The organism is Aeromonas rivuli (assembly GCF_020149575.1).
Taxonomy (GTDB): Bacteria; Pseudomonadota; Gammaproteobacteria; order Enterobacterales; family Aeromonadaceae; genus Aeromonas; species Aeromonas rivuli.
Map to the genome: position 1 here is coordinate 255,001 of NZ_CP079742.1, position 190,000 is coordinate 445,000.

Genomic DNA, 190,000 nt, shown 5'->3' on the forward strand with positions numbered 1-190,000 from the left:
TGGCGAAAACCAAAATTTATTTTGGTCCTTGTTGTACTTCAACAAGTCGCGTCGTTTCGACGACACTTCTTGGGGTTGTATGGTTAAGTGACTAAGCGTACATGGTGGATGCCTTGGCAGTCAGAGGCGATGAAGGACGTACTAACCTGCGATAAGCTGTGAGAAGTCGGTAAGAGACGCTATTACTCACAGATTTCCGAATGGGGAAACCCACTCAGCATAAGCTGGGTATCGTTAAGTGAATACATAGCTTAACGAGGCGAACCGGGAGAACTGAAACATCTAAGTACCCCGAGGAAAAGAAATCAACCGAGATTCCCTTAGTAGCGGCGAGCGAACGGGGATTAGCCCTTAAGCAACTTGGAAGTTAGTGGAATGGTCCTGGAAAGGCCAGCGATACAGGGTGATAGCCCCGTACATGAAAACGACCTTGTTGTGAAATCGAGTAGGGCGGGACACGTGACATCCTGTCTGAATATGGGGGGACCATCCTCCAAGGCTAAATACTCCTGACTGACCGATAGTGAACCAGTACCGTGAGGGAAAGGCGAAAAGAACCCCTGTGAGGGGAGTGAAATAGAACCTGAAACCGTGTACGTACAAGCAGTGGGAGCCCTTCGGGGTGACTGCGTACCTTTTGTATAATGGGTCAGCGACTTACATTTTGTAGCGAGGTTAACCGTATAGGGGAGCCGTAGGGAAACCGAGTCTTAACTGGGCGTCTAGTTGCAAGGTGTAGACCCGAAACCGGGTGATCTAGCCATGGGCAGGTTGAAGGTTGAGTAACATCAACTGGAGGACCGAACCCACTAACGTTGCAAAGTTAGGGGATGACCTGTGGCTGGGGGTGAAAGGCCAATCAAACTCGGAGATAGCTGGTTCTCCCCGAAAGCTATTTAGGTAGCGCCTCGGACGAATACTACTGGGGGTAGAGCACTGTTTGGACTAGGGGGTCATCCCGACTTACCAACTCCATGCAAACTCCGAATACCAGTAAGTAATATCCGGGAGACACACGGCGGGTGCTAACGTCCGTCGTGAAGAGGGAAACAACCCAGACCGCCGGCTAAGGTCCCAAAGTTCTGGTTAAGTGGGAAACGATGTGGGAAGGCTCAGACAGCTAGGATGTTGGCTTAGAAGCAGCCATCATTTAAAGAAAGCGTAATAGCTCACTAGTCGAGTCGGCCTGCGCGGAAGATGTAACGGGGCTCAAACCAGGCACCGAAGCCGCGGATTCACACTTATGTGTGAGTGGTAGGGGAGCGTTCTGTAAGTCTGCGAAGGTGTATCGAGAGGTATGCTGGAGATATCAGAAGTGCGAATGCTGACGTAAGTAACGATAAAGGGGGTGAAAAGCCTCCTCGCCGGAAGACCAAGGGTTCCTGTCCAACGTTAATCGGGGCAGGGTGAGTCGACCCCTAAGGTGAGGCCGAAAGGCGTAATCGATGGGAAGCAGGTTAATATTCCTGCACGACTTGTAATTGCGATGGGGGGACGGAGAAGGCTAGGTGGGCCAGGCGACGGTTGTCCTGGTGAAAGTGCGTAGGCGGTATCTCTAGGCAAATCCGGAGATGCAACGCTGAGACACGAGACGAAGCCACTACGGTGGTGAAGCCATTGATGCCATGCTTCCAGGAAAAGCCTCTAAGCTTCAGATTACAAGTCATCGTACCCCAAACCGACACAGGTGGTCGGGTAGAGAATACCAAGGCGCTTGAGAGAACTCGGGTGAAGGAACTAGGCAAAATAGAACCGTAACTTCGGGAGAAGGTTCGCTCTTGACAGTGAAGTCCCTTGCGGATGGAGCAGTTGGGAGTCGCAGTGACCAGATGGCTGGGACTGTTTATCAAAAACACAGCACTCTGCAAACACGAAAGTGGACGTATAGGGTGTGACACCTGCCCGGTGCCGGAAGGTTAATTGATGGGGTTAGCGCAAGCGAAGCTCTTGATCGAAGCCCCGGTAAACGGCGGCCGTAACTATAACGGTCCTAAGGTAGCGAAATTCCTTGTCGGGTAAGTTCCGACCTGCACGAATGGTGTAACCATGGCCATGCTGTCTCCACCCGAGACTCAGTGAAATCGAATTCGCCGTGAAGATGCGGTGTACCCGCGGCTAGACGGAAAGACCCCGTGAACCTTTACTACAGCTTGGCACTGAACATTGAACCTACATGTGTAGGATAGGTGGGAGGCTTTGAAGCGATGACGCTAGTTGTCGTGGAGCCGTCCTTGAAATACCACCCTTGTATGTTTGATGTTCTAACGCAGGGCCCTGAATCGGGCTCGCGGACAGTGCCTGGTGGGTAGTTTGACTGGGGCGGTCTCCTCCCAAAGAGTAACGGAGGAGCACGAAGGTTGGCTAATCCTGGTCGGACATCAGGAGGTTAGTGCAATGGCATAAGCCAGCTTAACTGCGAGACGGACAGGTCGAGCAGGTACGAAAGTAGGTCATAGTGATCCGGTGGTTCTGAATGGAAGGGCCATCGCTCAACGGATAAAAGGTACTCCGGGGATAACAGGCTGATACCGCCCAAGAGTTCATATCGACGGCGGTGTTTGGCACCTCGATGTCGGCTCATCACATCCTGGGGCTGAAGTCGGTCCCAAGGGTATGGCTGTTCGCCATTTAAAGTGGTACGCGAGCTGGGTTCAGAACGTCGTGAGACAGTTCGGTCCCTATCTGCCGTGGGCGTTGGATGATTGAAGGGAGTTGCTCCTAGTACGAGAGGACCGGAGTGAACGAACCTCTGGTGTTCGGGTTGTCACGCCAGTGGCACTGCCCGGTAGCTAAGTTCGGAATCGATAACCGCTGAAAGCATCTAAGCGGGAAGCGAGCCCTGAGATGAGTCATCCCTGACCCCTTGAGGGTCCTAAAGGGCCGTTGGAGACCACAACGTTGATAGGTGGGGTGTGTAAGCGCGGCGACGTGTTGAGCTAACCCATACTAATTACCCGTGAGGCTTAACCATACAACACCCAAGAAGTGTTTCTGGCCTTGTAGCAAGTGCATGAACTACTAACTAATTCAGTGATAGTGACAAGCCACGAGCAACATCGTTATTCACGTCAGCTTTCCGGATGAAGTTTTTGCCTGGCGGCCATAGCGCCGTGGACCCACCTGATCCCATGCCGAACTCAGAAGTGAAACGCGGTAGCGCCGATGGTAGTGTGGCATTCGCCATGCGAGAGTAGGACACTGCCAGGCTCCTAATTAGACAACATTGTACGCAGTACGATGTTGGCCGAGAGGATAACACCTCGCTGAAACGGCAGAAGATTTAGCAAAGCGCTAGCCAAATTGCGGAGCGGTAGTTCAGTTGGTTAGAATACCGGCCTGTCACGCCGGGGGTCGCGGGTTCGAGTCCCGTCCGCTCCGCCAATAAATAGAGAAGGCCTTCCCAATCGGGAAGGTCTTTTTGCTTTTGTGCATTTTTAAGCCGCACTGCAGTGTAGTGGTCAACTAAATCCGGACACTTGGTTAGGCCGATCCTCGGCTTTTGCTGGCGCGCTCCCGTCATTGTGTTGATGTGGACGCCGCCAGTTGTAGTAATCCATCAGGTAATAGCTGATATCCCGCTTCGCCTCCCGCAGGTTCATATAGCCCGTTGTCGGGAGCCACTCTGTCTTCAGACTCCTGAACAACCGCTCCATCGGTGCATTATCCCAACAGTTGCCACGCCGACTCATGCTCTGGGTCATGCGATGGCGCCACAGCCGCTGCCGAAATGCCCGGCTGCCATATTGGCTGCCTTGGTCTGAGTGAAACAGCACACCTGATGGGCAACCCCGCTGCTGATAGGCCATCTCGAGCGCTTTTATTGCCAGCTCTGCATCAGGCTTGTCAGACATCGCCCAGCCCACGACTCGGCGGGCATAAAGGTCGAGCACCACCGCCAGGTAATTCCAACGACCACCTGCCCAGACGTAGGTGATATCGCCACACCACACCTGATTGGGTTGTTGGACATCAAATTCACGGGCCAGCAGATTGGGAATATCCGGTCGTTCAGACCGGGCGACCTGATAGCGATGAGCGCCCGGTTGCTTGGATACCAGACCGACCTCCTTCATCAGACTGCGCACTTTGAATCGGCCAATCTGATGCCCCAGCGCTCGCATCATCGACATCAAGGCGCGGCTGCCCGCTGAGTTCCGGCTCTCTTTGAACAAACGGCGCAACTCGCTGCGTTGCTGCATCCGCTCACGGTTAATCATCCGCTTGCGGGCCAGATAGTCGTAAAAACAGGATGTTGGAACATCGAAAGCGCAGCAGACCATAGTGATGGGGGCTTGCTCCCTTAATCGGTCTATCAGCGCGTACGTTTGAACTCGTCCGTCATCAAGAGAGCAGTAGCCTTTTTTAGAATGTCCTTTTCGCGCTCGAGCCGGTTGATGCGGGCTTCCAGCTCCTGGATTTTCTGCTGCTCCGGGGTCAGCGCTTTGCCGATTGGGGTGGTGCCGGTTCGTTCGGATTGGAGCTGTTGAACCCATCGGCGAAGTATGGTTTCACCGACATCCAGTGAACGGCTGGCTTCGGGGACAGAGTATCCCTGGTCGAGTACCAGGGATGCGGCTTCGAGTTTGAATTCAGCAGTAAATGAGCGACGTAATCTTGTCATTGAACACCTCAAGTCATGGTGGCGACTGTACCACCTAAAATGGTGTCCGGGATGATTAGACCACTACAACAGGCGCATTGACTGCTTTATGCATGATGAATCGCTCCGGCTTCTCTAGGCACTTTTGAGCCGTTCGAAATATTGCTTTTCACACTCTACTGGCGATAGCCCGTTGTTGAAACTGTGCCGGCGTTTGGGGTTGTAAAACATTTCAATGTAATCGAACACATCCTGCCGGGCTTCCTCACGATCCACATAGGTTTTGCGACGGATACGCTCGCGTTTGAGGAGCTGGAAGAAACTCTCCGCTACCGCGTTATCATGGCAATTGCCGCGCCTGCTCATGCTGGCCTTGAGCCGGTTTTCCCGCAAAAAATCCTGCCAGTCATAGCTGCTAAACTGGCTCCCTTGGTCGGAATGAACCAGCACTTCTTGTTCGGGTCGCCGTCGCCACACCGCCATCAGTAACGCACTGATGGCCAGCTCTCGGTCGATCCGCTGCCCCATCGACCAACCAATGACGTGTCGTGAGAACAAATCCAATACCACAGCCAGATAGAGCCAGCCTTCATGGGTGCGAATGTAGGTGATGTCCGTTACCCAGACCTTATTGGGCTCGGTCACATCGAACTGACGTTCCAAATGATTCGGTGCAACCACCGTTGGCCGGCCACCATAATGGCCTGGACGGCGGTGATAGCCGGTTTGTGAACGTAACCCTTCATGTCGCATTAATCGCGCCACCCGGTGCTTGCCACAGGTCTCGCCCATTTCTCGCAGGTCATCCCGGATCTTGCGATAACCATAGACGCCCCCGCTTTCTAGCCAACATTGCTTGATCTGGCCCAGGAGGCGTTGATCCTCCTGGGCTCGGGTAGATAAGGGCTGCCGCTGCCAAGCGTAATAACCGCTCGGATGGACATTCATCATCCGGCACAGCCTGCGGACGGGATGCGTGGACTCGTGCTCCCGGATGAAGGCGTACCTTACCCTGACAGCTTGGCAAAGTACGCGGCGGCCTTTTTTAAGATATCTCGCTCATCGGTGACGCGGCGCAATTCGGCCTTGAGACGGCGGATCTCGGCTTGCTGGCTGGACTCATGCTGCTGCACGTCGGGTTGGCTATAGCGTTTGATCCAGGCGTAAAGACTGTGGCTGGAAACACCGAGTCGCTCGGCGACCTCTGCCACTGGGTAATGGCGCTCAGTCACCTGCTTGACGGCGGCCAGTTTAAATTCTTCCGTGTAACGTTGCTGCTTGCTCATAACACCTCCTGAATGACCTCAGTTTGAGGCTCTTGAGGTGTCTAGGAAAGTAGGGGCGATTCAAGGTTATGAAGCGCGAGAATAAGAAAAGGGGACGGCTGAGCCGTCCCCTTAAGTCGTGTCGTCCAGTCCTTGAACTGCAAATGCTCCCTGCATTCCCTGACTGTATCCAAATCCGTTGGATTTCCCCTTCCCAATCCGTTGGGGTGTCCATATGTCATCCTGACCCAGCAATCCATCCTTATTGCTGCACTGTCTCCATCCTGGAGGTGTCCATTACCACATCCCGTGGTGTTCCTGCGTCATCCTGACAGACAATCATCCTGATTATCTCGTCTTCATCCTGAAGCTCGTCCTAACCACATCCTGTGGTGATCCTGGGTCGTCCAGACTAATAACCATCCGGGTTATGCTTCTCCATCCTGGAGGTGTCCATAACCACATCCTGTGGTGTTCCTGGCCGTCCTGGCGGATAACCTCCTGGTCATCCAACCTCATCCTGAGGTGTCCTGTGGCTAGTCCTTTATTCTTGTGGGCATGCATCCTGTAGATGCCCGCGCCGTCCTTGTGAGATAGATAATAAGGGATAGAGATGAGGCTACAAGAGGGGGGCGAAAGAGTTAAATCTGGAAAACGATTTTACATAGCGTCTTTATTGTGTTTTTTCACATATAAATCATGGAGTTAATTCGTTACATCTGAAAGCGAGCAGTGCTGGAAGTGGCCTGACCTACGATACGAAACAGCGGGCTCTTACAGGGGGTATGGACGATCTCTCACAAGCAGATAGAAGGGTATTTTTGGTTTCAAGAGGAACTTAATATTCACTAGCTGTAATCAAATTTTTTTGAAGCTTTCTGCTTGTTATTCCACCTTCTCTGTTATTTATGCCTGAAAAAGCCGGGCTAGGCCCGGCTTTCTATTATCAGTTGGCCCGACTGGTGGGGTAGGCCTTGCGAAGGGATTCTGGTGCCAAGACTTCCAGATTGCCTTCCATGTTATTGAGCCAGTTGCGGAACTCCGGGGTGTCCTGCACTTCGGTCTCAACCACCACGCTGCGCTTGTCATAGCGTGTCATGCGTGGGTTGTGGCCCGGGATCTGGCCATCCGTCAGGGTGGCGCTGTTGGCATCTATACGGCCAACGAAGCGGATGGGACCGCTGACGTCCTGGTAAGACTGCTCGCGGATCAGTTTTTGAACGTTGAAGTCCTTGGGCTGAGTCGCGCTGAAGTTGGTCAACTCCACATCTTTGATATGGTCGAACGGTATGCCATACACCTTGGGGTCAAGCTCGGACAAGGTACAGAGCAGGGTAGGGCCATCGGCCTGGTTCAAGATACCGAGCGGATTGATACGGTCATAGCAGAGCCACACGGTGCGCTCTTTGATGACACGCTGGATCTCGGCGCTGAACTTGCGGCCTCGCCAGAGGGCATCGCGGATCAGGGTGCTGCGGCGAATTTCCGGGTTACCGGCGAATGGACGCGGTGACTGATGCACGCTCTCGAGCCAGCGTTCGGCCAGTTCACTCTGACTGTCGCGGATAACCTGGCTGGCCTTGTCGATCAGCGGGTTCAATTCCGTCAGGACGCTCGCCGGCAGTAGCTGGCTGGCCTGGTCGCTCCAGGTTTTGAGGGCGACGGCGAGGGAGAGCGGCATGATATTGGCAAAGTCGTTGAGGCCATGGCGCTCGAAACACCAGCCGTGAGGCTTGCTGCGCTCATCAGAGGTCAAGTCAAACAACCCCATGCCAGACATCTCTTCCAGGTCCCGTTGCACGGTCCGCAGACTGACATGTATGCCTTCTTCTTCCAACTTAACTTGCAGTTGGCTGGCGGTCAGTTTGTAAGGGCGGTGCGGGATGCAACGCGCCAAGGTCAGTTGTCGTAACAGCTTCTTGCTCATGGTGCTTGCCTTCACTGGATTAGCGTTGAGTCTATCCTAGTCAGTGGTTGCGACAATCTATGTCGCAAGTTTTGCTGCGACAAGTGTCGCCATTTTCATACAGCCAGAGTTAAGTTGTTGATTATGAATGGTTAATTGAGTTTAAGTTGCTGTTATTACTTCAAAATTAGTTGGTGGTGAGGGGAGAGACTGGGTCATTTACCGGCCGTACTTGAGGGCATGAGGGTAAACCGGGCGTTGAGATCTCAACTATGGGGGAGCAAAGGCGCGGAAAATCTGGTTAGGCGGGGACTGTCAAAGAAAGGGGGAGGCCGATGCCTCCCCTATTGTCAGGCGAACCAGGCCCAGGGCGACTTGCTGACGGCGACCCCGATGATGTAATTGAACACCAACAGGGCGGCGATGCCCGCGATCACCTTCTGTTTGCGGTCGGGGCGCTTGAGTGCCATCACGCCGAGGCCAATATAGACCACCAGCGCAATCAGCTTGGCCAGCAACCAAGGTTGGGAACCCGGGCTCATCTGCAGGGTGACGGCCAGCATGATGCCGGCCAGCAGCAACAGGGTGTCGTTGAGATGAGGCACTATCTTGAGCCAGCGCTGTTGCAGGCGAGGGCTCTCGTTGATGGCGAGGGCCCAGCGATAGATGAACAGCAGTATGCTGACGATGGCGAGGGTCATGTGCAGGTGTTTGAGCAGGGGATAATAGGCAATCATTTTGCTTCCTTGTCTTGGTTGGGGAGGCCGCTATCCCAGTTATGGGCATGGACATGCTCCTGACCCTGCTGATCGTCTCGCAACAGATCCGAGAGTATGTCCCTGTATTGCAGGCTCTTGTTGATATAGGTGTGTTCGTCATCCAGATAATTTATCTGTTCGCGCAGCAGCCAGTTGTCATGACGCTTGAACATCTGGCCGGCACGCCAGGCCTGATTGGCACGAAATCCCAGGTTAGTGAGGGCTTCCACTCCAAGATCCACCGCCGACCCCAGGGTCTCACGAAACACGCCATCGACACCCAGGCGCAATATGTTGTGGGCATGGGGTCTGTCCTGGGCGCGCGCCAGTATCTTAAGGTGCGGGAAGTGTTTCTTCACCATCTCGATGACGGTCAGCGAGGTGACGGGGTCATTGATGGAGAGCACCAGCAGCTTGGCCTTGTGCGCCCCGGCGGCATGGAGCAGATCGATGCGGCTGGCGTCGCCATAGAACACCTGATAGCCAAACTTGCGCAGCGTCTCTATCTGGCTGGCATCCTGCTCCAGGATGGTGGTGCCTATACCATGTCCATGCAGCAGACGGCCCACTATCTGACCGAAGCGGCCAAAACCGGCAATGATCACCGGATTGTCCAGGGCCTGGGGCTGTTCATGTTCAGGGAGTTCCGGCTGGCTGCGATAATCGAACCAGGGCTGGATCACCTTGTCGTTGAGGATCAGCAGCAGCGGGGTGAGTGCCATGGAGAGCGCCACCACCAGCGTCAGCAGGCCTATCATGGGTTCCGGCAAGACCCGGTTCTGGCTGGCGAAAGAGAACAGCACAAAGGCGAATTCCCCTCCCTGAGCCAGGGCGAGGGAGAAGGTCCAGCGTTGGCTGGGGGATACCCGTAGCACCAGGCCAATCGCCATCAACACCAGCCACTTGAGTGTCATCAGACCTATCACCAGGGTCGGGATCAGTACCGGGTGCTCGGCGAAGAGCCCGAAGTTGATACCGGCGCCCACCGACATGAAGAAGAGCCCGAGCAGCAATCCTTTGAAGGGATCAATGTCCGCCTCCAGCTCATGGCGATACTCACTATCCGCCAGCACCACTCCCGCGAGGAAGGAACCGAGAGCGGGGGAGAGACCAACCGACTCCATCAGCACGGCGATACCGATGACCAGCAACAGGGCGGCGGCGACGAAGATCTCCCGCATGTGCGACTGGGCAATGGCCCGAAACACAGGGCGCATCAGGTAGCGGCCACCGAAAATGATGCCCGCGATGGCGGCGGCGACCAGCAGGCCGTGTTGCCAGCCTGCCAGCTCACTCTGATCACTCTGGGCCACGGGCGCCATGGCGAGCAGGGGCAGCAGCGCCAGTATGGGGATGACGGCGATATCCTGGAACAGGAGCACGGCGAAGGCGGAACGACCGCTCTCGCTCTGCATCTGTTTGCGCTCCTGCAGGCTTTGCAGGACGATGGCGGTGGAGGAGAGTGCCAGGATGAGCCCAATGGCCACCCCTTGCTGCCAGGGCAGTCCCATGAGGCAGGCAAAGCCAGTCAGGGCGGCGGTTGACAGTGCGACCTGGAGGCCGCCTGTGCCCAGTATGGGGCCCTTTAGCTGCCAAAGCAGGGCGGGCTTGAGTTCCAGGCCCACCAGAAACAGCATCAGGACTACCCCGAACTCGGCGAAGTGCATCACATCCTGACGCTCCCCGACCAGACCGAGCAGGAAGGGACCTATCACTATGCCCGCCAGCAGGTAACCGAGCACTGAGCCCAGCCCCCAGCGTTTGGCCAGCGGCACGGCGATCACCGCCGCCGAGAGGTAAATAAAGGCGTCAAACAGAATGCCGTGTCCCATCAGATAACCTCCAGCAGATCGCGCAGATAGTCGACCCCGTCCAGCTGGGTCGGGCTGAGCCGTTCGTCGCGCAAGGCGAGCAGCAGCTGGCGATATTCATGGCCGCAGCGGCGCAGCGCCTCGGGGTCATTGAGTTTGTGGAAGGAGTGCAACACAAAGGGCGGCAGCCACTGCATGCCGCACAACCGGGCCGTCTGGCTGAAGGGGCGCAGGAAGTCGATCAGCGGGCTCTTGTTGTAACCCTCCTGGCAATAGGACTCTGGAGCCCCTCCGGTGGTGATGGCGCTCAACCACTGCTTGCCCCCCAGACCGTTGCCATCCGGGCCATAGGCATACCCGTACTCGAGTACCAGATCCAGCCACTCCTTCATGATGGCGGGGCAGGAGTACCAGTAGAGCGGGTGCTGGAAGACGATGATATCGTGCTGCGCGAGCAGGGCCTGCTCCTGTTTCACATCGATGAACAGGTCGGGATAGTGCTGATAGAGGTCGTGAATGGTCACGCCCTCCAGATCCAAGATGGCTTGCAGCAGCTCGCGATTGGCTTTGGATCGCTGCAGGGCGGGGTGAGAGAAGATCACCAGAATGCGTTTCATAGGGTCATGACCTGGGGCATGGAGTTAGCTGGAAACTTATCAAGAAGCGGGCCCTGCGGCCAGCTCGGGGATCAATGCGGACAGGGCCGGGCTCAGGGTCTGACGTGCCGGATAACAGAGCCCGATACGGCGAAACATCCGCGGCCCGGCGAGGGGAACTGCGCGCAGGGCCGGCTCTTCCTCGATCAGGCCATCGGGCAGGAAGCTGATGCCTGCCCCGGCCAGAACCAGGGCCATCACCAGCCCCTTGCTCTGCGCCTTGGCGACCAGGTTGAGGGTGATCCTGTCGCAGGCGAGTAGCCCCAGGGTCTGCTGATGGGCCTCGCAGGGTGGGCACTCGATGAAGTCATGGGCCTGCAGCTCATGGAGCTCGACCCGTTCGCGCAGGGCCAGGGGGTGGTCGATGGGCACGCACAATACATAGTCCTCTTCCCAGAGCGGCAGGAAGATTTCGTCCTCCCGGCGCAGCACATCCAGGGTCAAGCGGCAGTCGGCTGGCGTCTCAGGGTCTGACAGGGTCAGGTCCAGGGAGGGCAGATGCCGCTGGATCCGTTGCAGCAGGGTAGCGAGACGGCGTTTGCTCAGATCCGGCATCACGGCGAGGTTGAGGCGGGCCCGGCTCGCCTTCTGGCGAAACAGATCGGGCAGGCGGCGCGCCTCTTCAACCAGTTTCACCGCATGGGGGTAGAGATAGTGGGCAGGGGGCAGGGCCTCGACCCCTCTCTTGCCGCGCAGGAACAAGGTGTCTCCCAGGCTCTCCTCCAGCTGGCGCAGGCCTGCGGAGAGGGAGGGCTGGCTGACATGGCAGCGTTCGGCGGCGGCCGTGATGTTCTTCTGCTCATAGATGGCGATGAAAAACCGCAGCAGTCTCAGGTCCAACATGGCATTACCATAGTTATTTCAGATGATAACCAGCGGAAATCTATATTTATCGCTGATAGATAGCGCGACTATAGTGATTGGACTCGGTGCTGACCAGCCCCTCTCTTCCATCAAGGTAAGGAAAATACCATGTCCAACTCCCTTGTCGTCGTGACCGGTGCCTCCGCAGGCATAGGTGCCGCCATTGCCCGCGCCTTCTCGGCGGCCGGTCATCCCTTGTTGCTGCTGGCCCGCCGGGTCGAGCCCATGGTGGCGCTCGATTTACCCGATTGCCTCTGCCTCTCCCTCGATGTGACGGACAGTGCCGCATTTAAAGCCGCCATCGTTCAGGCCGAGGCGCGCTTCGGCCCGGTGGGCTGTCTGGTCAACAATGCTGGCGTCATGCTGCTCGGCCAGGCCGATGCCCAGGATCCCGCCGAGTGGCAGCAGATGCTCAACATCAATGTGATGGGGGTGCTCAATGGCATTCATGCGGTGCTGGCCGGGATGAAGGCGCGGCGCAGTGGCACCATCATCAACATCAGTTCGATTGCGGGACGCAAGACCTTCCCCAACCATGCAGCCTATTGCGCCACCAAGTTTGCGGTACATGCCCTGACCGAAAATATCCGCGAAGAGGTGGCCGATCTGGGGGTGCGCCTGGTGACCATAGCGCCGGGGGCGGTCGAGACCGAGCTGCTCAGCCACACCACGGATGAAGACATCAAGGCCGGTTATCACGGCTGGAAGGAGAGCATGGGTGGCGTCATATCCCCCGAGGTGATCGCCGAGGCCGTGCTCTATGCCTGGCGTCAGCCCGCCGGTGTCTGCGTGCGCGAGATAGTGCTGGCCGCCACCCGTCAGCAGCCTTGAGTGGTGCGAAGGGCCAGCTGCCTCGCAGTGACCGACAGGCACCGCTCGTCGAGCAAGCGGATCGGCCATCAAGCTGATCCCGATCAAGGGTTGCCCCGCCGGCACCCTTGACCTTACCCCAGGGGGGCGGGTTAGCATGAGGGCCTGTTTTCCCAGAGCGTACCTTGACCCGCACCATGCTGCTGACCCCTCGCCAATTCGACCATGCCCGCCGCTGGCTGCCCCTCTGGGGTCTGCTGCTGGTGTTGATGTCGTTTGGCAGCCGGGCCGCCGCGGATCTCTGTACCCTGACGCCCCATTGCAGTGAAGCCGAGCGCAGCCTGGAGAAAGCCATGCCCTGCGGCAGCTTCACCGCCGTACTGGCCATGAGCCTGGTCAGTAGCGACAGCCTGACCCTGGCCGAGTTGAGTCCGGCCGACCCCGAATTCATTGCGCCTTCCCTTTATATGCCTTCGCCGCCGCTGGCGCGACTCGAACGCCCACCTCGCACTGCGACCTGATGATGGTTAACCCCAGCCGGGGTCCTTTGTTTCCATTCAGCTGAAATAACATCAGTCGAGGTCGTTATGTCTACACACAAGATCCCAGCCCTGTGGTTGGCGCTGATGGCGGGTCTCACCAGCCTGTCTACCCTGGCCGCCGAGCAGATGACGGTCTACAAGTCCCAGTATTGCGGCTGCTGCGAGCAGTGGGTCAAGCACATGCAGGAGAGTGGTTTCGAGCTCAAGGTGGTCGACACCGAGCAGCTAGCCCCCCTCAAGCAGCAACATGGGGTGACGCCGCAGCTGGCCTCCTGCCATACCGCCCTGGTGGGTGGATATGTGGTGGAAGGTCATGTGCCGGCCGCCGACGTGCAGCGCATGCTGGAACAGAAACCGGCCATCCGGGGATTGGCTGTCCCTGGCATGCCGCAGAGTGCCCCCGGCATGGATATCCCGGGTCAGCCTTATCAGGTGCTGGCCATCGATGAGGCGGGTCAGACCGCACTCTGGGCCAGCTACCCGGGCTAATGGCTCTGGGTGAGGATTTCCCCCATGTGAGGCACACCTGAGCGAATCTTGCCTCACCCAGGAGCTGGATCAGGCCGTTCTCTTCGCAGAACGGCCTTTTTCATGGGTGCCTCTTGCAACCGGGCGTCACAAGGGGCAGATTGATGACCGATTAAGGGGGCGTCAGTCCCCCGTGTTAACCCTTAAATAAATCGCAAAGGATGCGACATGTTCAGCTTTTCTCGCTGCCTCCTGTTGCTGTCTGCGCTGGCCGCAGGCACAGCTTCATATGCCAATGATGAGTCCCCCATGCCGATGAAAGACGCGCCGATGACAGATGCCGCCCCCCAGCCGCCTCTGGCTGCCAAACACCCCAAGATCCTCAAGAAGCACGGGCAGAGCCGCACCGATAACTACTATTGGCTGCGCGATGACGATCGCAAGGATCCGGCCGTGCTGGCCTATCTCAATGCCGAGAATGCCTATACGGCGGCGCGGCTGGCGCCGAGTGCCCCCCTGCGGGCCCAGCTCTACCAGGAGATGGTGGCGCGTATTCCCCAGCAGGATGCCTCTGTTCCCTATGTCAAGAATGGCTATCGCTATCAGACTCGCTATGAGCCGGGCAAGGAGTACGGCATCTATACCCGTCAGGGAGTGGAGAAGGGGGAGACGGTGACCCTGCTCGACAGCAATGAGCGCGCCGAGGGCCATGATTTCTACGAGTTGGGGGCCCTGGAAGTGAGTCAGGATAATCGCTGGCTGGCGGTGGCGGAAGATTACCTCTCCCGTCGCCAATATCAGGTGCAGTTCCTGGATTTGAACAGTGGTCAGTGGGCCAGCGACAAGCTGGACAACACCTCGGGCAACATCGTCTGGGCCGCGGACAACAAGACGCTCTTCTATGTGCGCAAGCACCCGCAGACCCTGCTGCCCTATCAGGTTTACCGCCACACCCTGGGCTCGGATCCTGCCAAGGATCAGCTGGTCTATGAGGAGAAGGATGACACCTTCTATGTCAGCATCGGGGCCACCACCTCGGAAGATTTTATCGTCATCTCTCTGTCCAGCACCACCACGGACGAGGCCTGGCTCATCGATGCCGAGCATCCGCAGCAGGCGCCACGGCTCTTCCTCAAGCGCCAGCCGGATCATGAATACACGCTGGATCATTACCGGGGCCGCTTCTATGTGCGCTCCAACAAGGACGGCAAGAACTTCGGCCTCTACGAAACCAAGGAGAGCCCGGTCGATCGCTGGCGTCCCGTGGTGGCACCGCAAGCGGACGTGCTGCTCGAGGGTTATGCCCTGTTCAAGCAGTGGCTGGTGGTGGAGGAGCGTAGCCAGGGGCTGACCCGACTGCGTCAGATCAACTGGCAGAGCGGCGAGCAGAAGGAGATCAGCTTCGACGATCCCGCCTATGTCACCGGCCTCTCTTACAATCCGGAGCCGGACACCGAACTGCTGCGTTACGGCTACAGCTCCATGACCACGCCGACCTCCACCTATGAGCTGGATATGGCGAGCGGTAAACGCACCCTGCTCAAGCAGCAGGCGGTGGCGGGCTTCAAGGCCGAGCGTTACCAGAGCGAGCGGCTCTGGGTGCAGGCCAGGGACGGCGTCAAGGTACCTGTCTCCCTGGTCTATCGCACGGATCTGTTCAAGGCGGGCAAGGCCCCCTTGCTGGTCTACGGCTACGGCTCCTATGGCGCCAGCATGGATCCCGATTTCAGCTCGGCGCGGCTCTCTTTGCTGGATCGCGGTTTCGTCTACGCCATCGCCCATGTGCGGGGCGGTGAGGAGCTGGGCCGCCAGTGGTACGAGGATGGCAAGCTGCTCAACAAACAGAACAGCTTCCACGACTTCATCGATGTCACCAAGGCGCTGGTGGAGCAGGGTTATGGTGCCAAGGATCAGGTCTACGCCATGGGCGGCAGCGCAGGCGGCTTGCTGATGGGGGCCGTCATCAATCAGGCGCCCGAGCTCTACCACGGTGTGGTGGCCCAGGTGCCCTTCGTCGATGTGGTGACCACCATGCTCGACGAATCCATCCCGCTCACCACCGGGGAGTATGACGAGTGGGGCAACCCCAACAAGAAGCGTTACTACGACTACATGCTCGACTACAGCCCCTACGATCAGGTCAAGGCGCAGGCCTATCCCAACCTGCTGGTTACCACGGGTCTGCACGACTCCCAGGTACAGTACTGGGAGCCCGCCAAGTGGGTGGCCAAGCTGCGGGAAATGAAGACGGACCATAACGAGTTGCTGCTCCATACCGACATGGAGGCGGGCCATGGTGGAAAATCCGGTCGTTTCAAAGCCTATGAGGACATCGCCCTGGAGTTTGCCTTCCTGCTGCAACTGTCTCAGCCGGAAACCGTCAAGCCGGGCTAAGGGATAGCCAGTCGCGGCCCTATTGGGTCGGGCCGCGACAGTTGTTAATTTTTATGACTCATGGGAATCCCAAGTTCGCTACTGAGCGAGAGAATAGGATGACTTCTGTCATAAATTACGCTATTTCTAGCGCCATTTTTACACTCCTGTTTGATTTATGTTGACGGTGTGTGGTTAAAATCTGAGTGCGTTATTTTTGATTTGCTTGATAAATCAGGTAAATCGTCTTCGGTCGGCAGGATGCTGGCGTCTATTCGCAGGGTTGCGACAATCTTGGTGCTGCCATGCCTGGCAGACGCCATCTCCTAATCGGGGTCGAGACGGACCAGCCTGGTGCTGAGGGCCGCTCCTTTGATTTCACCCGGGAGTCGGGTGATGTAAAAACCAATGAAAAAAAGGATGGAAAACATGAAAGGATTATCCTTGGCGTGCGCCATGTCCGCCGTGCTGGCTGCTGCCTCTTTCGGTGGTGCCGTGCAAGCGCAAGAGCGTTTCGTGACCATAGGCACCGGCGGCCAGACCGGCGTCTACTATGTGGCGGGCCAGTCAATCTGCCGCTTCCTGAACCGCGGCGCCGCCGAGCACAATATCAAGTGCAACGCCCCGGCCAGCGGCGGCGGTGTCGCTAACGTCAACGGTATTCGCAGCGGTGAGTTCAACTTCGGCATCATGCAGTCTGATCACCAGTACAAGGCGATGAAAGGTCTGCCCCCCTTCCAGGCCGAAGGTGCCATGGATGACATCCGCGCCGTCTTCTCCCTGCAGAGCGAAGTGTTCACCATTCTCGCCCGCCGTGACGCCAAGATTGCCAGCTTCGACGATCTGAAAGGCAAGCGCGTCAACATCGGCAACCCGGGCTCCGGCCAGCGTGACACCATGGAAGAGATCATGGCCGTCAAGGGCTGGGACAAGTCTGCCTTCAGCCTGGTCTCCGAGTTGAAACCCGCCGAGCAAGCCTCTGCCCTTGGCGACAACAACATCGACGCCATGAGCTACTTCGTGGGCCACCCGAACGGTGCCATCCAGGAAGCGACCACCACCACCGATGCCGTCCTGGTGCCGGTGACCGGCGCTGACATCGACAAGCTGCTGGCCGAGAAGAGCTACTACACCAAGGCCGAGATCCCCGGTGGTCTCTACAAGGGCAACGACAAGCCGACCCCGTCCATCGGTGGCAAGGCCGTGCTCTCTACCAGTGCCAAGGCCGATCCTGAAGTGGTCTACCAGCTGGTCAAGTCCGTGTTTGACAACCTGGACCGCTTCAAGCGCCTGCACCCGGCTTTTGCCGACCTGAACGAGAAAGACATGATCAAGGTCGGTCTGTCTGCTCCGCTGCATGAAGGCGCAGTTCGCTATTACAAAGAGCGTGGCTGGCTGTAATTGCGGTGATTAGGGACCCTGCCGGGTCACTGTAGTTGTACATCGACACTCGTCAGCGCCTGGTTTACCAGCGGGCTGACGAGTGTTGCTCTTGTTGTAACCCTTGGCAAAAACACACCCTATGCAAGAAAAACAACTCTCTACCGAAGAACTCATCGCCCAGGACGTAGGGGCTCGTCTGCCCATAGGTCCCATGGGCTGGCTCATCACTACCCTGGCCCTGGCCTGGTCGCTGTTCCAGCTCTGGATAGCGTCCCCCTTGCCTTTTCTGGTCGGCTTCGGCGTCCTGAATGACACCGAGACTCGCGCCATTCACCTGACGTTTGCACTGCTGCTGGCCTATCTGGTGTTTCCGGCTTTTCGCAGCTCCCCCAGAGAGAGAGTGCCGGTCGCGGACATAGTGCTTGGTATCATTGCCGCCTGCGCCGCCTCCTACCTGTTTGTGATGTATCAGGACCTGGCCCAGCGCCCCGGCAATCTCACCACGGCAGATCTGATCACCGCCTGTATCGGCATTCCGCTCTTGCTGGAAGCCGCTCGCCGCGCCCTGGGCCCGGCTCTGGCCGTGATTGCGCTGGTCTTCCTGATTTACAGCCTGGCCGGCCCCTATATGCCGGGCTTGCTTGCCCACCGCGGGGTCAGCTTCACCGCCCTGGCCAACCACCAGTGGATCACCACTGAGGGGGTATTCGGCATCGCCCTGGGTGTCTCCACCAGTTTCGTGTTCCTGTTCGTGTTGTTCGGTGCCCTGCTCGAGCGAGCCGGTGCCGGTCACTATTTCATCCAGCTCGCCTTCAGCATGCTCGGCCACCTGCGCGGCGGCCCCGCCAAGGCGGCGGTGGTTGCCTCGGGCCTGACCGGGCTCATCTCCGGCTCCTCCATCGCCAACGTGGTCACCACCGGCACCTTCACCATCCCCATGATGAAGCGAGTCGGCTTCAGTGCGGAGAAGGCGGGGGCCGTGGAGGTCGCTTCCTCGGTCAATGGCCAGATCATGCCGCCCGTGATGGGGGCCGCGGCCTTCCTCATGGTCGAGTACGTAGGCATTCCTTATGTGGAGATCATCAAGCACGCCTTTCTGCCGGCAGCCATCTCCTACATAGCGCTGCTCTACATCGTGCATCTGGAAGCGCTCAAGCTGGGCATGGAGCCTATCGGTGGCCAGCAGCCCAAGACCTGGTTGCGTCGCCTGACCGGTTTTGCCTTTGGCACCGTCCTGATCAGCGGCTTGTCGCTCGCGGTCTACTATGGTCTGGGCTGGCTCAAACCTGCCCTGGGTGACTATGCCCTCGAGGGGGTCAGTCTGCTGCTGGCACTGGCCTATGTGGGTCTGCTCAAGATTGCCGCCAGCAATGAACCCCTGCCGGCCGAAGATCCGGACAAACCCCTGACCGAACTGCCCCAGACCCGCGCCGTGCTGCTCTCCGGCCTGCACTTCCTGCTGCCCGTGGTGGTGCTGGTGTGGTGTCTGATGATAGAGCGGCTCTCGCCGGGTCTGTCCGCCTTCTGGGGCACCGTCATGCTGGTGATCATACTGCTCACCCAGCGGCCACTGCTCAACTGGCTGCGCACCGATGGCAAGCATGACTACGGCAGCGTCCGGGACGGGGTCGTGGATCTGCGGGAGGGGCTGATCGCCGGTGCCCGCAACATGATTGGCATCGGCATCGCGACGGCGACGGCCGGCATCATAGTGGGTGCCGTCTCCCAGACCGGGGTTGGCCTGGTACTGGCGGATCTGGTGGAGGTGCTCTCCATGGGCAACCTGCTGCTGATGCTGATCCTGACCGCCGTGCTCAGCCTGATCCTCGGCATGGGGCTGCCGACCACCGCCAACTACATAGTGGTCTCGAGCCTGCTGGCCCCCGTGGTGGTGACGCTCGGGCAGCAGAACGGCCTGATAGTGCCGCTCATCGCTGTGCACCTGTTCGTGTTCTATTTCGGCATCATGGCGGACGTGACCCCGCCGGTGGGGCTGGCCTCCTTCGCGGCGGCGGCCGTCTCCAAGGGCGATCCCATCAAGACCGGGATCACCGCCTTTTACTACAGCCTGCGCACCGCGGCGCTGCCCTTCCTGTTTATCTTCAACACGGATCTGCTGCTGATCGATGTTGACTTCAGCCACGGGGTGCTGATCTTCGTGGTGGCGACCATCGCCATGCTCATCTTCGCCGCGGCGACCCAGGGTTACTTCTTGGTCAAGAGCCGCTGGTACGAGAGCCTGGCCCTGCTGCTGGTTGCCTTTACCCTGTTCCGCCCCGGCTTCTGGATGGACATGGTGCATAACCCCTACCGTGATACGCCGCCGGCCCAGCTGACCCAGACCCTGGGTGACGTGGCGGCCGAAAGCACACTGCGGCTGCGTATCGCCGGGGAAGATGCGGTCGGCAAGCACAGAGAGTACAGCCTGCTGCTGGGGGTGCCGCAGGGCGCCACCGGCGAGGAGCGCCTGGCCAAGCTGGGGCTGAGTCTCTATGAGCAGGACGGCAAGACGCTGATCGACAACGTGGCCTTCGGCAGCCCGGCGGCCGATGCCAATCTGCAGTTTGATCAGCAGATAGTCGCCGTCAGTGCACCGACCGAAGGCTGGCGCAAGGAGCTGATGTGGCTGCCAGGTTTCCTGCTGTTTGGCCTGATAGTGATGCTGCAACGCAGACGGCAAAAGGCCGCCTGAACAAGGCAGCAACTCCCATCATGATAACGGCGCTTCGGCGCCGTTTTTTTATGGGGCATGGCGCTGTGGCCGTGGCGACAAGGGGGTGGCGGGGAGCGGGGGCCCGAGGGGGTGAATGAGGGACTGCGAAGGTGAGGGCCCGAGTGATTTGCCAGAAAAGACAAGGCGCCCGCGGGCGCCTTGTCGCATTCATCTCCTGGGCTCTCCAGGACAGGGCAGGAACATCAGTCCTGCAGCTCCCGGCTCTGCATTGAGCTCAGGGTCTGCTGCTCGGTCAGAGTCAGGCCGAGCTGCTCACAGGCTTGCTCGAAGCTGATGCCGAGGTGGCACATCATGATATCGATGGCGGGCAGATAGTTTTTCATTGGCTCTTCCATGGTGTTCCTCCAGAGACACCCTTATGCCTGATCGGCAGGGGAGAGGGCAATTAGACTTTAGGCGTAGCCAGCTCATTCGTGTCTCACCCCTGCCCCCGAGAGCGGGAATTTGCTACCCTAGCGCGGCACTGGGTCTTCACTTCGCCAGGCAAGCATCGTCATGGGGAAGAGGTATCCGGCATGTGGTTGAGTGTGTTGATCATCGCGTCCGCCTGGTGGCATATCAAGGCCGCCTACGGCACAGATACCCGTCAGTTCTACCTGAGCAAGCCGCTGACCATGCTGTTGATCGTGGCCCTGGCGTTCGGTTATCACGGGGACGATCAAAATGGCTCCCACGCCTGGATCCTGCTCGGCCTCTGTCTCTCCCTGCTTGGCGACGTCATGCTGATGTTGCCGGTCGATCGTTTCTTGCAGGGGTTGGCGGCATTTCTTGTCGCACACCTCTGTTACATCGTCGGGCTGGCTCAGGGGCCACTGGTGCTCAACCTGGTGGATGGCCTGCTGCTGATCCTGGTGGCCGGGCTCTATTTCGGCTTGCTGCGCCCTCACCTCGGGTCGATGCGCTGGCCTATGCTCTGCTACACCCTGATGATGATAGGTCTGGTCTGGGTCGCGGCCGCCGCCTGGCGCGCCTCTCTCACGGCGGGCAGTGCCGCCGCTTTGGTCGGCGCACTCTTGTTCCTCTGCTCCGATGCTCTGCTGGCTCTCAACCGCTTCCGCCGCCCCTTCCCCCATGCCAGTGCCTGGGTGATGAGCAGCTATTTTGCCGCCCAGTTCCTGATTGCCGCTTCTCTGGCGAGTTAAGCCAGCCATCCACGCATTATCACAGCACATAGCAGAAGGGGCCCCAAGGGCCCCTCTGTCGTTAATGCACGGCGGTGTATCGCCTGTGCAGGCTTCAGGCTCTCTCTTCTCGTCAATGCGCCTCCAGGGGTTCGGCGTCGCTCGCCCTGGGGGCGGGGGATTTGAGGAACAAGACGAGGGCGCTGGCGATGAGCAGGAAGATGCCCATCACATAGAACACCTTGTTGTAGGCCATGATGGCAGCATCCCGCTCTATGGTGCCCGCCAGTCTGGCCTGGGCCTGCTGATAGGCGATGGCGGGGTCGCTGCCCTGGGCCTGCATGGCGCTGGCCAGGTTCATCAGATAGGCCTGCCCCTCGATGCTGCTGGCGGCCAGGGTGCTGGTGATCTGGCTGACATGCACACGGGTGTCGTTGTCGAGCAGGGTGGCGATGATGGCGATGCCGAAGGCGCCCCCCAGGTTGCGCAGCACGTTGAGCAGGGTGGAGGAGGAGGGGATCTCATCCTGGGTCAGGCTGGCGGTGGCGATCAGGGAGAGGGGCACCATGACGAAAGGCTGCCCCAGCGCCCGCACAATCAAGGACTGGATCAGCTGGGGCCCGGCGTAGTCGGCGCTCATGTTGACGTTCATGAAGCAACTCAGACCGAAGATGAGGAAGCCAAAGCTGACCAGATAGCGCGGATCTATCTTCTGGATGAGCTTGGGTACCAGGGGCAGCACCAGCAGCTGGGGCAGCCCCATCCACATCAGTACCTCGCCAATCTCCAGGGCATTGTAATTGTGGATCTGGGCCATATAGAGCGGCAGCACATAGATGGATCCCATCAGCGCCATGCCCAGCACCAGATAGGCGAAGCAGGCCAGGGCGAAGCGCGGGTTGTGCAGCAGCCGCAGGTTGACCAGAGGGTGGCGGCGCAGCAGCTGACTCATCACGAAGAAGATCAGCGCCACCACGGAGATGAGGGTGAGCTTGACGATGAAGCTAGAGCCGAACCAGTCCTCCCTGTTGCCCTCTTCCAATACCACTTCCAGCAGGCCGAGTCCCACAGCCATGGTGGCTATGCCCACCAGATCGACCTGACGCATGATGGTCCAGTCGATGGCTTTTCTGTCCAGACCATGGGCCAGCATGGCCATCACCAGCAAACCGGGCGGCACGTTGAGGTAGAAGATGTAGTGCCAGGAGAGCTGCTCGGTCAGCCAGCCCCCCAGGGTCGGGCCTATGGCGGGGGCGAAGGTGGCACAGAGGCCAAACAGCGCCATGCCGGTGGCCCGCTTGTGCAGCGGCAGCAGGCTGATGATCAGCGAGAAGGCCATGGGAATGAGGGCGCCGCCGGTGAAGCCCTGCATGGCGCGAAACACTATCATGCTGGTGAGGTTCCAGCTGAACGAGCAGAGCACGGAGGAGAAGATGAAGGCCCCGGTGGTCCACAGCAGATAGCGGCGCACACTCAGGCCGCGGCTGAGCCAGCCGCTGAGCGGTATGGCGATCATCTCCGCCACCAGATAGGAGGTAGAGATCCAGGAACTCTCGCTCAGGGTGGCCGAGAGGGCCCCCTGAATGTCCTTGAGGGAGGCATTGGTGATCTGGATATCGAGGATGGCCATGAAGGCGCCAATGAGGCCCCCCATGACGGCGATCCAGTTGCGACGCGGTACGGCTTCCATCAATGGGCGGCCAGCTGGGACTCGGTGTCACCGGTGCTGCGGGTATCCACTATCACCTCGGTGGAGAGACCGGGCAGCAGCTTGCCGGTCAGGGCACCCGGCGCCGGGATGCGGATCTTGACCGGCACCCGCTGCACTATCTTGGTGAAGTTGCCGGTGGCGTTCTCCGGCGGCAGCAGGGCGAACTTGGCCCCGGTGGCCGGGGAGAGGCTGTCGATGATCCCCTCGACCGGCTGGTCCGGATAGGCATCGAGGATCAGTTCCACCTTCTGGCCAGGCACCATGTTGGCGAGCTGGGTCTCCTTGAAGTTGGCTTCGACCCAGACTCCGCTCAGGGGCACCAGGCTGGCTATCTGCATGCCGGACTGAACATAGAGCCCCTCGCGCAGACTGCGCTTGCCGATGACCCCGTCGGCGGGGGCCTTGATCTCGGTGTAACTCAGATTCAACTCGGCCTTGGCGAGCTGAGCCAGGCTGAGATCGATCAGCGCCTGCCTCTGATCACGCTCTGAGGTGAGCACGGCCAGGCGATCCCGCGCCGCTTGTACCCCGGCTTCGGCATCCTGCTGCTGGGCCTGGCTGACCTGCAAGTTGGCGCGCACTTCATCCAGATTGTCCTGGGAGCTGTAGTGGGCCGTGTTGAGCCGACCAATTCGACTGACCTGTTGCCGGGCCCGCACCACCTCGGCCCTGGATTCGTTCACCTTGGCTTCGGCCTGGCGGATCACGCTGTGCTGCTGGATGAGGTTGGCTTCCAGATTGGCGGCATCCGCCCGGTTGAGGGCGACGTTGGCCTCGGCCTCGGCTAACTGGGCGCGGTACTCCCTGTCATCGAGGCGGGCAATCAGCTGGCCCGCCTTGACGGTCTGGTTGTCGGTGACCAGCACCTCGCTGATGTAGCCGGGCAGCTTGGTGGCAATGCCCGTCATCTCGCTCTGCAGATAGGCGTTGTCGGTGCGCTCGAAGTAGCGGGCGTAACCGTACCAATACAGGGCGAACAGCAGGCCAAGGAGCAGCAGCACCATGGCGACCAGCAGGGGGATCTTCTTTTGTTGACTCATGGGGTCTATTCCTGAACTTAAGGTGAACAGGCTAACATCCTGTCACTGTTTCGATTAGTATCGTTCCATGAGAAATACAGTTTCACTGGTGCAACAATGGACTTGAACGCAGCCCTCATTCTGGTGCGGATCGTCGACAAGGGCTCCTTCACCGCGGCCGCGCAAGAGCTGGGCATGACCAAGGCGACCGTCAGTCGTCGCATCGCCGAGCTGGAGCTGCGACTCGGGGTGCGATTGCTCTATCGCTCTACCCGTCAGCTCACCCTGACCGAGGCGGGGGAGGCGTATTACCTGCGCTGCAGCAAGGCGGTGAACGAGCTGGCCCAGGCCGAGCTGATGCTCAGTGCCAGCCAGCAGGCGGTGACGGGAGTGCTCAAGCTGGCGGTGTCCATCGAGACGGGGCAGATGGTGGTGGCCCGCATGGTTGCCCGCTTCCTGCAGGCTTATCCCGCGCTCAAGGTCGAGCTGGAGCTGACCAACCGGGTGGTGGATCCCATCAGTGAGGGGCTGGATGCCGTGGTGCGGGTCGGCGACATGATAGACTCCAACCTGGCGGCTCGCCGGCTGTGGGGCACGGAGCGGATCCTCTGTGCCAGCCCGGACTATCTGGCGAGTCATGGAGCCATTCTGCGGCCCGAGGATCTGGCGAGCCATGAGCGGATCAAGGTCAGCAGCGGATTTCTCACCAACCATTGGAGTTTCGAGCGTGGGGAGGAGGAGGTGCTGGTGGATCCGCCCTCCCGCTTCGTGGTCAACAATATTACCTGTGCCAGGGAGGCGGCCAAGGTGGGGCTCGGTCTGGCCTCTCTGCCCGCCATGCTCTGTCAGGATGAACTGGCGGCTGGCAGTCTGGTGTCGCTGTTGCCCGAGTGGCGCCAACCCAGAGTTTCGCTCTACCTGCTGTTTCCTGAGCGTCAGCTGATGCCGCGCAAGTTGCGCGTCTTCATCGACTTCATGGTGCAACACGGGGAAGAATTCGGTATCGACAAGCTGTTATGAAGGAGCAAGATGGATAACTGGTTCAATCTGTATCGCGCCTCTCACACTCTGGAGGCCCATGCCCTCAAGGGGGCGCTGGAAGTGGAAGGGATCCCGGTCAGGCTCAGCGGTGAGGGGCTGGCCGGGGCCATCGGTGAGCTGCCGGTGGACTTGTTGCAGGTAACCTTGCTGGTGCGCGAGCAGGATCGCAGCCGGGCCGGGCGGGTGATAGAGCGCTACCAGCAGCGGCAGGGCAATGGCTGGCTCTGTGGCCAGTGCGGGGAGGAAAACGAGGCCAACTTCGAGATCTGCTGGCGTTGCCACCATGATCCCCACGATGCCTGACGAGGCATCCATCAATAAACAGGGGCCCTTGATTGGGCCCCTGTTGGTTGATGGCATGCTGGGCCGGGTTCAGCGGGCGCTGAAATCACTCTCTTCCCCGGCCCTGGGATCCTGGTAGATCGCCAGATCCAGCTCATCTTCACGGCGGCCGATCAACACTGAGACCAGCAGATCGCCCGAGACGTTGACCGTGGTACGGGCCATGTCGAGGATGCGATCTATGCCGGCGATCAGCGCCACCCCTTCCAGAGGCAAGCCCACCGCAGTCAGGGTCAGGGTCAGCAGCATCAGACCCGTGCCCGGGGTGCCGGCCGTGCCTATGCTGGCCAGGGTGACGATACTGATAATGATTAGATAGTCGAACAGGTGGAGATCCACCCCAAAGGCCTGGGCGACGAACAGGGCCGTGACCCCCTGATAGAGGGCGGTGCCATCCATGTTGATGGTGGCGCCTATGGGCAGCACCTTGGCGGCGATGCGGGGCGACACCCCCAGCCTGCGCTCGGCACAGCTCTGGCTGATGGGCAGGGTGATCTCGCTCGAACTGCTGGTAAAGGCCACCGCCTGGGCATCGATGATGCTCTTGAAGTAGTGCAGCGGGTTGAGCCGTGCCAGCAGCAGTAACAGGCTGCTGTAGACACCGAGCACATGCAGCAGGCAGCCGAGATAGACGGCGCCAATCACCTTGAACAGGGGCAGCATGATGGCCCCGCCATACTTGCCCGTCATCCAGGCCATCAGGGCACAGACCCCATAAGGGGCGAGGGACATCACCATCTGGGTCAGGGTGAACATGCCATCGGCCAGGGAGGTGAAGGCACGTATGGCCGGACGACCACGGCGACCGCTGGCATTGAGCGCCAGAGCCAGGGCCACCGCGAAGACGATGACCTGCAGTATTTTGCCATCGACGATGGCCTGGATGGGATTGCGCGGCACCAGCTGGGTCAGCGCCGTGGCCAGGGTCAGATCCTGGATCGCCGCTGGCCGCTGGTAGGGGCCCATATCGGCGCCGACTCCGGGTTCGAGCAGCCAGCCCATCATCAGGCCGATACAGATGGCCAGGGCGGTGGAGCAGAGGTAGTAGCCGATGGCGCGCATCCCGACGCGGTCGAGGGTCTGGCCCTTGAGCAGGCCGGTGAGGCCGGCGATGATGGAGCAGAAAATGAGGGGCACCATCAGCATCTGTATGGTGTTGACGAACAGAGTGCCTATGGGTTTGAGCAGCAGTGCTTGCTCACTCCAGCCCAGACCGATGGCGATGCCAGTCAGCATGCCGATCAAGGTCTTCAGCCAGAGGGGGCGGCGGGTCCAGATCCGCCAGGGCTTGAAGGCCCGTCCATGGAACAGCATGACGCCAATGTCCTTATTTTCAGTCGTGGTGGCGAAAAGGGCGCCAGTGTAGCCATCCCCTCATCCGGTTGCCACATTATCGACAAAGAGACCATCGGGGCCAGCCTGACGTGCGGTTAATTGCGCATTTATTGGCATATATCAAGGAGTCCCCGCCTGGGGCAGGTTGTAATGGATGCTTATGAGGGTCATTTGGAGGTGAAAGATGTCCGAGTCTATCCATGGTCATGCGGTGATGGAGATGATGCTGTCCGAGGGGGGGCCGTTCAGCGAAGGGAGCCTCAAGCAGGCAATGGCCAGTCACTTTGGTGTCGATGCCCGTTACCACACGTGCCGCATGAGCGACCTGGATGCCGATGGTCTCATCGCTTTCCTGCGCGAGCGAGGCAAGTTTATCGACAGTGAGCAGGGTTTTCAGACCCGTGCCGACAAGATCTGCCGCCACGGCTAGCAACCCGCTTCGATGATTGCGTGACTGCGAGCCCGCTCATGGGCTCGCAGAGCCCCCCTCCCTTTGCTATATTCGCCCCTCTCTTCGTTCTTGTTCCCCTGGAAGCGCTATGGATACTTTTTCCGCCGCCGTCATGCTGTTTCTGATCATGGATCCCCTCGGCAATCTGCCGGTGTTCCTCTCGATCCTGCGCCATATCGACCCCAAGCGGCGCCGCAAGGTGATGATGCGCGAGCTGCTGTTCTCCCTGGCCATCATGATGGGCTTTCTGTTTGCCGGTCAGCAGATCCTGAGCTTCCTCAATCTGCGTCAGGAGGCGGTGAGCATCGCGGGGGGCATCATCCTCTTCCTCATCGCCATCAAGATGATCTTCCCGGGCCCCGGCGGGGTGACCGGGCTGGCCGCGGGGGAGGAGCCCTTCCTGGTCCCCATGGCGATCCCCATGATTGCGGGGCCATCCATCCTGGCCTCCCTGCTGCTGCTTGCCAACCAGGCGCCGGGTCGCATGACCGACTGGTCGCTGGCGCTGCTGATGGCCTGGGGGGCGAGCGCCGTCATCCTGATGTTCTACGAGGTATTCAACAAGCTGCTGGGTGAGCGAGGACTCACGGCGGTGGAGCGGCTGATGGGCATGCTGCTGGTGATGATCGCGGTGCAGATGCTGCTCGATGGGGTGCATCACTACTTGCTGGTCGTGGGCTAAGGGTGAGCTAAGCCCGGGTACGTCACCCCATGGACGATAGACGGAGCCCGGCCCAGTGCCGGGCTCCTTGTTTGTGGCGGGCTGAGAGGGGCTTGCTCATTATTTGCCAGCGCTCAGGCCGCTTCCTCCGCCAACCCGGCGAGGATCAGCTCGAGCAGGGTCTCCCGCAGCCAGCGATGGCCAGGGTCGGCCTCGTGGCTCTGATGCCAGATCAGCAGATGGGAGATGCTGTCCAGGGCGATGGGCAGCGGCAGCTGGGTCAAGGGGTAGACCTGGGTGGCGTGGCGGGCATAGAGGCGTGACAGGGTCACTATCATGTCCGAGTGCATGCTCATGCGCAGGGCCGCTTCGAAGGAGGGCACCGTGGCCTCTATGCGGCGTTGCAACGCCTGCTCCGCCAGCTTGTGATCCAGCATCCAGCGATCCCGTCCCTCGCAATAGGTTTGCACATGGGGATAGGTGAGGTAGCGGGCCAGATCCCAGTCGGGCTCGGTCAGGGCCTGGTGATCGAGCCGCACCAGGCAGGTGAGGTTGTCGATGGCGAGCAGCCGCTGGCAGATGGTGCCGGGCAGGGTGTCCTGGCGAAAGTCGGAGGTGAGGCAGTTCTCCCGTACCGTGATGGCAAGATCGACCTGGCCCTGACCCATCTCGGTCAGGCTGTGCTCCGTCCACTCCTCGTAGCGCAACCGCACCCTGGGGGCGCGACGCTTGAGCTCGCGCAAGTAGAGAGGTGCAAACAGGGTGAAGGCGCTGTCCATGCTGGCGATGACGAACTCGCGCTCCGAGCTCGAGGGGTCGAACGCGGGCGGTTGCAGCAAGGTGTCCAGACTGAGCAGTATTGGCTGTAACTGTTGCTGCAAGGCCAGGGCGCGCGGCGTGGGCTCAAGACCATAGGCGGATCGGATAAACAGCGGATCGGCGAAGGCGTCCCGCAACCGGCCAAGGGCCTTGCTGACAGCGGATTGGCTGAGGTGCAGGCGACGGGCGGCGCGGCTGCCGTTGCGCTCCTCCAGCAGCACTTGCAAGATGATGAGCAGGTTGAGATCGGTGCGGACCAGCTGTTCCAGAAACATGTGTTATGAATCTCCCTCAATTCTAAGATGAATTTATACCATTTGTATTCATATCTCCATCCCCCTATCCTGAGTCCCGTCTCTGGCCGAAGGCTAGCTGTCACAGGAGGTGACGGTTGAGGGGACGAGTAGCACCAACTTGATACGGCGGCCCTGGGTCGCCGTATTTTTTGGTGGTGTTGCCGCCTTATTTGGCTCACTCTTGATTTCGCCCAACCCGTCATCCCCTCTCGTCTGTTACAACTGACATCCCGATACCTCGGGCTTGAAATCATCTTATTGAAGTAGGAGTGTCATCATGTCGGTAGAAGATAAAGTGCAAGAGACCTGTGACAGCTGCGGCTGTTTTGCCGAGATAGGTACCATCATTGGCGAAGGCGATGATGTGCTGGATCTGGTGATAGCGGCGCCGACCGAGCAGGCTGCTCGTGCCAAGCTGGTCAGCTATGAGACCCTTGCCAGGCAGGTGAGCGAAGCGGCGGACGTGAGCTGCGAGCTGAGCCAGGTGGCTGACGGGGTCGAGCTCAAGGTGCGTCTGCAATTTACCTGCACCGCCGAGAAGCTGATCTTCGAGTTGCGGGCCCGTTCACTCTAGGGTGCCCCTCGATCACGGCAGCGGGATGCTGCCGTGTCGGCCCCTCTGCCCCGGGTCTCGTTCTATCTTTCATCATTATTGGGGCCATCCGGCGTGCACCGGTCAAGGAAGGCGAATAGATGCGGCTATGGTTATGGGCTCTGCTGGCCTGGTTATTCTCTCTCCCCCTGTTGGCGGCGGATCTCAAGCCGCACCTGCTCCCTCAGCCAGGGGATCTCGACAATATCTTGCAGCGCAAGGAGTTGCGGGCCCTGGTGGTCTATGAGCGCGGCTTCTTCTTCTTTGACAAGGGGCTGGAGCGCGGGGTGCTGGTCAATCAGCTGCAAGGCTTCGAACGCTGGCTCAATCAAACCTATCTGGCCAAGGATCCCATCAAGCTCAAGGTGGTCTACGTGCCGGTGCGCCAGGACAAGCTGCTCGATTATCTGGCCGAGGGGCGTGGCGACATGGTGGCGGCCAACCTCACCGTGACCCAGGGGCGCCTGGAACAGGTCAGCTTTACCCAGCCGGTGATAGCGCCCATCGAGGAGTGGGTGGTGAGTCAGAAGGATCTGCCCGCCTTCAACCGCATCACCCAACTCTCCGGCAGACGCATCTGGGTGCGCGAAAGCTCAAGCTATTACGAGAGCCTGCAGCATCTCAATCGTCTGCTGCGGGAGCTGGGCCTGCCCCCCGTCTATATCGAGACAGTGCCCGAATACCTGCAGGATGGCGATCTGCTGGAGATGGTGGCCGCCGGTCTGGTGCCGCTGACGGTGACCGACAGCTTCAAGGGGCGGATCTGGCTCGACATGTTGCCCGGCCTCAAGGCGCACAAGCTGGTGCCCCTGCGTGACAACGGCAAGAGTGCCTGGGCGCTGCCCAAGCACAGCACCGGGCTGCTGGATGCCGCCAACCGCTACCTGGCAAAGACCGACAGCCGGCGCCTCTACAGCGATCTCATGCTGCGGCGCCTGCTGAGTCAGAGCGATCCCATGAGCAACCTGCTTGCCACCGAACGGCTCTCCCGTCTGACCCGCATTCGTACCGTGCTGGAGAAGTATGCCAAGCAGTATCAGCTGGACTGGCTGATGCTGGCGGCGCTGGCCTATAAGGAGTCTGGCCTGGATCCCGGCGCCCGCTCTCCGGGAGGGGCCATAGGCCTGATGCAACTGCGGCCCGTGGCTGGCGCAGAGGTGGGCATCAATGGCGCCAGGCTGGCCACCCTGGAGGGCAATGTGGAGGCAGCCTGCCGTTATCTGCGCTTCCTGCTCGACACCTATTTCCAGGATCCCAAGATAGATGTGCTCAACCGTCACCTGCTGGCGCTGGCCGCCTACAACGCCGGACCTAACCGGTTGCAGAGCTTGCGGGACAAGGCCGCAGGCCAGGGACTGGATCCCGATGTCTGGTTTGGCAACGTCGAACAGCTGGTGGCCAAGGAGGTGGGACAGGGCCCCATCAACTATGTGGGCACCATCTACAAATACTATGTCGCCTACCGGTTCAGCCTGCCCCAGATAGAGGGCAAGGCCGCAGCGATTGAAGCCACCACCGCTCAGCACTGATGCGGGTCTCTCTGAGGTCCGGATCCGGATGGTGGAGGAACCAGGGAGGCAATGGCCATTCAGGCTGATGGCGGGGCGGACAAGCGGGAGGATGTGACGCCTGCTGGCTGAGGTTCATGGGGGCTCCTTATGGCGACCAGTTCTGTCACTATATGGGCCATGACCATGACAAGGCGATGACGAGGGGGCAGGGTGAAGGAAGGGGAATTCGTGCTATTGGCCGAGCCGTCATTGGCCCTGAAACAGCGTCTGGCCCTGATCCGCGCCGCCCGTAGCCGAGTCCAGGCCCAGTATTACAGCTGGGCCGAGGATGGCAGCGGCAAGCTGCTGCTGGCCGAGTTGCTGTGCGCCGCCCGGCGCGGGGTGCGCGTGCAGCTGCTCATCGACGATCTCTACGCCGGGGAGAATCGCTTCCTGGAGATGGTGGCCTGCGAGCCCGGCATCGAGGTGCGGCTGTTCAATCCGTTCTGGTTGAGGGGCTGGCGGCCATTGGCGCTGCTGCTGGAGGCCTGTTTCAGCTTCCGTCGCCTCAACCACCGCATGCACAACAAGCTGCTGCTGGTGGATGGCAATACCGGCATTCTGGGGGGGCGCAACATCGGCGATGCCTACTTCGGCCTGGGCGCCGGCCCCCACTTCCTCGATCTGGACATTGGCTGCCGGGGCCCCCTCTGCCAGTCCCTGGAGCAGGGATTCGATCAGTTCTGGTGTAGCCGCTGGAGCCAACCTGTTCGCCGCTTGCTGCGCCGTCGTCCCGGTCGGATGGTGGCGGGAGTGATCAACGATTTCCTGCTCAGCCTCACCGAGCCCACCGTTGCTGCCATCTACGACCTGCCCGCTGATCTGTTTGAGGCGCCGGCTCCGCTGACCTGGCATCCGGGCCGGGCCGAGGTGCTGTTCGACCGGCCTGGCAAGGGGCTGGTCTCCCGGCCTGGCACGGCCCGCTACCTGTGGCGACGGCTGGGGGAGTGTCAGGGCATGCTGCAACTGGTGAGCCCCTACCTCATCCTGACCCGGGGCCTGCGCCGTGAATTGCAGCGTCTGCGCCGACAGGGGATCGCCATCAGGCTGCTCACCAACTCCCTGGCCAGCACGGACGTGCCCCTGGTGCATGGTGCCTATTATCGCCACAGACCCTGGTTGTTGCGCCAGGGTATCGGACTGGCCGAGCTGTCGGCCAGCAGCGGCCTCAGCCTGCATGCCAAGCTGATCTTGCTGGGGGAGCGGGAGGCCCTGCTCGGCAGCTTCAATCTGGATCCGCGCTCCTTTCACCTCAACACCGAACTGATGCTGCGCCTCAATAGCGGGCCGCTCTGCGCCGAGCTGCAGGCCTGGCTGACCCATTGGCAAGGGGTGACCGCCGAGCCCGATCCCGTCTCCCCCTGGTGGCGGCGCCTGATCGCCCGCCTGAGCCATTGGCTGCCGCTGCGTCCCTGGCTGTAGCGCTTTCGCCCCTCCCTTGTGCGAGATCTCGCAAAGCCTTGTAAGCCATTTGGCGAGGCAGCCAGCAATAACGCCATAGGCTAGATTTCAACCATCTGTTTTTAAACATAAATAAAAATATGGAGCGGATGAGTGTGGGGATATGCGGGGGGGCGGGACGCTGGCGAAACGTTTTTTCGATGACGAACTGAGTAAGATTTCAATCGCAAGGACAAACAGCCCGGTTCGCCGGGTTGTGGAAGAAGAAACGTCAATTCAACCCATGGGATCGCTCCTGTGGGCACTCGTCTCGAGGGAGCGGAAACCCGGGAGTCAGGTGCGTGATTGATGAATTGGATTCCAATATGGAACATGCTATTTGCGAGGGGGTGACATGCAGATGTCGCCCCATTTTTTATGGGACTTTCCCGCCACCGTTGGCCATTGACCCGAGCTGAGCCTCTCGTCGATAGCTGGGGGCAGGCTGCCCGGCAGTCATCCATGCCATGAAAAAGAGCAGGCCCCGTGTTGGGGCCTGCTCTTTTTATTGTCGATTGCGCGCTCAGGTCAGGTTGGCCAGCAGGCGATTCCAGTTGCGGCGACTGACCCGGAAGCCGCCCTTGAGGCTGCGGTATTCGAGCTGCAGCTTGAGGGCATCGTAGCGGACCAGAGCCTTGCGTTTACGCTCTTCGAGCAGGCGCTTGCGGCTGGCGTAGTAGTGCTGCAACTGCTGGCTCAGCTTGTCGTACTCCTCCTGCAGCAGCGTCTGCCACATCTCCATGTCGTCGCGTTTTTGCAGCTTGGCATGGGCGCGTTTGAGCTGCATCTGCAGCCGTGCCTGCTCGATGCGCTCCTCCGGGCAGGTACGCAGATCCCTGGCCAGCCCCAGCCAGGCGGAGCAGCGGATCAACCACTTGGTCGGATCGAACTGCCACCAGTGGATGCCGTTGCGGTAGTCGTTCTCGAACAGGTGGTGGTAGTTGTGATAGCCCTCACCGAAGGTGAAGAAGGCGAGGATGCCGTTGTCGCGGGCGCTGTTGCGATCCGTGAACGGCTGGCTGCCCCAGATGTGGGCCAGGGAGTTGATGAAGAAGGTGGTGTGGTGGGTCATCACCATGCGCAGCACCCCGGCCAGCAACAGCATGCCGAGCAGATCGCCGTGGATAAGCCCCAGCAGCAGCGGGATGCCGATGTTGGTGGCCAGGGTCAGCGCCAGATAGTGTTTGTGCTGCCAGGCAACGACGGGGTTGTTCTGCAGATCCCGCACATTGCTGTAGTCGTGATAGCGATCCCCCTGGTATTCCCGCAGCATCCAGCCGATGTGGGAGTACCAGAAGCCGCGGCTGGCGGAGTAGGGATCCTGATGATCGTCATCTACGTTGCGGTGATGGCGGCGGTGATCCGAGGACCAGTGCAGGGCCGAGTTCTGCAAGGCGAGGGCGCCACCGATGGCGAACAGCCACTGCAGCGCCGGGTGCGCCTTGTAGGTCTTGTGGGACCAGAGTCTGTGATAGCCCGCGGTGATTGAGATGCCGCAATAGCAAAACAGCACCAGGAAGCTGGCCCATTGCCAGCCATCGAAGCCATGGGTCAGACCGTACCAGGGCACGGCAATCAGAGCCGTCAGCCCGGTCAGGGCAAACAGCAGGGTGTTGGAGATGATAATGGGTGGGCGTTCCATTCGGAGTGTCCTTTTCAGCTAACAGCTGTGCGCTATTCTCTGTGCAACCCGGCGGCGGGTCAATGGTAAAAAAGTGACAGCCTGACCCGCCTTCGGGTTATCATTTGGCCTCGATACGTGGAAGGTGACTGTTTTCGTGGGTATTCGCGCAGAGCAAAAAGAAAAGACCCGGCGTACGCTGATCGACGCTGCGTTCAGCCAGCTGTGTGCCAACCGCAGCTTCTCCAACCTGAGTCTGCGAGAAGTCGCGCGGGAGGCAGGCATAGCGCCAACCTCCTTCTATCGTCACTTCCGTGACATGGAAGAGCTGGGGCTGACCCTGGTCGATGAGGGGGGCTTGACCCTGCGCCAACTGATGCGTCAGGCGCGACAACGGATCGCCGGTGGCGGTGGCGTGATCATCACCTCTGTCTCGACCTTCATGGAATTTGTCGAAAACAATCCCAATATCTTCCGATTGCTGCTGCGCGAGCGCTCCGGCACGTCGGCTGCCTTTCGTCAGGCGGTCGCCCGGGAGATACAGCACTTCATCGCCGAGCTGACCGACTATCTGGAAGCCACGTCGGGGGCGCCACGGGAGGAGGCCTATATCCAGGCCGAGGCCATGGTGACCATCGTCTTCAGCGCCGGTGCCGATGCGTTGGATATGAGCAGTGAAGAGTGCCGGGCCCTGGCCGATCGCACCGTGCGCCAGCTGCGGATGATCGCCATGGGCGCCGAGCTACAGCATCAGCGCCGCCGCGAGGCCATGTCTTGAGTCAACCGTCAGGAGCCAACAGGAGTTTCCCCATGCATGACGTCAACACCATTCCCAAACGCCCCCTGCTGCTGGCCCTTCTGGTCGGCATCTGTGGTGACGCCAGCCTCGCTGTGCTGGTATCGGATCCCGTGCCCTTCTCCTTCTTCCCCATCATCGCCTTCCTGCTGGCGGCCCATCAGCTCTATCGCTGCTATGTGAGCGAACCCATGGAAGGCAATACGCCGGTCTGCGTCTGGCTCAGCTTCTTTATCGGCGGTTTTGGTCATGCGGCGCTGCAAAAAGTGCAGTACCCCGAGCTTGGCAGCAACTTCTTCTCGCTGATCATGATGCTGCTGTTGCTGGCCGCGCTCTCCATCAAGCTGGGTCTCAGCGTCGGTAAAAAAGAGAAGGCCTGACAAGCAGGCCTTCCAGACAAGATTGATGACCGGGGCAACCCGGTTTTTTTATGACTGCGGTTTGCTGCCCGCCTCCACAATGGCCTTGAGCCGGGCGCGGGTGTCGCGCATGCCGAAGACGCCGAAGATCAGCACCTGCACAAATTCACCGTTGGTCACGAAGAAGTGGGGCTTGCAGGCGGCGCGGATCATGCTGGCCTGTACCCAGTGCATCAGCGCCACTATGACGCCGCAGATAGGCAAGAAGCTGCTCAGCTTGCCGGGCAGGGTCACCACCAGACTGACGATGACTCCGAACCAGAAGAAGAGGGTGAGGCCCATGGCCAGCAGATTAAGCAGACGTCCCATCGTATAACTCCCTTGAATAGCACCAATATCGAACAGATCTTACGCAGAGGCGGCCCAGTGGTTCAACCATAGTCACTCGCGCCAAATGAGACACCGTTTAGGCAGAGGCCGCCGGGGTGCTCCTTGCATAGAGCTGATAGCAGACCTGACCGGCCTGCTTGTCCTTGAGACATTGCCAGTTGCCGGGCAGCACCAGATCGTCGAACTCCTTCTCCCGCTCCAGATAGATGAGCGCATCCGCTGCCAGCCAACCCCGTTGTTCCAGCAGCTCGCACACTTGCGGCAGCAGCTCACGGCGAAAGGGCGGATCGAGAAACACCAGATTGAAAGGGGTGACGGGGCCTTGCAGCCAGTGGATGGCGTCGGACTGGATCACCGCACCCTGGCTGCTGCCCAGCGCCGCCAGGTTCTTCTTGAGCTGATCGGCGGCACCCTTGTCCATCTCGACCAGCGTGACCTGCTCGGCGTAGCGCGACAGCGCCTCCAGGCCCAGACCCCCGCTACCGGCGAACAGGTCGAGACAGCGGCTGCCGCGGACATGGGCGGCCAACCAGTTGAAGATGGTCTCCTTGACTCTGTCCGTGGTGGGTCTGAGTCCCTCCACATCCTGCACCGGCAGCTTGCGACCACGCCATTGGCCACTGATGATACGGACAAAGCCGGATTTACCCTTGGCTCCCGGGCGCTGGGCCGGGCTGTTTTGACTGGATTTCACTCTGGGCATCGCGTTTCGTCGTCAGAAAATAAAGTGATAGTATAAGGCGGTTCATTTTTATGCCGACCCACCGAGGGACGGCTATCTTAGCAGTCAGCCAACGAAGTGAGTATTTTTAAAAATGGCAAAAGGTTTGTTTTCCTGGCTGGGGTTCGGCCGCAAGAAAGAAGAGGCTGAGGTTGTCCAACCACAGACACCCCAATCCGAGACTGTCAGCACCCAAGATGGCGTCAGCGCCACGTCTTCCCCATCGACCGACGTCATCTCCGCTGAGTCCGGCGAGACTTCCCTGCCGCACGCAGACCCCCTGCTCGATCCTTTGGCTGAGGATCTCAACACAGCGCCCCTGGTGATCGAAGAGTGCGCCAGCTCCCTGGAGCCCGTCATCGTCAATCCTGAGCTGCTGAGCCCGGAGGAAGACGCGGCCAAGGTTGCCGCCGAGCAAGAAGCTGCTCGCATTGCCGCCGAGCAGGAAGCTGCTCGCATTGCCGCCGAGCAGGAAGTCGCTCGCGTTGTCGCCGAGCAGGAAGCTGCCCGCGTTGCCGCCGAGCAGGAAGCTGCCCGCATTGGCGCCGAGCAGGAAGCTGCCCGGGTTGCCGCCGAGCAGGAAGCTGCCCGGGTTGCTGCCGAGCAGGAGGCCGCTCGCATTGCCGCCGAGCAGGAAGCTGCTCGCATTGCCGCCGAGCAGGAGGCTGCCCGGGTTGCCGCCGAGCAGGAAGTCGCTCGCGTTGTCGCCGAGCAGGAGGCTGCCCGGGTTGCCGCCGAGCAGGAGGCTGCCCGGGTTGCCGCCGAGCAGGAAGCTGCCCGGGTTACTGCCGAGCAGGAAATCGCCCGGGTTGTCGCCGAGCAGGAGGCTGCCCGCATTGCCGCCGAGCAGGAGGCTGCCCGGGTTGCTGCCGAGCAGGAAGTCGCTCGCGTTGTCGCCGAGCAGGAAGTTGCCCGCATTGCCGCCGAGCAGGAGGCTGCCCGCGTTGCCGCCGAGCAGGAGGCTGCCCGGGTTGCCGCCGAGCAGGAGGCTGCCCGCGTTGCCGCCGAGCAGGAAGCTGCCGCCCTGGCCGCGCTCCCTCTGGCGGCGGATGTGGCCGATGATACTCAGGCCAAGCCGCAGCGGGAGGGCTTCTTTGCCCGTCTCAAGCGCAGCCTGGTGCGTACCAGGGAGAACATAGGCTCTGGTTTCTTCAGCCTGTTCAGTGGCAAGCAGATAGATGATGAGCTGTTCGAGGAGCTGGAGACCCAGTTGCTTACCGCGGATCTCGGGGTCGATACCACTACCCGCATCATCAACAGCCTGACCCAGCACGCCAGCCGCAAGCAGCTCAAGGATGGCGAAGCCCTCTATGGCCTGCTCAAGCAGGACATGGGCGAGATGCTGGCCAAGGTCGAGCAGCCCCTGGTGATCGATACCAGCAAGAAGCCTTATGTGATCCTCATGGTGGGCGTGAATGGGGTGGGCAAGACCACCACCATCGGCAAGCTTGCCAAGCAGCTGCAAGCCGAGGGCAAGAGCGTCATGCTGGCCGCCGGTGATACCTTCCGCGCCGCCGCCGTCGAGCAGTTGCAGGTGTGGGGCCAGCGCAACAACCTGCCGGTCATCGCCCAGCACACCGGCGCAGACTCTGCCTCCGTCATCTATGATGCCATCGAGGCCGCCCGTTCCCGTGGCGCCGATGTGTTGATCGCCGACACCGCCGGTCGCCTGCAGAACAAGAGCAACCTGATGGAGGAGCTCAAGAAGGTGGTGCGGGTCATGAAGAAGCTCGACGAGGAGGCCCCTCACGAGATCATGCTGACCCTGGACGCGGGCACGGGCCAGAACGCCCTGAGCCAGGCCAAGCTGTTCAAAGAGGCGGTGGGTTTGACCGGTATCACCCTCACCAAGCTCGATGGTACCGCCAAGGGTGGCGTCATCTTCGCGGTGGCGGACAAGTTCCAGATCCCTATCCGTTTCATCGGAGTGGGTGAGGGGATAGACGATCTGCGTCCCTTCGTTGCCAATGACTTCATCGAGGCGCTGTTTAGCCGCGACGAATAAGCAAGCCGGGCCGCCTTGGGCGGCCTCTTGCTCTCTCCAGTGCCCCGCAGAAGGGGCCCGTTCAGCTTCAGGGGCCAGAGATGATTCGTTTTGATCAGGTCAGCAAGGTATACAGCGGTGGCCATCAGGCGCTGCAGAAGGTGAACTTTCACCTGCGCAAGGGGGAGATGGGCTTTCTGACCGGTCACTCCGGGGCAGGCAAGAGCACCTTGCTCAAACTCATCAGCGTGATGGAGCGGCCCACAGATGGCCGCGTCTTCTTTCATGGGGAGGATGTGAGCCGGATCCAGCGCCGCCAGATCCCCTATGTGCGCCGTCAAATAGGCATGATCTTCCAGGATCACCGACTGCTGATGGACAGAACCGTGTTCGACAACGTGGCGCTGCCGCTGGTGATCGATGGCTACAGCCATGGGGACATCAACAAGCGGGTCGCGGCGGCCCTGGACAAGGTGGGGCTGCTCGGCAAGGAGCGCTACCAGCCGCGCATGCTCTCCGGGGGGGAGCAGCAACGGGTCGGTATCGCTCGCGCCATCGTCAACAAACCACCGCTGCTGCTGGCCGATGAACCGACCGGCAACCTGGATCCGCAACTCTCCATGGACATCATGCGCCTGTTCGAGGAGTTCAACAGCTTCGGGGTCTCTGTGCTCATCGCCACCCATGATCTCGGGCTCATCGCCCGCATGCGTTATCGCACCTTCACGCTCAAGGCGGGACGAATGCACTCCCAGCAGGAGGATTACTGATGGCTATCGTGCGTCACAAGCAGCCCCTGCTGCGCCGCTTCGTCATGTATTGGGTCGATCACCTGCGCCAGGCGTTCGCGAGTCTGGGCGAGCTGTGGCGTAACCCGCTCGCCTCCCTGATGACCCTGGCCGTGCTTGGTGTGAGCCTGGCGCTGCCCTCCTGCTTCCATGTGCTGCTCAAGAATGCCGAGCTGGTGGAGGGCAATTGGCAGAACAGCTCGCAGATCTCCCTTTACCTGCGCAAAGAGTTGCCGGAGCAGAACATTCAGGAGCTCAAGCAGCGCATTCAGCTCTACCCCGAGGTGGAGTCGGTGACCTACATGAACCGGGATGAGGCGCTCAAGGAGTTTCGCGAGATCTCGGGCTTTGGCGATGCCCTCGACTATCTGGACAGCAACCCGCTGCCACCTGTCTTGAGCGTGATCCCGGATCCGCGCTGGCAGAACCCGGACGGGGCGGCCGAGCTGCTCGCCAAGCTGGAGAATGAACCCGGTATCGAACAGGGCAAGCTGGACTTGCAGTGGCTGACCCGCTTGCAGGGCATCATGAACCTGCTGCGCCACACCATCACCGGCATTGCGGTGCTGCTGCTCTCCGCCGTGCTGCTCATCGTCGGCAACACCTTGCGGTTGAATATCCTCAACCAGCGATCCGAGATCGAAGTGCTCAAGCTGGTGGGGGCGACCGATGCCTTCATCCACAGACCCTTCCTCTATACCGGCATCTGGTACGGCGTCATCGGCGGCATGCTGGCCTGGTGGCTGACCGAGGTGATGGTGATCTGGAGCGAGGGGGTGGTCAAGGAGCTGGCCGGTCTCTACAACAGCCATTTCCGCCTGGTCGGCATGGGCGGGGTAGACGGTATCAACCTGATACTGCTCGGGGCACTGCTTGGACTCATCGCTTCCTGGTTTTCGGTCCACCGTCACATTCGTGATATCGAGCCTTCTTGACCCATTTTTAGACAAGACTCGCTGGATTTTGCGAGCTGGATCAAGTAAAAAAGTGACCCTTTCTGGCACAGGAGGCGTTCAGCGAGTAATCTGGACGTCAATGATCGCCAGGATCTTCTCAAGATCCGTGGAACCTTTTTGACGTGACGCAGTCTTAAAATCGAACTTATACGGGTGTGGCGTAAGACCCCCGCTCGTCAGACTTGGCAAGCATGTGAAGGTTGCGAGCTCCGCAACAATGGACTTAGCATGCTACTTTTCGGGGGTCCTTCACTGTGACCCCCTTTTTTTGGCTGTTCATTTTTGATTCATCCCGCATTCCTAATATGTGTCGGGTTCTGACTTGGTTCAGTACTTGATTCAGGCCGCAGAATAGTCGTCGCTTTCTAGACAGCCTCGGTGAGGATGCTAGACTGGCGCGACTGAAGAGTAAGAGGTAAAAGATGGGAACTTCATTGCAACGCACTATGGCCCTTATCCCCCAAGGCAGTCTGGAAGGTTATGTCCAGGCCGTTAACGCTATCCCCGTGCTCAGCGCGGAAGAGGAGCGTGAGCTGGCGATGCGGTTGCAGCAGGGTGGCGATCTCGAGGCTGCCCGTCAGCTGGTCATGTCGCATCTGCGCTTTGTTGTTCACGTTGCCAAGAGTTATGCCGGCTACGGTCTGCCCCAGGCAGACCTGGTACAGGAAGGCAACATTGGCCTGATGAAGGCGGTCAAGCGCTTCGACCCCAGTGTCGGCGTGCGCCTGGTCTCTTTCGCCGTGCATTGGATCAAGGCCGAAATTCACGAATACGTGCTGCGTAACTGGCGCATGGTCAAGGTGGCCACCACCAAGGCCCAGCGCAAGCTGTTCTTCAACCTGCGCAAATCCAAGAAGCGTCTGGGCTGGTTCAGTCATGATGAGGCGCGGGTTGTCGCCGATGAGCTGGGTGTCTCGGTCAGCGACGTGACCGAGATGGAAGCGCGCATGAGCAACTACGATCAGGCGTTTGACCTGGTCGGTGACGAAGATGACGAAGCTGGCTTCGCCCCCGTTCACTATCTGGAAGACAAGTCCTCCGACTTGGCCGCGACCATAGAGAACGACAACTGGGACAAACATGCCACCCGTCGTCTGAGTGCGGCCATGGCGACCCTGGACGAGCGTAGCCAGCACATCATTCGTGCACGCTGGCTGGATGATGACAACAAGACCACGCTGCAGGAGCTGGCCGACAGCTATGGTGTTTCCGCCGAGCGGATCCGCCAGCTTGAGAAGAACGCCCTCAAGAAGCTGAAAGACGCCATGGATGCCTGATGGAATTCGCCGAACGGATCCGTCAGATTGAGAAAAATGCTCTCAAGAAGCTGAAAGACGCCATGGATGCCTGATGGCATTCGCCGAGCGGATCCGTCAGCTTGAGAAGAACGACCTCAAGAAGCTGAAAGACGCCATGGTGGCGTGATGCTTCATCGACAAAACAGGGCCTGATGGCCCTGTTTTTGTTTCGAGAGCATCTGGTCGGCCTTGCCTTGGTTACCCTTGTGTATGTTATGTTGCCGCCACTGCCACAGTAGGGAGAGCAGATAGTGAAACTGTTGAACGACCTGTTTACCAACAACCGCGAGTGGGCGGAGCGGATCAAGGCCGAGGATCCGAATTTCTTCGCTACCCTCTCCGCCCAGCAGGCCCCCGAATACCTCTGGATCGGTTGCTCCGACAGCCGGGTACCCGCCAACCAGCTGATGGGACTGCTGCCAGGAGACGTCTTCGTCCACCGCAACGTCGCCAACCTGGTGGTGCACACCGACTTCAACTGCCTCTCGGTGCTGCAATATGCGGTCGAGGTGCTCAAGGTGAAGCACATCATCATCTGCGGCCACTATGGCTGCGGCGGCGTCAAGGCGGCGATGCAGAACCAGGAGCTGGGGCTCATCGACAACTGGCTGCGCAACATCAAAGACGTCTACTTCAAGTACGGCGAAGAGCTCGAGGCCATCGAGGATGAGCACGAGCGGTTCGACTACCTGTGCGAGCTGAACGTGGCCGAGCAGGTTGCCAACGTCTGCTACACCACCATCATCCAGAACGCCTGGCGCAAGGGTCAGGAGCTGGCGGTGCATGGCTGGATCTACGGCATCAAGGATGGTCTGCTGCACGATCTCGATCTCTGCATCAGCGGGCCGGATCAGATCCCCGATGTCTATCGCGCCTGGCCGGACAAGCGTCCGCCCCATCGCCGTCGCTGAGGACGCTGCCGTTGGCCCCCGCGCTCTATTTGCAGATCAAGCAACACGTGCTCGACGGCATTCGCTCGCGCCACTACGAGGCGGGAGACAGGATCCCGACCGAGGCCGCCCTGTGCGAGCAGTTTGCCGTGAGCCGGATGACGGTCAACAAGGCGCTGCGCGAACTGGTGGCCGAGGGTTGGCTCAACCGCACCGCAGGCTCCGGCAGCTTCGTGGCAGACAGGCGCACCGAGTCGACCCTGCTCGCCATTCGCAACATAGCGGATGAGATAGCGGAGCAGGGTGCCGAGTACAGCGCCAGGGTGATCCGCCTCGAACGTCAGGCCGCCGATGAGAAGGTGGCGGTGCAGCTGGGTCTGCGAGTCGGTGCCCCCATTTTTCACAGCCTGATCGTCCATCAGGCCGATGGGGAGCCGCTGCAGCTTGAGGAGCGTTTCGTCGATGCCCGGCAATTGCCCGGTTACGGGGATCAGGACTTCACGCGCCAGACCCCGAACCGTTACCTGATGGAGGTCTGCCCGCTCTCCGAGATGGAGCACGTGGTCGAGGCGGTGTTGCCGAGTGCGGGGGAGGCGGGGCTCTTGCAGATCCGGGTCGATATTCCCTGTCTGCTGCTCCACAGGCGTACCTGGTCGGAAGGGGCACTGGTCTCCTACGCCCGGTTGCTGTCGCCGGGATCCCGTTACAAGCTGAGATCCCAGACCCGCATGTCCTGAGCCCAAGGCTCGACAACAAGGCCCCTCGTGGGCCCTTGTTGTTTTTGGCCTGGGATCCTGCCGGGATCCAACGGGGATCCCAATGTTTCAACCCTGTTAATTTTTTGTTTTGTCCTTCTCGGTGAACTGGTGTAGATATGTATATACATTTAAGGTCGTCCACGCAGACGACCCACCAGGGTGAGTCAACACTGAGTCAAGACAACAGGGAGAGACAAGATGGAAAGGGAACAGGTCATGGCACCCAGCACGGGGGCCGGTGCGGCCCTCAAGCTGATCATCACCGCTATCATCGGCATCGGCAGCTTCTTCGTGCCCTTCGAGCTGGGGGGCAAGAGCACCATATTGGTGGATCATCTGGCGAGTCAGCTCGTGGCGCAGCGCACCCTGGCGGTCAGCCTGGTGATGGCGCTTATCCTCTACGGTGCCTGCGCGCCTCTGTTTAATGGCAGCTGGCGTGCCCGTCCCATCGACAGGGTGCTGACCGTCTTCAAGCTGCTTGGATTGGGACTGGCGGTGGTCTACCTGACCGGGGTGGGCCCGGCCTGGCTGATGACCCCGGATCGTCTGCCCTTCCTGTTCGACAAGCTGGCGATGACGGTGGGATTGATCGTCCCCATCGGTGCCCTGGCGCTCACCTTCCTGCTTGGCTTCGGTCTGCTGGAGCTGATTGGCGTCCTGATGCAGCCCATCATGCGTCCCCTCTGGCGCACCCCCGGTCACTCCGCCATCGATGCGGTTGCATCCTTCGTCGGCAGTTACTCGGTCGGTCTGCTCATCACCAACCGGGTCTATCTGGCGGGCAAGTACAGCCTGCGCGAAGCGGCCATCATCGCGACCGGCTTCTCGACGGTGTCGGCGGCCTTCATGATCATCGTCGCCAAGACCCTCAACCTGATGCCCTACTGGAACTTCTACTTCTGGTCGACCCTGGTCATCACCTTCCTGATCACCGCCATCACGGCCCGCATTCCCCCCATCTCGCGCCTCGATGATGCCGGTAGCCAGGACGATCCTCTGCCCGTCGGCATGAATCGCTGGCAGGCGGCCATGGCCGCGGGTCTGAACCAGTCCCGGCAAGCGCCAGCCACCTGGCGACAGTTGCTGGATAACCTGCGTGATGGGGTGCAGATGGCGGCGGCCGTGGTGCCCTCCATCCTTTCGGTGGGGCTGATGGGGCTGTTGCTGGCTCAGCACACCCCCTTGTTCGATGTGATCGGCTGGATCTTCCTGCCCATCACCTGGCTGCTCGACATGAATGAACCCATGGTGGCGGCGCGATCCCTGGCTGCTGGGCTGGCGGAGATGTTCCTGCCTGCCATCCTGCTCAAGGATGCGGATCTGCTGGTGCGCTTCGTGGCGGCCGTGGTGTCGGTCAGCTCAGTGCTCTTCCTGTCTGCCTCCATCCCTTGCATCCTCGCCACCAAGATCCCGCTCGGGGTGGGTCAGTTGCTGGCGATCTGGCTCATTCGTACCTTGCTGGGCCTGCTGCTGGCCGGGGGCGTGGGCCATCTGGCCATCGCCATGGGTTGGCTCGCCTGATTTTAATTGTATATACATATCTGTGTGATATCAGCCCACCCTCAGGTGGGCTTTTTCATGGCTATACTCAAGTAAATCCACTGTTATCAAGATGTGATCTCGTCGCTGTATTTTCTGTTAGAGATCGGCTATAACGTATTGTATATACATTTGTGGGGGCGATATGAACAAGGAACTGTTGAACTGCGAGCGGGTCTGGCTCAACGTATTACCAGCCACCATGCGGCCCGATCTGGCCGATTATGGCCTGCTGGAGCCTCATGCCATCGGCGTGCGGGATGGCGTCATCCAGGCGCTGGTGCCCATGCATGAACTCAAGGGCAGTTTCCCCGCTCACTGGCAGGACATGAAGGGCAAGCTGGTGACGCCGGGCCTCATCGATTGCCATACCCACCTGGTGTTCGCCGGCAGCCGGGCCGAAGAGTTCGAACAGCGCCTCAAAGGGGTGCCCTATGCCGAGATCGCCAAGCGTGGCGGCGGTATCCTCTCCACCGTCAAGGCGACCCGTGCCGCTAGCGAGGATCAGCTCTACGATCTCGCCCTGCCACGGGTGAAGGCGCTGATGCGTGAAGGGGTGACCACGGTCGAGATCAAATCCGGCTATGGCCTGACTCTGGTGGATGAACTCAAGATGCTGCGAGTCGCCCGCCGCCTCGGTCAGTCTCTGCCTATCCGGGTCAAGACCACACTGCTGGCGGCCCATGCCGTGCCCCCCGAATGCAAGGATGATCCGGACTCCTGGGTCGAGACCATCTGCCAGGAGATCATTCCGGCCGCCGCCGAGGCCGGACTGGCCGATGCGGTGGATGTGTTCTGCGAGCACATCGGCTTCTCCCTGGCCCAGACCGAGCAGGTCTACCTCGCCGCCGCCCAGTATGGCCTGCCGGTGAAGGGGCACATGGATCAGCTCTCCAACCTGGGGGGCAGCACCCTGGCCGCCAACTTCGGCGCCCTGTCGGTGGATCATCTCGAATATCTGGATGCCGACGGCATCCATGCCCTGGCCCACCGTGGTGTGGTCGCCACCCTGCTGCCGACTGCTTTCTACTTCCTCAAGGAGACCAAGCTGCCGCCGGTCGAGGCGCTGCGCCGGGCCCATGTGCCCATGGCGGTCTCCTCCGACATCAATCCGGGTACGGCTCCGATTGTTTCCCTGCGCATGGCCATGAACATGGCCTGCACCCTGTTTGGCCTGACCCCCCCCGAGGCCCTGGCCGGAGTGACCCGTCACGCCGCCCGTGCCCTGGGGGAGCAGGAGCGGCTCGGTCAGTTGCGGGTCGGCATGCTGGCGGACTTCGTGGTCTGGAGCTGCACCCATCCCGCCGAGCTCAGTTATCTGGTCGGTGTCGAGCAGCCGGTGTGCCGCGTCGTCAATGGCAAGGAGACTATTCATGGTTGATATGAGCGTCTGGCAGGGTCGTCAGGATCCGGAAGATGGTGAGCTGGCCCTGCGTTGGCACGACCGGGTCCAACCCTGGCAGCCAGGATCCCCCAAGGGCGTCGCGTTGATCGGCTTTGCCTGTGACGAGGGGGTGCGCCGCAACAAGGGCCGCGTCGGCGCCGCCGAGGGGCCCCTGCATATCCGCAAGGCCCTGGCCAATACCGCCTGGCATGGTCGCCGCCCGGCCTGGGATGCGGGGGATGTCGCGTGTCTGGATGGCGAGCTTGAGCTGGCCCACGAGCAGTTGGCCGAACGGGTTGCGGCCTTGCTGGCCGATGGCCAGTTCCCCCTGGTACTGGGCGGCGGGCATGAAGTGGCGTTCGGCAGCTGGAGTGGCCTCAACCGCCATCTGGCTGGCCGTGGCCGCGTCGGCATCATCAACTTCGATGCTCACCTGGACTTGCGCCGCAAGGCGCCTCAGGCGAGCTCAGGCACCCCCTTCTTCCAGATCGCCGAGCAGTGCCAACTGCAGGGCACGGCATTTCGCTATGCCTGCCTGGGGGTGGCCGAGACGGCCAACACCCAGGCGCTGTTCGCCCGCGCCGACGATTTGAATGTCTGGATCGTCAAGGATGAAGAGATGACGGAGCGGGAGCTACCTGGCGTGATCCTGGGCCTGGAGGCCTTTATCGCCGAGGTGGATCACCTCTACCTGACCATAGATCTCGACGTGCTGCCCGCAGGCCAGATGCCTGGGGTCAGTGCCCCGGCCGCCCATGGGGTGGCCCTGAATCTGATAGAACCCCTGATCGCCGAGATCCGTGCCAGCGGCAAGCTGCGTCTCGCCGATCTGGCCGAACTGAACCCGAGTCTGGATAGGGACGGCATCAGCGCCCGTGTGGCCGCCCGTCTCATTCACCAATTAACAAGATAAGCGGGCCGAGCCCCACAGTGAACAAGGAGAGTCAAATGTCTGAGCACAATCAGCAGCAAGAACCGCAGCAGAAGCAGGATCCTCGCCATGATCCCAGCCGCGTCATCCGCGCCGCCCGTGGTACCCAGTTGACCGCCAAGAGCTGGTTGACCGAGGCGCCCCTGCGGATGCTGATGAACAACCTGGATCCGGAAGTGGCCGAGCACCCCCAGTCCCTGGTGGTCTATGGTGGTATCGGCCGCGCCGCCCGCAACTGGGCCTGCTACGACAAGATTGTCGAGGTGCTGACCCGGCTCGAGGACGATCAAACGCTGCTGGTGCAATCGGGCAAGCCGGTCGGGGTGTTCCAGACCCACAAGGATGCGCCCCGGGTGCTGATCGCCAACTCCAACCTGGTGCCACACTGGGCCAACTGGGAGCACTTCAACGAGCTCGATAGGAAGGGGCTCATGATGTACGGCCAGATGACGGCCGGTTCCTGGATCTACATCGGCACCCAGGGGATAGTGCAGGGCACCTACGAGACCTTCTTCGCGGTGGCCAATCAGCACTTCAACGGCGAGCCTGCGGGGCGCTGGATCCTGACCGGTGGTCTGGGTGGCATGGGTGGCGCCCAGCCCCTGGCCGCCACCATGGCCGGCTTCTCGATGATCGCCGTGGAGTGCGACGAGACCCGCATCGATTTCCGCTTGAAGACCCGCTACGTCGACAAGAAGGCCCACAGCCTGGATGAGGCGCTGGCCATGGTCGAGGAAGCCAAGCAGAGCGGCACCGCCGTCTCCGTCGGCCTGCTCGGCAACGCCGCCGATGTGTTCGCCGAGCTGGTGGCCCGTGGTATCACCCCGGATGTGGTGACCGACCAGACCTCGGCCCACGACCCCATCCACGGCTATTTGCCGCAAGGGTGGAGCGTCGCCCAGTGGCGTGAGCTGCAAAAATCCGCCCCCCAGGAGGTGAACCAGGCCGCTCGCCACTCCATGGCCCGTCAGGTGGAAGCCATGCTGACCCTGCAAAGCCGTGGCGCCGCGACTCTCGATTATGGCAACAACATCCGCCAGGTGGCGCTGGATGAAGGGGTATCGAGCGCCTTCGACTTCCCCGGCTTCGTGCCAGCTTACATTCGCCCGTTGTTCTGCCAGGGCATAGGCCCTTTCCGCTGGGTGGCGCTGTCTGGCGATCCGGAGGACATCTACAAAACCGACCAGAAGGTCAAAGAGTTGATCCCGGACGATGCACACCTGCACAACTGGCTCGACATGGCCCGTGAGCGCATCGCCTTCCAGGGCCTGCCGGCGCGGATCTGCTGGGTCGGGGTCAAGGATCGGGTACGGCTCGGCCTGGCCTTCAACGAGATGGTGAAAAATGGTGAGCTGAAAGCCCCCATCGTCATCGGTCGCGATCACCTGGATTCCGGCTCTGTGGCGAGCCCGAACCGCGAGACCGAATCCATGATGGATGGCTCGGACGCCGTCTCCGACTGGCCGCTGCTCAACGCCCTGCTCAACACCGCCGGCGGCGCGACCTGGGTCTCCCTGCACCACGGTGGCGGGGTCGGCATGGGCTTCTCCCAGCACTCCGGGGTGGTCATCGTCTGTGATGGCACGGATGATGCCGCCAAGCGGGTTGGCCGCGTGCTGCGCAACGACCCGGCCACTGGCGTGATGCGTCATGCGGACGCGGGCTACGAGATTGCCATCGATTGTGCCTTCGATGCGAAACTGGATCTGCCCATGCTCGAGTCGCAGGGTTCCCACACTGGTGAGGTGAAATAAGATGTTTGCATTGACTGTGAAACCGGGCGAACTGGATCTCGCCACCCTGCGCCGCGTCAGCCGCGAGCCGGTGTGCCTCTCGTTGGACGAGAGCGCCATTCCTGGCATTCGCGCCTCCGCCGAGGTGGTGACCCGAGTGATAGAGCAAAACCGCGTCGTCTACGGCATCAACACCGGCTTTGGCCTGCTGGCCAATACCCGCATTCCGGTGGAGCAGCTCGACGAGCTGCAACGCTCCATCGTGCTCTCCCATGCCGCCGGTATCGGCACCTACATGGATGACGCCACGGTGCGATTGATGATGGTGCTCAAGGTGAACTCCCTGGCCCGCGGCTTCTCCGGCATCCGGCTGGAGGTGCTCAATGCCCTGATCACCTTGATCAATGCCGAAGTCTATCCTGTGGTGCCCAAAAAAGGCTCCGTCGGCGCCTCCGGCGATCTGGCACCCCTGGCCCACATGAGCTGCTTGCTCATCGGTGAGGGCAAGGCCCGTCACAAGGGTGAGCTGATGGATGCCGCCACGGCCCTGAACATTGCCGGTCTCGAGCCTATTTCATTGGCGCCAAAAGAGGGGCTGGCGCTGCTCAACGGCACCCAGGCCAGCACGGCCTTCGCGCTGGAGGGACTGTTCCACGCCGAGGATCTGTTTGCCGGTGCCATCACTATCGGCGCCATGAGCGTCGAAGCGGCGCTCGGTAGCCGTCGCCCGTTCGATGCCCGCATCCATGCGGTGCGCGGTCAGCGCGGCCAGATCGATGCGGCCAGCTGTTATCGCCAGCTGCTGGTGGATGGCAGCGAGATCGGCATGTCCCATCACAACTGCGAGAAGGTGCAGGATCCTTACTCCCTGCGCTGTCAGCCCCAGGTGATGGGTGCCTGCCTGACCCAGATCCGTCAGGCCGCCGAGGTACTGGTGTGCGAGGCCAATGCGGTCTCCGACAACCCGCTGGTGTTCGCCGAGGATGAGGAGATCCTGTCGGGTGGTAACTTCCACGCAGAACCCGTGGCTTTTGCCGCCGACAACCTGGCGCTGGCCATCGCCGAAATCGGCTCCCTGTCAGAGCGTCGCATGGCGCTGCTGATCGACTCGCGGATGTCGGGCCTGCCTGCCTTCCTGGTCAACAACGGTGGGGTCAACTCCGGCTTCATGATCGCCCAGGTCACCTCGGCGGCGCTCGCCTCCGAGAACAAGAGCCTGGCTCACCCTGCCTCGGTGGACAGCCTGCCCACCTCCGCCAACCAGGAAGATCACGTCTCCATGGCCACCTTCGCCGCGCGACGCCTGACCGACATGGCGGAGAACACCCGCGGCATCCTGGCGGTCGAGCTGCTCGCCGCCGCCCAGGGGCTGGACTTCCGCGCCCCCCTGCGCAGCACAGAGCTCATCGAGCTGGCCAAGGGTCGCCTGCGCAGCCAGGTCAGCTTCTATGACAAGGACAGATACTTCTCGCCGGACATCGAAGCCGCCGCCGCCCTGCTGGGGGCCGCCAGCTACAACGATCTGATCCCGGCCGGTATTTTGCCGAGCCTGTAAGCTGCTATTTCCGCAAGAGAACTTTCGTCAAGAAAGCAAAAAGAGCGCCACCAGGCGCTCTTTTTTCGTCTCAAAAACAGTGCCTGTCAGGAGGGCTCGAACATCAGGAACAGATAGACCACAAAGAGCACCAAGTGAGTGGCACCGTGCAACACATTGGTGCGACCGCTGCTGAAGGTCACTTTGCAGACCATGAGCGTGGTGGCGAGCAGCACCATGTTGGCGCCGGAGAGGCCCAGGCGCACCTCCTGCCCCATCAGGGCGCCGATAAACAGCACGGCGGGTACCGTCAGGGCGATGGTGGCCAGCACGGATCCGAAATAGAGGTTCATGGCGCGTTGCAGCTGGTTGTTGAAGGCCGCCTTGATGGCACCGACCGCCTCGGGGGAGAGCACGATACAGGCGACGATAAAACCGCCCAGTGCGGGCGGAGCCGACATCACCTGTACCCCATGGTTGATGGGAATGGCCAGGGTCTTGGCCAGCAGGATCACCACCACCAGGTAGGCGAGCAGCAGCAGGGTGTGATAGACGTTGCTGCGCAGTATGCCGTGGTGTTCCTCATGATCCTCATGGTCGCTGTCGACGAAGAAGTGGCTATGGCTGCGGGTCTGGATCAGCAGGAAGACGCCGTAGAGCAGGATGGAGATGATGATCAGCATCCAGGACATGGCGCTGGACATGCTGCCTTGGGTGCCGCCTTGGGTGAAGTTGGGCAGCACCAGACAGAGCAGCGCCAGCGGTATGATGGCGACCAGATAGGATTTTACTCCATCCAGATTGAAATTCTGGGTGTGATAGCGCCAGCCGCCAAACAGCAGGGTGAAGCCCACCAGGCCGTTTATCACCAGCATCACCACGGCAAACATGGTGTCGCGGGCCATCACAGGGTTGGGATCGCCGGTCAGCATCACGGAGGAGATCATCACCACTTCCAGAGAGATGACCGACAGGGTCAGGATCAGGGTGCCGAAGGGCTCACCCAGCTTGATGGCCAGGGCATCAGAATGGCGCACGACCGAGAAGATGGCCCAGGTGACGATGGCGAGCAGAGCTAGTGAGACGGGGAGATAGATGGCAAGGGGAGTCGCTTCAGTCAGCAGGTCGCTGCCTAGCGTCTTGAAGAAAACCAGGGTGAGCAGGCCAGCGGGCAGGGCAATCTCTTGTCGGATAAATGACTTCATAGGCGGTAATTCTCATCTCAGGGCGGCGTTTGCCGACGGGGACCAATCCGCCATGGGCCATGGCGGATTGGTCAATGATAAAGGCTGGTGCTTGATTCGGGGAAAATCATTTGGCTGCTATCCATCAGCGGAGAGATGGCACGTGACGATGTGGAGTACCTTCAGACAACCCCTAGTCAGCGTGGCGCTATGACGTGGGGGAGGTTTAAGAAATGCACCGGCTGATGCCGGTGTCAGGTGATAACTAGATCTGTACAGAATGACACTATAAAAAGCGATGTAAAACTTTCTTGAAAAAATATTCATTGATCTGTACCAGAAACAACATTAAATATATTATCTTTCAGGATAGCATCCCAATGCATCCTCTTTATCACACTTTAGCAAGGGAATAAGATCCAAAAGTTTGTTTGTAATTGTTTTTCTGCAAGGGATATTATATTCTTTTTCGGATATGGTTACTATTACACCTGACAGTTCTTCATTTCCTTCGTAGTTACTAAAAATCGAATACTTGTATTTCCCTTTACTGAAAGAAACCTTTCCATACTCAGTCTGGTATCTATAGTAATAATTATGACTGAATCCATTAAACCCATTTCCCAAAGAGTGATAAGAAAGCTCAGCTTTATCACCTTTCGAGAATTCATAGCTCAATCTATTTCCATTCACGAATAATTTAACGTCACCTTTATCAGTCTCACAAGAAAAATACACGTTTTCGCTGCTATACGAAGGAGCTGAAATGAAAAGAAGCAACATGAAAATATAAATATTAGAGCGCATTGTAATTATCCTTCATTCGTTTATCATACCCTTTCTGCCTTGGGCCATTGTACACTAGTGCAAATGCCAACCAATCCTTGGCTCGAATTGCTTTGAGCAATCTATTATCTGCTTTTATAAAACTAACAAAAGCTTTAAGATGATATTTCTCTGAAATACTGAGTGAAATAACAAATTCATTTACGTCTTTATATCCAGCGCTCAAGTGGTTGGAGCCTAATATCTGGAACTTCCCCCAAGATGCTGCTTTTAGTGCAGCATTTTTATCCAATGAGTATGCTAGCATAAGTTTCCTATACTGGACTTTATATGCTCCATATCCTCCCCCCACAGGGTTAGATATTTCAGGGTGAGACTTATCATATTTCCCACTCGTCATATTACTAAATTTATGCCTTTCGAATAAAATAGAAAGCACAGCATCATCCTGATCTGAAAACTTATAATAACTGCCTGTACTACCGGTTTCAGTTAATGCTACTGCTTTTATAGCATTTACCTCACAACCAAGCTCAGAAGCAGCATTGATATAATCTGACTCTTCAACTACTTCACCATTATAGAAAGACAAAAATTCAATTTCGTTTAAAGTGTTACCTATATACGTTTTAGGGTACCCATTTTGGACCTTTATTACTAACGCCATCATTCCGACAGGCGAAAAGTGCCAGATCTCTTTCTCCAGCGTTAACTTAGTTGCACTCTGCATCTATTCCAGGCTGTCGATGCGTTGTTTCTCATGATCAACCAGCTTGTCGAATTCCGGCAGACCCACTTCTGCCATCAATTTATCCAGCCACTGGTAGCTGGGCGAGGCTGATTTCTCGTACCACTCGCTCGGATGTTTGACGATCAGCTTCTGGATAGTCTACGCCTTGGCCTTGTCTTGCAGGATCTTATGGACATCGGCGCTAGTCCATTCTCCCTCGTGCTTGGGATCAATCGCCTTTGCCAGTGTCAGGTGATAACTAGACCTGCACATACCATCAATATGGGAAATTAAATCGGTTATTCCTTATTGCTTCATCATTAACATCCAAAATGGCATTGCTAGGTATATTTTTTTCCCCAAAAGAGTTGCTTGTACATGTTTTGTCATGACCTATTTGTTCGTTTCCTTTTTTTACTGTAAGAAATGCCTTTGCATTCAATGTTTCTTGTGGAATCCCAAACGAATATGCGTAATCGCCACGTTTAAAACCAAGGTACACAGTATAAGTAGCCAAGTCCGTCCAACGTTGGACTCTATTCTCTTTATTGAAATCAATCTCTAGTTCAATATTTCTTGCTGTTCCGAATCTGTAGGATACAACATCGCTATTTCTTTTAGTACAAAACGAAAACAATCTTTTCTTGGGTTCATTTAATTGACATACAGCAATTTCAGTTTCGTCGGAGGAACACAGATTAGCCTCTGTACCATTTACATGCGAAGATAATAATACAGACGATGCAAGTATCAAAATGTGAGTTTTTTTCATTTTAAAATCTTCTCAATTGATTTATATGCTTCTTTTCTTTCAGATAAACCCATATCGCCGCCATTGACTCTTTGGGTTACACCAGGCACATCAGAAAGTCCCTTACCATTATCACGTAAATATACCTTGTACTTTAGCCAGAACCAAAGTGCGCTTCTAATTGCTGTTGACATGGCATTTATTAAAGAAGGATTGTTTACCGTATCTGGTATTGGTCCAGACCAATAGTTGTTATAATCGGTTTTGAATCCATTATATTTTTCATAACCAGTAATCTGAATAAGGCCTCGCCCCCTAAAGTTATAACCATCATCTGGGTGAGATGCTCTATTTCCATTTAGTTTTTGAAAGTGCTTTCTGCCAATAGCATGTTGATCTGCTCTTCGAGTTATTATTCCTTTCGAATTCTTTTCATAACCATCTTCCTCTGATTCTTTCACATGTACTTTGTAGTAGCTACTGAATGAACGAAGTACTGCAGGGGAATACTCCCAACTTTCAGTTTCACCAAGCATATCCTCACCTACTTCGCCTTTAATTTGAGAGAAGAAATGTCTTTGTTTCGTCCTAGTGTTCAGTTCAAACTCATCAAGCCTGCCATTTACTTCATATATCACAGACTCAATGTCACTTTTATTAGCTAATGGGAAAATGGCTTTAAGTTGATCATATGTAATTGCTAAAGCATGTTCATTTTCCATAATAGGAAGCAGTGGGTAGATATGCCACAGATCCGGGCCGAGCTGTAATTTGGCGGCACTCTGCATCCATTCCAAGCTGTCGATGCGTTGTTTCTCATGATCAACCAGCTTGTCGAATTCCGGCAGACCCACTTCCGCCATCAATTTATCCAGCCACTGGTAGCTGGGCGAGGCTGATTTCTCGTACCACTCGCTCGGATGTTTGACGATCAGCTTCTGGATAGTCTCCGCCTTGGCCTTGTCTTGCAGGATCTTATGGACATCGGCGCTAGTCCATTCTCCCTCGCGCTTGGGATCAATCGCCTTTGCCAGTGTCAGGAAAAAGGGGGAGGGGGCCTCAGGAGCCAGGTGGCCGTCCGAGCCGCTGCCATCAACCTGCTGAAAGCCAATTTTGAGCCAGTCATGCTGACTCAGCATCTCCACCTTGCTCTGTTGCACGAATAGCCCTGTCATCACCTCTATCCAGACGATATCGGCATTATCTTTTGCTTGCTTGGGGGAGTCGAGCGGAACCTCCTGACTCAAGGTATCGCTGGGGATGTGCTAAATATGCACAGACATTTCTAATTTTTTGGCACGACGAGCTGTTCGGTATTTTAAATTGAAACACTAAAGGTATCTAATGGCTATACAAATGGAAGTAATTCATTCACACTTGAATAGTGTAACATTTTTGTTGTTTTTTGATGAGAAGTCGGACTCTGACATCCATACATATTTATCTTGCTTCGAATCAAAGAAACCATACCATGATAAATTCATTTCATTTCCATTAACGATCGCCATTGCAATTGGTTTTTGTTTAGAAAAGTCTTGCCACTTTAACATCATTCCTCCTCGTCCTAGATCAAGAGGCTCATTAAGAAAAAATGAAATCTTACTGTCTTCGTTATTATTTGCACTAGCTGAAATAACTATTTGATTGGAATTGACAACTAGTTCTGAATTATTTTTTTTCAATGTAATATAACCTAGCCCTGAGTCACAGTTTATTGCCCATAATTCACCAGCACTGGAACTCAATGTAGTTAGTGTCAATGAAAAAAGAATGAAAACTTTAGAATTCATTTGTCGCTCCTAGTGGGATGTATAAGTCTGATGTTTCATTAAGCTCTTGCTCTAAATATTCATTGAATATTTTTAGTGCTTCATCAATGGTTTTTGATGGCTGACCATAACGTCCAGGGGGTAGACTTGCCCATTCATAGCTTAGCGTATCCAATGCATCTACTATTTTTCCCTGTCTTATTAGATCTAAACATCCAGGTCTCTTTTTCTTGAAGATAATAAGGCAAAAAGTATCTTGAGATAGAGGGGAAAAATCCTGCACACCATATAAACTTCTAGCTTTTACCATGGATGAGTCATCCCACGTATAGCCCATTATCTGATAAGCGCCAGCCGCGCTAGAAACTAATCCCCCGGCTTTTATTTTTATTCTAGGATGGTCAGAAAAATCACGGTTAAAGTCTTTTATAAAAGACTTTCCACTGAAGAGGGTTTCATAACCAATATCTCCGACAGTTCCTTCTCCAACTCGTAGCATTCGCATAAATGCTCTTACCCGCGCATCACCTTGTGTTGGAGTAGATCTCGCATTGAAGTTTATCAACGGATAAATATGCCACAGATCCGGGCCGAGCTTTAATTTGGCGGCACTCTGCATCCATTCCAGGCTGTCGATGCGTTGTTTCTCATGATCAACCAGCTTGTCGAATTCCGGCAGACCCACTTCCGCCATCAATTTATCCAGCCACTGGTAGCTGGGCGAGGCTGATTTCTCGTACCACTCGCTCGGATGTTTGACGATCAGCTTCTGGATAGTCTCCGCCTTGGCCTTGTCTTGCAGGATCTTATGGACATCGGCGCTAGTCCATTCTCCCTCGCGCTTGGGATCAATCGCCTTTGCCAGTGTCAGGAAAAAGGGGGAGGGGGCTTCAGGAGCCAGGTGGCCGTCCGAGCCGCTGCCATCAATCTGCTGAAAGCCAATTTTGAGCCAGTCATGCTGACTCAGCATCTCCACCTTGCTCTGTTGCACGAATAGCCCTGTCATCACCTCTATCCAGTCGATATCGGCATTATCTTTTGCTTGCTTGGGGGAGTCGAGCAGAACTTCCTGACTCAGGGTCTCGGTCGGGGTGAAGCTGACAGCATTGGCTTGCTGCGATTTTTTGGCGAGAGTGAGGCCTGCGGGCACCTTGGCATAACTGGCGCCACCTTTGGTCTGGGCCTTGTTGGCGAGTACATCGGCCAGCTTGGGATCCTGGCTGAAGACTTCCAGATGCAGCTGATGGATGCTCTTTTTTGCATCTCTTTCTACCAGGCTGGTTGGGGTCTCGACCAGACCCAGATAGCCAATGGTGTCACCAGCCGCTATGGGCAGCGGACTGGGCAGCACATAGAGCTCACCCAGGTGGCTGGCCGACTTGTTTTGCACCTTGATATATTCATCTTCGACGCAGACCCAAGCCATGCCGCACAGAGCGGCTGAGCCGCCTTGAATCGCTGGGGTCTCGAAGGAGCAGCGCGCCATCTTGCGTGATTTGCCGTTGCTCTGCTGGAACTCCTGTTGATGCGCATCGAAGCGGATGCGGGTGCCAGCGGGCAGAGAGACGGAGTGTGCCCCTGCCTTGGGCAACTCGCCAGCTTCACCCGGTATGGGATCGGCGCGACCTGCCATGGCGGTGGCCAGCTCGGCCTCCACCTGGTCATAGAGCCAGTTGGGTAGCTGAGGTTTGATGGTTGCCATCGTCTTCTCATCCATGGCAAGCCAGACATTATCACCCTGAGCCGCCAACATCTGCTGACTCTGCCTGCCCGGGCTCAGTACCTTGACCAGGACAAAGTTGTAATCCGTTTTTCCCAGGGTTCCCCGTTTTGTTGGCGTGCCTGCCACCCGTTCGAATTCTGTACCTGCGGGCAGGGTCAGGGAGGGCAGCTGCTCGTCAGACAACAGCTCCTCTGGCGTTGGATGCAGATGAGGCACAGAGTTGCGCACATTACGCCCCACTTTCAGGACCAGCTTGTCCCCTTGCTGATGGTGATCCCAGGGCAACAGATGCATATAGAGGGAGTAAAACGTAAATTCGTTTTTCTCTTTTGTATCAGGGTTGGTTTCACAATAAGCGTGCTCGACCAGACAGAAACAGTTGGAATATTTGAGCGTCTGATCCTGAAAGGTGGAGCTGAGGTAGTCCGGCATCATGCGAAAGGCGACGACCCTGCCATCGGCGATGGATCGCACCGGATGTTTGTCCTTGCACCAGGGCGCCGTCTGTTCACTGATGTGAATGCCGCCATGCCATTTGCTGTGGCCACCCAGCAGATAGTGACCACCCGATTCACCCTTGAGCAGGCCATTGAGCGCCTTGCTATCGGCAAACTCCTTGCCGTCCTGGGTCAGTATGGGAAATGCGTACTTCATGGGGGAAATAATTTAGTGCAGTCTGATTTGTGCGCATTAGGTGGCCATTAAATAGTACGAACCGCTCAATTACTCTCTTACCCAGAACAACATGTCATCTTTGTTGATATGGGTTTGGGAAGGCAACTTCTGCCCTTTGCGTAGTTGCCACTGCTCATCGGTCAGATTGCACCGCCAGTTGCCATCCTGCTCCACCACGGACCCCGGCATGGCAATGGGGTGCTGAGCCACTCGCAGTGCCTGCCATTGTTCTGCAATACCATTCGCTCTGGCATAATCGACCAGATCCTTGGGGTAATAGCGCATCTCCCGATAACTGCTGTCATCCAACTCATAGAGCAGGGTCACGAGCGCCGCTTCAAAAGCCCAATAGCCAAAGTAGATGGCATGTTTTGCCTTGTGCCTATCGTGCCAATAACACTCTTTACACCCCTTGTACCACCCCTTGAGATATTGCTTGATGCTCGCCTGACGCTCAACTCTGGTGGGATTCACACCATCACCCTTGATGGCATCAAACAGCGGGCGATAAACCTCGGGGATATAGGATTCTGGACCACGGGGGAGACCGGGATAGCCCAAGCGAGCCAACAACATGCTCCACAGCGGGTCGTCGTCCCCTTCCGGATTTTTACTGATATAACGCACCAGCTCGGGCAGCATCTCATCCTGCCCATAGAGGATGCTTAATGAAAACATCCAGAGCAGATATTGATAGGCATCTTGCTCCCAGTAATAAAACTGTTCATCTGGAAACTCTTTTTTATGGCGCAGAAACTCTTTAGTGACGACGCTCAGTTGAGCAATAACCTCTTCATGAGAGACTCCACCAGAATAAAGCAAGATTACATGTTCAAGATTATCCATAAACATTCCAGCACTGGCACCAGAGCGAGTAGGTAATCCTGCTGGGTCACTCCAACGTTCATGGTGAGGATCATTTATCCAGCTCCACCACTCTTGGTCAAAATAGAGCGATTCTTTGTAGTCTTCTAGCTGAACCAAGAAGAAATCTTCAGATAACAGTGGATCTCGACGCTGCTCAATAAATGAACTCATTCTCTGCTCCTACTTGACCGGGATAGTACCGATAGCATCGGCATTCTTATTCAACTTGGTGATCTGAATCACCTCACCAGACTCATCGACGATCATTAACCAAGATTCATATTTTTGTTTTCTGATATCCGCCAATACCTTTTTATCTGTTATTTCATCCGGTAACCGTCTTTCTATCCACAAATTGCTCATCTGCTTGCCAGACCCCTTGGTCATCGACAACAGCTGGGTACTCTTGGTGCCATCCTCATCGATATACTCGCCCCCTGCCGTCCGAAACTTGGTCTCGGTCACCACGTAGGGAGGCGGAGGATTGGTGTTCTTGTAGATACCATCGATGCCCCGCCCTCTGGGCTTGTCGTTCAGGCTACGTACCCGGCGATGTTCTGGCAACAGATTCTCGAACTTGTGATTTGCCATCCAGTTGTCGCTGATGATCTCGCCATAAATCCCCTTCTTGGAGCGGCTCAGGATCTTGAGATCCACTTTGACGACATCATCCGGCAGCGGGTGGATAACGGTGCCACCGGGCACGGCCTTGTAACCTGGGGCATGCTTGACCGCCTCTTTCTCCAATCCCGCGGCAATCTCATCGAGGGATTTGAGCACGGGCCCCATGGCCGCAGGCAGCATCTGGCCGGCCTGTGACTGCATCTGCAGCACCATGCGCTGGGATTGCTCAAGCCAGACTTTGACCGAAGTGGGAGCCAACCCCTTGATCTTGCTAATCAAACCAGTGAGAGAGCTGACAGCATCGTTCAAATAGCCTAGCAGCGCACTGACTGATATCTGCCCTCTCAGCCCTCGGATCTGGCCAGCAAACCTTTTTAGCACTGTATCGATGCGTGAGATACCCAGCACTTTCTTGACTTTGGGATCACTGAGAAACGTCAGCACAGGTGCCATTGCGGGTCTGATAGCCTTGGCTGCATCCCCACCCGCCTTACGGACAAACAGGAAGATGATCTTCAACACCCCCTTGAGGGCAGATCCCAGCGATGGGATCAGACCGATCAGGGTAAAACAGAGGAAAACCCACTTCTCTGTCTGCTTGGGATTGCGGGAAATATCCCGTGCATTGGCGATAAGATCGCGGCAATCCAGCACCTGATCGACCACTGGGATCAGACCCAACACCGCATTGGCAGCAATTTGCCCCGCACTTTGGTTGGGGTTGAAATCCCCCTGGAGGGCCTCCCAAATCCACTGCAGGCTGGAAGCAATCCCCTTCTTTACCGCCTCTGCACTTTTTTTGACATAGGCAGCGCCGCCGGACACAGCCTTATCCAGGTGGTCATAGAGCTGCTCAAACAGATCGTTACCGAACATATCAGCCCTCGTCACTCAGACTGTCGAGATGGCCGGTGAGGGCCGAGATGGGCTCACGGGGCAAATCGACAAAGTTGTCCTGCACGTCATAGCTCACAGAAGCAGTACCAGCGGGCACCTCCTCAAGCAGCGCCATACCTTCACCATCCAGAGTGCCCTCCCTCACAGAGCCATCGCTCAACACCGCTTTATAGGGGGTACCTGCCAAGGGCATCAGTTCGGAGTCGAGGTGATAGAACTTCATCCAGTGTTTATGCGGGCTATCCAACATACCCTCAATGCACTTGGGCATCTTGCCCGCCCAGCCAGAACCTGATCCGGGACTGCCACCGGCATTGAGCTTGATGCCGGGGCCTGAGAGGGTCACGCCGCTCGGATCTATTTTGACGAAGCTGCCGCCCCCTTTGAGGGTGATCTCGCTGCCAGCCTCCAGCACCAGCTTGTCGCCGACCTTGATATGTACCTCGGAGCCCGCCTCGACCAGCAGGGATTGCCCCAGCTTCTGATGCATGGAGCCATCCACGCTGAGCGACAGATCTCCCTTGATGTGATCGCGCTTCTCGCCATTCACAGTGAGATGGTCATTGGCCTTGATGCGGGCCACCCGCTCATGGTCGATGTCGCTGTGCTGGTCGTGTTTGATGTGCCAGGTCGCATCGTTCTCTATCAGCACATTGAGGTCTTTCTGACCGTGAATGTAGATCTCCTCCTGCCCGGCCTGATCTTCGAAGCGCAGCTCGTTGAAGCCCTCGCCCTGATGGGTCTCGGTGCGCAGCACGGTGCGGGTCTTGTGGGCAGGCAGCTCGTAGGGGGGCCGGTTGGTGGCGTGAAAGGTGCGGCCAGTGACGATGGGCTGATCCGGGTCCCCTTCCAAAAAGCTGACGATGACTTCGTGGCCGATGCGCGGGATGGCCATGATGCCGTACTGGCCGCCGGCCCAGCCCTGGCTGACCCGCACCCAGCAGGAGCTCATGTCATTGGAGCTGCCATAGCGGTCCCAGGGGAACTGCAATTTCACCCGGCCATGCTGGTCGCAGTAAATCTCCTCGCCTGCCGGGCCCACCACGAAGGCGATTTGCGGGCCATCGACCATGGGCTTGTGGGGGATCTGGGGGCGCCAGCTCTGCTTGGCGCGCACCACGGCAAACTGGTTGTAATAGACGGTGGGCTCGCTGCCACCCTCCTCTTCCAGGGCCTGGGGCTGCTTGCCGGTGTGCTGGATGCTGACCACTTGCCAGTCGTCGTTGAGGGCCGCGTTGGGGTGTTCGCTCAAGGTAAAACGCTGGCCCGGCTGCAGGGCGGCGCAGTTGGATTGGCCGCGGCCGGTCACGGCGTCATTGCGCAGGGCATCGAGCCGGTACTGGCTGAACGCCTTGCCGCTGGGGTCGGCCTTGAAGCGGCCCGGGTAGTCAAAATGCTGATAGGCATCCCGTTGATGGTCGAGGGCGCTGCCCACCGCCTGATGGGAGAGGCCATAGGCCGGGGTCTGGAAGCTGTAATCCTTGAGCTCCACATCGCTGGTGCGCACCGATTCGCGGTAGTGGAACTGGCGCACATAAGAACCCTGCTCCAGGGAGCGGTTGCCGAGATTGAAGAACAGCTCGGGGCCCGCCACAAGGGCGGCGGCATCGTCGGCGAAGACGATGCGGTGCTTGCCCTGCTCAAACTCGTGGAAGTAGAAGATGCCCTCCTCGGCGGCGAGGCGGTTGACGAAGTCGAGGTCGGACTCCCGGTACTGAACGCAATATTCCCGCTGGCCATGGTCATTTTTCAGGGCGAAGGCGTAGTCGGTGATGCCCGCCTCCTGCAGCAAGATGCTGATGATTTCATCGGGTTTTTGCGCCTGGAAGATGCGGGCGTTGCGGCGAAGGCCAAGGCGCCACAGGGCCGGTTTGACCTCCAGCTGGTAACGGGTGCGGCGAAAGCCGCTGTCTCCCTGGGCCGCGTCGCTGACCACACCGCTGACCCGGCGCTGCAATTCGCCGTTGTACCAGACCAGCAGCTCGCAGGGCTGGTCGAGCAGGTCGGCGAAGGGGAGATCGGCCTGATGGCTGGCGAGATCGAGCCGCAGGCTGAAGGGGTGACTCAGCTGCTCATCGAGGTTGAACTCGACCAGGGCAAAGGTGGATTCGGGCAAGGCCCCCACCCGGGCGGTGAACTGTAATCCGGTCTGATTGGCCATAGGAACTTAGACTCCCCTTGTATTTTATGATCGGGCCTGTCGCCAGGCCGGATGAGAAAACACAAAAGCCCCGGCGCCATCCCTTGCGGGAAGAGCCGGGGTAAACTGCACAGATCTCAACACGAAATCCAAAGCCTGTTGCCACGCAGGCGGATAAGAAAGGACATCGAAGAGATTAAGCTTCGATCGGGGCGCGCCAGTCGTCAGCACCCGAGGTACCAGCGACGGTGTGCTCCCAGTCGATCTTGCGGTAGGCCAGAGAGACCTGGATCAGCTGGGTGAAGTCGGATTTTGCCGGATCCTGGCAATGGGGCATCTGGCAGTCGATGTCGACGACGGTGGCATCGGTCAGCACGGTAGAGAAGAAGTGCTCCTGCTTGCCTTCCACGGAAGTGCGGTACCACTTCAGAGTCACTTTCGGCAGCATCTCGCCGGAGGCCAGGGAGTTGTACATCAGCGGCACGGCTTTGTTCAGGGCGACGGTGAACTTGAACGGCTTGTGGACACGCTGGCCAGCAGGCTGACCGGATTGCGGGTCGGTCGGTACGGTGACGATGTGCTGGAACTCTTGCACCAGCATCTCGTCTTCGTGACCTTGTACGAAGATGTTGCCGACGGAATCTGAGGTGAAGGCACCGGCAGTGATGTTGCCCTGGGTTTTACCTTCAATGCTGATATAACACGGTGTTGGCATGGAAATGCTCCTTTGCGAATAGTAGTAAGATTCAGCAAGAGGTAGCAGGGAGCGTGCCATAAGTTAAATTAGTTAGTTTTCAACTGCTTAACTGTATACATCGTTATAAATGGAACCAGTTGAGCAATAAGTTGCGCGCCGCCACCCGATTGGTCTGCAAATCATTGCTATTGCAGCGTTTATTGCTATCAAATGGCGCAAAAACTTGCCTGAGGTAGATGCATCCCCTATTTGGTTGCCAGAAAATAAAACAGGCGATGATCGCTCATCGCCTGTTGGGTCGCTGGGGAAGGGCTACTTAGAAGTCGTAGCGAGCGGCCAGCTGGAAGTCATCCTGGTTGGCGACGGCCTGATCCGGCTGGCTATCCAGATTGTTGATACGGTATTCACCTATCACCCGGAAGTTGCTGTTGAACTTGTACTGGGCGCCCAGGGTGTAGTAGTCGATAGAGTCGACGTCATCCTTGCCTTTCTGCTGGACCTCCTGCTTGTTCCACAAGGCCATCAGGCCGATGCCGTTGCTGAAGTTGTAACCCAGCGCGGCTTCCCAACCGTTGTGATCCTTGTCGGTAGCCAGGAAGTCGTTGCCATCGGCGTAACTCAGGGCCGCGTAGATGCTCTTGTCATCATATTTGGCAGAGAGCAGCCACAGTTTGGCGTCGGCTTCACCGCTCTTGTCACGCAGGCCCACGTTGTAAGCGGTACCCAGGGAGAGGTTGAACGGGAAGGTATAGGCCACGGCGGCACCGTAGGCGGCATCGCTGTTCTTGTTGGTGGTCTCTTCGGTGTCACCGCCATCGAACTTGTAGCTGGTGTCGACCTGGAAGCCGTTGAACAGGCCAGAGTATTTGAGCACGGAACCGGCGCGGTTGACGGCGAAGTTATCGGTGGTGGCGCCGAGGGCCTCGTTGCCATAGCCGTCGGAGAGGGAGACGTCGGTCCAGTCGGCCAGGAAGCCGGGGGCGCCTTTCTGGCGGCCGAAGGTGACAGTGCCCCAGTCGGCACCGACCCCGGCGAAGGCCAGGCGGGTGCGCATGTTGTCCGAGTTCTCGCTGATGGTCTTCTCGCTGTCATTGACGTACAGCTGCAGCTCGTATTGAGCCAGGGCCTTGAGATTGTTGTTGATCTGGCTGTCGACCTTGGCGCCGAAGCGAACAAACTGGTTGGCGCCTTGCTTGGCGCTGTAGTCATCCACGATGTCGCCATTGTCATCGAGCTTCTTCTTGTCACCGAAGAACTGACCGGCATAGATACGGCCATAGAGGTCGAGCTTGGTGGTGTCATTCTTGAAGACTTCGACGGCCTGTACCTGGAAAGCGGAGCTCAGCGCGAGCGCTACTACTGTCAGCTTTTTCATCTTAATCCCTTGTGTTGCAAGCTTTTGTTGTAAAAGACGGGGCTATGCTAGGGGTGTGAAATGACGGTTCGGTTACTGACAGATGAAGAGTGAGTGGTGATTTGATGTCAGTTCGATGAAGAGGGCTGCGTCAGGATCTGTGTGCTTGAGCCTGAGCGGGTCTGTATCGGTCATTGGTTGTGCAAAATGGTAAAAATACGGTGAGCATGCAGTTTTGCGCGCAAAGGTTTGCCCTTGTGGTAGAATGCCGCCCGTTTTTCGAGCTCCTATAGGTTGGATTAGCGATGAGACGTGAACTGGCAATCGAATTTTCCCGAGTGACGGAAGCGGCTGCACTGGCTGGCTACAAGTGGCTCGGACGTGGCGACAAGAATATCGCCGATGGCGCGGCCGTGGCGGCCATGCGTCATATCCTCAATCAGATCGATATCGATGGTGAGATAGTGATCGGCGAGGGCGAGATCGACGAAGCGCCCATGCTCTATATCGGCGAGCATGTGGGCACGGGTCAGGGGGATGCGGTGGACATCGCCGTCGACCCGATCGAAGGCACCCGCATGACGGCCATGGGCCAATCCAATGCCCTGGCCGTGCTGGCCGTGGGTGACAAGGGATCCTTCCTCAAGGCCCCCGACATGTATATGGAGAAGATCATCGTCGGCCCCAAAGCCAAGGGGGTGATCGACCTGGATGTAGCCCTTGAGCTCAACCTCAAGGCGGTTGCCAAGGCGCTCGGCAAGCCGTTGTCGCGTCTGACCGTCATCACCCTGGCCAAGCCGCGTCATGACAAGGCGATCAAGGAGATGCAGGGACTGGGAGTGCGCGTCTTCGCCATTCCCGACGGCGATGTGGCCGCCTCCATCCTCACCTGTCTGCCGGACAGTGAAGTCGACATGCTTTACGGCATCGGCGGCGCGCCGGAAGGTGTCATCTCGGCGGCGGTGATCCGTGCCCTGGACGGTGACATGCAGGCGCGCCTCATTCCTCGCCATCAGGTCAAGGGTGACGATGCCAATGCCCGTGCCCTGGGTGAGCAGGAGATAGCCCGCTGCATCGCACTGGGTATCGATGTCACCAAGGTGCTCAAGCTCGAAGACCTGGCCAAGAATGACAACGTCATCTTCTCGGCTACCGGCATCACCAAGGGTGATCTGCTGGAAGGGATCAGCAGCGATGGCATCATGGCGACCACGGAGACGCTGCTCATCCGTGGCAAGTCACGCACCATCCGTCGTATCAAGTCGATCCATTATCTGAATCGCAAAGATGAAGTCATCCGCGACATCATCCTCTGATAGGTAGCTGTGCTTTCTATTGCAATACAAGCCCGGCCCAGTGCCGGGCTTGTTGTATTCAGGGTGACCGGAACGTGACGCGTCACGCCTATCCACTTCGTCGTATCAAGTCGATCCACTGTCTGAATCGCAAAGATGACGTCATCCGCGACATCATCCTCTGATAGGTAGCTGTGCTTTCTATTGCAATCCAAACCCGGCCCAATGACGGCTTTGCTGTATGGCGCGCCTTGACACCGATAGTGATAAGAGGTTGTCCGGGCCTGGGATAGACTGGCGCTCCCCTTGGATGGATATCGTCATGGAATGTCGTGCCGGCTGTGCCGCTTGTTGTATCGCCCCCAGTATCAGCAGTGCCATTCCCGGCATGCCCCTGGGGAAACCCGCTGGTGTGCCCTGCGTCCAGCTCGATGAGCGGCTGGGTTGCCGCCTGTTTGGCTTGCCCGAGCGTCCCGCGGTATGCGGTGGTTTTCGCCCCATGATGGATGTCTGCGGCACTCACCGGAGCGAGGCAATCTGGTTGCTTGGGGAGTGGGAGCGGCAGACCTCCTGAGCCTTGGCTTGCATGAGGCGGGTCGCGCCAGGCATCCCCTGCCTGGTGTTGTTCGACCACCATAGAAAAGAGGCCGCAATTGCAGCCTCTTTTTGCAGGTTTGGCTCAGGGGCTGGCTAGACGCCGGCGAGCTGCAGGGCCTGACGATAGTACTCGTTGGCCTTGTTGGTGAGTCGGCGCTTGTCCATCAGCTGGCCCATGGCATGGCAGAGGGCGGCGCTTGGCGCCTTGGCCAACTCTATCTCCAGCAGTCGCTGTGCCTCGTCCAGATGGCCTGCCAGCAGGTTGACTTGGGCGAGGGCCGCCTGGGCACCCGGTTTGTCCTGCATCTTGCCAAGCAGGGTCAGCAGCGGCTGGTAGTCATCCAGGCGCAAGCGGGGCAACTCGGCCAGCAGTTGCGGCGAGGCATCCCGGCGCAGGGCATCGAGCCAGAGATCGGCGGCGGCCTTGTCTCCTTGCAGGCTGCGCAACTGGCGGCCATAGCCGAGCAGCAACTCGGGATCCTGGCGCAGCTTCTTGGGCATGGCCTGCCAGATGGCAGCCAGCGTGTCGGCCTCGTCGGCCCCTTGTTGCAGGCGACCAACCCAGGCCTGGCGGGTCAGCTCCTCTTCCTGCTTGGGATTGAGCTTGCCGACCTTGTGCAGCACCGGGATCAGCTCCAGCAGGGCGGCCCAGTCCTGGCGTGCCAGTCGCACCTGACGCAGCTGATCCAGCACCATGGGATGGCGAGGGTTGAGGGCCTGCAGGGACTCCAGGGTTGCGAGGGCGCTCTCGTACTGGCCCTGCTCTATCTGCAACTGGGTCTGGGTCAGGGTCAGGGCCAGCTCGGCCTTGGGGTGCTCTTCCTGGGCCTGCTGCAGATACTGATCCCGGCGGCTGTCATCGCCACGGGCCTGGGCCGCCTTGGCGGCGGAGAGGTAGTTGAGCAGGGGAGTTTCGCTGTTGCGAGCGCCCTTGACCATCAGCTTCTCGGCCTGGCTATAGTGCCCCTCGGCGAAGGCCAGGGTCGCGGCCACCGTCTGCTGGTTGGCCTTGCGGCGACGGCGGTAGCCGTACCAGCCGAGGGTCTTGCGGCGCAGGCCAAATACCCGGGCCAGCAGCCACTCGACGATGAGCAGCAGACCATAAAACAGGATGGCCAGGATCACCGCGCTGGTGACCGAGGACTCCAGGGTGTAATTACCCAGGGAGATCATCACATAACCCTTGTTGCCCGAGGCTTCGGGGCCGAAGGCCAGCCCTGCAACCATGACGGCAACCAGAATAATCAAACGGATCATGGGGCTCTCCTCAGTTACCGGTCGCGATGCGTTGCAGGCGCTCGGTCAGAACCTGCTCGAGCAGGGCCTGGGTGCTGAACTTGTCCGGATAGTCGAACTGGATCTGTTCGCCCTTGAGCTTGTCGAGCTCTCCTTGCAGGTACTGGGTCGCGCTGTTGTCGGTATCGAAGTACTGCGCCAGCCAGCGGGAGGCCTTGTCGATGCTGTCTTCGTACAGGGCTTGCTGCTCGCGATACACTGCGAGCTGGGCCTGGAGCAGCTTGGTTTTGAGGTTCTCGCGCAGGTAGATCTCCTGCTGGGGCGAGATGAGTGCCTCGACAGCGCCATCCCGGCGGCGAATGGTGATGAAGTTCTCGGTAAACTTGACCCAGTTCTTCTTCAGATTGCTCTCCCACTCATCCGGGTTGCTGCTGACCGCCTGATTGGCCTGCTCCTCGGCGGTGGGCATGGTGACGTTGGAGAGGGGCAGCTGATCTATCTGATCTTCGAGGGCTGCGAGTTTGAGGGTGAGCCCTTCACGATCGACCCTGGGCATGGCCTTGAGCTTGGTGATGTCTTCGGCCAGGGCCTTGCGGATCGGCATCAGGCTGGGATCGTTGAGCGCCTTGATGCGTTCGTCGGCGTTGCCGAGCAGGGTGATGGCGGAGATGAGATCATGCTCGAGCCACAGCTTGCGGCCCGCCATCCGTACCAGGTATTCAGATTCGGCCAGCATCCAGTCGTTGGGACGCTTGTCGTTGAGATCCAGCACCCGGTTCTGCAGGCCCTTCAGCTCCTCTTGCAGGGCCTGCTGGCTCTTGCCAAGTTCACCCAGCTTCTGCTGCTCCTGACTGTTACCCCGCTCGACCCGACCCATGACATCCCCCAGCTGCTGCTTGAGCTGAGCAAGCTCTGCCTGCTGGGCCAGGGCGCCCTGATGGCCGTGGTAGTAGAGGCCGCCGGTCAGCCCAAGGGCGACCAGTATGGCGACGGCCCCCATGAGTACGCCAGCGCGCCCCTTGCTCTGCCTGGTTGGCGCAGGGCTGGCCTGGGTCGCTTGGCTCGCCGCACTCTGGCGTGGCTCGGCCCCCTCTTGCGAAGTGGCCTGGGCTTCTTGCTGTTCTGTCATCGCGTCTTCCTCTGTTCCAGGGCGGCCAGCAGGGCCTGATTGGCTGCCCCCTGGGCAATCGTGATATGGAGAAAACCCAACCCTTCGGCCATCTCGGCCACGCGGGGACTGGGGACCACCAACTGGCAACCATGGAGCCAGGGGTGTGCATCATCGGGTACCAGCGTCTGCAGACGCTGCAACAACTCCCCGCTGGTGATAAGCAGGCTGTCGATCCCGGCCTCTTGCCAGTCACGGGTCAGCGCTGGGCCATCCAATTCGGGGTAGTGGCGCTCATAGGTGCAACAATAGTGCACCAGAGCCCCTCTCGAGGCCAGCGTTCGGGCGATGAGATCCCGGCCACCGTTGCCGCGCAGGATCAGTACCCGCTTGCCAGCGAGCTGCTGCAGTTCGGGCAGTGCGATCAGCCCCTCACTGCGGGGATCCGTCGGACTCATGGCGGCGATGCCGAGATCGGCAAAGGCTGCCGCGCTGGCGGCACCGACGGCAAAGTAGTCAATATTTGGCCAGGTCTGACCAGTTTGCAACATAAAATGATCAGCAAAAAGAATGGCATGGACGCTTACGGCGATAACCACATCCGCCTCGGCCAGCAGGGTGGCCAGCTTATCCAGCTCACTGCCCGGCCCCAGGGTGAGCAGGGTACAGGGCTGGGGGTCATGGCCATGCTGACGAAGCAGCGTGCTGAGCTCGGTACCCTGTTCGGCGGGGCGTACCACCAGAGGAGTCATTGAGGTGACTCCCGAGTGGTGATGAAGGGGCAAGGAGTCAGCCTGACCACTCGCACGACAGGGCCAGCATGAGGGACACGGACCCGCCGAGGCTCTCCATGACGACCCTGAACCATCATGCCTGATAGACCTGGGCGAGTATGGTATCAGCACCGGCGGCCAGCAGGCGCTCGGCCAGTTGCTGACCCAGGGCTTCACCCTGGGCGAGGGGGCCGCGGATCTCGTCACGCAGCACCTGGCTGCCATCGGGTTGGCCAACCAGGCCACGCAGCCAGATCTGATCCCCTTCCACCAGGGCATAGGCTCCGATAGGTACCTGACAGCCACCCTGCAGGGCACGGTTCATGGCGCGCTCGGTCAACACCCGGATGCGGGTCTCGGCGTGCTCCAGCGGCGCCAGCAGGGCATGCAGCTCCAGGTCGTCGTTGCGACACTCGATACCGACCGCCCCCTGACCGTTGGCGGGCAGGCTCTGCTCCGGCTCGATGAAGGCGCGGATCCTGTCCGCCATCTCCAGACGCAGCAGACCCGCGGCGGCCAATATGATGGCGTCGTACTCACCGCCATCGAGCTTGGCGAGGCGGGTGTTGACGTTGCCACGCAGATCCCGCACCACCAGATCCGGGCGCGCGGCGCGCAGCTGGCACTGGCGGCGCAGACTGGAGGTGCCGACCACGGCGCCCAGGGGCAGCTCGGCAATGTTGGCGAAGCGGTTGGACACGAAGGCATCGCGGGGATCTTCCCGCTCGCAGATGGTGTGCAGACCGAGTCCTTCGGGAAACTCAACCGGAACGTCTTTCATGGAGTGAACGGCGATATCTGCCCGCCCTTCCAACATGGCAGTTTCCAACTCTTTGACGAACAACCCTTTTCCGCCAACCTTGGCCAGCGGAGTATCCAATATCTTGTCACCCTGAGTGCTCATGGGCACCAGCTCGACGGTGAGTTGCGGATGCAGGGCTTCGAGCCTGTCTTTGACAAAATTGGCCTGCCACAGGGCCAGCGGGCTCTTGCGTGTGGCGATTCTCAGGGTACGGGCTGCCATATCAATCAGTTGTTTCATATTTAAAGGAAAATGATCTTACCACCCTTTACAGGGGCTTTCATGGCGCTGGCTGCAAAAGCGGGATCTGGCCGAAAAAGGAAGGGGAGGAAATGATTTTTACTGGGGAGTGCTTGAATGGCAACTATCTGATTATAAATACCTTATTTGCTTTCCTATGATACCGTTCATCTGGCTGTCATAAATAATCCCGCTATTCGCTGTGGGCTTGTTTACCACCGCAGTTTGCATTGTTAACATGATCACACTTTTTTGACGCCTCCCCGTTTTGGTGCGTCAATTGCAACCCCCAAATAGGCAGGTCATTGCTGGTACAACTCGATGCACTCGTATCGCGTTATGACGAGATCAATCGTCTCAAGACGCAGCGAGCGCTAGGTCTCATGAGTCGCTATGGGCAACAGGTATTCCAACTGCTGCCCGTCATGCTGCACTTCAATCATCCCCTGCTGCCCGGTTATGTGGGTGGGGATGTGCCTCACGGGATCTGGAGTTTCAACGCCAACGAGACCCAGCAGTCCTTCATCGAAGACCTGTGCCAAAACGCCAACTGCCAGAGTGGGCTTAGCACCCAGGAGAGGGCCATTCAGGGTCTCTACTCCATGGGCAGCACCTCCTCCATCGGCCAGTGCTGTCATTCGGATCTCGATATCTGGGTCTGTCACGTGGCGGGCCTCTCTCCCGATCGTCTGGCCCTGCTCGATCTCAAGTGCCAGCAGCTCTCCAAGTGGGCCGAGCAGCGCGGCGTGGATCTCAATTTCTTCCTGATCCCCGAAGACAAGTTCCGTCAACACAACGATGCCGAGATGCAGGGCGAGAACTGTGGCAGCGCCCAGCATCTGCTGCTGCTCGACGAGTTCTATCGCAGCGCCATGCACATCGCGGGCAAGCGCCTGCTCTGGTATCTGGTGCCCCGCGCCTATGACGAGCAGTATGATGACTATGTGGCAGGCCTGTTTGCGAGCGGTCAGCTCAGTCAGGATGACTGGCTCGATCTGGGCAGCTTCAACCGCATTCCGGCCGAGGAGTACTTCGGCTCTGCGCTCTGGCAGCTCTACAAGGGGATCGACTCGCCCTACAAGGCGGTGCTCAAGTCGGTGCTGATGGAGGCTTACTCCCACGAGTACCCGAACACCCGGCTGCTCTCCTTCGTCAGCCGCGACTGGTTCCAGCAGCATGAGGGCATGAGTTTTCGCCAGGATAACTACTGCCTGATGCTGGACAAGGTGACCAACTACCTCAAGTCCATCGGCGACATGCAGCGTCTGGATCTGGTGCGCCGCTGCTTCTATCTGAAGGTGTGTGACGGCCTGAGCCATCCCAACGAGGAGGGCTCGCCCCTGTGGCGGCGGGAGCAGATGGAGCAGCTGGTCGCTTACTGGGGCTGGAGCCCGGAGCGGCTCCACCATCTGGATCATCGCCAGGAGTGGAAAGTGGAGCAGGTCAAGGTGGCCCATGCCGAGCTGCTCGAAGCCCTGATGCACAGTTATCGCAATCTGATCCAGTTCGCCCGGCGCAACAACATCAGTGAATCCATCAACCCGGAAGATATCGGTATCTTGTCGCGCAAGCTCTATGCGGCCTTCGAGAGCCTGCCGGGCAAGGTGCAGCGCATCAACCTCAAGATAGCGCCGGATCTGAGCGAGCCTGATCTGAGCCTGGTGCAGGTGCCCAATGGCCGCCTCAATCGCGCCGGCTGGTATCTCTACAAGCACTCCCTTGAGCCGTCTGACATCATTGGCCGGGCGCCCCTCGAACATAACAGCTACATCAGCAAGCTGGTGGCCTGGGCCTATTTCAACGATCTGCTCACCCCCCAGTCGCGGGTGCACCTGTTCAATCAGGGCTCGGATCTGCACATCGACAACTTGCACCAGTTCTGTCGCGATCTCTCCGGTACTTTCCCGGTCAAGTACCCGCGCGCCACCAACGTGGCCCTGAGCCGCCCCTGCGAAATCCATCAGCTCTCCATCTACCTCAATCTGGAGGTGGATCCGAGCAGTCACTGGGTCGGCCAGGTGATAGAGTTTGATGCCAACAGCGCCGATGTCTTCTCGTTTGGCCGCAATATGGAGTGTCTGGTGGGCTCGGTGGATCTGGTCTATCGCAACTCCTGGAGCGAGATCCGCACCCTGCATTTTCGTGGTGACGAGGCGGTGGTCGATGCCCTCACCACCATTCTCGGCAAGATGCACCAGGATGCGGCGGCCCCGGAAACCATCGCCGTATTCTGCTATAGCCAGCATTTCCGCTCCCTGGTGCGCTCCCGCTTCCAGCAACTGGTGGCCGAGTGCATCGAGCTGCGGCTGGCCCGGGACAAGCAGCAGCTGGTCAAGACCCTCGCCCTTGGCAAGGAGAAGTACGGCATCTTCTTCGAGCGGCGCGGGGTCTCGGTCAAGAAGCTGGAAAACGCCATCGACTTCTACCGGCACATCTCCCACAACAAGCTGGATCACCTGCCGCTGCGCCTCGACAAGACCCACAGCCAGCATCTGCCTGGCATAGTGGATACCTATGCCAGCGAGGGCCTGGTGCAGTTCTTCTTCGACACCCGCAATGCGGGCACCAACATCTACATACTGGACGAGGCGAACAGGGTCGAAATCTACCAGCATTTCGCCGGTAACAAAGATGAACTGGTGGCCGGGGTAAACCGCTTCTATACCTCCAGTCACGAACGGTTCAGCGATGATGGCCAATTCGTCAACTTCAACCTGCCTCAGTACTACGAGATAGTCGAGAGGGGGGAGACGCTGGACGTTATTCCTTACCGCAGCCAGGGGCTGGGGCGCGATCCTCAGGTGCAGGCCCGTGACGTGGGCTGAGCCAAGCCACCCTGGTGATGTGAAGAGGGCCTGCAATGCAGGCCCTCTTCTTGTTACGGGGATTGCCAGCCCCATCTCAGATGGGGCGTGAGCTGGGTCTCAGGGGGCGAAGCAGGCCAGCAGCCAGACGCGGATATCCCCTAGCTGAGGGCGGCAGATCTCGTGGCGCATGGGGTACTCGTGCCACTGGGGGGCCAGACCCGCGGCCTCCAGGCGCTGTTTGGCGTCCCAGCCCATGGAGAGGTGAACCACGTCGTCATAGATGCCATGCATGTAGCAGATTGGCAGGCTGCGAGCGCCATCACTGAGTTCTGCCAGCAGGGCATCCGGCGCCGCCAGATAGGTGGACATGCAGAGCAGACCGGCCAAGGGCGCTGGATGGCGCAGGGCGGTGAAGGAGGCGATGACGCCCCCTTGGGAGAAGCCAGCGATAACGACGCGCTCGGGGGCGAAGCCCTCTTGCTCGAGCTGCGCCAGCAGGGTCGTAATCTGGCGGCAGGCCGCGCGCACCTCGGTCTCATCGGCCCTGTCTTCCGGCCGCTCGAAGCCCTTGATGTCGTACCAGCCGCGCATCTTGTGGCCCATGTTGATGGTAATGGGGCGCTCGGGGGCATCGGGCAGCAGATGGCGGATGGGCAGTGCGCTGGGCAGGGCCAGCGCCTCCACCAGGGGGGCCAGCCCGGCCCCTGAGTCTCCCAGGCCATGCAGCCAGATCACCGCATGACGGGCCCCGTCGGGGTGGATATCTATCATGGGAAGGTCACGTCCTCGCCAGATTGCAGGGTGCAGGCGCGGGTGAGCAGGGCCTTGAGTTCATGGCCGAAGCGGTTGTCTATCCAGGTGTCCCCTTTCAGCTCGAAGTGGAAGCCGTTCTCGCGGGTGGCGACCCAGATCTGGTGCAGGGGTTCTTGCTTGTTGAGGATGACCTTGGTCTTGTTCTCGAACGCCAGGTTCAGTACGCCGCCAGCCCGTTCGCAATCGATATCCGGGTAATTGGCATCGATGGTGTCTTCCACATACTGGAAAAAGGTGTCTACCAGGGCGTGATACTCGTGATCCTTCATCGGTTTATCCTGTTGCTTTTAACAATGTGAGTGCGATTATAGAGGGCCAAAATTTTTTTCGCAGCGAACCATTATGATCATTCAACTCGTCCGGTGCCTGTCTGCCGCTCTTCTGTCGCTCACCCTGGTTGCTTGTGGCCTGAAAGGCCCGCTCTATATGCCGCCGGCCGAACAGCCGGACAGCCAGCAGTCGACTCCGTCTGAAGCCGAACCGGCGAAAGACTCGCAGAGCACTCCCCAGACCCCGGCCGAGGCGACCCCAGAGGCTACGCCGCACTCGTCATAATTTGGAAGGAACCGCCCCTTGGATCACTTTAATTACAACGCCGCCGGCCAGCTCCAGGCCGAACAGATTGATCTGCAACAGCTGGCCGATCAGCATGGCACCCCGCTCTATGTTTACTCCCGCGCGACCCTGGAGCGCCACTGGCATGCCTTCGATCAGGCGGCGGGGGCCATCCCCCACCTGGTCTGCTATGCGGTCAAGGCCAACTCCAACATAGCGCTGCTGAACTTGCTGGCGCGCCTCGGCTCCGGCTTCGACATCGTCTCCGGCGGCGAGCTGTCGCGGGTGCTGGCGGCGGGGGGCGATCCGGCCAAGGTGGTCTTCTCCGGCGTCGCCAAGAGCGAAGCCGAGATGCGCCTGGCGCTCGATAAAGAGATCCTCTGCTTCAACCTTGAGTCCGAAGCGGAGCTGGAGCGCCTCAACCGGGTCGCAGCCAGCATGGGCAAGGTGGCGCGGGTGTCGGTGCGGGTCAACCCGGACATCGATGCCGGTACTCACCCCTATATCTCGACCGGTCTCAAACAGAATAAATTCGGTATCCCCATCGAGCAGGCCCCCGCCATCTATCGCAAGGCGGCGGCCATGAGCAACATCGAGATCAAGGGGGTGGATTGCCATATCGGTTCCCAGCTCACTGAGTTGAACCCCTTCATGGAGGCGGCGGACAAGCTGCTGCGGCTGATCGACGAGTTGGCGCTGGAGGGGATCCACATCCATCACCTGGATGTAGGTGGTGGCCTGGGGGTCAACTATGGCGCCGAGCAGCCGCCACACCCGACCGAGTATGCCGAGGCCCTCAAAGCCAAGCTGGCCGGTCGCGAACTGACCCTGTTGTTCGAGCCGGGCCGCGCCATCGTCGCCAATGCCGGTGTGCTCTTGACCCGGGTTGAATACCTCAAGCCGGGCGAGACTCGCAACTTCGCGCTGATAGACGCCGGCATGAACGATCTGCTGCGCCCCTCTCTGTATGGCGCCTGGATGAACATCATCGAAGTCGACAGCAAGGCCCAGCATGAGCCAGCCCTCTACGATGTGGTGGGCCCGGTGTGCGAAACCGGTGACTTCCTCGGCAAGGAGCGCACCCTGGCGATTGGCGAAGGCTCCCTGCTGGCGGTGCGTTCGGCCGGTGCCTATGGCTTCACCATGTCTTCAAACTACAACACCCGCCCCCGCGCCGCCGAAGTGCTGGTCGACGGTGACCAGGCGTTTCTCATCCGGGAACGTGAGCCGCTGGAGTCACTCTGGCAGGGCGAGCATCTGCTGCCTTGACCGGCTTGGAGGAGCGTGAGAGGGTCTCTTTTCTGACTCTCAAGGCTCCTCTGGGCTATGTGAGCGGGTGATGACGGGGACAGGAACGCAGGATGTTGATTGATATCGCCAGGATGCATGGGGCGTTGGATAACGCCCCCATGATGGTGGACGATCTTTTGTTGTGGCCTGAACAGCGCAGGGAAAAAAGATGTTAATTGAATTATCCAGGATGCATGGGGTGTCGGATAACGGCTTCATGGTGGTGGACGACCTGCTGTTGCGGCCTGAACAGTGCAGGGAAAAAAGATGTTAATTGAATTTTCCAAGATGCATGGCTTGGGTAACGACTTCATGGTGGTCGATGGTGTCACCCAGAAGCTGTTCTTCAGCAGTGACGTCATCAAGAAGCTGGCGGATCGCCACTTCGGAATAGGGTTTGATCAGCTGCTGCTGGTCGAACCCCCCTATGATCCCGAGCTCGATTTTCACTACCGTATCTTCAATGCCGACGGCAGCGAGGTGGAGCAGTGCGGCAACGGTGCTCGCTGTTTCGCTCGCTTCGTGCGGCTCAAGGGGCTGATCAACCGGGATCGCATCTCGGTCAGCACGGCCCGTGGCCGCATCATCTTGCAGCTGGAAGGGGAGAATCAGGTCACGGTCAACATGGGGGTTCCCCAGTTCGAGCCGGGCAAGATCCCGTTTCGCGCCCAGAAGGCGGAGCAGACATATCTGTTGCGGGCACAGGATCACACCGTCATGTGCGGCGCCGTCTCCATGGGCAACCCTCATTGCGTCATAGAGGTGCCCTCGGTCGATGCCGCGCCGGTCGAGACCCTGGGCCCCATAGTGGAGCGCCACGAACGTTTCCCCGAGCGGGTCAACGTCGGCTTCATGGAGCTGGTCGATGCCACTCAGATCCGGCTGCGGGTCTTTGAACGGGGAGTAGGGGAGACCCTGGCCTGCGGCACCGGTGCCTGCGCCGCCGCCGTGATCGGCATGAGCCAGGGCAAGCTCAAGGAGCGGGTGACCGTCTCCCTGCCCGGTGGCAAGCTGACCATCGCCTGGAAGGGGCCGGGCCAGCCTGTCTATATGACGGGCCCTGCCGAGCATGTGTTCGATGGGCAAATCGAGCTGTGAGATGCTGGCGGCTTAGGCCGCCTTTTCTCTAATGTGGGGCGCCCGGCAGGCGGAGGGGGCTGGGGGTGGCCGCTTCAATGCATTGATGTGCAAACGCGACTGTATTTGACGCCCCGATAGCGCTCTAATAGAGGCCTGGCTACCAATGTTCCCTGTGGCGCCACCCGGACGCGTGTCGCACAGGGTCATCAAGACGGGATTGATCAACATGAGTGAAGTTAAACGGCAGGAGCATGAGGCCGACGAGGCCATGGTGCTGGCGTACCTGAGCCGTTACCCCGAATTTTTCCAGCAGCATGCGAGCATGCTGGATCGCGTGCGCATTCCCCATGAGCGCAAGGGCACCGTCTCGCTGGTGGAGCGTCAGCTCGAGCGCCAGCGGGAGCGTATCGAGGGATTGGAGCTCGAGATCACCGAGCTGATGAGCCTGGCCAGCGCGAACGAACGGATCTTTCGCATCTACGCGGATCTCTATGGCGAACTCTATGGCTGCCAGACCCTGAGCAAGCTGGTGAGCGCCCTGCAAAATGCCTTCGTTGACCAGCTGCGCCTCTCTGGCGTGCGGCTCTGGCTCAGCCCCAAGCAGTATCAACCGGGGGAGGGGCAACGCTTCCTCGTACTGAGCAAGGGGATAGAGCAGATCATGGGCCAGCGTCTGCCAGGTCAGGGATTCTACTTTGGGCGCCTCAGCCAGAGCGAACAGCAGCAACTCTTTGGCAGCGACACCCTGGTCGGTTCCGTGGCCTTGATGCGGCTAGGCGAGCTGGGGCTGCTGGCCTTTGCCAGCTCGGATCCCGGCCATTTCTCCCCTCACAACGATCCCTTGCTGCTCGGTCAGCTTGGGCGCCTGTTGCAACTGCGTCTGCCGGAACTCATCCGTGACAGTCAGCGCTGACGGACTTGCCAGCCTGCCTCCTGCGCTTGCGCAGGATCTGGCTGACTTCATCGAATACTTGCGGGTGGAGCGCCAGCTGAGTGGCCATACCCGCAGCAACTACCTGTCTCACCTCATCGCGATGACCAGCCAGCTGGTGGATCTGGGCCTGAGCCATTGGCCTGGGCTGGAGGCGAGTCAGGTGCGCAGCCTGATGAGCAGGATGCACAAGGGCGGACTGGCCCCGCGCTCCCTGGCCACCAAGCTCTCGGCCTTGCGCAGTTTCTGCGACTGGCAGGTGCGTCAGGGGCGCTTGATTGCCAATCCGGCGCGGGGTATCAGCACACCCAAGCAGGGGCGGCCCCTGCCCAAGAACCTGGACGTGGATGAGATGTATCAGCTGCTCAATATCACCGATGAGCAGGATCCGCTGGCGGTGCGGGATCGGGCCATCATGGAGCTGATGTACTCCTCCGGCCTGCGCCTTGCCGAGCTGGTGGGGCTGGACCTGACCGATCTGCGGCTGGACGATCGCCAATTGAGGGTAGTGGGCAAGGGCTCCCGGGAGCGGGTGCTGCCCATAGGGCGCATGGCCCTTGAGTGGCTGCACAAGTGGCTGGCCATGCGGCCCCTGCTTGCCGGGGAGGAGCCTGCCTTGTTCGTCTCCAGACAGCGGCGCCGCATCTCGGCGCGCTCGGTGCAGATGCGTCTCGATGGCTGGGGCAGCAAGCAGGCCCTCGACGCCCACGTTCACCCCCACAAGCTCAGGCACAGCTTCGCGACGCATATGCTGGAGTCTTCCGGCGATCTGCGGGCGGTGCAGGAGCTGCTTGGCCACGCCAATCTATCCACCACTCAGATCTATACCCACCTCGACTTCCAGCATCTGGCCAAGGTCTATGACGGTGCCCACCCCAGGGCCAAGCGTCGTGGCGCCGGGGATGAGGAACAAGAGTAAGCCTGGGTCGTCATGGTAAAAATGGCGGCGGGTGGGCATGCAGAACAACAGGAGTGACAATGCTTTTCTTCCGCCGCTGGCAGCCGGTCAAGGCTATCTCGTTCGATCTCGATGACACCCTCTATGACAATGGCCCCCATATCGCGCGGGCCGATGCCTGGATGCTGGCACGCCTGCGCGGCGACTATCTGGCGGGCGCCATGATGGATGCCGATCGCTGGCTGGCCTGCAAGCGTCAGGTGCTGCAACAGGACCCTGAGCGTTGTCATGACGTCAGCCTGATGCGCAAGCTCAGCCTGCAACTGGCCTTGCGCCAGGGGGGGATGGAGGCGGGGGCCGCCGAGGGGGTTGCGGCCGAGCTGTTCGAAGGCTTTATGACCGAGCGTTCCGCCATCACTGTGCCTGCCGCCAGTCATGAGCTGCTGGCAGCCCTGGCACGCCGTTATCCTCTGGTGGCGATCACCAATGGCAATCTGGATCTGGTGCGGGCCGGGTTGGACGGTTACTTCCAGGGGGTCTACAAGGCGGGGGAGGGTCAGCGGATGAAGCCGGCGCCGGACCTGTTCGTGCAGGCGGCGACCGAGTTGGGACTGGCCCCCGCCGAGATACTGCACGTGGGGGATCATGAGCGCAGCGACGTGCTGGGTGCTCGCCTGCATGGCTACCGCGCTGCCTGGCTCAATCAGGGAGGGGGGGACTGGCGCCGCCTGTCCCAGCTACCGGATCTGATGCTCAACCGTTTGGACGAACTGGGTCCTTTGCTGCTCGGCCATGAGTGAACCCGCATGATGAAGATGGCCGCGGCTAATGAGCGTGTGTACCTGCGGTGCAGCTCTTATGCTGCAGCGCCTGGAGAACAAAGGAGTGGATGGCGGTGTTGAGTCGTTACGGTTTATTGGCAAGCCTGCTGTGGCTGGGGGGCTGCGATCTGCTGACTGACAGCTACCGGGTCGAGTTCAGCGATGGCTCCTGGCGAGAGATTGCCATCACCTCTTTCTCCGATGAAGCCCATTGGCGTGAGGGGTGTGCGACGGGGGAGATCTTTACCGATCTGGTATTGCCCCTCAAACGCGGCAAGAAGGTGGAGGGCAAGCAGCCGCTGCTCATCGGTGGCGAGCGCTTCGAACTCGATGGTGACAGCCTGTATCGCAGCAATGGCATGGTATTTGGTCACTCGCCGGATCACATACAGCGGGGGCTGAAGGGCATCGATGCCTGCCGTGGCTTGCGGCCGGTGCGCGGTGGCCTGCCCAAACTCAAGGCGCGGGGATTTGGCGATTGAGCATGTCTCGCCTTGGGCTCTGTGCATCACGAGAGAGGGGCCCCATGGCCCCTCTCTCGTGATGTGTATCGCGGCACGCTAGCCATGGGCCGCATGCTGACGGCAGGCCTCGCCGAAGGCGGTGAAGATCTTGACCGAGTGGGGGTTGTCCTTGGCATGCCATTCGGGATGCCACTGCACTGCCAGGGTGAACTGAGGCAGCGCTGGGGCATGGATCGCCTCGACCAGGCCATCTTCGGCATAGGCCAGCGGCGCTAATCCTTTGCCCAGGCGCTTGATGGCTTGCCCATGCAGTGAGTTGACCGGTATTTGCGTGGCGCCCATCAGTTCGGCGAACCAGCTGTCTTCGACCAGCTCGACCATGTGGCTCTCCCCATACTGCACCTCGGGCGGAGTCTGGGGATCTTCGCGATGATCCTCAAAACCCGGCTCGCAGTAGACCTTCTGATGGATGTCACCGCCGAGGGCGACGTTGATCTCCTGCATGCCGCGACAGATGCCGAGTATGGGCAGCCCCTTGCCGATGGCGGCGCGTACCAGTGCAATATCAAACAGATCCCGCTCCCTGTCCTGGGCCTTGTCCGGGGTCAGGTTTGGCTCGCCGTAGAGCGCCGGATCTATGTTGGATCCGGCGCCACTCAGATAGACACCATCGGCCAGGGCCAGATAGCTGTCGAGATCCTCGATGCCGCAGCAGGTGGGCACCAGTAGCGGAGTGCAGCCACCTATTTCGACCAGCGGTTTGATGTATTTATGGGTCATCACCTGATAGTCATGACCATTGCGTGCCTGGATCCCCATCGTCATCAGAACCAGGGGCTTTCGTGTGGGGGCAGCTTGTGTTTGTGCGGACATAGATCACCTTGGCATTCCTTTGCAGTCCCGCGGGGACGTCTCGCGCCTTGGGCTCGCCCTGACTAATATCAGGGCCTGCCTCAAGGCAAGTCTAGGAGATCCGGGGCGTCATATCGGGCTATGCCGCGGGGCGAGAAGAGAGAGATGACGGCCTGGACCCCGATTTCAGTCTGCCAAGGCCGTTAAATATGTCAAACGAAATGAGCTGATTTTGTTACTGAACAGTGATCAGAAAGAGAGAGGATGGGCAAATTCAGGGCTAACTGATGGTTGGCTATGAGAAATAGGAGTGCTTGGTCGGTGGATATATTAAACGGGTGGCAGTTCATGCCTGCCACCCGTTTTGCTGACAAAGAGGCTGACTCAGGCCAGTACAAACTCTTCGATGACCCGGGCGACCCCGTCCTCATCATTGCGGCTGGTGATGTGCTGGGCCAGGGCCTTGAGTGATTCGGTGGCATTGCCCATGGCGACGCCGAGCCCTGCGTACTCGACCATGTGGCTGTCGTTACCGGCATCTCCCACGGCAATCACCTGGCTGGCGTTGAGGCCAAGGTGCTCCGCCAGGGCGGCAACCCCACTGCCTTTGTGGCTCTGGTTGTTCATGATCTCCAGGAAGTAGGGGGCGCTCTGTACCACGGTATAATCCTCATAGAGGCTGCCAGGCAGCGCCGCTATGGCCCGGCTGAGCAGGCTGGGCTCATCGATCATCATCACCTTGAGGATGGCCTCGTCAGGGGGCAGGGCGGCGAAATCGACCAGCTTGATGGGCATGCCGGTCAGACGGGATTCATGCTCCGTGTAGTGGCTGAGGCGGGGGGCGATCAACCCTTGGGATACCGAGAAGCCATGGACATTGACACCCTGCTGGTCGGCAAGGCTGGCGATCAGGCTGGCGTCGGCCCCGGTCAGTAGCTGGCTGCGAATGACACTACCACACGCCACCCGTTGCACCATGGCGCCGTTGTAGCTGATCACATAGTCATCCGGGCCCGTCATGCCCAGCTCCTCCAGATAGCGGGTCATGCCCTCCAGGGGGCGACCCGAGGCCAGTACCACGGTCACGCCGCGGGCGCGGGCGGCCTGGATGGCAGCCTGGGTGCGGGGGGATATCTCCCCTTGCGGGGTCAGCAGCGTGCCATCCATATCTAATGCGATCAGTTTGTACATCGACTTCTACCTGCTCTGTGTGGAGTGCAAGCTGCGAGTGTACCCAAGATCCCGCACGGGATCACGGCGTGGCGTAGCTGCGCCCCTCGAAGAGGAGTCACACTATCGGCTCCCGCTGGGTGGCGATGCGCGCGGTATATTGCTGCGTGGCTTATCTGCGCCCCTCGAAGGGCTGCAACACTATCTGATCCTGCTTGATGGCGATCCTGATGGGGCCATGGTCGATGTCGACCCGATAGCTGCTGTTGGCCAGCTCCACTTCGACGCCGGCACAGAGGCGCTGGGTCGCGGTGACGTCCATCTCGCTGAGGAGTTGCTGCAGGGCTTGCTGGGCCTCATCGAGCTTGGCGTCCAGCCCCTTGCTCTGGGTCAGAAACTGCAGACGCAGCGTCTTGATGTTCTCCAGGGTTTGCGGGTTGCGGCGATCGCTCGGCAATTGCAGCAGCTTGAGCAGCAAGTCCTGCACCTTGAGTAGCTGTTCCCGGCAAGCCTGCTTGCGCTGTCTGAGCTCCTGCTCCTGCTGCTTGTGGGTGAAATACCCGCCGAGGATCTGCAACCGGGTATGGTTGGCGGCGGAGGCCCCTATGCTGGGGGCGAGGATCTGGCGATTGGCAATGCTGATGCCGCCGAGCAGGGTTCCCTTGCGCATGGCGCTGTCGCCGACCAGCAGATCCTGGCCGCTGCGGCTGTGGCAGTGGGTGAGCTGAGTCTGGATATGGATATTGCCGCCCGCTTCGAGCCTGGCGTACTGGGCATAAGCTGCGTGGATCTCCCCCTGAGCCGTGAGTCGGCAGAGCAGTTCGCTCTCCTCCGTCTTGCGACCTATGATGCCATGGCGGACAGTGATGGAGCCGCCTGATTCGATATCGGCGCCCTCGACGAAACCGCCAATCACCACGTCGCCGCTGGCCTTGACGCGCATGCCGGCGAACACATCACCACTGATGACCAGGGCGCCCTCGAAGGTCACGTGACCGCTGCGCGCATCCACCTGTTTGAGGCTGAGCACATCGTCGACCCGCATGCCCTGTTTCTCCAGGCAGGGCAGGCCGGGGCGGCTGGCGACGATCAGATTGGGATCATCGGTGGCTATCTCAGTTCCCTCCCCAGGCAGCATGGCTATCTCCTTGCCCGGTTTGACAGGCAGGTTCTGACCGGTGACGGTCAGGCCGGGGGAGCCCTGGGTCGCCGGGTGGCGGCGCATCAAGGGTTCCCCGGTGCGCACCGTGATCAGGCTGCCGAGATCGCGCAGGTCTACCTTGCCGTGTTCCGTTTCCTGGGGGGTGAGGATGCGATCGGATGGGGTCTCAACCAGGCGCTCGAAGCGGGTATCCAGACCGGGGATGGGAGGGGTGCCGTGGGCGATGGCGGGCTGGATCAGGCTGCCAGGCGCCCCCTCCTTGGCGAGCTTGATGGCCAGCTCTATCAGGGTACCCTGCACGCCGTTATTGACCTCACTCTCGGCCAGAGCTTGCTGCATCTGTTCAAGGGTCAGGGGCCTTCCGCCCCAATCGCAAGTGATCTGGGCCCGGGCCGTCATCTTGTCGCTGTCGATCAGTATCATCAGCCGGGCGTCCTGGCGCTTGGCGATGGGGATCGGATTGGGGGGAATGGGGGCATCGGGTCTGCTCTGCAGGGTATTGAGCAGGGTGACCACCTGCTTGATCCCTTCGTGCAGGGGCTGGTAGCGGCGACAGTTGGAGGCGTGCAGCAGGGCGAGCACATCGGCTTCGCGCACTGGTTTTTCTGACCCGGGCAGGATGCGCAGGCAGGCCAACTCCATATCTGCGGACAGCTGTAACCACTCTTTGCTTAACACCCTGGCTCCTGCACAGTCCATCTGACTGATTTATCTATCAATTCCATGAGTTCCCACCCTGTCGATACCCTGATGGGAGTGGGTGATGGCCCAGTATCCTGAACATTCTTCTTATTGGTCAATGAGCTATGTCCAAATGGGTGACGAGGGTTGAAGAAATCCCCGGGGGGAGGGGATATGCTCAGGGCACAGTCGCAAGGGGGAAGGCAAGATGGACTCATGGCACAGAGGCGGGCTCTGTCTGCTGGCATTCACGCTGGTTGGTTGTCAGCCGACGACTGCGCCGGGGGCGCTTGGCACCCTCGAGCGGGACAGGGTCGAACTGACGGCCACCGCGAGCGAGATCATCCGTGCCCTGCCACTGGCAGAGGGCAGTCAGGTGGCGGCCGGGGATCTCTTGGTGCAGCTCGATGATAGCCGCCAGCAGAGTGTGCTGGCCGAGGCCAGATCCGCTGAAGCGGCGGCCCGCGCGGCCCTGGCCAGGCTCACCAATGGTGAGAGACCCGAGGACATAGCCGCAGCCCGTGCCGATCGGGATCAGGCCCAGGCCAACTTGCGCGAGGGGGAGCGCAACTTCACGCGCGTTGCCCAGCTGGTACGTCAGCAGCTGATGAGCCCGGCGGATCTGGACCGGGCCCGCGCCGAGCGTGATGGCGCCCTGGCCGCCTGGCAGGGGGCGGAGCAGCGTCTCGCCAAGCTGGTGCACGGAGGGCGTATCGAGGATATCGAAGAGGCCCAGGCCAACCTGGCCGCGACCCGTGCCCGGGTGGCCCTTGCCGCTCAGGGGCTGGCAGATTTGAGCGTGCGGGCTCCCCGTGGCGGTCGGCTCGACAGCCTGCCCTATCAGCTGGGAGAGCGGGTGGCGACCGGCGCCGTACTGGCGCGTCTGCTGGCCGAGGATGGACCCTATGCCAGGGTCTATGTGCCCGAGCCTGACCTGGCCCGCTACGGCCCGGGGCTGGGACTGGCGGTCTATGTCGACGGGGTGGCCGACCCCATGACAGGCAGCCTGCGCTGGATTGCCAAGGATCCCGCCTTCACTCCCTATTACGGACTCAACGAGCTGGACAGGGCGCGGCTGGTCTATCTGGCCAAGATTGATCTGCCGGCCGCCGCCAACCTCTTGCCAAGCGGCATACCCCTGCGAGTGGAGCCGAACGATGAGTGAAACGGCTCGCCAGGAGAGTCCCTGCATGGGCGAGCCGGCGATCCTGGCCGAGGGGTTGACGAGGCGTTTCGGTGACATGGTCGCGGTCAAGGAGTTGGCACTCTACCTGCCCAGGGGGCAGATCCATGGCTTCCTCGGTCCCAACGGTTGTGGCAAGTCCACCACCCTGCGCATGTTGACCGGCCTGCTCACCCCTTCTGCGGGGCGGGTGAGGGTGCTGGGGCTGGAGATCCCGAGGCAAGCCGAGGCGCTGCGCCAACGGATCGGTTATATGACGCAGAAGTTCTCCCTCTATGACGAGTTGACGGTGTGGGAGAACCTGGAGTTCATGGGGCGCATCCACGGCATGGCCAAGCCGGCCCTGACGCTGCGCCAGCAAGAGCTGCTCAGCACCTATGAACTTACCCCCCTGGCCCGGCGGCGGGCGGGGGGGCTGAGCGGTGGCCAGAAGCAGCGTCTCGCCCTGGCCGCCGCCGTCATTCACCGGCCGGATCTGCTGTTGCTCGACGAGCCGACTTCGGCGGTGGATCCCCAGAACCGGCGCGATTTTTGGGAGAAGTTATTCGATCTCAGCGAGGCGGGGACCAGTATTCTGGTGACCACCCACTACATGGATGAGGCGGAGCGCTGTCACCATCTGGCCATCATGGAGGCGGGCCAGGTACGGGCGCAGGGTTCACCCCAGGGGTTGATGGATGCCATGGCGACCCGAGTGGTGGAGGTGCAGGCACCGGATTTACGCGCCCTCAAACAGCAGTTGCTCGCCCTGGGCATGGTGCGTTCGGCGGCCCAGCTCGGTCAGCGGCTACGAGTGCTGGTGGACAAGGAGCCGGCCGACCCTGTGGCCTGGTTGCGTCAGGCTTGCCCCGCCCTGATGGGGGCCGAGCTGGTGCAGGTCAGGCCCAGCCTGGAGGATGTGTTCGTCAGCTGCACGGGCCAGGAGGTGAGGGCATGATCCGCTGGCTGCGGCTGTGGGCGATCACGACGAGGGTGAGGGCATGATCCGCTGGCTGCGGCTGTGGGCCATTACCCAGAAGGAGCTGCGTCAACTCGCCCGGGACAGGCTCACCTTTGGTATGGTGGTGATGATCCCCCTGATCCAGCTGCTGCTGTTTGGCTATGCCATCAATACCGATGTGCGCCATATCCCGGTTGGTCTGCTCGACATGAGTCGCACGGCGGATGCCCGTCTGCTGGTGGAGGCGGTCAAGGCGACCCAGGTGGTCAGCATCGCGCGCCACTATGAGGGCGTCGACCAGGCGGAGTCGGCCCTGACCCGGGGGGAGGTGCGCGCCGTGCTGGTGTTGCCGGCGGATTTGCCGAGGCGGCTCGGTGAGGGGCGCCCCGTGGGGCAGTGGCTGGTCGATGGCTCGGATACCCTGATCGCCAGCGCCCTGCTTGGCCTGCGCAGCATGCCGCTCACCGAGCTGGACGCCCGCCTGACTCAACCTCCGGTCAGTCTGGAGACGGTGCTCTACTTCAACCCCTCGCGCCGTTCGGCCATCAACATAGTGCCGGGTCTGCTCGGGGTCATCCTCACCATGACCATGATCATGTTCACGTCGGCGGCCATAGTGCGCGAGCGGGAGCGGGGCAATCTGGAGCTGCTCATCACCACCCCGGTGACGGCGCTGGAGCTGATGCTCGGCAAGATATTGCCCTACATCGGGGTGGGCCTTGTCCAGGTCGCCATCATATTGGGATTGGGTCACCTCATTTTTGCCGTGCCGATCAACGGGGCCCTGAGTCAGGTGCTGCTGGCCACCCTGCTGTTCATCGCCGCCAGCCTGACCCTGGGGCTGCTCATCTCGACCCTGGCTCAGACCCAGTTGCAGGCGATGCAGATGACGGTGTTCGTACTGCTGCCCTCCATCCTGTTGTCGGGTTTCATGTTTCCCTACGAGGGGATGCCGGTGCCCGCCCAGTGGGTCGCCGAATTGCTGCCCGCCACCCACTTCATGCGCATCATTCGCGGCATAGTGCTACGGGGGGGCGAGCTGGCATCGCTCTGGCAGGATGCCCTCTGGCTAGGGGGCTTCGCCGCCATAGTGCTGCTGCTGGCGGCCCATCGCTTCAAGAAGAGCCTGGATTGAGGTGGTGGAAGAGGACCCCGGATTGCCGGGGTCTGTGGCATCACTCGGGCAGACGCCGGGCGCTGCGGGGCAGGGTGGGATAATCGGCGATAACCGGCAGCGCTGCCTGCTGGCGGCGCAGCATGTCGAGGGCGGCGAAGGCGAGCAGGCGTCGGCCACTGGCGGGATCCGGATGATTGACCCTGAGGGTCTGTCCCCAATGGCGGCCATCACGAGAGAGCAGCAGGGGCACCCCCTCGGGGCCGGCGCGGCCTATGGTGAGCGCCAGTCCCTGTGCTGGCCCCTCGAGCCGTGCCAGATCCTGGGGCAGATCCTGGCGGTAGCTGGCGCTCACCCCGACCCGATCCCGGCACAGGGCCAGCAGGGCCCCCTGACTGGCCCCTTCAATCAGTTGCAGGGGTTGGTGCTCGTCGAGGCTTGCCAGTATCTGCAACCAGGGAGCCTGATCCCCTCGCCCTACCAGCCAGGGCTGGATCGCCTGGATCAGCCGGGTCTCGGCGATCGCCATGTCTGCCGCACTCGCCCCGTGACCGATCAGCTTGAGCTCGATGAGCGGCATGGCGGAGCGGTAGCCGAGCTCGATCCCGGCGGGCCAGGGGGCGGCATCGAGCTGGTCGCTCAAGGCCGACTCCGAGATGCCGAAGCTGTAGAAACGGCGCAGCTCGGTGTCCCGGGCACTTCCCGCACCGCGTAGCCGTGGCACTATCTGCTCGCGCACCATCTGCTTGAATTCGAAAGGCACCCCTGGGGTAAAGAAGAGTCGGCTCTGGCCATGGCGGACCAGGAAGCCGCAGGCGGTGCCGACCGGGTTATCGAGAATCTCGCTGCCCCCTGGCAACCAGGCCTGTTTGGCGTTGCTGGCAGGCATGGGGCGACCCCGGCTGGCATAGCGCGCCTTGATGACCTCGAGCCAGTCAGGGTAGAGCGCCAGCGGCGCGTCAAAGGCTTCGGCGGCGGCTTGCGCGGTCAGATCGTCGGCAGTGGGCCCCAAACCACCACAGACCAGCACCAGCTCGGCGCGGGCCGCGCATTCGCGCAGCAGGCTCACCAGGTCGGCCATGTTATCGCCCACCGTATGGCGGCGCCGCACCTGCCACCCCTGTTCGAGCAGCAGGGCGCTGAGCCAGGCGGCATTGGTGTCCACCACCAGGCCGGTCACTATCTCGTCCCCGGTGCTGATTATCTCTATGTGCATGACAGATTCCTGATGAGGCTGGTTTAACGTGGGGGGCGGCCAGCTTGCCGTGTCGTCGGGACAGGGCGCCAGGCAGCATGGGATTGTAGCGGCCCCACGGGAAGACTATCCAGAGGATCCATCCCGGCCACTATTTCGGTTTGGGGTCGAAGTAGTAGCTGATGCGAGTGCGCGGGTTCAGGTATTCAAACACGGCGGGGGGGAGGCGCTTGGGGTGGATCACCTTGGCGATGGTGAGTCCGACCTGGCTCAGATCGATGATGGCCGCCTCCTGACGTGGAATGCCCGGGTCATAGAGCAGTACGCTCGGATAGAGCAGGCTGCTGCCCTTGATGGCGATGACCAAGCCAATCTGGCCATTGGATAGCTGTACCACGCTGCCCGGAGGATAGATGCCGAGCAGGCGGATCAGCAGGGCCAGATAGTCGGGGTTGAATTGGCCCTTGCGCTGCTTGTAGAGGCTGGAGAGGGCAGAGAAAGGCACCTTGGCATGGCGGTGGCAGAGATTGTCATATTCATTGATCAGGGAAACGAGCTGGGTCAGAGGATCGAGCTGGCTGGCCTTGAGTCCCAGGGGCCCGCTGCCATCCAGGTACTCGTGATGGTGCAGCACTATGCCCTTGGCCTCCTCGGGAAAGGATGGGGTCAGGTTGACAAGGCTGAGGCCATAGCGGCCATGTTGCGCCAGCAGGTTTTGCTCCGGCTTGGTCAGTGGCTCGCGTTTACGCACTATCTGGCTCGGGATCTTCAGCTTGCCGATGTCATGGAAGAGGGCGCCCATGCCGACCTGGCTTATCTGTTCAGCCCCCAGATTGCACTCCTTGGCCAGCATCATGCTCAGCACGCTGACGTTGAGGGAGTGGTAGTAGAGCTGGTCGTCCACGTCACCCTCGGCCATCAGGTGCAGCACCAGATCGTCCGCCGCCAGCAGTTGCCTGGTGATGGCATCGATGAGATCTTTCGCCTCGGTGATGGCATTGAGCGGACGGGCCTGCACCTTGCCCATCAGGCTGCGTACCTGGCTCAGAGAGTGCTGAAACTGCTTGTCGCACTGCTGTACGTCATGGCGGTATTGCTGCAACCGGGCGATGCGCTCCTCTTTATCCTGCTGCATCGCCTCTTGTTGGCTGCTCCGCTCTGACATTGGGATCTCAACGGGGGCGACACTATCCGGAGGCAGAGGCGGGCTGTCGCTCTTGTCGGGGAACAGGGTGACCTGTTGCAAGCCGAGTCGACGGATCAGCGCTATCTCTTCCTCACTCTTTATCTTGAAACTGGAAAACAGGAAAGGGTGCTCACGCCAGCCCAGAGGCAGGGAGACATAGTTGCCGACTTGCAGCCTGTCTACTGAAATGGTGATGCCAGCCATGATGCTCGGAATGAGGGGCGCTTGAGCCGTATGCTAGTCAATGGCAGGGGTGAACACAAAGGTATCTGATGACAGCTCGGGTGCTTTATTATAGGCTTCTAGATGTCCAGACATTCTTACCGATGCAGTACAGGGAGTCAGCATGCCCATCAAGATCCCGGATCAGTTGCCCGCCGCCGAAGTATTGGGGCAGGAGAACATCTTCGTCATGACGGAATCCCGGGCCGTCACCCAGAACATACGCCCGCTGCGGGTGCTTATTCTCAATCTGATGCCCAAGAAGATAGAGACGGAGATCCAGCTGATGCGGATGCTCTCCAACTCGCCCTTGCAGGTAGACGTCGATCTGCTGCGCATAGACGATCGGGAGTCGAAGAACACGCCCCAGGCGCATCTGGAAAACTTCTATCACGATTTTGAGCAGGTGCGTGGCAACAACTACGACGGCATGATCATCACCGGGGCCCCCCTGGGGCGGGTGGAGTTTGAAGAGGTCATCTACTGGGACAAGGTGGTCGAGATCATCGAGTGGTCCCACGAACATGTTACCTCCACCCTCTTCCTGTGCTGGGCCGTGCAGGCGGCGCTCAAGGCGCTCTATGGCATGGACAAGCAGACCCATGGCGAGAAGCTGTCCGGCATCTATCGCCACCACCGGCTGGATGAGAACGAGCCGCTGCTGCGCGGCTTTGATGACGACTTCGTGGCGCCCCACTCCCGTTATGCCGCCTTCGATGGCGATCTCATCCGCGCCCATACCGACCTGCAGATCTTTGCCGAGTCCGAGGAGGCTGGCGTCTATCTCGCCGCGACCAAGGATTGCCGCCAGGTGTTCGTCACCGGCCACCCCGAATATGACGTGCTGACCCTGGATGGGGAGTACAAACGGGATCTCGAGGCGGGACTCGAGCCCATGGTGCCGGTCAACTACTACCCCGACAATGACCCGGCCAAGCCGCCGCGCGCCAGCTGGCGCAGCCATGGTCACCTGCTGTTTGCCAACTGGCTCAACTACTACGTCTACCAGCTCACCAGTTATCGCCTGGAAGATATCGGCAAGGTGTTCACCTACGAGAAGCCCCGCAACTGAGGGTGACTTGCCGTCTCTCCCCCATGAAAAAGCCGCTCAATGAGCGGCTTTTTTGGCCTTGCAGGGCGGTCTGAGTGCAACCTTTATCAGTCAGCTCAGTAATCGCCGTGGGCCCGCTTGGCTTTTTCGATCATGGGGGTGATGGTCATCCCCTGGATCACGATGGAGAACATGACCACGGCATAGGTCATGATCAGTATCACTTCGCGCAAGTCCACCCCTGAGGGGAGCATCATGGTGTCGGTTGGCAATGCCAGCGCCATCGCCATGGCCAGGCCGCCCCGCAGGCCGCCCCAGGTCAGGATGCGGATGGAGAAGGTGTTGTAGCTGCGGAACTTGCGAAACGCCACATAGGGCAGGGAGACGCTGATGAAACGCGCAGCCAGGCAGAGTGGAATGGCGATGATGGGCAACAGCCAGAACTCCCAGCCGATATCGAGCAACACTATCGCCAGACCGATCAGCAGGAACAGCAAGGCATTGAGGAACTGATCCATCAACTCCCAGAAGTGATCCAGATAGTGCTTGCTCTGTTCGGAGAAGCCGGTGTGACGAGTCCAGTTGCCGATCATGATACCGGTGACCACCATGGCCAGGGCACCGGAGACACCCATGATGTTGGCCAGGGCAAAACCGGCAGTCGGGATGCAGAGGGTGAGCAACAGTTCCAGGGAACCATCATCGGTGGCGCTGATCATGACGTGGGCCAACAGGCCAAGCAGCAGACCGAACAGTATGCCGCCGAGGGCCTCATGCATGAAGACGGAAGCCACCCCCGAGAAGGTGGGCTCGCTGCCGCCAAAGGCCACGGCAAAGACGGTGACGAAGATCACCAGACCCACACCGTCGTTGAACAGGGATTCCCCTTCGATCTGGATGGCGATCTGGGGTGGCGCCTTGAGCTTCTTGACGATGGCCAGCACGGCGATAGGGTCGGTGGGGGAGATGAGTGCCCCGAACAACATGCAGTAGATGAAAGGAATTTCCCAGCCCAGCAGCGCCGAGATGCCCCAGAAGCCGTAGCCGATGAGGAAGGTCGACAGCAGGGTGGAGAAGAGGGCAAGAATGGTGATTTCCCACTTCTGATCCCGCAGTGCTGGCAGGTTGATCCCTATCCCGCCTGCGAACAGCAGGAAGCCCAGTATCCCCTTGAGCAGGAAGTCCTGGAAGTTGATGCTCTCCATGGTGGAGACGGCAAGGGGTTCCAGATTGAACCAACCCAGCTTGCCGAACATGACCATCAACAAGGAGATCAGCATGGAGCCCGCCGTGATGGCGATGGTGGTCTGGATTTTGAGGACATATTGGTTGGCGAAGGCGATAAGAATCGCCAATGCTGCCAAGAAGCAGAGAGTGTAGTAGACGCTCATAGTTATTTTTCTCGTTGGAGTTACAGCAAGCACGAGTCCCTATAGGACGGGCATAGGGTACTCTGTGGTGATAGTTTACTCACTACCTACTTTTGGGTATCGAGACGAAAGTTTTAGACAGATAGACGGCTAGATTTCCATTTTTTTCCTTTGCTGTTAGGATGAAGCCACGCAGTTGCATGGATGTAAGAGGGAAGAGCGGTGTCGATAAATAACAAGAGTCTACAGGCCTGTCTGGCGCAGAGGATCCTGATCATAGATGGTGCTATGGGTACCATGATCCAGGGCTACAAGCTGGGAGAAGCGGATTACCGGGGCGAGCGCTTCGCCGACTGGCATACCGACATCAAGGGCAATAATGACCTGTTGGTGCTCAGCCAGCCCGGGATCATTCGTGAGATCCACGATCAATATTGCGCCGCCGGGGCCGACATCCTCGAGACCAACACCTTCAACGCCACCCCCATCGCCATGGCCGACTACGAGATGGAAGCCCTCTCGGCGGAGATCAACCTGGAAGCGGCCCGTCTGGCCCGTGCCGTCGCCGATGAGTGGACGGCCAAGGACCCGACCAAGCCGCGCTTCGTGGCGGGGGTGCTGGGCCCCACCAACCGCACCGCCTCCATCTCGCCGGACGTCAACGATCCGGGCAAGCGCAATGTCACCTATGACCAGCTGGTGGCCGCCTACACCGAATCGACCCACGCCCTGATCGAGGGGGGTGCCGACATCATTCTGATCGAGACTATCTTCGACACCCTCAACGCCAAGGCGGCCGCCTTCGCGGTGGAAGGGGTGTTCGAAGAGCTGGGCTATGCCCTGCCGGTGATGATCTCCGGCACCATCACCGATGCCTCCGGCCGCACCCTCTCCGGTCAGACCACGGAAGCCTTCTATCACTCCCTGCGTCATGTCAAACCGCTGTCGTTTGGCCTCAACTGCGCGCTCGGCCCGGACGAGCTGCGGGAATATGTGGCTGAGCTGTCGCGGATCAGCGAGAGCCATGTCAGCGCCCACCCCAACGCCGGTCTGCCCAATGCCTTCGGCGAGTACGATCTGGATGCCGATGAGATGGCGGCCCATATCCGCGAGTGGGCCCAGAGCGGCTTCCTCAATCTGGTGGGGGGCTGCTGTGGCACCACCCCGACCCACATTCGCGCCATGAGCGAGGCGGTGGCGGGCATCAAGCCGCGCGCCCTGCCCGAACTGCCGGTGGCCTGCCGTCTGTCCGGCCTCGAGCCGCTGATCATCACCGCGGAGTCCATGTTCGTGAACGTGGGGGAGCGCACCAACGTCACCGGGTCGGCCAAGTTCAAGCGACTGATTAAAGAGGGGCTCTACGACGAGGCCCTCGATGTGGCCAAGCAGCAGGTCATGAGCGGCGCCCAGATCATCGACATCAACATGGACGAGGGGATGCTGGACGCCGAGGCGGCCATGGTGCGCTTCCTCAACCTCATCGCCGGCGAGCCGGACATCGCCCGGGTGCCGGTGATGATCGACTCCTCCAAGTGGGAGGTGCTGGAGGCGGGGCTCAAGTGCGTGCAGGGCAAGCCGGTGGTCAACTCCATCTCCATGAAGGAGGGGGAGGAGAAGTTCATCGAGCAGGCCAAGCTGCTGCGTCGCTACGGCGCCGCCGTCATCGTCATGGCGTTCGACGAGCAGGGTCAGGCCGATACCCGGGCCCGCAAGTTCGAGATCTGCCAGCGCGCCTACCGGGTGCTGGTGGACAAGGTCGGCTTCCCGCCGGAAGACATCATCTTCGATCCCAACATCTTCGCCATCGCCACCGGCATCGACGAGCACAACAACTATGCGGTGGACTTCATCGAGGCGGTGAAGGACATCAAGGATAATCTGCCCCACGCCATGATCTCCGGCGGCGTCTCCAACGTCTCCTTCTCGTTTAGGGGCAACGAGCCGGTGCGGGAAGCCATCCACGCGGTCTTCCTCTACCACGCCATCCAGAACGGCATGGACATGGGCATCGTCAACGCCGGTCAGCTCGCCATCTATGAAGACATCCCGGCGGAGTTGAAAGAGAAAGTGATCGCCGTGGTGCTCAACCTCAACGACAACGCCACCGAGGATCTGCTGGCCATCGCCGAGAAGTATCGCGGCGCCGGCGCCCAGGCCGAGGATCCCCGGGATCAGGAGTGGCGCAGCTGGCCGGTGGGCAAGCGGCTGGAGCATGCCCTGGTCAAGGGGATCACCGACTTCATCGAAGAGGATACCGAAGAGGCGCGGGCCGGGGCCGAGAAGCCGCTGCACGTGATAGAAGGGCCGCTGATGGATGGCATGAACGTGGTCGGCGACCTGTTTGGCGCGGGCAAGATGTTCCTGCCCCAGGTGGTCAAGTCTGCCCGGGTGATGAAGCGGGCGGTCGCCTACCTGCAACCCTATATAGAGGCGGAAAAGTCGGGAGGGTCGAGCAACGGCAAGATAGTGATGGCCACCGTCAAGGGGGACGTGCACGACATCGGCAAGAACATCGTCGGCGTGGTGCTGCAGTGCAACAACTACGAGATCGTCGATCTCGGGGTCATGGTCTCCTGCGAGAAGATCCTCAAAACTGCCCGGGAAGTGAATGCCGACATGATCGGATTGTCCGGCCTCATCACCCCGTCCCTCGACGAGATGGTGCACGTGGCCAAGGAGATGGAGCGTCAGGGCTTCAAGCTGCCGCTGCTGATCGGCGGTGCCACCACCTCCAAGGCCCACACAGCGGTGAAGATAGAGCAGAACTACTCCGAGCCCGTGGTCTATGTCTCGAACGCCTCCCGGGCGGTCGGGGTGGCCCAGAGTTTGCTCAACCCCGAGCTCAAACCCGCCTTCGTCGCCCGCATCGACAAGGAGTACGAAATCGCCCGGGAGCAGCATGCCCGCAAGCAGCCGAGATCCAAGCCGGTCAGCCTGGCCCACGCCCGCGCCAACCGCCAGCAGCTGGACTGGGTGAACTATCAGCCCCCCGCCCCCCGCGAGCCTGGGGTACAAAAATTCGAGAACATTGCCATCTCGGTGCTGCGCCCCTACATCGACTGGACGCCGTTTTTCCTGAGCTGGGAGCTGGCGGGCAAGTATCCCCGCATCCTGGAAGATGAGGTGATAGGCGAGGAGGCGACCAAGCTGTTCGCCGAGGCCAACGCCATGCTGGATCTGCTCGAGCGTGATCAGAGCGTGCGCTGCGCCGGCATCATAGGGCTGTTCCCGGCCAACCGGGTCGGCGACAGCATCGAGGTCTATAGCGACGAGTCACGCAGCGAGGTGCGCAAGGTGCTGCATCACCTGCGTCAGCAGAGCGAGAAGCAGGGCTTCCCCAACTACTGCCTGGCGGACTATGTGGCACCCAAGGAGAGCGGCAAACCGGACTGGATCGGTGCCTTCGCGGTGACCGGCGGCATAGGGGAAGAGGCCATCGCCAACGCCTACAAGGCGCAGCATGATGATTTCAATGCCATTCTGGTGCAGGCGGTGTGTGACCGCCTGGCCGAAGCCTTTGCCGAATACCTGCACGAGCAGGTGCGCAAAGTGCATTGGGGTTATGCCGCGGACGAGGCGCTCAGCAAGGAGGATCTCATTCGTGAGAACTATCAGGGCATACGGCCAGCCCCTGGCTATCCGGCCTGCCCCGAGCATACCGAGAAGGGCAGCATCTGGGAGCTGCTGGATGTAGAGCAGGCGATCGGCATGCAGCTGACCGAATCCTACGCCATGTGGCCGGGTGCCGCGGTATCGGGCTGGTACTTCTCCCACCCGCAAGCCAAGTACTTCGCGGTGGCGCAGATCCAGCAAGATCAGGTCGAGGATTATGCCATGCGCAAGGGCATGAGCCTGGCCGAGGCCGAGCGCTGGCTGGGACCCAACCTGGGGTGAGGCGCGGTTCGGCCCGACTGGCCATAGGCCCATGACAACGGCGGCCCCACTCTGGGGCCGCCGTTTTACATCTGGATGACAGAGACCGAGTTTTTGCACTTTTTGTGTGGATTGTCTTGTTGTCAGGATAAACGATTGGCGTTGTCATAGGGCTGTGGCACCTTATACTCTCCCGCCCTATCCTGCCCAGGCACTGCCTCCTAGCGGAACTTTCATGAAGATTGCTATTTTATCCCGTGAGCCTAGAAACTACTCCACTCGCCGTCTGGTCGAGGTGGCTCGTGCCCGTGGTCATGAGGTCGAGGTGCTCGACACCCTGCGCTGCTACATGAATATCGCTTCTCATAATCCCTCCATCCATTATGAAGGGGTGGAGCTTGGCAATTACGATGCGGTGATCCCGCGCATTGGTGCCAGCATCACCTTCTACGGCACCGCAGTGCTGCGCCAGTTCGAGATGATGAGCACCATGGCCCTCAACAGCTCGGTGGCCATCTCCCGCTCCCGGGATAAATTGCGTGCCATGCAACTGTTGTCGCGCCACGGCATCGGCCTGCCGGTGACAGGTTATGCCCACAGCACTCATGATGTCCCGGATCTCATCAAGATGGTGGGGGGCGCCCCCCTGGTAGTGAAGCTGCTGGAGGGTACCCAAGGGATAGGGGTGGTGCTGTGCGAGACCCAAAAGGCCGCCGAGAGCGTGATCGAAGCCTTCATCCAGACCAATAACAATATTCTGGTGCAGGAGTTTATCCGCGAGGCCGATGGGGCCGACATTCGCTGCCTGGTGGTCAATGGCAAGGTGGTGGCCGCCATGCGTCGTCAGGCGCAGCCGGGGGAGTTTCGCTCCAACCTGCATCGCGGCGGCACGGCCGAGGCCATCAAGATCACCCCGGAAGAGCGGGCGACGGCGGTGCAGGCCGCCAAGATCATGGGACTGGACGTGGCCGGTGTCGACATTCTGCGCAGCGCCCGCGGCCCGCTGGTGCTGGAGGTGAACTCCTCCCCCGGCCTGCAAGGGGTGGAAGCGGCCTCCGGCAAAGATGTGGCGGGCAAGATCATCGAGTATCTGGAGCTCAAGGCGAGTCGTAAACACAAGCCGGCGGAGTAAGTGCCCCAGCTGACACCTGTAATGGGTCAGCGGGACTGAATAGCAGAGGGGAGCCAGGGCTCCCCTCTGTCATATCCGGTGCGGGGCAGAGGCACCAGGGTGGGCTCATGTCAGGGCCTGCTGCCCCCGGTTTTCAAGGCGCTCGCGAAATGCCAGGGCCAGCCTATCGTAGAGATCCGGCGCCTCTTTATCCTCGATGTCGCCGCGGATCCAGGGGTTGTCGATGATCTCGAGCAGCACACAGCCCTGCCCCTGTTGACGCAGATCCACGCCAAACAGGCCGTTGCCGAGCTGATGAACGGCCCGGCGCGCCATCTGCAATACCCGCTCCGGCACCTCGTTCATCGCTATCGCCTCGATCCGGCTCATGTCGAGGGGGTGCTTGCGGCGGCGGATTCGGTTGCCGGGTTCGGGACGGTAGCGGCGGCAGGCAAACAGGGGGGAGCCGTCGAGAAAGCCGATGCGCCAGTCAAACTCGGCCGGGATCCGGCTCTGCACCAGCAGCAGGGCGGAGCGGCTCAACCCCTCCTCCAGCAGACGGGCGAGCTGCGGCTCGTCACTGGCCATGGCCAGATCCCGTCCCTGAGCGCCGTCCGGGATCTTCACCATCAAAGGCAGGCCGAGCCGCTGCACCAGCTCCTCGACCTGATGGCGACCGCGCCGGGTGACCACCATGGTCGGGGGCATGGCCACGCCGCTGCGCACCATCAATTCATAGAGATAGAGCTTGTTGCTGCAGGCGAGAATGGCGCGGGAGCTGTCGATGACCGGCATCTTGAGCTGCTCGGCACGACGGGCAAACTCGAAGGTATAGTGGCCGACGGCGGTTTCGGATCTCAGCCAGAGGCTGTCGAATTCAGGCAGTCGCTCGATGGCATTAGGGGCCAGGATCTCGGCGTGGATCCCCTGCACGGCAGCGGCCCGGATGAAGCGAGCCAGGGCGAGTTCATCGCTGCTGGCGCGACCATCGCCAGGATCGGCCAAGATGGCGAGCTGGTAGCGCGGTGTGCTGGGTTCGGCCCGATCGCCGACCAGGGATTGGACATGACTCAACATCAGGGCGCGCTCCCCCTCGCCAAGGGCGAGGGGTGACAGGCTCTGCTGCTGGCGCACCGACCAGCCATGGCGGCCGCGTTTCAGGGTCAGCTCCTGGAGCGGCAGCTGGCTCAGGCCATAGTAGTAGCGAGCCAGCCCCGCCAGCGCCTCTTGCTCGCATTGTCCGAAGATGGCGCGCACCCGGATCCTGTCTTCATTCTGCTGGGCCAGCCAGCCTTGCAGCTTGCGCCACAGCTTGGCGGGGGGCTGCTGGGGTTGCAGCACACTGATGGCCTGCAGCCCGGGCAGACAGTGGTGGCCACGGGCCTGGGCCAGCAGTGAGCAATAGTAGCCAGCGCTCAGGTGATCCAGGCTGCGGCAGAGGTTGATGATGCGACCGCGTCCCCCGGTAGTGGGCAGGCCATGTTGCAGATAGGAACGGGCAGTCAGCAGATAATCGCCGTGACAGGGCCAGTCCCCCGGCTCCTCGACGATGACATAGGTACTCATATTTTCGGCTCCAGGGATCGGACTGCCGGTATGGCAGTATCCCCGGTGGGCTTCGATGCACCGACAGCACGACCATGGCGCGAGGGGGGACAAGAGGTTAGAGTGCCTAATATGACGCTTTGGTAACTTGTGATACAAGTCGCATTTCTGGTGCTGAAGATAAATAACTCAAACGAGGACTTCCCTGTGTTGACCCTGCGCGCCGCCCTTCCCGATGATCTGGGCGCCATCGTAAAACTGGAGCGTTACTGCTTCCCACCCGAGGTCGCCTTTGGCCGCAATCGCTGGCACTATCTGCTCGGTCATGCCAAGGGGCGCACCCTGCTGCTGCACGATGCCAAGGGCCAGCTGATGGGCTATCTCTGCCTGCTGGAACACAAAGGCTGGGATCGACTGGTGATCCAGACCCTGGCCATTCATTGGCGGATGCGGCGTCAGGGCTGGGCCCGTCGTCTGCTTGAGCAGGTGATCGCCAAAGGCAAGGCCCAGGGGTGGGGGGCCATCCGGCTCGAAGTGGCCGATGGCAACGATGAGGCGCTGCCTCTCTATCAGCGGCTCGGCTTCAAGGCCCAGCAACGACTGCCCGATTATTACGGCCGGGATCAGCATGCCCATCGACTGGTGCTGCGACTGCGTGAACCCAAAAGGGCGGGCGCTGTCGCCATCCCGGATTATCTCCGTGAGCTGTGAGGCCTGTCTCGCGACTGCGATCCGCGCCAAGCTGGGCCGTTGCCCGGTCTGCGCCATCCAGACCCTGGTCATCGGCCTGATGGGGTGGGCCGCCTGGTGGTGGCTGGGGGCAGACCACTCGGTTCATGCCTTGACGGCCCTGCTGTTCGGGCTCGCCGGTTCGTTGCTGTTTGCGCTGCACCTGCTGGTTTTTATCTGGCGCAAGGTCGGGGGACGCGAGCTCGACTGACACATCTCAAGAGATGAGAATCTTCGATAACCGATTTGAATAGCAGCCAAGGAGGCTCAGATGATTGCAATGGTAACGGGCGCCTCGTCCGGTTTTGGTGAGGCGATCAGCCGCGCGCTGGTACAGGCGGGTCACAAGGTGATTGGCACAGGACGGCGCGCCGAGCGTCTGGCAGCCCTGGCCGATGAGCTGGGTGACAGCTTTCTGCCGCTGGTGTTTGACGTGCAGGACAAGGCGGCCACCCGCGCCGCCCTCGAGGGATTGCCCGCAAGCTGGAGCGAGGTGGATCTGCTGGTCAACAATGCCGGTCTGGCCCTGGGACTGGCACCGGCCCACCAATCGGATCTTGATGATTGGGAGCAGATGATAGCCACCAACATCAGTGGCCTGACTCTGGTCACCCGGCTCCTGCTGCCGGGCATGGTGGCGCGCAACCGCGGCCATGTGATCAATATCGGCTCCATCGCGGGCACCTACCCCTATCCGGGCGGCAACGTCTATGGCGCCACCAAGGCGTTCGTGAAGCAGTTCAGCCTGAATCTGCGTGCCGATCTGGCTGGCTCGGCGGTGCGGGTCACCAATGTGGAGCCCGGCCTGTGCGGCGGCACCGAGTTCTCCAATGTGCGCTTCCATGGTGACGATGCCAAGGCGGCGACCGTTTACCAGGGGGTACAGGCTATCTTGCCAGAAGACATCGCCAATACGGTGCTCTGGATCGGCGAGCAGCCCGCCCACGTCAACATCAACAGCATCGAGATCATGCCGGTGGCCCAGACCTTCGGCCCCCTGCACATCAGCCGTGGCTGAGGGGTCACAGGTATTGCGTTGACCAAACAAGAAGAGGCACCCCAGGGTGCCTCTTCTGTTATGCGGACTGATGTTGACGGGCGATGGGAAGCGCTCGCCCGGGGGTTATTTCTGGGCTGGCGCTATGCTGATCCCCACCGCCTGGGTCTGAATTGCCTTGATCTGATCGCCTTTTGCCATCAGGGCAAACTGATCCGGGTTCTGGACCTTCACGACGACGGTGTGATCCACACCTTTGACGGTGACCGTTTGCTGCTGTTTGTCGAGAGCGATGATGTCCCCATAGAGGGTGACCTTGGCGCCAACGCCCGCCTCTGGGGTCTGACCCGCGGCGGCTTTATCCGTAGCCACTTCCACGATGCGCTTTCTCACCCCGGCGGTGCCTTTGAGCAGCTCCAGATCCAGCATCTGCAGGTACTCCAGCGTGATAGTGTCACCGACTTTGAGGCTCTGCAGGTTGGTGACCTTGTCACCGGCCACTATGTCGAACAGATCCCCTGCGGCATTCTTCAGGCTGACCTTGCGGCTTGCCATGTCGATGGCGGTGACGGTCGCTGAGGCGGTCATGACCTCCATCAAGTTGGCCTTACCTGGCGCGCTCAATACCTCGGCAGTGAGCTCGGTTGCCTGGGCCAGGCCGGTCGAGAGGGTGAAGAGGGCGGCAATCCATGCATGCTTCAATTTCATTTTTAACACCTCATAGCTGGGAAGTAGTGGCAAAGCGGGCCTCTGTGAATGATGACGCGGCATGATGCTTATTTACCGGAGTCTTGCCCTGAACGACCATAACAGAGTCGCGCTTGGCTACCTCATTGAGATTGGTGACAATCTTCATTTTGATGGTCAGCTCTCGTTTTTTGACCTCATGGGGCGGCAGGGGCACAATGACGGCACAACGCTCCCCGTTTGACCATCTGTGAGGATCCTGCCTTGTACAACTTTCAATACTCGAATCCGACCCGGGTCTGCTTTGGCGAAGGCCAGATTGCCAGCCTGCCCGATCTTATCCCGGCAGGCAGTCGCGTGCTGGTGCTCTATGGCGGTGGCAGCATCAAACACAACGGCGTCTATGACCAGCTGGTGGCTGCACTAACGGGTCTGGACTGGCAAGAGTTCTCCGGCATAGGCGCCAACCCCCAGTACGATCAGCTGATGGAGGCGGTCGCCCTGGTGAAACGCGAGGGGATCGACTTCCTGCTGGCCGTGGGTGGCGGATCCGTGGTGGATGGCAGCAAGTTTGTCGCCGCCGCTGCCTGTTATCAGGGCGAGGATCCCTGGGACATATTGAAGAGCAATGCACCCTTCGAGCACGCTCTGCCCCTTGGCTGCGTGCTGACCCTGCCCGCCACCGGCTCGGAGAGCAATCCCGCTGCCGTGGTGAGCCGGGGCGATGCCAAGCTCTCCTTCTACAATCCGCTGGTGCTGCCGCAATTTGCGGTGCTCGATCCCACGACGACTTACAGCCTGCCAGTGCGCCAGGTGGGCAACGGCGTGGTGGATGCCTTCGTCCATATCCTGGAGCAGTACCTCACCTTCCCGGTCGGGGGGGATGTGCAGGACAGGCTGGCGGAGGGCTTGCTGCAGGTGCTGATCGACAATGGCCCCCTGGCCCTGTCCGAGCCGCAGAACTATCAGGTGCGCGCCAACATCATGTGGGCGGCCAGCCTGGCCCTCAATGGCCTGATCGGCCGCGGTGTGCCTCACGACTGGTCCACCCATGCCATCGGTCACCAGCTCACCGCCCTGTATGGGCTGGATCACGCCCAGAGCCTGGCGGTGGTGCTGCCCTCCCTGCTGCGGGAGCAATCTGCCCAGAAGCAGGAGAAACTGGCCCAGTTCGCTGAGCGGGTCTGGCATTCTCGCAGGGAGGACAAGGCGCTGCGCATCGAGGAGGCCATCATCCGTACCGAGCAGTTCTTCCAGCAGATGGGCGTCGGCACCCGCTTGTCGGATTACGGCCTCAACGAGAGCTGCATTCCCGCCATCTGCTCCAACCTCAAGCGCTTCGAGCTGACGGCGCTGGGTGAGCATCAGGACATAGATCCGGACAAGGTGGCGCGGATCCTCTCCCACGCCCTCTAAGCCCGGGCGCTGGAGCCAAGGGGGAGAGGTTGCCAGGATCTTCCCTGTGCACTCAGATCCCTCGGCTCCCGAGCTGAAAAGAGAACGCCCCGCATTCGGGGCGTTTTGCATGTTGTGGTGGCGTGCCGGGGGCTCAGGCGCTCTGATCCAGCTCGCGTTCCAGGGCTGCCGCCTTTTGACGGGCCGGATGGGTATTGAGGCGTTCCCAGTAGCTCTTAAGGTGCGGGAACTGGGCCAGCTGGCCGCCCTGGGCCAGCAGATCGACCAGGAAGGAGTTCATGATGTCGGCGCCGGAGAGACGATCCCCCACCAGATAGCGGCGGGTCGCCAGCACCTCATTGAGATAACCCAGCACCTTGGCGCACTCCACCTGGGCGTAGCCCGGCAGGAAGCGCATCGGGCTGCCATCCTTGCGCACGAACATGTCCAGCAGCAGCGGCAAGATGCCTGAGCTCTCGGCGAAGTGGAGCCACTGCAGGTAGTCGGCGTACTCCGGGCTCTCGGGATCAGGAGCCAGGGTGTGGGGAGCATGGCGGGCGATCAGGTATTCGGTGATGGCGCCGGATTCTGCCAGGATCCGCCCGTCAAACTCGATGACAGGGGATTTGCCAAGGGGATGAATGGCCTTGAGCTCGGGGGGGGCCAAAAAGGTAGCGGCATCGCGCTGGTAGGCCTTTATCTGGTAAGGCAGCCCCAGCTCTTCGAGCAGCCAGATGATGCGTTGGGAGCGGGACTTGTTCAGGTGATGCAGGACTATCATGGGAACCTCGATGGGGTGGCGGAAGGGCATGATACGCGCCGGCGTGGTGACTGGTTCACCGGCAGACAAAAAAGAGCGGGCAGATGCCCGCTCTGTACTGATTCAGGCCGCCAGCGCCTGATCCAGATCCGCCAATATGTCTTCGATGGCCTCGATCCCCACCGACAGCCGGATCATCTCCGGCTTGACCCCCGCCTTTGTCTGTTCCTCCTCGCTCAGCTGGCGATGGGTGGTGGAGGCGGGGTGGCAGGCCAGGGATTTGGCGTCGCCGATATTGACCAGTCGCTTGAAGATCTTGAGCGCATCGTAGAAGCGCACCCCGGCCTCATACCCTTCCTTCAGACCGAAGGAGAGGATGGCCGAGGGGCGGCCGCCCATGTACTTCTCCGCCAGCGGATAGTGGGGGTGATCCGGCAGGCCGGCGTAGCTGACCCAGGCCACCTTGGGGTGATGCCTGAGGTGGTGGGCGACCCGCAGGGCATTCTCTACATGGCGCTCCATGCGCAGGCTCAGGGTCTCTAGCCCCTGCAACAGCAGGAAGGCGTTCATGGGGGCCAGGGCCGCACCGGTATTGCGCAGGGGCACGGTGCGCACCCGGCCTATGAAGGCCGCAGGTCCGAAGGCGTCGGTGTAGACCACCCCGTGGTAGGAGGGTTCCGGCTGGGTGAGCTGGGGGAAACGTTCAGGGTGATCCGCCCAGGGGAACTTGCCCGAGTCGACGATGACACCCCCCAGCGAGTTGCCGTGACCGCCCACGTACTTGGTCAGGCTGTGCACCACTATGTCGGCGCCGTGCTCGATGGGCTTGCACAGCACCGGGGTGGCGACCGTGTTGTCGACGATAAGCGGCACGCCGCGAGCGTGGGCCACCCTGGCGAAGGCCGCCAGATCGACGATGTTGCCCGCTGGGTTGCCGATGCTCTCGCAATAGACCGCCTTGGTCTTGTCGTCGATGAGAGCGGCGATGGCCTCGGCACTGTCATCCCTGGCAAAACGCACCTCGACCCCGAAACTCGGCAGCATGTGGGCGAACAGGGTGTAGGTGCCGCCGTAGAGCTGGGGGGTGGAGACGATGTTGTCGCCGGCGGCGGTCAGCGCCTGAATGGCGTAGGTGATGGCGGCAGACCCCGCCGAGACCACCAGCCCGGCGATGCCCCCCTCCAGGGCGGCCATTCGCTGCTCCAGCACGTCGTTGGTGGGGTTCATGATGCGGGTGTAGATGTTGCCGGGCACCGCCAGGTTGAACAGATCCGCCCCGTGCTGGGCGCTGTCGAACTCGTAGGCCACCGTCTGGTAGATGGGCACGGCCACCGCCTTGGTGGCGGGATCGTGGGAAAAGCCGTGGTGCAGGGCCAGGGTCGCATCTTTCATCACACACTCCTTGTTGGACGTCGTCGCCATTATGGATGGATAGACGTCCAATCTAGCAGGCCCTCACTCGTTGTAAACAGACCCTATTGGCAAAGCTATTGCGCATCTCTGCTACAGGCGGCGACGGTACTCCTTGTCGTCGATCTGGTGCATGTCCCACTGCATCAGGCGATTGAGCTGGGCCATGGGATCTTCCACCAGCGACAGTGGGCGGGGCAGGATCCGCTTGAAGTAACGGCGCATCCCTTGCTGGATCCGGCTTGGTTTGAGGGGCTGTACTGAGTTCATTTGAGTGCTCCTGTGCTGTGGTTCTCACGTTCGCCAGCAGTATTGAGCTAAAATGCGGAAGTAAAAACTGACGACTTAGCCAACCAGGATTTCCTCTTTTATGACCAGTCCCCGTCTCTATCAGCATTTTCAGCGTCTGAGCCGCCTGCTTGAGGCGGATCGACTGGAACTCAGCCTGGCCGAGGTGGCCGAGCTGCTCTGCTGCACTCCCCGTAACGCCCGGCTCTTGCTGCGACGCATGGAGCAGGAGGGGTGGCTCAGCTGGTCGGCCCGGGCCGGGCGTGGCAAGCGATCCACCCTGCAACTGCTCGACAGCCAGGAGGGATCCCTGCAGCGCAGATTGCGGGCTCTGCTGAGCCAGGGCCAACTGGCCCAGGCCATGGCGTTGGCGGGGGAGCGGCTCGATCTGGTCACCCCCTTGCTCTATGAGCAGCTGGGTCAAGCGACCCGGGAGGGGCGTCAGATCCTGCGGGTACCCTATTACCGGCCACTGCCTGGCCTGTTGCCGAGCGGCCCCCTGCGTCGTTCCGAGGTGCATCTGGCCCGTCAGCTGTTCAACGGCCTGACTAGGCGAAATGAGGAAAATGGGGAAATCGAGGGGGATTTGGCTCACCACTGGGAGCTGTTGAGCCCCTGTCATTGGCGTTTTTACCTGAGGCCTGCGGTGCGCTTTCACCATGGCCGGTCCCTGGATATCCAGGATGTGATCGACAGCCTGGCCGCGCTCGGGGATCGCCCCCTGTTCCAGCATATCGTCGGCTTTGATCACCCTTGGCCGCGTACCCTGGACATACACCTCGCCAACCCGGATCCCTGGCTGCCCCATCTGCTGGCCGAGCCCATGGCCGCCATCTTGCCGCGGGAACTCAAGGATCAGCCCGGCTTTGCCCTGCGCCCGGTCGGCACAGGTCCCTACAAGGTTGGCGCCAATGATCCCTTACAGCTCCGGCTGACCGCCTTCGATGATTACTTCGGTCTGCGTGCCCTGCTCGACGAGATAGATATCTGGATGCTGCCCGAACTGGCGGAGCGGCTGGAGAGCCACCTGCGCCTCGGCAGCGACAGCCCCGAGCTGGGTACCATGCAGGGTGAGTCAGAACTCGAGTCCGGTTGCTACTTCTTGTTGCAAGATGACAGGTCAGCGGCCCTGGCCGATCTCTCCCTGCGGCGCTGGCTGCTGACCCTGCTCAATCCGGTCGCCCTGATGGCCAGGGTGGCCCCCGAGTTGCAACGGGGCTGGACCAGCGCGCTAGGCTTGCTACCCCATTGGCGTGAAGCCTTGCCGCCACCTCAGCCCGAACCCGCGGCCCTGCCAAGGCGACTGGTGCTGGCCTGTTTCAACCAGCACCTGGAGTTTCATGAGTGCGCCAGCGCCATGACCAGCCTGCTGGCAGAGCGGGGCATCGCGCTGGAGGTGCGTACCCTGGATTACGGTCGCTGGGTCAGCGGCGAAGATGAGGATGTGGATCTCTGGCTCGGCACCCTCAATCTGGAGCATGAAGGGCCTTTCGCCCCCTATGCCTGGCTGCAGGGGACCCCCCTGTTGCAAAGGGTCTGGAGCAAGCAGAGCGCCCTGTGGCAGGGGCTGGCCGCCTGGCGTGCATCTGGTCATGAGTCCGGGCCACGGCTCCTGCTCGCCCGGTTGCAGCAGCAAGCCTGGTTTGTGCCGCTGTTTCACCACTGGCTGGAGCTGGAGAGCCGGGTCGGGGTGCACGGGGTGCGAATGACGGCGCTGGGCTGGTTCGATTTTCGCAGTGCCTGGCTGCGGCCCGAGCTGGCGAACGGAGCCGCCGAGGAGGAGGGCACGGCTTAGCTCGCGGCGCGCATTTTCGCCGCCGCCCCTCCTGACTATTATGTTGCGTCTCAAAAAGCCAGGAAGGGGTGGGGGGATCACAGAAGAGATCATCCTCATGTGCCATGCTGATTCTGGTTATGGAAAGCAGAGCAAGTGAGGAAAATGATGAGCAACAATTCAGAACATTCCCAAGGACGATGCCCGGTCATGCACGGAGGCAGCACGACGACCGAGATGGCCAATATGGAGTGGTGGCCCAAGAGCCTGAACTTCGACATCCTTCATCAGCACGATACCAAGACCAACCCCCTCGGGCCCGATTTCGACTACCGCGAAGAGCTCAAAACCCTGGACGTGGCCGCCCTCAAGCAGGATGTGATCGCCCTGATGACCGACAGCCAGGATTGGTGGCCGGCAGACTGGGGCCACTATGGCGGCCTGATGATCCGCATGGCCTGGCATGCCGCCGGTACCTATCGCATCGCCGATGGCCGTGGCGGTGGTGGCACAGGCAACCAGCGCTTCGCGCCGCTCAACTCCTGGCCAGACAACGCCAACCTGGACAAGGCCAGGCGCCTGCTGTGGCCCATCAAGCAGAAATACGGCAACAAGATCAGCTGGGCGGATCTCATCCTGCTGGCTGGCACCCTGGCCTATGAGTCCATGGGGCTCAAGACGTTCGGCTTCGGTTTCGGCCGCCAGGATATCTGGCATCCGGAGAAAGATATCTATTGGGGAGCAGAGAAAGAGTGGCTGGCACCCAGCGACAACCCCAACAGCCGCTACTCAGGGGTGCGAGACCTCGACAACCCGCTGGCGGCGGTGATGATGGGGCTCATTTACGTCAACCCTGAAGGGGTGGATGGCAACCCGGACCCACAGAAAACGGCGCAAGACATTCGCGTCACCTTCGCCCGCATGGCGATGAATGATGAAGAGACGGTCGCCCTGACGGCCGGTGGCCACACCGTCGGCAAGACCCACGGCAATGGCAGCGCCAAGCAGCTTGGTCCTGAGCCGGAAGGGGCCGAGATTGAGGATCAGGGGCTCGGCTGGCTCAACAAGACCAGCAGAGGCGTCGGCCGCGATACGGTCACCAGCGGCATCGAAGGGGCCTGGACGACGCAACCGACCCGCTGGGACAACGGTTACTTCGATATGCTGTTCGGCCACGAGTGGACCCTGACCAAGAGTCCGGCCGGGGCCTGGCAGTGGATACCCATCGACATCAAGGAAGCGGACAAGCCGGTGGATGTGGAGGATCCCTCGATCCGCTGTATGCCCATCATGACCGATGCCGACATGGCCATGAAGGTCGACCCCGAATACCGCAAGATAGCCGAGCGTTTCCTCGATGATCCTGCCTATTTCTCGGATACCTTCGCCCGGGCCTGGTTCAAGCTGACCCACCGGGATCTGGGGCCCAAGGCGCGCTATCTGGGACCTGATGTGCCGGCAGAGGATCTGATCTGGCAGGATCCTGTGCCTGCTGGCCGCAGTGGCTACGACATTTCGGCCCTCAAGGAGCAGATCCGCAACTGTGGCCTCAGCGTAGGGGAACTGGTCGCCACCGCCTGGGACAGCGCCCGTACCTTCCGTGGCTCGGACATGCGCGGTGGCGCCAACGGTGCCCGCATCCGCCTGGCGCCCCAGAAAGAGTGGCAAGGCAACGAGCCCGCCCGACTGGCCAAGGTGCTCAAGGTGCTGGAACCCATCGCCGCGGCCGCCAAGGTGAGCGTGGCGGATGTGATAGTGCTGGCGGGCAATGTGGGCGTCGAGCTGGCGGCCAAGGCGGCCGGAGTGCCGGTGACAGTGCCCTTCTACCCGGGTCGCGGTGATGCCAGCGAGCAGATGACGGACGTCGATTCCTTCGAGCCCCTTGAGCCGCTGCACGATGGCTATCGCAACTGGCTGAAGAAGGAGTACCTCGTCAGTGCCGAGGAGCTGATGCTGGATCGCACCCAGCTGATGGGGCTGACCGCCCATGAGATGACGGTGCTGGTCGGGGGCATGCGGGTGCTTGGCACCAACCATGGCGGTACCCGGCACGGGGTCTTTACCGAGCGTGAAGGGGCGTTGACCACGGACTACTTCGTCAACCTCACCGACATGGCCAATCTCTGGCATCCCACCAGCAAGCAGCTCTATGAGGTGCGGGATCGCAAGAGTGGCAAGGTGAAGTGGACGGCGACCCGGATCGACCTGGTGTTCGGCTCCAATTCGGTGCTGCGTGCCTATGCCGAGGTCTATGCCCAACACGACAGCAAGGAGAAGTTTGTGGGTGACTTCGTCGCGGCCTGGAACAAGGTGATGAATGCGGATCGCTTCGACCTGATAAGCTAAGCTCGACCTCATTGCCCCGCACACAACCCTGTGCGGGGCATTTTTTTGTCTGCCACATACCTGGATATGGCGCAGTGACGTCGTCTGACCAGGGGCATCCCTGTCCTTTGAGGCCGGATATCGGTAACATCCTGTCAGCCGATGATGGCCAGCCCCCGCTCTTCCACTGACAAGGAGTCACCCATGCTGGAAATGCAGATTTTCCCCCGTTTTCAGGAGACGGATGCCCTGGGGCATATCAATAACACAGTGCCAGCGATCTGGTTCGAATCGGCGCGGGACCCCCTGTTTCGCATCTTCTCCCCCGAGTTGGATGTCCATGACTGGCATCTGATCATTGCGGGCTATACGGTGCAGTTCAAACGGGAGCTGTTCTACGGTCAGCCGGTGCTGATCAAGACGGGGGTGAGCCGTATCGGCAGCAGTTCCTTCACCCTCTGGCAGGAGGCCTGGCAGGAGGGCGAGCTGGCGGTGACCGGTGAGACGACCCTGATCCATTTTGACTACCAGACCCGCCAGTCCGTGGCGCTGAGCGAAGCGCAGCGGGACGGGCTCAGGAGCTGGTTACTCGAGCGTTAACCTTGGCCATTGGCCAATCACAGGATATCTATGCGCAAGATCCTCATCGCCCTGACCTTGGGGTTAGGTTCACTGCCCGCACTGGCGGCCTCTCTCGCACAACAGTTCACCCTGATGGAACAAGGTGCCCAAAGTGCTCTGGATACCCGGCTGTTCAGTCATGACGGTGTCGAGATCCAGGCCTGGATAGATGGCCCCCCGGTCATCATCGCCGTGCCCATTCGTGACGAGCAGGGCAAGCTGGTCGGCGAGAGCCGTTACTATTTCAAAGGCGGCAAGCTGTTTGGGGTCAAGGAGCCCGAGGCCCAATTTGGCTTCGATGAGCAAGGTGCCCTGACCCAGTGGCTGGATGCCAAGGGCGAACCGGCCGAGTTCGTCAGCAAGATGAGCATGCAGCAGCGTGAAGCCTGGCTTAGCAAGCGCGCCACCGAGCTGACCGCGCTCTTTGCCTTGAGTCCGGGGGAGCTGCGTCTGGCCAACGGGGATGCCAGCATCAAGCTCAAGGGGGCGGAGCTCGCCCACTGGCTGTGCAACGACAAGCTGATGGCTCTGACCGGTGGGGACAAGGTGACCTCGGAGCAATCCGGGCTCAAGGTGAGCGAAGAGCAGGTGGTGGGGGCCGTCAATCTGCGCCTCGATAAAGGCTGGCAGCCGCTCTCCCTGCGCTGCGATCTGCAGGCCGGACGGGTCACTCGCCTCACCTGGCAGCCCTTGCCCGGAGCCAACAAGCCGCAGTGATGATGCTCGCCGTGCGGCGACGCTCTTTATCACAATGACAGAGGGGCCCCAGGGCCCCTCTGTCATTGTGAGGGGGTCTGCGCTTGGCGCAGCCGGGTCAGGGCCGCCACCCGGCGCCACTGCTGCTCGGGAAACCATGACGCCAGCAACTGCTGGCGGGTCTGGGGATCCGGGTCTGTCATGGTCGCCAACGCTCCCAGATAGCCATCGAGTTGCCGTTCGAAGTGTTGACTATCCTGGTCGAGTTGCTGCAATCGGCCCTGTGCCTCGGGTCCGACCCGTTCCAGCATGGCGAGACGCCGGGCCTCGGGGGGCAGGTGCGCCATGTGCTGCAGATCGCTTATCAGCCGGCCATTGGCCTCCGCCTCCTGAAACCAGTCCGGCTGCTCGGCGAGCCAGATGTCGAGCGCCTCCCCAAGGGCCGCCTGCTCGGCGGGACTCGCCTCGGCCAGCCCCTTGCGCCTCAGGGTCCACTGCTCCATCAGCCTCTCCTCACCAAACAATCTGGCCTGCTCCTGGGGGGTGAAACTGCGTTGGCGCAGTTGCTCGCGGGAGTCGAACAGCTGGCTCAGGCTGGCGAGATCCGGGGCCTGGGGCAGGGCCAGTCTGGCCTCTTGCTGGAGAAATGCCTGATAGCGCCTCAGCAGGGGATCCGCGATGGGTTGACCGCTGGCGAGGTGCTCGACGAGCTGTTGGCGCAGGCTGGATGGGTCGGGAGCCGGGGGCTTGTCCTGCCCCTGGTTCAGCCAATAGCCGAGCAGGCCGAGCAACAGGCTGGCTATCGCCAGTGTCAGCAGCCTTGTGTTGCTCTTCACAGTCCCATCTCCTTGAGGCGGTTGGCATGTTGACGGTAGAGGCTGACCGGATCCGTCTCGAACAGATGATGGATGCCAAATGATTGATTCACTTCGTCCAGATGGTTCATCCGGTAGCCGGTGCCAATCACCTTGCCGAGGTGGCTGCTACAGACCCCCACCAGACCATCATTGGCCTCGCTGAAGAAGGTGCCGGTGAGCACCAGGGCCGGATCCACGGGATCCAGGATATTGGTCAGGTTGCCGCGCCCGCTCCAGGAGAAGTAGTAGACACCGTTATCGGCGCGCAGGGGCCCCTCGCCACAGTAGCGGCTGGGCAGGCCTTCCGGGTAGGCGGCGTTGAAGCGGGCAGCCCCTGTACTGGTGAGGGCATCCAGGGCTGCGAGAGGATCCTGAGGCAGGGTGGCGGTGCCGGACAGCAGGGAGATGACCCCGGACAGGGCGGAGGCGGCGGAGGCCGCCAGCGCTTCCCCGGCCGAGCCGGGGAGGACTCGCATCCGCACCTTGTCCGCTATCTCTGAGCCGAAGTTGACACCGCCGACGCTGGTGGCCGAGGCGACCAGCTCGGGGGCGACCGAGGCCACGTAACGAATGGTGGGGCCGCCGTGGGAGTGGCCGATGAGGTTCACCTTGTCGGCACCGGTCACGGCCAGCACTTGCTGCACCTGGGTCAGCAACTGCTCGCCCCGCAGCTCCGAGCTGGCGGTGGCAGAGACCTGGGCGACATATACCTTGGCGCCATCCCGACCGAGGGCCTGGGGGATCCCGTAGAAGTAATCCACCCCCAGCAGCTTGTCGAAACCGAACAGGCCGTGGACCAGCACTATGGGGTAACGGGTCTGGGTATAGCCGCTCGCCTGACCCAGCAGGGGCAGGGCGCAGAGCAGCAGTAACAACCATCTCTTCATATCAGCATCCTTGTTGATAGGGTCATGGACCACGTCCGGCATCATGCCAGTCCGAGCAGCATGGCTTCCGCAGGGGAACCGGGCTGTGCGGGGGATCACTAAACGGTCAGCCTCGGTCGTGGCTCCCCCATATGGGGTTGGCCGGGTCTGCTTGTTTCCTGCGGATTAGTATGAAATGATAATTAATATCATTCAACCTATGGGTGGAGCAGAGATGGCGAGACAGGATCCCATGGCCCAGTGGCGGCAACATACCCGGCTGGCGAATCACCACTTTGCCGAGGGCAATCACCTGGCGGCCCTGCCCGGTTACCGGCAGGCGCTACGCCTGGCCGAGCAGCAGTTGTTGAGCTGGCAGGATGCGGATGAGGTGGTTGCCGCCCTGGTCGTCGCCTGTCATAACCTGGCCGACCTGATGATGGCCATGGGTGAGGAGTCGAATGCCACCACATTGCTCTGTCAGGCTCATCAACAACTGCTGCAGCTGTCCCATTCACCCTCTTGTCGCAACGCACTCAGGGTGGCGGCCCTCAATCACAGTCGCCACACCCAGATGGAGCTGCTTGCCTTCCTGCGCAAACGGGGACCCAACGTTGTCATCCAGGCCTGCCTCGACCAGTGCCATTGTCAGGGGCGCAGCGCCCACACTCTTCATTGATCGCCCATTACCCAGTCGCAAGGAGTTGCCATGAATCATGTCCTGCCCGCTCTGCCCTATGCCTATGATGCACTCGAGCCCCACCTGGATGCGCTCACCATGGAGATCCATCACAGCCGCCACCATCAAACCTATGTGAACGGTCTCAACGCCGCCCTGGCCACTGCGCCTGAGTGGGCAGACAGGCCCCTCGAGCAGCTGCTGCGTGGCATCGACAGCCTGCCCGCCAGCCTGCAGGGTGCGGTGCGCAATCATGGTGGCGGCCACGCCAACCACAGCCTGTTCTGGCAGGTGATGAGCCCTCAGGGGGGCGGCCTGCCAGAGGGGGAGTTGCTGGTGGCCATCGAGCGGGATCTCGGCGGCTTCGAAGGGTTCACCAAGTTGTTCACCCAGGCGGCTCTAACCCGCTTTGGCAGTGGCTGGGCCTGGCTGGTGGTCACCCCGGCTGGCAAGTTGCAGGTCGAGAGCAGCGCCAACCAGGATAGCCCGCTGATGCTGGGATTGACCCCGGTGCTGGGTTTGGATGTGTGGGAGCATGCCTACTACCTCAAGTACCAGAACAAGCGCCCGGACTACATTGCCGCCTTCTATGAGGTGATCGACTGGCCGCAGGTGGCAGAGCATTATCGACAGGCATTGGCACGTTAAGCAGGCAGTGCCAAGTCTGCTGTGAGCCCATATAGCAAGGCCCGCCGAGGCGGGTCTTTCTCTTGCTAGCTGATGGCATTGAGTCGAATCAATCGGCCAGAGTCGCACTCGCCGCCGAAGGCGGGATCAGCTTGTTGCTGGCCAATGGCTGCAAGGGTGTGAACCGGGTCACTCGACCTGGGTCGCACTCACTGCCGAAGGCGGGATCAGCTTGTTGCTGGCCAATGGCTGCAAGGGTGTGAACCGGGTCACTCGACCTGGGTCGCACTCGCTGCCGAAGGCGGGATCAGCACCTGCTCGCCACTGGCCAGGGGCTCGGTTGGCAACGGCAGGCAGGGCTGGCTCAGCCCCAGGGTGCTGAGCGGGCGACAGGGGATGGGCTCGCCAATATTGACAGGCTGACCGAGAAACTTGGGGCCCTTGTCGAGGATATAGAGATCGAGCAGCCCCATCAGCCGGGCGAAGACTTCACGCACACGGGTGCGGATGCCCTGATAGGCGCTGGGATCTTCGGCATTGAAGCCAACCGCCTCTATGCCGAAGTGGCGGGCGATGAAGATGGCGCGTTCATTGTGGAAGGCTTGGGAGACCACGGTGAAGCGCTCCTGACCGAACACCTCCCTGGCGCGCACCATGGAGTCCAGGGTGCGAAAACCGGCGTAATCGCTATAGATGGCTTTGGCGGGAATCCCCGCCTTGATCAGGGCGCGGCGCATCTGGCGCGGCTCGTTGTACTGCAAGGTTGCGTTGTCGCCTGAGACCAGGATGTAGTCCACCTTGCCGTTGTTATAGAGCGCGCTCGCCGCCTTGATCCGGGTCTGGAAATATTGATTGGTGCCGCCGCCGACCAGGTATCTGGAGGTGCCAAGCACCAGGGCCACTCTGTTGTAGGGCACCTTGTCGACATCGTCATAGGTGTATTGACGGCTCCCGGACACGGCCCACTCCCCGTAAACCAGCAGCAGGGCGGCAGAGCCCAGCAACAGGCAGAGGCAGATGAGCAGTATCTTGCGAAGCTTCGTCATGGGCGGTCAGAGTCTGGCTTGAGGTTGAAACAGCGTGGCCGTCATTCTATTACATCTTGGTTGCCCCCGTCATGGGCAATGGCCTTATTCGAGTGGGCAGCAGCCTGTACCTGTCGCAGCACATCGTTTCTAACCCCTTGATAGAGTACGAAACTTGTGCAAAGGGGCAGCGATGGCTGCCCCTGTTTGCTATCCCTCATCCTCAATGAGCGGAGTCGTTCGCCTTGCACTCGTCGGACTCCTTGTTGGACTCCCACCAGGGCAGCAACTCGCGGCCGAGCCACTGCTGGTAGGCCTCGCTGTCGCTTGCGATAAGCGCATCCAGCTCTGCCTCGAAGTCGCTCATCGCCTGCTGCTGATTCGGGTTGCGCAGGGCCCGGGCCATGGCCAGCCAGCTGGCGCCGCGCCCTGTCTCCCTGAGGAAGCGATGCACCGTATAGGACCAGGAGTAGACCAGCTCGCCCCCCTTGTCGTAATCCAGGTGCAGTATGTCGGCCAGGCTCGGTCGTTCGGCCGCCGGGCGACCGGCGACGTTGTCCATGCCACGGGCGAAGCACTGACCGTGGGCGATGAACTCCGCCAACCCTTCCGACCACCAGGTGGTGCGATTGAGGGGGTAGTGGCCGAAGCTGCCGTGCTGGTTGAAGCGACCATCCAGGTAGTGCACGTACTCGTGGCGCAGGTTCCACACCTGGAAGGAGGGGCGCTTCCACTCAGCCTCATAGGCGAAGAAGCGGGCCTGATTGCCGGGGCGAGCCGGATCCCCTTCGATGTAGATGCCGCCGTTGTCGGTGGATACGCCACCAAACAGGGCGCTGCCGTAGCGTTTCCAGTCGGCGGAGGAGTCGAAGATCACCAGCTCCAGTGCCTCGTTGAGATCGTCCGCCACCGGCTGCCAGCCTGTTTCCAGCTGCTGATGGAACTGCTCTTCCTCGGCACCCAGCTCGCGGCAGATACCGTCGGCCTCGGCCTGGCTCAGCTGCTGGGCCCGCAGGCGCAGGGTCGGCGAGCAGGTGTGCTCGAACGGCAGCACATCCTCCAGCCGGATCGGGGTGCAGAGTCCGGCAAAGTCACCGCTGATGCAGGCCTCGCCGGTGCGATCCGTGTAGGTCAGGTAGTAGGTGGAGAGGGTCAGCGACATGTCGTCCAGCAGCGTCTGGCTCTGCTGGCCACCCGGGATCAGGCCGTGATGACGGATGAGCGCGATGACTGAGCCATCCAGCAGGGTGCGATAGCCTTCGCTCTCGTCCGGACGGGTATAACGGGCGACCCGGTAGAGGCGGGTATAGGCATCGAGCACGTTGTTGAGCAGGAACAGATCCGCTCCGTCCCGTCCTTGCCACAAGGCGAGCTCGCTCATGCCGAGGGCGTGCAGCTGTTTGCGCAGCTCGCCATCCTGCTGGCGGAAGTCGGCGGCGAAGGCGTCGCTATGGTCACTGGCGAAGTCGAGGAAGTTGAGCAGATCGAACAGGCCGGTGGCCCAGGCATGCTGACCATTGATCTCGCTGGCGTGGCGGGTGCTATAAGCCAGCATCTGGTTGAACTGGCCGAGCAGGGTGCCGAAACGGCTCTGCACCGCCGGGCTCTTGAACTGGCCGTGCAGGGCGATACTCCAGGCACCCATGACGGCGCCCACCTCATCGCTGGCCTGCTCCGGATAGAGCAGCGGATGGGCGCCGAGCGCGGTCAATGCTTCGGCCAGCGCCTCGGCGGCGGCCGGGCCATCTTCCTTGTGCTTGCCATGGTTGTGATAGTTGTGGGCGCGCACATATTCCAGCAGCAGCTTCATGGCCGGATGGGCGGGCTGATTGGCCGCCAGCAGACTCTGCATGCCCCGTGACACCGCCAGCAGCTTGCGGTCATCGTGGCCATAGTTTTCCTGCCAGACGGGAGCGGGCTGACCGCTGGCGTCCTGCACTATCCTGGCGGCATCGGCATCCAGCAGATCCGTGCCCGGTTGCTCCGGCTCGGCGCAGGGGCGGCCATCTGCGCGACGGCAGTCGAGCTGCTCCTCCTTGCTGGCCAGCACTATGGGGCGATTGAGCACCCGGCTCTCTTGCCATTCGTCGGTCTGTGGCAGTGTCTGCCATTCGCTGCCACCGACCGGGAATTGATAGCCGCTGTCTTTGAGCACCACCTGCACCTCGCTGCCGGCGGGCAGGGTCTGGCGGCACACCCGGTAGCTGATGGTGTTGTCCCCCTCCTGGCGGGTCTGGGGCTCATCGCACTCCTGTTGGGTCTTGCTCTCGCCGAGCTGCCAGCTGTACTGGCGCCAGAGGTGCAGCTCGCGGACCTGGCTGGCGGCCTGACTGCCTGGCACCGGTTGCAGGCGGAAGAAGATCTGCTCGAGGCGGCCGTCCCGCTCATTGGGGGTCTCCTCCAGCACGCTGAGCTGTTGCCAGTCTCGGGGCTGGTACTGCCAAAGCTGCTCGGCGCAGCGCCCCTCGGTATTGAGCTCGCAGCGATCCAGCTCCTGCTCGCTGTGAGCCAGTATGATGCGCTCGGGGAGCGGCAGACTGTCCTGACGCGGGGCGGTCGGGGTGCCCGTCAGCGGCTCCCAGCGGCCCTGTTTCAGGCCGTAGCCAAAGTCATAGCTGCTGGCCGGGATGGCCTTGCCCAAAGGCACCACCTCCTCGCAGTTGAGGTAGCGGATCTGCCAGCCCTGCTCGACCTTGAGCTGGGGCTTGCCGCAGGCTTGCTCCGCCAGAGCACTGAGGTCGCTATCGTTCCAGTCGAAGCGGCGGTAGACCCTCAGTTGCTGATAGGGGGCATTGTCATCGTGAGCGCTGAGCTCGTAGGTCACTTCGGTGACCCGATCGCTCAGCTGGCGGCTGGATTCACCGTTCAACCGGTACTCTTGCCAGTCGGGGGAGTAGTTGGCCAGTGCCGAGGTGGCGAGCAGGCCGGGAGCCGCCAGGAGCAGCAGCCTTGTACCCAGATAGTTCATGGTTATCCCTTTTTTATTGTCTGCGTGGTTAGCGCGGGCAATGTACAGGGCCCCAAAAGGGTATCAACTGACCATCTTGGTCTTATAAATCATGTATTTAATCTGGTTAATAACAAAATGAGCCCCATAAGGGGCTGGCGTGATAGCAAGGACTCAGCGCCATTTGGGGGGCAGGTCTCAGTCCCCGGTGTGCAGGCTCCGGGCGAGCAGGGTGCGGGAGGGTTTCAGGCTGCTGCCGAGATCCGGCCAGGGCAGCCAGCGGTCCGGCACCATAAAGCCGGGTAACGCCTGCCTGATCCAGGCGGCCAGCTCGGCGTGGGGCACGGGCTCGCCGTGCCAGTCGATGAAGGCGGCGGGGCGCTGGCCCCATTCCTCATCCGGGATGGGCACCACCAGCGCCTGGGCCACGGCGCCGTGATCCACCAGTCGCTGCTCTATGGTCTCGGGCTGGATGTTTTCGCCCCCGGAGATAAACAGGTTGTCGAGCCGCCCCTCCACCACCAGTTCCCCGTCCGCGTTGAAGTGGCCCTTGTCCCGGGTGTGGAACCAGCCCTCCTCGTCCAGGGGGCGTTCCAGCTCCCCGGCCTGGAAATAACCGGCAAACAGGGTGTCGCCGCGCACGCAGATCTCGTCTTGCTGGATGCAGACTTCCCGCCCGGGCAGGGGCAAGCCGACCACGCCCGCTGCGGCAGGCTGGCCGGTGCAGACCTGACTGCCCATCTCGGAGAGGCCATAGCTCGACTTGGGGGTAAAGCCCATGGCAGTGAGACGGTTCACCAGCGGCTGCGGGATGGCGGCGCCGCCGAGCAGCAGTTCGCGCAAACGGGTGCGGGCGGGGTCGAAGCCTTGCGCCAGCAGGCGCCAGAGCTGGGTCGGCACCAGGGAGAGGTGGGTGATGGGCAGGCGTTCGAGGCGATCCTTGAGGGGCTGGCTGCGATCGTCAAGCACCAGGCTGGCCCCCGCCAGAAAGACCCGAAACAGGATGGCGTAGCCGCCGACGTGAAACAGCGGCAGAGAGAGCAGCCAGCCACAGTCGCCATCGAGGGGGATCAGGCTGGCCGAGCCCCGGGCCGAGGCGAGGTGATTGGCGAGGCGATGCACCACCGCCTTGGGGGTGCCGCTGGACCCCGAGGTGAGCACCATGTTGTTCAGCCCATCGGGATCCCATGAGAGGGTCTGGCCGGTGGCGGGAAGTGCATGGTTGAAATCCAGCCTGAGCGATTGCCATGGGCCAGCCGGTGTCTCATCTGCCGACCAGAAGGCGGTCGCGGCCAGCTGATGGGCCAGCTCCCCTTGTCTGGCAAGGGGAAAGGCCGGATTGAGGGGACAAAACAGAATGCCGCTGCGCACACAGGCCCATGCCAGCAGCACATCGTCCAGGGCGCCGCGCACCACGGCGGCCAAGTGATCCCCTCTGTGGATTCCCGCTTGTGCCAGCTGTTGGCAGAGACTGTTGAGTCGCTCATCGAGTTGCCGATAGCTGAGCGGGGTGGCGGCATGAATGGCGATGCGGGTCGGGGCTAGCCCAGCCCAGTGGCGTACCGGGCAGTGAGTCGAGGGGGGTTGTTCAATCACGCAGGTACAGAGTCTCCAGGCAGGCGGGATCGGGCTCGCCATCTGCCCCCAGCAGATCGCTGGCGAGCCAGCGGCGGGTGTCCAGACCCGGGGCCTGATCCGGCGCCCACTCGGCGGCGAGGCGGGCGAGTTGACCCAGCCCCACTCCCGACTCGAAGCAGGATGAGACGATCACTTTCAGCCGCAGTTCGCGGGCACGGGCCACCAGTGCCTCGCTGTTGGCCAGCGCCCCGAGCAGCATGGGCTTGAGCACCAGCGCCTTGAGTTGGGGGATGGGTTGCCAGGGTTTGCCCTGTACCAGCAACTCGTCGAGGGCGACGGGCATGCCGGTACGGCTGGCGACGAAGGCGATATCCTCGAAGCTGGCGCAGGGATCTTCCAGGTATTCGATGCGGTGTGGATCCAGGTGGCCGCAGAAGGCCCAGGCCTCCTCTCGGGTCCAACCCTGGTTGGCATCCAGCACGAGATTGAGAGTGGGGCGCCGGTCGAGCAGCAGGCGGATCAGCGCCAGCTCGTCGCGCATGGGATAGCGGGCCACCTTCAGCTTGGCTTTGGCTGGCGTCTGGTGCAGCCACTCCTTCCAGTGCTTGAGCAGATCCTGGGGGGCGCCCTGGATCAGCGGATAAGGCTCGGGCAGCGGCTTGTCCTGAGCGGGCCAGTGGCGGCGCGCGCAGTCAAAACCGAACTGCACCGAGGGCAGGCGCGGGGCCGGTGTCTCCCCCCGGGCCAGCTGTTCCAGGCAGGCTCTGGCCTCCGTTTCGGCCTCGGCCAGGGATTCCTGGGAGAAGCCGGGCAGGGGGGCTATCTCGCCCCAACCCAGGGGGGTGCGCAGCAACAGACCCTGGCGCACCGACTCGACCCGGCCATGGAAGCTCAGGGGCTGGGTAAAGGGGAGCTGGTAGCGGTACAGGGCATATTTCATCAGGGGTTGCGCTTGTATTTGGAGAAGTCGGGGCGGCGTTTCTCGTTGAAGGCGTTGCGACCCTCCTGACCCTCTTCGGTCATGTAGAACAGCATGGTGGCATTGCCCGCCAGCTCCTGCAGACCAGCCTGACCGTCGCAGTCGGCATTGAGGGCCGCCTTCAGGCAGCGCAGGGCCATGGGGCTGTTTTGCAGCATCTCCCGGCACCAGCGCACCGTCTCGCGCTCCAGCTCGGCCAGGGGTACCACGGTATTGACCAGCCCCATGTCGAGGGCTTGGCTAGCGTCGTACATGCGGCACAGGAACCAGATCTCGCGCGCCTTCTTCTGACCGACGATGCGGGCCATGTAGGAGGCACCCCAGCCGCCGTCGAAGGAGCCAACCTTGGGGCCGGTCTGGCCGAACTGGGCGTTGTCCGCCGCGACGGTCAAATCACACATCATGTGCAGCACGTGGCCACCGCCGACCGCATAACCGGCCACCATGGCGACCACGGGTTTGGGGCAGGTGCGGATGTCGCGCTGGAAGTCGAGCACGTTGAGGTGATGGGTGCCTTCGTCATCCTGATAGCCACCGTAGTCGCCGCGGATCTTCTGGTCGCCACCGGCGCAGAATGCCTTCTCACCGAAGCCGGTCAGGATGATGGTACCGATATGATCGTCGTAACGGGCATCGGCCAGGGCCTGCAGCATCTCCTTGACGGTGCGGGGGCGGAAGGCGTTGCGCACCTGGGGACGATTGATGGTGATCTTGGCGATGCCATCCTGAGACTTGTGATAGAGGATGTCCTCGTAACCGGCAGAACAATCCTGCCACTCAATGGGGGCGTACAGTTCCGCTTCCGTCATTGCTTCAATCATCTGTGCTCTCTTCTCGTTGTTGTCCTGCCCACTCCCTGAGGATCCGGGCAAATTGCGCGGGTTGGCTGGCGTGCAGATTATGGCCGCCATCCAGCGTCAAGTGTCTGATTCTGGGGTTCTGGCTCCCCAGCTGGCAAGCCAGATTGTGAAATTTCCGATCCCGTTGGCCGGAGAGATATGCGACCGGCAACGGGGTGGCTGCCAACCAGGGTGCCAAATCTGGCTGCTGACCGAGGGAGGTGGCTCTGAGCATGGCGGCGACGGCGCGACCGTCATTGCCGAGTCGTCTGGCTCGCTGCCGCTCTCTTTGTCCTTCATCAAGATCCGCAAACACCTCCTGGCGATACCAGTCTGCCAGCACCTGGGCCAGAGGTTCAGTGTCGAAGCGTCTGGCCCAGCCCTCGTCGTGGGCGATGCGGGCGGCCCGCTCTGCCTGCGGCAGGCCCGGGTGGCTGTTCTCCAGCAGCAGCGCGCACAGACCGGCAGGCTGCTGGCTGGCGTGATAGAGGGCGAGCCGACCGCCGAGGGAGTAACCCACCAGCCGGTAACGGGAGATGCCTCTCGCCCGCAGCGCAGCGCACAGCCATTGATCAGCCTGCTCGAAGCCATTCACTCCGAGCCCCCGATTGTCACCATGGCCAGGCAAGTCCAGCGCAATCATCGGGCATGCTGGCAGGGCATCCATCACCGGCTGCCAGTCGCGGCCATCGCCGAGCAGCCCATGGAGCAGTACCAGGGGCACCCTGTCGGCGGACAGCGGCTCAGTGGCCACGGATCTGCACCCCCAGAGCATGGAGATCCTCGGCCACTTCGCGGCTCGGTACCTTGATTTCAATCAGGATTGCGCCGTTTTCCCGAGGGCGGTTTTCCAAGGCGGCAACATAGGCATGTTCAAATTCCGCCAATGTGGTCGGGGCATGATAGCCCAGGCCAAACATGGCGGCGGCCTGGGCAAAGCCCAGTCCGTGGGGCAGGCAGTAGTAATGCTCCAGCAGCTCGCCCCTGGGCACGGGCAGCATGCGAAATATGCTGCCGCCATCGTTGTTGAGAATGATGACCACCAGGGGGGCCTGCGCCTTGGTGAGCAGGGCCAGACTGTTGAGATCGTGCAGGGCGCTGAGATCGCCGATGAGCAGGGTGGTGGGCTCGGGGCTGGTCTGGGCGAAACCGTAGGCGGTGGCGATCAGGCCATCGATGCCGGAGGCGCCGCGATTGGTCATCACCCGGCAGGGGCCCTTGCCCGTTTCGCCGAGCATGTCCATCAGCCGGGCTGGCATGCTGTTGCCGACAAACAGCTGCCCCTCGATGAGCGACCCCAGGCGGTGACACACACCGAGTTCGGAGAAGCGATCGCAGGCGGCGGCTATCTTCTGGCTGCTGGCGTGCTGCACGTCGTGCAGTCGGTGCCAGGGGGCATGAGCCGAGGGTTGGGGGTGGGCGGCCATGAAGGCGGCGGGGGAGCAGAGCAGGCGGCGGCGCAGCCGATAGTCGGGGTCGAGCCTGGCCGGTTGGGGGTCGATGAGCCAGTAATCCTGCCAGGGATGGCTCTTGATAAACTGACCGAGCCGTTTTGAGATGAGGCGGGCGCCAAATTGCAGCAACACCTCGGCCCGGGCCAGCTCGGCACGAAAGTGGTCATCTTGCAGGGCCAGATCATGGTGACCGAGATTGCGATCATCGAAGTGGAGCTGGCTCTGCAGATCCGCCAATAGCGGCCAGCCGAGCCGCTCGCTCAGGGCGGCGATGGCGCTGGCCTGCGCGGGATCCTCGATGCGACCGGCGACGATGATGCCTCGCTTGGTACTCCATTCAGACCAATCCGGCTGGGCCGGGCAGGGGGTGTCACTCGTCTGCCAGGGGCTCCAGGGCCGATCCGACTGCAGCCAGTCGCCGAGCGGAGCCAGATACTCGCTGACATCGAGATACTCATCCCCCGGGTAGAGGGGCTCTGGGTACATGCAATTGAAGTGCACCGGCCCCGGGGTCAGCGCCTGCCTGGCCAGGGCCTGATCCACCGAGCTCAGCACGAAGGCGGCGGGGATGGTTGGGCTTGGGCTCGGCAGGTTCTGTTGATAGACGGGGTAGCGAGCGAAGATGCCCTGCTGATCTATGGCCTGATTGGCGCCGTTGTCGATGAGCTCCGGGGGGCGATCCGCGGTCAGCAGGATCAGGGGCACCCCGGTCAGCTGGGCTTCCGCCACCGCGGGCCAGAGGTTGGCCACCGCCGTGCCCGAGGTGGTGATGATGGCAACCGGGCGGCCACTGCCCTTGGCCAGCCCCAGGGCCATGAAGCCCAGTCCCCGCTCGTCGAAGTGCAGGTGACGGCGAAAGCCGGGGTGGGCCGCCGCCGCCATGGTCAGCGGTGCCGAGCGTGATCCGGCGGCCAGCGCCAGGTCGCGTACCCCGAGGCGATGGAGCTCCTCCAGCAGGAGGGAGGACCAGACGTGATTGAAGGTGGCATGACGGCTCGCGAACATGAGGCTCTCGCTATGGGGGTTGGTGCTATCCCAGCAGGGACAGGACGTTGGCTATCTTGTTGTCGAGTTCGGCCCACTCGGCGGCAGGCTCTGACCCTGCGACTATGCCTGCCCCGGCGAACAAGGTGACCGTTTGGGGCCTGATCAGGGCGCTGCGAATGGCGACGCTGAATTCCGAGGTTTCCCGGCTCAGCATGCCACAGGCGCCCGCATACCAGCCGCGAGCATGGGGTTCATGGTCGCGGATAAAGCGCAGGGCCGCTTCCCGGGGGGCACCGCCTACCGCCGGGGTCGGGTGCAGGGCCGCCAGCAGTTGCCCGTCGCTCACGGTGGGATGCAATTCGGCCTCGATGTCGCACTTGAGGTGTTGCAGCAGCCGCAACTTCAGTACGCGAGGCTCGGTCAGGGTGGCGTCATGGGTCAGGGGCGCGAGGCGTTGCAGTATGTCGGCCTGCACCAGCCGATTCTCGAGCCGGTTCTTGCCATCGCCCATCAGCTCGGCGGCGAGCAGGGCATCCGCCGCCTCGTCACCGCAGCGGCGTATGGTGCCCGCCAGCGCTTCGGTATAGAGGTGGCGCTGCTCCCGGCGATAGAGACGCTCGGGGGAGCAGGCGATAAAGGCCTGCTCTGGCTCGAACTGGAAACCGAACTGGAAGCACTCCTCGGCCTGCAGCGTCCAGCTTGCCAGCAGGCTCCAGGGATTGACCCTGGCCCCCTCGAGCCGGCTCTCCCGGGAGAGCACCACCTTCGGGGTTTGCGCCTGGAAGTCGGGGGCGGTGACCGCCGCCACCAGCGTTTGCCACTGGGGGAAATCCGGGCTGTCGTGGCGTTGCCACTGCTGGGGCAGCAGGGGCGGCAGAGGCGCTTCGGGTTGCAGGCTGGCGAGGGCTGCGATGGCGCTGTCCAGCTCGGCTTCCCGGTTGTGTTCATCGAACCAGAGATTGAGGCAGAGGTGGGTGCATTCGCCCCGGCGTATCAGCTCGATGCGTGGCAGCACGAAGCGACAGGAGCCAAAGCCCTGCCAGTCATGCTGCCTGGGATCGAAGGCGAGGCCGCCGTAATAGCGCGGGCTCTCATCCTGATTGTCATGGGCAAAGGTCTGCTGGATCTGCTCGGGCCCGGTCAGTTCGTGGATGCAACCCAGGGCCACATAGTGGGGTTTATCACTCCCCCTGGCATGCCAGTAGATGCGTGGGTACAGGGTCTGGGCGTTGAGCCAGCCGAGGAAAGAGTCCACCTCAATAGCCACGCGCACTCTTGCCAGGCCGCAGGCCTTGTCGTGACGCAGGGCGTCCAGTTGTTCCTTGATATGGGTCTGAGCCAACATGGATTTCGTATCCGAGCCTTGGGGTAGCGGTCTAATGGGCGGGTGTCGGCCGCTGGTTGATGCCAAAAGGGCGATTATTCCTATATATTATCTGCCCATTCATCCATGTACATTGCCCGAGGGAGCCCGGCTCCCAGGCTGGCAAGTATACCCAAATCCGTTTCGATAACCCTTAACACGATCAATATCTGATTGTTTGGCCATCAAAATATGACAAATACCTTCTCTGTGTGGTTGTTGGCGGCGCGTTTGCGAACCCTGCCCCTGGCCTGCTCTTCCATCTTGCTGGGGTCGGGCCTGGCCGCCAGTCGTGGCACCTTCGATCTCGGCATCATGGTGCTCTCCCTGCTGACCGCCATTTTGCTGCAGATCCTCTCCAATCTGGCCAATGACTATGGCGATGCTGTCTCAGGGGCGGACAATGGCGAGCGGATCGGCCCCCAGCGCGCCGTGGTCTCCGGACTTATCACCAGGCAGCAGATGTGTCTGGCCATGGGGCTGACCGCTTTGGCCGCCGTGGTGAGCGGCCTCGCCCTGTTGATCACTGTCTTCGGTGAGCAGTGGCTGCAGATCCTCGCCTTCGTCGGTCTGGGGGGGGCCGCCATCATCGCGGCCATCACCTACACGGTCGGCAAGACCCCTTATGGCTATCGCGGCTTCGGCGATATTTCGGTGTTCCTCTTCTTCGGTCTGCTCGGTGTGCTCGGCTCCTACTATCTGTTCACCCAGAGCCTGCAGTGGGATCTGCTGCTGCCCGCCACCGCCTGCGGCCTGCTGGCCACCGCCGTGCTCAACATCAACAACGTGCGCGACATCGAGACGGACGCCGCCAGCGGCAAGATCACCCTGGCGGTGCGGCTCGGTCGCAACCGCGCCATCGCCTACCACTGGAGCCTGCTGGGGGCGGCATTGCTCGCCACCATGGCTTTTCTGCTGATTCAGCCTGCCAGCCTCTGGCCCTGGATCTTCCTGCCCGCCCTCAAGCCGCTCACCGATGCCGCGCGCACCCTGCGCCAGAGCTATGACGGTGAGGTGTTGACCGGCGCCCTCAAGAAGACCGCCATCAGCGCGTTTCTCTACAGTCTGTTGCTCTCCGTCGGCCTGGCGCTCTCCTGAGTACCCGCCCTTGACGTCATGTGCAGAAGAGGCGCCCTGGGGCGCCTCTTCTCATGGTGAAGGCGGTGGCATCGCGCGCGGGCTAACCGGCCGGGTGTCGCTCATCCGCAGGCTGGCGCAAAACAGCCCCTGTTCCAGGCGGGTTGTTATCTGCCAGCCGAGCTTATCGCAGATGCGCGTTATGATGGTGAGGCCGCAGCCGTAGCCCAGGATCTGATCCGGCGCCGCTGCCGTGGGGTTGCTGATGGTGAGATGATCCCCCTTGAGCACTATCTCGATGTGGCCCTCGGCATAGCTCAGGGCATTCTTGAGCAGGTTGCCAAGGGCAATGGCGAGCAGGGAGAGGGGGGCCTGCACTTCGCTTTGGGCATCGAGGTCGAGGCGGATATCCAGGGGCTCGCGTTGCAGCAGGGGGGCGAGGCGGGCCAGCTCCCGCTGGATCAGTGGCGCGACGCGCTGAGCTGAGCGCTCCACCGCCTCCTTGCGACCCAGCAGCAGGAAAGTGTCGGTCAGTAGCGCCATCTCCTCGCTGGCGGCGCGAATGCGGCTGGTGGCCCGGGCGGCGGGGGCGGGCAAGTCTGTTACCTTGCCGAGCAGGGCGGCCGAGCCCTGGATCACCATGTTGGGGGTGCGCAGCTCGTGGCTGGCGAAGCGGCTGAACTCCTGCTCCCGGGCGAACACGGCGGCCACCTCCTGCTTGCCAGCCAGCAGTGCCTGCTCTATGTCCCTCAGTTCCTGCCAGGGGGCGTCGGGGATGAAATCCTCGCTGCCCGGGGTGAGGTGGGCGACCCTCTGCTGCAATCGCTCAAGGGGCCCGGTGATCAGGCGCACCAGCCAGATGCCAAAGCCGATACAACCCAGCAGCAGGGCCAGCCCGATCAGCCGGGTGGTCAGATGCAACTTGTCTTCGTAAGGATCCAGATAGTCATCGGCATCGTCATTGAACACCAGATAGAGCAAGCCCTGGCCGGATGGGTGGGGCCGCACCAGGAAGTGTTTGTCCTCCTTGCCGAGCTGGTGTTCGAAGAAGCCCGGGCTCTGATAGGGTTTGAGCCAGGCTGGCAGGCGACCCCGCTCGGTCCAGTAGCTGGAGAATTGGCGCGGGCTGGGGGCCGGGGCCGCCAGCCCGAGTCGCAACCAGTCATCGTTGTAGCGGGTGACTTCGGCCTCCAGCCAGTGCTGCAGGCTCAGCTCTTCCATCTTGTCTTCGGCCACCACCATCAGCAGGCTGATGAGGGTCAGCAGCAACAGACCCGCCGCGCTCAGGCTCAGGATCAGGCGGCGGCGTAAACTGGGCAGGCTCATCTTGTCACCTTGCTGAATGGGGTCATGACCCCTGGCCACGGGCTGACAGGGCGCGGGTCTGCGTGATTCATGGGGTGACCAAGCGGTAACCCTGACCGTGCAGGGTTTCCAGCATGGGGCTGGGGAAGGGCTTGTCGAGGGCGTTGCGCAGGGCGTAGATGTGGCTGCGCAGGGCATCGGAATCGGGCTCCTCATCCCCCCAGACGTTGTCGATCAGCTCCTGGCGGCTCACCAGCGCAGGCGCGCGACGCACCAGGTGGGTGAGGATCTGGAACGGGATCTTGCCGAGTCTCAGCGTCACGCCGGCCCGGGTGGCGAGGCCGTTGGCGGGATCCACCTTGAGGTCGCCGAAGCTGAGCTGTCCCACATCGACTCGGGCACCCCGCAGCGCCAGCGCCTGAAGCCGAACTTCCAGCTCCTCCATGGCAAACGGCTTGACCAGATAGTCATCGCCGCCCGCTCGAAAGCCGGCCAGCTTGTCATCCAGGCTGTCACGGGCGGTGAGGAACAATACCGGGGTGGCGTTGCCATCGGCCCGCAGTCGCTCGACCGTGCTCAGCCCATCGAGGCGCGGCATCATCACATCCATGATGATGACGTCGAAGCGTTGCTCGGCCAGCAGTTGCAGGGCGGCCTGGCCGTGATAGACACAGTCCATGCTGTGCCCCGCCAGCGCCAGATAATCCATGATGGTTTCTGCCACCTGGGGATTGTCTTCCACCACCAATATTTTCATGGGTTGATCTCCTGATCTTGACCGATATTTCACGGCCATTTCACACCGGATAAGACATCCTGTATGGCAGTGTAACCCCGAGGATCCCCGATGAAGAAGTCTCTCTGCGCTCTCCTGCTGCTGATCTTGTTGCCACTTGGCACTGCACAGTCGGCCGAGTTCAAGCTGACCGGTCGTACTACCTGGCAACTGGGCCAGTTGATGGTCAATGGCATCCCCTTCGTGCTCGATGGGCAGGCCCGTTTCAAGGATGGGCTGAGCGAGGATGATCTGGGGGGGACCTGGGTTGACTTGGAGGGGGTGGTACAGGGGGAGCAGAGGTTGATCCGCGAGGTGGAAGCCCTGGAGGAGACCGACGAGATGGAGTTGGAAGGGCCGGTCACACAAGGGCGGATCTGGGGCTACATCACCTCGGATGGCAGTCTGACGCCGTTTGAAGGGCGTTGGCTGGAGCTGGAGTGTCGCTTCGATGGCCAGCGTCTGAGCCAGTGTCGCGAAGATGACTGAGGCCAGAGGGGTGGCCGTGCCAAGTCATCCATCCTCAACGGCAGGATCCGGCGCCAGGAACCATAGTTAGCAGACCCTGCTCCGTCATCGAGGTGGCCATGCCCTCTCTTTTTTCCACGCTCCTGCCCATCATCCGCCCAGTCATGGGCTTGCTGCTATCACTCCCTCTCGTGTATCAGACCGCCTGCGCCGATGAACTCTGGCTGGTCGAGCTGGAACGACAAGATGGGATCACTCTGCAGTTTCAAGGGGCCGAGCTGGAACTGGGCAGTGCGGATATGGGAGAGATGGATTTGGAACGGCTTAGACCAGGCGCTCGTCTGGCTATCCTGAGCCGGGATGGCATCGCCTTGCAGATCCGCCCCAGATCCTCATGGCACGCCAACGAGCAGGGTCATTGGCAGCGGGCAGAGGCCAACCTGCTGGCCGTGGCCGGTCACCGCCTGACCCTGCAGGCGTTGGGCACTGTCGAGATATTGCCTCAGACCCGTTGGCGCAACGGCGGGCCCGGGGATCTGCAACAGGGTCGCTGTCTGGTGTTGAGTCGGGATGCCGAAGGGCGGCTGCTCGAGATATTGATCCCCAATCCGGAGGATGACTAAGGCGCTAGCGCCACGGGTGGCGCTAGCTTGTTGCCTATTGGAAGTGAATGTTCTCGAGAGGAATCTGGATCGCGTTCCATGAGGTGGCGCAGGGGGTTGGGCTTGGGTAGGTAAACTCGAACAGTTTCTGTTTCTCTTTGTTTATTCCCTGGATGACAACTCGGGTTCTGTCATCGGCGGCTGCGTAGTTGATCAGAAAGTCCCCTTGGTCAGATAGCTGGTCCTGATAGATACTCGAGCAGATATCCGAATAAATACCATCGTCAAAACTCCAAATCATCTGGCCAGTTTTGTTCTGACTATCAATATCGAAGATGGCTGTCTGGCTGGTTGCGAGGTCGATGCCAGCAGGGGTGCCAGAGGGATGATTGAAACTCTTCAGCCCGTTGTTGAACAGCATCAATTTCCCTTCTTTGGTGATAGATACAGCATGCTGCCCTATAGGCACTTGCCCTGAGGAGAGTGACAAGGCCAACTTTTGTAGAGAAGGGTAGGAGTACCAGTGTTTAGTTTCATCTCCCAGTAACCAGATGATTTTCCCTGTGTTGTAATCCAGTTTTACCACGAAGTTTTCACGGCTGGAGACCAGCAAGGTGTCATCGGCTGGATCATAAGTGGCTGCGTTCATATGGAACCAATCCACCCCGTTTCTGACAAAGTTGCTGGGGTCATCCCCCTCCTGCACCATATATTCAGAAAATATCTTGCCGAGATCCCACTCTTTAATCACATTGCCTGACTCGTCTATTTCACTTAAGAATGACTCTATTTTTAATACCCCGTCGGTAGTGCCGTCCAGTTCAATTAGCACCCCATTCTTGCCTGGATCTATATTGTGATGAAAATAAGAATCGCTACCCATCCTTGTGCCACTGACATTCAAAAAACCAGTTTTCCCATATAGAGACAGAGTATCGATAGCGGTAGCCGCCCCCTTAAAATTCCCTGTCCAAAAAGTATTGTTGATGAAAATTGATGGGTTGGAATTCCTTTTTATACCTGCATCCCAGCGTACTTCACCATCTATATCCATAATAATGGGGGTCTTGAGCTGCCCTTTCAGATAAAAATAACTGTAACTCGGTGTGGCGGTTGGCTTGATGCTGATGCTAACGTTGTCGTAAATACCCGCACTATCTACATAGGTGGCCGCGGGGATCGCCTTCGGAAATGAGTAGATGCTGTCATCGATATACTGAATGTCTATCGTGAGCTCATTCAGATAGTCACTGTAGAGGCCAAATATCGGAACTTGCACGCTGTTATTTGTAGCATTGAATAGTCCATTGTTGGATAGATAGCTCCAATCATATGTGGCAGAGACGGGCTTGGCAAAATTGCCATTTTTTGTTTTTATATGGAAGGAGATGTTTTTTATCTTGCCAGTATCCAGTCCATTCATATTTAATGCCGAAATAAACACTGATGTATGCTGGTCATCTTCAATAACCTGTGTCGCGGGATCATAAATAAATTGCTCGGCCAGAGTCTTGCTGTCATTGCTACTGTCGCATCCATATAAACCGAAGCAGCACATGCCAAGAATAAGTGTCTTTTTGTGGTTCATAATAAACATCATCCCTATGTTAATGAACAAGGTTCATTGTAGTGAAAAAATCATGGTTGAGTTAAAAGATAGGCCGTATATACTGGCGCACATCTTGTCGGAGTGCCGACCGTCGAACGACGCGAAGCTGAGACCGTTAATTCGGGATCCGTGGAACCTGATCAGGCTAGAACCTGCGAAGGGAAACAAGGGTAACCAGTGGGTTGCCGCGCGGGGAGAGGGACAAGCCTCTCCCGCTCATCGAAGGGTCAATCCGCGATGAGTCAGGGCGCACAAGAGGGAGTCTGTCCCGTCCAGCCTGTCCATCGCGGCGTCACACGGCCCGCCCGAACAGGGGGGATCCAGACAGCAGAGCCGGGAGGCACAGCTCCCGGGCTCGCTCCCTCTTGAAGCACATCTCACCCACAGGTTCATCACTTCTCCTCGAACTCCAGACAAGCAAACACCCATAACTTCAACCAGTTAATGTGAGTTTTGCTATGTCTACCCCCATCCAGTCCGCACCAGAAGCAGAGTCCGTTTCAGAAAACGCCGTATCTGAACAGATCAAGCCAGCCGTCGCCAGCCGTCGTCAGCAACGCGCCAGCGCCCAGCGCTTTATCGATAACTTGAAGGGCATGGCCCACCCCAACTCCAGACGCATCTTCATCCAGGGCTCGCGCCCAGACATTCAGGTGGGGCTGCGGGAGATCGCCCTGGCCGATACCTTCATCGGTGGCAGCGAGGAGCACCCCAAGTTCGAAGCCAATGAATCCGTGCCGGTCTATGACACCTCGGGTGCCTATGGTGACGAGCTGGCCGAGATCGACGTGCGCCGCGGTCTGCCGCGTCTGCGTGAACAGTGGATCCTGGAGCGGGGCGACACCGAATCCCTGGAGGGGCTGAGTTCCCACTTCACCCAGGAGCGCCTCGCCGACGAGGGGCTGGATCACCTGCGCTTCGATAATTTGCCCAAGGCGCGCCGCGCCAAGGCTGGCAAGTGGGTCAGCCAGCTGCACTATGCCCGCCAGGGCATTATCACCCCGGAGATGGAGTTCATCGCCATTCGCGAGAACATGGGTCGTGAGCGGGTGCGCTCCGAGCTGCTGCTGACCCAGCATCCCGGCCAGGGCTTCGGCGCCCGCCTGCCGGAAAACATCACCCCGGAATTCGTGCGCGCCGAGGTGGCCGCCGGCCGCGCCATCATCCCAAGCAACATCAACCACCCGGAGGCCGAGCCGATGATCATCGGCCGCAACTTCCTGGTGAAGATCAACGCCAACATCGGCAACTCGGCGGTCACCTCCAGCATCGAGGAGGAGGTGGAGAAGCTGGTCTGGTCCACCCGCTGGGGCGCCGACACCGTCATGGATCTCTCCACCGGCCGCTACATCCACGAGACCCGCGAGTGGATACTGCGCAACAGCCCGGTGCCCATCGGCACAGTGCCCATCTATCAGGCCCTGGAGAAGACCAACGGCATCGCCGAGGATCTCACCTGGGAGTTGTTCCGCGACACCCTGCTCGAACAAGCCGAGCAGGGGGTGGATTACTTCACTATCCACGCCGGTGTCTTGCTGCGCTACGTGCCCATGACCGCCAAGCGCCTCACCGGCATCGTCTCCCGTGGCGGCAGCATCATGGCCAAATGGTGCCTCTCCCACCACAAGGAGAGCTTCCTCTATGAGCATTTCCGCGAGATCTGCGAGATCTGCGCCGCCTATGACGTGGCGCTTTCCTTAGGCGACGGCCTGCGTCCGGGCTCAATCTATGATGCCAACGACGAGGCGCAGTTCGCCGAGCTGCGCACCCTGGGGGAGCTCACCAAGATCGCCTGGGAGTACGATGTGCAGGTGATGATCGAGGGGCCGGGTCACGTGCCCATGCACATGATCGAGCGCAACATGACCGAGCAGCTGGAGCACTGCCACGAGGCGCCCTTCTATACCCTGGGCCCGCTCACCACCGATATCGCCCCCGGCTACGATCACTTCACCTCCGGCATAGGTGCCGCCATGATCGGCTGGTACGGCTGCGCCATGCTCTGCTACGTCACCCCCAAGGAGCATCTGGGGCTGCCAAACAAGGAGGACGTCAAACAGGGCCTCATCACCTACAAGATTGCCGCCCACGCAGCGGATCTCGCCAAGGGTCACCCGGGCGCCCAGATCCGCGACAACGCCATGTCCAAGGCGCGCTTCGAGTTCCGCTGGGAGGATCAGTTCAACCTGGCGCTGGATCCCGAGACAGCCCGTGCCTATCACGACGAGACCCTGCCCCAGGAGTCCGGCAAGGTGGCGCACTTCTGTTCCATGTGCGGCCCCAAGTTCTGCTCCATGAAGATCACCCAGGACGTGCGCGACTACGCCGCCAGACTCGATGCCGCCAAGCTGGAGACCATAGAGGTGAAGCTGGTGGACATGAATGGCCAGCAGCAGCGGGTGCAGGCCGAGGTGGAGAGCGGCATGGCCAAGATGGCGGAAACGTTCAAGGAGAAGGGGGGCGAAATTTACCATCAAGCCGCCAACCTCAAGGAAGAGGCATGAAGCCAATGGCGCCACAACCGGCAGCCAAACCCATCGTCTGGACCATAGCCGGTTCGGATTCCGGGGGCGGCGCCGGCATCCAGGCCGATCTGCACACCTTGCACGCCCTCGGCGTGCACGGCTGCTCCGTCATCTCCGCCATCACGGCCCAAAATTCGGTGGCGGTGAAGATGGTGGATCCCGTGCTGATGCAGAGCTTCTGCGCCCAGATCGACGCCCTCGGCGTCGACTTGCCCCCGGCCGCCATCAAGATCGGCCTGCTGCCGACCCGGCTCCATGTGGAGGTGCTGGCCCGGCGGCTCGATACGATAAGCGCCCCCTTCGTGATCTATGACCCGGTCGCCATCGCCAGCAGCGGCACCCCCATGGCGGAGCCCAACATGCTGGTGGCGGTGCGCGAACAGCTGCTGCCCCGCCTCTCCCTCATCACCCCCAACGGCCCCGAGCTCGAGGCATTGACCTCCATTCCGGCGACCAGTCCGGCGCTGGTGCGGGCGGGAGCGGCCCGGCTGCGGGAACTCGGCGCCCGCGCCGTGCTGGTCAAGGGGGGGCACCTTGGGTGGAGCGGGGATCACTGCCTCGATTACTACCAGGATGCAGAGCGGGAGTTCTGGCTCGCGGCGCCGCGGCTCGACACCCGCCACGGTCACGGCACCGGCTGCTGTTATGCCAGCGCCATCGCCGCCGTCTATGCGTTGGACTACCCCATTGAAGACGCCATCACCCTGGCCCGCGCTTATTTGCAGCAGGGGCTGGCAGGGGCGCAGGGGGTGGGGGTCGGCCCCGGCCCCATAGCCCACCTCGGCTGGCCAGCGGATCTTGCCCACTTCCCCCGGGCAGTGCTGGCGGGATCAACGCTGGATCGCCGCTTCGATCTCTATCCCGTCTGCGCGGCCCGCCTGCCGCAAGGCCCCTTTGCCGAGACCGAACATAGTCTCGGCCTCTATCCTGTGGTGGATTCGGTGCAGTGGCTGGAGCGGCTGCTGGAAGCCGGGGTCAAGACACTGCAACTGCGCATCAAGGATCTGCCCGCCGAAGAGGTGATGCCCGCCATTGCGGCGGCGGTGGCCCTGGGTCGCCGCTTCGGGGCCCGGCTCTTTATCAACGATTACTGGCAGCAGGCCATCGCCGCCGGTGCCTACGGCGTGCATCTGGGGCAGGAGGACATGGGATCAGCGGATCTCGCCGCCATCCAGGCCGCCGGCCTGCGCCTCGGCATCTCCACCCACGGCTACTTCGAGCTGATGCGGGCCCGAGAGCTGGCGCCCTCCTACATAGCCCTGGGTCATATCTTCCCCACCAACACCAAACAGATGCCGTCCCGCCCCCAGGGGCTGGTGCGGCTGCACCACTACCGCGCCCTGATGCAGGACTGGCCCACGGTCGCCATCGGCGGCATTAGCGAGGAGCGCATAGCGGCGGTGCAGGCGAGCGGGGTGGGCAGCATCGCCCTGGTCTCCGCCATCACAGGGAGCGACGACTGGCAGGGGGCCACGGCCCGTCTGCTGGCCGCCGTGGGGGCCGGGGATCCGGCGCGCTCCGCCATAGTGGCGCAGGAGGTGGCACATGCGCTCTGACGAGGCGTCTCTTCGTGACGAAGAGTATCTGCGCTATGGCCGCCAGCTGATGCTGGCCGAGATAGGGGAAGCCGGGCAGGTGAGGCTGAAAGCCAAGTCGGTGCTGATCGTCGGTCTGGGTGGCCTCGGCTCGCCGCTTGCCCTCTATCTCGCCGGGGCCGGGGTCGGCACCTTGTGGCTGGCCGACGGCGACGTGGTGGATTCCAGCAACCTGCCGCGTCAGATCCTGTTCGATGGGGAGGGGCTGCGCCGCTCCAAGGCGGAGCTGGCCCGGGAGCGGTTGGCGGCCCACAACCCCCATGTGGAGCTGATCGCCATCAATCAGCACCTCGATGCACTGAGCCTGCCGGAGTTTGTGGCCGAGGTGGATCTGGTGGTGGATTGCTGCGACAACCTCGCCAGCCGCCATGCCATCAACGCCGCCTGCGTGGCCCAGGGCAAACCCTGGATCTCCGCCGCCGCCGTCGGCTGGCAAGGGCAACTGATGGTGCGCAGCGCCCCCGAACATGCCTGCTACGCCTGTCTCTACCCGGCGGACACCGAAATCAGGGAGAGCTGCCAGAGCAGCGGCGTCACCGGCCCCCTGGTGGGGGTGATGGGCTCCTTGCAGGCGCTGGAGGCGCTCAAACTGCTGCTCGGGCGCCCCAGCCCGGTGGCGGGCACCCTGCGCCGCTTCGATGCCCTGACCCACGAGTGGCAGACCCTGCGCCTGCCCCCCGATCCAGCCTGCCCGGTGTGTGGCAGCCATAAGGATGACCAATGAATATTCGATTGAACGATATCGAGCTGACGCTGCCCACAGGCCAGCGCCTGACCGAGCTGCTGGCGGTGCAGGAGATTGCCCCCCAGGGGGTGGCGGTGGCCCTCAATGGCGCCGTGCTGCCCCGCAGCCGCTGGCCAGAGACCCGCCTCAAGGACGGGGACGAGATCCACCTTTTCACTGCCATCGCCGGAGGCTGAGATGCTGACCATTGCCAATCACACCTTCTCATCCCGCCTCTTTACCGGCACCGGCAAGTTTGCCCACCCCGAGCTGATGGCCGCAGCCATCGCGGCGAGCGGCTCCCAGCTGGTGACCATGGCCATCAAGCGACTGGAGCCCGGCAAGCGCCACGACGACATCCTCACTCCGCTGCTGGCCCTCGGGGTCAAGCTGCTGCCCAACACCTCGGGGGCCAAGACGGCCGCCGAGGCGGTGTTTGCCGCCCACCTGGCCCGGGAGGCGCTGGGGACGAACTGGCTCAAGCTCGAGATCCACCCCGATCCCAAGTACCTGCTGCCCGACCCCATAGAGACCCTCAAGGCCGCCGAACAGCTGGTGAAAGAGGGCTTCGTGGTGCTGCCCTACTGCGGGGCCGATCCCGTGCTCTGCAAGCGACTGGAAGAGGTGGGCTGCGCCGCCGTCATGCCGCTCGGCGCCCCCATCGGCTCCAATCAGGGGCTGGTGACCCGGGAATTCCTCTCCATCATCATCGAGCAGGCCCGGGTGCCCGTGGTGGTGGATGCGGGGATAGGTGCCCCCAGCCACGCGGCAGCGGCCTTCGAGCTGGGCGCCGATGCGGTGCTGGTCAACACGGCGATTGCCGTGAGCGGCGATCCGGTCGCCATGGGCCGCGCCTTCGCGCTGGCCTGCGAGGCCGGTCGCAGCGCCTATGAGGCGGGCCTCGGGGCGCGCGGCAGCCAGGCCCAGGCCTCCAGCCCCCTGACCGATTTCCTGGGGGCGTTATGAATCATGATGCTGGCTTAGGGCGAGAGCCAATGGCAATGCCCTCTTTCGACGCGTCCCCCGATTCTGCCGCACTGTGCCCCCCTCTCCCTCTGGGAGAGGGGCTGGGGGTGAGGGCGTCGGGGGTGAGGGCGCATGAAGCAGAACCCTCCTTTCTCGACCGCTGGCGCGAGCTGGAGTGGGACGACGTAGGCATGCAGATCCGCGCCAAGACGGCCCGGGACGTGGAGCGGGCGCTGGCCAACCCACGGCGCGGCCTGGATGACTTTATGGCGCTGATCTCCCCGGCCGCCGAACCCTTCCTGCCCCGGATGGCGGAGCTGGCAGAAAGTCTCACTCGCCAGCGTTTCGGCAACACAGTCGGCTTCTATGTGCCCCTCTATCTGTCGAACCTGTGCGCCAACGATTGCAGCTATTGCGGCTTCTCCATGAGCAACCGCTTGAAGCGCAAGACCCTGAATGCAGAGGAAATTGAGCGCGAGTGTCTGGCCCTCAAGGCGCGCGGCTTCGACAGCGTGCTGCTGGTGACCGGCGAGCATGAGACCAAGGTGGGCATGGACTACTTTCGTGAGCACCTGCCGCGGATCCGCCGCCACTTCAGCACCCTGGCGATGGAGGTGCAGCCCCTGTCGCAGGCCGAGTACGCCGAGCTGAAAACCTTGGGGCTGGATGCCGTCATGGTCTATCAGGAGACCTATCACGCCCCGGCCTACGCCCGCCATCACCTGCGCGGCAACAAGCAGGACATCGAGTGGCGCCTCGCCACCCCTGACCGGCTGGGGCGCGCCGGCATCGACAAGATTGGCCTGGGCGCGCTGATCGGCCTGTCGCCGGACTGGCGCGCCGACAGCTACTTCGTCGCCGAGCATCTGGCCTGGATGGAACGTCACCACTGGCAGAGCCGCTATTCCCTCTCCTTCCCGCGGCTGCGCCCCTGCACCGGCGGCCTGGAGCCCGAGGTGACCATGTCGGACAGGCAACTGGTGCAGTTGATCTGCGCCTGGCGCCTCTTCTCGCCGACTCTGGAGTTGTCGCTCTCCACCCGGGAGTCGCCTGCGTTTCGCAACGGCGCCCTGCGCCTTGGCATTACCCAGATGTCGGCGGAATCCCGCACCCAGCCCGGCGGTTATGCAGAAGGAGACAAGGAGGAGCTGGAGCAATTTGCCATCCACGACGACAGATCCTTAGGGGAGGTGGCCGCCGCCGTGAGGCAGGCAGGGTTGCAGCCGGTGTTTAAGGACTGGGAGGCATTTTTGGGCCGATAGGGGCGGCCAGGCCCCCCTTTTTGCCGGTGGCATCCCGCATCCCGGCGTCCAGCCAGACTCCGGGCCTGTGGCAAGTCTGATGGCACGGCGCTGCCGTGCAATTGTAGGGTCGATTAGCCGGTAGGCGTAATCGTCCGTTCCGTGATGTTTGGGGAGTTGGGCCGAACTCCGCTGCGGCGGTTAGCCTGATGGCACGGCTTTGCCGTGCAGAACGCGAGGCCGCTGGCCTCGAAGGGGTTTCGCCCGCCCTTCGGGCTTGGGCGAGTGACTTTGGAAAGACCCAAAGTCACCAAAGGTCTTCTCCCCCGCCAATCCGACCGCTGCGCGGTTGCCCTCGGGTCAGGCGCAAGGTCGGACGGACCGCCGCAGACGGCACATCCCTGTGCCGGCTGCGGCTGCGCCATCATCCCTGATGGCGCTCCTGACCTTGCCCCTTCCCCTCGGCGGACTGGAGGGGGAACCAAAACCATGCCCACCATAACCTCAGGGGGTAGTCGTAGGGTGCAATAAGCGGAGCGCATTGCACCGCTAATGAAGGGCCTTGCTACGGCTAACGGTGCAATTCACGTTGTTCATTGCACCCCATGTTTTGCTTCGTTTGAACCACATTTAACAACATGGTTGATTGTGGGCTGGGTAATACATGGCGAATTACAAACGGGCATGGCAACCGGGGGGAACCTGGTTTTTTACTGTCGTGCTGGCTGAACGTCAGAACAACCATCTACTGGTCGAACGGATTGATCTGTTGAGGAAGGTTGTCAGGGAGGTGCAAGAGAGCCATCCATTCCGGATCCATGGCTGGGTGGTCTTGCCCGAGCATTTACACGCCTTGTTGGAATTGCCGCAAGGGGATACCAATTTTCCCCTGCGCTGGCGCCAAATAAAGGGCAAGTTTTCAAGAGCCATCCCCAACACAGAGGGGCGTTCTGAATCACGCTGGAATCGTGGTGAGCGGGGTATTTGGCAGCGGCGTTATTGGGAGCATTTGATCCGCGATCAGGAAGATTTCAATCATCACCTCGATTACATACATATCAATCCTGTCAAACATGGATTGGTAACAGCCCCGAAAGATTGGCCCTATTCCACCTTCCATCGCTGGGTTCAGCAGGGCAGGTATCCCTTGTCATGGGGAGATACCGCCACGCCAGAATATGAAATACCACGCGACAATACATAAGCGGTATCAGCGTAGGGTGCAATAAGCGGAGCGCATTGCACCATTTTCGGTACCTTGGGTGTATTGAGGTGCAATTCACTTCGTTCATTGCACCCTACGGCCCTATTCCACCTTCCATCGCTGGGTTCAGCAGGGCAGGTATCCCTTATCATGGGGAGATACCGCCATGCCAGAATATGAAATACCACGCGACAATACATAAGCGGTATCAACGTAGGGTGCAATAAGCGGAGCGCATTGCACCATTTTCGGTACCTTGGGTGTATTGAGGTGCAATTCACTTCGTTCATTGCACCCTATGGCACTTCCTGCTTGATGGTTTCTATGGGGCAACGGCTTCCAGCGCGGCTATCTCCCCGCCACCAATCAACTGCAAATTCTGGCTGATCCGCTCCACCGGCCAGTCCCACCAGGCGAGATTGTTGAGGCGGGCTATGGTGTCGTCGTCGAAGCGGTAGCGGATCAGCTTGGCGGGGTTGCCGCCGACCACGGCGTAGTCGGGAACGTCAGTGGTGACCACGGAGCGGGCGGCGATGATGGCGCCGTTGCCGACCTTGACGCCCGGCATGATCAGCGCCTCATAGCCAATCCAGACATCGTTGCCGATCACGGTATCCCCTTTGTAGGGCAGGCTGCCCGGTGCGGGGGCGGCGCTCTCCCAGCCGTTGCCGAAGATAAAGAAGGGGTAGGTGGAGAAGCCGGAGCTCTGGTGGTTGGCGCCGTTCATGATGAACTTGACCCCGCGGGCGATGGCGCAGAACTTGCCGATGATCAGCTTGTCGCCGATGAAGGGGAAGTGGTAGAGGACGTTGCGCTCAAAACCTGCGGAGTCTTCCGGGTCGTCGTAGTAGCTGTAGTCACCCACCTCGATATTGGGCCCCTTGATGGTGTTCTTGATAAAGCACAGCTGGGGGAAGCCGGTCATGGGGTGCGGGTTGGCGGGATTGGGGCCGTGCATGGGGCGCTCCTCTGGATTGTGGATTTTGAACACCCTAACGGAACCTTGTGGCCCAGTGCCATCTTTTTGTACGCCCCGGTTCGCCAGCCTTTGTCGCCCCCGGCCCATGGGCCCATCGACCCGAAGCCACTTTTTCTCTAGCATGAGCTGATGCGGGGCGCGGGCTCCGTCACACGGATTTTTGACGGAGAAGAGATGATGAAGATGCGTCCCCTGTTGCTGCTGAGTGCTGTGCTGTTGGGCGGTTGTGCGGTCAATCCCTATGGCGGCACTCCGGCGCCGGTCACTGAGCCGAGCCAGCCGGTGAGTCAGCCGGACAAGCCGGTGCCCGAACCCGAAGCGGTCAAGCCTGCCCCCAAACCCGTGGCGCCGACCGGTCTGGCGCTGGCCATGGCGGATGCCTTCTTGAAAGCCCCCGAGGTGCAGGGGCTGAGCCAGGGTGGCAGTCCTATGCTGCTGCTGATGGCGCCCCAGAACGGCACCGGTGAGCCCTTCAGCACCCAGCCCATGGCGGTGGCCATGATCCAGCGGATCCAGTCCCACGGCGGTTTCAGCTTCGCCGACCCCGGTCAGGTTTCCGCCATCACCAGCCAGCTCGAGTATCAGCAGGGGGGGATGAATCCGGCCTCCCTGGTGCGGCTGGGTCGTCAGACCGGGGCCGGTTACATGCTGTACGGGGATCTGGTCTCCGAGGGGAGTCGCTATCGACTCACCATGAGCCTGATGGACTTGCACAGCGGCGAGTTGCTCTGGAACGAGAGCCGCGCCGCCAACCGCTGAACCATGAGTTATCTGGCCCTATGTGGTCATCGACGGGGCAGTGTCTGCTGCCCGCCTTATTCTGATGACCTCATCGGGCCTCGCCGCTACTCCCCCTCTCCGTACTGCCTTTCCACTCATACCCAATTCCTCATGGGGGCAGTGTCTGCTGCCCGCCCTATTCTGATGACCTCATCGGGCCCCGCCGCTACTTCCCCTCTCCGTACTGCCTTTTCCACTCATACCCAATTCCTCATGGGGGCACTTGCTGCCCGCCATATTCTGATGGCCTCATCGGGCCTCGCCGCTAGTCCTCCTCTCTATGTTGCCGCTCTTCCCATGGCCCAATGACTTCCTCCTGGGGCAGTCGCGGCGGGTATTGCCCCTCCCATGCCTACTGATCGCAGGCCATAAAAACGCGGCCATAGTGCCAGGGGCAGGGCCGCGAAGGGTGGTTTCATGACGCCGCCGGGGCGGCTGTGCCTAGCCGAGCAAGCCGGAGATCCCTTGTCCTGCCATCAAGACACCGGTGGCCAGTACGGCAAACCAGATCAGGGTGGCCGCGACCAGGGTGTAGCCAAGGGCGACGAACAGACCGTCACGCTGCAACATGCCGGTACAGAGCAGCAAGATGGCCCAGGCAGGCAGGGTATTGGTGAGGGGGATGGCGCCAAAGGGCATCATCAGCAAGAGGGCGGCCAGCATGATCATCAGGCCGTTGCCCCTATTGATACTGCTGCTGGCGGTCAGCATCAGCAGGCGGGGGCGCACGAACTTGTCGAGCCGGGCCAGCAGATCGGCGCCCTTGTGCAGGGTTGTTTTGAGCTGCTGGGTGGCAAAGCTGCGTGCCATCAGTCTGGCGGGTAGCCAGGGCACCCGGTTGAGTGTGATGCCGATACCGATAAAGAGGATCAGCAGGCCGAACACGCTGCTGATACCGGGAATGCTGACTGGCAGCAGGAAGGGCACCGTCAGCAGCAGGCAGAACAGCAGCATGCCCTGTTCCCCCACCAGACCGAGCAGCTCCCGCAGGCTGATCTGACCCTCACCCATGGCCTGGGCTGTGCTGCGCAGGGTCTGGGAAAGCAGGACGTCAGGATCCTTGAGCTCGATGGCAACCATGTTTGTGTCCTTGAAAAAGTATGGGGCCGCATTGTCGGGGCCCGGGCGCGCCACAGCATACGGGGGCAGGGTGAATCGCCGATGAATAGGGCGTCGGAGCCGCGCTGGGCCAAGGAGAGTGTCACTCGCTGAATAATTAAAATAGGAAGAAGGGTTCCGTTGGAGGATGTTGTTGGTGGCTTATTTCATGTTTCTGTCATCTGGCAACGTCAGGATGGCGACCTCGCTTTCAAGGATAACATCATGAACAAGAAGCCATTTATTCTCTGCGTGAGCCTGGCTCAGGCCCTGCTATTCTCCCAGTCGGCCCAGGCCCTCAACATAGTGATCAGCAATGATGATGGCTGGCAGACCAACAACATCCAGACCCTGCAGCAAGATCTTGTGGCGGCCGGTCATCAGGTGATCATCTCGGCCCCCTGTACCGAGCAGAGCGGCAAGGGCGGGGCGGTCAATATCTTCAAACCGGTGCCGGTCGATGAGAGCAAGGCGGCAGAGAATATCTACTGCGTGGGGGAGACGGACAGCAGCAAGTCCTTTGCCGACTACTCGGAAGGCACCCCTGTCATGGCGGCGCTCTATGGCATTCAGGTCGCGGCCCAGGCCCAGTGGCAGAAGAAGCCGGACTTGCTCATCTCCGGCCCCAACGTTGGCAACAACCTGGGGGCCATGAACGAGAACTCGGGCACTATCGGGGCGGCCATTCTGGCCCTGACTCAGGAGGTGCCGGCCATCGCGGTCAGTGCCCATCAGAACTCGGGCACGGACGCCAGTCAGGGTCACAAGATAGCCGCCGTGGTGGTCGACATAGTGCGCCAGCTTGAGGCGACCCGTCCGGCGGGCCAGCCGCTGCTGCCACCTTATATGGGGCTCAATATCAATCTGCCCGAGGAGATAGATAGCAACCTCGGCTACAAGTTCACCGACATCGGCTGGAACGGCGGCGGCATGACCTGGGCCTTTGCCAGCGATCTGGATCAGAATCCGCAAGTGGTGGATGTGTTGACGCAGAAGGCGGCCGAGGCCACGGGTCAACCGGCGGCCGTGGTGCGTCCCCTGGTCAAGCAAGGGCTCAAGGGCAAACAGGCGGTGACCATAGCCCCAGGGGATAATCAGGATCAGGATGAACAGTCGGAAGGGGTGGCGGTGAAGCAGGGTTACATCACCATCAGTACCTTCGATGGCATCATTCAGGCCTCCAGCGCCAAGGTGCAGTTGACCCGGCAGCGCCTGTTCGGTCTGGCTCAGGAGTGAACCCATGAACAAGTTACTGTTCTGCATGCCGTTTATCCTGCTGTTGGCTGGCTGTCAGCAAAATGAGAGCCAGGCCCCCGCCCTCTCCTGGACGCAATACAAGGGCAGCACCCAGGATGAGGCGGGGCGTGCCACCCTGTTTGAGCTGAGCCAGGACAGTCAGGGCCGGCAGTTGCTGACCCGCTGGGATGAGCGGGACAACCAGCAAAGCTATGCCCCGGATGAACGGGAGAGCGCCGAACTCAGCTTCGCTCAGGGAGAGTACCAGTGCCGGGCGGGGCAGGAGCGTGTCGATTGCCGCTCACCCCAGGGGGAATTCACCCTCTATCCCCTGGCGGAGGGCGCCAGCGTGGATCCCCTGCCCTGGGTGGGAGAGTACAGCGCCGTATCAGGGGGGGAGCATTATCGACTGAGCCTCAATGAGCGGGGCGGACTGACCCTGGCCAGTGATCGCTGTCAGAGCACGGGATCCTGGCAGGCGGGGCAGGGGGCAACCAGCGGCCGCTACCAGTTCAGTGAGGATGGCTGTGGCTTCGATGGCCTGAGCGGGCCCCTTGAGCTGGCCACGGAACATGGTCAGCTGATCAGCCTCACCCTGCAGAGCCCGCATGAGGCACTGCCTGTTACCTGGCTCAAAGAGGACGGGCCGAGCGGTGTCACCGGCAGTTAGTCGGGGTCATCTCTCGCGGTATCCGAGTCACAGATAGCAAACAGGGAGCCGAGGCTCCCTGTTTGCTATCGGCTGCGGACAGGATTCAACCATGCCGCTTCACCATAGTGTTCTATCAACCATGTACCTTCATCATACTGCTAACCCTGCACGGGCTCGGCGCTGTGCTCATCATGCAGCCGCGCCTTGTCGGTCTGGCCGAGCAGCTGGCTGGTGATGGTGCCGGCCGTCATGGCGCCATTGACGTTGAGGGCGGTGCGGCCCATGTCGATGAGGGGTTCGACCGAGATCAACAGTGCCACTAGCGTGACCGGCAGCCCCATGGCGGGCAGCACGATCAGGGCGGCGAAGGTGGCGCCGCCGCCGACACCGGCCACGCCAGCGGAGCTGAGGGTGACGATGCCGACCAGGGTGGCTATCCAGACCGGATCCAGGGGATCGATGCCCACGGTCGGGGCCACCATGACCGCCAGCATGGCCGGGTAGAGACCGGCGCAGCCGTTCTGGCCTATGGTGGCGCCAAAGGAGGCGGCGAAGCTGGCGATGGCCTCGGGCACCCCGAGGCGACGGGTCTGGGCTTCCACATTGAGGGGAATGGTGGCGGCACTGGAGCGGCTGCTGAAGGCGAAGCTCAGCACGGGGGCGACCTTGCGCAGGAAGCTAAGGGGATTGACGCCAACCAGGGCGAGCAGCAGGCCATGGACCAGGAACATCAGTCCCAGCCCCAGGTAGGAGGCAAGCACGAAGCTGCCCAGTGTCATCACCTCCTGAGGGTTTGAGCTGGCGACCACCTTGGTCATCAGCGCCATCACGCCGTAGGGGGTGAGGGTCATGATGAGGCGGACCAGCTTCATCACCCAGGCTTGCAGGGTATCGATGGCGGCGAGCACCTTGTCCCCCTTGCCGGCATCCTCCTTCTTCAGCTGCAGGGCGGCCACACCCAGCAGGGCGGCGAAGATCACCACGCTGATGATGGAGGTGGGGTTGGCCCCGGTCAGATCGGCGAAGGGGTTCTTGGGAATAAAGGAGCGCAGCAGCTGCGGCACACCCAGCTCGCTCACTTTGGCAAGGTAGCTGGTCTCAATCACATCGAGTCGGGCACTCTCTTTGACGCCCTGCACCAGGCCCTCGGCGGTCAGGCCGAACAGCTGGGTGACCAGCACGCCGATCAGGGCGGCAATCAGGGTGGTGAACAGCAGGGTGCCTATGGTGAGCAGACTGATGCGCCCCAGGGAGCTGGCGTTGTGCAGCTTGGCCACGGCGCTCAGTATGGAGGCGAACACCAGCGGCATGACAATCATCTGCAACAGTTGCACGTAGCCGTTGCCGACCAGATTGAACCACTCGATGGAGGCGGCGATGACGGGGTGACCGGTGCCATAGCAAAGTTGCAGGGCGAAACCGAACAGTACCCCCATCGACAGGCCGGTCAGGACCTTGCGGGACAGGCTCCAGCTTGGCTTGCTGAGTCTGGCCAGGGCCGTCAGCAGGGCGGCGAACAGCAACACATTGATGATGAGGGGTAGATTCATGGGGCCTCCAGCGGCAGAGTTGGGTCGCTGCGGACGGGGGAGCCCGGATCCGACAGGGCTGCGTATGGTACCAGCGCTCTCGAGAGTGGCTTAGACAGAAATGGAATTTTATAGAAGGATCAGTCTGTTGGATTAATTACTGAGCAAGGTGTCGAGTCCATTGGCCATGACATGGGGGCAAGCAAGACGGGATTGCCTTGCCGGGCTTGCACTTCGCGAGGGGGCGGCCATCACCGCCATCGCGACCAAGGGCCATCCCGTGGCAACAGGGTGGCGCAGCGCCGCCAGCTTGCGTGGCACAGGTCCATGCCAGATAGACAGTGTGGCGTGGCGCACATGTTGGGGGATGCGGCTGGGGCCGCGTCAGCCCGGCAAGCCAAAATTGCGTTATACAGCCTCTGTTTAGGAGTGGGTGAAGCGGGCTCTGATATGCTTTTGGCACAAGCAATGCACATCAGGGAATGGTCATGACGAGAGCAGGAGTGATGGTGGTGGGAATGTTGCTGCCGCTGGGTCAGAGCTGGGGAGAGGAGTCGGCCGCCGATCTGGGCTGGCAGGTGACCCCTTTTCTCGGTTACAGCTCATCGATCGACTTCGAGAAGATGGATGAGCCGGCCCCCATGCCGGTTTCGACCGCCGTTGATTCCCTGCAGGGGGAGAGCTCGGGCAACTGGGGCCTGTTCATCAGCAAAGAGGTCAATGACCCCGGCATGATAGAGCTGCTCTACAGCCATCAGTCGACCCCCATCTCCCCGGATCAGCCGGACAGGCTGACGGTGGACACCCTGCACTTCGCCGGCGCCCTCACCCTCTTCGACAACGTCATGGCGCCCTATATCGGTGCCGGCATCGGGGTGACCCGCTTCGATGCCTATGAGAGCGAGGTGGCGCCCTCCATGTCGTTGGCGCTGGGGGTGCAACCCCGTCTGACCCAGCGACTGGCGCTGCGGGCCGAGGTGCGCGGCTACGGCTCCCTGGTCAATGACGACAGCCAGTTCCTCTGCAATCCCGAGGTCTGTGCCTTCCGGGTACGGGGGGATCTGATCACCCAGTGGCAGGCCAATATCGGCTTGACCCTGAGGTTCTGAGCCCCATGATGGGGCTCCCTTAAACAGACAAGGCGATGTGATCCTGTGCCACCCCTGCCTCGCGAATTGCCCATTCTGCTTACCCCCAGGCTGCTTCTGCGCCCGCTCGATGGGCGGGACGACACCGATCTCTTCGCCATCTATGGGGATCCCGAGGTGATGCGCTTCGTCGGCGAGCCTCCTTTTCCGTCCCTCGCCACCGTCTCGCAGATGCTGGCGAGCGTCGAACGTTTGCTGGCCGCGGGGGAATCTCTGGAGTGGGGATTGACCCTGCGGGAGAGTGGTCGCCTCATCGGTACCTGCGGCTTGCACAGTTTCACGCCGGACCCCGAACGGATTGACCTTCGCCAGGCCGAGCTCGGCTGCATGCTGGCTCACCACCATTGGGGCCTCGGCCTGATGGACGAGGCGCTGGGGGCCGTGATGGCGGTTGCCCGGGAACTGGGCATCGCCACCCTGCTGGCCGATATCGAGCCGGATAATCTGCCCAGCCAGCGGTTGTTTCGGCGGCTGGGCTTCATCTGGCAGCGAGGTACTTATTACCGACTGAGGCTGGATGAAGGGATCACTCAATGCCCCGAGTGAGACGGCTCCGGTGCTCGCTGACGTCAAACTGTTGAACGGTACCGCGCTGGCGCCCATGACGAGCACCCGCTGCTCGTGCATGCTTGCCCACACCGACTTGCTGGCCGGGGAGGGCGGATCCGCAGCCACCAGCGCTAACCCCCTCAGCGAGCCCGCAACAGCCAGCCACTGACCCGGTTCGCCGCCAGCAGTCGGTAGGCGAGCAGGGAGAGCACCAGTAGCACCGGCACCTTCACCAGCTCCCACCACAGCAGCTTGCCCTGGGGGCCGAACACCATCAGCCAGACCACCAGCATCATATGCAGGCAGTAAAGACCCAACACTTTGGGGGCCTGGCGTTCCAGCCAGCTGCCCTTGCCCCAGCTTGGGTTGGCCAGCAGCAGGCCGAACAGGCCGAGGGCCCAGGGCAGGGAGCCCAGCAGGAAGTCATGACGATTGAGGGGCACGGCGGTGAAACGCAGCAAGCCCGTGGCCTCCAGGGCATAGAGGCCCATCCCCGCCACCATCAGCAGGGCGCAGCGCCTGGCATCGGGTTGCCAGCCACGCAGGCGCAGCTCGGCACCAAGGGCCACGAACAGCAGCGAGAAGAAGGGGCCGTTGCGGGTCAGCAGGGCCCACTCGCCCCCTAGCAGCGGGCCATAGGAGCCGCCGATCAGGGCAAGCCCGTAGAGCAGGGCGCCCGCCACCATGGCCAGCCGGGGCAGCCTGACCCGCCAGCAGAGGGCCAGCAGCAGAACGGCCAGCATCAGGGCGGGCAGGAACCAGAGGTGGATCATGCCCCCCACCCACCAGGCGTTGAGGGGATCCCCCAGCTGCATCTGCCACTGGCCCGCCATGGCGGGCAGATAGCCTTCCGTCATGGCCGCGACCGGGTTGAAGGGCACCAGCAGATAGACAAGGCTCCACACCAGCCAAAGCCCCAGCAGGGGGCGGCAGTAGCGCAGCGCCACCGCCATAGGCTTGCCTGCAGCCAGGGCGGGTTGCAGGAAGTAGCCAGCGCAGAGGAAGAAGAGCGGCACCGCGAAGCGGCAGAGCTGGTTGATGATGGCCCCGAGCCAGAGGTAGGGGGTGCCGTCCCAGAGGGTGGGATCGAACGGATTGCTGAAGGGGGAGAGGTGAATGGTCATCACGGCCAGGATGGCCAGGACTCGCCCGCACTCGATGCTGGAGATGCGCATGATACCTCGTTGGCGCTTTGGATCAGGGGCGCAGCATAGCAGTCGCAACTGACGCTCCTCCAGCCTGGGTTGCGACAACTGTGACCCCTGCCGATGGCCGGTTACCCTTTGTTACCCTGGCGCGGACTCGGCTCCCCGGGGGGCATAGCAGGGCTTGGTCTGCCATGGATGGCTGGTTTACCATCGAGGGCAGCAAGCCACAGTCGTTGTGGCCTCATCATGGATCAGGGAGTCAGGGATGGAAGAGGTGATCAGGGCGGATCTGAACAGGGCGGAACATGGGGAGGCGCTGGAGCTCTTGCTCGATGCCTATGCCAGGGATGAGATGGGCGGTGGCACGGCACTGCCTGCGGATGTGAAGGCGCAATTGGCGGCGACGCTGGCCAAGCGTCAGGGGGCCCATGTACTGCTGGCCTGGATCGATGGTCAGCCAGCCGGGGTGGCGACCTGCTTCGAGGGTTTCTCCACCTTTGCCTGCCGTCCCTTGCTCAACATTCACGATCTGGCCGTGCACCCGGACTACCGCGGCCGCGGCCTGGGCAAGCGCTTGCTGGCCGAGGCGGAGCGGCTCGCCCGCGAGCTGGGTTGCTGCAAGGTGACCCTGGAGGTACTGGAGGGCAACCGGGTGGCCCAGGCCGCCTATCGGGCCAGTGGCTTCGCCGGCTACGCACTCGATCCCGAGCTGGGCAGGGCCATGTTCTGGCAGAAGAAGCTCTCGTGACCCTCTCCAGACCGGCACTGTACTGGGCGCCAAGCCGGCGCTGATACTGTCCGTGGCCCTTTCATTGCCGTTGCCTGCGCTGGATGCCGGTCGCCGAGGCCAGGCGGCCCCCTGGGGCGTTATTGTCTGACCGTGGATCGTCAAGTTGTCAGCCGGGTCTTCGTGATCATATGAATCTTGTTTGCTAGGATGGCCTCAGGTGCCAGGAGTGAAAAATGTCACAAAATATCTATGATAATCAGGGTTTTTTCGAAGGCTATGCCCAGTTGCCCCGCTCAATTCAAGGCTTGGCGGGGGCTCCTGAGTGGTCTTCGCTGCAGGCCATGTTGCCAGCCTTGGCAGGCAAGCGAGTGCTGGATCTCGGCTGCGGCTATGGCTGGTTTTGCCGCAGCGCCCGGGAGCAGGGGGCGAGCGAAGTGGTGGGCATCGATCTCTCCAGCAGGATGCTGGCCCGGGCGGCGGAGCTGACCCGGGACCCGGCCATTCATTACCGGCGGGAAGATCTGGCGGCCCTGGCGCTGGACGGCGCGCAATATGACCTCATCTACAGCTCGCTGGCGCTGCACTATCTGGCCGAGGTTGGCCCCCTGTTTGGTCAATTGTTCGCGGCGCTGAGACCCGGCGGCCGCCTGGTGTTCTCGGTGGAGCATCCCATCTTCACCTGCCCACGCCAGCAGGGCTGGTTGCACGATGAGGGCGGCCAGCGATCCTGGCCCATCAACAGTTATCAAGCCGAAGGGCCACGGCTGAGCAACTGGTTGGCGGAGGGGGTCATCAAGTATCACCGTACCCTGGGCGGTTATCTCAACCCTCTGATCGAAAATGGTTTCCGGCTCGTCCATGTGGAAGATTGGGGGCCGAGCGCCGCCCAGATCGCCGCCAACCCGGCCCTGAGCGAAGAGGCCGAACGCCCGATGTTGCTGCTGGTGGCCGCCAGCAAGCCCTGAGGCTGGTGCGACTCCCCGGGCCGTGAGATAACAGAAAGGCGCCTGGCTGGCGCCCCTTACCATCTAGAGACAGGACACCGCATATGGCGCTGACGGTTGAACAACTCTATGAAGTGATGGCTCAACTACCGGATCCCCTGTTCGTGCTCAGCGAGGATGGTTACTACATCGAATACCTGGGCGGCATAGAGCAGCAATCTTATCAGGATGGCAACCCCTTGGTCGGCAAGCGCTTGCAGGACATGCTGCCAGCGGACAAGGCGGCGTGGATCATGGCGCAGATTGCCCTCACCCTCGATAGCAACCAGGTGCAGGTGGTGGAGTACGAGCTGGCCGCCGCCGAGGTCAAGGATATCGATAGCGAGGCGGGCCCTCAGGGGATGCAGCGCTTCGAGGGCAAGATAGCGCCACTGCCCTCGCGCTACGAGGGCAAGCGCGCCGTCTCCTGGATGACGCGTAATATCACCCGCCAGCATGACCTGCAGCGGCGTCTGCAAGTGCTGAGCGAGACGGACCAGCTCACCGGCTTGCACAATCGTCGCTATTTCTTCGAACACTTCCCCAGCTTGGTTGCGGGCCACGTAACGGCGGGCCTCATCATGCTGGATATCGATCACTTCAAGCAGATCAACGATCGCTATGGCCATCAGCAAGGGGATGGCGTGCTGCAAGCGTTCTGTGCCTGCGTTGCGGCCCAGCTGCGCCGGGGGGATCTCTTCGTGCGCAGCGGTGGCGAAGAGTTCTTGCTCCTGCTCCCCCAGTTGCAGGGGGATGGGCTCTGGCAATTGGCCGAGCGCATTCGTGGCGCCGTCGCGGCCATGGTGCTGGATGACAAGGCGCCCGAGCTGCACATCACCGTCAGCATGGGCACCACCGAGATACAACCGGGGGAAGAGGCGGGGGCCGTGCTAGCCCGCGCCGATGAGTGGCTCTATCGCGCCAAGCGGGCGGGCCGCAATCAGGCGGCCCACTGTCCGGCACCCTGAATCACGACACTTTCTGGCCCATCCCGCCCCAGGGCGATGACGGTATCAGGGCGCTTTTCCCATGGGGCGGGCGCTTGGTCGCGTTCTTGATGACTCTTTCCTTGGCCTGGTACCTTGACGAACAGGATTGCGAACTGTTCTCATAGCCCCTCCCTGCTATTCATTGGAACCTTGCCATGAAAAAAATCCTGTTGATTGCCCTGACCTCACTGCCGCTGTTTGCACAGGCTGGCCTGCTCGATGCCGTCACGGGCGCCGTCTCCGACAGTACCAAGGAGATGGCTCTCGGCGCCGCGGATAGCTATACCAATGATGCCGTGCAGACGGCGCTTGGCATCAAGTCCGGTGTCTCGACCAAAGAGAGCATCAAGGAGAAGTTTGGTGCGCCGACCAGCACGGGCACCGAGGATAAAGTGGAGCTGTGGAACTACGACCTGTCGACCCTGAACGAGAGTTCACCGACCCTGGCCCAGACCACCAAGACACTGCTGCCGGATGCCAATCTCGACAATAAAAACGTGGTCATCCGCTTCGAAGGCGAGACGGTCAAGAGCCTGCGGGTGGCGGACAAGCCCAAGGCGTAGCCCGACGGGAGAGTGCAGAGAGAAAGGGGCTGATGAGCCCCTTTTTGTATGGCTGCATGAAGACGGGCAAGAAGAGTGCGGATAAGAAAAGGGGCCAGAGGCCCCTTTTTTGTGTCTTGATGGGTCTTACTTGTGTGCGTCGGCGAACGCCTTCATGGCGTCGGCATGTTTGGTCATGCCCTCGGCGCGCTCGCCCAGCTTCTTGATGAACTCGGCCTGCTTGACCGGATCCTCTATCTTGTCATAACGCTTTTGCAGATGAGCCTGGATCTCTTCCGGGGTCATTTTCTGCATGCGTTCCATCTTGTCGTGGCGGCCACCGTGATGCTTGCCATCCTTCATGGCGCACTCGCTCATGGCACCGGGCTGGGCTGTGGTGACGGCTTCGCTGGCGGCATAGGCACCCAGCGGCAGGCCCAGGATCAGGGTGGCGGTCAGCAGTGTCTTGGTCAGTTTCTTCATGGTGTTGCTCCTCAAGGGATGAATGCAGAGTCGGCGTGTTGCCTTGACCTCAAGTAAACACCCAGTCCGTGTCTGAACTTTGCCAGCAAGGGGCTTTTTTGTAGCAGACTGTGCCACCCCGCCCATTTGCCACAGTTTGACACAAACCCCCCGGGGGATTTTCGTATAATCGGGCCAGTTACGCTCACGCCCCTTTGTCTGAGAGAGAGTCGCGTCATGAATCAGTTGAACAACCATATCCTGGTGGTCGATGACCACGGCGAGATCCGCGACTTGCTCAAGCGCTTTCTGGAGCAGCATGGCATGCGGGTCAGCTGTGCCCGCGATGGGCGCGAGATGAAGAAATTGCTGGAGGAGCGCGAGTTCGATCTGCTGGTGCTCGATCTGATGCTGCCCGGCGAGGATGGTCTGACCCTGTGCCGCGAGCTCAGGGTCAAATCCAGGCTGCCCATCATCATGCTCACCGCCATGGGGGAGGAGACAGATCGCATCATAGGGTTGGAGATGGGGGCCGATGACTATCTGGCCAAGCCCTTCAATCCTCGCGAACTGTTGGCCCGGATCAAGGCGGTGATGCGCCGTACTCAGGCCGATCAGCAACCCGCCGCGGAGACGCTGTCCCGGGATTTGCGCTTCGACCGCTGGCTGCTCGACATCAATCGCCGGGAGTTACTCGATGAGGATGGGGTGGGGCTGAGCCTCTCTACCGCCGAGTTCGACTTGCTCAAGGTGTTTCTGGAGCGGCCCCAGCGGGTATTGAGCCGGGATCAGCTGCTGGATCTGGCCCGGGGCCGGGAGGCGGTAGCCTTCGATCGCGCCATCGATACCCTGGTCAGCCGACTGAGGCGCAAGCTGGAGCGGGATCCCAAGAATCCCGAACTCATCAAGACCATCTGGGGCGGCGGTTACCTGTTCGCCGCCGATGTGACCCAGGTCTGACGCCATGGCCTTCATCAAGCGGCTCTGGCCCAAGGGGCTCACCGGTCAGATAGTGCTGGTGGCCCTGGCCGGGCTTATCCTGATCCAGCTGCTCAGCATCCAGATCTACCGCACAGATAGAGAGGAGGCGCTGGGGTTTATCAATAGCCGCAATGCCATGCAGCGCATCGTCTCTGTGGTCAGGCTGTTGACCCTCTCTCCCCCCGAGTTGCACCGGGAGATATTGAAGGCGAGCCGCAGCGAGACCCTGTTCCTGCGCCTCGCCCCCGAGCCGCTGCAACCGGACAACCGCAGTCCCCGCTTCGAGGCGCTGGTGCGCAGCAAGCTGGGCTATCCCCCGGATCTGATGGTGGAGATCAGTGCCGAGCTGAGCAAGGATGCGCCCCGCAGCCGGGCCTGGCGCCATCATGTGCGCATGATGGATGATCGCAAGGGGCCGCCTCCCCAGGATATGCGGCTCTACGGCTCCATCGAGCTGCCGGGGGGCCAGTGGTTGCAGTTCAGTTCCCTGGTAGACAAGGAGGCGGGTACCTGGTCGCGGCAGACCACCTTCAACCTGCTGCTGGTGGCCAGTCTGGTGATCGGCATGATGATCTGGCTGTTTCGCCGTGCCACGCTCCCCCTCAAGCAGCTGGCCCATAATGCCGACAAGCTGGGGCGTGGCGAAGAGACGGCGTTGCTCAAGGAGGAGGGGCCGACCGAGATCCGCGACTCCATCCAGGCATTCAACCGCATGCACACCCGGCTCGATCGCTTCGTGCAGGACAGGACCCAGATGCTGGCTGCCATCTCCCATGACTTGCGCACGCCCATCACCAGCCTGCGGCTGCGCAGCGAGTTTCTGGCCGATGGTGAGGACAAGGAGCGCATTCAGCAGACCCTGCAACAGATAGAGCAGATGCTGGCGGCGACCTTGAGCTTTGCCCGGGACGAAGGCACCCAGGAGCAGACTCGGGAGCTGGACCTGGTCAGCCTGCTGGAGAGTCTGTGCGACGACTATGCCGACATGGGTCAGCCGGTGCATTTCGAGGCAGAAGGCAAGCTGGTCTACGCCTGCCGTGCCAACACCCTGCGCCGGGTGTTGCAGAACCTGATAGGCAATGCCCTCAAGTACGCGGGGGAGGTGGAGGTTCGCCTCGAACCTGGCCCTCAGGAGTTGATCATTCGGGTGCTCGATCAGGGGCCAGGCATAGCCCATGACCAGCTCGACGAAGTGTTCAAGCCTTTCGTGCGCCTGGACGAGGCCCGCAATACCGAATCGGGCAGCGTGGGGCTGGGGCTCTCCATCGCCCGTACCCTGGTGCACCAGCACGGCGGTGAGTTGACCCTGCATAACAGGGCCGAAGGGGGACTGGAAGCCAGGATCAGCTTGCCACGCTAGGGTGATGACGCTCGCCAGCACGCCCCCACTCGCCACAAGACAAGAGGCCCGCATTATGCGGGCCTCTTGTATTGCCGGGAGGGTGATTAGAACTGATAGGTCAGCCCCAGGTTGTAGCGGCGCCCGTCCAGCACTGTGCCGTAGCTACCGTAATCCACCGTCTTGTCCAGCAGGTTGTAGATGCCCGCAGTGACGCTCAAGTCCTGGTTGGCCTTGTAGACCAATCCCGTGTCGAAGAAGGTGTAGGAGGGCGTGCCGTCGGCCATTTTGGCGCGACTCTGGTAGTCCGAGGTCTTGCTGCGGAAGTTGACCCGCGACCAGAGGCTGACTTGCTCCGTGGTTTGCCAATCCACCGAGGTATTGAACATGTGGCGCGGCATCTGGTTGAGGGGTTTGCCAGCCATGGGACCGCTTTTCTGCTCGGATTGGGTGTAGGTATAACTGGAGGCCAGGGACCAATCGGTATTGATCGCCCAGTTGGCCGTGCTCTCCACCCCGCGCATGTTCGCCTCGTCGACGTTGATGCGATCGCTGATGAAGTCATAGGTGTAGCCATTCAGGGTACAGCTAGGGTCACTCTTGCTGGAACAGCGCCGAACCTCGGAGATTTTGTTGTTAAAATCGGTGTTGAACAGGGTCAAGCTGGCATTCAACCCTTGCTGACCATCCCACAGCAGCGCTATCTCTTCACTGAGGCTGGTCTCTGGCTTGAGGTCCGCATTACCGACCAGGATGCCATCCTGGGTGCCACCTCCGGTGGCCTGACCCCAGTTGGCGGCAGACATACGCAAGTCAGGGGAACGATAGCCGGTAGAGACGCCTCCCTTCAGGGTCCAGAATTCGGCAGGATGCCAGACGCCATACAGGCGTGGACTCCAGTGGTCACCATAATTCTCGTCCTGATCCAGGCGCACACCGGCGGTGAGGGCGAAGCTCTCGGTCATGGCCCACTCATCCTCCACAAACAGCGCCCAACTCCAGCGCGTCAGCTGATCGGCGCTATTGGCCACCTTGAGCTGGTTGCCCTGATCCTGCAGATCCTCATAGCGGTACTGGCCACCGATGCTCAGATAGTGATCGCCGAGTATGAACTGGGTGTGGGTGTCGGCTATGGTGTTGAGCATCTTCATCTGCCGACCCGGATTGGTGTTCTCCTCGTGTTGCAGATAGCTGGAGGATGAGCCGAACTCATATTGGCCGTCGTGGGTGATGGCGTAATTGGTGCGCTCGTAGCGATTCAGGCTCGGCTTGGCTTTGGTGGGAATCGAGTCACCTGGTGTGCGATCCCTGTCTTGCAGGCCGCGACTGGCCTCGAAGTCGAACCTGTTGTGTTCATCTGGCGTCAGACTGAATACGGCAGTACCACTGCGCATCTCTTGTTCGGCAAAGCCATTCTCGAACTGATCCTCATCTCGATGGGAGAGCAGACCATTGATCCTCACCCCCAGCAATCCCTCGACCAAGGCGCCCGCCGCATAGGCGTCGGTCTGGAAGATATCTCCGGACTCCTGATCTTCCTGAAAGGTGGAGTCGGCGTGGAGTGAGCCTTGCCATGCGGTCATGCTGGCGCTCTTGCAAGTGATGACGTTGATGACACCGCCCATGGCATCGGAACCATAGCGGGAGGACATGGGGCCGCGTACCACCTCAATGCGATCTATGGCTTGCAGGGGAGGCAGCCAGCCTTGTTCTATGCCAGGACCATCGCTGTTGGGGCGAGTGCCACGACTGTCGACCCGTTTACCATCGACCAGCATCAGTGTGTATTTGGAGCCCATGCCCCGGATACTGATGTCGCTGCTGCTGCCCCCCCCTGTCACCACAACCCCGGGCACGTCTTTCAAGGCATCGGTGACGTCACGATAGGCGCGCTTCTCCAGCTGTTCGCGTGTCACGACCGAGATGGAGGCGGCGGTCTCTTCAATCTTCTGCTGGAAACCTGAAGCCGTGACAACCATCACTTCGTTCTGGCTGGCATGAGCCTGGCTGGCAAGGGCTGCGAATATCAGAGGGGCAAGGGGGGTAATGCGTGTGCTGGTCATGGGAACCTGAACTCCTGGGAAGGAAAGTTTCTCAATCCGCCATGGCATCCCGGGATCTTGGTGTCGCACTGGGACGGCTGGATTGAGCCTCAAACGGGGAAACCGTTTCGGCAGGCATTCTAATTAAATGAGAATTAAACGCAATTGATATCTATTATCATCTTGATGGGGGCAGGAGAGAGGGAACGTGTCAGGGCAAGGAGGAGGGGGCTTCACCGTTTTTCAGGCAACTTTCAGACAACAAAAAACCCGCCTAGGCGGGTTTTTTTAATTCTTGCAGTGGTCAGTCAGCAGACTTGGGTCTGGTTACTGGCCCTTGGCTTGAATTACAGACCAACTACGTTGGCAGCAGCAGGACCTTTCTGGCCTTGCTCGATGGTGAACTCAACGCGCTGACCTTCGTCCAGGGTTTTGAAGCTGGTGGACTGGATAGCGGAGAAGTGTACGAACACGTCTTTGCTGCCGTCAGCCGGGGAGATGAAGCCAAAACCTTTTTCAGCGTTGAAGAACTTAACGGTACCAGTCATTTTGTTAGACATAATAATTTCCTTTACAGTGTTTAAGTGCCATATGGCAATTTATGATTTTTCGTCAGAATACGTATGGCGCACTAAAGAAGGAGAATTATTTGATAAGTGGAATCCGAGGACAACTCTTATCTAATCACTGCTTTACTAGAGACTACCTAACATAATGTGGTCTGAACTACCGAACCATCGAGAAACATTAAAACATGCCATCTCAGTGATGGCAATCTTTATCTCGTAAATCATTTCTTTCAGCAGCCGATCTGGTGATCACTTTCCCCAAAAAAGAGACTTGAATGGTTCAGGTGCTTTTTGAGGAGAAAAGAGGCAGAACCTTGTATGGCCTGCCTTGGCGCTGAATTATCGCCCCTGCCTACTGGGTATAATGCCGGAGGGCGGGTCGGGTGAAAAAACCTGAAAAAATTGTGGTTAAGGGGCGATCCGAGTCAGTCTCGAACTCGCCACTCGGGATGTGTTGTCCCTGGGTGACGAGCCTGAGTGGTCAGCGGCGGCCGCGGAACTTGTCGCTGACGGAGTCAATCCAGCTGAAGGTCTCTGGCAGCACTTGGTTGCGAGCCCGTTCCTTGGCTTTCTCGCGAGCAAGGCGAGAGGCCTCTTTGGCGGCTTCGGCGCGATCGGCAACCACCTTGAGGCGGCCCTCTTCCCGGATTTTGTTGCGCTCGCCATTGGTCAGCGGATGATCCGCATTGGCCTGTGCCTTTTGCAGCAATTGGGCGATATCGGCTTTTTCTTTATCGGTCAGATCTTTCATTTCCAATTTTTTCACGGGGCTCTCCTGGCAAGTTGGGAATGAAATACCTTATCACATTTCGCTGATTATTTCTTATTCTCCGCTTGCCATCACATTTACCCCCTGTTAGTGCCGAATTATTTCCCTGTTCACTTGGCTCTCTGCCGGACATATTTGTGACGAGAGATAGAACATTAAATGCGGGTTCTGGCCAGGCGTTAAATTAAATAGTGATATGCATGAATGGTTTGCTCGCTCTTCAGGTCAAAAAAGCCGATGCAAAGGGAATGAGGAGGGGGAGCAAATGGGGATGGATCCCGGCCTTGATTAGGGAGTATGCTGATTTTGCTTCCCGCTCAATGGGGAGGCAAGGAAGTACTGTAGTTTACGATTCGGATTGCAGCAGGGGTTAGCCCCCCGAGTGTCGGTCACATTTTTGGAGTTTGATGATGAGTAACAAAGAACATCACAACGGCAAAGATGGCAAGAAGAAGCCGCAGATGTCACTGAAGGAAAAGCGAGAGGCCAAGCGCCAGAAAGCCGATCTCAAGAGTGATAGCGTCATGAAGTAACTCAGCTCACTTGAGCCAGTACCACAAGCCAGCCTTCGGGCTGGCTTTTCTATTGCCGCTCATCGGGTGCCTGCTGCAGGGATCATGGTTCGGCGCCATAGTTGGCGAAGATCTGCTCGTACCGACCATCCACTCGCATCGCCAGCAGAGCCCGATCAAAATGATCCCGTACTGCCGCATTCCTGAAGGCGAAGTGATAGAGGGTGGGCTCAAACAGAACGTTGGCCCGTATCCGTTCCCGGTTATAAATGTGCGGTTCGGCTCTCTCCTGCCTTAACTGCGCCAGATGGTAATAGAAGACGCGCTCATCCATCACCACCGCATCAACCCGGCCGAGCAGCAGCTGGTGCACCTGGCCCTGCTGCTTGGCGACTTCTTCATAACGGGCATTGTTCGCGGCCATAGTGGCAAACTCGGGGCCCAGTATCTGAGTCGCCCGTTGGAAGGCGCTTACCTTGAGGGTCGTGAGTGCCGTCAGGTCGGCTACTTTGAGTGGACTGAGGGTGAATACCTGATTGTGGAAGCGGATCACGGGGCGGGAGAGGAAGGCCCCATCCAGCATGCCGGGTCTGACATTGATGATGGCGTCCAGCTTGCCGTCGGCCAGCATGCGGAAGGTGCGTTCCAGGGGCAGATATTGGAAATCGAGTTGATAGCCACTGTCCATGAAGGCGGTGTGCAGCAGATCCAGCTCTATGCCCTGCGCCTCTTTTTCTATGACGTAGGGTGGAATGGCAAAACTGACACCGACCTTGAGCGGTGCGGCACTCAGCAATCCACTCACTACTAACCCAATGATCAGGATCCCGCGTTTTATCATGTCCCACTACTCGATGGCGATTCACTGCATTATAACCTGCCCCCCTTGCACGCCCTCTGTCCCGGGACGAGAGTCGGGCAGAAATCGGGGGGGGGATGCGGCTTCTTTGCGTCAGGAATGCACGCAATGTTGCACAGGTTTGCAAAAAAAAAAGGCCCTGAATGGTCAGGGCCTTTGTAGAGCTATTAATTAGAACGGTTGCATATACCAACCCCATGTATACAAAATAAATTTGCTTTTATAATCAATAGTTTATTTGGTTTTTTTGCAATCTTCATCTTCCTTTGTGTAAACAAACGTTCAATTACTGGGGAGTTGTTTACACAATTTCTGTCTCTAACAATCAGTGTTGTATACTGACATACGCAGGGACTGCCTAACATCATCTGTCATCCATTTTTTTGGCTGCCAAGTGTAGCGAGGCAGGGCGAGTACACTAAAAGGCGCCTGTGAAGGTGCGATTAGCAGTGCTGTAATTGGTACCCAAACCATCAGGCCCCGACTATGAGCAACCAGATTCTCTCCGCGACTGCGGCCAGCATCACCGAACTGAAACGCAACCCGATGGGCACACTCAAGAAGGGCAATGGTTCTGCCGTTGCCATCCTCGACCGCAACGAACCAGCCTTCTACTGTGTGCCCCCCGAACTCTTTGCCTACTATGTCGAGCTGGTCGAAGACGCCGAGCTTAACCGGATAGTTGAGGAACGCATGGCCTCACTTGACAGGGTCAGCGTCTCGCTGGATGACCTATGACGACAATTGCACATTTTCACAGCTTGTTTACAAGTGTCTTGGCTAAAGTGTAGAGGGGGTGTAATGAGAGGCAAAGATTTAACATTTAACCGTTATGACGCAGCGGTTTATCTGCGAAATGAGCAAGACATAAAAGCTTATCTGGAAGCTGTATTAGAGGATGGTGACCCTTCGATGATTGGTGTTGCTCTCGGCAATATCGCCCGTTCTCGGAGCGTTAGCCAACTTGCAATGGATGCCAAAATGAGCAGAGATAGCATCCTTGACGTTTTGTCAGGTCAAGGGAACCCAAGTTTCGCCACAATAGCAAAACTGGCAAATGTATTGGGATTTCGGATAGAACTAATGCAAAACTCAGTTAGTAGGCTTGTGGAACGATAGCTTTTAGCTATTCCAGCACTACAGATCTAACTTGAGTTGGATTAACTCCACTGGCAATCAAAAGAACAGTGCCGGTGACACAGCAAAGCGCTTGCTTAGCGCCTCGATATGTCGGCGAGTCAGTTTTTTACCCTCGGCTGCATTGAGCAGTTTGCTAACATTGGACTTGGAGCCCAGCTCAGGCAGGTCAGCCACTCCCAATCGGTGTTGAATCATCAACGTCTTCAAGACAGCAATGCCCGGCTCCACGCATGCCAAAGCCTTGTTGAAGTCGGCAAACTCGTCAGCCCCGTCTTCCCAGCGCTCGATACTGGTTGCAAGCAACTCAATCAATTGCTTATTGGTGTCATAGTTATCGACCAGCTCGCCCACCAGCTCAAGAGCTCGCTCATAATCATCCTGATTATTGATGTGGGCGATGTAGGGCACTTGGGCCAATGCTTCTCTAATCTGAACCAGCGCAGGGTTTAACATGATGGTTACTCCTTGTTTCACCGGTACTTGCCATGAATAACGTTTATCTGGATCAGGTGATTCTGTCAGAAATGAGAGCGGCGCTCAAAGAGTGAGCACTCATGTTCTCACCCGAATATGAGAACACCCAGCGATCGGTTTACTGCTGAGGATTGAATGGCCCCAACTGAGGCTTGTCGTTTCACGTCAGAGACTTGTTCGCACCTTCCTTAGCTATTCCAGCACTTCTGTGCCATATCCTCATAAGACGGTATCTAACCGATGTGTAGTCAGGATTCATGACACAATACCATGTTCGATCCGACCAATGAGCTCGACCACCGCTTGGACTCCCATTGCCGTAGCTAAGACATCTGCGGGCTTCTCACCCCCCAGCCCTTTGGTAGAACAATGTAACCATGTCATAGCCATAGCAAGATCACCATCGTGTAGCGAAATTGCCGCATCAAGAGCTTGTATGACTCCGTATAGCCTGGTTCCTTGCGCAAGAGTTAGAGCTGTTCCATGCCTGAGCTTGCGGTTTACGGTACTCCGACTAATCCCGGTTAGATGGCAAATCGTCTTCATGTCAGACCTGACTGACTCAATGAGACGAATGAGAATGCCGGGTGTGATACCTGCAACAATCCACAAATGAATGCCCAATGGGTCGCTCGGAATGCCTAGGGATAAAGCAAGACTGTGGACCGTTGAGCGTGGGCGGTTCGGGCGATATGCTGGGAAAGTCATCATGATGGTTGTGCTCCTACTCTCCAGAGATAGCCTTAAAAATAACCATAAAGAGATCTTGCGGGAAGGCTATGGAGGGGGATGATGCACAGAACTTTAGGTGCTCCCATACGACTCCATCAATTTTCAAGTGATTTCATTTAAAAAAAACATACACTTAAACTTTAGGTTTTTCCCACACTACCTTTCCCTACAACTTTAGCCATTTCCCATACTAGCCTCCCCATAGATCAGTCGATCTGAGCGGAAATTTTGGCTACCTTCCTCCACTACAACAACCTTGTTCCTGCGGGCCTCGTCGGAGGTTACGAACTTTAGGTGTTTCCCATACTCAGCCACCCATCCATCCCCCTCTCACCCCCCCATTTTCTGATTGACACTATATTTCCTATGCGTTACGTTTAATACTGGTTAGCGCGACCTAGCAGCTCACGGCTAAAGCGGAATGCAGCGCAAACAAAAATCAGATTTTTTGATTAAAGTTCTTCATATTTTTATGGTTCGTGAGCACATAAGAGTAATAAAGAGGAGCTTAATCAATGTCTCGATATCCTACTTGTGTCGAATCAAGGGCACATGCAAAGTTCATTTCAAAAACATTAGATATAAGCCTCAGCTATGCACAAGATGTAGTCGCATTGCGCTATAATTGTGAAAGTTGGGCGTGTCTAGCTCACCGCTTTGGAACTCAAGCAGATAAATACTTTGCTTTTTATGGCTTAGTTAACACTGCTGATAGAGATAACTTCAAGAATATCATATCCCCATATAGTCAAGAATTGAAAAGTCATTTTAATCCTGAAAGACATGTTAAAGAAAGTCTTATAGGAAAAATTGTCGAAGGGAAAATATCAAGGATATCCGGATACATTATATCACAATTCAATCAAGCAATTAACGAAAGTGAAACGTTATCGGCAGAGCGTATTATATCGTTGTTGGAGTATTATGACGATAGCGCCAGCCATGTGTTAACTAGTTTTATTCGTCAAGGAAATCCATCGATAATCAATCTGCACATAGAACCATGGGTATTTGGTCAACATTTTTACTCTTACTATTACTTTAAAAATAAAACAGTGAAAATTGTTAGCCGGGAATGGGATCTTGAAATAGAAACCATTACTAGTCGAAAGATTTCTGCTAAACCTTGGTTTAAACAATATATGCTAGGGTTCCTCACGAATATTGCCAGGCAATTTATCTCTCTGGGCTTTGACGGTGCAATAAAAATTTGCCGTATAAATAATTTCGATGTAATAGATTTTCAAAATGGTAAAATAACGCCATATCATTGTGCCGGGATTTGCGAATTGTTTTCCTCCTTGCGAAATCTTGGTGGAAAAGGACAGTGGTCAATCAATGATAATGGGGTGCGTTATGACTATGGAATTGAGATTCCTTTCACGAATTTAAAGTGAAAATTCGGTTGAATAATGTATGTGATGGTGGTTTTTGAGACCATGATATCTCTCATGGCCACCCTCATAATTCATTGCCTCCGTTGTTAATCTGACATCTGTTTAAGATGTGGAAGGATGTGAATTATGAGAAATAAGTATATAATTTCATTCGTTATGACATGGTGGACCATCTGCAAAATACAGTAAGATATGCACACCTATCTCTATACTGTATTAGGGAGGTGGTAATAAGCCACCAAATAATGGATGGCAAGTTGTCACTTTATATTTATTGAATCAATGCAATTATTGCTTTCAGAGGGAAAGAAATGTCGTTAAAAATGCCTGGGTTGGCAAAAGAAATTAGCCATCTTTCATCAGAAGATATTGAAGTTTTGTATAAAAAATATTTAGATGGAGAAAAAAATTCAGACTTAGTCAAAGAGTATAAAATAGATGTAAAACCTAATAACCTGCTTAAAATCCTACCGCCACGCATTCTCATAGATCAAAATTGCCCTTGTTGTAATATTCCCATGTATAAAAAACGGGATAGCAAGAATCAGTCTAGTTGGCAGAGACCTCCTATAGAGTGTTTTAATTGCGAGCACAAAATATCTAATGAAAATAGATTTATAGAAATTAATTGTTCGTGTAAACATTGCGAGCAAGTTAAATTTGAGGAACAGGAAGCGGCGGATAAGATAAAGAGGAAAGTTATAGAGGGTAAATGCAATCCTGACATCATAAAACCAACTATTTATTCTGAGCTGAACTTTTCATGTAAATTATCATTGCTGACGTTATTCATAATGCAAACGGAAGAAGAATCTGATCGCATACTTCCACTAAATTACTTGACCAAGTCAAAGCTATTCACTCCGACAGATGAAATGTCTGATGAGTGCCTTAGGGTGCTGGCCGATGTTCAAGCGATTATTGTAGATCCACAATCTGATTTGAGAGCATTCCCAGAAGGTCATGATTGTTATACGATTAATTTCGGCGACGTCAAATGGATTTCAAATGTAGCTTTTCACTCTGAAGATCGCGCCCCCCTAAAAGATGTTTATAATAAAATATATGATGAATTAAGTAACGGAGTACAAGCTCAATGGGAGAGTGAAATATATAATATTATTTTTAAGATTGCCAGAGAGGAAGTTCTTCAATATATGGCTTTGAAAGCCGATGAATTGAAAATGCCAATTTCTGCAACGAACAAAACGCCGGCGGTTGTGAATCAACTTCTCCGTAATTTTTCAGTGCAAGAAATATACTATTTTGTAAGGAAATCGGTTGAAGATGCACAACTCTACTACGCAAAAAATGGGACGATAAGTAAAAAACAAGCTAGTAATATCATTCCTAATAAGATGTTGTCTCTCGGAGAGCGTGCGCTTAATGAAAAATGGGAAACCTATAAATCCAATCGAAATTCAAAATCCCCACGGTCTGCTATAAGTGAAGTGTTCTATGATTTTTTCCTGCGAGATAAAGATGCAGGCTTTGTAAAGGCCCCAGGAAAATACTGGGAGCAAGAGCTATATCCTCAAAGGTTTAGTTCACGAGAGTCTGGTAACATTCCAGAATCTTGTGATGATAATATATTTTTTTGTAACGACTGCAGTTCTAACACAGTTAAAACAAAAATGAGAAAAAATGAAATAGAAATTCACTGCCATGCTTGTGGATTTATAGGCAGGTTTACATCGACGGGATAAAAGCCTGAACGCCCCTTTTGACTGTAAAAATTGCCTTTAGGGACGGTGTAATAAACAATTTAACACAAAGATGTCCCCTATAATCGATGAGGCAGGAATGATGAAAATTTCCAGTTCCATCGAATAGGAAATTTATTCGCTCCTTCCCAATAAGATTGGGTCGCAAAAAAGAAGGTTAGAACAAATGGCAGAAAGTAAAAAGAAACGAAAGAAGACCGCTAAGATCGTGGATGGCGCGATGCTTAATAACGCCACTTACGCAGTTAAGGGGGCTGGAAATAGTAAGCCATCCAAGAATATGGTGATGAAAATTAATGCAAAAGAATGTTCTACGACCAAGAAGGCCATTGAAGCCGGAAAGAAAATGGCCACCATAGAAGCCTATGCAAAGGAGCACAAGATCACCGTTACTCAGGCCATGATTTACTTCATGAATTAGACTAAAGCCACCACATGCGCAGGATCTTAAGAAGCAGAAATCTCGGCTATCTTCCTTCACTACAACAGCCTTTTCCTGGGGGCCTCTTAGGAGGCTAAGAGCTTTAGATGTTCTCCATACGCCTTCATCAATTTCCAAGTTATTTGTTTTTAAAAACATACAGTTATACTTGGTCAGTCCATACCCTTACAACTGCTTTTTCGGCGGGTCTCGTCAGAAGCAGCAAGCTGCATGTGTTTCCCATACCACCATCAGGGAATGCTGGGGCAAATACTCAGGTAGGCACAGCTGCCACAGCGCCTACTTTTGGACGCAGCTCGGTCACCTGCCGCAAAGCGTTGGGCCATTTTGTAAACGGATGTACTTTCGGCCCTTTTAGAAGGTCCGTTCATAACATGTTGGTCGGTAATGATGGAGTGAATCGTCGCACTTGGTCTCTGGGATCCATTGATGTCCAGCATCATAGGACGCAGATGGCTAAGGGTGTACTGAATCCCCGCCTGTGCCCGGATCCAATGCAACTGTCCCTTATCAGTGAGCATCCAGGGGAGTGTAATTCGTATGCCGTTAACTTCGGATACCATGCCTTCTTCGACGGTGCCGCTGACACGACTAACGACAGAAAGCCCACGCTTGGCAGAGGTTATTGCATCGCCCATCAAGCCAGGATCTTCCTCTTTGCTCGGCAAACCGTAGGATACCCAGGCTGCATGGAATGCTGTCGCTGGGACAACACTATCTCTTGCAACGGCCAGTAGCATGTCTACGATGGCCCGGCGTGCGCGGGTTGATACGTCGATGTTTTGCTCAGCAGTAAGCGAAAGCTCATAGCGATAGTGAAACTGCAAGGGACAGTTCATGTATACCCGAAACGCCTCATAGCTCAGTGTGGGCATTATGGTACTTCTGACTATAGGTATAGGCCTTTCTGGTGCTGGCTGTACCTTTACTCCAGAGCGCTTGACTAAGCTCGAGGTGGAGGCACGATTCAGTGGTACGGGACGCGGCCACCCGCTGATCTCATATAAATAGAGGTAATCACGTGCACGAGAGAGAGCGACATACAGGAGGTTATTACGTTCTACCTGCTCCTCGAAAGAAAACTCCGGCGCGGTGCTATTCAGTACCTCAGGAGGTATGAGTTCCAACCTCCGCACATCGTACGCAAAGGGTTGATTAGGGCCGTATGAGGTGACATCTATATCTGCCACATGGACTGCTGGATACTCAAGTCCTTTGCTTGAGTGCACAGTCATGACACTTACAGCATCCAAGACTTGCGCCTCTGGGGGCAAACCTCGATCGCCTAACTTCTCTCCGATTCTGCGACGTATCTCTTCACGAAGCAGGAACTGGGAAAGTCGTGCTTGGCGTATATCTCCGTCATCATTGCGCACTGCGTAGACAAACAGCCAGAGCGCTAAGCGTTGGGCATTTGCTTGAATCGTCTGGTCTGCGTGGTTTGGTAGCCCATAACGTTGATCGAGCAGAACTCTGGATACAAAATCCCACGGCATGGAGTTTCTCTTTAGTCCGGTCAGTAGCAAGGCGAGGTTTGTCTTGGCTCGCTGGCCAGCTGGCGAGAGACCGGGAGTGGGCAGCCATAACCAACGTCCTCTCTGCATGCTTAATCCAGCGCCTTTGCGTGTCAGGAACATTAGATATTCGATGTCCTGAGGGAGCATGCAAAACGCTGGCTCTGATACCAAACCCACCAAAGAGCGCGGTTGTCGCATGCAGAGTAGCTCCATCAGGCAGAGCAATCGCTTTATCTCGGGACGCTGGCAGACATCGCCAATGTGCAGTACCGGCACATTCAAATTTTCAAGAGCTTCCACAATCTGCTCAACATTTGCAGATTTACGGCTGATCACAACTTGATCCCTATATGGGACTCCCCTCTGTACCAACCCATTAATACGTTGGGCAATCGTGACGGCTTGGGAGGGTCTTGAGTCACATTCGTACAGAGTCGGCACAACCCCGATCGATGGACGAAATGCATTGACGTGCTCCAGCGCCATCCGGTCGCTTAAGGCGTGATGGGTACCTGCGCATGAAAATAGCTCCAAAATCTCTGGGGTGTTTCGTCGATTAACATCCAAGGAGTAACGCCGCACAGTAGCGCCTAGAATGGTGCTGCGGAAGGTAGAATCGAAATTCATAAGGCTTCTGATCGAGGCGCCTCGCCAATGATGGATGGCTTGGCGCACATCGCCAACCACCCAGAATGACTGCGCATTCAGCGCCAATTGGCGAAGAAGATCGACCATTACTTCGGTGACGTCTTGGTACTCGTCTACCAGTACATGCGAGTAATGATCGATGTATTGGGCAACTGATGCTCGGTTTTGCTTGGCGAGAGCTGAAGGGAAGCCAATCAAGTCAACATAATCAACCAGTTGCTCTGCTCGCATTGCGGTTTCATAAGCCTCGAACAGGGTGGCAATGTCTTCACGCTCTTTTGACACATCAGGCGCACAGGGGGGCAGAGTAGCAAGCCGCGCTCGGTAGTCGGCGGCGGTGAGGCATTCTTCCTTGAGCCGTTTGATATGCTTTAGGACGCCGGGGAGCCAATCATAAGGATTTTGAAGTCGCAGGTAGTACTTAAGCTGCACCTTGGGCAGTGTGCTCACCATAAGGCGAACTTGCATCAGCGAGTCTGCAAGTCTAACGTCGGATTGGAGGCCAAAGAACTGATGGTATTTACGAAGAAATTCGAGTCCGAAGGCATGAAACGTCCCGGCCCAAACGTCGGAGGCCCCGACGATACCAGAAATCTTAAGGCGCTCTACCAGCTCATTGGCTGCTTTGTTGGTGAAGGTCAACACGAGAATTTGATTGGAAGGGACGCCTCGTTCAACCAAGTGTTTAATACGATGTATCAGTGTAGTTGTTTTACCCGTTCCTGGTCCTGCAACGACATTGACGAAAGTTTCCGAAGCAGTGGCGGCATCGCACTGCCCCGGTGTCATGGGTGGCAAGGATGGCGGTGGGGTTGGAGGCAATATAGGTAGCAGGATTCCATCAAACAGTTGTAGGCGAACGATTTCCAGCGGTATCTGCAAGTCGTCCGCGATGATTGTGGCACCGATGCCGCGTTGGAACAGCTGTCTTGCAACACTACGTGGTAGTAGTAGCTCGCGGGCAAAGACATTAGCTTGAAGCTCCAAGCGTTCACGAGCTCCGTAAGCCTCGACTGTGACCGTAGCCTGACTCCCATAGGAGTCTGTCATGTTGTTCAGGTGGGCAATAGTTTGTGCTGGACGGTCACCGTCAAGATACCAGTGTCCCAATTCGTGGGCGATGAGATATGCCGTTTCGCCGGGAGGTGCATCGTTGCGAACATAGATGGTTTGAATCTCTCGCTTCAGTACTCCACAGCCGCCGCCCAGCTCAGGGTGCCCGAAAGGTAGTAATTCGATCGCAACTTCGAGTGCGTTTTCAACTTGGGCCAGTATTTCAATGGAACTTACGCCCCCCAGAGAAGCGTCCAATCCAACCAGAGCTTCTCTGATTTCAAATGCTTGCCGACGCGCCCGGTCAAATGGGTTCACACTACTAGCTTTCCAGCTTCAGAAGGCGTTCTTGCTCGTCGGCAGGTAGTTGAAGCTCTTTGACTGCGACACTCCAAGCTTTTCGCTGCACTTGCACAGCAGGTTTAGTGTTAGTCGCTTTAAATGCTGGCACCGCCTGAGCGGCAAACTGGCGCTCCAGTGCAACCGACACCACACCGAGAGGTACTTCCAAGCAGGCGGAAAGCTTCTCATACACTCGTGCCGGTGCCAGTACAGTACCACCTAGAACCATGTTGGTCAGCGCACGATGTTTCCCCAAGCCGATTCTAGGCGCTAGTTCACGAGCCTTGACCCCACAGGACTGCTGAATTAACAGCATGGCCTCTGCAATAGCTTCATCCGTGATACCCGGATCTGAAGGTTCTGCGCGCACAGCTGTAGCTTGAGGGCAATAGCTCAGCGCATCGGCGAGAATGTAATTAGCGAATGACGAAAGCGAGCGCTCGTGCTCCCCTGCCCGTAACCGGGTTCTCATAACCAAGCGTCGGTCAGCCCGGATTACCCAGTTTTCAGATTTCGCCCCTTCATAATCGTTGGCCTTGCGCTCGTAATCGGTCAGTAGGTCTGAAGGACTTATTGTCCTCGATTCTTTATCAAATCTGGCCAAGCCCTCTTGCAACAAGTCCCGCGCAGCGATCGACACCGAGACTGCACGCCTTTTTGCTACTTTCTTGACCTGCTCGTGCAGCGAGACCTTGGTAGTTAATCCAATTTGCAAGCGTGTAACTTGAGTGCCTTTATTCGTATTCTTAGTAGTAGCAGTAGTTTGCATGGTTGCCTCCAAAGCCTGCTTGTCGACAGGCGTAATGCTTGAGACCGGTGCGATCCCTGATAGTTCGCTAGTGCGAACTTCAGGGAGCCGTTCCACCAGCACAGACATCAAGCCGAGCAGCAAATGCGGCTCGTCCTTGCCAGTGACCACCACTGGTTGGCCATTGGCCAGAGCCATCTCACACTCAATACCTTGGGGGATTTCTCGCAGACGCATGAATGGTTTGAGATGGGCTAGGAAACTAGCGCATCCTTGGAGATAATCAGCACTCTGAAGCGTCAGCATTTTCATAGACAAGATTGGTCACTAGTAGGAGCGCGCGTGAGGATCACGCTGGCGTATATCGATTTTATATCACTCACGAAGAAAGGGGCACAATTGATCGAGGCAATTTTTTCACAAGCAGTACGTGCCGCAGTCACCAATTGGCGAGCTAGCCTAACTATTGAGCAAATGCTTGAATATCTGACGCGTCCTGTTGCACTGGGCCGTGAGCTGGTGCCGATGATCGAGCATGAGTTGGAAGGTCGTGATTGCAGCCGTGCCAAGGTTAAAGCTCTCGCGTGGGAGAAGCCCTTCTTGAAACTTGAGGCTGCTTTCGAACCATCAGGCCTTCCGGAAACCCCGATAGATTTTCGCCCTGTTCCTAATGTAGAGGGGACTGTGCTCGCTCGGGTCACTACGATCGCCTGTCTTGCAGCGATCGATTCTGTTTCGGTTTCTTATGGATCCGAAAATGAGGGTGACCTATTCGTGAATTTGGTAGTGTTTCCACCAGGTAAAGGGGTATTCACCGACAAATCAGCTGGCAAGATGAGTGGGCATACAGATGGCGTTTCCTTCCCGCTAAGGGGTTATCACGACCCAGAGAATAACCGTATTGCCCCCTCTCCTGACTTCGTCTGCTTGTCTGCACTACGTAATCCGAAACCGGTGCCCACTACGGTCATGCCTCTCAAACACCTCATGGCACGCCTGAGCCAAGAGCATATTGAAGAGCTGCAGAAGCCTCAGTACATCATCGGCTCACAGCTAACCTTCCGCGATGGAATGATTAGACTCCTGGGTGATGAGCTCGAAGTCGATGACGCGAAGCTGCTCTTCCCAATGAGTGGAAACTGGTGGATCCGATTTAGCCATAGCAGTACACAGGTTGCTGAGATCGGCCAAAAATCTGCCCAAGAGGCTATGGACGCCCTGAAAAATGCGTGTGCGGAGTGCGTGATTGGTGTTTCGCTACAACCAGGTGATATCGCTCTGGTAAATAACCGCATAGCGCTGCATGGTCGCAGCGAGGTTGGGCAGGAGTATGGTGGACAGACACGCTGGCTGTTACGTACATACGGGCTGGATGTTTCGGATATCGCTCCCGATCAGTGGCATGAAGACAGCACTTTCATGTTGTATCCGTAAGTTAAAGCTTCGACTGGCGTTGTTGAATCGCCCCTACTTTCCTAGACACCTCAAGAGCCTCAAACTGAGGTCATTCAGGAGGTGTTATGAGCAAGCAGCAACGTTACACGGAAGAATTTAAACTGGCCGCCGTCAAGCAGGTGACTGAGCGCCATTACCCAGTGGCAGAGGTCGCCGAGCGACTCGGTGTTTCCAGCCACAGTCTTTACGCCTGGATCAAACGCTATAGCCAACCCGACGTGCAGCAGCATGAGTCCAGCCAGCAAGCCGAGATCCGCCGTCTCAAGGCCGAATTGCGCCGCGTCACCGATGAGCGAGATATCTTAAAAAAGGCCGCCGCGTACTTTGCCAAGCTGTCAGGGTAAGGTACGCCTTCATCCGGGAGCACGAGTCCACGCATCCCGTCCGCAGGCTGTGCCGGATGATGAATGTCCATCCGAGCGGTTATTACGCTTGGCAGCGGCAGCCCTTATCTACCCGAGCCCAGGAGGATCAACGCCTCCTGGGCCAGATCAAGCAATGTTGGCTAGAAAGCGGGGGCGTCTATGGTTATCGCAAGATCCGGGATGACCTGCGAGAAATGGGCGAGACCTGTGGCAAGCACCGGGTGGCGCGATTAATGCGACATGAAGGGTTACGTTCACAAACCGGCTATCACCGCCGTCCAGGCCATTATGGTGGCCGGCCAACGGTGGTTGCACCGAATCATTTGGAACGTCAGTTCGATGTGACCGAGCCCAATAAGGTCTGGGTAACGGACATCACCTACATTCGCACCCATGAAGGCTGGCTCTATCTGGCTGTGGTATTGGATTTGTTCTCACGACACGTCATTGGTTGGTCGATGGGGCAGCGGATCGACCGAGAGCTGGCCATCAGTGCGTTACTGATGGCGGTGTGGCGACGGCGACCCGAACAAGAAGTGCTGGTTCATTCCGACCAAGGGAGCCAGTTTAGCAGCTATGACTGGCAGGATTTTTTGCGGGAAAACCGGCTCAAGGCCAGCATGAGCAGGCGCGGCAATTGCCATGATAACGCGGTAGCGGAGAGTTTCTTCCAGCTCCTCAAACGCGAGCGTATCCGTCGCAAAACCTATGTGGATCGTGAGGAAGCCCGGCAGGATGTGTTCGATTACATTGAAATGTTTTACAACCCCAAACGCCGGCACAGTTTCAACAACGGGCTATCGCCAGTAGAGTGTGAAAAGCAATATTTCGAACGGCTCAAAAGTGTCTAGAGAAGCCGGAGCGATTCAACCTTCTCTATCCAAAAGGACAGGAAGGCGTTCACCTGAGGTGAGCATGAGAGTCTTAACACGGTAGCCAGTGGACATTTTGTTTACACATTTTTCAATGTATACGATAGCCCAATCTTAGACTCTAATTTCAAAAACTGTAAACAACAAAAAATCCCAGTAAACACAAGGCTTACTGGGATATTATTTACATAATAACTAGAGGTATATCCTAGAACGGAATGTCGTCGTCAAAGTCCATCGGCGGTTCGTTGTAAACCGGCGGCGCGGACTGAGGCTGTTGCTGCGGACGGCTGTAACCACCCTGCTGCATGTTCTGTTGCGGCGCTGCATTCTGTTGGGGGGCAGAGGGACGCTGCATATTCTGCTGGGGAGCGGCTTGTTGGGGCTGACCCCAGTTGCCCTGGGACTGTTGACCACCCATTCCCTGACCGGCGCCGCCTTGGGGACGACCACCCAGCATCTGCATGACGCCGCTGAAGCTGTCCACCAATACTTCAGTGGTATAGCGCTCCTGGCCACCCTGATCTTGCCATTTGCGGGTCTGCAGTTTGCCTTCGACATAGACCTGGGAACCCTTCTTCAGGTATTCGCCAGCGACTTCGGCCAGTTTGCCCATGAACACCACACGATGCCATTCGGTGCGCTCTTTCTGCTCACCAGTCTGCTTGTCGCGCCAGGTTTCGGAGGTGGCCAGGGTGATGTTGGTCACGGCACCGCCGCTCGGCATGTAGCGCACTTCCGGGTCTTGCCCCAGGTTACCGATCAGAATGACTTTGTTGATGCCTCGACTGGCCATAATCTCTCTTCCACCTTTATATGCCGACCAGCTACCTGGTCTGGTTCTACTCAAAATATTGCTGCCGCCCAGGCCCGGCGCCATCTTGCCTGCGGGGGCCCTGGCCTGTCGTCGATGGGGCATGGGCCCTGCCATCGACGTTCGGATTAGCCCGCCATAGTAACAGTTGATGCCGTTGATAGCACATCTTTAGCAACCCGAAACGGGTTTGACGCGCGGGTTCTGTATTCGGCAATACGCTAACGCAGGTGCCGGGATCCGGGCAAGCGGCGCTGTGGGGGCTGCTTCACGTTCTTGAGATATTGCCCATAGCAGAGGGATAAGGAGAGAGATGACAGCCGGAGTATCTATGTCTCATTTGCCCCCCCCAAATAGGGGGGCTGTCCTAGTCCTCTGTATTGTCTAGTAAAAAAACAGTTTCACTTGGGTTTGAATGGCGCCTAATGCTTTTTTAATGCTGTGTAAAAATCGGGGCTTGTTACTCTCTTGCGACCATTATTGGCACATAAAAACGATGCAAGCCGACAGGCACACCGTTCAAGGAAGAGCCCCATGATGACAGAGACTCCGTTGGTACTCGTGACCGAAGGCAATGTTCAGGCGACGACCTTCACTACCTATCTGATGGCCCAACTCGGTGAGCCGATACGGTTGATCAGCCATCCCGATCAACTGCTGGCCATCGAAGATTGCAACCTGTTCCTGATCGATCTGGACTATCTCAAGTCGAGCCAGCAGTTTGGCTGGAACCGGGATATTGCCGCCTTCGAATCGGCCAGCACAGTGTTGCTCAATGCGCCGACCAGCACGGATCGCGACTTGTTGCTGATGTGGCCCAACACCAGCGGTCTCTTCTTCCGTCAGGATCCCCTGGATCGTCTGGTGGCCGGTATCAAGAAGGTGATGCAGGGGGAGTTCTGGATCCCGCGTCATCTGATGTGTGAGTTGGTCAGCTATTACCGGCAGGGCATGGAGCCGGCTCAGCGCAGCCAGAATCTGCTGACGGTCCGCGAGCGCGAGATCATTCGTTACTTGATGACGGGGGCTTCCAATACCGAAATAGCCGACACCCTGTTTGTCAGCGAGCACACCATCAAGTCCCACCTTTATAACGTCTTCAAGAAGCTGAACGTCAAGAATCGGTTGCAGGCGGTGAGCTGGGCCAAAGAGTACCTCGATATGACGAGCTCCCACTGATGCGCAGCTGGCTGCTCTGTCTCTGGTTGATCTCTGGGGCCCTGGCGGCCAGCGAGGGGGATGCCAACGCGCCGCTGGAGTCCCTGCAACCCGAGCAGGAGAACGACCGGATAGAGATAGGCGGCCTGGTCATAGATCGCACCTTCACCCGCTTTGGCCAGGGCTTTTATCACCACTTCAGCCGGCTGCGGGAGGATGAAGATCCCCATGCCCGAGAGAATATCACCATACATGAACGGCCGACGGCGCGCTGGGGGAGCCTTATCTGGATCACCCACAATCGCAAGGTGTTGTTCAGGACGGCACTCTCTCCGGTACGGAGTCAGGGGGAGGCTGCCGCGCAGCAGGCCTGGGCTCAGGTGAGCGAGGTTTTACGACAGCAGAAGGTCGCCATCCTGTTCATGGATACCTTCGATCTGGAACACGATGAACTATAAGGACATGGCATATGTGCTCACGCCTCCTGCTCCTGGCGCTGACGGTCAGCATGACCGCCTCTGCCTCCGAGCTTATCTATCGGCCCGTTAACCCCAGCTTTGGCGGCAACCCGCTCAACAGCAGTCACCTGCTGGGCACGGCCAATGCCCAGAACGATTACAAGGATCCCTCAGCCGGTGGCAGCAGTGGCACCTCGGCACTGGACAGACTCACCTCCAGCCTGCAGTCGCGGCTGGTGAGCCAGCTGTTGGCCGACGTCGGCAAGGATGGCAGCCAAAGCGGTAGCCTGGTCACCGACGAGTTCGCGATCAACGTGGTGGATGAGGATGGCACCCTGGCCATCTCCATCACAGATAGAGCGACGAACGAAACCACCCTGATCGAAGTGAATGGCCTGATCGCCGACTGAGGATGCTATGAAACGGATACCCCTGTTCGCCGCCCTGCCTTTGCTTGCCACCCTCTCTGTCCTGGGGGGCTGTGCCACGCATATAGGTTCTCCCGAGGCAGACGAGAAGGCGACCCTGATGCCGAGATCCATCTCTTATAAAGAGCTGATCAGCCTACCCAAGCCCAAGGGCAAGATAGTGGCTGCCGTCTACGATTTTCGCGATCAGACCGGTCAGTATCTGCCAGCCCCGGCCTCCAACTTCTCCACGGCCGTGACCCAGGGCGGGGTCGCGATGCTGAGCACGGCGCTCTGGGACTCCCAATGGTTCGTGCCCCTGGAGCGGGAAGGGCTGCAGAACCTGCTGACCGAGCGCAAGATAGTGCGGGCCACGCAAAACAAACCCAATGTACCCGGCAATAATCAGCATCAATTACCCTCGCTGGTGGCGGCCAATATCCTGATCGAGGGGGGCATCGTCGCCTATGACAGCAATGTGCGCACCGGCGGTGCCGGGGCCAAGTATTTCGGCATAGGGGCGAGTGGCGAATACCGGGTCGATCAGGTGACCGTCAACCTGAGGGCCGTCGATATCCGCTCCGGTCGCATTCTCAACAGTGTCACCACCTCCAAGACCATCCTCTCCCAGCAGGTGCAGGCCGGGGTGTTCCGCTTCGTCGAGTACAAACGGCTGCTGGAGGCGGAGGCGGGTTTCAGTACCAACGAACCGGTACAGATGTGTGTCATGTCTGCCATCGAATCGGCGGTGATCCGGCTCATTGCCAACGGGGTACGAGACAACCTCTGGCAGCTTGCCGATGCGCGGGACATGGAAAACCCCATACTGCAGGGCTATCTGCAAGACAGCGCCCCCATTCTCTAGCGACAGGAGCGCATCCGGCACTGCCCCCTCTGGCGAGCGCGCTCACTCCTCGAAAACGTCAGCACAGGCCCGTCATGGGCCTGTTTTTTTTATGTTTATTTCCCATCCCTCCCTTCGGCGCTATCCCTGTTCTCCTGGATGGCTCAGCGTGACCTCAGCCTTTTCTCCCAGACAAACCCGGGATCCGAATCAGCCTCGAATCAGCTGTGTGGCTGATGGCCCTGGCCAGGGGGGCTGGGGATACTGGACCCGCACTTCAAAAAGGTAATCACAGATGAAATACCTGAATCCTGTCCTGCTGATCATGAGTCTGCTAGGCCTGCCCGCATTGGCGCAGGACCTGGCCTCCCTGAGCGAACTGGGTCAGGGCAACGAGCTTGAACTGATCCAGCGGGGGGAGGGCAACCAGGCCCATCTCTGGCAGCTCGGATCGGATAACGAATTGCAGCTCAGCCAGTCAGGCAACGACAACCAGGTCCGCCTGATGCAACAGGGCCAGCAGCAACAGCTGAGCCTGGAGCAGGTCGGTGACAATAACTGGGTCGATGCCGTTCAGCTCGGGGTTGGTAACAGCGCCGAGCTCTATCAGGCCGGCATCGGCAACCAGATGTGGCTGTGGCAACAGGGCATGGACAACCAGGCCTGGATCAGCCAGAGCGGATATGACAACAGGGCACGGGCCGTTCAGCTCGGTGATGGCAACCTGGCCAGCATAGAGCAAAACGGCTCCGGTCTGTCGGCCACCGTCATTCAGGCGGGCGCCAACCAGCAAGTGAGAGTAGTTCAAACCAACTGAGCCCAGGCTCACACCAAAGCACGAGAGGGAAATCATGTTCAAACGTACCATCATCGCCTCTGCCGTATTACTGGCTACTTCCAGCGTCTGGGCGGCTTCCGCCAACAACCAGGCCACTGTCGCCCAAACCGGCAACAACAACTTGGCCACGGTCGAGCAGCTCGATGACAGCAACCACAATCAGGCGAGCATCAGCCAGATTGGTGCCGATAACGAGGCGAAAACCATCCAGAAGAACACCAGCCAGTCTGAGGCCAGCGTGGCTCAGACCGGGGCAGGCAACGATGCCCTGGTGACTCAGGAGTCCAGCACCGCAGGATCCGTTGCCCAGGTGGCGAGCACGGGCAACTTCAACGTCGCGACCGTGACCCAGCAGGTGTTCAACGAAGGCTCCCACGCCTCCGTCGCCCAGGTCGGCAACCACAACAGTGCCGATGTGATGCAGGATAACGGTGATGGTGCCAGCTCCACCGTGAGCCAGATTGGCAACAACAACGATGCCAGTATCAACAACTACTGGTCCGATAAAGCCATCGCCAATGTCAGCCAGCTTGGCAACAGCCATGAGGCCAGCGTCTCCCAGCAGATTGCCGATGGTGCCGAAGCCCAGGTGGCCCAGTCCGGTCAGCTGAACAAGGCCACCGTCACCCAGGCAACCAATAGCTACGGTTACGTCTATCCGGAGGGTACCCTGGCAAAGGTGACTCAATCGGGAAGTGGCAACGAGGCCCAGGTCGAGCAGCGCGATCTCGATAACAAGGCTTATGTGACCCAGAGCGGTGTCGATGGCTATGTGAAAACGGCCCAGTCCGGTTCCGGAGCCGGTGAGGGCAACGTCCTGACCGCCAACCAGGCCGGTACCAACGAGAGTGCCACCCTGACTCAGGTTGGCAACCGTAACGAGATCGACACCAACCAGACTGGCCGTGACGATGTGCTGACCATCGATCAGCTGGGTGATGACAACCAGGCGATTGCCTACCAGGGTGGGGTCGGCGAGCAGGGCACCATCATCCAGGTGGGTGATGGCAACCGCGCCGACACCGAGCAGCGGGGCGCGGGCAACCAGGCCAGCGTCGAGCAGATGGGGGACGGCAACCAGGCCGTGGTCAAGCAGCTGGCGAGCAGCACCGCTGGCGTGGTGACCATCGATCAGAGCGGTGACGACAACTACGCCAACGCGGTGCAGGAAGCGGGCAGCAACAACCAGATCGCCATCGACCAGCAAGGGGATCGCAACCAGGTTGCCGCCGCCCGTGATGTGGAAGGCAAAGGCGCCTGGACCTGGGGCTCGGACAACGAGCTGACCGTGACCCAGACCGGTAACGACAACTGGGCCTATGCCGATGCGTCCCACTCCGGCTCGACCGTGACGGTCACCCAGACCGGCGACTTGAACAACGCCTCCGTCGAGTCCTACCTGGGCAGCGACAACGATCTGACCGTCAGCCAGACCGGCAACAACCATGTGGCCGACGTCTATGTCAACGCCGGCATGAACGGCGGTGGCAACCTGGTCGATGTGGTCCAGACTGCCAGCTACAACACGGCTCAGGTCGATGTCTATGGCAGCAACAACCACGCCTATGTCTATCAGGGCGGCAACTGATGATTTGCATATTCGGGGGCCTGCGGGCCCCTTTTTTATTGGGGCGGACTCGGGACGGGTCGGTTGGCTCATGTCACCAGACCACTCCCCTGCACCGGCGGCTAGCGATGCTGCTCCTGTGGCTTAGCTTGTCTCCAACGGTCTGGGCGGGCGAGTCTGACCCGGCCAAGGAGGCCAAGATGATCCCCAAGATAAGCCTCAATGCCGAGCCGGGGCCGACCGGCCTCACGGTGGCACCGACCCTGCGCAGCGCCGAGCCGGGAACCCTGACCTTCACCCTTGATCTCTGGAGTCAGGGGGCGGGAGGGCGCAGTCATCAGCGCCAGAGCGGGGGGGCCGAACTGGTTGCCAACCAACCCCATGCCCTGGGGCGATTGAGTCTTGGGCTGGCTTGCCCCTACCAGGTCAGAATACGGTTGCAACTGTGGCAGGAAACCTTGTTGCTGAGCGAGCTCGACCAGACATTCCATTGTCCCTCCTCCCCATGATTTCCCGTCTGGACTGTCTATTCATCCAGTAGTCTCTATGCCATACTGGCCCGCTCTGGTTACCGTATCGAGCGCGCAACAAGATGGAAAAAATCGTGATCCGGGGTGCCCGCACCCACAACCTAAAGAACATCAACCTGACTCTGCCCCGCGACAAGCTGATCGTGGTCACCGGCCTCTCCGGCTCCGGCAAGTCGTCCCTGGCGTTCGATACCCTCTATGCCGAAGGCCAGCGCCGCTATGTGGAGTCTCTCTCCGCCTACGCCCGCCAGTTCCTCTCCCTGATGGAGAAGCCGGATGTGGATCATATCGAGGGGCTCTCCCCGGCCATCTCCATCGAGCAGAAGTCTACGTCGCACAACCCGCGTTCGACCGTCGGCACCATCACCGAAATTTATGACTATCTGCGCCTGCTGTTTGCCCGGGTCGGCGAGCCACGCTGCCCGACCCACGCCATCCCGCTCGCCGCCCAGACCATCAGCCAGATGGTGGATCAGGTGTTGGCCCAGCCCGAAGGCAGCAAGCTGATGCTGCTGGCCCCGGTGGTGCGCGATCGCAAAGGTGAGCACAGCAAGCTGCTGGAGAACCTGGCGGCCCAGGGTTATATCCGCGCCCGCATCGATGGCGAGGTGTGCGATCTCTCGGATCCTCCCCCGTTGGAGCTGCACAAGAAGCACACCATCGAGGTGGTGGTCGATCGCTTCAAGGTGCGCGATGACCTGGCGCTGCGCTTGGCCGAATCCTTCGAGACGGCGCTGACCCTCTCCGGCGGTATCGTGCTGGTGGCGCCCATGGATGGCGAGGAGCAGGTGCCGGTCATGACCTTCTCCGCCAACTTCGCCTGCCCCGAGTGCGGCTACTCCATGTCGGAGCTGGAGCCGCGCATCTTCTCCTTCAACAACCCGGCCGGTGCCTGCCCGACCTGCGATGGCCTGGGGGTACAACAGTACTTCGATCCCGCCAAGCTGATCCACGACCCGAGCCAGAGCCTGGCCGGGGGCGCCATCCGTGGTTGGGACAAGCGCAGCTTCTATTACTTCCAGATGCTGAAATCCCTTGCCGAGCACTACAAGTTCGATCTGGAGCTCCCTTGGGGGGATCTGCCCGCCAAGGTGCAGGAGGTGCTGCTGCGGGGCTCGGGCAAAACCGAGATCGAGTTCCGCTACATGAACGATCGCGGTGATGTGGTGGTGCGCAAACACCCCTTCGAGGGGATCTTGCACAACATGGAGCGCCGCTACCGGGAGACCGAATCCAACTCGGTGCGCGAAGAGCTCTCCAAATACATTGCCAACAAGTCCTGCACCAGCTGCGGCGGCAGCCGACTGCGGGAGGAGGCGCGCCATGTGTTCGTCGATAATCGCAACCTTTCCGCCATTGCCGAGCAATCCATCGGCGATGCCCTGGCCTTCTTCGAGGGGCTGGCGCTCACCGGCCAGCGTGCCCAGATAGCCGACAAGATCTTGAAAGAGATCGTCGAGCGGCTCGGCTTCCTGGTCAATGTGGGGCTCAACTATCTGAGCCTGTCCCGCAGCGCCGAGACCCTGTCCGGTGGCGAAGCCCAGCGCATCCGCTTGGCGAGCCAGATAGGGGCCGGTCTGGTGGGGGTCATGTATGTACTGGATGAACCCTCCATCGGTCTGCATCAGCGGGACAACGAACGGCTGCTCAAGACCCTGACCCACCTGCGCGATCTCGGCAATACCGTGATAGTGGTGGAGCACGATGAAGACGCCATTCGCCTCGCCGACCATGTGCTCGACATCGGGCCGGGGGCCGGGGTACATGGCGGTGCCATCGTCGCGCAAGGCACCCCGGAGGAGATCATCAATAACCCGGACTCCCTGACCGGTGACTACCTCTCCGGCCGCAAGGAGATCGCCGTCCCTGCGCAGCGCACCCCGCTCACCGATCGCTGGCTCAAGCTCAAGGGGGCAAGCGGCAACAACCTGCGCAGCGTCAACCTGGATCTTCCGCTCGGGGTCATGACCTGCGTCACCGGGGTATCCGGTTCCGGCAAGTCGACCCTGATCAACGACACCCTGTTCCGCATTGCCCACCGGGAGCTGAACAAGGCGACCGAATCGACCCCGGCCCCTTATCGCAGCATCGAGGGGCTGGATCAGCTCGACAAGGTGGTGGATATCGATCAGAGCCCCATCGGCCGCACCCCGCGCTCCAACCCGGCGACTTACACCGGGCTGTTTACCCCGATCCGTGAGCTGCTCTCCGGCACTCAGGAGGCGCGTTCACGCGGCTACCAGCCGGGTCGCTTCTCCTTCAACGTGAAGGGGGGTCGCTGCGAGGCCTGTCAGGGGGATGGGGTTATCAAGGTGGAGATGCACTTCCTGCCAGACGTCTATGTGCCCTGCGATGTCTGCAAGGGCAAGCGCTACAACCGCGAGACCCTGGAGGTGAAGTACAAGGGCAAGAACATCAACGAGATCCTGGAGATGACGGTGGAAGATGCCCGTGGCTTCTTCGACCCGGTGCCCGCGGTGGCGCGCAAGCTGCAGACCCTGATGGACGTGGGTCTCTCCTACATCCGCCTCGGCCAGTCGGCGACCACCTTGTCGGGGGGGGAGGCGCAGCGGGTCAAGCTGGCGCGGGAGCTCTCCAAGCGCGACACCGGCAAGACTCTCTATATCCTGGATGAACCGACCACGGGCCTGCATTTCCACGACATTCAGCAACTGCTCAAGGTGCTGCATCAGCTGCGGGACAGGGGCAATACCATGGTGATCATCGAGCACAATCTGGATGTCATCAAGACCGCGGACTGGGTGGTGGATCTGGGGCCGGAAGGGGGGGCCGGTGGTGGCCGTATCCTGGTGACCGGTACCCCGGAGCAGGTTGCCAAGAACAAAGAGTCGCACACGGCGCGCTTCCTGGCCCCCTTGCTGGACAAGCATGGGGCCAGGCAAGCCAGCCAACCGGCAGTGCGCAAGGGGCGCAAACCGCGCCAGGCAGCGCAGAGCGAATAGCCGCCGCTGCCAGCATATGAACAACGGGCAACGTGACCGTAACAGAGAGGGGCCCATCGGGCCCCTCTCTCCTATCCAGCCTCAGTGCGTCCGCACCATCAGCCAGGCGAGCCCGAGACAGAAGCCGACGAAGATAAACAGCAGGGAGCCGAGGCCGAAGATAGCGGCCAGTATGCTGGTGACGGGATGAGGCTGATAGGGCTTTTTCATAAAAACAGGGTGACAACTCGACAACAATGGATGCGGAAAATACGCTAGCCGATAACAAGCTGCAATCAAAAAATAGCCAACTCGTATCACAAAACTTATATTCCGTTTATGCATTAATCGTTGCAAATAAAGAGCGTTATTATAGTTAATCATTTTAAATCAGTTGGTTATGTTATTCACATGCGGCGCTTTTCGCGTGAATAAGCTATTTCGTACATCTATCTATTTATTGGTAACTTTTGCGCCAAATCAATAACCGGCCAGTCACATCCTTTTATAGTCGCCCTGCTTACAACACAGAACGAAAACTAAAAAAGGAAATATGGTGATGAACAAGTTTCTTCCTCTGATGATCGCAGCCGCCTTTGCCTCTCCCGTCATGGCCCATCAGGCCGGGGATATCCTGGTGCGCGGTGGCCTGGCCTTCGTCTCTCCTCAGGAGAGCAGCGACGATGTACTGGGTTCGGGCGAGTTCCAGATTGATGACGACATGCAGCTCGGGCTGACCCTCTCCTATCTGATCACCGACAACTGGGGTGTCGAGCTCCTGGCCGCCACCCCCTTCTCCCACTCGGTCAGCACGCCGGGGCTGGGAGAGGTCGCCAAGGTCAAACAGCTGCCGCCGACCCTGATGGCCCAATACTACTTCGGGGATGCCCAGAGCAAGGTGCGCCCCTATGTGGGCATCGGCATCAACTACACCACCTTCTTCAGCGAGAAGGGCAAGGGTGCCCTGGATGGTGCCGACGTCAAGCTGGATGACTCCTGGGGGGTGGCCGGTCAGATTGGTATCGACATGGCGATCAATGACCGCTGGTTCGTCAACGGCTCGGCCTGGATCATGGACATAGACACCGAGGTGCACGTCAACGGCGGTGAGGGGATCAAGACCTCCATCGACCCCGTGGCCTTCATGGTCGGCGTCGGCTACCGCTTCTAATACTCGCGAGTTGCACTGCACGTCCCTTTAGCCCGGCGCTGCCGGGCTCTTTTATGGTTTCCATTGATACCCTTGCTGTCTCAAGGGCATAAATACCCCTATCAAGGCTCCAACTATTCACTTCCCGGCCGATACCCTCAGCACTGTCCCTTTCCCCAACGAGTGAGGATGTCTCATGGGTTTGTCTATTGTGCAGCGGATCATTGCCGGATTCGTGTTGATGCTGCTGTTGTTGGTCCTGCTGGGGGTCGTCAGCGCCCTCAAGATACGGGGGATCAGTGACGGCCTCTCTCAGGTCTCGGATAAGGCCACCCCTCTGGTCATCACTGTGGCGGGCCTCAAGGGAGCGTTGCAAGACAGCAACCGCTGGGTACTGGAGTACAGGGCCAGCGAACAGGCCGGTAGCCTGCCTGAGTTGGCCAGTCGCTTCGAGCAGCAGCAGGCCGGTTTCAAGACCCTGAGTCAGCAGATGGGGCGCTTCACCGAGCTGGACGAGGCCCGGTCGCGCTTCGCCGGGGTGGAGCAGGCCACGGGACAGTTCTTCGCCCTGGCGGGTCAGGTGCTGAGTCAACATCGCCAATGGGTCGATACCCTGGCCCAGCGTCACCAGCTGGAGATGGCCTTCATCCGTCTGGAAGATACCTACCAGTGGGCTGCGGATCTGCTGTTGCAGCAGGCGTCCACCAAGCGATCCATGCGCAACAAGGCTGAGCTCATCACCTCCGGCATCGCCCGGGATCTGAAGAACATACGCCGCGCCGATGCAGGCACGGATCTCAATGAACTGGAGCGGGTGCTCGGCAAGGACATCGAGATGGCCCGCAAGCGGCTGGAGCGGGTCGATGTGCCCGCCGACGTCAAGCAGCGCTTCGTCTCCAACCTGGACAGGATGCAGGAGCTGGCCCTCGGCAAACAGGGTCTGCTCGCCACCATGCGTCAGAGCCAGCAGTTGGCCAGCTCCCTGAATCAACTCAACCAGCAGCTCGATGCCGCGTTGGTCAGCAGCCTGAGCCAGCTCGATGAGATGGGCAAGAGTGCCGGCACCATCGCCAGCTCCAGCCGCTCCCTGGCCGATGACGCCGTCAGCAGTGCCAGCATCTGGATCCTGCTGGTGGCGGCAGTCTCTGCCGCCGCCGCGCTGCTGATCGGTTACACCACGGCCCGCAGCATACAGCGCCCCTTGCAGCGCATTGGTCATGAGCTTGGCCTGATGGCCGCAGGGGACATGACCCGCCGCATCGATTATCGCAGTCGCTGCGAGTTCGGCAGCCTGTCTCGCTCCATCGATACCCTGGCGGGCAAGACGGGTGAACTGCTGGCTCAGATCAATGCCGGTTCCCGCCATCTGGTGGAGGAGGCGAGTCGCGCCGCCGAGATCAGCGAGCGAGCCATGGCCCGGGTGCAGGATCAGAAGAGCCAGACCGATCAGGTGGCCGCCGCCATCACCGAGCTGGAGGTGAGCGCCACCGAGGTGGCTCGCTCCACCGATGGCACCAAACACGAAGTCGATCTTGCCGACGAAGAGGCTCGCGCCGGTCGGCAGCAGGTCGCCGTGACTCGCCGCCTTACCGAAGAGCTGGCCGGTGCCATGGCCGAGGCCGTGGGCATCACCCACAAGCTGGGGGAGTTCAGTCACAACATCGGCAGCATTCTGGACGTCATTCGCGGCATCGCCGAGCAGACCAATCTGCTGGCGCTCAACGCCGCCATCGAGGCGGCCCGGGCCGGCGAAGCCGGTCGCGGCTTCGCCGTGGTGGCCGACGAGGTGCGGGCGCTGGCCAACCGGACCCAGACCAGTACGGAAGAGATCCAGGCCATGATCGAAAACTTGCAGAGCGCCAGCAGCCAGGTCGTCGAGGTGATGGGCCGCAGCCAGGAGCAGACCGGCAGCTGTGTCGACCAGACCCGCCAGATGGATGCGGCCCTGCAATCCATCGCCGAGCGGATGAGCGCCATCAAGTCGATGGCGGATCAGGTGGCCCACGCGGCCCAGGAGCAGATCTCGGTCAGCCAGGGGGTGGCTCGCCACATCTCCGGTATTGCCGAGGTGGCCTACGAGACGGAGCGGGAAGCCCGCCAATCGGCCAGCAGCAGCGAGGTGCTCGCCAATCTGGTTGCCAAGCAGCAGCAATTGATCGCCCATTTCAAGGTATGAGAGGACTTATGGCTAACAAGTGGATCGGAGCCCTGAGTCTCCTGTTGTGTGGTCAGCTGATGGCCAGTGAGCTGGTGATCGAGAGCTGGCGGATAGATGACAAGGCGTTGTGGGAGCAGAAGATCATCCCGGCCTTCGAGGCCGCTCACCCGGGCATCCAGGTGACATTCAACGGGGTGCAGAACGTCGAGTACATGCCGACCCTGTGGCAGAGCCTGAAGGCGGGCAAGGCGGGGGACCTCATCACCTGTCGCCCCTTTGATGACTCCCTGGCACTGTTCAAGGCGGGTTATCTCGCCGAATTGACCGAGATGGCCGGGATGGAGAACTTCCCGAGCTTCGCCCAGTCGCCCTGGCAGACGGACTCCGGGGCTCAGACCTTCTGTGTGCCCATGGCCTCCGTCATTCACGGCTTCTTCTATAACAAGACGATCTTCAAGGAGCTGGGCCTGAGCCTGCCCGAGACCCGGGAGGATTTCTTCCAGGTATTGGAGAAGGTGAAGGCAGACGGTCGCTATGTGCCGCTGGCCATGAGCGGCAGCGAGAGCTGGGTCGCCTCCGAGCTCGGCTTCCAGAACATAGGTCCCAACTACTGGAAGGGGGAAGATGGTCGCCTGGCGCTGGTCAATGGCCAGGAGCGACTCGACGATCCTCAGTACCGGCAGGTGTTCGAGGAGCTGGCGCGCTGGCGCCCCTATCTGGGCGAGGGCGCCGCAGCGCGGGACTACGCCGCGACCAATGAGCTGTTCACCAGTGGCAAGGCGGCCTTCTATGTGGCGGGCTCCTGGGAGATAGCTCCCTTCACCGGCAAGCTGGACTTCGGGGTGATGCGTCCCCCGGTCGCCAAGCGTGGTGACGGTTGCTTCTTCACCGATCACACCGACATCGGCATGGGGCTCAACCCCGCCAGCAAAAACAAGGAGGCTGCCATGGCCTTCCTGCAGTGGCTGACCAGCGCCCAGTTTGCCGAGCTGTATACCAATGCCTTGCCCGGCTTCTTCTCCCTCTCCAACCACTTCTTCGAGGTGAGCAATCCGGCGGCGCGGGAGATGATGGAGTGGCGGGATCAGTGTGACTCCACCATCCGGGTTGCGACGCAGATCCTGTCTCGCGGCGAACCCAAACTGGGGGATGAGTTGGCAAGCCAGAGTCAGGCCGTGCTGCTGGGCAAGCAGACGCCGCAAGGGGCGGCGACCTTGCTTGAAGAGGAGCTCAAGGCCTGGTATGCCCCCCATCAGGGCAACAAGGCCAAGGGCGCCGCTTGCCAATGCGAGGCTCCAGCGGCCTCCAGCGATCCCCTGGCGACAGCCCCGGTTATCGACGAGACGCTGACCACAGCACCCGCCCAGACATCAGCGCCGGTTCAGGCCGAGGGCAGTGCGGCCACTGTGGCTGAGGCCGCCCCTTTGCCTGCGGCCAGCCCGCAGACGGAGGCGGCCCTGGCTCAGCAGCTGGAGGGGGCTCAGTGACTGGCTGCAGGGCCCGATGAACCTGGTTGCAGAAATAGAGAAGGGAGGCGCAGGCCTCCCTTCTCTATTTCGATGCTCGCCGAGCCAGCTCCTCAGGGGGCTTCCTCTTCCCGGGGCCAGCGGCAGAGGCTGGCGATGCGGGCAGTGGGGATGAAGCCCAGGTCACGATAAACCCGCTGGGCGTGATACTGCTCGTCCGCCACTATCACCAATTGTGGCACCCGGATCAGGCCCTGTTCGGCGACCCGGGCGAGCAACAGCTTGCAGAGGCCACGGTTGCGCCAGGCCTGGCGAGTACGCACCAGCTGGAAGCGGCCCAGGGTTGCGGTGAAGAAGAGGCCGCAACTCGCCGCCAGCTGATCGCCCTGCCAGAGACCCCACCAGTTGCCCAGCCCATCGTCCGTCATGGTCTGATAGAGCCGTTGGCGGCTCTCCAGGTAGGCGAGATAACTCTCGGCCGGGTAGTCTGGCTCGCGTTCCTCCAACTCCAGGGCGAGCCAATCGGCCCAGTCTGTCGCCGTGAAAGGGCGGATATGGGCTCCTGGGCTGTCGGGGGGAGTGAGCAACTGCGCCCGCTCCAGGGTCAGCACCACGCACTCCATATACTGGTAACCGGTCGCAACGAAGCCGGCAACCCGGCTGTTCTGCCCTTCGGCCAGAGGCCATTGGAAGGTGCGATGGCGTACCCTGGGATCCGTCGCAATCAGCTTGTCGAAGCTCTGCTCCAGCCAGCCCTTGTCCCGATCGCTCGGGGCCGCGCTCAGCAACAGGTAGTTGCCGAAGTAGTAATCGGGGGCAGTGGGGGTGCGCACCGCCCAAAAGTGGGGGTGTGCGCTGACCTCGCCCTGATAGCGGTCGAACAGCAGGTCGGTGGCAAAGCCGGGATGGGTATCCATGATGAGCTCCTGCTAGTGGGATACTGGGTTATCGGCAGGGGAGGCTGGATATTGAAAAAGGGGCCGGAGCGGGGCTCCGGCCAAACAATCACACGCAGATTCAGAGCGTCCAGGACGATCCGCCGCCATCATACCCTGAGCCAAAGCGTTTTGGCATGGGAGCCAACTCGCAATAACGAGATAATGTGGCCACATATGGGCCCTATTTTGGTGGTGAGCCATTTCCTGATTGACATTCGAGCGGTTTGTCTTAAAGATAGCAAGACGTTTAGACGTCCAGACATTCATTTGGCGTCAGGAAGAGCAGCGAGCAGGGCAGGGAGTAGAGCGATGGGATTTCACAGTGCACGTCAGGTTGAAGCACTCAACCAGAGTCTGGCCGATTTAAGTGGTGACATAGGGGTCAGTTTCGAATTTTTCCCGCCCAACAGCGAAGGGATGGAGAATACCCTCTGGCAATCCATAGAGCGCCTCAAGGTACTGGAACCCAAGTTTGTCTCCGTGACCTATGGTGCCAACTCGGGTACCCGGGATCGCACCCACAAGGTGATCAAGGACATCAAGGATCGCACCGGCCTCATCGCCGCGCCACACCTGACCTGTATCGATGCCAGCCGTGACGAACTGCGCACCATAGCCCGCGACTACTGGAACAGCGGTATCCGTCACATCGTTGCCCTGCGCGGTGACCTGCCCCAGGGCGTCGACAAGCCGGAGATGTATGCAACGGACTTGGTCGCGCTGCTCAAGGCCGAGGCCGACTTCGATATCTCGGTGGCCGCCTATCCGGAAGGGCACCCGGAAGCCCGGAGCGCGCAATCAGACTTGCTGAGTCTGAAGCGCAAGATAGATGCCGGTGCCAATCGGGCCATCACCCAGTTCTTCTTCGATGTGGAAACCTACCTGCGTTTCAGGGATCGCTGCGCCGCCATCGGCATCGATGCCGAGATAGTGCCGGGCATACTGCCGGTCTCCAATTTCCAGACCCTGGCCAAGTTTGCCGGTTTCACCAACGTCAAGGTACCACGCTGGATGCACCAGCGTTTCGAAGGGCTGGATAACGATCAGATGACCCGCAACCTGGTGGGTGCCAGCATCGCCATCGATCAGGTACGGGTGCTGAGCCAGGAAGGGGTGAAGGATTTCCACTTCTATACCCTGAACCGCTCCGAGCTGACCTATGCCATCTGCCACACCCTGGGGGTACGTCCCAAGGTATAAGCCTGTGGCTCTGCCAGCGACAAAAAGGCCAGTGCACTGCACTGGCCTTTTGCTATGTGAGGGATCCACAAATGAGGATCAGCTGCGCCTTAACCGATACAGGCCCCAGCCGATGAGCAGGCCCCAGCAGGCGGATCCCACACCGATCAGGCTGATGCCCGAGGCCGTGACCATGAAGGTGAGCAGGGCGGCTTCCCGCTCCCTCTCGTGTTGCAGCGCCGAGTAGAGACTGTTGCCTATGGTGCCGAGCAGCGCCAGGCCCGCGATTGCCGTCACCAGGGCTGGCGGAAAACCGTTGAACAGGGCGACGACAGTGGCGCCAAAGCAGCCGCTGATCAGATAGAAGCCACCTGCCCAGACGGATGCCGCCCAGCGTCTGGTCGGATCCTGATCCACCTCCTTGCCCATGCAGATGGCGGCGGTGATGGCGGCCAGATTGAAGGCAAAGCCTCCGAAGGGGGCCAGTATGACGCCGATGAATCCCGTCCAACCCACCAGGGCAGAAGAGGAAATGTGATAACCGTGGGCTCTGAGGGTGGCGATACCCGGCATGTTCTGAGAGGTCATGGTGACAATGAACAGCGGCAGAGCAATGCCAAACAAGGCATCGAGGGAAAAATGCGGGCTGACCCAGACCGGGCTTGCCAGCTGCCAGCTGACCTCGGCCAGCTGCAACTGACCACGCAGGCCGCACAAGGAAACCCCCACCGCCAGCACCACCACCATGGTATAGCGTGGCCAGAGATGGCGGGCGACGATAAAGCTCAGCAACAGGGCCCCGATAAGCAGCGGGTCTGTCGGGGTGATCTTGAACAGATCCAAGCCGAAGCGCAGCAGCACCCCGGCCAGCATGGCGGCGGCCAGACTGGCCGGGATCTGCCGCATCAGCCGCTCGAACCAGCCAGTGATGCCACACAGGGTGATCAAGAGCGAAGAGAGCAGAAAGGCGCCGATGGCGTCTGCCAGGCTGAACTGACCCAGACTGGTGATGAGCAGGGCCGCCCCCGGGGTCGACCAGGCCGTCAGTATCGGCGTGCGGTAATAAAGGGAGAGCCCGATGCAACTAAGGCCCATGCCTATCCCCAGCGTCCAGAGCCAGGAGGCGGTCTGGGCGGGATCGGCACCGGCGGCACTGGCCGCCTGGATGATGAGCACCACTGAGCTGGTGTAACCGACCAGCACGGCAATGAAGCCGGCGACCAGATGGGGGAGTGCGAATGGCATGGGGACATCCTTGTGTCAGTTTGTGCGTTATTACGTACAATAAGGGCTGAGTATAAGATTGAGCGCTATAACGCACAAGGGGTTGTCATGCAGACCATGAGCCAGCATCTGGCACAGCGATTAAAAGGCCTGAGGAGTGAACTGGGCTGGAGCCTGGATGTCGCGGCGCGGGAAACCGGGGTGAGCAAGGCCATGCTCGGTCAGATAGAGCGTGGCGAATCCAGCCCGACAGTGGCAACCCTCTGGAAGATTGCGACCGGCTTTCGGGTCTCTTTCTCCAGCTTCATCGAGCCGGCGCCAGAGCCCAGCCGTGCAACCCTGCGACGGGTCGCTGACGAGATCCGTCAGCAGCCCGCCGGGGAGGGAATGTTGGTCGCTCCGCTCTTTCCATTCGAGGCGAGTGTCGGCTTTGAGTTGTTTGAACTGACCCTGTTGCCCGGCTATCGGCGCGAATCCGACGCTCATGAGGTGGGGGTGACCGAACATGTCATCGTCATCGCCGGAGAGATGGATCTGTTGGTCGAGGGGGAGTGGCACCGACTCGGCAATGGGGAAGCGATGCGCTTTGCCGCCGACCGCCCCCATGGCTATCGCAACCTGGGCGAGCAGCCAGCCAGGTTCCATAACCTGATCCACTATCCGGCCCGGAGCTGAATCCTCCTGGACCATCCAGCGGCCAACCCGCTTAGCCGGGTCTGCCGTCAAGTCGGGGGCGGCTCAATATGGGCGCATATA

General features: G+C 59.8%; 170 protein-coding genes, 1 tRNA gene, 2 rRNA genes, 1 pseudogene and 1 riboswitch (1 of these 175 cut by a window edge). Of the genes and pseudogenes, 99 read left to right on the forward strand and 75 right to left on the reverse strand.

Annotated elements, in window-relative coordinates; translation table 11 throughout:
* Nucleotides 1–81: 81 nt before the first annotated feature.
* The 3 genes from KYK33_RS01145 to KYK33_RS01155 all read left to right on the forward strand — a co-directional run bounded on the left by KYK33_RS01145 (nt 82) and on the right by KYK33_RS01155 (nt 3,381).
* Nucleotides 82–2,971, forward strand: a 23S ribosomal RNA gene (locus tag KYK33_RS01145).
* A gap of 121 nt (nt 2,972–3,092) precedes the next feature.
* Nucleotides 3,093–3,207, forward strand: a 5S ribosomal RNA gene (gene rrf / locus KYK33_RS01150).
* A 97-nt stretch (nt 3,208–3,304) separates the two neighbouring features.
* Nucleotides 3,305–3,381, forward strand: a tRNA-Asp gene (locus KYK33_RS01155).
* A 77-nt stretch (nt 3,382–3,458) separates the two neighbouring features.
* Here the strand turns inward: KYK33_RS01155 and KYK33_RS01160 are convergent.
* The 7 genes from KYK33_RS01160 to KYK33_RS01190 form a co-directional block, all read right to left on the reverse strand.
* Nucleotides 3,459–4,621, reverse strand: a protein-coding gene (locus tag KYK33_RS01160) for an IS3 family transposase (RefSeq protein WP_224431773.1) whose coding sequence is annotated in 2 segments (ribosomal slippage) — nt 3,459–4,366 and nt 4,366–4,621 — 1,164 coding nt in all. Because the reading frame shifts where the segments join, the coding sequence is not laid out codon by codon here.
* 114 nt (nt 4,622–4,735) lie between these two features.
* Nucleotides 4,736–5,886, reverse strand: a protein-coding gene (locus KYK33_RS01165; RefSeq protein ID WP_224431774.1) for an IS3 family transposase whose coding sequence is annotated in 2 segments (ribosomal slippage) — nt 4,736–5,652 and nt 5,652–5,886 — 1,152 coding nt in all. Because the reading frame shifts where the segments join, the coding sequence is not laid out codon by codon here.
* A 925-nt stretch (nt 5,887–6,811) separates the two neighbouring features.
* Nucleotides 6,812–7,792 carry a helix-turn-helix transcriptional regulator gene (locus tag KYK33_RS01170; RefSeq protein WP_042040100.1) on the reverse strand — a complete coding sequence of 327 codons (981 nt, stop codon included), beginning with the start codon at nt 7,790–7,792 and terminating at the stop codon, nt 6,812–6,814.
* A 329-nt stretch (nt 7,793–8,121) separates the two neighbouring features.
* Nucleotides 8,122–8,508, reverse strand: coding sequence for a SirB2 family protein (locus KYK33_RS01175; protein WP_042040099.1), 387 nt, complete (start codon nt 8,506–8,508; stop codon nt 8,122–8,124).
* Nucleotides 8,505–10,361, reverse strand: a complete 1,857-nt coding sequence (locus KYK33_RS01180) for a monovalent cation:proton antiporter-2 (CPA2) family protein (protein ID WP_224431775.1) — start codon at nt 10,359–10,361, stop codon at nt 8,505–8,507. Before KYK33_RS01180 ends, KYK33_RS01175 begins: the two co-directional genes overlap by 4 nt.
* Nucleotides 10,361–10,957 (reverse strand): glutathione-regulated potassium-efflux system oxidoreductase KefF, encoded by a 597-nt coding sequence (gene kefF, locus KYK33_RS01185; protein WP_224431776.1) that lies wholly within the window; start codon nt 10,955–10,957, stop codon nt 10,361–10,363. Before kefF ends, KYK33_RS01180 begins: the two co-directional genes overlap by 1 nt.
* 39 nt (nt 10,958–10,996) lie before the next feature.
* Nucleotides 10,997–11,839 carry a LysR family transcriptional regulator gene (locus tag KYK33_RS01190; protein WP_224431777.1) on the reverse strand — a complete coding sequence of 281 codons (843 nt, stop codon included), beginning with the start codon at nt 11,837–11,839 and terminating at the stop codon, nt 10,997–10,999.
* Nucleotides 11,840–11,968: 129 nt separating this feature from the next.
* Between KYK33_RS01190 and KYK33_RS01195 the strand changes: the two genes are divergently transcribed.
* The 6 genes from KYK33_RS01195 (at nt 11,969) to KYK33_RS01220 (ending at nt 20,128) form a co-directional block, all read left to right on the forward strand.
* A complete protein-coding gene (locus KYK33_RS01195) occupies nt 11,969–12,691 on the forward strand; it encodes an SDR family oxidoreductase (RefSeq protein WP_042040092.1) in 723 nt (240 codons plus the stop codon).
* A gap of 176 nt (nt 12,692–12,867) precedes the next feature.
* Nucleotides 12,868–13,191, forward strand: coding sequence for a hypothetical protein (locus KYK33_RS01200; protein WP_224432918.1), 324 nt, complete (start codon nt 12,868–12,870; stop codon nt 13,189–13,191).
* Between the two features lie 66 nt (nt 13,192–13,257).
* Nucleotides 13,258–13,701: a DUF411 domain-containing protein gene (locus tag KYK33_RS01205; RefSeq protein WP_224431778.1), complete on the forward strand. Its 444-nt coding sequence runs from the start codon at nt 13,258–13,260 to the stop codon at nt 13,699–13,701.
* A gap of 207 nt (nt 13,702–13,908) precedes the next feature.
* A complete protein-coding gene (locus KYK33_RS01210) occupies nt 13,909–16,074 on the forward strand; it encodes a S9 family peptidase (protein WP_224431779.1) in 2,166 nt (721 codons plus the stop codon).
* A 408-nt stretch (nt 16,075–16,482) separates the two neighbouring features.
* Nucleotides 16,483–17,454, forward strand: coding sequence for a TAXI family TRAP transporter solute-binding subunit (locus KYK33_RS01215; protein WP_042040087.1), 972 nt, complete (start codon nt 16,483–16,485; stop codon nt 17,452–17,454).
* Nucleotides 17,455–17,575: 121 nt separating this feature from the next.
* On the forward strand, nt 17,576–20,128 hold the full coding sequence (locus tag KYK33_RS01220; protein ID WP_042040086.1) for a TRAP transporter permease: 2,553 nt from the start codon (nt 17,576–17,578) through the stop codon (nt 20,126–20,128).
* A 224-nt stretch (nt 20,129–20,352) separates the two neighbouring features.
* Here the strand turns inward: KYK33_RS01220 and KYK33_RS01225 are convergent, their stop codons facing one another.
* Nucleotides 20,353–20,493, reverse strand: a complete 141-nt coding sequence (locus tag KYK33_RS01225; protein WP_198135217.1) for a hypothetical protein — start codon at nt 20,491–20,493, stop codon at nt 20,353–20,355.
* Between the two features lie 192 nt (nt 20,494–20,685).
* On the opposite strand from KYK33_RS01225, the gene KYK33_RS01230 reads away from it, so the two are divergent.
* Nucleotides 20,686–21,312: a lysoplasmalogenase gene (locus tag KYK33_RS01230; protein ID WP_042040083.1), complete on the forward strand. Its 627-nt coding sequence runs from the start codon at nt 20,686–20,688 to the stop codon at nt 21,310–21,312.
* 112 nt (nt 21,313–21,424) lie between these two features.
* Here the strand turns inward: KYK33_RS01230 and KYK33_RS01235 are convergent, their stop codons facing one another.
* Together KYK33_RS01235 and KYK33_RS01240 are read right to left on the reverse strand one after the other, a co-directional pair.
* Nucleotides 21,425–22,981, reverse strand: coding sequence for a DHA2 family efflux MFS transporter permease subunit (locus KYK33_RS01235; protein WP_224431780.1), 1,557 nt, complete (start codon nt 22,979–22,981; stop codon nt 21,425–21,427).
* On the reverse strand, nt 22,981–24,042 hold the full coding sequence (locus KYK33_RS01240; RefSeq protein WP_042040080.1) for an HlyD family secretion protein: 1,062 nt from the start codon (nt 24,040–24,042) through the stop codon (nt 22,981–22,983). The genes KYK33_RS01235 and KYK33_RS01240 overlap by 1 nt, the downstream gene beginning before the upstream one ends.
* A 96-nt stretch (nt 24,043–24,138) precedes the next feature.
* Here KYK33_RS01240 and KYK33_RS01245 point away from each other — a divergent pair, with 96 nt between their 5' ends.
* Nucleotides 24,139–25,041: a LysR family transcriptional regulator gene (locus KYK33_RS01245; RefSeq protein ID WP_224431781.1), complete on the forward strand. Its 903-nt coding sequence runs from the start codon at nt 24,139–24,141 to the stop codon at nt 25,039–25,041.
* A 9-nt stretch (nt 25,042–25,050) separates the two neighbouring features.
* Nucleotides 25,051–25,365: a putative signal transducing protein gene (locus KYK33_RS01250; protein ID WP_042040077.1), complete on the forward strand. Its 315-nt coding sequence runs from the start codon at nt 25,051–25,053 to the stop codon at nt 25,363–25,365.
* Between the two features lie 69 nt (nt 25,366–25,434).
* Here KYK33_RS01250 and KYK33_RS01255 read toward each other — a convergent pair whose 3' ends face one another.
* Nucleotides 25,435–26,718, reverse strand: coding sequence for a dicarboxylate/amino acid:cation symporter (locus tag KYK33_RS01255; RefSeq protein ID WP_042040076.1), 1,284 nt, complete (start codon nt 26,716–26,718; stop codon nt 25,435–25,437).
* Between the two features lie 205 nt (nt 26,719–26,923).
* Here KYK33_RS01255 and KYK33_RS01260 point away from each other — a divergent pair, with 205 nt between their 5' ends.
* A complete protein-coding gene (locus tag KYK33_RS01260) occupies nt 26,924–27,169 on the forward strand; it encodes a YecH family metal-binding protein (RefSeq protein ID WP_042040074.1) in 246 nt (81 codons plus the stop codon).
* A gap of 109 nt (nt 27,170–27,278) precedes the next feature.
* Entirely contained in the window at nt 27,279–27,872 is a 594-nt protein-coding gene (locus tag KYK33_RS01265) for a YhgN family NAAT transporter (protein WP_042040073.1), read from the forward strand.
* A gap of 113 nt (nt 27,873–27,985) precedes the next feature.
* On the opposite strand, the gene KYK33_RS01270 is transcribed toward KYK33_RS01265, so the two are convergent.
* Nucleotides 27,986–28,945, reverse strand: coding sequence for a LysR family transcriptional regulator (locus KYK33_RS01270; protein ID WP_224431782.1), 960 nt, complete (start codon nt 28,943–28,945; stop codon nt 27,986–27,988).
* A gap of 298 nt (nt 28,946–29,243) precedes the next feature.
* On the opposite strand from KYK33_RS01270, the gene KYK33_RS01275 reads away from it, so the two are divergent.
* From KYK33_RS01275 to KYK33_RS01285, 3 genes are all read left to right on the forward strand, one after another.
* On the forward strand, nt 29,244–29,540 hold the full coding sequence (locus KYK33_RS01275) for a YfcZ/YiiS family protein (RefSeq protein WP_042040071.1): 297 nt from the start codon (nt 29,244–29,246) through the stop codon (nt 29,538–29,540).
* A 119-nt stretch (nt 29,541–29,659) separates the two neighbouring features.
* Nucleotides 29,660–31,087, forward strand: coding sequence for an MltF family protein (locus KYK33_RS01280; protein WP_224431783.1), 1,428 nt, complete (start codon nt 29,660–29,662; stop codon nt 31,085–31,087).
* 192 nt (nt 31,088–31,279) lie between these two features.
* Entirely contained in the window at nt 31,280–32,530 is a 1,251-nt protein-coding gene (locus KYK33_RS01285; RefSeq protein ID WP_224431784.1) for a phospholipase D family protein, read from the forward strand.
* A gap of 541 nt (nt 32,531–33,071) precedes the next feature.
* Here the strand turns inward: KYK33_RS01285 and KYK33_RS01290 are convergent.
* Nucleotides 33,072–34,190: a fatty acid desaturase gene (locus KYK33_RS01290; RefSeq protein ID WP_224431785.1), complete on the reverse strand. Its 1,119-nt coding sequence runs from the start codon at nt 34,188–34,190 to the stop codon at nt 33,072–33,074.
* Nucleotides 34,191–34,326: 136 nt separating this feature from the next.
* Here KYK33_RS01290 and fabR point away from each other — a divergent pair, with 136 nt between their 5' ends.
* Together fabR and KYK33_RS01300 are read left to right on the forward strand one after the other, a co-directional pair.
* On the forward strand, nt 34,327–34,947 hold the full coding sequence (gene fabR, locus KYK33_RS01295; RefSeq protein ID WP_042040063.1) for an HTH-type transcriptional repressor FabR: 621 nt from the start codon (nt 34,327–34,329) through the stop codon (nt 34,945–34,947).
* 32 nt (nt 34,948–34,979) lie between these two features.
* Nucleotides 34,980–35,345, forward strand: a complete 366-nt coding sequence (locus KYK33_RS01300; protein WP_224431786.1) for a YijD family membrane protein — start codon at nt 34,980–34,982, stop codon at nt 35,343–35,345.
* 48 nt (nt 35,346–35,393) lie between these two features.
* Here KYK33_RS01300 and KYK33_RS01305 read toward each other — a convergent pair whose 3' ends face one another.
* The gene (locus KYK33_RS01305) at nt 35,394–35,693 is read right to left on the reverse strand and encodes a DUF1145 domain-containing protein (protein ID WP_224431787.1); all 300 of its coding nucleotides are present in this window, start codon (nt 35,691–35,693) and stop codon (nt 35,394–35,396) included.
* A gap of 97 nt (nt 35,694–35,790) precedes the next feature.
* Nucleotides 35,791–36,417, reverse strand: coding sequence for a 16S rRNA (guanine(966)-N(2))-methyltransferase RsmD (gene rsmD / locus KYK33_RS01310; protein ID WP_224431788.1), 627 nt, complete (start codon nt 36,415–36,417; stop codon nt 35,791–35,793).
* A gap of 112 nt (nt 36,418–36,529) precedes the next feature.
* On the opposite strand from rsmD, the gene ftsY reads away from it, so the two are divergent.
* The 11 genes from ftsY to hutH all read left to right on the forward strand — a co-directional run bounded on the left by ftsY (nt 36,530) and on the right by hutH (nt 50,251).
* Nucleotides 36,530–38,440, forward strand: a complete 1,911-nt coding sequence (ftsY, locus tag KYK33_RS01315) for a signal recognition particle-docking protein FtsY (protein ID WP_224431789.1) — start codon at nt 36,530–36,532, stop codon at nt 38,438–38,440.
* Between the two features lie 80 nt (nt 38,441–38,520).
* On the forward strand, nt 38,521–39,189 hold the full coding sequence (gene ftsE, locus KYK33_RS01320) for a cell division ATP-binding protein FtsE (protein ID WP_005892754.1): 669 nt from the start codon (nt 38,521–38,523) through the stop codon (nt 39,187–39,189).
* Nucleotides 39,189–40,142: a permease-like cell division protein FtsX gene (ftsX, locus tag KYK33_RS01325; protein ID WP_042040056.1), complete on the forward strand. Its 954-nt coding sequence runs from the start codon at nt 39,189–39,191 to the stop codon at nt 40,140–40,142. The genes ftsE and ftsX overlap by 1 nt, the downstream gene beginning before the upstream one ends.
* Before the next feature lie 443 nt (nt 40,143–40,585).
* Nucleotides 40,586–41,440, forward strand: coding sequence for an RNA polymerase sigma factor RpoH (rpoH, locus tag KYK33_RS01330; RefSeq protein WP_224431790.1), 855 nt, complete (start codon nt 40,586–40,588; stop codon nt 41,438–41,440).
* A 272-nt stretch (nt 41,441–41,712) separates the two neighbouring features.
* Nucleotides 41,713–42,372, forward strand: coding sequence for a carbonate dehydratase (gene can / locus KYK33_RS01335; RefSeq protein ID WP_042040052.1), 660 nt, complete (start codon nt 41,713–41,715; stop codon nt 42,370–42,372).
* A gap of 11 nt (nt 42,373–42,383) precedes the next feature.
* The gene (hutC, locus tag KYK33_RS01340; RefSeq protein ID WP_224431791.1) at nt 42,384–43,088 is read left to right on the forward strand and encodes a histidine utilization repressor; all 705 of its coding nucleotides are present in this window, start codon (nt 42,384–42,386) and stop codon (nt 43,086–43,088) included.
* Between the two features lie 219 nt (nt 43,089–43,307).
* Nucleotides 43,308–44,630: a YjiH family protein gene (locus KYK33_RS01345; RefSeq protein ID WP_224431792.1), complete on the forward strand. Its 1,323-nt coding sequence runs from the start codon at nt 43,308–43,310 to the stop codon at nt 44,628–44,630.
* Nucleotides 44,631–44,793: 163 nt separating this feature from the next.
* A complete protein-coding gene (hutI, locus tag KYK33_RS01350; protein WP_224431793.1) occupies nt 44,794–46,029 on the forward strand; it encodes an imidazolonepropionase in 1,236 nt (411 codons plus the stop codon).
* A complete protein-coding gene (hutG, locus tag KYK33_RS01355) occupies nt 46,022–46,945 on the forward strand; it encodes a formimidoylglutamase (RefSeq protein ID WP_224431794.1) in 924 nt (307 codons plus the stop codon). The genes hutI and hutG overlap by 8 nt, the downstream gene beginning before the upstream one ends.
* Before the next feature lie 35 nt (nt 46,946–46,980).
* A complete protein-coding gene (gene hutU / locus KYK33_RS01360) occupies nt 46,981–48,717 on the forward strand; it encodes a urocanate hydratase (RefSeq protein WP_224431795.1) in 1,737 nt (578 codons plus the stop codon).
* A 1-nt stretch (nt 48,718) separates the two neighbouring features.
* A complete protein-coding gene (gene hutH, locus KYK33_RS01365; RefSeq protein WP_224431796.1) occupies nt 48,719–50,251 on the forward strand; it encodes a histidine ammonia-lyase in 1,533 nt (510 codons plus the stop codon).
* Between the two features lie 86 nt (nt 50,252–50,337).
* Here hutH and KYK33_RS01370 read toward each other — a convergent pair whose 3' ends face one another.
* The 12 genes from KYK33_RS01370 to KYK33_RS01425 all read right to left on the reverse strand — a co-directional run bounded on the left by KYK33_RS01370 (nt 50,338) and on the right by KYK33_RS01425 (nt 64,448).
* Complete coding sequence (locus KYK33_RS01370; protein WP_224431797.1) at nt 50,338–51,435, reverse strand: calcium:proton antiporter; 1,098 nt, start codon at nt 51,433–51,435, stop codon at nt 50,338–50,340.
* Between the two features lie 336 nt (nt 51,436–51,771).
* A complete protein-coding gene (locus KYK33_RS01375; protein ID WP_224431798.1) occupies nt 51,772–52,221 on the reverse strand; it encodes a hypothetical protein in 450 nt (149 codons plus the stop codon).
* On the reverse strand, nt 52,211–52,930 hold the full coding sequence (locus KYK33_RS01380) for an N-acetylmuramidase family protein (protein ID WP_224431799.1): 720 nt from the start codon (nt 52,928–52,930) through the stop codon (nt 52,211–52,213). Before KYK33_RS01380 ends, KYK33_RS01375 begins: the two co-directional genes overlap by 11 nt.
* A gap of 277 nt (nt 52,931–53,207) precedes the next feature.
* Nucleotides 53,208–53,702 (reverse strand): hypothetical protein, encoded by a 495-nt coding sequence (locus tag KYK33_RS01385; RefSeq protein WP_224431800.1) that lies wholly within the window; start codon nt 53,700–53,702, stop codon nt 53,208–53,210.
* On the reverse strand, nt 53,699–54,928 hold the full coding sequence (locus tag KYK33_RS01390; protein ID WP_224431801.1) for a glycoside hydrolase family 19 protein: 1,230 nt from the start codon (nt 54,926–54,928) through the stop codon (nt 53,699–53,701). Before KYK33_RS01390 ends, KYK33_RS01385 begins: the two co-directional genes overlap by 4 nt.
* 120 nt (nt 54,929–55,048) lie before the next feature.
* The gene (locus KYK33_RS01395) at nt 55,049–55,471 is read right to left on the reverse strand and encodes a hypothetical protein (protein ID WP_224431802.1); all 423 of its coding nucleotides are present in this window, start codon (nt 55,469–55,471) and stop codon (nt 55,049–55,051) included.
* Nucleotides 55,461–57,827 carry a glycoside hydrolase family 24 protein gene (locus KYK33_RS01400; protein WP_224431803.1) on the reverse strand — a complete coding sequence of 789 codons (2,367 nt, stop codon included), beginning with the start codon at nt 57,825–57,827 and terminating at the stop codon, nt 55,461–55,463. The genes KYK33_RS01395 and KYK33_RS01400 overlap by 11 nt, the downstream gene beginning before the upstream one ends.
* A gap of 69 nt (nt 57,828–57,896) precedes the next feature.
* Entirely contained in the window at nt 57,897–58,886 is a 990-nt protein-coding gene (locus KYK33_RS01405; RefSeq protein WP_224431804.1) for a PoNi-like cognate immunity protein, read from the reverse strand.
* 9 nt (nt 58,887–58,895) lie between these two features.
* Nucleotides 58,896–60,215: a hypothetical protein gene (locus KYK33_RS01410; protein WP_224431805.1), complete on the reverse strand. Its 1,320-nt coding sequence runs from the start codon at nt 60,213–60,215 to the stop codon at nt 58,896–58,898.
* 1 nt (nt 60,216) lies between these two features.
* Nucleotides 60,217–62,397, reverse strand: a complete 2,181-nt coding sequence (tssI, locus tag KYK33_RS01415) for a type VI secretion system Vgr family protein (RefSeq protein ID WP_224431806.1) — start codon at nt 62,395–62,397, stop codon at nt 60,217–60,219.
* A gap of 175 nt (nt 62,398–62,572) precedes the next feature.
* Nucleotides 62,573–63,091, reverse strand: a complete 519-nt coding sequence (gene hcp1, locus KYK33_RS01420; protein ID WP_042040039.1) for a type VI secretion system effector Hcp1 — start codon at nt 63,089–63,091, stop codon at nt 62,573–62,575.
* Between the two features lie 298 nt (nt 63,092–63,389).
* The gene (locus KYK33_RS01425; RefSeq protein WP_224431807.1) at nt 63,390–64,448 is read right to left on the reverse strand and encodes a porin; all 1,059 of its coding nucleotides are present in this window, start codon (nt 64,446–64,448) and stop codon (nt 63,390–63,392) included.
* A 284-nt stretch (nt 64,449–64,732) separates the two neighbouring features.
* Here KYK33_RS01425 and glpX point away from each other — a divergent pair, with 284 nt between their 5' ends.
* On the forward strand, nt 64,733–65,743 hold the full coding sequence (glpX, locus tag KYK33_RS01430; protein WP_224431808.1) for a class II fructose-bisphosphatase: 1,011 nt from the start codon (nt 64,733–64,735) through the stop codon (nt 65,741–65,743).
* A gap of 301 nt (nt 65,744–66,044) precedes the next feature.
* Nucleotides 66,045–66,296 (forward strand): YkgJ family cysteine cluster protein, encoded by a 252-nt coding sequence (locus tag KYK33_RS01435; RefSeq protein ID WP_042040034.1) that lies wholly within the window; start codon nt 66,045–66,047, stop codon nt 66,294–66,296.
* Between the two features lie 116 nt (nt 66,297–66,412).
* Here the strand turns inward: KYK33_RS01435 and KYK33_RS01440 are convergent, their stop codons facing one another.
* The 4 genes from KYK33_RS01440 to hemC form a co-directional block, all read right to left on the reverse strand.
* Entirely contained in the window at nt 66,413–67,576 is a 1,164-nt protein-coding gene (locus KYK33_RS01440) for a heme biosynthesis HemY N-terminal domain-containing protein (protein WP_224431809.1), read from the reverse strand.
* 10 nt (nt 67,577–67,586) lie between these two features.
* Nucleotides 67,587–68,684, reverse strand: coding sequence for a uroporphyrinogen-III C-methyltransferase (locus KYK33_RS01445; RefSeq protein ID WP_224431810.1), 1,098 nt, complete (start codon nt 68,682–68,684; stop codon nt 67,587–67,589).
* Nucleotides 68,681–69,415: a uroporphyrinogen-III synthase gene (locus KYK33_RS01450; RefSeq protein ID WP_224431811.1), complete on the reverse strand. Its 735-nt coding sequence runs from the start codon at nt 69,413–69,415 to the stop codon at nt 68,681–68,683. Before KYK33_RS01450 ends, KYK33_RS01445 begins: the two co-directional genes overlap by 4 nt.
* Nucleotides 69,416–69,530: 115 nt before the next feature.
* A complete protein-coding gene (gene hemC / locus KYK33_RS01455) occupies nt 69,531–70,460 on the reverse strand; it encodes a hydroxymethylbilane synthase (protein ID WP_224431812.1) in 930 nt (309 codons plus the stop codon).
* Between the two features lie 323 nt (nt 70,461–70,783).
* Here hemC and KYK33_RS01460 point away from each other — a divergent pair, with 323 nt between their 5' ends.
* Entirely contained in the window at nt 70,784–73,303 is a 2,520-nt protein-coding gene (locus KYK33_RS01460; protein ID WP_224431813.1) for a class I adenylate cyclase, read from the forward strand.
* A gap of 99 nt (nt 73,304–73,402) precedes the next feature.
* On the opposite strand, the gene KYK33_RS01465 is transcribed toward KYK33_RS01460, so the two are convergent.
* Nucleotides 73,403–74,056 carry an alpha/beta hydrolase gene (locus KYK33_RS01465; protein ID WP_224431814.1) on the reverse strand — a complete coding sequence of 218 codons (654 nt, stop codon included), beginning with the start codon at nt 74,054–74,056 and terminating at the stop codon, nt 73,403–73,405.
* A complete protein-coding gene (gene cyaY / locus KYK33_RS01470) occupies nt 74,053–74,367 on the reverse strand; it encodes an iron donor protein CyaY (protein WP_042040025.1) in 315 nt (104 codons plus the stop codon). Before cyaY ends, KYK33_RS01465 begins: the two co-directional genes overlap by 4 nt.
* A 73-nt stretch (nt 74,368–74,440) precedes the next feature.
* On the opposite strand from cyaY, the gene lptM reads away from it, so the two are divergent.
* From lptM to KYK33_RS01505, 7 genes are all read left to right on the forward strand, one after another.
* Nucleotides 74,441–74,653, forward strand: a complete 213-nt coding sequence (gene lptM, locus KYK33_RS01475; RefSeq protein WP_042040023.1) for an LPS translocon maturation chaperone LptM — start codon at nt 74,441–74,443, stop codon at nt 74,651–74,653.
* Between the two features lie 18 nt (nt 74,654–74,671).
* Nucleotides 74,672–75,922 carry a diaminopimelate decarboxylase gene (gene lysA / locus KYK33_RS01480; protein ID WP_224431815.1) on the forward strand — a complete coding sequence of 417 codons (1,251 nt, stop codon included), beginning with the start codon at nt 74,672–74,674 and terminating at the stop codon, nt 75,920–75,922.
* Nucleotides 75,923–76,210: 288 nt separating this feature from the next.
* On the forward strand, nt 76,211–77,041 hold the full coding sequence (gene dapF / locus KYK33_RS01485; protein WP_005892702.1) for a diaminopimelate epimerase: 831 nt from the start codon (nt 76,211–76,213) through the stop codon (nt 77,039–77,041).
* A gap of 208 nt (nt 77,042–77,249) precedes the next feature.
* Nucleotides 77,250–77,936, forward strand: coding sequence for a DUF484 family protein (locus KYK33_RS01490; RefSeq protein WP_224431816.1), 687 nt, complete (start codon nt 77,250–77,252; stop codon nt 77,934–77,936).
* Nucleotides 77,920–78,873, forward strand: coding sequence for a tyrosine recombinase XerC (gene xerC, locus KYK33_RS01495; RefSeq protein ID WP_224431817.1), 954 nt, complete (start codon nt 77,920–77,922; stop codon nt 78,871–78,873). The genes KYK33_RS01490 and xerC overlap by 17 nt, the downstream gene beginning before the upstream one ends.
* A 59-nt stretch (nt 78,874–78,932) precedes the next feature.
* Nucleotides 78,933–79,652, forward strand: a complete 720-nt coding sequence (locus tag KYK33_RS01500; RefSeq protein ID WP_224431818.1) for an HAD-IA family hydrolase — start codon at nt 78,933–78,935, stop codon at nt 79,650–79,652.
* 89 nt (nt 79,653–79,741) lie between these two features.
* Nucleotides 79,742–80,155 carry a hypothetical protein gene (locus KYK33_RS01505; RefSeq protein WP_224431819.1) on the forward strand — a complete coding sequence of 138 codons (414 nt, stop codon included), beginning with the start codon at nt 79,742–79,744 and terminating at the stop codon, nt 80,153–80,155.
* A 78-nt stretch (nt 80,156–80,233) separates the two neighbouring features.
* Here the strand turns inward: KYK33_RS01505 and KYK33_RS01510 are convergent, their stop codons facing one another.
* The 3 genes from KYK33_RS01510 to KYK33_RS01520 all read right to left on the reverse strand — a co-directional run bounded on the left by KYK33_RS01510 (nt 80,234) and on the right by KYK33_RS01520 (nt 83,999).
* Entirely contained in the window at nt 80,234–81,010 is a 777-nt protein-coding gene (locus tag KYK33_RS01510) for a gamma-glutamyl-gamma-aminobutyrate hydrolase family protein (RefSeq protein WP_224431820.1), read from the reverse strand.
* Nucleotides 81,011–81,373: 363 nt separating this feature from the next.
* A complete protein-coding gene (gene yidA / locus KYK33_RS01515; protein ID WP_224431821.1) occupies nt 81,374–82,180 on the reverse strand; it encodes a sugar-phosphatase in 807 nt (268 codons plus the stop codon).
* 151 nt (nt 82,181–82,331) lie between these two features.
* Complete coding sequence (locus KYK33_RS01520; protein WP_318010407.1) at nt 82,332–83,999, reverse strand: DUF342 domain-containing protein; 1,668 nt, start codon at nt 83,997–83,999, stop codon at nt 82,332–82,334.
* A 211-nt stretch (nt 84,000–84,210) separates the two neighbouring features.
* On the opposite strand from KYK33_RS01520, the gene KYK33_RS01525 reads away from it, so the two are divergent.
* From KYK33_RS01525 to KYK33_RS01535, 3 genes are read left to right on the forward strand one after another with little or no spacing between them, the layout of a single operon-like run.
* Nucleotides 84,211–85,167, forward strand: a complete 957-nt coding sequence (locus KYK33_RS01525) for an HlyD family secretion protein (protein ID WP_224431822.1) — start codon at nt 84,211–84,213, stop codon at nt 85,165–85,167.
* A 25-nt stretch (nt 85,168–85,192) separates the two neighbouring features.
* Nucleotides 85,193–86,122 (forward strand): ABC transporter ATP-binding protein, encoded by a 930-nt coding sequence (locus tag KYK33_RS01530; RefSeq protein ID WP_318010415.1) that lies wholly within the window; start codon nt 85,193–85,195, stop codon nt 86,120–86,122.
* A 43-nt stretch (nt 86,123–86,165) separates the two neighbouring features.
* Nucleotides 86,166–87,260, forward strand: coding sequence for an ABC transporter permease (locus tag KYK33_RS01535; protein WP_042040008.1), 1,095 nt, complete (start codon nt 86,166–86,168; stop codon nt 87,258–87,260).
* A gap of 40 nt (nt 87,261–87,300) precedes the next feature.
* Here the strand turns inward: KYK33_RS01535 and KYK33_RS01540 are convergent, their stop codons facing one another.
* Together KYK33_RS01540 and KYK33_RS01545 are read right to left on the reverse strand one after the other, a co-directional pair.
* Nucleotides 87,301–88,455, reverse strand: a complete 1,155-nt coding sequence (locus KYK33_RS01540) for a competence/damage-inducible protein A (RefSeq protein WP_224431824.1) — start codon at nt 88,453–88,455, stop codon at nt 87,301–87,303.
* Between the two features lie 130 nt (nt 88,456–88,585).
* Nucleotides 88,586–89,824 (reverse strand): HD-GYP domain-containing protein, encoded by a 1,239-nt coding sequence (locus KYK33_RS01545; RefSeq protein WP_224431825.1) that lies wholly within the window; start codon nt 89,822–89,824, stop codon nt 88,586–88,588.
* 142 nt (nt 89,825–89,966) lie between these two features.
* Between KYK33_RS01545 and metA the strand changes: the two genes are divergently transcribed.
* Nucleotides 89,967–90,914, forward strand: coding sequence for a homoserine O-acetyltransferase MetA (metA, locus tag KYK33_RS01550; protein ID WP_042040005.1), 948 nt, complete (start codon nt 89,967–89,969; stop codon nt 90,912–90,914).
* A gap of 95 nt (nt 90,915–91,009) precedes the next feature.
* On the opposite strand, the gene KYK33_RS01555 is transcribed toward metA, so the two are convergent.
* Nucleotides 91,010–92,284: a cation:proton antiporter gene (locus KYK33_RS01555; RefSeq protein WP_224431826.1), complete on the reverse strand. Its 1,275-nt coding sequence runs from the start codon at nt 92,282–92,284 to the stop codon at nt 91,010–91,012.
* A gap of 201 nt (nt 92,285–92,485) precedes the next feature.
* Between KYK33_RS01555 and metH the strand changes: the two genes are divergently transcribed.
* Nucleotides 92,486–96,157 (forward strand): methionine synthase, encoded by a 3,672-nt coding sequence (gene metH / locus KYK33_RS01560; protein WP_224431827.1) that lies wholly within the window; start codon nt 92,486–92,488, stop codon nt 96,155–96,157.
* 214 nt (nt 96,158–96,371) lie between these two features.
* A complete protein-coding gene (gene rimK, locus KYK33_RS01565; RefSeq protein WP_042040002.1) occupies nt 96,372–97,268 on the forward strand; it encodes a 30S ribosomal protein S6--L-glutamate ligase in 897 nt (298 codons plus the stop codon).
* 105 nt (nt 97,269–97,373) lie between these two features.
* Here rimK and KYK33_RS01570 read toward each other — a convergent pair whose 3' ends face one another.
* Entirely contained in the window at nt 97,374–98,813 is a 1,440-nt protein-coding gene (locus KYK33_RS01570) for a RimK family protein (protein ID WP_224431828.1), read from the reverse strand.
* Nucleotides 98,814–98,999: 186 nt separating this feature from the next.
* On the opposite strand from KYK33_RS01570, the gene KYK33_RS01575 reads away from it, so the two are divergent.
* Genes KYK33_RS01575 through KYK33_RS01585 form a run of 3 tightly spaced genes read left to right on the forward strand, consistent with a single transcriptional unit; the run spans nt 99,000 to nt 100,539 of the window.
* Nucleotides 99,000–99,503, forward strand: a complete 504-nt coding sequence (locus tag KYK33_RS01575) for a GNAT family N-acetyltransferase (RefSeq protein WP_224431829.1) — start codon at nt 99,000–99,002, stop codon at nt 99,501–99,503.
* Nucleotides 99,493–99,732 (forward strand): DUF3624 domain-containing protein, encoded by a 240-nt coding sequence (locus KYK33_RS01580; RefSeq protein ID WP_224431830.1) that lies wholly within the window; start codon nt 99,493–99,495, stop codon nt 99,730–99,732. Before KYK33_RS01575 ends, KYK33_RS01580 begins: the two co-directional genes overlap by 11 nt.
* A 60-nt stretch (nt 99,733–99,792) precedes the next feature.
* Nucleotides 99,793–100,539 (forward strand): SDR family oxidoreductase, encoded by a 747-nt coding sequence (locus tag KYK33_RS01585; RefSeq protein WP_042039999.1) that lies wholly within the window; start codon nt 99,793–99,795, stop codon nt 100,537–100,539.
* 105 nt (nt 100,540–100,644) lie between these two features.
* Here the strand turns inward: KYK33_RS01585 and KYK33_RS01590 are convergent, their stop codons facing one another.
* Nucleotides 100,645–101,226, reverse strand: coding sequence for a hypothetical protein (locus tag KYK33_RS01590; protein ID WP_224431831.1), 582 nt, complete (start codon nt 101,224–101,226; stop codon nt 100,645–100,647).
* Nucleotides 101,227–101,287: 61 nt separating this feature from the next.
* Between KYK33_RS01590 and KYK33_RS01595 the strand changes: the two genes are divergently transcribed.
* Both KYK33_RS01595 and KYK33_RS01600 read left to right on the forward strand, forming a co-directional pair.
* Complete coding sequence (locus KYK33_RS01595) at nt 101,288–101,449, forward strand: hypothetical protein (protein ID WP_157013861.1); 162 nt, start codon at nt 101,288–101,290, stop codon at nt 101,447–101,449.
* 20 nt (nt 101,450–101,469) lie between these two features.
* A complete protein-coding gene (locus KYK33_RS01600; RefSeq protein WP_224431832.1) occupies nt 101,470–102,621 on the forward strand; it encodes an iron-containing alcohol dehydrogenase in 1,152 nt (383 codons plus the stop codon).
* Nucleotides 102,622–102,754: 133 nt separating this feature from the next.
* Here the strand turns inward: KYK33_RS01600 and KYK33_RS01605 are convergent, their stop codons facing one another.
* The 3 genes from KYK33_RS01605 to KYK33_RS01615 all read right to left on the reverse strand — a co-directional run bounded on the left by KYK33_RS01605 (nt 102,755) and on the right by KYK33_RS01615 (nt 105,040).
* Nucleotides 102,755–103,381, reverse strand: a complete 627-nt coding sequence (locus KYK33_RS01605) for a glutathione S-transferase family protein (RefSeq protein WP_224431833.1) — start codon at nt 103,379–103,381, stop codon at nt 102,755–102,757.
* 102 nt (nt 103,382–103,483) lie between these two features.
* Nucleotides 103,484–104,752, reverse strand: coding sequence for an O-acetylhomoserine aminocarboxypropyltransferase/cysteine synthase family protein (locus tag KYK33_RS01610; protein WP_224431834.1), 1,269 nt, complete (start codon nt 104,750–104,752; stop codon nt 103,484–103,486).
* Between the two features lie 111 nt (nt 104,753–104,863).
* Complete coding sequence (locus KYK33_RS01615; RefSeq protein ID WP_157013858.1) at nt 104,864–105,040, reverse strand: hypothetical protein; 177 nt, start codon at nt 105,038–105,040, stop codon at nt 104,864–104,866.
* A 100-nt stretch (nt 105,041–105,140) separates the two neighbouring features.
* Between KYK33_RS01615 and sgrR the strand changes: the two genes are divergently transcribed.
* From sgrR to KYK33_RS01635, 4 genes are all read left to right on the forward strand, one after another.
* Nucleotides 105,141–106,853: an HTH-type transcriptional regulator SgrR gene (sgrR, locus tag KYK33_RS01620; RefSeq protein WP_224431835.1), complete on the forward strand. Its 1,713-nt coding sequence runs from the start codon at nt 105,141–105,143 to the stop codon at nt 106,851–106,853.
* Between the two features lie 147 nt (nt 106,854–107,000).
* Nucleotides 107,001–109,178, forward strand: coding sequence for a catalase/peroxidase HPI (gene katG, locus KYK33_RS01625; RefSeq protein ID WP_224431836.1), 2,178 nt, complete (start codon nt 107,001–107,003; stop codon nt 109,176–109,178).
* A 183-nt stretch (nt 109,179–109,361) separates the two neighbouring features.
* Nucleotides 109,362–109,757, forward strand: coding sequence for an acyl-CoA thioesterase (locus KYK33_RS01630; protein WP_224431837.1), 396 nt, complete (start codon nt 109,362–109,364; stop codon nt 109,755–109,757).
* A gap of 30 nt (nt 109,758–109,787) precedes the next feature.
* Nucleotides 109,788–110,495, forward strand: a complete 708-nt coding sequence (locus KYK33_RS01635) for a hypothetical protein (RefSeq protein ID WP_224431838.1) — start codon at nt 109,788–109,790, stop codon at nt 110,493–110,495.
* Nucleotides 110,496–110,557: 62 nt separating this feature from the next.
* On the opposite strand, the gene KYK33_RS01640 is transcribed toward KYK33_RS01635, so the two are convergent.
* Together KYK33_RS01640 and KYK33_RS01645 are read right to left on the reverse strand one after the other, a co-directional pair.
* Complete coding sequence (locus KYK33_RS01640) at nt 110,558–111,310, reverse strand: lipase secretion chaperone (RefSeq protein ID WP_224431839.1); 753 nt, start codon at nt 111,308–111,310, stop codon at nt 110,558–110,560.
* Complete coding sequence (locus tag KYK33_RS01645; RefSeq protein WP_042039989.1) at nt 111,307–112,218, reverse strand: lipase family alpha/beta hydrolase; 912 nt, start codon at nt 112,216–112,218, stop codon at nt 111,307–111,309. Before KYK33_RS01645 ends, KYK33_RS01640 begins: the two co-directional genes overlap by 4 nt.
* A 214-nt stretch (nt 112,219–112,432) precedes the next feature.
* Between KYK33_RS01645 and KYK33_RS01650 the strand changes: the two genes are divergently transcribed.
* Nucleotides 112,433–112,876, forward strand: coding sequence for a DUF2753 family protein (locus KYK33_RS01650; RefSeq protein WP_224431840.1), 444 nt, complete (start codon nt 112,433–112,435; stop codon nt 112,874–112,876).
* A gap of 30 nt (nt 112,877–112,906) precedes the next feature.
* On the forward strand, nt 112,907–113,524 hold the full coding sequence (locus KYK33_RS01655) for a superoxide dismutase (RefSeq protein WP_042039985.1): 618 nt from the start codon (nt 112,907–112,909) through the stop codon (nt 113,522–113,524).
* A gap of 248 nt (nt 113,525–113,772) precedes the next feature.
* Here the strand turns inward: KYK33_RS01655 and KYK33_RS01660 are convergent, their stop codons facing one another.
* The 8 genes from KYK33_RS01660 to KYK33_RS01695 all read right to left on the reverse strand — a co-directional run bounded on the left by KYK33_RS01660 (nt 113,773) and on the right by KYK33_RS01695 (nt 124,657).
* A complete protein-coding gene (locus tag KYK33_RS01660) occupies nt 113,773–114,549 on the reverse strand; it encodes a SanA/YdcF family protein (RefSeq protein WP_224431841.1) in 777 nt (258 codons plus the stop codon).
* 202 nt (nt 114,550–114,751) lie between these two features.
* Nucleotides 114,752–117,496, reverse strand: coding sequence for a collagenase (locus KYK33_RS01665; protein ID WP_224431842.1), 2,745 nt, complete (start codon nt 117,494–117,496; stop codon nt 114,752–114,754).
* Between the two features lie 177 nt (nt 117,497–117,673).
* Nucleotides 117,674–119,071, reverse strand: a complete 1,398-nt coding sequence (gene menE, locus KYK33_RS01670; protein WP_224431843.1) for an o-succinylbenzoate--CoA ligase — start codon at nt 119,069–119,071, stop codon at nt 117,674–117,676.
* Nucleotides 119,064–119,993 carry an o-succinylbenzoate synthase gene (menC, locus tag KYK33_RS01675; protein ID WP_224431844.1) on the reverse strand — a complete coding sequence of 310 codons (930 nt, stop codon included), beginning with the start codon at nt 119,991–119,993 and terminating at the stop codon, nt 119,064–119,066. The genes menE and menC overlap by 8 nt, the downstream gene beginning before the upstream one ends.
* The gene (gene menB, locus KYK33_RS01680) at nt 119,993–120,853 is read right to left on the reverse strand and encodes a 1,4-dihydroxy-2-naphthoyl-CoA synthase (RefSeq protein ID WP_042039977.1); all 861 of its coding nucleotides are present in this window, start codon (nt 120,851–120,853) and stop codon (nt 119,993–119,995) included. Before menB ends, menC begins: the two co-directional genes overlap by 1 nt.
* Nucleotides 120,846–121,646, reverse strand: a complete 801-nt coding sequence (gene menH, locus KYK33_RS01685; RefSeq protein WP_396021375.1) for a 2-succinyl-6-hydroxy-2,4-cyclohexadiene-1-carboxylate synthase — start codon at nt 121,644–121,646, stop codon at nt 120,846–120,848. The genes menB and menH overlap by 8 nt, the downstream gene beginning before the upstream one ends.
* Nucleotides 121,615–123,330, reverse strand: coding sequence for a 2-succinyl-5-enolpyruvyl-6-hydroxy-3-cyclohexene-1-carboxylic-acid synthase (gene menD / locus KYK33_RS01690; RefSeq protein ID WP_224431846.1), 1,716 nt, complete (start codon nt 123,328–123,330; stop codon nt 121,615–121,617). Before menD ends, menH begins: the two co-directional genes overlap by 32 nt.
* Nucleotides 123,331–123,355: 25 nt before the next feature.
* Nucleotides 123,356–124,657 carry an isochorismate synthase gene (locus KYK33_RS01695; RefSeq protein ID WP_224431847.1) on the reverse strand — a complete coding sequence of 434 codons (1,302 nt, stop codon included), beginning with the start codon at nt 124,655–124,657 and terminating at the stop codon, nt 123,356–123,358.
* A gap of 210 nt (nt 124,658–124,867) precedes the next feature.
* Here KYK33_RS01695 and KYK33_RS01700 point away from each other — a divergent pair, with 210 nt between their 5' ends.
* Nucleotides 124,868–125,773: a 1,4-dihydroxy-2-naphthoate polyprenyltransferase gene (locus KYK33_RS01700; RefSeq protein WP_224431848.1), complete on the forward strand. Its 906-nt coding sequence runs from the start codon at nt 124,868–124,870 to the stop codon at nt 125,771–125,773.
* Nucleotides 125,774–125,824: 51 nt separating this feature from the next.
* Here KYK33_RS01700 and KYK33_RS01705 read toward each other — a convergent pair whose 3' ends face one another.
* Nucleotides 125,825–127,078: a sensor histidine kinase gene (locus tag KYK33_RS01705; protein ID WP_224431849.1), complete on the reverse strand. Its 1,254-nt coding sequence runs from the start codon at nt 127,076–127,078 to the stop codon at nt 125,825–125,827.
* Between the two features lie 67 nt (nt 127,079–127,145).
* Nucleotides 127,146–127,814, reverse strand: coding sequence for a response regulator transcription factor (locus tag KYK33_RS01710; protein ID WP_042039968.1), 669 nt, complete (start codon nt 127,812–127,814; stop codon nt 127,146–127,148).
* Nucleotides 127,815–127,904: 90 nt separating this feature from the next.
* Between KYK33_RS01710 and KYK33_RS01715 the strand changes: the two genes are divergently transcribed.
* Both KYK33_RS01715 and KYK33_RS01720 read left to right on the forward strand, forming a co-directional pair.
* Complete coding sequence (locus tag KYK33_RS01715; RefSeq protein WP_224431850.1) at nt 127,905–128,321, forward strand: hypothetical protein; 417 nt, start codon at nt 127,905–127,907, stop codon at nt 128,319–128,321.
* A gap of 98 nt (nt 128,322–128,419) precedes the next feature.
* On the forward strand, nt 128,420–128,923 hold the full coding sequence (locus KYK33_RS01720) for a hypothetical protein (RefSeq protein ID WP_224431851.1): 504 nt from the start codon (nt 128,420–128,422) through the stop codon (nt 128,921–128,923).
* 34 nt (nt 128,924–128,957) lie between these two features.
* Here KYK33_RS01720 and KYK33_RS01725 read toward each other — a convergent pair whose 3' ends face one another.
* Nucleotides 128,958–130,490 (reverse strand): aryl-sulfate sulfotransferase, encoded by a 1,533-nt coding sequence (locus KYK33_RS01725; protein ID WP_224431852.1) that lies wholly within the window; start codon nt 130,488–130,490, stop codon nt 128,958–128,960.
* A gap of 88 nt (nt 130,491–130,578) precedes the next feature.
* Nucleotides 130,579–130,692: riboswitch (TPP riboswitch) on the forward strand.
* A gap of 277 nt (nt 130,693–130,969) precedes the next feature.
* Here KYK33_RS01725 and thiC point away from each other — a divergent pair.
* From thiC to KYK33_RS01760, 7 genes are all read left to right on the forward strand, one after another.
* Complete coding sequence (gene thiC, locus KYK33_RS01730) at nt 130,970–133,015, forward strand: phosphomethylpyrimidine synthase ThiC (protein ID WP_318010408.1); 2,046 nt, start codon at nt 130,970–130,972, stop codon at nt 133,013–133,015.
* Nucleotides 133,012–134,592, forward strand: coding sequence for a thiamine phosphate synthase (gene thiE / locus KYK33_RS01735; protein ID WP_224431853.1), 1,581 nt, complete (start codon nt 133,012–133,014; stop codon nt 134,590–134,592). The genes thiC and thiE overlap by 4 nt, the downstream gene beginning before the upstream one ends.
* Complete coding sequence (locus KYK33_RS01740; protein WP_224431854.1) at nt 134,582–135,355, forward strand: HesA/MoeB/ThiF family protein; 774 nt, start codon at nt 134,582–134,584, stop codon at nt 135,353–135,355. Before thiE ends, KYK33_RS01740 begins: the two co-directional genes overlap by 11 nt.
* A complete protein-coding gene (gene thiS / locus KYK33_RS01745; RefSeq protein WP_224431855.1) occupies nt 135,352–135,552 on the forward strand; it encodes a sulfur carrier protein ThiS in 201 nt (66 codons plus the stop codon). Before KYK33_RS01740 ends, thiS begins: the two co-directional genes overlap by 4 nt.
* A 1-nt stretch (nt 135,553) precedes the next feature.
* Nucleotides 135,554–136,321, forward strand: a complete 768-nt coding sequence (locus KYK33_RS01750; RefSeq protein ID WP_224431856.1) for a thiazole synthase — start codon at nt 135,554–135,556, stop codon at nt 136,319–136,321.
* Nucleotides 136,322–136,356: 35 nt separating this feature from the next.
* The gene (thiH, locus tag KYK33_RS01755) at nt 136,357–137,583 is read left to right on the forward strand and encodes a 2-iminoacetate synthase ThiH (protein WP_224432922.1); all 1,227 of its coding nucleotides are present in this window, start codon (nt 136,357–136,359) and stop codon (nt 137,581–137,583) included.
* Between the two features lie 643 nt (nt 137,584–138,226).
* Nucleotides 138,227–138,766, forward strand: a complete 540-nt coding sequence (locus KYK33_RS01760; RefSeq protein WP_224431857.1) for an REP-associated tyrosine transposase — start codon at nt 138,227–138,229, stop codon at nt 138,764–138,766.
* Between the two features lie 322 nt (nt 138,767–139,088).
* Here the strand turns inward: KYK33_RS01760 and KYK33_RS01765 are convergent, their stop codons facing one another.
* On the reverse strand, nt 139,089–139,724 hold the full coding sequence (locus tag KYK33_RS01765; RefSeq protein WP_224431858.1) for a Vat family streptogramin A O-acetyltransferase: 636 nt from the start codon (nt 139,722–139,724) through the stop codon (nt 139,089–139,091).
* Nucleotides 139,725–139,922: 198 nt separating this feature from the next.
* Between KYK33_RS01765 and KYK33_RS01770 the strand changes: the two genes are divergently transcribed.
* On the forward strand, nt 139,923–140,504 hold the full coding sequence (locus KYK33_RS01770; RefSeq protein WP_224432923.1) for a penicillin-binding protein activator LpoB: 582 nt from the start codon (nt 139,923–139,925) through the stop codon (nt 140,502–140,504).
* Between the two features lie 462 nt (nt 140,505–140,966).
* Here KYK33_RS01770 and KYK33_RS01775 read toward each other — a convergent pair whose 3' ends face one another.
* Entirely contained in the window at nt 140,967–141,605 is a 639-nt protein-coding gene (locus tag KYK33_RS01775; RefSeq protein ID WP_224431859.1) for an exopolysaccharide biosynthesis protein, read from the reverse strand.
* Between the two features lie 243 nt (nt 141,606–141,848).
* Here KYK33_RS01775 and KYK33_RS01780 point away from each other — a divergent pair, with 243 nt between their 5' ends.
* Complete coding sequence (locus KYK33_RS01780) at nt 141,849–142,859, forward strand: 5'/3'-nucleotidase SurE (RefSeq protein ID WP_224431860.1); 1,011 nt, start codon at nt 141,849–141,851, stop codon at nt 142,857–142,859.
* Between the two features lie 4 nt (nt 142,860–142,863).
* Complete coding sequence (locus tag KYK33_RS01785) at nt 142,864–143,529, forward strand: hypothetical protein (protein WP_224431861.1); 666 nt, start codon at nt 142,864–142,866, stop codon at nt 143,527–143,529.
* 140 nt (nt 143,530–143,669) lie between these two features.
* Here the strand turns inward: KYK33_RS01785 and KYK33_RS01790 are convergent, their stop codons facing one another.
* Nucleotides 143,670–145,061: an L-cystine transporter gene (locus KYK33_RS01790; RefSeq protein WP_224431862.1), complete on the reverse strand. Its 1,392-nt coding sequence runs from the start codon at nt 145,059–145,061 to the stop codon at nt 143,670–143,672.
* A gap of 467 nt (nt 145,062–145,528) precedes the next feature.
* On the opposite strand from KYK33_RS01790, the gene KYK33_RS01795 reads away from it, so the two are divergent.
* Both KYK33_RS01795 and KYK33_RS01800 read left to right on the forward strand, forming a co-directional pair.
* On the forward strand, nt 145,529–146,149 hold the full coding sequence (locus tag KYK33_RS01795) for an outer membrane beta-barrel protein (RefSeq protein WP_224431863.1): 621 nt from the start codon (nt 145,529–145,531) through the stop codon (nt 146,147–146,149).
* Between the two features lie 45 nt (nt 146,150–146,194).
* The gene (locus KYK33_RS01800; protein ID WP_224431864.1) at nt 146,195–146,734 is read left to right on the forward strand and encodes a GNAT family N-acetyltransferase; all 540 of its coding nucleotides are present in this window, start codon (nt 146,195–146,197) and stop codon (nt 146,732–146,734) included.
* A gap of 143 nt (nt 146,735–146,877) precedes the next feature.
* Here the strand turns inward: KYK33_RS01800 and KYK33_RS01805 are convergent, their stop codons facing one another.
* Nucleotides 146,878–147,912 (reverse strand): acyltransferase family protein, encoded by a 1,035-nt coding sequence (locus KYK33_RS01805; RefSeq protein ID WP_224431865.1) that lies wholly within the window; start codon nt 147,910–147,912, stop codon nt 146,878–146,880.
* 238 nt (nt 147,913–148,150) lie between these two features.
* Here KYK33_RS01805 and KYK33_RS01810 point away from each other — a divergent pair, with 238 nt between their 5' ends.
* The 4 genes from KYK33_RS01810 (at nt 148,151) to KYK33_RS01825 (ending at nt 151,150) form a co-directional block, all read left to right on the forward strand.
* On the forward strand, nt 148,151–148,633 hold the full coding sequence (locus KYK33_RS01810) for a GNAT family N-acetyltransferase (RefSeq protein ID WP_224431866.1): 483 nt from the start codon (nt 148,151–148,153) through the stop codon (nt 148,631–148,633).
* 215 nt (nt 148,634–148,848) lie between these two features.
* Nucleotides 148,849–149,580, forward strand: coding sequence for a class I SAM-dependent methyltransferase (locus KYK33_RS01815; protein WP_042042038.1), 732 nt, complete (start codon nt 148,849–148,851; stop codon nt 149,578–149,580).
* An 83-nt stretch (nt 149,581–149,663) separates the two neighbouring features.
* A complete protein-coding gene (locus KYK33_RS01820; protein ID WP_224431867.1) occupies nt 149,664–150,566 on the forward strand; it encodes a sensor domain-containing diguanylate cyclase in 903 nt (300 codons plus the stop codon).
* A 176-nt stretch (nt 150,567–150,742) separates the two neighbouring features.
* On the forward strand, nt 150,743–151,150 hold the full coding sequence (locus KYK33_RS01825) for a hypothetical protein (RefSeq protein ID WP_224431868.1): 408 nt from the start codon (nt 150,743–150,745) through the stop codon (nt 151,148–151,150).
* Nucleotides 151,151–151,276: 126 nt separating this feature from the next.
* Here the strand turns inward: KYK33_RS01825 and KYK33_RS01830 are convergent, their stop codons facing one another.
* The gene (locus KYK33_RS01830) at nt 151,277–151,612 is read right to left on the reverse strand and encodes a hypothetical protein (RefSeq protein WP_042042035.1); all 336 of its coding nucleotides are present in this window, start codon (nt 151,610–151,612) and stop codon (nt 151,277–151,279) included.
* Nucleotides 151,613–151,828: 216 nt separating this feature from the next.
* Between KYK33_RS01830 and KYK33_RS01835 the strand changes: the two genes are divergently transcribed.
* The gene (locus KYK33_RS01835) at nt 151,829–152,551 is read left to right on the forward strand and encodes a response regulator (protein ID WP_042042034.1); all 723 of its coding nucleotides are present in this window, start codon (nt 151,829–151,831) and stop codon (nt 152,549–152,551) included.
* A 4-nt stretch (nt 152,552–152,555) separates the two neighbouring features.
* On the forward strand, nt 152,556–153,932 hold the full coding sequence (locus tag KYK33_RS01840) for an ATP-binding protein (protein WP_042042033.1): 1,377 nt from the start codon (nt 152,556–152,558) through the stop codon (nt 153,930–153,932).
* Nucleotides 153,933–154,018: 86 nt separating this feature from the next.
* Here KYK33_RS01840 and KYK33_RS01845 read toward each other — a convergent pair whose 3' ends face one another.
* The 3 genes from KYK33_RS01845 to yjbD form a co-directional block, all read right to left on the reverse strand.
* Entirely contained in the window at nt 154,019–155,974 is a 1,956-nt protein-coding gene (locus KYK33_RS01845; protein ID WP_224431869.1) for a ligand-gated channel protein, read from the reverse strand.
* Between the two features lie 326 nt (nt 155,975–156,300).
* The gene (gene cspE / locus KYK33_RS01850) at nt 156,301–156,513 is read right to left on the reverse strand and encodes a transcription antiterminator/RNA stability regulator CspE (RefSeq protein WP_005316548.1); all 213 of its coding nucleotides are present in this window, start codon (nt 156,511–156,513) and stop codon (nt 156,301–156,303) included.
* Between the two features lie 490 nt (nt 156,514–157,003).
* Complete coding sequence (yjbD, locus tag KYK33_RS01855) at nt 157,004–157,288, reverse strand: DUF3811 domain-containing protein (protein WP_040319253.1); 285 nt, start codon at nt 157,286–157,288, stop codon at nt 157,004–157,006.
* Nucleotides 157,289–157,701: 413 nt separating this feature from the next.
* Here yjbD and KYK33_RS20105 point away from each other — a divergent pair, with 413 nt between their 5' ends.
* Nucleotides 157,702–157,824, forward strand: coding sequence for a hypothetical protein (locus KYK33_RS20105; protein ID WP_157013978.1), 123 nt, complete (start codon nt 157,702–157,704; stop codon nt 157,822–157,824).
* Nucleotides 157,825–157,906: 82 nt separating this feature from the next.
* Here KYK33_RS20105 and KYK33_RS01860 read toward each other — a convergent pair whose 3' ends face one another.
* Nucleotides 157,907–158,644: a substrate-binding periplasmic protein gene (locus tag KYK33_RS01860; RefSeq protein WP_224431870.1), complete on the reverse strand. Its 738-nt coding sequence runs from the start codon at nt 158,642–158,644 to the stop codon at nt 157,907–157,909.
* Nucleotides 158,645–159,148: 504 nt separating this feature from the next.
* Between KYK33_RS01860 and KYK33_RS01865 the strand changes: the two genes are divergently transcribed.
* Together KYK33_RS01865 and KYK33_RS01870 are read left to right on the forward strand one after the other, a co-directional pair.
* Nucleotides 159,149–159,400 carry a plasmid stabilization protein gene (locus KYK33_RS01865; protein WP_224431871.1) on the forward strand — a complete coding sequence of 84 codons (252 nt, stop codon included), beginning with the start codon at nt 159,149–159,151 and terminating at the stop codon, nt 159,398–159,400.
* A gap of 63 nt (nt 159,401–159,463) precedes the next feature.
* Nucleotides 159,464–159,781 carry an addiction module antidote protein gene (locus KYK33_RS01870; protein WP_224431872.1) on the forward strand — a complete coding sequence of 106 codons (318 nt, stop codon included), beginning with the start codon at nt 159,464–159,466 and terminating at the stop codon, nt 159,779–159,781.
* A 57-nt stretch (nt 159,782–159,838) separates the two neighbouring features.
* Here KYK33_RS01870 and KYK33_RS01875 read toward each other — a convergent pair whose 3' ends face one another.
* Together KYK33_RS01875 and KYK33_RS01880 are read right to left on the reverse strand one after the other, a co-directional pair.
* Nucleotides 159,839–160,255: a helix-turn-helix domain-containing protein gene (locus KYK33_RS01875; protein WP_201889060.1), complete on the reverse strand. Its 417-nt coding sequence runs from the start codon at nt 160,253–160,255 to the stop codon at nt 159,839–159,841.
* Between the two features lie 276 nt (nt 160,256–160,531).
* On the reverse strand, nt 160,532–160,987 hold the full coding sequence (locus KYK33_RS01880; RefSeq protein WP_318010409.1) for an antitoxin Xre/MbcA/ParS toxin-binding domain-containing protein: 456 nt from the start codon (nt 160,985–160,987) through the stop codon (nt 160,532–160,534).
* Nucleotides 160,988–161,523: 536 nt separating this feature from the next.
* On the opposite strand from KYK33_RS01880, the gene KYK33_RS01885 reads away from it, so the two are divergent.
* The 3 genes from KYK33_RS01885 (at nt 161,524) to KYK33_RS01895 (ending at nt 164,550) form a co-directional block, all read left to right on the forward strand.
* Entirely contained in the window at nt 161,524–162,405 is an 882-nt protein-coding gene (locus tag KYK33_RS01885) for a hypothetical protein (RefSeq protein ID WP_224431873.1), read from the forward strand.
* A gap of 311 nt (nt 162,406–162,716) precedes the next feature.
* On the forward strand, nt 162,717–164,111 hold the full coding sequence (locus KYK33_RS01890) for a hypothetical protein (RefSeq protein WP_224431874.1): 1,395 nt from the start codon (nt 162,717–162,719) through the stop codon (nt 164,109–164,111).
* Between the two features lie 184 nt (nt 164,112–164,295).
* Nucleotides 164,296–164,550: a hypothetical protein gene (locus tag KYK33_RS01895; RefSeq protein ID WP_201889063.1), complete on the forward strand. Its 255-nt coding sequence runs from the start codon at nt 164,296–164,298 to the stop codon at nt 164,548–164,550.
* A gap of 251 nt (nt 164,551–164,801) precedes the next feature.
* On the opposite strand, the gene KYK33_RS01900 is transcribed toward KYK33_RS01895, so the two are convergent.
* The gene (locus KYK33_RS01900) at nt 164,802–168,107 is read right to left on the reverse strand and encodes a UvrD-helicase domain-containing protein (protein ID WP_224431875.1); all 3,306 of its coding nucleotides are present in this window, start codon (nt 168,105–168,107) and stop codon (nt 164,802–164,804) included.
* Between the two features lie 4 nt (nt 168,108–168,111).
* Nucleotides 168,112–169,077, reverse strand: coding sequence for a hypothetical protein (locus KYK33_RS01905; RefSeq protein ID WP_201889065.1), 966 nt, complete (start codon nt 169,075–169,077; stop codon nt 168,112–168,114).
* A 144-nt stretch (nt 169,078–169,221) separates the two neighbouring features.
* Between KYK33_RS01905 and KYK33_RS01910 the strand changes: the two genes are divergently transcribed.
* Nucleotides 169,222–170,313 carry a TauD/TfdA family dioxygenase gene (locus KYK33_RS01910; protein WP_201889066.1) on the forward strand — a complete coding sequence of 364 codons (1,092 nt, stop codon included), beginning with the start codon at nt 169,222–169,224 and terminating at the stop codon, nt 170,311–170,313.
* Nucleotides 170,314–170,399: 86 nt separating this feature from the next.
* Nucleotides 170,400–171,550 (forward strand): IS3 family transposase gene (locus KYK33_RS01915; RefSeq protein ID WP_224431203.1). Its coding sequence is split into 2 segments (ribosomal slippage): nt 170,400–170,634 and nt 170,634–171,550, totalling 1,152 coding nucleotides; the frame shifts between segments, so codons are not numbered across the junction.
* Nucleotides 171,551–171,779: 229 nt separating this feature from the next.
* On the opposite strand, the gene KYK33_RS01920 is transcribed toward KYK33_RS01915, so the two are convergent.
* On the reverse strand, nt 171,780–172,367 hold the full coding sequence (locus KYK33_RS01920) for a single-stranded DNA-binding protein (protein ID WP_042042028.1): 588 nt from the start codon (nt 172,365–172,367) through the stop codon (nt 171,780–171,782).
* 552 nt (nt 172,368–172,919) lie between these two features.
* On the opposite strand from KYK33_RS01920, the gene KYK33_RS01925 reads away from it, so the two are divergent.
* From KYK33_RS01925 to uvrA, 8 genes and pseudogenes are all read left to right on the forward strand, one after another.
* Nucleotides 172,920–173,564 carry a LuxR C-terminal-related transcriptional regulator gene (locus KYK33_RS01925; RefSeq protein ID WP_224431876.1) on the forward strand — a complete coding sequence of 215 codons (645 nt, stop codon included), beginning with the start codon at nt 172,920–172,922 and terminating at the stop codon, nt 173,562–173,564.
* Nucleotides 173,564–174,001, forward strand: a complete 438-nt coding sequence (locus tag KYK33_RS01930) for a CsgE family curli-type amyloid fiber assembly protein (RefSeq protein ID WP_052448216.1) — start codon at nt 173,564–173,566, stop codon at nt 173,999–174,001. The genes KYK33_RS01925 and KYK33_RS01930 overlap by 1 nt, the downstream gene beginning before the upstream one ends.
* Nucleotides 174,002–174,012: 11 nt before the next feature.
* Complete coding sequence (locus tag KYK33_RS01935) at nt 174,013–174,411, forward strand: curli assembly protein CsgF (protein ID WP_042042027.1); 399 nt, start codon at nt 174,013–174,015, stop codon at nt 174,409–174,411.
* 7 nt (nt 174,412–174,418) lie between these two features.
* Nucleotides 174,419–175,273, forward strand: a complete 855-nt coding sequence (locus KYK33_RS01940; RefSeq protein WP_224431877.1) for a CsgG/HfaB family protein — start codon at nt 174,419–174,421, stop codon at nt 175,271–175,273.
* A 274-nt stretch (nt 175,274–175,547) separates the two neighbouring features.
* Entirely contained in the window at nt 175,548–176,069 is a 522-nt protein-coding gene (locus tag KYK33_RS01945; protein ID WP_224431878.1) for an RIP homotypic interaction motif-containing protein, read from the forward strand.
* Between the two features lie 34 nt (nt 176,070–176,103).
* Complete coding sequence (locus tag KYK33_RS01950; protein ID WP_224431879.1) at nt 176,104–177,678, forward strand: curlin; 1,575 nt, start codon at nt 176,104–176,106, stop codon at nt 177,676–177,678.
* A gap of 179 nt (nt 177,679–177,857) precedes the next feature.
* A complete protein-coding gene (csgH, locus tag KYK33_RS01955; protein WP_224431880.1) occupies nt 177,858–178,166 on the forward strand; it encodes a curli-like amyloid fiber formation chaperone CsgH in 309 nt (102 codons plus the stop codon).
* Nucleotides 178,167–178,249: 83 nt separating this feature from the next.
* Nucleotides 178,250–181,069 (forward strand): annotated as a pseudogene (gene uvrA, locus KYK33_RS01960) (excinuclease ABC subunit UvrA); the annotation flags it as partial.
* Nucleotides 181,070–181,231: 162 nt separating this feature from the next.
* On the opposite strand, the gene KYK33_RS20110 reads toward uvrA, so the two are convergent.
* Nucleotides 181,232–181,360, reverse strand: a complete 129-nt coding sequence (locus KYK33_RS20110; RefSeq protein ID WP_263479990.1) for a hypothetical protein — start codon at nt 181,358–181,360, stop codon at nt 181,232–181,234.
* Nucleotides 181,361–181,688: 328 nt separating this feature from the next.
* Here KYK33_RS20110 and KYK33_RS01965 point away from each other — a divergent pair, with 328 nt between their 5' ends.
* The 3 genes from KYK33_RS01965 (at nt 181,689) to KYK33_RS01975 (ending at nt 185,924) form a co-directional block, all read left to right on the forward strand.
* A complete protein-coding gene (locus KYK33_RS01965; RefSeq protein ID WP_042042023.1) occupies nt 181,689–182,300 on the forward strand; it encodes an OmpW family outer membrane protein in 612 nt (203 codons plus the stop codon).
* Between the two features lie 175 nt (nt 182,301–182,475).
* Nucleotides 182,476–184,455 carry a methyl-accepting chemotaxis protein gene (locus KYK33_RS01970; RefSeq protein ID WP_224431881.1) on the forward strand — a complete coding sequence of 660 codons (1,980 nt, stop codon included), beginning with the start codon at nt 182,476–182,478 and terminating at the stop codon, nt 184,453–184,455.
* Nucleotides 184,456–184,463: 8 nt separating this feature from the next.
* Nucleotides 184,464–185,924, forward strand: a complete 1,461-nt coding sequence (locus KYK33_RS01975) for an ABC transporter substrate-binding protein (RefSeq protein WP_224431882.1) — start codon at nt 184,464–184,466, stop codon at nt 185,922–185,924.
* 92 nt (nt 185,925–186,016) lie between these two features.
* Here the strand turns inward: KYK33_RS01975 and KYK33_RS01980 are convergent, their stop codons facing one another.
* Nucleotides 186,017–186,820: a GNAT family N-acetyltransferase gene (locus tag KYK33_RS01980; protein WP_224431883.1), complete on the reverse strand. Its 804-nt coding sequence runs from the start codon at nt 186,818–186,820 to the stop codon at nt 186,017–186,019.
* 330 nt (nt 186,821–187,150) lie between these two features.
* On the opposite strand from KYK33_RS01980, the gene metF reads away from it, so the two are divergent.
* Nucleotides 187,151–188,041, forward strand: a complete 891-nt coding sequence (gene metF / locus KYK33_RS01985; protein WP_005907772.1) for a methylenetetrahydrofolate reductase — start codon at nt 187,151–187,153, stop codon at nt 188,039–188,041.
* A gap of 78 nt (nt 188,042–188,119) precedes the next feature.
* On the opposite strand, the gene KYK33_RS01990 is transcribed toward metF, so the two are convergent.
* A complete protein-coding gene (locus KYK33_RS01990) occupies nt 188,120–189,265 on the reverse strand; it encodes a benzoate/H(+) symporter BenE family transporter (protein ID WP_042042017.1) in 1,146 nt (381 codons plus the stop codon).
* An 87-nt stretch (nt 189,266–189,352) separates the two neighbouring features.
* Between KYK33_RS01990 and KYK33_RS01995 the strand changes: the two genes are divergently transcribed.
* A complete protein-coding gene (locus KYK33_RS01995; RefSeq protein ID WP_042042016.1) occupies nt 189,353–189,919 on the forward strand; it encodes a helix-turn-helix domain-containing protein in 567 nt (188 codons plus the stop codon).
* A gap of 31 nt (nt 189,920–189,950) precedes the next feature.
* Here the strand turns inward: KYK33_RS01995 and KYK33_RS02000 are convergent, their stop codons facing one another.
* Nucleotides 189,951–190,000, reverse strand: the final stretch of a protein-coding gene (locus tag KYK33_RS02000) for an NnrS family protein (protein WP_224431884.1). It continues 1,147 nt past the right edge of the window; the window shows 50 of its 1,197 coding nt (coding positions 1,148–1,197); its start codon lies off the right edge, out of view; it ends in the stop codon at nt 189,951–189,953.

What these genes read in the sequence shown, in the direction of transcription:
- KYK33_RS01170 (WP_042040100.1), bottom strand. Translation starts at nt 7,792, where the DNA reads ATGAGCAAGAAGCTGTTACGACAACTGACCTTGGCGCGTTGCATCCCG.
- KYK33_RS01175 (WP_042040099.1), bottom strand. Translation starts at nt 8,508, where the DNA reads ATGATTGCCTATTATCCCCTGCTCAAACACCTGCACATGACCCTCGCC.
- KYK33_RS01180 (WP_224431775.1), bottom strand. Translation starts at nt 10,361, where the DNA reads ATGGGACACGGCATTCTGTTTGACGCCTTTATTTACCTCTCGGCGGCG.
- kefF (WP_224431776.1), bottom strand. Translation starts at nt 10,957, where the DNA reads ATGAAACGCATTCTGGTGATCTTCTCTCACCCCGCCCTGCAGCGATCC.
- KYK33_RS01190 (WP_224431777.1), bottom strand. Translation starts at nt 11,839, where the DNA reads ATGTTGGACCTGAGACTGCTGCGGTTTTTCATCGCCATCTATGAGCAG.
- KYK33_RS01195 (WP_042040092.1), top strand. Translation starts at nt 11,969, where the DNA reads ATGTCCAACTCCCTTGTCGTCGTGACCGGTGCCTCCGCAGGCATAGGT.
- KYK33_RS01200 (WP_224432918.1), top strand. Translation starts at nt 12,868, where the DNA reads ATGCTGCTGACCCCTCGCCAATTCGACCATGCCCGCCGCTGGCTGCCC.
- KYK33_RS01205 (WP_224431778.1), top strand. Translation starts at nt 13,258, where the DNA reads ATGTCTACACACAAGATCCCAGCCCTGTGGTTGGCGCTGATGGCGGGT.
- KYK33_RS01210 (WP_224431779.1), top strand. Translation starts at nt 13,909, where the DNA reads ATGTTCAGCTTTTCTCGCTGCCTCCTGTTGCTGTCTGCGCTGGCCGCA.
- KYK33_RS01215 (WP_042040087.1), top strand. Translation starts at nt 16,483, where the DNA reads ATGAAAGGATTATCCTTGGCGTGCGCCATGTCCGCCGTGCTGGCTGCT.
- KYK33_RS01220 (WP_042040086.1), top strand. Translation starts at nt 17,576, where the DNA reads ATGCAAGAAAAACAACTCTCTACCGAAGAACTCATCGCCCAGGACGTA.
- KYK33_RS01225 (WP_198135217.1), bottom strand. Translation starts at nt 20,493, where the DNA reads ATGAAAAACTATCTGCCCGCCATCGATATCATGATGTGCCACCTCGGC.
- KYK33_RS01230 (WP_042040083.1), top strand. Translation starts at nt 20,686, where the DNA reads ATGTGGTTGAGTGTGTTGATCATCGCGTCCGCCTGGTGGCATATCAAG.
- KYK33_RS01235 (WP_224431780.1), bottom strand. Translation starts at nt 22,981, where the DNA reads ATGGAAGCCGTACCGCGTCGCAACTGGATCGCCGTCATGGGGGGCCTC.
- KYK33_RS01240 (WP_042040080.1), bottom strand. Translation starts at nt 24,042, where the DNA reads ATGAGTCAACAAAAGAAGATCCCCCTGCTGGTCGCCATGGTGCTGCTG.
- KYK33_RS01245 (WP_224431781.1), top strand. Translation starts at nt 24,139, where the DNA reads ATGGACTTGAACGCAGCCCTCATTCTGGTGCGGATCGTCGACAAGGGC.
- KYK33_RS01250 (WP_042040077.1), top strand. Translation starts at nt 25,051, where the DNA reads ATGGATAACTGGTTCAATCTGTATCGCGCCTCTCACACTCTGGAGGCC.
- KYK33_RS01255 (WP_042040076.1), bottom strand. Translation starts at nt 26,718, where the DNA reads ATGCTGTTCCATGGACGGGCCTTCAAGCCCTGGCGGATCTGGACCCGC.
- KYK33_RS01260 (WP_042040074.1), top strand. Translation starts at nt 26,924, where the DNA reads ATGTCCGAGTCTATCCATGGTCATGCGGTGATGGAGATGATGCTGTCC.
- KYK33_RS01265 (WP_042040073.1), top strand. Translation starts at nt 27,279, where the DNA reads ATGGATACTTTTTCCGCCGCCGTCATGCTGTTTCTGATCATGGATCCC.
- KYK33_RS01270 (WP_224431782.1), bottom strand. Translation starts at nt 28,945, where the DNA reads ATGTTTCTGGAACAGCTGGTCCGCACCGATCTCAACCTGCTCATCATC.
- KYK33_RS01275 (WP_042040071.1), top strand. Translation starts at nt 29,244, where the DNA reads ATGTCGGTAGAAGATAAAGTGCAAGAGACCTGTGACAGCTGCGGCTGT.
- KYK33_RS01280 (WP_224431783.1), top strand. Translation starts at nt 29,660, where the DNA reads ATGCGGCTATGGTTATGGGCTCTGCTGGCCTGGTTATTCTCTCTCCCC.
- KYK33_RS01290 (WP_224431785.1), bottom strand. Translation starts at nt 34,190, where the DNA reads ATGGAACGCCCACCCATTATCATCTCCAACACCCTGCTGTTTGCCCTG.
- KYK33_RS01300 (WP_224431786.1), top strand. Translation starts at nt 34,980, where the DNA reads ATGCATGACGTCAACACCATTCCCAAACGCCCCCTGCTGCTGGCCCTT.
- KYK33_RS01305 (WP_224431787.1), bottom strand. Translation starts at nt 35,693, where the DNA reads ATGGGACGTCTGCTTAATCTGCTGGCCATGGGCCTCACCCTCTTCTTC.
- rsmD (WP_224431788.1), bottom strand. Translation starts at nt 36,417, where the DNA reads ATGCCCAGAGTGAAATCCAGTCAAAACAGCCCGGCCCAGCGCCCGGGA.
- ftsY (WP_224431789.1), top strand. Translation starts at nt 36,530, where the DNA reads ATGGCAAAAGGTTTGTTTTCCTGGCTGGGGTTCGGCCGCAAGAAAGAA.
- ftsE (WP_005892754.1), top strand. Translation starts at nt 38,521, where the DNA reads ATGATTCGTTTTGATCAGGTCAGCAAGGTATACAGCGGTGGCCATCAG.
- ftsX (WP_042040056.1), top strand. Translation starts at nt 39,189, where the DNA reads ATGGCTATCGTGCGTCACAAGCAGCCCCTGCTGCGCCGCTTCGTCATG.
- rpoH (WP_224431790.1), top strand. Translation starts at nt 40,586, where the DNA reads ATGGGAACTTCATTGCAACGCACTATGGCCCTTATCCCCCAAGGCAGT.
- KYK33_RS01345 (WP_224431792.1), top strand. Translation starts at nt 43,308, where the DNA reads ATGGAAAGGGAACAGGTCATGGCACCCAGCACGGGGGCCGGTGCGGCC.
- hutI (WP_224431793.1), top strand. Translation starts at nt 44,794, where the DNA reads ATGAACAAGGAACTGTTGAACTGCGAGCGGGTCTGGCTCAACGTATTA.
- hutG (WP_224431794.1), top strand. Translation starts at nt 46,022, where the DNA reads ATGGTTGATATGAGCGTCTGGCAGGGTCGTCAGGATCCGGAAGATGGT.
- hutU (WP_224431795.1), top strand. Translation starts at nt 46,981, where the DNA reads ATGTCTGAGCACAATCAGCAGCAAGAACCGCAGCAGAAGCAGGATCCT.
- hutH (WP_224431796.1), top strand. Translation starts at nt 48,719, where the DNA reads ATGTTTGCATTGACTGTGAAACCGGGCGAACTGGATCTCGCCACCCTG.
- KYK33_RS01370 (WP_224431797.1), bottom strand. Translation starts at nt 51,435, where the DNA reads ATGAAGTCATTTATCCGACAAGAGATTGCCCTGCCCGCTGGCCTGCTC.
- KYK33_RS01375 (WP_224431798.1), bottom strand. Translation starts at nt 52,221, where the DNA reads ATGCGCTCTAATATTTATATTTTCATGTTGCTTCTTTTCATTTCAGCT.
- KYK33_RS01380 (WP_224431799.1), bottom strand. Translation starts at nt 52,930, where the DNA reads ATGCAGAGTGCAACTAAGTTAACGCTGGAGAAAGAGATCTGGCACTTT.
- KYK33_RS01385 (WP_224431800.1), bottom strand. Translation starts at nt 53,702, where the DNA reads ATGAAAAAAACTCACATTTTGATACTTGCATCGTCTGTATTATTATCT.
- KYK33_RS01395 (WP_224431802.1), bottom strand. Translation starts at nt 55,471, where the DNA reads ATGAATTCTAAAGTTTTCATTCTTTTTTCATTGACACTAACTACATTG.
- KYK33_RS01400 (WP_224431803.1), bottom strand. Translation starts at nt 57,827, where the DNA reads ATGAAGTACGCATTTCCCATACTGACCCAGGACGGCAAGGAGTTTGCC.
- KYK33_RS01405 (WP_224431804.1), bottom strand. Translation starts at nt 58,886, where the DNA reads ATGAGTTCATTTATTGAGCAGCGTCGAGATCCACTGTTATCTGAAGAT.
- KYK33_RS01410 (WP_224431805.1), bottom strand. Translation starts at nt 60,215, where the DNA reads ATGTTCGGTAACGATCTGTTTGAGCAGCTCTATGACCACCTGGATAAG.
- tssI (WP_224431806.1), bottom strand. Translation starts at nt 62,397, where the DNA reads ATGGCCAATCAGACCGGATTACAGTTCACCGCCCGGGTGGGGGCCTTG.
- hcp1 (WP_042040039.1), bottom strand. Translation starts at nt 63,091, where the DNA reads ATGCCAACACCGTGTTATATCAGCATTGAAGGTAAAACCCAGGGCAAC.
- KYK33_RS01425 (WP_224431807.1), bottom strand. Translation starts at nt 64,448, where the DNA reads ATGAAAAAGCTGACAGTAGTAGCGCTCGCGCTGAGCTCCGCTTTCCAG.
- glpX (WP_224431808.1), top strand. Translation starts at nt 64,733, where the DNA reads ATGAGACGTGAACTGGCAATCGAATTTTCCCGAGTGACGGAAGCGGCT.
- KYK33_RS01435 (WP_042040034.1), top strand. Translation starts at nt 66,045, where the DNA reads ATGGAATGTCGTGCCGGCTGTGCCGCTTGTTGTATCGCCCCCAGTATC.
- KYK33_RS01440 (WP_224431809.1), bottom strand. Translation starts at nt 67,576, where the DNA reads ATGATCCGTTTGATTATTCTGGTTGCCGTCATGGTTGCAGGGCTGGCC.
- KYK33_RS01445 (WP_224431810.1), bottom strand. Translation starts at nt 68,684, where the DNA reads ATGACAGAACAGCAAGAAGCCCAGGCCACTTCGCAAGAGGGGGCCGAG.
- KYK33_RS01450 (WP_224431811.1), bottom strand. Translation starts at nt 69,415, where the DNA reads ATGACTCCTCTGGTGGTACGCCCCGCCGAACAGGGTACCGAGCTCAGC.
- hemC (WP_224431812.1), bottom strand. Translation starts at nt 70,460, where the DNA reads ATGGCAGCCCGTACCCTGAGAATCGCCACACGCAAGAGCCCGCTGGCC.
- KYK33_RS01465 (WP_224431814.1), bottom strand. Translation starts at nt 74,056, where the DNA reads ATGATAGATATCCACCCCGACGGGGCCCGTCATGCGGTGATCTGGCTG.
- cyaY (WP_042040025.1), bottom strand. Translation starts at nt 74,367, where the DNA reads ATGAAGGATCACGAGTATCACGCCCTGGTAGACACCTTTTTCCAGTAT.
- lptM (WP_042040023.1), top strand. Translation starts at nt 74,441, where the DNA reads ATGATCATTCAACTCGTCCGGTGCCTGTCTGCCGCTCTTCTGTCGCTC.
- dapF (WP_005892702.1), top strand. Translation starts at nt 76,211, where the DNA reads ATGTTAATTGAATTTTCCAAGATGCATGGCTTGGGTAACGACTTCATG.
- KYK33_RS01490 (WP_224431816.1), top strand. Translation starts at nt 77,250, where the DNA reads ATGAGTGAAGTTAAACGGCAGGAGCATGAGGCCGACGAGGCCATGGTG.
- KYK33_RS01500 (WP_224431818.1), top strand. Translation starts at nt 78,933, where the DNA reads ATGCTTTTCTTCCGCCGCTGGCAGCCGGTCAAGGCTATCTCGTTCGAT.
- KYK33_RS01505 (WP_224431819.1), top strand. Translation starts at nt 79,742, where the DNA reads ATGGCGGTGTTGAGTCGTTACGGTTTATTGGCAAGCCTGCTGTGGCTG.
- KYK33_RS01510 (WP_224431820.1), bottom strand. Translation starts at nt 81,010, where the DNA reads ATGTCCGCACAAACACAAGCTGCCCCCACACGAAAGCCCCTGGTTCTG.
- yidA (WP_224431821.1), bottom strand. Translation starts at nt 82,180, where the DNA reads ATGTACAAACTGATCGCATTAGATATGGATGGCACGCTGCTGACCCCG.
- KYK33_RS01525 (WP_224431822.1), top strand. Translation starts at nt 84,211, where the DNA reads ATGGACTCATGGCACAGAGGCGGGCTCTGTCTGCTGGCATTCACGCTG.
- KYK33_RS01530 (WP_318010415.1), top strand. Translation starts at nt 85,193, where the DNA reads ATGGGCGAGCCGGCGATCCTGGCCGAGGGGTTGACGAGGCGTTTCGGT.
- KYK33_RS01535 (WP_042040008.1), top strand. Translation starts at nt 86,166, where the DNA reads ATGATCCGCTGGCTGCGGCTGTGGGCCATTACCCAGAAGGAGCTGCGT.
- KYK33_RS01540 (WP_224431824.1), bottom strand. Translation starts at nt 88,455, where the DNA reads ATGCACATAGAGATAATCAGCACCGGGGACGAGATAGTGACCGGCCTG.
- KYK33_RS01545 (WP_224431825.1), bottom strand. Translation starts at nt 89,824, where the DNA reads ATGGCTGGCATCACCATTTCAGTAGACAGGCTGCAAGTCGGCAACTAT.
- metA (WP_042040005.1), top strand. Translation starts at nt 89,967, where the DNA reads ATGCCCATCAAGATCCCGGATCAGTTGCCCGCCGCCGAAGTATTGGGG.
- KYK33_RS01555 (WP_224431826.1), bottom strand. Translation starts at nt 92,284, where the DNA reads ATGAGCGTCTACTACACTCTCTGCTTCTTGGCAGCATTGGCGATTCTT.
- rimK (WP_042040002.1), top strand. Translation starts at nt 96,372, where the DNA reads ATGAAGATTGCTATTTTATCCCGTGAGCCTAGAAACTACTCCACTCGC.
- KYK33_RS01570 (WP_224431828.1), bottom strand. Translation starts at nt 98,813, where the DNA reads ATGAGTACCTATGTCATCGTCGAGGAGCCGGGGGACTGGCCCTGTCAC.
- KYK33_RS01585 (WP_042039999.1), top strand. Translation starts at nt 99,793, where the DNA reads ATGATTGCAATGGTAACGGGCGCCTCGTCCGGTTTTGGTGAGGCGATC.
- KYK33_RS01590 (WP_224431831.1), bottom strand. Translation starts at nt 101,226, where the DNA reads ATGAAATTGAAGCATGCATGGATTGCCGCCCTCTTCACCCTCTCGACC.
- KYK33_RS01595 (WP_157013861.1), top strand. Translation starts at nt 101,288, where the DNA reads ATGATGCTTATTTACCGGAGTCTTGCCCTGAACGACCATAACAGAGTC.
- KYK33_RS01605 (WP_224431833.1), bottom strand. Translation starts at nt 103,381, where the DNA reads ATGATAGTCCTGCATCACCTGAACAAGTCCCGCTCCCAACGCATCATC.
- KYK33_RS01610 (WP_224431834.1), bottom strand. Translation starts at nt 104,752, where the DNA reads ATGAAAGATGCGACCCTGGCCCTGCACCACGGCTTTTCCCACGATCCC.
- KYK33_RS01615 (WP_157013858.1), bottom strand. Translation starts at nt 105,040, where the DNA reads ATGAACTCAGTACAGCCCCTCAAACCAAGCCGGATCCAGCAAGGGATG.
- sgrR (WP_224431835.1), top strand. Translation starts at nt 105,141, where the DNA reads ATGACCAGTCCCCGTCTCTATCAGCATTTTCAGCGTCTGAGCCGCCTG.
- katG (WP_224431836.1), top strand. Translation starts at nt 107,001, where the DNA reads ATGAGCAACAATTCAGAACATTCCCAAGGACGATGCCCGGTCATGCAC.
- KYK33_RS01630 (WP_224431837.1), top strand. Translation starts at nt 109,362, where the DNA reads ATGCTGGAAATGCAGATTTTCCCCCGTTTTCAGGAGACGGATGCCCTG.
- KYK33_RS01635 (WP_224431838.1), top strand. Translation starts at nt 109,788, where the DNA reads ATGCGCAAGATCCTCATCGCCCTGACCTTGGGGTTAGGTTCACTGCCC.
- KYK33_RS01645 (WP_042039989.1), bottom strand. Translation starts at nt 112,218, where the DNA reads ATGAAGAGATGGTTGTTACTGCTGCTCTGCGCCCTGCCCCTGCTGGGT.
- KYK33_RS01650 (WP_224431840.1), top strand. Translation starts at nt 112,433, where the DNA reads ATGGCGAGACAGGATCCCATGGCCCAGTGGCGGCAACATACCCGGCTG.
- KYK33_RS01655 (WP_042039985.1), top strand. Translation starts at nt 112,907, where the DNA reads ATGAATCATGTCCTGCCCGCTCTGCCCTATGCCTATGATGCACTCGAG.
- KYK33_RS01660 (WP_224431841.1), bottom strand. Translation starts at nt 114,549, where the DNA reads ATGACGAAGCTTCGCAAGATACTGCTCATCTGCCTCTGCCTGTTGCTG.
- KYK33_RS01665 (WP_224431842.1), bottom strand. Translation starts at nt 117,496, where the DNA reads ATGAACTATCTGGGTACAAGGCTGCTGCTCCTGGCGGCTCCCGGCCTG.
- menC (WP_224431844.1), bottom strand. Translation starts at nt 119,993, where the DNA reads ATGAAATATGCCCTGTACCGCTACCAGCTCCCCTTTACCCAGCCCCTG.
- menB (WP_042039977.1), bottom strand. Translation starts at nt 120,853, where the DNA reads ATGATTGAAGCAATGACGGAAGCGGAACTGTACGCCCCCATTGAGTGG.
- menH (WP_396021375.1), bottom strand. Translation starts at nt 121,646, where the DNA reads ATGCTCTGGGGGTGCAGATCCGTGGCCACTGAGCCGCTGTCCGCCGAC.
- menD (WP_224431846.1), bottom strand. Translation starts at nt 123,330, where the DNA reads ATGTTCGCGAGCCGTCATGCCACCTTCAATCACGTCTGGTCCTCCCTC.
- KYK33_RS01695 (WP_224431847.1), bottom strand. Translation starts at nt 124,657, where the DNA reads ATGTTGGCTCAGACCCATATCAAGGAACAACTGGACGCCCTGCGTCAC.
- KYK33_RS01700 (WP_224431848.1), top strand. Translation starts at nt 124,868, where the DNA reads ATGACAAATACCTTCTCTGTGTGGTTGTTGGCGGCGCGTTTGCGAACC.
- KYK33_RS01705 (WP_224431849.1), bottom strand. Translation starts at nt 127,078, where the DNA reads ATGAGCCTGCCCAGTTTACGCCGCCGCCTGATCCTGAGCCTGAGCGCG.
- KYK33_RS01710 (WP_042039968.1), bottom strand. Translation starts at nt 127,814, where the DNA reads ATGAAAATATTGGTGGTGGAAGACAATCCCCAGGTGGCAGAAACCATC.
- KYK33_RS01715 (WP_224431850.1), top strand. Translation starts at nt 127,905, where the DNA reads ATGAAGAAGTCTCTCTGCGCTCTCCTGCTGCTGATCTTGTTGCCACTT.
- KYK33_RS01720 (WP_224431851.1), top strand. Translation starts at nt 128,420, where the DNA reads ATGCCCTCTCTTTTTTCCACGCTCCTGCCCATCATCCGCCCAGTCATG.
- KYK33_RS01725 (WP_224431852.1), bottom strand. Translation starts at nt 130,490, where the DNA reads ATGAACCACAAAAAGACACTTATTCTTGGCATGTGCTGCTTCGGTTTA.
- thiC (WP_318010408.1), top strand. Translation starts at nt 130,970, where the DNA reads ATGTCTACCCCCATCCAGTCCGCACCAGAAGCAGAGTCCGTTTCAGAA.
- thiE (WP_224431853.1), top strand. Translation starts at nt 133,012, where the DNA reads ATGAAGCCAATGGCGCCACAACCGGCAGCCAAACCCATCGTCTGGACC.
- KYK33_RS01740 (WP_224431854.1), top strand. Translation starts at nt 134,582, where the DNA reads ATGCGCTCTGACGAGGCGTCTCTTCGTGACGAAGAGTATCTGCGCTAT.
- thiS (WP_224431855.1), top strand. Translation starts at nt 135,352, where the DNA reads ATGAATATTCGATTGAACGATATCGAGCTGACGCTGCCCACAGGCCAG.
- KYK33_RS01750 (WP_224431856.1), top strand. Translation starts at nt 135,554, where the DNA reads ATGCTGACCATTGCCAATCACACCTTCTCATCCCGCCTCTTTACCGGC.
- thiH (WP_224432922.1), top strand. Translation starts at nt 136,357, where the DNA reads ATGCCCTCTTTCGACGCGTCCCCCGATTCTGCCGCACTGTGCCCCCCT.
- KYK33_RS01760 (WP_224431857.1), top strand. Translation starts at nt 138,227, where the DNA reads ATGGCGAATTACAAACGGGCATGGCAACCGGGGGGAACCTGGTTTTTT.
- KYK33_RS01765 (WP_224431858.1), bottom strand. Translation starts at nt 139,724, where the DNA reads ATGCACGGCCCCAATCCCGCCAACCCGCACCCCATGACCGGCTTCCCC.
- KYK33_RS01770 (WP_224432923.1), top strand. Translation starts at nt 139,923, where the DNA reads ATGAAGATGCGTCCCCTGTTGCTGCTGAGTGCTGTGCTGTTGGGCGGT.
- KYK33_RS01775 (WP_224431859.1), bottom strand. Translation starts at nt 141,605, where the DNA reads ATGGTTGCCATCGAGCTCAAGGATCCTGACGTCCTGCTTTCCCAGACC.
- KYK33_RS01780 (WP_224431860.1), top strand. Translation starts at nt 141,849, where the DNA reads ATGAACAAGAAGCCATTTATTCTCTGCGTGAGCCTGGCTCAGGCCCTG.
- KYK33_RS01785 (WP_224431861.1), top strand. Translation starts at nt 142,864, where the DNA reads ATGAACAAGTTACTGTTCTGCATGCCGTTTATCCTGCTGTTGGCTGGC.
- KYK33_RS01790 (WP_224431862.1), bottom strand. Translation starts at nt 145,061, where the DNA reads ATGAATCTACCCCTCATCATCAATGTGTTGCTGTTCGCCGCCCTGCTG.
- KYK33_RS01795 (WP_224431863.1), top strand. Translation starts at nt 145,529, where the DNA reads ATGACGAGAGCAGGAGTGATGGTGGTGGGAATGTTGCTGCCGCTGGGT.
- KYK33_RS01805 (WP_224431865.1), bottom strand. Translation starts at nt 147,912, where the DNA reads ATGCGCATCTCCAGCATCGAGTGCGGGCGAGTCCTGGCCATCCTGGCC.
- KYK33_RS01810 (WP_224431866.1), top strand. Translation starts at nt 148,151, where the DNA reads ATGGAAGAGGTGATCAGGGCGGATCTGAACAGGGCGGAACATGGGGAG.
- KYK33_RS01815 (WP_042042038.1), top strand. Translation starts at nt 148,849, where the DNA reads ATGTCACAAAATATCTATGATAATCAGGGTTTTTTCGAAGGCTATGCC.
- KYK33_RS01820 (WP_224431867.1), top strand. Translation starts at nt 149,664, where the DNA reads ATGGCGCTGACGGTTGAACAACTCTATGAAGTGATGGCTCAACTACCG.
- KYK33_RS01825 (WP_224431868.1), top strand. Translation starts at nt 150,743, where the DNA reads ATGAAAAAAATCCTGTTGATTGCCCTGACCTCACTGCCGCTGTTTGCA.
- KYK33_RS01830 (WP_042042035.1), bottom strand. Translation starts at nt 151,612, where the DNA reads ATGAAGAAACTGACCAAGACACTGCTGACCGCCACCCTGATCCTGGGC.
- KYK33_RS01835 (WP_042042034.1), top strand. Translation starts at nt 151,829, where the DNA reads ATGAATCAGTTGAACAACCATATCCTGGTGGTCGATGACCACGGCGAG.
- KYK33_RS01840 (WP_042042033.1), top strand. Translation starts at nt 152,556, where the DNA reads ATGGCCTTCATCAAGCGGCTCTGGCCCAAGGGGCTCACCGGTCAGATA.
- KYK33_RS01845 (WP_224431869.1), bottom strand. Translation starts at nt 155,974, where the DNA reads ATGACCAGCACACGCATTACCCCCCTTGCCCCTCTGATATTCGCAGCC.
- cspE (WP_005316548.1), bottom strand. Translation starts at nt 156,513, where the DNA reads ATGTCTAACAAAATGACTGGTACCGTTAAGTTCTTCAACGCTGAAAAA.
- KYK33_RS20105 (WP_157013978.1), top strand. Translation starts at nt 157,702, where the DNA reads ATGAGTAACAAAGAACATCACAACGGCAAAGATGGCAAGAAGAAGCCG.
- KYK33_RS01860 (WP_224431870.1), bottom strand. Translation starts at nt 158,644, where the DNA reads ATGATAAAACGCGGGATCCTGATCATTGGGTTAGTAGTGAGTGGATTG.
- KYK33_RS01865 (WP_224431871.1), top strand. Translation starts at nt 159,149, where the DNA reads ATGAGCAACCAGATTCTCTCCGCGACTGCGGCCAGCATCACCGAACTG.
- KYK33_RS01870 (WP_224431872.1), top strand. Translation starts at nt 159,464, where the DNA reads ATGAGAGGCAAAGATTTAACATTTAACCGTTATGACGCAGCGGTTTAT.
- KYK33_RS01875 (WP_201889060.1), bottom strand. Translation starts at nt 160,255, where the DNA reads ATGTTAAACCCTGCGCTGGTTCAGATTAGAGAAGCATTGGCCCAAGTG.
- KYK33_RS01880 (WP_318010409.1), bottom strand. Translation starts at nt 160,987, where the DNA reads ATGATGACTTTCCCAGCATATCGCCCGAACCGCCCACGCTCAACGGTC.
- KYK33_RS01885 (WP_224431873.1), top strand. Translation starts at nt 161,524, where the DNA reads ATGTCTCGATATCCTACTTGTGTCGAATCAAGGGCACATGCAAAGTTC.
- KYK33_RS01890 (WP_224431874.1), top strand. Translation starts at nt 162,717, where the DNA reads ATGTCGTTAAAAATGCCTGGGTTGGCAAAAGAAATTAGCCATCTTTCA.
- KYK33_RS01895 (WP_201889063.1), top strand. Translation starts at nt 164,296, where the DNA reads ATGGCAGAAAGTAAAAAGAAACGAAAGAAGACCGCTAAGATCGTGGAT.
- KYK33_RS01905 (WP_201889065.1), bottom strand. Translation starts at nt 169,077, where the DNA reads ATGGCTCTGGCCAATGGCCAACCAGTGGTGGTCACTGGCAAGGACGAG.
- KYK33_RS01920 (WP_042042028.1), bottom strand. Translation starts at nt 172,367, where the DNA reads ATGGCCAGTCGAGGCATCAACAAAGTCATTCTGATCGGTAACCTGGGG.
- KYK33_RS01925 (WP_224431876.1), top strand. Translation starts at nt 172,920, where the DNA reads ATGATGACAGAGACTCCGTTGGTACTCGTGACCGAAGGCAATGTTCAG.
- KYK33_RS01930 (WP_052448216.1), top strand. Translation starts at nt 173,564, where the DNA reads ATGCGCAGCTGGCTGCTCTGTCTCTGGTTGATCTCTGGGGCCCTGGCG.
- KYK33_RS01935 (WP_042042027.1), top strand. Translation starts at nt 174,013, where the DNA reads ATGTGCTCACGCCTCCTGCTCCTGGCGCTGACGGTCAGCATGACCGCC.
- KYK33_RS01940 (WP_224431877.1), top strand. Translation starts at nt 174,419, where the DNA reads ATGAAACGGATACCCCTGTTCGCCGCCCTGCCTTTGCTTGCCACCCTC.
- KYK33_RS01945 (WP_224431878.1), top strand. Translation starts at nt 175,548, where the DNA reads ATGAAATACCTGAATCCTGTCCTGCTGATCATGAGTCTGCTAGGCCTG.
- KYK33_RS01950 (WP_224431879.1), top strand. Translation starts at nt 176,104, where the DNA reads ATGTTCAAACGTACCATCATCGCCTCTGCCGTATTACTGGCTACTTCC.
- csgH (WP_224431880.1), top strand. Translation starts at nt 177,858, where the DNA reads ATGATCCCCAAGATAAGCCTCAATGCCGAGCCGGGGCCGACCGGCCTC.
- KYK33_RS20110 (WP_263479990.1), bottom strand. Translation starts at nt 181,360, where the DNA reads ATGAAAAAGCCCTATCAGCCTCATCCCGTCACCAGCATACTGGCCGCT.
- KYK33_RS01965 (WP_042042023.1), top strand. Translation starts at nt 181,689, where the DNA reads ATGAACAAGTTTCTTCCTCTGATGATCGCAGCCGCCTTTGCCTCTCCC.
- KYK33_RS01970 (WP_224431881.1), top strand. Translation starts at nt 182,476, where the DNA reads ATGGGTTTGTCTATTGTGCAGCGGATCATTGCCGGATTCGTGTTGATG.
- KYK33_RS01975 (WP_224431882.1), top strand. Translation starts at nt 184,464, where the DNA reads ATGGCTAACAAGTGGATCGGAGCCCTGAGTCTCCTGTTGTGTGGTCAG.
- KYK33_RS01980 (WP_224431883.1), bottom strand. Translation starts at nt 186,820, where the DNA reads ATGGATACCCATCCCGGCTTTGCCACCGACCTGCTGTTCGACCGCTAT.
- metF (WP_005907772.1), top strand. Translation starts at nt 187,151, where the DNA reads ATGGGATTTCACAGTGCACGTCAGGTTGAAGCACTCAACCAGAGTCTG.
- KYK33_RS01990 (WP_042042017.1), bottom strand. Translation starts at nt 189,265, where the DNA reads ATGCCATTCGCACTCCCCCATCTGGTCGCCGGCTTCATTGCCGTGCTG.
- KYK33_RS01995 (WP_042042016.1), top strand. Translation starts at nt 189,353, where the DNA reads ATGCAGACCATGAGCCAGCATCTGGCACAGCGATTAAAAGGCCTGAGG.